Raw genomic sequence first — 230,686 nt, forward strand, 5'->3', positions numbered from 1 at the left:
GGTCCAGCGGCAACATCACCGCCAACGCGTGGACCACGCTGAACCAGCGCGACTACACCCCGCCGCTGAACGGCAAGCACGGCTCGATCCTCGGCATCACCGAGGCCGAGTACGCCGGCGCGGTCAGCCGGTGGGGCACCCCGAACTGGGTCCGGCTGAAGTCCGCCAACTTCCCGGACCGGTTCGTACGGCACCTCAACGGTGTCGGGCGCCTCGACGCGTACCCCTTCGACCCGTACCAGGACCAGCTGTGGCGGCTGGTGCCCGGCCTGGCCGACCCCTCCGGGGTGTCGTTCGAGTCGGTGAACCGGCCCGGCAACTTCCTGCGCCACAGCGCCTACGCCATCCGGCTCGAACCGGACAACGGCACCGCGACGTTCCGCGCCGACGCCACGTTCCACCGCACGCCGGGCCTGGCCGACTCCTCGTGGACGTCGTTGCGCTCCCACAACTTCCCGGACCGCTACCTCCGACACTCCGGCTACCTGCTGCGCATCGACCCGCTGAGCGCCTCCTCCAGCGCCGCCGACCGGCAGGACGCCACCTTCCGGCTCACGTCGTAGCACCCCGACCCCCGCTTCCGGAGGCCCTGATGCCCACTCCCTTCCTCAACCGTCGACTCCTGCTCAGGTCCGCCGGCGTGGCCGCCGTCGCCGCCACCGGCGGGCCCGTCCTCGGCGCCGTCACCGGCGGCGACGCGGCAAGCGCCGCCCTGCCCCCGGCCCGGTCCGACATCGGCGTCTCCGCCTACGCGTTCGAGCCCGGCCAGGTCCGGCTGTCGGCGAGCCGCTGGCAGGAGAACCAGAGCCGCACGCTGAACTACCTGCGGTTCGTCGACGTCGACCGGCTGCTCTACAACTTCCGCGCCAACCACCGCCTCTCCACGGCCGGCGCCGCGCCGACCGGCGGCTGGGACGCCCCGACGTTTCCGTTCCGCACCCACATGCAGGGACACGTCCTGACCGCCTGGGCCCACGCCTGGGCGGTGCTCGGGGACGCCACCTGCCGGGACAAGGCGAACCGCATGGTGGCGGAACTGGCCAGGTGCCAGGCCAACAACGCGGCCGCCGGCTTCAACACCGGATACCTGTCCGGCTTCCCGGAGTCGGACTTCACCGCGCTGGAGGCGCGGACGCTGAGCAACGGCAACGTGCCGTACTACTGCATCCACAAGACACTCGCCGGGCTGCTCGACGTCTGGCGCCTCGTCGGCAACACCCAGGCCCGCGACGTGCTGCTGGCACTCGCCGGCTGGGTCGACTGGCGCACCGCCCGGCTCACCACCGCCCAGACGCAGGCCATGCTGGGCACCGAGTTCGGCGGCATGAACGCCGTCCTGGCGGACCTGTACCAGCAGACCGGAACCGCCCGGTGGCTCACCGCCGCCCAGCGGTTCGACCACAACGCCGTGTTCAACCCCCTCGCCGCCAACTCCGACCAGCTCAACGGGCTGCACGCCAACACGCAGGTGCCGAAGTGGATCGGCGCGGCCCGGGAGTTCAAGGCCACCGGCACCACCCGGTACCGGGACATCGCCAGCAACGCCTGGAACATCACCGTCGACGCGCACAGCTACGTGATCGGCGGCAACAGCCAGGCCGAGCACTTCCGCTCCCCCGACGCCATCGCCGGGTACCTGCGCACCGACACCTGCGAGGCCTGCAACACCTACAACATGCTGAAGCTGACCCGGGAGCTGTGGCTGCTGGACCCGAACCGGGCCGCCTACTTCGACTTCTACGAGCGGGCGCTGCTCAACCACATGATCGGCCAGCAGAACCCGGCCGACGCCCACGGCCACGTCACCTACTTCACGCCGCTGAACCCGGGCGGCCGGCGCGGGGTCGGTCCGGCGTGGGGCGGGGGCACCTGGAGCACCGACTACGACTCGTTCTGGTGCTGCCAGGGCACCGGTCTGGAGACCAACACCACGCTGATGGACTCCATCTACTTCCACAACGGCACCACGTTGACGGTGAACCTGTTCATGCCGTCGGTACTCACCTGGACGCAGCGCGGGATCACGGTCACCCAGAGCACCTCGTACCCGGTCGGCGACACCACCACCCTGACCGTGACCGGCTCGGCCGGCGGATCGTGGACGATGCGGATCCGGATCCCCGGATGGACCAGCGGCGCCAGCGTCAGCGTCAACGGCACGCCGCAGAACATCGCCACGACCCCCGGCAGCTACGCCAGTCTCACCCGCTCCTGGGCCTCCGGCGACGTGGTCACGGTCCGGCTGCCGATGCGGGTCGTCATGTCGGCCGCCAACGACAACGCCGCGGTGCAGGCCGTCACGTACGGCCCGGTGGTGCTCTCCGGCAACTACGGCAACACCGCCCTGAGCGGGTTGCCCGCGCTGAACACCGGTTCGATCACGCGTACCAGCACCAGCGCCCTCGCGTTCACCGCCGTCGCCAACGGCGCCACGGTCGGCCTCGGACCCTTCCACGACGCGCACGGGCACAACTACACCGTCTACTGGAGCGTCGCCGGCAACGGCGGCGGCAACGCGAGCTTCCGCCTGGTCAACGCGGCCAGCGGCCTGGTGCTCGGCATCCGGGACATGTCCACCGCCGACGGCGGCCCCGCCCTCCAGTGGGGCGACACCGGCACCGCCGACCACGACTGGCAGCTCCTACCCGGCGGGTCGACGATCCGGCTGCGCAACGTCCACAGCGGCAAGGTACTCGGCGTGGAGGGCATGTCCACCGCCGACGACGCCCGCATCGTCCAGTGGGCCGACAACGGCACCGCCGACCACGACTGGACGCCCGTCGACGTGGGCGACGGCACGCACAAGCTGCGCAACGCGCACACCGGCAAGCTGCTCGCCATCTCCGGCGGCGCCACCGCCCAGGGCGCCCAGGCGGTGCAGGACCAGGACAACGGCAGCCCGGACAACCAGTGGAGGTTCGTGCCCAACGGCGCCCGCCGGATCCAGAACCTCGCCAGCGGGCTCGTGCTCGGGGTGCGGGACATGTCCACCACCGACGGCGGCCTCGTCCTCCAGTGGGGCGACACCGGCACCGCCGACCACCTGTGGACCGCGATCGTGGACACCGGCGGCTACCTGCGGCTGCGCAACTCGCACAGCGGCAGGGTGCTCGGGGTCGAGGGCGGCGCCAGCGCCGCCGGCGCCCGGATCGTGCAGTGGGCCGACAACGGCGCGAACGACCACCGGTGGCGGCTGCGGTACGGCGGCAACGGCTACTTCCGCGTCCAGTGCGCCAACGGCGGCCGGGTCCTCGGGGTGAGCGGCGGCTCCGGCAGCCAGGGCGCGCAGATCGTCCTCGGCACCGACAGCGGGGCCGCCGACCAGCGTTGGCGGTTCGTCTGAACCGTGTCGCGAGGACCTCCACCCGGCCCTAACGGCGCGGCGGCGCCCCGACGCTGCGGCGGGCGACCAGGCTCGGTGCGACCGTCTGCCGAAGCGGGCCGACGACCTGCGACGACTCGATCTGGGCGAGCAGCAGGTCCAGGCTCGCCCGGGCGACCGCGGCGAAGTCGGGACGCACGGTGGTCAGCGGCGGGATGAAGTACGCCGCCTCGGGCACGTCGTCGAAGCCGACCACGCTGATGTCGTCCGGCACCCGCAGGCCGTGCTCGTGCAGCGCCCGCAGCACGCCCAGCGCCAGGTGGTCGTTGGCGGTGAACACCGCGGTGACCTCCGGTATCCGGGCGAGCATCTGCCCGCACCGGTAGCCGGCCGCCGCGGACCAGTCCGCCGGGATCAGCGGCGGCGCCTCGGCACCCGCCGACCGCAGGGCCTCCCGCCACCCCTCGATGCGGCCCGCGCTGTCGAACCAGTCGGGCGGGCCAGACACGTGCCAGACCGTCCGGTGCCCGGCGTCGAGGAGATGCTGCGTGGCGGCGCGGGCACCGGCGACCTGGTCGACCGTCACCAGCGGAATCGGCCGCCGCGGGTCGCCGTCGACGGTTACCAGGGGTACGTCCTTCGGCAGCCGTCCGAGCGCCTCCCCGGCCGACTCGACGGGCGCGATCACCACGATGCCGGCGACCCGGTGCGCGAGGTGCCGCTCCACCGCCGCGGAGATGGACTGGTGGTCGAGGTCGCTGACGCTGCCGACGCTGACCGCGAAGCCCGCCTCGGCGGCCGCCTGTTCCAGGGCGGTCAGCAGCGAGGCCGGGCCGAAGAGGGTGGTGTTCTGCGCGACCACCCCGATCACCTGGGACCGGCCGGTGACCAGTGCCCGCGCGGCCCGGTTGGGCCGGTAGCCCAGCTCGGTGATCGCCGCCTGGACGCGCAGCCGGGTCTGCTCGCGCACGTTGGGGTGCCCGTTGAGGACCCGGGACACCGTCTGGTGGGAGACGCCGGCGAGGCGAGCCACGTCCGTCATCGCGGGACTGCGCACGGCCACCTCACTTCCCCGCCTGCCCGTCGACGATCGCACACGTCGTCGTCGACGGGAGCGGCCATCGTGTTGCTGCCTCCGCCACGGCGACGTGTGCCGGGTGACCGGTGGAAACGCCGACAGTCTACGCCAGTCGTCCCGTCGGTCAGGGTGCGGCTGAGCCGGCACACCAGACGGGACTGCTGGCGGCGCGCGCCCCGGGGCGGAAGGGGTTTCCGATGGTTCCCCGCACCCCACCCCGGACCATTCGCCGTACGATCCTCAGGCTCTCGTACGCCTGGGAACGGTGACCGGTGTCATGGTGTCGTCAGGGTGAACCGGCGCACCGTCACCTGGCCGCCCAACGACTGGGTGGCGTAGTTGAAGATGCCGAACCGGTATCCCATGAAGAACTGCCAGGCGTTGTTGAGGGTCAGGGCGTTGCCCAGCGGGACGAACGTGACCCCGTCGGTGCTGTACGAGAACCTCGCCTGGCGACCCGAGCCGGGCCGGATGTCGGCGTTGGCGCGCAACCAGATCCGCCCGCCGGACACCGGCGCGCTGGCGATCTCGGTTCCGGTGCCGGTGGTGTTCCAGTTGTCGGTGCCCATGGTCAGGCCGTTGGTCATGACCACCCGCGTGGCCCCGTTCTCGCGCTTGACGCCGATCCACGCCGAGGTGTCGCGCAGCATCGCCAGCCCGGTCCGGTCGCCGTCGCGCATCGTGGAGTAGTCCAGTTCGATGGTGCCCGTCGAGGTCGGACCCTGGATCCGATGGGTCACCGTGTTGCGCGCCCGGTAGAGGTCGTTGGTCACCGTCGCGGTCTGCAGGCGCAGCCCGTTGTTCACCGACCACCGGCTGTTGTCCGGGTTGTGGTTCCACTCGTACTGGACGCCGAGGGTGGTGCCGGGGAAGGTGTCGGTCCCGGTGAGCGGCTTGACCGGACGCGACGGCAGCGGGTTGGGGTAGTTGACGCCCCAGGAGCCGTTGACCGCCTGCACCTGGGGCCAACCGTCGCTGGTCCAGGTGATGGGGGCCAGCGTCGGCATCCGGCCGCCGGGGTACGCGTCGGTGAACGCCATGTAGTACCAGCCCCCGTTCTGGGTCTGCACCAGTCCGCCCTGGTGCGGCACCCCACCGCCGGAGATCGGACCCGGCATGTTGAGCAGCACCTGTCGCTGCTCGTACGGACCGAACGGGCCGTTCGTCGACTTCAGCACGTACTGGCCGTTGGCCGGGCGGGTGAGCCAGATGTAGTAGGCACCGTTGCGCTTGTAGAAGCGCGCTCCCTCCAGCGTGCCGATGCTCGACGGTGTCTGGTACACCTGCTGGGCCCGCACCTGGGTACGTCCGTCCGGCGACAGCTGGGCCACGCTGATCGTGCCGTTGCCGTACGCGACGTACATGGTGTCGTTGTCGTCGACGAGCATCCCGGCGTCGTAGTAGCAGTTGGGGATGGTGGTGTGGCGGCTCCACGTGCCGTCGACGGCGGACGCGGTGTAGATGTGCGTCTGGGCGAAGTCGATGCAGCCGGCCCAGTAGAAGGTGCGGTTGCTCGGCCGGTAGTTCAGCGTGGAGGCCCAGATGCCGTCGACGTACCCGTGGCTGCCGTTGGCCAGGTCGTACTTCGTGCCGAAGTCCAGCCGGGGCACCGAGTGCCCGGCGAACTCCCAGTTCACCAGGTCCCACGACCGCAGCACGGGGGCGCCGGGCGAGTAGTGCATGGTGGAGGCCGACATGTAGTAGACGTCGCCGACCCGGATGATGTCGACGTCGGCGAAGTCCTGCCAGACGACCGGGTTGCTGAAGGTGCCACCGGGGTTGCCGCTGTCGCCGACGCGGACCAGCTGCCACTGCTGATGGCCACCGTTGAAGTCGTCGTACTGCACGATGTTGCCGCCGTCAGCGGTGGAGGCGTTCTGCACCTCGACCACCTTGTTCGAGTTCCGGTTGATCAACCGCACGTACCCGTCGGCTGAGTCCGCCAGCCGGAACTGCTGGTTCGTCCCGTTGCCGTCGCTCCACTGCACGATGCTGGCGCCGTTGGCCGTGGAGAAGTTGTAGACGTCGAGCACCTTGCCCGAGTGGCGGGACTTCAACCGGTAGTACCCGCCGCCGGAGTCGACGAACTGCCACTGCTGCCCGTTGCCGTTGTTGCGCGGCCACTGCGTGATCCGCGCCCCGTCGTTCGTGGCCCCGTTGTACAGGTCCAGCACCTTGCCACTGTTGCGATTCACCAACACGTACCACGCGCTGGTGTCCACCGTCGCCGCCGAAACCGGCCCCGGAGACACCGCGACGAGCCCGCTCGCCGCGAGCACCGCGACCACCGCGGCCGAGACACGCGACAACCAACCACGCCGTCGGGGCACAGCCCGCGAGGGCCCACCAATGGCAACCATGATCCTCCTTCGAGAGCGCTGACACGATCCGGATTCCGTCGGGGAGCGTCACCCGGGCGCCTGCGACCACCGCGGCGATCGGCCATCTCGAATGTGATCGCTCACAGCCGTGCCACCGTCATGACGCACAGAGTCGCACGACCCCGGCAAGGAGGTCTTCGGCCGGCATGCCCCCGTGGAGGCCGATCGACCCATCCATCGACTGTGAGCGATAACATGGCGTTCGTCAAGACGTCACGCATGAGCCGGGACAGCGACCGGAACGCCGACGGGGGCCCTCCCGGCACGGGAGGACCACCCGGGGCCACCGACGGAACCGACCAGCGGGCCAGGCCGAGGGCGCGCTGGTGGTTGCCCTCCTGCGCGGGTCAGAACCCCCGGGCGAGGCGGTAGTAGGCCTGGTTCCACCGGATCTCGTTGGCGAAGCGGCGGGGCTCGGTGTGCTCGTCGATGACGACCAGCTCGGTGCGTACCATCTCGGCCAGGTCGTGCAGCTCCTCGACGCCCACCGCCTGGGACAGCACGGTGTGGTGCGGGGCGCCGGCGGTGATCCAGGCCTCCGCCGAGCCGGCCAGGTGCGGGCGGGGCCGCCACACCGCCCGGGCGACCGGCAGCCGGCGCAGCGGGTGCGGCGGCGCCACCACGTCGACCTCGTTGGCCACCAGGCGGAAGCGCTCCCCCATGTCCGCGAGACCGAGCACCACCGCCGGGCCGGGCGCGGCGTCGAACACCAGCCTGACCGGGTCCTCGCGGCCGCCGATGCTCAGCGGGTGGACCTCGACCTTCGGGGTGTCACCGGCGATCGTCGGGCAGACCTCGAGCATGTGGGCGCCGAGCACCAGCTCGTCGCCCGGCGTCAGGTCGTAGGTGTAGTCCTCCATGAAGGACGTCCCACCCTCGACCCCGACCGCCATCGCCTTGAGCGAGTGCACCAGCACCGAGGTCTTCCAGTCGCCCTCGCCGCCGAAGCCGTAGCCGTCGGCCATGAGTCGCTGCACGGCGATGCCGGGCAGTTGGCGCAGACCGCCGAGGTCCTCGAAGTTCGTGGTGAAGGCCCGGAAGCCGCCCTCCTCGAGGAACGCGCGCAGGCCGAGTTCGAGGCGCGCGGCGTAGCGCAGCGAGTCGTGTCGCTCCCCGCCGGGCCGCAGCTGCGGGTCGACCCGGAAGGTGTCGTCGTACTCCTTGACCAGGTCGTCGATCTGCGCGTCGGCCACCTGGTCGACGACCGCGACGAGATCGTTGACGCCGTACGTGTTGACCGAGACGCCGAAGCGCAGCTCCGCCTCGACCTTGTCGCCCTCGGTCACGGCGACGTCGCGCATGTTGTCGCCGAAGCGGGCCAGCCGCAGCGACCGCATCGCCGAGTAGCCGAGCGCGGCCCGGGCCCAGGCGCCGACCCGGGCGGTCACCCGGGGGTCGCTGACGTGCCCGGCGACGGTCTTGCGGGCGACGCCGAGCCGGGTCTGGATGAAGCCGAACTCGCGGTCGCCGTGCGCGGCCTGGTTCAGGTTCATGAAGTCCATGTCGATCTCGTCCCAGGGCAGCAGGACGTTGGCCTGGGTGTGCAGGTGCAGCAGCGGCGTCCGCAGGGCGTCCAGGCCGGCGATCCACATCTTGGCCGGCGAGAAGGTGTGCATCCAGGCGATCACCCCGACCACACCCTGCGCGGCGGCGTCCCGACAGGCCTTGAGGATGTCGGCGCTGGAGGTCAGGACCGGCTTCCAGACCACCCGGACGGGGATCCCCGGCGCGTCGTCGAGCTGCGCGGCGATCTGCCGGGACTGCTCGGCGACCTGCCGGAGGGTGTCCTCGCCGTACAGTCCCTGGCTTCCGGTGAGGAACCAGACCTCGGGTTGGGGGTGCGTTGCCATGCAGTTGCCTTCCGCGAGATGGGCGGTCACTTGAAGCGGATGCCGATGAGGCGCTGGAGGAGGATGAAGGCGAAGAGCAGGCCACCGATCACGATCCTCGTCCACCAGGAGTTCAGGCTCCCGTCGAAGGTGATCAGGGTCTGGATCACGCCCAGCACCAGCACACCCAGCACGGTGCCGAAGACGTAGCCGGACCCGCCGGTGAGCACGGTGCCGCCGATGACGACAGCCGCGATCACGTCCAGTTCCATGCCGATGGCGATCAGCGGTGCGCCGGAGAGCGTGTAGAACGACAGCAGGATGCCGCCGATAGCCGAACAGAGGCCGCTGACCGTGTAGACGGCGATTCGGGTACGCCCCACCGGCAGGCCCATCAGCAGCGCCGACTGGGGGTTGCCGCCGATCGCGTACACGGTGCGGCCGAAGCGGGTGTACGCCAGCACGTACGCGGCGACCAGCACCACCGCGAACGCGATCAGCACGATGATCGACACGAAGTTGCCGCGCGGGTCGCCGATGCGCTCCTGCGACACGGCCGTCCAGAAGCCGTCGGTGATGGGGATGGACGCGTCGCTGATGAACGTGCACATGCCCCGGGCGAAGAACATCCCGGCGAGGGTGACGATGAACGGTTGGATCTCGAAGAAGTGGATCGCGCAGCCCATCAGGAACCCGAGCGTCGGGCCGATCAGCAGCGCGACGACCAGCACCAGGGCCGCGGGCAGACCGTCCTGGAGCAGCGACGCCGACACCATGGCGGTCATCGCGACGACGGAGCCGACCGACAGGTCGATGCCGCCGGTGAGGATCACGAAGGTCATGCCGACCGCGACGACCAGCAGGAAGCCGTTGTCGATGAAGACGTTGAAGACGACCTGGACGTTGGAGAACGCCCGGTACTGGGACACGCCGACGCCGTACATGACCAGCAGCAGGGCGAGGGTGGCCAGGACCGGGACGTGCCGTCGGGGCACCCTGGGTCGCCAGGCACGGCCGGTGGTCAGTGACGTGCTGCTCATGCCGGCACCTGCTCCTTCTCCCGCCGCCGCGCCGTGGGCCCGGGCGTGGTGCCGCGACGGCGGCGGCTGAACCTGGCCCGGAACGCCGGCGCCTGGATGAGGCAGACGGCGATGACGACGACCGCCTTGAACAGCAGGGCCGTCTGCGGCGAGATGTTCATGGCGTACACCGAGGTGGTGAGGGTCTGGATGATCAGCGCGCCGAGGATGGTGCCGCCGAGGGAGAACCGGCCACCGGCGAGTGAGGTGCCGCCGATGACCACCGCGAGGATCGCGTCGAGCTCCACCCAGAGGCCGGCGGCGTTGCCGTCGGCGCTGGACACGTTCGCCGTCATCATGAACCCGGCGACCGCGGCGCAGGCGGCGCTGAGCACGTACACGAGGAAGACGACGCGGCTGGATCGGATGCCGGCCAGCCGGCTCGCCTCGGCGTTGCCGCCGACCGACTCGACGATCAGACCGAGCGCGGTACGCCGGGTGAAGGCGGCGATGAGCAGGGCCGCCGCGAGGGCGATGAAGACGGCCAGCGGCAGGGTCAGGAAGTGCCCGAGCCCGATCGCCCGGTACGGCCCGGAGTTGATCGTGATGATCTGGCCCTCGGTGACCAGTTGCGCGAGCCCTCGGCCGGCCACCATGAGGATCAGCGTGGCGATGATGGGCTGGATGCCGATGACGGCGACCAGCACCCCGTTCCAGGCGCCGAGCGCGAGCGCGGCGCCGAAGGCCAGCGCGAGCGCCGTGAGTACGGTCGCCGGGCTGTTCTGGTCGGGCGCCTCGCTGATGTGGAGGCAGGCGATGGCGCCGCTGATGGCACAGAGCGATCCGACGGAGAGGTCGATGCCGCCGGTGGCGATGACGAGGGTCATGCCCAGCGCCACCAGCATCAGCGGTGCGCTCAGCCGGAGGATGTCGACCGGGGTGCCGTAGAGGTGCCCGTTCTTGACCTCGATGGAGAGGAAGCCGGGCCGGTAGATCGTGTTGGCCAGGATCATGACCACCAGCACGAGCACCGGCCAGAACAGGCGGTGGCCGGTAAGCGGGCGGAGGCGGTCGGCGACGGCGTTCACCGGATCACCTCCGCACCGGTGGTGCCGCTGGCGATGGTCCGCATGACGCGGTCGGCGTCGAGGGTGTCGTCGTTGTCGAGTTGGGCGACCATCGTCCGGTCACGCATCACGGCGACGCGGTGGCTCAGCCGCAGCACCTCCTCCAGCTCGGCGGAGATGAACAGCACCGCCATGCCGTCGTCGGAGAGCTGGACCACCAGTTTCTGGATCTCGGCCTTCGCGCCGACGTCGATCCCCCGGGTGGGCTCGTCGAGGATGAGCAGGCGCGGCTCGGTGATGAGCCAGCGGGCCAGGAGCACCTTCTGCTGGTTGCCGCCGGAGAGGTTGCGCACCGGCAGATCCGGGTTCGCCGGCCGGATGCTGAGCGCCTGGATGTACTTCTCGACCAGCTCGTCCTGCCGGCGGCGGGGGATCGGCCGCAGCCACCCGCGGGCCGCCTGCATCGCGAGGATCATGTTCTCCCGCACCGACAGCTCGGGGACGACGCCCTCCGCGCGGCGGTTCTCGGAGCAGAACCCGACGCCGCGGTCGATGGCCTGGACCGGGTTACGCACCTGCGTCCCGCCGCCGTCGACGACGACCGTGCCGTGGTCGGCGCGGTCGGCGCCGAACAGCAACCGCGCCACCTCGGTACGGCCGGAGCCGAGCAGGCCGGCGAGCCCGACCACCTCGCCGGCGTGGATCCGCAGGCTGAAGGGGGCGACCGCACCCTTGCGGCCCAGCTCCGACGCGTCGACCAGCAGGGCCGCGTCGGACCGTACGGCGGCGGTCCGCTTCTGCTGCTCGTCGAGGCGCTCCAGGACGTCGAGCTCCTTGCCGATCATCTTCTCGACGAGGCTGAGCTGGGGCAGCTCCTCCGTCCGGTACTCCCCCACCAGGGCGCCGTTGCGCAGCACCGTGATGCGGTCGGCGATGCCGTAGACCTGGTCGAGGAAGTGCGTCACGAAGAGGATGCCGATGCCCTCGTCGCGTAGCTGCCGCATGATCCGGAAGAGCTGCGCGACCTCACCGGCGTCCAGGCTGGAGGTCGGCTCGTCGAGGATCAGGACCCGGGCCCGTACGTCGATCGCCCGGGCGATGGCGACCATCTGCTGCACCGCCAGGGAGTACGTGCCGAGCTGCGCGGTGACGTCGATGTCGAGATCCAGCCGGGCCAGGAGCGCCCGCGCCCGCCGGCGCATCTCGCCCCAGCGGATCGCGCCGAGACGACGGGGCTCCCGGCCGATGAAGATGTTCTCCGCCACGGACAGGTTGGTGCAGAGGTTGACCTCCTGGTAGACGGTGCTCACCCCGGAGGCCGACGCCTGCATCGGGCCGCTGAAGGCGACCTGCTCACCGTCGAGAACGACGGTGCCCTCGTCGATGGCGTAAACGCCGGTCAACACCTTGATCAGGGTCGACTTGCCGGCACCGTTCTCGCCCATCAGGGCGTGGACCTCGCCCGGGAACAGGCGGAGATCGACGTCGTGGAGCGCGCGTACCCCGGGGAAGGTCTTGCTGATCCCGGTCATGGTCAGGACCGGACGGCTATCCGTCATCCCATCGGACCTCTTCTGGATGGTGTCGGTAGGACAGGAGCGAGCGACGGGCCGGGGTCGCCGTCGACGGACGGCGACCCCGGCGTCGGTCAGTACTTGCGGTTGGGCAGTGCCTCCTTGGCCTGCTCCTGGGTGAAGGTGGTCTCCTCGGTCTCGATCCGGGCCGGGACCTCCTCGCCGGCGTGGACCTTCTTCGCCAGGTCCATCAGCTGCGGGCCGAGCAGCGGGCTGCACTCGGCGATGAAGTTGAACCTGCCGTCGGCGAGGGCCTGCATGCCGTCCTTCACCGCGTCGATGGTGATGATGGTGATGTCCTTGCCGGGCACCTTGCCGGCCGCGGTGATCGCCTCCAGCGCGCCCAGACCCATGTCGTCGTTGTGCGCGAAGAGCACGTCGATCTTCGGGTTGGCTTTGAGGAACTGCTCCATGACCTGCTTGCCGTCGGCCCGCTTGAAGTCGCCTGACTGGGAGGCGACGATCTTCAGGTTCGGGTTGGCGGCGATCGCCTTGGCGAAGCCCTCCTTGCGGTCGTTGGCCGGCGCCGAGCCGGTGGTGCCCTGAAGCTCGACGACGTTCACCGGCCCGCTGGCGCTCTTGGTCTGCTCCACCAGCCACTCGCCGGCCAGCCGGCCCTCCTTGACGAAGTCCGAGCCGAGGAACGTCTTGTAGAGCGACTTGTCGGCCGAGTCGACGGAGCGGTCGGTCAGGATCACCGGGATGCCGGCGTCCTTGGCCTCCTTGAGCACGGTGTCCCAGCCGGACTCCACCACCGGCGAGAAGGCGATCACGTCGACCTTCTGCTGGATGAAGTTCCGGATCGCCTTGATCTGGTTCTCCTGCTTCTGCTGCGCGTCGTCGAACTTCAGCTCGATCCCCGCGGCGGCGGCGGCCTCCTTGATCGAGGTCGTGTTCGCCGTCCGCCAGCCGCTCTCCGCGCCGACCTGCGAGAAGCCCAGCGTGACCTTGCCGTCGTCGGCGGAGCCGTCGCCGGTGTCGCTGTTGCCGCAGGCCGCCAGGCTGCCCGTGAGCAGCACGGTGGCGACGACCGCGAGCAGGGTGCGTGCCGTTCTCCTGGTTCTCATCGGTTCTCCTCGGTGGGGTGGTCCGGACACGTGGCGCGCGCGTGTCCCGGTGTGGTGGTGAGGTTGGTACGAGAAGGGGCCGTTCCCGGTCAGCCAGGTGCCGGGCGTTGGCCGTAGACGTTCTGATACCGGTCATGCAGCGAGCTGATGTCGGCCTGCGTCATCGGCAGCGGCTGCCCGAGCGCCCGCGCCAGGTGCGCGGTACGGGCGACGTCCTCGCACATCACCGCGGCCTTGACCGCCGCGCGGGCGTCCTTGCCGATCGTGAAGACCCCGTGGTTGCGCATGAGCACCGCCGGCGAGCGGTGCCCGGACAGGGTGCTGACGATCCCCTTGCCGATGTCGTCACCACCGATCAGCGCGAACGGCCCCACCGGGATCTCCCCGCCGAACTCGTCGGCCTGGGCGGTCAGCCAGCACGGGATGGACTCGCCCCGGGCCGCCCAGGCGGTGGCGTAGCTGCTGTGCGTGTGCACGACGCCACCGACCTCCGGCATGGCCCGGTAGACGTAGGCGTGCGCGGCGGTGTCGCTGGACGGCGCGCCGTTCCCGTCGACCACGGTCCCGTTCAGGTCGCACACGACCATGGTGTCCGCCGTCAGGGCGTCGTAGTCGACACCGCTGGGCTTGATCACCATGAGGTCCTGGCCCGGGACCCGCGCCGAGACGTTGCCGGCGGTCCAGGCCACCAGCGCGTACCGGGTCAATTCGGCGTGCAGGCGGGCCACCGTCTCCCGCAGGACGCTCACCTGCCGCGCCATGTCGTTGCTCATCCGATCGCCTCCAGAACCGTGTCGGTCCGCGCCGCGGCCGCGTCCAGGGCCGTGTTCCTGATCGCCCGCAGGCGGAGCATGACGTCGTCGCTGCCGCGGCCGAAGTGGTCGTGCAGCGCGCGGTACTCGGCGTAGAGGGCGTCGTACGCCCGCGCGTTGTCCGGGTCCGGCTGGTACACGCCCTCGTTCACCCGGCCCATCGCCGCCGAGGCCCGGTGGACGTCCGGGTACGCCCCGGCGGCGACGGCCGCGTGGATCGCCGAGCCGAGCGCCGGTCCCTGGGCGGAGCCGATGATGCCCAGCGGGCGGTTGGTGACGTCGGCGTAGATCTGCATGAGCAGCCGGTTCGAGGCGAGACCACCGGCGACGACCAGGTCGGTGACCGGTATCCCGGCCTCGACGAACGCCTCGATGATCATCCGGGTGCCGAACGCCGTGGACTCCAGCAGCGCCCGGTAGACGTCCTGCGGCCGGGTGGCCAGGGTCAGCCCGACGATCAGGCCGCTGAGGTCGTGGTTGACCAGCGGTGACCGGTTGCCGTTCCACCAGTCCAGCGCGATGAGGCCGTGGGCCCCGACCGGTTGGTCGGCGGCCAGTTCGGTCAACCGCTCGTGCGACGCGACTCCGGCCGGCGCGGCGTTCCTGACGAACCAGCCGAAGATGTCGCCGACCCCGCTCTGCCCGGCCTCGTAACCCCACGCGCCCGCGCTGATGCCGCCGTCGACGACACCGCACATGCCGGGCACCTCGGCGGGGTGGGTGCCGTTGAGGACGTGGCAGGTGGAGGTGCCCATGATGGCCACCAGTCGGCCGGGGCTCAGTGCCTGGGCGGCGGCGGCGGTGACGTGGGCGTCGACGTTGCCGACCGCGACAGCGATGCCCGCCGGCAGCCCGGTCCAGGCGGCGGCGCGGGCGCTGAGGGTGCCGGCCCGCTCGCCCAGCGGCAGCAGGGGACCGTCCAACTTGGCCACGAAGTCGGCGAAGCCAGGGTTGAGGGCGCTCAGGTAGTCGGTCGACGGGTACCGGCCGTCCTGCCAGATGCCCTTGTATCCGGCGGTGCAGACGTTGCGGGTCTCCTCGTCGCACAACTGCCACACGATCCAGTCGGCGGCTTCGACGAAGCGCTCGGCACGGCGGTAGACCTCCGGATCCTCCTCGAGGATCTGGAGACCCTTGGCGAACTGCCACTCGGCGGAGATCTTGCCGCCGTAGCGGCCGATCCACGGCTCGTGCCGCTCGTGGGCCAACGCGTTGATGCGGTCGGCGTGCGACTGGGCGGCGTGGTGCTTCCACAGCTTCACCCAGGCGTGCGGCCGGTGGCGCAGCTCCGGGACCTCGCACAGCGGGGTGCCGTCGGCGAGCGTCGGCAGGACGGTGCAGGCGGTGAAGTCGGTGCCGATGCCGATGACCTGCGACGGGTCCACACCGGCGTCGGCCATGGCGGCGGGGACGGCGTGCCGCAGGACGTCGCGGTAGTCCTCCGGGTCCTGTAGGGCCCAGTCGGGAGGCAGTGCCGGGCCGCCGTCGGGGAGCACGGCCTCGATCACGCCGTGGCGGTACTCGTGCACCGCGGTCCCGACCTCGGCACCATCGCGAACCCGAACCACCAGCGCCCGCCCGGAGAGGGTGCCGTAGTCGACTCCGACCACGTACCGCTCGTCCGCACCGTCCACACTGCCCATGTCCACCTCCGATCAATGACCGGCATAGTGTTAACGCTCACATACAGCGCCGTCAAGACGTTGGCCGACAACAGCTCAGTAACGGAAGGATAGGCGGAGCGTGTGGCCCGGACCAGAGGCATCACACCCGGTCACCATTCCCGCGCTCTCGGCTGCCCGGACATGGTGCCGGCGCCCGCTCGGCGGAGGCACGGGGGCGGGAGCGCCCGGTGCCGCAGCCCCGGCGACAGATCGACGACTGTTAGCGAGAACATCCAGGCCTTCTCTGCCTTCTCGCGGGCGCACGACATCAGTCGCGCACGGACCGGCCCCCTGGGGACGCCGACTCCGGTGCGCGCACTGAGCTGCGACGCTCTCCGACCGAAGCCGACGCGGACCGCCATCAATCGTCGCTCGGATGACTCGGCCTCGTCGCATCTGATTTACATCAGTGGATGTCAGCGATAACATCCGTCTCATCGTGTCGGGTCCCCGGGCAGCCACCGGGCCGGAGCAGACCGGGAACGCGACGACGGACGGGCGAGCGACTAGTCCGGCACGAGGTCGGCCGGGGGCCGGACGATCCCCGTCCCGAGGTATTGCCGTCGATGCCCGCGGGCAGGGCCGGGCGACAGCCCACCGGCCACGCCCCGTGACGCCCTCGTTCGCCGCATCCCGGCGCCGGCGCCCGACCCGACGCCACTCACCGCTCCGACCGAGGAGGAACACGTGCGCAGACCGAGACAATGGCTCGCCGCCGCCCTGGGCATCCTGGCGGTGGCCCTCGCGGCGACCGTCGCGGACGGGGCCGTCGCGCCCCGTCCGGCACAGGCGCTGGACAACGGCGTCGCCCGGACGCCGCCGATGGGTTGGAACACCTGGAACACGTTCGGCTGCAACATCGACGAGACGCTCATCCGCCAGACGGCCGACGCGATCGTCGCCAACGGGCTGCGCGATCTCGGGTACCGGTACGTCGTCGTCGACGACTGCTGGTTCAACCCGGACCGGGACGCACAGGGCAACCTCCAGGCGCATCCGCAGCGCTTCCCGAGCGGGATGAAGGCGCTGGGCGACTACCTGCACTCGCGCGGCCTGCTGTTCGGCCTCTACCAGGCGCCGCTGGACCAGACCTGTGCGCAGTACTTCGACGCCTTCCCCGGCTCCACCGGCAGTCTCGGGCACGAGTACCAGGACGCCCGGCAGTTCGCCGCCTGGGGCGTGGACTACCTCAAGTACGACTGGTGCTCCCCCACCGGGACCATCAACGACCAGGTCGCCAGGTTCGGCATCATGCGGGACGCGCTGGCCGCCGCCGGCCGGCCGATCGTCTACAGCATCAACCCGAACAGCATCCACGAGAAGACCGGGCCGCAGCGCAACTGGAGCGACGTGGCGAACCTCTGGCGGACCACCGAGGACATCACCAACGCGTGGGACACCGGCCAGACCAACGGCTACCCGATGGGCATCCGGAACATCGTCGACGTCAACGTGCCGCTGGCCGGGTACGCCGCACCGGGCGGGTTCACCGACCCGGACATGCTGGAGGTCGGCAACGGCGGGATGAACGACACCGAGATGCGCAGCCACTTCGCGCTCTGGTCGATCATGGCAGCGCCACTCATGATGGGCAACGACCTGCGCTCGGCCAGCGCGGCGACGCTGAGCATCCTGCGGAACCAGAACCTGGTCGCGATCAACCAGGACCCGCTCGGGCTCCAGGCAGTCCAGGTGTCGAACGACGGCACCCGGCGGGTGCTGGCGAAGCGGCTGGCCAACGGTGACGTCGCGGTCGCGCTGTTCAACCAGGGCAGCTCCACCACGACGATCTCCACGACGGCGGCGGCGATCGGCAAGAGCGGTACCTCGTTCACCCTGCGCGACGCGTGGACCAACGGCACCTCCACCAGCACCGAAACGATCTCCGCGAGCGTCCCGGCGCACGGCACGGTGGTGTACCGGGTCAGCGGCGGCGGCACCACGAACCCGCCGCCCCCCACCACGTTCCGGCTACGCAGCGAATCGGCCGGACGATGCCTCGACGTCGACAACTCCCAGACCGCCAACGGCACCGGGACGCTCATCTGGGACTGTCACGGCAACGCCAACCAGCAGATCAGCCAGAGCGGGCAGACGCTGCGCGTCCTCGGCAAGTGCCTGGACGTCCCGAGCACCGCCGCCAACGGCACCCGGGTGCAGCTCTGGGACTGCAACGGCGGCACGAACCAGCAGTGGACGTTCAACGGCAACGGCACGGTGAGCAGCGTCCGCTTCCCGTCCCTGTGCCTGGACGTCAACAACGGCGGCACCGCCAACGGGACCACGGTCATCCTCTGGTCCTGCCACGGCGGCACCAACCAGCGGTGGAGCCGGGTGTGACCGACGGCCACCGACCCTAGTGCGGCCGGCCGGGTGGACACGCCTGCTCCCACCCGGCCGGCCGGCCCCTTCGCCCCCTACTGGAACTGCGTGAAGAACCGCCAGGCCTCCCCCGGCACCCAGGTCCGGGGGCCGCTGTCACCCGGCGCCCCGTCCTGGGGCGCCGCGATGTGTCCTTCGTCGAACGCGATCCACTCCACCGGGTAGCCGGCGGCGCAGCCCGGGTACGCGGTCCGGACGTGGGTCAGGCTGCCCGTCGCGGGCTCGCGCGGGCTCTGCGCGGCGCAGGCGTTGTTCTGCACGAACCGGTCACGCAGCGACCAGCCGCTCGCGATGGGGAGCACCCCGTCGCGGGTGCCGTGCACCCCGAGGTACGCGACGCGGCCGGTACCGCCGCTGCACCCGCTGAGCTGCGCGCCGGACAGGACCGCGACCGCGCGGAACACGGTCGGCCGCGCGCAGGCCACGGCGTAGCTCATCGCCCCGCCGAAGCTGAAACCGGTCGCGAAGCGCTGCCGCGTGTTCACGCAGAGGCCGCCCTCGATGAGCCTCAGCTGCTCCCTGTCTGGACCGCGCGAATCAGGACGGGCGCGCTCCTCGTGGTGCGTGTGGGAAAGACGCAAAAGGGCCGCGACCGCACCACGCGCCCGTCTCCCGCCCGCTTGCGACCCGGTGGCGATGTCGGCTCCCGCGACCAGCCAGCCCGAGGCCGCATGTTAGCGATAACAGAGCTAGGTGTCAATTGATGAGACAGGGTGCGAATTCGGCGCGACGTTCGCCGGCCGCGCCGTGGTCGCGGCCACGGACGCGGCGCTCCGGCTTGTCGTTGACGTCCACCGCCGAGGCCAGTACGGTGCATCGCAAGTAATCGATGTCAACGCCGTGACGTCCGCGTTGCCATCCCATCAAGCGCGACTCTCCGCACGCGTACCGGACCCAGCCCGCACGACGTGAGACAACCTTGATGTTCAGTGTTAGCGATAACAGGGATTCTTGCGGTCTCTCGGGTGCGCTGGAGTGCAGTCCCTCCGACAGCGCCTGCGGTGAAGAGCGCTGGACCGCCGACACCCTGGGGGTGAGCCTTGAAGCTGACACGTGCACGCCGGATCGGGACGAGAGCTCGGCACGCCATCGCCGTACTCGCCGGCCTGATCTGCACGGTCGCCCTCCTGCCCGGCACCGCGCAGGCCGACAACCCGATCGTCCAGCACATCTACACCGCCGACCCGGCGCCGATGGTGCACAACGGACGCGTCTACGTCTACACCGGGCACGACGAGGACGGCTCGACGTACTTCACCATGCGCGAGTGGCGGGTCTTCTCGTCGGCCGACATGGTCAACTGGACCGACCACGGCGTACCGATGAACCTCGGCACCTTCGCCTGGGCGGACGCGGACGCCTGGGCCGGCCACGTCGTCCCACGCAACGGAAAGTTCTACTGGTACGTCCCGGTGCGGCAGCGCGGCGGCGGAATGGTGATCGGGGTCGGTGTCGCCGACAGCCCGACCGGGCCGTTCCGGGACGCGCTCGGCCGCCCGCTGGTGGGCAACGGTGAGATCGACCCGCACGTCCTCGTCGACGACGACGGGCAGGCGTATCTGTACTGGGGCAACCCGAACCTGTGGTACGTGCGGCTCAATCCCGACATGATCTCGTTCTCCGGCAGCCCGACCCGGATCCCGCTCACCACCGCCGGGTTCGGCACCCGAACCGGCAACCCGAGCCGCCCGACCCTCTACGAGGAAGGCCCCTGGGTCTTCAAGCGCAACGGGCTCTACTACAACGTGTTCGCGGCGGAGTGCTGCTCCGAGTTCATCGGCTACTCGACGGCGCCCGGCCCGACCGGACCCTGGACGTACCGGGGCACGGTCATGCCCCGGCAGGGCGCCAGCTTCACCAACCATCCCGGCATCGTCGACTTCAACGGCGGGTCGTACTTCTTCTATCACAACGGGGCGCTGCCCGGCGGCGGCGGATTCACCCGGTCCGTGGCGGTGGAGAAGTTCACCTACAACTCCAACGGCACCATCCCCACGATGAACATGACCAGCGCCGGCGCCCCGCAGGTCGGCACGCTCAACCCGTACACCCGGCAGGAGGCCGAGACGATCGCCTGGGGTTCCGGCATCGAGACCGAGCCGTCCAGCGAGGGCGGCATGAACGTCGGCTATCTCGCCAACGGCGACTACATCAAGGTCAAGGGCGTCGCCTTCGGCGCCGGCGCGACCTCCTTCAGCGCCCGGGTGGCCTCCGGGGCGGCCGGCGGCCGGATCGAGGTACGGCTGGACAGCGCCACCGGCCCGCTCGCCGGCACCTGCGCCGTCGGCGGCACCGGCGGCTGGCAGACGTGGACCACCTCCACCTGCGCGATCAGCGGTGCCACCGGGACCCGTGACCTGTATCTGCGGTTCGCCGGGGGCACCGGAAACCTGTTCAACGTGAACTGGTGGCAGTTCGGCGGCGGGACGGCCACCCCGGCGTACCGGGTCACCAACCGCAACAGTGGCCAGGTCGTCGACGTCCAACAGCCGAACCTCGACGACCTCGCCGTGATCGGCCAGTGGACGGGCAACGGACAGAGCTGGCAACAGTGGCGGTTCCTCGACGCCGGCGGGGGCAACGTGCGCCTGCAGAGCGTCCACAGCGGCAAGTGCGTCGACGTGGTGGACTTCTCCACGGCCGACGGGGCCCGGATCGTCCAGTACACCTGCCATGACGGCCTCAACCAGGTGTTCAGCTGGCGCTCCACCGGCGATGGCTACCACCAGCTGGTCAACGTCAACAGCAACAAGTGCCTGAACGTGGTCGGCGGCTCCACCGCTCCCGGTGCCGCGTTGGAACAGCGGACGTGCGGCTCCGCCGCCAGCATGCAGTGGTCCCGCGCCTGAGTCGACCTCGGGAGAGGGCTGTGCGGCGACGCTCGACCGTCCCCGCACAGCCCTCGCGCCCGGGTGGTCATGCCCGGCCCGCCCCGCGCTTGACCCGCCCCGCACCGGAACCTAAACTCACGATCTGTTAACGCTAACAGCGGCGTCAGTCGATGAGAGCCGACGGGTCATTGACGCCGGGGTCAAGGGCAGTCCCCAGGGCGGCGCTGACCGGTCCGGACCGGACCGGGGCACGCGCGTATCACCACCACCAGCCAGGAGGACGCAGAATGACGCACGATCAGAACGGGCCGGTCAGCGGCGAGCGGCGATTGCTGAGCCGGAGAGCCGTCCTGACGACCATGGGGGCCGTGCCGGTCGCGGCAGCGGCGACCACACTGCTGGGAGCCACGGGAGCCTCGGCCGCGCCGGCGACCGTCAACCTGTCGGCGCAGCGGCAGACGATCAAGGGCTATGGTGCCATGGCCCACGCGGCCTGGATCGGCGACCTGACGGCCGCCCAGCGGGAGACGGCGTTCGGCACCGGCGAGGGTCGGCTGGGCTTCTCCATCCTGCGGATTCCCGTCGGCGAGAGTTCGGCTGACTTCGGCCGTGACCTCGCGACGGCGAAGCGCGCGGCCGAGCTCGGGGTGACCGTCTTCGCCTCGCCGTGGAACCCGCCCGCCAGCATGATCGAGACCTTCACCCGCGGCAGCCAGACCAACGCGAAGCGGCTCCGCTACAGCTCGTACGCCGCCTATGCGCAGCACCTCAACGACTTCACCACGTACATGCGCAACAACGGGGTGCCCCTGTACAGCATCTCGGTGCAGAACGAGCCCGACTACGCGCACGACTGGACGTGGTGGACCTCCGCCGAGATGGTCAGGTTCCTGCGGGAGAACGCCGGCTCGATCAGCACCCGGGTCATGGCACCCGAGTCGTTCCAGTACATCAAGTCCGTGTCGGACCCGATTCTCAACGATCCCACGGCGCTGGCCAACGTGGACATCATTGGGGCCCACCTCTACGGGACGTCGTACTCGAACTTTCCGTACCCGCTCTTCAAGCAGAAGGGCGCGGGCAAAGAGCTCTGGATGACCGAGGTCTACTACCCCAACAGCAACACCAACTCGGGCGACGCCTGGCCCGAGGCGCTCGACGTGGGCGAGCACATCCACCGCGCCATGGTGGACGCCGAGTTCCAGGCGTACGTCTGGTGGTATCTGCGGCGCAGCTACGGTCCCATGCGGGAGGACGGCCAGGTCAGCAAGCGCGGTGCCATGATGGCGCACTTCGCCCGGTTCGTCCGGCCCGGCTACACCCGGATCGACGCGACGGCGAACCCGGCATCAAACGTCTACGTCTCGGCGTACCGGGGCGGCAACACCGTCGTCATCGTCGCCGTCAACAAGAACACCTCGTCGGTGAGCCAGCAGTTCAGCCTGTCGGGCACCACCGCTTCCGGCAGCGTCTCGAACTGGCTGACCGACGCGAGCCGGACCGTCGCGCCCCAGAGCGCGCTCACCATGTCGAACGGCTCCCTCACCGTCACGCTGCCCGCCCGAAGCATCATGACCTTCGTGACCAGCGTGAACGGCACCCCGCCGCCCAGTCCGACCCCCACGCCCACCGTCACCCCGCCCCCGGGTGGGGGCACGGGACCCCGGGTCGCCTACACGATGAACTCCTGGGGCTCCGGCTTCACGGCCAGCATCGACATCACCAACACCGGCACCTCGGCGATCAACGGCTGGACGTTGGCCTTCAACCTGCCCTCGGGCCAGTCGATCACCTCGGGCTGGGGTGCCACCTACTCGCCGTCCAGCGGCCAGGTGAGCGCCCGTAACGTCGACTACAACGCCGCGATCGCCCCCGGGGCCACCATCAACATCGGCTTTCAGGCCAACACCAGCGGCAACACCGCCGAGCCGACTGCCTTCACCCTCAACGGCGTCGCCTGCACGGTGGTCTGACCGCTACGACGCAGGGCCCATGCCCTGGAGATTGACCAAAACCGGGTGCGGCCCCTCCGGCAACGGAGGGGCCGCACCCTTCTCAGGGGGGCGTGCCCGGGGACTGTCCGAGTAAGGGTGTAACCGGTCTGGCCCGACACGCCGAGCCTGATGGGCTTGGCGGGAAGGTGTGGATCGACACTCCCCCGCCGGTGTCCCCCGGACGTCTACGACATCCGGGGGATCCGGTGCCCGTCGTCAGCGTTGCAGGGTCAGCAGACCCGGGCGGTACGGCAGGCGGCCGTAGTCGCCGCCGGAACTGGGGGAACGGCCCTGGTAGAGCAACTGCAGGTTGCAGGGATCGACGGTCATGGTCTGATCGGCGTTGCTGCGGATCAACTCGCCGTGGCTGATGTCGTTGGTCCAGGTGGCGCCGCTGTTGGCCTTGCCCGCGAACGGGTTGCTCTCGGTGGCGGCCTGCGGCGTCCACGTACCGCCCAGGCTGGTGGCCGTGAACGAGCGGAAGTAGCGGCCCTGCGCGCCGATCGCCTCGACGAGCATGAGGTACCGGTTCTGGCCCTGGAGCTTGTAGACCTGGACCGCCTCGAACAGGTTGTTCGTCGTGTCGCTCATGATGGTCGTGTAGGTCGAGCCGAAGTTGCCCGGGAAGTTCCCGATGGGCATGCTGGCCCGGTAGATCTTCCCGTTGTCCCCGGCGAAGAACAGGTACATGTTGGTGTCGTCACCGATGATCGCCTGATCGATCGGCCCGGTGCCGGAGCCGGAGATGCTGCCGGTGAAGAGGGTCTGCGGCGACGACCAGCTGTTCACGTTGGTGGGGTCGCTCGACGTCCGGTAGGAGAAGGCGGGTCCGCCCCACTGGTAGGCGAGCACCCAGATGTTCCTGGGGGCGAAGTAGAACAGTGAGGGCGCGACAGCGGCGAAGGGCATCTGGTTCTGGCTGGCCGAGGCCATGTCGGACCAGTTCGTGAAGAGGCCGAAGTTCATCGAGCCCCACGTCGTTCCCGTGTCGTGCGTGGTCGCGTAGACGAGTTGCCGGCCGTTGTAGGGGGCGTGGGTGAAGTCCTTCAGCGAGACCCATCCCGCCCTCGGTTGCGCCAGCGCGCCCGTCGACGACCAGCGGTACGTCGACGGCAGCGCACACGTGCCGGGCGGTGGCGTGGTGGGGTTGCCCCCGCCGTCGACGCGGACCAGTTGCCACTGCTGGTTGTTGCCGTTCCAGTCGTCGTACTGCACGACGTTCCCGCCGTCGGCGGTCGAGGCGCCCTGCACCTCCACCGCCTTGTTGCTGTTCCGGTTGATCAGACGGACGTAGCCACCGGCGGAGTCGGCCAGCCGGAACTGCTGGTTGGACCCGTTGCTGTCGGCCCACTGCACGATGCTGGCACCGTTGGCGGTCGAGAAGTTGTAGACGTCGAGCACCTTGCCGGACAGCCGCGACTTCAACCGGTAGTAGCCACCGCCGGAGTCCACGAACTGCCACTGCTGCTGGTTGCCGTCGTTGCGCGCCCACTGCACGATCCGCGCGCCGTCGTTCGTGGCCAGGTTGTACACATCCAGGGCCTTGCCGCTGTTGCGGTTGACCAACACGTACCACGCGCTGGTGTCGACCGTCGCCGCGGCGGCGGGTGCCGACGACACCACCGCCGCGGCGACGCCACCGACCAGCAGGGCCACCCCAGCGGCGACGACCCGCGGCAACCACCGGCGCCGCCGCGACGGCGGCGGCGTGGGAGATGGAGACCTATCGAAGACAGACATGATCCTCCTCGGCTGAGAGATGCCAGCGGGATGCCCGAAGATGGGCGCACCGCGACGCGTGGCCGGGCACGAGCGGCAAGCAGTTAGCGCTAACAAGACCTGCTTGCGCCCAGGCGCACGCCTGATTCAAGGTCGACAAGCCAGCTCGCCCGGAAAGCTACGCGTCGTCGGCCTCAGCCATCGACTGTGAGCGATAACATGTCGTTCGTCAAGACGTAACGTTCCCCACTCGGTACGCATCGACGCATCTGCCTGGCCTGGTCGTGCGGGCCAACGCCTCCAGCCATGATCGTCTAGTCTGCGCGCGTCACCTCTCGCCGCCATCCTGGACGGTCACCTTGATCTGCAAGACCTGCGGGGACGCCACGTCCCCGGCCTTCAACGAGTGCCGGCGCTGCAAGACTCCACTGGGCCAACCGGCGGTCGCTCCGGGAGTGCCCATCCATCCCCTGCGCCGCCTGGGCACGGCTGCCGCCGTCGCCGTCGGCGTGGCCAGCCTGCTCTACCTGCCCAGCGGGCTGTTCCCCGTGTTCGGCGTCCAGCTGGCCCGCGCCGCCGCCGAACGCGGCGACCGCGATCTGCTACTCGGCGCGGTGGCCGCCGAGGTGCTGCTCACCCTGCTCCACCTCTCGGCGATGCTGACCGCCGCGGTGCTACTGATCATCTGGACCTGGCGCGCGCGCAGGAACCTGGAGGCGTTCCCGGGGGCCCTGCCGACACTGAACTCCGGCTGGGCCATCGCCGGCTGGCTGGTCCCCTTCGCCAACTTCGTCGTGCCGGCCCGGGTGATCGCCAACGTCGCCCGCGACAGCCTCTGGCGACGTGCCACGCCAGCGTTGGTCGGGCTCTGGTGGGCCGCATGGCTGACGTTCAGCGTCGGAGACCGGATCCTGCTCCGCCTCGAGAACCAGCGGTACGACCGGCTGACCCCGTGGCCCCGCAGCGACACGGAGTTTGCCACGTACGTCCGCTACTACCAGGACTCGCTCGGCCCCCGGCTGGTCCCCACCGTCGCCTGCCTGATCGCCGGCGCCTCGCTCATCGTGCTGATCCGCCGGATCACCGCCGCCCAGCAGGACCGCATCGCCAAGACGACGCCGATCGGTACCGGACACGGCGGGCTCGCGCCCGACGCACCCTACGCGGCACCTCGAAGCGCGCCCGGGCACCCGGCGGGCTCGATGGCGACGTAGCGACGACCGCAGCCGCACGGCGACGCGCTGGGGCAACCCGGTCACCGTCGCCCTGGGCCAGGCGCGGCAGCCCTCTCGTGCGCGCGGTCGTCGCGGGTGGTTCTCGTCACCGGCCTCGCCCGGCGGCGTCGTGGGCGGCCATGTCCTCCTGCCTGCGGGGTTCCTCGCGCAGGACTGCGCAGTGCAGCCAGGCTTCCGGGATGGCGAACCCGTCCACGAGCGTCCGCATGTGCGGGCGCAGCTCCTTGAGCAGGCCGTTCACCACGCCGGTGATCGCCTTGGCGCGGGCCGGCGTGAGGCGGCCGTGTTCCAGGAACCATCCCTTGTGTGCCTCGATGACGGTGAGCGCGTACAGGTCGCAGACCCGGGAGAGCAGCGCCCGGACCTCTGGGTCCGTCGCGTCCTCGATGCCGGCGACGAACGCCTCCAGGGTGACCCGGTCGACGTGCGCGGCGGCGACGGCGAGGACATGGTCCTGCACGTCGTTGAAGATGTCGAATGGACGGTCCTTCTTCGTCGCCGCGCCGTTGCGCAGGCGGCGGACCACGCCGTCGAGGAGGTGCCTCTCGCGGTCCTCGAAGACCTTGAGCTGCCAGCCGCGATCGGTGACGGCGACCTCCTCGTCGCGGCCGGGCACGGCGCTGATCAGCCGCTCGATGACCGACCGCGCGGCGGTGCGCTCGAGCACCATCTCGCGGACCTGTTCGGCGACGAAGGAGGCGCGCCCCCAGCCGTCCAACGAGCCGAACTCGTCCCGGTAGCCGGTGAGCAGCCCCTTGGCCACCAGCTGAAGCAGCACCGTGTTGTCGCCCTCGAAGGTGGTGAAGACGTCGGTGTCGGCCTTGAGGCTGGGCAGCCGGTTCTCGGCCAGGTAGCCGGCGCCGCCGCACGCCTCGCGGCACATCTGGATGGTGCGGGTGGCGTGCCAGGTCTGTGCGGCCTTGAGACCGGCCGCCCGGGACTCCAGCTCCCGCTGCCGGTGCGCGTCGACCGGCCCGTCGCCGCCCTGCACCTCGTGCAGCGCGGCGACCAGCTCGGCCTGGGCGAAGTGCAGCGCGTACGAGGTGGCCAGGGCGGGCAGCAGCTTGCGCTGGTGGGCCAGGTAGTCGTTGAGCAGCACCTCCCGGTCCGCGTCGGGCGTGTCGAACTGGCGGCGGATGTCGCCGTAGCGCACCGCGATGGTCAGCGCCGACTTGGTCGCCGCCGCCGCGGCGCCGCCCACGCTCACCCGGCCGCGGACCAGGGTGCCGAGCATGGTGAAGAAACGCCGGGAGTCGTCCTCGATCGGGCTGGAGTACGTCCCGTCCTCCGCGACCTGACCGTACCGGTCCAGCAGCATGTCCCGCGGCACCCGCACGTGGTCGAAGCTGAGCCGCCCGTTGTCGACACCGAGCAGGCCGGCCTTGGGCCCGGCGTCGCCGATGGTCACGCCCGGCAGCGGGTTGCCCTGCGCGTCGCGGATCGGCACCAGCCACGCGTGCACACCGTGCCGCCGCCCCTCGGTGATCAGCTGCGCGAAGACCACGGCCATCCGCCCGTCCCGGGCCGCGTTGCCGATGTAGTCCTTGCGGGCCGCCTCGTGCGGGGTGTGCAGGTCGAAGGTCTGCGTCCACGGGTCGTACGTGCAGGTGGTGCGCAACTGCTGCACGTCCGAGCCGTGGCCGGTCTCGGTCATCGCGAAACAGCCGAGGATCTTGCCCGAGACGATGTCCCGCAGGTAGGCGTCGTGGTGCCGCCGGGTGCCGAGGGCGTCGACGGCGCCGCCGAACAGGCCCCACTGCACGCCCGCCTTGACCATCAGCGACAGGTCGACCTGTGCCAGCATCTCGCAGGCCACGATCGAGCCGCCGACATCGGATCTGCCGCCGTACTCGGTGGGGAAGGCCGACGCGATGCCCAGCTTGACGGGGAGTTCGGCGATCAACCGGGTGATCCGCTCACGCGCCTGGTCACCGGTCTCGCCGTACACGGGGAGGAAGCGCGCGTCGAGCTGCTCCCGGTGCGCGTTGCGGACCTCGGCCCACGGCCCGTCGAGCAGTTCCCGCAGGCGGGTGACCTCGATGCGGCCGGATGCGTGATCGGACATGGTCACCCCTCGGAATAGCGGATATATGGGCACACTCTGTACCCGATCCAGGATACCGGCCGCTCCCGTCATCAAGATCCGGCAGGGACAGGTCGCGACGGCCGCCCCGGAGGGCTGGGCCAACCGGCCGTCGCCCCTCGGCCGGCGGTGCGCCGGGTACCCGACGAATCCGGTTGGCGACAGCCGATGTCCCTTCACCCTCGCCAACGGCTCTGACACTCTGCACCCGACAGGTAACCCTTCGGATTGGGCGGGTCGAGAGCGATGGCGAAGCGTTGGTTGATCACGGGGTGTTCGAGCGGACTCGGCCAGGCCCTCGCGGCCCGGCTCGCCGCCGAGGGGGAGCAGGTGCTGGCGACGGCCCGGCGACCGGAGACCCTCGGCGCGTTGGTGGCCCGGCATCCGGGCAACGTGGTGGCCGCCGCGCTGGACGTACGGGATCCGGCGCAGTGCGTGGCGGCGGTCGAGCGGGCGGTGGACGCCTTCGGCGGGGTCGACGTCCTGGTCAACAACGCCGCCTACGGCCAGTTCGGCACCTTCGAGGAGGTCTCCGACGCGGAACTCGCCGCGCAGTTCGACACCAACGTGTTCGGGCCGTGGCGGCTCACCCGGGCCGTGCTGCCGTTGTGGCGGGCGCAGCGCCACGGGCACGCGGTCTTCGTCAGCTCGGTCGCCGGCATGGTTCCCTTCCCCGGGCTGGCCGCGTACACGGCGAGCAAGTTCGCGGTGGAGGGAGCGGCCGAGTCGCTGGCCGCCGAGGCCGGGCACCTCGGGGTGAAGGTCACCATCCTCCAGCCGGGCGGCTTCGCCACCGGATACAGCGGCAACCTGGTGATGCCGGAGCAGCGGATCCCGGAGTACACGGCGGTCAGCGACGGCCTGCTCGGCGCGCTGCGCAGCATGAACACCAAGATCGAGGTGAACTCCCCCGAACTCTTCGCGGACGTGGTCTGGCGGCTCAGCCAGCTGGAGTCGCCGCCACTTCGGCTGCCGGTGGGCCCGGACTCGGAGACGTTCCTGGAGGCCGCCTACGACGCCCGGCGCAGTGAGTACGACCAGGTCGTCAAGGCGGGTCATCACACCCTCGAATGACCCTCGCCCGGGCTCGGCCGGCACCGACGGCCGGCGGACGCGGCCGACCGCGACGACGGTTGTGGCCCTTAGCCGCGCACGGCGGGACACGTCGCACCGGGCCGGCACCACGGCGCCGGCCCGGCACCACGCGACGTTCGCCCGCCCGCCGGTCCCCGGGCGCTACCGGCCGCCCTCCGGGCTCGACAGGCACGGCTGGGCGTGCGCCAGGTCCCCGACCACCGGCTGCGCCCTGCGGTAGGCGGCGCAGTGCACCGCGCCCAGGTCGGTCAGCTCGCGCCGCCGGGTGACGGGCAGGGACTGAGCCCCGTCCCGACGTAGCGCGAGCTCCGTCGCGGGCACGTGGGCCCGCAGCGCGCACTCGTCGTCGGCGGTGGCCACGGCGATCTCCCGGCGGCGCAGGGAGGCGGAGTCGCCGTCCTGCCGGTACGCACGCGACAGGTCCTCGGCCGCGGCCTCCGGATCGGGAAACGGGTAGCCCGCTTCGGCCATGCACGAGAGCCACCGGGCGCGGGCCCGCGCCAGTTCCGGGGCCTTTCCGACCTGCTCCCTGAGCGTGTTGTCCAGGACCTGGGGGACGCCGTCGACGCGGGCCCAACCTCCGGGCCGAGACCCTCGTCCGACTGGGCGACGCCCTGCTGGCCGCGGACGAGCCGGGACGAGCCAACGCCGCCTGGGCCGACGCCCTGTGCGTCCTGTCCGACCTCGGTCACCCCGACATCGACCTCGTCCGCGCCCGGCTCCGCTCGGTCCCCGGGTTCCCGCAGCCGCCGACGCCGGCCAGCAGGCACCTGTCCGGGACGTGGCCGGACGAGGGCGCAGCGGGACGGTGATCCCCCGCCGGGTGCGCCACCCGGCAGGGTCGGGGCGACATCCGCGCAGGCCTCGGCCGGCACGACACGTGCACGGTCTGTGCGGCCGACCGTCGCGGTGGACGGCGTCGTGGCGTCGCGCCGCGGTCAGAACTGCCGCACGGCCAGCAGGCCGAGGGCGATCACGAGCACGACGCCCGCCGTGACGGTGATCGTCCGGATCCGTACCCGCAGGTCGGCGTCCCACCTGTCGCCGGTGCCGGCGGCGCGGCGGGCCAGCGGGGTCATCGCGCGTCCGACACCGAATCCGATCCCGGCGAGCATCGCGACGTGCAGGCGCTGGCCACCGAGGAGCAGAGCGACCGCCAGCACGTACGGAGCGCTCGCCGAGACGTAGGTGCGCACCCCGGTGCCCATCTCGAAGCCGAACTGCAGCGCCCCACGCCGCAGGCTGCGCTGGAGCACGTCCTGCGGCACCTGCCGGGCGTTCTGCGGCAGCCGGATCGGCACCAGACCCACCTCGCGGAGCAGCCCCAGCACCGCCACCGCCACGATGCCCGCGTACCGCCACGGGACGGGCACGGGAGCGGACAGGCCGGAGAGCAACCCCAACACCGATCCGCTGAGCAGGCCACCGACGATCAACCCCACGACGAACAGGGTGAGGACGACGCCCTGCCGATCTCGATCCCGCCACCCGGGCGAGGCCAGCGCGTGCGCGCTGTTGTGCGTTCAAACGGAGCCGGAGAGCGTGTAACCCGCGAGCCCTCCGATCATCGCCCAGGTGAGCACGTGCCCGTACGCGGCGGCGGCGAGCGCACCGACGACGAGCAGCAGCAGGGGTACGAGAGGGTCACCGGCCCGGCGTAGTGCCGCCCGGGCGTGCCCTGGCAGTGTCCGGGTCATACGGCGGCGCCGGTCAGCGTCCGCCAGGAGTTCACCCCGACGACCCCGTCGACCGTGAGCCCGTTCTGCCGCTGGAAGTCGCGCGCCGCACTGTCCGTCGCCGGGCCGAAGGCCCCGTCGACCACCAGCGCGTAGCCGCGCCTGTTCAGCTGGCGCTGCACCGCGCTGACGGCGTGGCCGCTGTTCCCGGAGCGGACCGTGCTCACGAGCTTCGGCCAGGTGGTCGCGTTGACGACACCGGTGGCCCCGAGGCCGGCCGCCGTCTGGAAGCTCTTCACCTTCGCCTCCGTGTCGCCACCGAAGATCCCGTCGATCTCGGTCGCGTGCCCGCGGGCGGTCAGCAGGTGCTGCACGGTGTAGACGTTCACCCCCGTGTTGCTCCGCTGGGTGGTGGGCCAGCTGGCCGTGCCCAGGCATCCGCACTTGGTGTTCCAGCGGCAGATCGACTTCACCCAGCCCGAGCTGGTCTTCTTGTACCCGTCGTGGCACCGGCGTTCGACCGAGCAGGCGCAGGCGCCGCACGCCCCGTTGTAGGCCCACAGCCAGCCGTCGTAGGTGCCGCCGTAGCACTGGTTGGGCCGCAGGATCCAGGTGACGCCGTCGTTCTTGTGGAATCCGGCGTACGTCCCGCTGGTGTTGCAGGAGTCGGCGAAGATCGTGCTCGGGCCGCACCCCGGTGAGCAGTTGTGGTCGCTGGCGTACGTCGGGCACCCGGCATAGATCGTGTAGCCGTCGGCGTACGCGCGGCGGGCCGCCGGGAACACGCTGAGCGCGGCCATCCCCACCGCGGTGCCCGCCCGGAGCAGGGTGCGTCGCGACAGCGCCCAACCCGCGCGCCGGCCGCCCGGCTGCACCGGCACCCGCCGGACGGCGGCCCCGGTCCCCGGGTCGTCCCCGCGCAACCAGGGCACCGTGTCGATACCGGTCATGCCCGATCTCCCTGATTCGTGGCGACCGCCGGTGCGGGGCCGCCGGGTCGGCTGTCGACTTCGTCGAGCAGGCGGTGCAGTGCCGCCCGGGAGCCGATCGGCTCGGCGCGGAGCACCCGCCCGGCCGCGTCGACGACGGTGGCGAACGGCGTGGCGAGGGCGTCGTACCGCTCGAACAGTTCCGCCTGCCCACCGAGCACGGTGATCGGGAGCTCCGCCGCCCGCGCCGGGGGGTCCTCCCGGTAGAGGACCCGGAACTCCAGGCCGGGACGGGCGTGCTCGCCCGCCTCGGCCAGCACCTCGGTGCACGTCCCGCAGTCGGGCTCCAGGAAGAGCAGCACCAGCGGAACCGTCGGGGCCGCCGGCGCCAGCCGGGCGAATCCGGGGGCTGGTGCGCCCGGCCGCAGACCGACCGACTCGGGACGGCGCTGAACCGCCCCGCTCGACAGCGCGTGCACCTGGCGTACCAGTCCCGAGACCGTGAAGGCCAGCAGGAGGATCGCGATCCAGCTCAGGATCAGTGCGCTGGTCTGGAAGCTCATCCGGCAAGGCCTCCCTCTGTCGTGCCGATGGACCGGCGGGTCGTGCGCCGCCCGGCTGTCGCCGTCGCCGGCTCGTACATCGCGGCGGGCAGGTGCCACAGCAGCGTGGTGAACGTGGCGGCGGCCAGCAGCACGACGGCGAGTGCGGCGTCGGCCCGGTCCGGCGCGACGATCGAGCCGGACAGCGACAGCGCGAGCAGTGCCAGCCCGGCGAGGATCGCCGCCCGTGCCACCACCCAACCGGTCATCGGCAGTTCCACCCGGGAGCATCCGCACGATCCGGCGCGCCCGGTCGACCGCACGTACAGGCCGTAGCCGGCGTAGAGGGCGAGTAGCGCGCCGCTGCCGACGAGGACGGCGACGAGCAGGCGCTCGCCGGCGGGGTGGAGCAGCGCCACGATCCCGGCACCGGCGAGCAGTCCTTCGCCGGCGATGGCGACGACGGCGACCGCGACCGGAGCCGGAAGCACCCGGTGCGCGGCCAGGGCCCGGGCGAGCGCCGCCGGCCGTGACAGGTGCTCGGCGGTGCTGACGAGCAGGGTGAACAGGACGGTGTACGTGGCCACGCCGGCCAGCAGCCCGGACATCCCGACCTACCGGACCGTCTGGACGCGGAGCCGGTCGACCAGGGTGGGCACCTGCTCCACGGCCGTGTCGCCGAACGGCACCAGGCTGAGCCAGGCGTCCGCCGCGGCCAGCACGAAGTAGGGCTGCCCGTCGGGCAGGACGTCCCGGAAGAGCTCGCCCGCCCGCGTCTGCAGGCCGCGCCAGGATGGCAGCTGTCCGGCACGCTGCTTGGTGAGCGGTGCGATCTCCAGCAGGCCGAGCCCGGGGATCTCCTTGAGGACGGTGGCGGGTTCGGCGAACTCGGCCCCGGTCTTCGAGGCCGGGCGCAGGGCCAGCCCGTCGTCGTGCTCCTCGACGCGCAGGGTCCGCAACGCCCCGAGCAGATCGGTGGTCGACGCGCCGTACATCTCGGTGAAGAAGCAGTGTCGCCGTCCCCGCCAGACCGCCACGAGCCGCTCCTCGGCCAACTGGATCTGCGGGTCGTAGGACCGGATGCGCGCGGTCGCCAGCGTGCCGCCCTGGTAGGTGAGTTCCTCGTCGAACGTCTCGACGCCGAGCGTCCGGGCCACGTCGTCCGCGAGCCCGACCGAGCCGGCCGTGAACTCGTGCAGTCGGCCGCCGATGGTCACGTCGGCCACCGAGGTGAACGGTGCGCTGAGGTCGAGTGAGCCATCGAGCATGAACCGACCCTGGTCGATCGCCCGATGCGTCACCGGCGCCCCACTGGCTGCCATGCGCCCGCCCTTCGTCCGGGTCCGGAACTTACCAACGGCACGGTATACGGTTCTGTAAATATATGACAAGGTCGATTGCTGTCACCGGGTGGTGACAGTTCCGGCCCGGCGCGCGGGCACTGCGGACGCGCGCCGCCCGGCCCGAGCGGCACGGGCCGGGGAGGACGCCGACCGGCCGATAGGGTCGTCCGCGTGGATCTGGACGACACCGCCGCCCGGCTCGGCGTACCCGTCGAGGACATCGACCGCCTGCACCGGCTCGCCGGCGACCGGCCGTCGGCGCCGCTGCCCGCCAGGGCTGACGCGCCCGCGCTCCTCGACCGGCTCGCGGTGCGGCCGGACGACGCCGCCGAGATCATGGCGGGCTGGCCCGACCCCGACTCTCCGCTGTGGACGCCGGAGCTGCGCTGGCTGCTCGACCGGTCGATCGCCCTGGTCCGCGCCGATCTCGGGGGCCACGGCTGGCTGCCGCCCGGTCCGGCGCTGCCGCGCGAGCGGGGCCCCGCCTGGCGGCATCTCTACGTGTACGCGTACCTGGCCCTGGTCGACGTCGTCAGGGGATACCACCGCGACCACGGCATCGCCGACGCCGTGTCGTGGGCGACCCTCGCGGACCTGGGCCGCAACCTCGCGATCGACCGGCGGATGCGCCGCGAGGGCTGGCCGGTCATGCAGAGCTGGCTGACCCTGCACGCCCGCGGCGGCCTCTACGAGCTGGGCCGGCTGCAACACCAGCGCGGCGACACCGGCATCGCCCTGCACATCCCCGAGTCGGGGCCGCTGACCCCGGAGTCGGTCACGGCGTCGCTCGACGAGGCCCGGGCGTTCTTCCCGCGCCACTTCCCCGACGAGCGCCACACGGCGTTCTCCTGCGGCTCGTGGCTGCTGGATCCGCAGCTGCTGGAATACCTGCCCGAGGACTCCCACATCGCCCGGTTCCAGCGGAGGTTCGAGCTGGAGCCCCACGAGGATCCGGATCCGGAGGGGCTGGACGCCGACGTCGAGGTGCTGCGGTTCGTGTTCCGCACCCTGACCACGCCGCTCGACGAGCTGCCGCGCCGCACCGTGCTCCAGCGCGCGGTCGTCGACCACCTGAAGGCCGGCCGCCACTGGCAGTGGCGCCGCGGCCGCTTCCCGTTCCAGCCGCACCCGTCGGCCGGATCGGCGGCCTGAGAACAGCAGCGGGGCCGCCGGTGTCCGGCGGCCCCGCTGCTGTGGCGCCTGTCAGACGATCTCCACTCCGTATACGCTCAGCGCCTCGGTGACCGGCTGGAAGTAGGTGGTTCCGCCGGAGGAGCAGTTGCCGCTGCCACCCGAGGTCAGGCCCAGGGCGGTACTTCCGCTGAAGAGCGCGCCGCCGCTGTCGCCCGGCTCGGCGCAGACCGTGGTGCGGATCAGCCCGCTGACGCTGCCCTCGGCGTAGTTCACCGTGGCGTTGGTCGCCTCGACCGCGCCGCCGTGCATGCCGGTGGTGCTGCCGGAGCGCTGCACCGACTGCCCGACGAAGGCGTCGGCCGCGCCCGTGATGTCGCGGGTGGTGCCGTCGTAGAGGTAGACGCTGCCGTCGGCGGCGGCCGGGTTGGTGTGCTGCACGATGCCGTAGTCGTTACCGGGGAAGCTGCCGGTGCCGCCGGTGCCGAGCAGGTTGCCCTGCGCGGAGTCGGCGTACCAGTTGGCGGTGATGTCGGTGCAGTGCCCGGCGGTCAGGAAGTAGTGGGTGTCGCCGCTGCGGACGTTGAAGCCGAGCGAGCAGCGACCGCCGCCCTCGGCGTAGATGGCCTCGCCACCGGCGGCCCGGGTGCTGAGGGTGCCGGCCTCCCGCTGGATGCGGACGGTACCGCCGAGCCGCGCCGCGACGGTCTCGACGCGGTCCAGCTTCGCGCCGGTGACCGTGCTGTCGACGGAGACCACGACCTGGTTGGTCGCCGGGTCGGTCCACCAGGCGGTGCCGGGCACCCGCGCGGCGCTGTCCAGCGCGGCCGTGGCCCGGGCGAGGTCCTTCGCACCTCGGGCGACGAGCTTCGGGGTCGCGCCGGCCGCGCGGACCTTGCGGGCAGCGGCGTCGTCGGTCACGGTGACGACCATGGCGCCGTCGGCCCCGGCGTACGCCCCGCCGGAGCGGTCGCCGAGTGCGGCGGCGAGCGCGGTGGCCTGGTCGGGGGAAGCGGGCGTCGCGGGTGCTGCCTGGGCGGGACTGCTGGTCAAGGTGCCGACGACCAGCGCGCCGGCCACCGACAGTGCGGTGACGCGGCGCATCGAAGACCCGGAGTGTCGCATGTGGTACCTCCATGGAGCTGAGCACGGGCTGCCTGTCAGGTAGCCCCGGGCACCCGATCGGTTGGTGAGGCTCACCCGACCGGAGGCGTTCGATCTATTCATAGATCTCACATTGATTGCAAGAGTGACGGTTGGCCTGACTCGGCCACTTCTCATACCTTGGGTCCGGAGAGCCCGACGAGTGGCGCCTGCGGCGATTAGTCGCTATTCGCCGCGACTTGGCAGGTCAGCAAGCCCCGCCCGCGACCCACCCGTCGGCTCCCACCACTCACCACGACCGGATGGCGGGACGCGGCCGCAACATCGAAAAAACCGGTGTCGGTCGACGACCATCGGGCTGGCGCCGCGCACCGCGACGCCTCCCCCGGCTCCATCGCGGCACCGACGGCCGGGCCACCGGATCCGGCGTCATGGGCCGGGCGGGCCCGGCCCCGCGCCGAGCCACCCCTTAGTTCCACCCGATCACCACATCGATTCGATCTGCACCTATCCCTAAACATCGATGTAGTGCTATTAATCGTTCACCAACCGGTGGACCTTGGAGGGGTACATGACCAGAACCCGAACGCTGAGCCTGCTCGCAGGCGTCCTCTCCGCGACACTCGCGGTACTTGGGCTGGCCAGTCCGGCGCAGGCCGCCGGCCATCACTACGTGGCGCTCGGGGACTCGTACGCCTCAGGTGTCGGCGCCGGCAGCTACACCTCGGAGAGCGGCGCCTGCAAGCGCAGCACCAAGGCGTTCTCCGCCCTCTGGGCGGCGGCCAACGCGCCGGCCTCCTACAAGTCGGTGGCCTGCGGGGGCGCCAAGACGACCGATGTGATCAACTCGCAGGTCGCCGCGCTCAGTGCACAGACCACCCTGGTCAGCATCACCATCGGCGGCAACGACGCCGGGTTCGGCACCATCATGAGCACCTGCGCCCTCCAGGGCTCCAGCGCCTGCATCGCCGCGGTGGACGCGGCCCAGGTGCAGGCCCGGGCGAACCTCCCCGGCCTGCTCGACCGGGCCTACGCCGCGATCCGCAGCAAGGCCCCGAACGCGAAGGTCGTGGTGCTGAGCTACCCGGTCTTCTACCAGCTCGGCACGGTCTGCCTCGGAATCGGCGAGGCGGCCCGCGCGAAGGTCAACGAGGGCATCAACCTGGCCGACAACCTGATCGCCGCCGCCGCGGCCCGCGCCGGGTTCACCTTCGCCGACGTACGCAGCATCTTCGTCGGACACCAGATCTGCAGCGGCAACAAGTGGATCCACTCCGTCGACATCCTGAACCTGTCGAACTCGTACCACCCGATGGCGACCGGGCAGTCCCTCGGCTACCTCCCGGTGTTCACCCAGGCGGTCGGCCAGTCCGCCACCGCCAAGAAGGCCGGCGCCAAGGCGTAGCCGCGAGGTCTCCGGTTCGGGCCTGTTCCCGCCGAACAGCCCTTACCGGAGACCTCACCCCAGCCCGGCGTCAGGATGCCCCCGCCCAGGCCGTGGACGCACGCCCCACGTGGAACGACACGGCGGGCCGTGGCGGCTCCCCCGGGCGCTGGGAAACCGCCGTCAGGCCTTCGCCAACAGCTCGAACAGGCTCGAGAACCCCTGAGCGCCGAAGCCGTCAGCGATCCGGCGGTCCATCAGGCCCTTGACCTCCCGCATCCGCACGGCCTCCACGCCGACGGATTCCCGATGGCTGATCAGGTCGTCCATCAGCGCCGCCTGGACGTTGAGCGGGCCGAGATCCGGTGGGTAGTCGCCGGCCCTGACCGCGTTGCCGATCGAGGTCAACAGCGGTGCCAGCGCGGCCACGTTGTTGGCGACACGCTCCGCGAACTCCGCCACGTCGACTCCTTCCGCCTGCACCAGCCTGAGCGTGTGCAGGAACCCGATGAGGATCTCGTAGCCCATCGCGACCTGCGCCATGAACTCCACGGCGGCCGAGCCGGCCTCCTCCCCGTGGTAGACGACGGTGCCCAACTCCCGCAGCATCGGCCCGTGCGCCTCGAAGGCGGTGCGGGCACCGCTGAACGGGAACATGACGTGCGGCGTACCGACGTAGGGCGGGTCTCCCATGATCTTGCCGTCGAGGTACTCGGCGCCGCGCGCTCTCGCCCAGCGATCGTTGGCCCGGGCCTGCTGAGGAGAGCCGCTCGTCAGGTTCACCAGGACCTTGCCCGCGACTGCGGCGTCCACGGAACCGAGCACCTCGTCGACCGCTGCGCCGTCGAGCAGACACACCACGACGAGCGGACTCGCGGCCGCCGCCTCCGCGGCGGTCGCGGCGGCCGTGGCGCCGGCGTCGACCAGCGGCAGGGCCTTGCTCGCGGTCCGGTTCCAGACCGTCGTGCGGTGTCCGCGGTCGAGGAACGTCCTGGCGATCGCCGATCCCATGTCACCGAGGCCGAGCACGGTGACCTGGCTGGCCCGGTTGGTCGGATCGACTGCGGTCGTTGTCAGCATTGCTTTCCTCTCGTCCTTCACCCAGGTGGTCCTGGTGCGTCAGGTGGCGGAGTGCTCGCCGCGGACGCGGCTACGCACGATGTCGTCCCGCACGCCGTACTGCTTCCGTCGTCGGGCTGCTACCCGGGCCGGCGCTCCGCGCGGACGGCGGCGACGGCGGCTGCCATGCGGGTGAGGCGCGCGCCCTGGAAGCGGGCCGTATCGAGGACGGCCCGGGCGTACCCGGGATCCCCGCCGGCGCGGCTCTCCACGAGGCTGACGCCGTACGGGTTTCCGCCGGCGGCGTGCGCGGTGTCGTAGTTCAGGTAGCCGGTGGGCAGGATGACCGACCCCCAGTGGTGGAAGGTCTGGTAGAGGCTGAGCAGGGTCGCCTCCTGCCCACCGTGTTCCTCGTAGGTGGCGGTGAAGCCGGTCGCCGGCTTGTCGGCCAGTTCCTCCGCCTGCCAGGGGGCGGTCGTGGTGTCGAGGAACTGGCGCAGCTGGGAGCAGACGTTCCCGAACCGGGTCGGCGTGCCGAAGGCGTACCCGTCGGCCCACCGGAGGTCGTCCAGGGTGGCGAGCGGGACGTCGGCGGTGGCGTCGAGGTGGGCCCGCCACTGCGGTCTGGCATCGACGACCTGCTCCGGCGCCAACTCGGCCACCCGACGCAGGCGGACCTCCGCGCCGGCGTCGGCCGCTCCGTCGACGAACGCCTGCGCGAGCCGGTGCACGGTGCCGGTGGCGGAGTAGTAGATGACGGCGATCCTGGCATCGGTCTGCACGGTTGCCTCCTGGCTCGGCTCGGTTCTCGGTCAACCGTGCCGGGCAGGCTTACCGTCTGCTGACCGTCCCCTGACCGAGGCCACTGAGCGCCGCGTCGTCGAGGTCGAGCTGCGCGCCACGGCTCATCTCGGCAGCGAGTTCCCCGCCGCCGAGCGCGTCCCGGAGGCGGCCGGTCACGCGCTGGACGTCGTGCCGTTCGCCGGGGGGCAGCGGCGCTCCGGCGACCTCGCGCAGCGTGCGGGCCGCGCCGAGCAGCCGTGCGGCACGGCGCTGGTCACCGCCGAGGCTGGTGGCCCCGGCCAGTCCCTCGAGGGCCAGGGCGACCGCCCGGTGGTCTCCGGCGGCGCGCGCCGCTTCGAGCGAATCACGGTGTCGGCGCTCGGCGAGGACGGCGTCGCCGCGGTGCTCCGCGATGAACCCCAACTCGGCCAGCGCGAGCGCGCAGCCTGGCAGGTAGCCGGCGCGCCGGTTCCAGTCGAGCAGGTCGTGCTGCTGGGCCTCGGCGGCGTCGAGGTCGCCCCGCCGTCGCGCGATCATCGCCAGGCCCGTGCCGGCGAAGGCGGCGGCGGAGCGGCTCGACTGTTCCCGCGCGACCTGTAGCGCGCGGTCGTGACTGACGGCGGCCTCGTCGAGGTCGCCGCGCAGCAGGGCGAGCCGACCGATGCAGGCCAGCTGCCGGGACACCGACGTCCACAGCCGCAGGTGCTCGGCGGTGCGCAGCGCCTCCCGGTAGTGCGCGGCGGCCAGGTCGTAGTCGCCGTGGATCTCGGCCAGGGTCCCCAACAGGCTCGTCGGATGCACCTGCCCCCAGCGGTCGCCCAACTGCCCGAACAGCGACCGGCTGGTCTCGCAGTCACGCTGCGCGGCGGGCAGGTCGCTGCGGTGTACGAGCGCGAGGTCCGCCCGGGTGGCGCAGGCGGCAGCGATGCCCCACTGGTCCCCGTCGGCGCGGAACGCCGCCAGCGCCGCGTCGACCAGGTCGGCGGCCTCCCCCGGATCTCCGGAGCCGAGCATCATGGAGGCGAACAACCACTGCGCGAACGCCTTCTCCGGCCCGTCGGCGTCCCGGTAGCGCTCCAGGATCCGCTGCCGGGGAGCGGTCGGGTCACCGTCGCGGGTGGCGAGGGCGGTCAGCCACATGTCCGCGTGTCGCCGCAGGGCGTCCGGTGCGACGTCGTCCGCGCTGCCCCCGACGATGTCCAACGCCGTCCGCAGGGACCGGCTCATCTCCCCGAACCGGCCCCGCAGCAGCCGGTACCAGCACAACGAGGTGGCGAGCGCCAAGCCCACGCGGGCCTGACCGTCGGTGGCGGCGACGTCGAGTGCCGCCCGCAGGTTCGCGTTCTCGGCGTCGAGTTCGCGCAGCGCGCGACTCTGCTCGCGCCCACGGAGCCGCCCTGCGGCCTGCTCGGCGAGACGCGCGAAACACGCGGCGTGGCGGCGACGGGTCGCGCGCAGTTCGCCGGCGCTGTCGAGCTGCTCGAGACCGTAGGCGGCCACCGTCTCCGGCAGCCGGTAGCGTCGCGGGCTCTCGCCGTGCCGCACCATGACCAGCGAGCGGTCGATCAGGCGGGCCAGCACGTCGAGGACCTCGTCCGACGCCACCTGCCCGCCCGGGCACACCTGCTCGGCGGCAGCCAGGGTGGCACCGTCGGCGAAGACCGCCAGCCGGCGCAGCACCGCGCGTTCGGGAGGCGACAGCAACTCCCAACTCCAGTCGATCATCGCGCGCAGCCCCTGCTGACGCGCGGGCGCGGTGCGCCGACCGGACGACAGCAGCCGGAAACGGTCGTCGAGCCGCGCCGCCAGCTCGCCCGGGTCGAGCACGGGCAGCCGGGACGCGGCCAGTTCCAGCGCCAGCGGTACGCCGTCGAGGCGCCGGCAGATGGTGGCGATCGTGTCCGTGTTCCGCGCGTCGACGGTGAACCCCGGCTCGGTGGCGCGGGCGCGGGCTGCGAAGAGCCGGACCGCCGGGGCGTCGGCGACCTGCTCGGCGGTGGCTCCCGGCTCCGGCAGGGCCAGCGGCGGCACCGGAAGGACGACCTCGCCGGGGATCCCGAGCGGTTCGCGGCTCGTCGCCAGGATGCGCAGGTCGGCCGCGGCGGCGAGCAGGCTCTCGGTCAGTTCGGCGATCGGCGCCACCACGTGTTCGCAGTTGTCGAGCAGCAGCAGCATCCGCCGGTCCCGCAGCGCGGCGACCAGCCGGTCCATCGGCTCGCGTGGTCGCTCACCGGGCAGGCCGGGCGGGCTGTCGTCCCGGATCTCCAGGGTCGCCGCCACCATCTCGACGAGCTCGGTGCAGGTCGCCTGGCCGCCGCAGTGCGGCTGGCCGGCCAGCTCGACGAGCCACACCCCGGCGGGGAACGTGTCGGCCAGCACCCGGGCTGCCTCGAGCGCCAACCGGCTCTTCCCCACCCCGCCCATCCCGGTCAGGGTCACCAGCCGCTCGCTCGTGAGCCGCTCCCGTACCGCCTCGACGGCCGTCTCACGCCCGATCAGTCCGCCGTACGGACCGGGTGACACAGGCGCCGGCAGGTTGGTTCGGGCCGGAGTCGACGGCGGTGCCGGCGGCCGCAGGGCGGGGTCCTGGCGCAGGATCGCCCGGTGCAGCTCGGCCAACTCCTGGCCGGGATCGATGCCGAGTTCGTCGCGCACCTGCCGACGGAACTGCTCGTACGCGGACAGGGCCTCACGCTGCCGTCCCGAGCCGTACAGGGCGCGCAGGTGCGCGGCCCGTAGCCGCTCACGCCACGGGTGGCGTGCGACCAGGTCGGCCAGCTCACCGGCGAGCAGGTGGTGCTCACCGAGATCGAGCCGGGCCTCGGCCAGGTCCTCCAGCGCGGCCAGGCGCTGTTCGTCGAGACGCTCGGCCGCCTGGCGTACGAACCGCTCGTCCCTGAAGTCGGCGTACGGGGAACCGCGCCACAGCGACAGGGCTTCCGTCAGCGTCGCCGCCCGTCCCGCCGGCTCCCGCTGCGAGCGCGAACGCGCCACCAGCGCGGCGAAGCGACCGGCGTCGACCGACTCCGACGACGCCCGCAGCCGGTAGCCGGCATCGCCGGACTCGACCAGCGCGCGGCCACCCGCCTCACCCGCCCCCAGCGCGCGGCGCAACTGCGACACCTTGGTCTGGAGTGCCCCCAGCGCCTTGCCCGGCGCCTCGTCACCCCAGAGATCCTCGATCAGCCGGTCGGCGGAGACCGGGCGTCCCTCGTGCACCAGCAGGTCAGCCAGGAGAGCACGAACCTTCAGGCCGGGCACGGTGACGGGTCTGCCATCCGACGTCCAGACCGCGATCTCGCCCAGCACCCCGAACATCACGACTTTCACACTAGCCAGTCGACTGTCCCGCCCCGCGAACGTCCGTCGGCCGTCGGTCCGCCCACCGGGTCGCGGCTCCGACGCGTACGTCAGCCGGCCGTCAGCCGGTGGTGAGCGACCCCGGACAGGCTGATCCGAGCCGACACACCGGAGGAACGAGATGGATCGTCTGCAAGAGCCCCGGGCCGCTCTCGGTCACCGGCCGTTCACGCCAGGACGGGTGGCCACACCCTGGCTCGCCCTGCTGGCCGGGCCGCTGTCGTACGGGATCGCCGCACCGGCCCTGCTCCTCGACGACGTGGCGCGCGCGACGCGTACCGACGAACAGGCCGCGGCCGCTGGCGTGACGGCCTTCGGCTGGGGGATCGCGTTGGGGACGCCGCTGTTGGCGGCGCTGCTGGCCCGGAGCGGCGTGCGGGCGGTCCTGACCGTCTCGGCCGTGCTGCTGGGCGCGGGGACGCTCCTGCTCGTGCTGGTGCCGAGCGTGCCGGCGTTGGTGGCCGGCGCGGCGGTGCAGGCACTGGGGTCCGCCGGCCTCACCGTGACGGCGATGAAGCTGGCCGACTCGGCCCGGCAGATGGGGGTGGTCACCGCGTCGCTGGCGGTCGTCGGGGCCACCGGCCCGCTGACCGGCGCGCTGGTCGCCGACGTCTTCTCGTGGCAGGCGGCGCTGGCGTTGCCGCTGCTGGCGGTGCTCGCCGTGCCCGCCGCTCGCCGCGGCACCACCTCGCCGGACGCGGCGCTGGCGTCGTTCGACCCCCTCGGCATGGTTCTGTTGTCCTTGCTGGTCACCGCGGCCGTCCTCATTCCGCACCGTCCGCTGGTGGCCGCCCCGGTCACCATCGCGCTGCTGCTCGCGCTGGTGGCCTGGACAAAGTTCCGTCCGGAGGGCTTCCTGCCCGCCGTGGTGGCACGCAACGGCCGGTTCCTCGCGGCGTGCGCGTCGGCCTTCGTGCTGGGGGTGGTGAACTTCGCCCTGCTCTACGCCGCGCCGGACCTGCTCCTGGAGCACGCGGGATGGGACGGCACCCTCAGCGGGCTCGTGCTGCTGGCGCCGTACCTGCTCGGCGGCTTCTGTTCCGGGTTCCTCGTCGCGGCGTCCGTGCGGGTGCCCCGCCGCGTCGCGGCTGCCGCGTTGCTCGTCACCGGCGCCGCCGCGTCGCTGCTGGCGGCGGTCACCACCGCCGTACCGCTGCTGCTCGCGGCGATGACGCTCGGCTCGCTGGCCGCCGCGACCGGCCAGGGCGCACTCGCCCTGCAGGCGACCGGAGTGGTAGACGCCTCGCGTCGGGCCGAGGCCCTGGGTCTGTTCAACCTCGCCTACCTGCTCAGCGTCGCATTCGGACCGGCGATCGCCGTGACGCTCGCGCACCCCGCCGCCTGAGCACCCGCGTTCCTCTCCGCGCCTGCCCGGACCACCCTGGCTGGCCTCGTCCTTGGACGTCGGAAGGCAGTTCGCTCAGCCGACCCTCGTCAGCCAGCGGTCGAGCCGCAGCAGCACGACGAGGACGGCGGCGCCGAGCACGGCGAGTCCCAGCCCGGCGAGGGTGTCGCGCGGTTCGGGAAAGGTGAGGTCGGCGACCTGCCGCGTTCCGGGCAGCACGGCCACGGCCACGAAGCAGCCGGCCATCACCGCCAACAGGCCAAGCCGCCACCGGGTGTACGGCCGGGCGATGACGACGAGTGCCGCGAACGCGACGAGGAACAGGGTGAGCGTGGCGGTGGAGCGGTCCGCCCGCAGGCTCGACGCCGTGTTCGACCGCGCGACGGCGTACGCGGCGAACGTCATCGAAGCGGCCACGGCACCGGCGGGAACGGCGAACCGCAGGACGCGGGGAACGAAACCCGGTCGCGCCCGTCCGCTGTTCGGGGCGAGCGCGAGGAAGAAGCCGGGCACGCCGATCGTCAGGGTCCCGACGAGGGTGATGTGCCGGGGCAGGAACGGAAACGGCACCTGGGCGATGCCTACGAGCAGCGCGAGCAGCGCCGCGTACACGGTCTTGGTGAGGAACAGGTTCGCGACATGTTCGATGTTGGCCAGCACCCGGCGTCCCTCGGCGAGCACGTGCGGCAGCGCGGTGAAGTTGTCGCCGAGGAGGACCACCTGCGCGACCGCCCGGGTGGCAGGGCTACCGGAGCCCATGGCGACGCCCAGGTCGGAGTCCTTGAGCGCGAGCGCGTCGTTGACCCCGTCGCCCGTCATCGCCACGGTGCGACCCCGCGCGTGCAGGGCGGCCACGAACTCCCGCTTCCGTTGCGGTGTCGCCCGGCCGAAGACGGTGTGGCCGGCGACGGCGTCGGCGAGCGCGTCCGGCTCCTGCGGCAGCGAGCGCGCGTCGGCTGGCGCATCAGCCGACGGGATGCCGACCTGCCGCGCGATCGCGCCCACCGCGGCCGGGTCGTCGCCGGAGATCACCTTGACGTCGACGCCCTGCGCGGCGAAGTACCGGATCATGTCCGGGGCGTCGGCCCGTATCCGCTGTTCGAGAACGACGAGGGCGGCGGTCCTGCGGTCGCGGCTGGCCAGCGTGGCCGACCGCACGAGGGCCAGCACCCGTCGACCCGTCGCGGCGAGATCCTGGGCCTCGCGTCGGGCCGGGTCGTCGTCGGGCAGCAGCACGTCGGGCGCACCGACGAGCCAGGTGCCGTGCTCCGGGAAGGACGCGCCCGAGAACTTGCGTGCCGAGGAGAACGGCACGGTCTCGGCCGCGTGCCAGCCGTCGGCGGAGAGGCTGTCTCCGAGGGCCCGCATGGTCTGGTTGGGCTTCGCCTCCGCGCGGGCGAGCGCCGCGAGCGCCGCCCGCGCGACACCGGGGGAAACGCCGTCGTACGGCCGCACCTCGCGCAACGCCGTGCCGGGCTCGGTGAGCGTGCCGGTCTTGTCGATGCAGAGCGTGTCGACGCGGGCCAGCACCTCCACCGCCGGCAGTTCCTGTACGAGGCACCGGCGCCGGCCGAGCCGGATCACACCCACCGCGAAGGCGACGCTCGTCATCAGCACGAGCCCTTCGGGGATCATCGGTACGACTCCCGCCACGCTGCCCACCACGGCGTCGGAGATGCTGGCCCCGCTGGTGAACAGCCGCACGACCAGCAGCCCGCCGATCGGCACGATGATCCAGGTGACCAGCCGGAGCAACCGGTTGATGGCCGTCATGAGTTCGGAGTCCGTCAACTCGAAGCGGCTGGCCTCGGCGGCGAGCCGCGCCGCGTACGCCTTCTCGCCGACCCCGGTCGCCGCGAGCAGGCAGCTGCCCGCGGCCACGAAGGTGCCCGACTGGACCTTGTCGCCGCGCCGCTTCTCGACCGGGTCCGCCTCGCCGGTCAACAGCGACTCGTCGATCTCGACCCCGTCGGCCTCCCGGACCGCCCCGTCCACCGGCACCTTCTCCCCGGGCCCCAGCAGTACGAGGTCGTCGACGACCACCTCACCCGGCCGGATCGAAACCTCACGGCCGTCGCGCAGGACACGCACCGGCGCCTCGGTGAGCAGGGTGAGCCGGTCCAGGGTCCGCTTCGCCCGCAGTTCCTGGATCACGCCGACTGCGCTGTTGACCACGATCACCGAGCCGAAGAGCGCGTCGACCGGCTGGCCGAAGACCAGGATCAGACCGCAGAGCACCGCGATGATCGCGTTGAACCGCGTCAGCAGATTGGCGCGCAGGATCTGGCCGAACGTGCGGCTGCTCCGGCGGGCGGTCGTGTTGACCGAGCCCTTCGCGACCCGTTCAGCGACCTGCGCACTCGTCAGCCCCTGGTGCACGTGCCACGCCCCACGTCAGGCCACCATTCCTGTTCCGGCGCATGAGCCGAGGCGTGCGCCCTCGACGACATCCGATGGCACGACCAACGAGCCCGACCCGGATCCGGATACGTGGTCGTGCTTCGCGGAACCGCCGACCCGACATACCATGTCGGACATGTACGGACGATCCACCCGAGCGATCATGCCCTCGCCTGCCCTCACCGCCGGGTAGCAGTGGCGCAGACTGGCGAGGACCAGGAGCCGCCGCGGCCGGCGTCCTCCAGCGACAGAGCCGACCGGCAGGACATCCGCCTTGCCGTGGTGATGACTGGTGGAGTCAGCCTGGCGGTGTGGATCAGCGGCGTCACCCTCGAGGTCTCCCGCCTGGCCGCGGCACGCACGGACCCGGAGTCGCCGTACGCGTCGCTGCTGGATCTGCTCCGGGCGGACGTTCGCGTCGATGTCATCTCGGGCACCTCGGCGGGCGGTCTCAACGGCGCCTTCCTCGCGCTTGGCCTGGCCAGGGGCGGGGACCTGTCCGTCATGCGGGACCTGTGGCACGAGCACGGCAGCCTGGACCGGTTGTTGCGCGACCCGTTGACGCGCCGTCCACGATCCTTGCTGAAGGGGGACGACTACTTCCTTCCGAAGGTGCGGGACGCGCTGGAGAAGGTCGTCTCGACCACCGGATCGCCTTCGGCCCGGACCGACGATGAACGGGTGCCGATCGAGCTGGTGCTGACCGGGACGCTCTGGCAGGGCAGGTCCACGACGTTCACCGACGACCTGGGTGTCGGGATCACCGAGACCGATCACGACGCCACCTTCCGGTTCGCCGACCTCCGGGCCGGCTACCGCGACGGCCGACCGGTCAGTGGGGACCTCGCCGCCGACGCCGTGCTCGACGAGCTGGCCGCCGCGGCGCGGTGCACGTCGTCGTTCCCGGGTGCCTTCGAGCCGCACTTCGTACGGGTGCGCCCCGGAGATCCCGGCAGCGACCTGCGGTGGGAGTCCGCGGCGGGTCGATCGAACTTCCGCGACGCGCAGCACGTGGTGGACGGCGGAGTGCTGCTCAACAAGCCGATCCGCCCGGCCCTGGAGGCGGTGTACCGGCAGACCGCCGGCTTCCAGGTGCGCCGGGTTCTCGCGTACGTCACCCCGGATCCGGGCGAGCAGCTCTGCCCCTCCCCCGCGGCCGACTCGCCGGCAGCCCCGCATGCGGACGCCGCCGGCCCGGGGATGCCGCTCCCGTCGGCCCGCGAGGTGCTGCTCGGAGTCCTCACCCGACTGCGGGCCACCGACTCCGTCTCCCGGGAACTCACCGAGATCCGCGGCCGCAACACCACGGTGCGGATGCGCCGCCGGGCCCGGGACCGGTTCGCGACGGCGATGATCGGCGTCGCCGAGCAGCTTTCCGACGGGGCGTGGCCGGCGTACCTGGAGGTGCGCGTCGAGAACGCGGCCACCACGATCGCTCCCCTGCTGGCGATGGGACAGCGCGGCCGACCCGCCGAGCAGTGGAGCGGGCACGAACTGCTCGCCGCGCTTCGGCGACAACGGATGTCGTTCGTCCCCGAGGGCCCCCTCGCGGAAGCGCTCGGGAGAACCGGAGCCGGCTGGGACTGGGGACAGACCACCGTCCAGCGCCTGGCAGACATGACCGTCGACCTGCTCAAACGATCGGTGTGGCTGGCCCACCTCGGTACGCCGGAGCGAACGAGGATCGTGCGCTGCCGCGAACAGGCAGCCGCCACCCTGGAGGAGATCCACGCAGACCGCACCGACCTCAACCGCTACTGGTCGGCCGCGCCAACGGGACCGGCGCGGTACGGCATCGATCCGATGCCCAGGCGCCGGGGCTCGCTGAACCGGACGGCCGACAACCTGCCCGAGCTCGAACGCTGGCTCGCCGCCGCGTTGACGGCGTGGGACGCCCTGCCCGTCCCCGGTGACGGCGTGCGACGAGCCCGACTTCACCGGCAGGCGCTCGAACTGGCCCGGAGCCTTCGCGAGGTCGCCCCCGCCCTGCGGACGGTCAGCGAGGCAGGCAACGACGTGCTCGATCCGGATGGCGAGTGGACGGGGCGGCTCACCGCACTCCACCGGTTCCTCGTCCCGATGCGGTCCGCCGACGAGACCGTCCTGCGGAACATGTTGCGGCTCGACGTCGTACAGCTCGCCTTCACCAGCGCCAGTCAGGACCCGGAGCAGGAGGTGGAGCTCGCCAAGGTCTCCTCGCTGCACCCGGACCTGCTGACCGGCATCCAGCTGCACCACTTCGGCGCCTTCTACCGCGGCTCGTGGCGCCTCAACGACTGGTTGCACGGCCGAATGGACGCGGTCGAACAGCTCATCCGGATCCTGCTGGCGCCGGAGCGACTACGGCAGTGTCTGCTGGCACCCGGATCAGCGACCTGTGCCGGGCCACGGCCGGCCCAGGCCGAGGCGGTGGACCGGCTGATGGAGGCGTTCGAGCGGTGCGCGGTCCCCGACCGGTCGCCCGACCGCGGATGGCTGGCCGACCAGTGGGCGCGGGACCGCGCGGCGTGCGAACGCGAGGCGCAACAGATCCTCGGCAACGCGGACGCCCGCTCGTTGAGCGCCTGCACCAGAGCCATCGCCCGACCGATCCAGACCTCGGTGCTCAGAGAGGACCTGCCCGGCCTCGCCGCCGCGGTACGCGCCGAGGGCACCGATCGGGCCAGGACGAGCACCGCCTGGCTGGCGTCCTTCGACGCCGCCGACCTGAAGGCCGGCCGGGAGATGCCGGCCCAGGATCTGTGGCGGCTGTGGGACGAGGCAGCCCAGATCGGCGGCGAACGCATCGATGGTGACGTCGGCAGCGACACTTTTGCCCGAACCACGTCGCACACCGCCACCGTCCTCGCCAACGTCGCCGGCGACACGGCGCGCACCAGGCCACTGGCCGTGGTGCTCTCCGCCTTCCGCGGCTACGCACTCGCCGTCTGGGCGATGGTGGCCCTGCTCACCCGCCGCAGCGCGATGGGCACGCGGGCAGTGGAGATCGCCGTCGCGGCCGGCGCTGTGCTGCTGGCCGTATCCCTGCTGGTGCCCGCAGTGCCGATCGCGCTGGCCCTGCTCGCGGTCCTCCTGCTACTGGCCGGGTTCTCGGCCGCCGCCCTGCTCTCGCCCCGGACCAGGCCGGTCGGTCTGCGCCTGGTCGCAGCGGCGCTCGTCGTGCTGCTCGCACTGGGCGGAGTTCTCTGGTGGGACTGGTACCGCAACGGCACGGCGTTGATCTGGAGCCTGTCGATCAAGCTCGGGGTCACGCTCCTCATCGTCCTGCTCGGCTGGTGGGTCGCCCGCGCCCAGCCCCGGCGCTCCGGCCGCAGCACCCGCAGGTAGGGCCGGCGGCCGGCTCCATACGGTACGCATCAGCACCACCTCCGGCAGCCGGGAAGTCGTCCACCAACGCATCGGCTGGACCCGGACCTACCGCTCGGGATGCCCGACTTGTCATGTCAGAGGCGTTGGGCATAGTCGATGCCTCGCAAGGCACCCGATCGAGAGGAAGCGCATGAGGCGTAACGTTGTACGCGTGCTGGCGGTCATGGCCGTCGTCGCCGCGGGATCGGCGGTGGTGTCCGCGCCGGCCGCCGCCAGCGACAGCCCTGGTGACATCTGCGTGACCAACCAGACCACCTGGCTGCGCGACCAGCCCTGGGGCAGCACGCTACGCACCCTGAGCCCCGGGCGAGGCTTCCGCGTTCACTCGATCTACGGCGGCAGTGACATCCAGACCTGGTACTACGGCCACGGGGCCGAGGCGCCGGGGCAGGACGGCTGGATCCCGGCCGCCAACTGCAACTGGTAGACCGGAGCCGCTCCACCACCATGGCGCCGGCTCCGGCCGGCGCCATGCGGCTGCGGCCGACAGTCAGTCGCAGCGATTGCCGTTCGGGCTGCTGGCGCCGGGTTCGCCGCGGTCGCTGCCGGAACCTCCCGGGGCACGCACCGATGTCTCCGCCATCCGAGGCTGGTGCCTCGTCTCAGAACGTTGATCGGGTGACCGCTGGCGCAACCGGCGCTTCGGACCGAGATCCGGATTCGCGACGAACTCCAACGCTCCGCCCTGGTGTCCGTCGGCGGAGGATCCGCACGTGCGACGCTGTCGAGCTGATGTCGCAGACGACTCGCCGCCGGCCGGTGCGCGGTGGCCCAGACGGCGCCTGATGTCACAGACGACTCAGCTCGACAGCGTCGTCCGACCCTCCCGCCCGCGGACCGGCTCGGCGGCCACCACCGCCGCACGCAGCATGGACCAGCTCTCCATCGATGAACATCTTGACGAAGGCGCCGTCGTCCCTGATAGTCGGGCGACCGAACCGGTGATCGCGGTCACGGATCATCGCTCGCCCTCGACAGGAGACCAGTTGACGGCACGTCCCCCTGCGGCTGCTCGCGGTCGCCCTCCCCGCCGCGGTCGACGGGCTCTTCGCCGCGAGCACGCCGGCACGGTCGATGTAGTGACCGACCTCGGCAACGCGTACGACACCAGCAACGTCGGGGACCGGATCGGCACGGGCCGGTTCATCCCCGGCGTTTCACGCTACCGACCGGCCGCACCCCACCCACCGACGGAGAAAACGTGATCACGAGAAGAAGCCTGCTCGTCGCCGCCGGCGCCGCCGCGGCCGCCGCCGGGCCGTTGGCCCGCCCCGTCTCCGCCGCGCTGCCCCAGGTCGACATGGAGGCGCTCATCAAGGCCGCCCAGATCGATCCGCGCCGGGCGGACACCGCCATCACGACAGGCGCCAAGGACAGCGTCCTGCTGGTCGAGCGCGCCCTACAGGCCAGAGGACACCTGTCGGCCACCTACGTGGACGGACACTTCGGCACCAGCACGATCGCCGCATATGCGGCGTACCAACGGTCCCTCGGCTATACCGGCCTCGACGCGACCGGCCTGCCCGGCCCGTCGTCGCTGCGGCTGCTGGGCGAGGGGCGCTACACCGTGGTCAAGGCGATCTCGCCCGGCACCGTGGTGAGCCTGCGTGACGTACGCGTCAACACCCGTACCAGATCCATGCTCCTCGAGGCCGAACGCCTGCTCGGGCGTCAACTCACCATCACGCAGGGGTCCTACAACACCGGCGTGGGCGCGTCGGCGGGCACCCACGACGGCGGTGGCGCCCTCGACCTCTCCGTGAACGGCCTGTCGTCGGCCACCCGAACCGAGGTGCTGCGCCGTCTGCGCACGGTCGGGTTCGCCGCCTGGCTGCGTACGCCGTCCCAGGGCGACTGGCCGTACCACATCCACGCCATCGCGCTGGCGGACACCGACCAGTCGACCGGCGCGCAGCACCAGGCCGGCGACTACTACCTCGGCCTCAACGGCCTGGCGAATCGCGGGCGCGACGACGGTCCTGCGGTCAGCCCCAAGCGGACCTGGGAGGAATACCAACGGACGCTCTGACAGTGGCGAGCGCCGAGCCTCATCGGCGCTGGCGCAGTTGCGCCGAGTGTCTCCATCCGATCAGGAGGAAAGTTGTCCATCCGTAACAGCCGCCTCGTACGCGGCGCCGTCGCCGTGCTCACCACGGCCCTCACGACCGCGGCGGTCGGCCTCACCGGCGCCACCGCCGCCCAGGCCGCCGTGAACACCTCGCCGAGCCATCTGGTGGTCTACAACAACAACATCGAGAACTGGCTGCCGAGCTCCTGCGCCGACGGCCACATCTGGGACCGGCTGATCACCTACCTCAAGGGCCGCCCACTGAGCCCGGACATCTTCACCGTGCAGCAGGTCTCGAACCAGACGCAGCTCAACACCCTGACCAAGCGCCTCTCGGACGAACTGCCCGGCACCTACGCCGGACAGATCGCGATCGCGAACCCGGGCTCGATGGGCTACACCAGCACCTGCGGCAAGATGAAGAACCAGCAGACCAACGCGGTCATCTACCGCTCCGACCGGTTCACCTACGAGGCCGCCACCCGCTGGCGCTCCGACGCCCCCGCGAACTACGACGCGGGCACCGGCGGATGCCAGAACCTCGAACCCACCAGAAGCAGCCAGGACCGGGTCCACAACATCGGCATCCGGCTGCACGACAACGTCGCCAACCAGGACGTCTCGGTAGCCTCGATCCACTGGCCCACCAACACCTGGCACGGCCCCAAGTGCGCGGACGAGAACATCAAGGAGGCCGACGAGGCGATGGGCCGCCTCGGCGGCGACCTCAAGATCGTCGCCGGCGACGCCAACGCGGAGCCCGACGACGCGGGATGGTGGAACGACGGCAAGAGCTACGGCTACCGCGACCCGATCGCCGAGAAGTGCGGCAGCCGCAACTGCTCCTCGGCCTACGACACCCTGAACAGCCGGCGTATCGACTTCCTGCTGGTCAAGAGCGGCAACGGCTTCAGCAACGTCGCCACCGTCACCGAGTCGATGACCGGCGGGGCGTACTCGGACCACCGCGCCGTCACCGCGTACGTCAAGTACTGACCGCGTGGGGCGGCGAGGTTGACAGCACAGGCGCGGCGTCGTCCCGCCCGTGCCCTCGCCGCCCCACCGCGGTCAGCAGCGACGTGCTGCACTCCCGGCTGCCGCGCGTCCGCGGAAACCCGTTGGCGGGCCACGGCGAGCACCGCTACTCTGCCAACGGCCGTGCGAGAGAACGAGGAGGTGGTACCCGTGAATGCAGTATCGACATGGGTGCTCCCCTCCGGGGTCACGGTCGGGCGATAGGTCGTCCGGGAGCGCCGCTCACGAGCACTCCCGAAGGGCACGACCATGCGATTCACTTCCGAACAGCGCCTCGACGACGATGTCCTCGAACGTCAGTTCACCCTCGGTGAGATCCCCGGCATCCTGTGGACGCCGGGATCCGGCTCCGCACCGGCCCCGCTGATTCTGATGGGCCACCCCGGCGGGCTGCACAGGTTGTACCCCCGACTGATGGCGCGGGCCCGGCACTGCGTGGCGGAGGGCTTCGCCGCAGCCACCCTCGAGCTCCCCTGGAGCGGTGACCGGCCCCGTTCCGCCGCCGCCGAGGAGACCCGCGCCGACCTGCACCGGGCGCTGGAGGCCGGCGAGCCGGTCGACGACGAGCTCGTTGATCGGCTCGTCCTCCCACTGGTCGAGAAGTCGGTCCCGGAATGGCGGGCCGCCCTGGACGCCCTCCTTCCGCTGCCCGGGATCGGCGGCCCGGTCGGGTACGCGGGAGGGGTGATCTCCATCGGCATCCGGCTGGCGGTGGTCGAGCCGCGCATCTCGGCCGCCCTCCTGTTCGCCGGGAGTTTCGTGCCCCGCACCATGTTCGAGGAGGCCCGACAGGTCACCATTCCGCTGCAGGTCCTGCTCCAGTGGGACGACGAAGGAAACGACCGGCAGGCGGCCCTGGACCTGTTCGACGCCTTCGGCACCAGGGAGAAGACGCTGCACGCCAACATGGGCGGGCACACCGGCGTCCCGCACTTCGAGGGGGACGCCGGGAACCAGTTCTTCGCCCGGCACCTGAGGTGAGGCCGCGCCGTCAGACCGCGCAGGCGTCTCCGAGGCCACCGCCGGGTGGATCAGGCAGGCACGGTCCCGTTGAGGTACGCGTTGATCTGGTCGATCTCCAGTGCGTTGAAGACCTCAGGCTGGGCGGCGGCCTGGTTCGAGTTGATGATCCGCTTGAACAGGTTGTAGTGCGCCATCGACCGCAGACCGATGACCCGGTTGGGGGTGACCAGGTAACCGGTGCCGCCGGTGCTCCAGATGAGGTACATCAGTCCATCCTTAGTGACGATCTCAGGGGGAGTTCCGGGCGCCCCGGCGTATGGGGCACCCGTCAGAACCGACTCGGGGTTAACGCGCTGACCGTTCGGCTGGAAGATCTCGAGATGCAGGTGCGGGCCGGTGGAGTGGCCGGTGGATCCGACGTTGCCGATGTGCTGCCCGGCGGCGACCTGCACGCCCGTCCCGACTCGGGGAGCCTCCCGCATGTGCCCGTAGACACTCCGCCAACCATCGGCGTGCGTGATGGTGGCGTTGTGCCCAAGGCCGCCCGCGCTGTACGACACGCTGGTCACGGTGCCCGCCGCGATCGCACGGATCGGATAGCCGAGGATTCCCGAGTAGCTGTAGTCCGTGCCGTTGTGCATCCTGGACACGCCGGTGATCGGGTCTGTCCGCATCCCGTACGAGGATGTGATCGGCACCCACTTGTCGAACGGCCGGTTCCATCGCGGCGTCGCGCCGTACGCGGCTTCCGCGAGCCACGCCTCCGGAATGATGCCGGCTGCCAGTGTGGCGGTGACCAGACCAAGCAGATGGCGGCGGCCGATGCGACGCGACTCCGCCCCGTCGCCCGGCAGTGTTTCGTCGAGTGTCCGCATTCGGCCCCTTGCTCGCGATGAATGACGACCGGAAACACAATCCGCACCGAGGAGACCACCGATTGCGACTTCTGCCCACGTTCGGGTGGTCACTGGTTCGGGACGGGCCGACCAACCCCTTCGGCGGCGAACCAGCGAGCCCGCATGCATCTGGGATCTTGGATATTAAGGTATCGGGCTCCGCTGGTGTCAAGACTCGGACAGTGCGAGCGTCGTTAAGCCTTTCTCCGCGCCGTCGAGCAGGGCACGGCGTGGCGCGAGTCGGTGTACGCAGCGGATCTGCGCTCCCGGTACCGTCACCGGTCCCGGTCGTGCTGCGGTTGCCGCTACTGCCCGGCGGGCAGGGCCCGCAGGTAACGTAGCTCCACGATCTGGGTGTCGATCGGTGTGCGGTTCGGGTTCCGGATGTTGTGGGTCTCGCCGGGATGCAGGTAGCGCACTGCGGGCCGTGGCGGTGTGTCGGCGTCCGCGCCGCCGGCCAGGTCGACGACGAGCAGGGGCACCGACTCCGCGCGGCAGGTGTGTTCGTCGTCGGGCGGAGTCGTGAGGCGCTGGACGCGCACCCCGTCGGTGTCCAGCACCGTCGTCAGGGCCATGCCGTGGGCCGGTTCCCCGGGCCAGCCGTCGGTCGTGTCGGGCAGTGCGTACGGTGCTTCTCCCGAGGCTTCCTCGCCGAGGTCGAGCAGTTCGACGAGGCGGTTGCGGTAGAGGCTGTGGCCCTGGTTGGTGAGCATGTGGACCGGGGAGACGGGCCGGTAGATAGCACCGCCCACCTGTTCGTTGATGTGCCGGGGCGGGCTGCCGTCGAGCCAGTCCATGCGGCAGGCCGAGGTGTCGAGGCAGAGCACGAGGTACGGGTTGCGGTGCAGGTGCCAGGGCTGGCACTCGCCTGGAGCGAGGGCCACCTCCCAGACCCGTACCCGGGAGTTGGCGAGCAGGACCCGCTGGCCGACCTCGCCGAGCACGATGTCGCTACCGTCGGGGGAACGAACCACGGTGCCGGCGCTCATGGGTTCCTTTCGGCGGTGGTGCTCGGCCTGGGTGGCGGCACCCCCGGGGGTGGTGGGTGTGGTGGTCAGTCGGCGGCGTCGGGTGTCATGCCGCGCGGGTGAGGTCCCGCAGCTGGTCGAGCAGTTCCGTCGGTTCCGCGTTGGCCTTGCCCTGGGCGGACGCGGCGTTGCCGCCGCCTTTTCCGGCCAGGAGGTGTTTGATCAGGTCGTTGGCGGACAGGCCGCGTTGCACGCCGGCGGGGGTGACGGTGACGACGATGCTCGCGCCAGCGACGACGCCGACGACGCCGGGGCGGCGGCCGAGGCGGTCGCGGACCTTCTCGGCGAGGCGGCGCGCGTCGCCGGTGGTGGTGATGCCGGCGTACGCGATGCCGTCGAGGTCGGTGGCGTTGGCGGCGTAGGTGTCGGCGTCCAGGTCGATGAGCCGGCCGCGTAGGTCGTCGGCGTCGCGTTCGGTCTGCTTGAGTCGTGCCAGCAGGGTGGTGATGCGGTCGGGCAGTTCGTCGGGGCGGGCTTTGAGCTGGGCTGCGAGTTGGGTGACGAGGTCGCGTTCGCGGGCGAGGTAGCGGAACGCCTCGATTCCGGTGACGGCTTCGATGCGGCGTTGGCCGGCGCCGACCGACGATTCGCCGGTGACGGCGAGGGAGCCGATCTGCGCGGAGTGGTCGACGTGGGTGCCGCCGCACAGCTCACGCGACCATGCGCCGCCGATCTCGACGACCCGCACGGTCTCGTCGTAGGTTTCGCCGAACAGGGCCAGGGCGCCTTCGGTGCGGGCCTGTTCCAGCGGCAGGTAGCGGACGTCGACGGGCAGGTCGCGGCGGATCGCCAGGTTCGAGACCTCCTCGATCTCGCTGCGGGTGGCGTCGGAGAGGCCGCCGCGCCAGGCGAAGTCCAGGCGCAGGTATCCGGGCCGGTTGTACGAGCCGGACTGCAACGCGTTCGGCCCGAGCACCTGCCGCAGCGCGGCATGCACGACGTGCGTGCCGGAGTGCGCCTGCCGGGCGCCGACGCGCCATTCGGGGTCGACTGCGGCGTGCACCGCGTCGCCGACGGTGAGGCTGCCGTCGAGGATCCGGACGGTGTGCGCGATCAGGCCCTTGACCGGTCGCTGCACGTCGATGATCTCGGCGCGCAGGTTCGGGCCGGTGATTGCGCCTGCGTCGGAGTCCTGGCCGCCGCTCTCGGCGTAGAACGGCGTCTGGTCCAGGGCGACCGTGACGATGTCGCCGGCGTGGGCGGCATCGACCGCCGCGCCGCCGGACCAGAGCGCGACGACCCGGGAGTCGGTGTCGAGCGTCTCGTAGGCCAGCCACTGCGTGGGCCCGTTCGCGTCGAGCACCGACCGGTACGCCGACAGGTCGGCGTGGCCGGTCTTGCGGGCCTTCGCGTCGGCCTTCGCGCGGGCGCGTTGCTCGGTCATGAGCGCCCGGAAGCCGTCGGCGTCCACGGTCAGGCCCTGCTCGTTGGCGATTTCGAGAGTGAGGTCGATCGGGAAGCCGTACGTGTCGTGCAGTTGGAAGGCCTTGTCGGCGGGCAGTGCGGAGCGCCCGGCCTTCTTGGTTTCCGTGATCGCGGTGTCGAGGATGGTGGTGCCGGCGCGCAGCGTGCCGAGGAAGGTGTCCTCCTCGGCGTAGGCGGCCGAGGAGATCCGGTCGAAGTCGGTGGCGAGTTCGGGGTACGACGGGGCCATGCAGTCGCGGGCGACGGGCAGCAGTTCGGGTAGAGCCTTGTCGTGCCAGCCGAGCAGCCGCATGGCGCGGATGGCGCGGCGCATGATCCGGCGCAGCACGTACCCGCGGCCCTCGTTGGACGGGGTCACCCCGTCACCGATCAGCATGAGCGAGGTCCGCACGTGGTCGGCGATGACCCGCAGGCGTACGTCGTCGGGGTGGGACTGGGTGGCGGCCTGCCCGGAGTGCACGCCGTACTGCTTGCCGGTGAGGTCGGCGGCTCTGGCCAGGATGGGGCGGACCTCGTCGATCTCGTAGAGGTTGTCCACGCCCTGCAGGATCGAGGCGATGCGCTCCAGGCCCATGCCGGTGTCGATGTTCTTGTTTGGCAGGTCGCCGACGATGCGGAAGTCGGTCTTCGACGCCACGTCGGCGATCTCGTACTGCATGAACACGAGGTTCCAGAATTCCAGGTACCGGTCCTCGTCGACCTCCGGGCCGCCCTCGGCGCCGTAGGCGGGGCCGCGGTCGTAGTACAGCTCGGAGCAGGGGCCGGCCGGACCGGGGATGCCCATCGACCAGAAGTTGTCCGCCTTGCCGCGGCGCACGATCCGCTCCGCCGGCACGCCGGTGGCGAGCCACAGGTCGTACGCCTCGTCGTCGTCCAGGTAGACCGTCGCCCAGATCCGCTGCGGGTCCAGCCCGAAACCGCCCTGCTCGACCGGCGTGGTGGACAACTCCCACGCCAGCGGAATCGCGCCGGCCTTGAAGTAGTCGCCGAACGAGAAGTTGCCGTTCATCTGGAAGAACGTGCCGTGCCGTGACGTCTTGCCGACCTCGTCGATGTCCGGCGTCCGGATGCACTTCTGCACCGACGTCGCGGCCCGGTACGGCGCGGCCCGCTGGCCGAGGAAGTAGGGGACGAACTGCACCATGCCGGCGTTGATGAACAGCAGGTTCGGGTCCGCTATCGCCGGCAGCGGCGCCGACGGCACCACCGTGTGCCCGTTGGTCTCGAAGTGCGCCAGGAAACGCCGCTTGATCTCCGCCGTCCGCACCAACGCCCCCTTGTTGCCCATGATGTGCAGCTACAGCTTATTGGCAACAGAGCGAGAGTGTTTCAGGTACCCCGCAGTCGCTCACGCACCCCGGGCGACGGTTGCGGTGATCCGGTCGGTGTCGCCGGCATGGCGTGCCGGCGACACCGACCGATGGACCAGCCGGGTCAGGTCTCGGGTGGTGTGGCGGTGGCGGCGACGAGCAGGGACAGCTCTCGTACGAGGTCGTCCATGGACTGGCCGCTCTGCGCCCGGAGCAGCCCGAGGCTCAGGTCTGCCAGCAGGTAGAAACCGAGGGTCCTGGCCTGCTCGGTGCCGAAGGCGGCGAGCAGTTCCTCGGCGCCGCCGAGATCACCGCGGTGCTTGGCCGCGATGACCCCGGCGGCCCGTTGGAGCAGCTCCGCCGCAGCCGGGGTGGGCTCGGTCACGCCGATCAGATCTTCGGCGTCGTGGCGCGGGCGGCGTCGAATCGGGCGATTACGTCCGACCAGTTGACCAGGTTCCACAGCCGGTCCACGTAGTCGGGCCGCACGTTCTTGTACTGCAGGTAGTAGGCGTGCTCCCAGGCGTCGAAGACCAGCAGCGGCGTGGAGCCCTGCCCGATGTTGCCGTGATGGTCGTACACCTGCTCCACGATCAGCCGCTGGCCCAGCGGCTCCCAGGCCAGGACTCCCCATCCGGAGCCCTGCACGCTCTTCGTGGCGGCGGAGAGCTGCCCGGCGAACGCGTCGAACGAGCCGAAGTGCTCATCGATCGCGGCGGCCAGCTCCCCGTCCGGGCGGTCGCCGCCGTCCGGGGACAGGTTGCCCCAGAAGATGGTGTGCAGCACGTGACCCGACAGGTTGAAGGCGAACGTCTTCTCCAGGCCGACAAGCTTCGAGAAGTCGCCCTTGTCGCGGGCCTCGGCGAGCTGGTCCAGGCCGTCGTTCGCACCCTTGACGTACGCGGCGTGGTGCTTGTCGTGGTGCAGCTCCAGGATCTGCCCCGACATGGCCGGCTCCAGTGCGCCGTAGTCGTAGGGCAAATCCGGCAGGTTGTAGACCGCCATCAGAACTCCTCTGTTGCTGCCAAGGCTAGGTTGTTGCCACTATCTTGCAACATGAGGAGTGCGTACGCGCTGAGGAGTGGCGATTGAGCACATCGGGAGCCGACCGGGTGGACGCCGCGGTGAGGCGCCTGCGTCGTGCGGGCCTGCGCAACACCGCACCACGTCGGGGAGTACTTGACGAGCTCGCCCGTGCGGTTGGCGACCAGGGGCACCTCACCGCTTCCCAGCTGCACCACGCGCTACTCGCCCGCGGCCTGGCCGTGGAGCTTTCCACGGTGCACCGGGTCCTGGCGCAACTGGTCGAACTCGGCATCGCGCACACCGTGCCCATCGGCAGGACGATCACCTTCGGTCTCGCCGACGACGCGCACCACCACGCCGTCTGCGCAGGCTGCGGCGACATACGACAACTGCCGGCCGAGGCGGTCGCGGCGAGCGTCGCCGCCGCGCAAGCCGCCGGCATCGAGGCGGACCCCAGCGGGCACCTCGCGGGCGTCGTCGTCTACGGACGGTGTACGCGGTGCCGGACGACGGCTCGCTGAGGCCGAATCCGCTGGTCCACGGCCCGCCACGATGCCGGCACCGGTCACGACGGCACGCCCGTCGAGCCCTCGGAAACCGACGTGGGCAACCGCAGCGGCCTCGCCGATCTCCGATGGCGCCGTCCAGCCCTGGCACCTGGCCATGCCCCACCAACCGGCCCAGCCTTACTGCCACTCATGTGCAGTTGCATAATATGGGCGACTATGGAAACGCATGCCGGCACCCCGAGGCCGATCACGCGCTACGGCGCCCCGGTGCTGCACCGCCGGTGCGCCCCGGTGACCGTCTTCGACGACGCGCTCGCCACGCTCGTCGACGACATGTTCGCCAGCATGTACGCCGCCCACGGCGTGGGTCTGGCCGCGAACCAGATCGGCGTCGACGCCCGGATCTTCGTCGTCGACTGCCCCGACGCCACCGGTACCCACACCGTCGCCCACGTGATCAACCCGGTGCTGCACCTACCCGAGCACCGGGAACTCGTGACCGACTCCGAGGGATGTCTGTCCGTCCCGGGACAACAGGCCGACCTGGCCCGCTCCGCCACCGCCGCCGTCACCGGAGTCGACCTGCACGGCGAGCCGATCCGCCTGGAGGGCACCGGCACCCTCGCCCGCTGCTTCCAGCACGAGGTCGACCACCTCGACGGCCTCGCCTACGTCGACCGGCTCCCCATCAAGCAACGTAAGCAGATCCTGGCCGCCAGCGCCGAACACCCCGGCGTCGGCGTCGGCACCCCCGACGGCACCTGACCATGCCGATCGTCCTCGGCATCGAGACGTCCTGCGACGAGACCGGCGTCGGCATCGTCGCCGACGGTGTCCTGCTCGGCGACGCCCTGGCAACCAGCATGGAAGAGCACGCCCGCTTCGGCGGCGTCGTACCCGAGATCGCCGCCCGCGCCCACCTGCACGCCATCACCCCGATGGTCACACACGCCCTCGACCGCGCCGGTATCGGCTTCGCCGACATCGACGCCGTCGCCGCGACCGCCGGCCCAGGCCTCGCCACCGCCGTACAGGTCGGCCTCGCCGCCGGCAAGGCCTACGCCCTCACCCTCGGCGTGCCCCTCTACGGCGTACACCACCTCGCCGGCCACGCCGCCGTCGACATCCTCGAACACGGGCCCCTGCCCGCCCGCTGCGTCGCACTGATCGTCTCCGGCGGCCACACCAGCCTGCTGCTCCTCGGTGACCTCGCCCGTGACCCGGTCGTCCACCTCGGCGACACCGTCGACGACGCCGCCGGGGAGGCATTCGACAAGGTCGCCCGCCTGCTCGGCCTGCCCTACCCCGGCGGCCCGGCGATCGACCGGATCGCCCGCACCGGCGACCCCGCCGCGATCGCCTTCCCCCGGCCGATGACCGGCCCACACGACCCGCCCTACCGATTCTCCTTCTCCGGCCTCAAGACCGCGGTGGCCCGCTGGGTCGAACAACGCCGCGACCAACCAGTTCCGGTGGCCGACGTCGCCGCCTCCTTCCAGGAGGCCGTCGCCGACACCCTCACCCGCAAGGCCCTCGCCGCCTGCCGCGACCACCACGCCGACACCCTCCTGCTCGTCGGCGGCGTCGCCGCCAACAGCCGCGTGCGCGCACTCGCCGAACAACGCTGCCGCACGGCGGGCGTACGGCTGCGTGTCCCCTCACCACGGCTCTGCACCGACAACGGCGCCATGATCGCCACCCTCGGCGACCTCCTCGCCGCCGCCGACGCTACCCCGGACCCACTCGACCTCGGCGCCGACCCGTCCGCCGTACTGCACGGCGCGCTCCTGCACGGTCCCCGCTGACGACACGACCGGGTCGGCGGCCACACCTTCACCGTGCGCGATGCGACCGCCCCGCCGTCCGGGGCGCCAGGGTCAGGCGGCTGCGCACCTCCGGCGGGCTGTCGAGGCGTACCTCGTACAGCCGCCCCTCGGCGTGCGCCGGCGTCTGGTCCGTGTAGTGCGGCGAGAGGGGATGTCCCGAGCTGCCGTGGCGGAGCACGTCGCGGATGCGGGTGCTGCCGGAGGGGCCGAACTCCACGACGAAGCGCCAGGGCGCGCCCTCGACCACCTGGCCGTGGCGGTCGGGATACATCAGGCAGACGCTCTGCCCGCCGCCGCTTACCGGGGTCGGGGGCGATCCGTACAGCGAACGCAGCGTGTCCGACGCCGCGGCCAGGGGATGCTGGTCCGCGATCCGGTTCGACCTGCCGTAACGCCAGCCGGTGGGGTCGTCGCCGAATCTGTCGGCGAGTCGACGCGCCGCCTCGGTGAGGGCGTCGGCCACGACGACCGGCATTTCCTCCGTCTCGCCGAGCCGCCGGCGGGCGTCCGCGTCCATCACCAGGTGATCCACCTGGAGGGTCACATCGGTCATGGCGTCGGCGACGGCCGCACCGAGCCGGCTGGTGATCCAGCGCTCGGTCAACACGCGGGCCAGCGCCCCGAAGACCAGAGGTGCGGCCTGATCGGCGTCGTCCCTGCCGTCCCAGGTGGCCAACGACTGATGGCCGAACACGGCCAGTGGCGACTCCGGTGGATGCTCGTCGAGTGCCTTCAGCAGGGTGGGCAGGATGCGCTGTGCCCTGCCGTTGCGCAGGTCCATCTGCCACGCGCCGAAGTCGTCCGGGCGGGCCGTCGGCGTCGCCGTCAGCAGTTCCTCGATCCGGTCGGCCCGGTACGGTCCGCCCCAGTCGCTGCCCAGGTGCGGGGCGACCCCGTCGGGCAGGATCTGGTGGTTGGCGCTGACCACGAAGCCCGCTGGCGGATCGACGACCTCCGGTAGCTCGTCGAACCCGAGCGTGGTGCTCCAGCGAGCGGCCACCTCTGCCGCGCCGGCCGGGGCGAGGCCCTCCCGACGGTCTCGGCGGGGCACGATTCCGGCCGTCCGCAGCGCGACCGTCCCGTCCCGGGTCGCGACGACGAGGTTGAGCACGGGCACACCGAAGCCCCGCAGGGTTTCGCGGAACGCCGGGTAGTCGCGCGCCCGCCACATCCGCTGGCAGCTCTCGGCCTCGGTGGACGGGTGCAGACCACTCCAGTAGAGGGCCACCGGCTCGGCTTCCGCACCGCGCGGGCCCGGCAGGTCGACGTATCCCGTACCGCCTGCGGCGCACACGGAGATCTCGGTCCCGCCGCGCACCCGGACGACGCTGGTCTGCGACCACCGTGGCTCTCCCGTCGGGTCCGGCCGCTCCCCCACGGCCAGGTCCTGGGTGTCGATGGTGGAGTTGGTCACCCCCCACGCGAGATCCGGGTTGGCGCCGATCACCAGTCCGGGCACGCCCGGCACCGTCACCCCGTACGCGCGTTCGCCGTCGAGGTCCAGTCCCAGCTGGTACCAGAGGCTCGGGTGGGTGAACAGGATGTGCGGGTCGTTGGCCAGCGCGGCGAAGCCGGTGGCGGACCTGGCCGGGGACACCGCCCACGCGTTCGAGCCGCTCCCCTGCCGGCCCGCGAAGAGGTCGCCGAGGTGGGCGGCGCCGGCCGCGGAGAGCAGCGCGGTGTCGCCGCGCCGTGCCGCCGGCCCCGCCGGGGCGCCGGCCCTGATGGTGACGCTGCCGCCGGGCGGGTACTTCGGCGCCAGGAAGCTGTGGACGAGGTCCGGTCGCTCCGCCAGCAGCCGGCTACGGAAGACCTCCTGCTGCAGGTTGCGGCCCAGGTGGAAACCGAGCTGCTTGACGACGGCCAGCGAGTCGCCGACCGACCACGGGCCCGGCCGGTACCTCAGGAGGTGGAATTCGGGCGGGAGCTGCCCGCGGCGCCGCATCCGGCGTACCGCGGTGTCGACCCCGTGGGCGAAGGCCGCGAGGTTGGCGCGGGCAGGCGGTGAGAGCAGTGCCTCGCTCTGGCGGGCGGCCCGATCGAAGGCGAGGGTACGGGCGAGGACGTCCGAGCCGGCGGCACGAGCGCCGAACACCTCCGCCAGTCGTCCGGTCGCCCGCCGGCGCAGGACGTCCATCTGCCACAGCCGGTCGTACGCCATCGCGACCCCGACGCCCACGTAGAGATCACGCTCGTCGCCCGCCCGGATCCACGGGATGCCGCGTTCGTCCCGGTCGATGTCGACGGTCCCATGCAGGGCCGCCACGGAAAGTACCCGGGTGCGCCGGAGCGCCCGACTGCTCGGCCAGGCGGCCAGGCGCAGGATGCCCGCCGCGGCTCTCATGACGCCTTTTCGGTCTCCGCCTCCGGGAGGGTGTCGTGGCGGCTCAGGTCGGGGATGCGCCGGCCGACCAGCAGGTAGAGCGCGACGCTCACCAACGCCAGGGAGCCGATGGCGAGGAACATGACCGGCCCGCCGAAGGACGCGAGGACGAGACTGCCGAGGAACGGTCCGGTGAACCCGCCGACCTGCGCGAAGGTCTGTGCGCCGAAGTAGGCCCCGCGCCGTTCCTCGGGCGCGATGCGGTCGACGAGCGCGAACTCCGACGGCACGATCAGGGTCTCGGCGACGGTGAACACCACCATCGCCACGATGTAGTGCCACATCTGCTCGGAGATCGCGAAGCCGGCCATCCCCACGAAGGTGAGGATCCCACCGAGGGTGATGGCGTTCAGCGGGTTGTAGCGCTGCACGTAGCCGGCGGCGAAGAGCTGGAGAACGATCACCGCCACCGCGTTGGTGGTCATGACCGCGGCGAGCACCCGGGCGCTGTCGGCGAAGTCGATGACGAAGTTCTGGGCGAGCAGCACCGAGATCCTGCTGTGCACCGTCTCCAACAGGATCGCGCCGATGAGCAGGAGGAGCAGGCGGCGGTCCGACATCACCGCCCGGGCCGATTCGCCCAGTCCCCGGACGATGGCGCCCGTGCTGCGGCCGAGCGTCGTCAGCCCGCCGTCCCCCGTGGACGGCCGTGGCAGCTGCCGCGTGGCCGCCCAGAGGACGGCGAGGTAGACCAGGTACACGCCGGCGGCGGCGGGGAACGAGAGCCGGGCGCCGGTGAGCCCGAGGGCCACGCCGATCAGCGGACCGACGGCGTAGCCGGCGTTGATCGCGAGGTACTGGTAGGAGAACCACTTCACCCGCAGCGCGACGGGGAGCAGGTCGCTGATGAGTACCTTCGCGACCGGGCTGAAGGCACTGGTGGCGAACGCCATGGACGCGTTGAAGGCGAACGCCGTCGCGGCGTCGCGGGCGAAGTAGAACCCGACGAAGCTGCCGATCACCACCAGCAGGCAGGAGAGCAGGACCCGGCGGCGGCCCACGATGTCGGAGAGCGCGCCGCCGAGGAACCCACCGGAGATGCCGAAGAGCACGGAGGAGCCGATGACCAGGCCGACCGCCGAGACGGACAGGCCGAGTTCGTTGCGGAGGTAGATGGTGAGGAAGGGAATCGTCACGCCGTTGGCCAGGCTCATCACGCCGGAACCGCCGACGAGGATCCTGGCCAGTCGCGGTGGGCGGAACGCTGCGCTCGCAGCCGGTTCCCGGGTCAACTCGGATTTCCTTCCGTCTTGTCCTGCTGGCGCTGGAATTCGGTCATTGCCTCGGCGACGGTCGCCGCTCCGGGCTCACGCAGCATGCCTTCGTGGCTGGTGGCCACCACCGTCTCGGTCAGGTTCGGCAGCACCAGGTGCCAGCCCTCGGTGTGCCCGCCGTCGTCGGTGGACCTCTCCAGGCCCGCCACCAGGAGCAGCGCGGGCACGGCCAGTGCAGGCGCGGGCTCTGCCATGATCCGTCCCATCGTCCGGTAGTCCTCGAAGGCGTGGGCGAGCCCACCGATCGTGGCAGCCAGCGCGGGTGCCGCGGTGGAGGCGGCCCACCGCAGCAGTTCCGTGTCGGCCATCCCGGCTGCGGACTGCGGGGAGAGCTCGCGCCACCGGCGGGTGTGCTCGGGAAACGCGAGGGCCACGTCGGAGAGGAAGGCGACCAGCTGGGCCCGGTGCTCCTCGGAGAGGCGCTGGTGGAGACAGCGTGGGCTCGGCGCGTCGAGCAGGGTGATGCTCCGCACCTGGTGGCCGGCCGCCCGTACCGCGTGGGCGAGGTGCAGCGCCATCGCCCCACCCAGGGAGTGTCCGACGAGGTGGACCCCGGGATCGACGACGGGCAGCAGCTCGGTCAGGCACGCCTGCGCGGCCACGGCGGAGGACGGCGTGCCGTCCTGGGCCCGGAGGAGGTCCCGGGTGTGCAGGGCGTGGAACGGGCGGCCCCGGACGTGCGTCGACAGCCGCGCCATCGAGGCTGCGATCCCGAAGACGCCGGGCAGCGCCACCACGGGCGCCCGGCCCGCCGCGGAGTCCCCCAGCGGCAACAGGTCGACCGGGCGGCGGGACGCCGCACCCGGGCCGGCCTGCCGGGCCCGGCGGACCGCGCCCGCCACCGCCCGTACCGTCGGCGCCCGCAGGAAGTCGCGCAGCGGGACGACGACACCGAACTGCCGGCGTACGGCGGCCAGCAGGCGGGTCGCCAGCAGGGAGTTCCCGCCCTGCCGGAAGAAGTCGGTGTCCGGTTCGACCTCGGTGCCGGGCAGCAGCTCGGCCAGGATCGTCAGCAGGGACCGCGTGACGTCGTCGACGCCCGCGGGCACGTGTGGCGTCAGGACGGGGCCGGGATCGGGCAGGGCTGCCCGGTCGAGTTTGCCGTTGGCGGTGCGCGGCAGCGCGTCGACGGCGACGAACGCGGACGGAACGGCGTACGCCGGAAGCCGGTCCTCCAGCCGGGAGCGCAGCTGCGCCGGGCCGGCGTCGCCGACGACGTACGCCACCAGCCGCGTTCCCGTGCCGGGTGCGGTGTGCGGCACCACCGCGGCCTGCCGTACCCCGGGCAGGGCGAGCAGGGCGGCGTGCACCTCCCCCAGCTCCAGGCGGTAGCCGCGGATCTTGACCTGGTCGTCGTTGCGCCCGTGGTACTCGTACTCGCCGGAGGGCGTCCGCCGGGCGAGGTCCCCGGAGCGGTATCCGCGTACGGCCCGGCCCTGCGCGTCGGTGACGGTGACGAACCGCTGCGCGGTGAGTTCCGGCTGCCCCAGGTATCCGAGGGCCACGCCCGCGCCCGTGACGATGATCTGCCCGATCCCACCGTCGGCGACCGGCTGGTCGTCCTCGTCCCACAGCAGGAAGTCGAGGTCGGGAAGTGGCGCGCCGATCAGGCTGGTCGTGCCGGCGAGGTCGGGGGCGAGGATCCGGCGGTACGACGCGTGGACGGTGGTCTCGGTGATCCCGTACATGTTGACCAGTTCGGGCCCGGCGTCGCCGTACTTGGCGACCCACGGCCGCAGGTCCGCGAACCGGAGCGCCTCACCGCCGAAGACCACCCACCGCAACGGCAGCCGGTCGTCGTACTCGTCCTCCTGGGCCGCCAGCGCACTGAAGGCGGTGGGCGTCTGGCTGAGCATCGTGACCCGCTCCGCCCGCAGCAGGCGCCGCAGGGCCACCGGGTCCCGCATGACCTCGCCCTCGACGACGACCACACACCCGCCGGTGAGCAGCGCCCCCCACATCTCCCACACCGAGAAGTCGAAGGCGAACGAGTGGGCCATGGTCCACACGTCGCCCGGCCCGAACCCGAACAGTGGCTGCGTGGTGCCGATCAGGCGCAGGACGTTGGCGTGGGAGACCTCGATGCCCTTGGGACGGCCGGTCGTGCCCGAGGTGTGGATGACGTACGCCCGGTCGGTGGGCGCGATCGGGCGGGCCGGTGCGGCGGGCGGGTCCGGCTGCTCCCCGCCGTTGTCCGGCGCGTCGAGCAGGACAGCCGCGGCCGTCGCGGGCAGGGAGCCGGCCAGCGCACCCGTGGTGATCACGAGGGACGGCGCCGCGTCACCGACGATCGTGCCGGTACGGACGGCGGGCGCCTCCGGGTCGAGCGGCAGGTACGCGGCCCCCGTGCGGAGCACCGCCAGCGCCGCCACGATCATCCGCGCCGAGCGCGGCAGCAGCACGCCGACCGGCCGACCGGGCGGCGCGACAGTCGCGATCCGGCCGGCCAGGGCCCGGGAGGCGGCGGCCAGTTCCCGGTACGTCAGGGCCTGCCGGTCGCAGCGGACGGCGACCCGGTCGGGGTGCCGTCCGGCGACCTCGTCGAAGGCGGCGACGAGGTTGTCGGCGGTGACCGGTGCGGTGGCGGCCGGGCCGACCTCCGGTGTGGACACCTCGCGGCGTCCGGCGAGCCGCCGACGCAGCCGTAGCGCGCGATCGGTCGACGTCATGAGCATCTCTCCCCAGGTTTCGTCCCGCTGGTCCTCACAGGTCGAGCACCAGCGGGACGATCAGCCCTGCCGCTTCGACCCGCGACACGTACGCGCCCCAGTGCGGGGAGTCGATGAGCGTCGCCGTCGCGCGGTGGTCGATCTCCAGGGACTGGCCGCTCACCTCCCGCCAGATCTCCCCGAGCGCCCCGCGGTCCTTGTCGTCAACGAGCGTCGCCTCCTCCACCGGCCGGTCCGGGCTGCCCAGGAAGAACCTCAGCAGCCGGTCGGCCGCCCCGGCCAGCCGGTCGACGGCCTCCGGGGTGAACAGCGACCGGTCGTACTCGATGGTCAGCCCGATCCGGTCCTCGTCGGTGAAGTGCAGCAACAGGTCGAAGCGACTCGTCTGCGCGCCCAACGGGGTCACGCTCGTGTCCAGGCCCGGCAGCGCGGCGACACCGTGCATCGACCGGGCGACGGAGACCACGACCTGCACCAGGGGGTTCACCCCGGGTCGACGGGGTGCTCCCACGAGGTCCACGATCTTCTGCAACGGCAGGCTCTGGTGGTCCAAGGCGTTCAGGGCGCTGTCCCGGACCGATGCGACGACGGCCCGCGCGCTGTGCTCCGGGTCGACCTGGTAGCGGAACGGCACGGTGTTGGCGAAGAAGCCGACGAGGTCCCTCGTCTCAGCCGGGTGCCGACCGGCGACGGCCGCGCCGATCACCACGTCCGACTGCTGGGCGAGCTTGGCCATCAGCACCGCGCTGACGGCGTGCACGACCATGAAGAGGGTCACGTTGTGCTGCTGCGCGAACGCCCGCACCTCGGCGGAGAAGGACTCGTCCCACTCCCGGCGGCGCCGGCCCGCGGCCCGCGCGCGGTCCTCGGTCCGCTCCAGGTCGGTCGCGAGGGCGAGTTCCCCGTCGTAGCCCTTCAGGTAGGACCGCCAGAAGTCGCCGTCGCGTCGGGCCGGCGCCGATTCGAGGTAGTCCTGCTGCCAGCGGGAGTAGTCGCCGTACTGGATCGGGAGCGGGGCCAGGTCCGCCTCCCGACCCGCCCGGTGGGCCGCGTACGACTCCGCGATCTCCCGCAGGATCAGCTCGTTGGACCAGCCGTCGGTGACCACGTGGTGGCTCGTCCATTCGAGCACGTGGTCCCGGTCGGCGAAGCGGTACAGGGTGGCCCGGGTCAGCACGCCACCGAGGTCGATGCGTCGCGTCGCCCGCTGCCGGACGTACTCCATCATCGCCTCGGTGTCCCCCTCCGCGACCACGCCGTCGGTGACCTCCCGGACCCGCAGGCGCGGCTTCGCATCGGGGTCCACGACCAGCAACGGCACGCCGTCGCGTTCGACGATCCGGCTGGACAACACCTCGTGCCGCGCGACGAGCCGGTCGACGGCCGCCCGCAGCGCCGTCACGTCGAGGTCACCGCGCAGATGCAGGAGGTACCCGTCGGTGTAGGCGCCGTCGGAGTCGATCTGGTCGAGGTACCAGAGGCTCGACTGCGCCATGGACAGCGGGAACTCCCGCAGGCCGGCGGGCCTCGCCGGGATCGGCACCTCCGACTCCCGGTCGTCGGTCAGCGCCGCCTCGACCCGGGCGGCGAAACCCCGCAGCGTCGGGTTCTCGAACAGCTCCCGGATCGGCAGGCGGACCCCGAGGCGGTCCCCCAGCCGGGCGAGGACCTGCGTCGCGTGCAGGGAGTGGCCGCCCAGGTCGAAGAAGCTGACCTGGGGCCCGGGCCGGCGACCGGCGAGCACGGAGGCCCAGATCTCGGCGACGGCCTCCTCCGTCGGGGTCATCGGGGCGGAGCTCGCCTCGGTCGGTTCGTCGACCGGGGACAGGGCCGTCGCCGCCAGCGCGCGGGTGTCGACCTTGCCGTGGCTCGTACGCGGCAACTGGTCGACGCGGACGAGGAAGTCCGGGATGGCGTTGCGTGGCAGGACCTGGCCGAGCCCGGAGCGCACCTCCTCGGGCCGCAGGTCCCGGCGGATTAGGGAGCCCTCGGTCGCACCGCCGGCGCCGCCGGAGACCACCTCCGGTACGAAGAAGCCCGCGAGTTGCTTGCCGCCGTCGGCGGACTGCCGGACGATCACGACGCTCTCCTGGACGCCCTCGACGCCGGCGAGGGCGCGGCCGACCTCGTCCAGTTCGACCCGGTTCCCTCTGATCTTGAGCTGGTTGTCGGTCCGGCCGAGGAACTCCACCGAGCCGTCCGCCAACCGGCGGCCACGGTCACCGGTGCGGTACATGATGCCGTCCCCGTCCCCGACGAAGGGGTCGCTGACGAAGCTCGCGGCGGTCCGGTCGGGGTCGTTGACGTAGCCGCCGCCGACGCAGACGCCGCCGGCGTACAGCTCACCCGGCGTGCCGGTGGGCACCGGCTCCCGGGCGCCGTCCAGCACGTACAGGGCGGTGTTGCGCGCGGGCCGTCCGAGGGGGACGGAGGCGTCCCGCTCGTCGACGTCCGCCGCGACGAGGTGGTGCAGGACGTCGTCGGACGTCTCGGTCGCCCCCCACATGTTCAGCAGTCCCACCCCGGGCAGCAGCCGGCGGAACGTGTTGGCGGACTGCGGGGTCAGGGTCTCCGCCTGCGAGGCGACCCAGCGCAGGCGGAACGGGGGGAACGCGTCGACGCCGTAGAACGCGAGTTCGGCGCACATGATGTTGAGCACGGAGGGCGTCACCTCCAGCACGGTGACCCCGTCCTCGGCCACGGCCCGCAGCAGCGACGCCGCGTCCTGGCCGATCTCGTCCGGGTAGATCACGGTCGTGGCGCCGACGGCGAGCGGCGCGAGGAGTTGCCAGACGGAGATGTCGAAGGTGGCGGCGGCGTCCTGGGCCAGCCGGTCGCCGGGCCGCAGGTCCAGTTGCTGGATCTTGGCGTCGATGTGGTTGAGCATGCCGTCGTGCCGGATCAGGGCGCCCTTGGGGTCGCCCGTGGATCCCGAGGTGAAGAGGACGTACGCGCTGTCCCGACCGCCCGGTGCGGGGCCGAGCCCGGCCGGCGTGCCGGCGGCGGCGAGGACGTCCGCCAAGTCGACCAGCTCGACCTCACCGATCGCGGCCAACGCGGCGCGGTGCGTCTCGTCGGACACCACCAGCCTCGCCTCCGCCCGCCCGACCATGCGGGCGACGCGTGCGGCCGGGCCCTGCGGCAGCGGCAGGTACACCGCGCCGAGGCGGAGGATGGCGAGGGTGACGACGAGGTAGTCGATGTTCCGGCCGCTGGCCAGGCCGACCACGGTGCCGTGGCCCACCTGCCGGTCACGCAACCATCCGGCCGCCCGCTCGACGTGCGCGGCGAGCTCCCGGTAGGTGATCTCGCGGCCGCGACAGACGGCGGCCACCTCGTCGGGGAACGTCCGCACCGAATGGGCCATCCGTTCGAGGAAGCCCGTGGCCGTCGCCGGCTCGACCGGCCCGCGTGAGATCTCCACCAACGCCCGGTACCGCTGCTCACCGAGCAGCGCGACCTGCGTCGGCTCGTCGTCGGGCTGGTCGACGACGCTGGTCAGCGCCCGCAGGAAGATGTCCGCCACCTCGTGGAGCTGGTCCTCCGAGATCCGCTCCATGTTCGCTTCGAGGTCGAGCGTGAGCAGTCGACTGAACGGGTCCTTGTTGAACTCGGCCCGCAGGGTGAAGTTCGTCTGGATGTAGCCGAAGCCGTCGACCACCTCGATGCCGGTGGCGTGGGCGAGCCGTTCGTAGCCGTGGAAGTGGGTGTAGTTGAACATGATGTCGGTCAGCTCGGGCACGCCGGCGAGACGGAGCATCTCGGCGTGCGGGAAGCGCCGCACCGGCAGCAGTTCCCGCTCCTTGTCGCTGGTCGCCGCGATCAGGTCGCGCCAGGTGCGACCCCGCGGCCGGAACCGGAAGGGTACGAGGTTGAGGTGCAGGCCGATGACCTCGGTGCCACCCTCCTCCTCGATCCGCCCGTTGGCGGCGACGCCCAGCACGACGTCGTCGCGTCCCGTGAGCGCCATCACCACCCGCGCCTGGACGGCCATCACCACGTGTTTGACCGACACCCCGCAGGCGGCGGCGAGCTGGTGCAGGCGGTCGGAGAGTTCCGCCGGGAGGTCCACGCTGAGGAAGCCCATCCGCCCCTCGTGGACGGCGCCGGAGCCCCGGGCGAGGCGGGGCAGCAGGCTCGGCTCGACGTCGGCCAGTTCCTGCCGCCAGAACTCCCGCACCGCCTCGTCGCGGAGCACGGCCTGTTCCTCGGCGATGAAGTCGGCGTACCGGCGGACGGGCAGGGCACGGTCGTGCGACGCGATGCCCTGCAGGTCCTGCCAGTAGTCGACGAGGATCTCCGCGAGCAGCGACGTCTCGCTCCACCCGTCGAACATCGTGTCGTGGAAGCTCATGGAGAACATGAACTCGTCCGGGCCGAGCAGGTGCGCCGTGAACCGCACCAGTGGCGGCTGCGCCCAGTCGTACGGGTTGCTCATCTCCCGACGTTGCCAGGCCTCGAACTCGGCCAGCTGCCGATCCTCGTCGAACCGGCTCAGGTCCGTCACGTTCAGTGGGGTCCGGGCCCGCGCGTGGACGACCTGGAGCGGTTGCGAGAAGCCGGACAGGTGGAACGACGTCCGCAGGATCTCGTGGCGCTCGGTCACCCGCGCGAGCGCGCGGCTCATGGCGTCGTGGTCGAACCCCGCGCGCAACCGGAACATGAAGATGTCGCAGTACATGTTGACGCCCTCGGCGTACGCGCTGTGGAACAGCACGCCGGCCTGGAGGGTGGCCAACGGGTAGGCGTCCACCGCGTCGGCCGGCAGGTGCGCCCGGTCCGCCGGGTCGATGAGGCTGAACGGCTCGACCGGCGGGTCGGTCGACTCGTCCGTGGTGACCGCGTACGTGGCCAGCGCACGGGGCGTCTTCAGCTCGTAGATGTCGGCCAGGTCCAGCGTCATCCCGCGGTTCGCCGCCGCCGCACGCAGCTGCACCGCGATGATGGAGTCCCCGCCGATGCCGAAGAAGGAGTCGTCGGGTCCCACCCCCTCGACGCCGAGCACCTCCTCGAACAGCGCGCAGATCGCCCGTTCCACCGTCGCCGTCGAGGCGTCGGCGACCGCCTCCGTAGCCATCGGCGCCCGGAGCTGGTTGGCCGGGGTGGGTGCGGGCAGGAGCGTGAAGTCGGCCTTCCCGTTGGCGTTCACGGGAATCTCCGGCACCGGGACGACGAACGCCGGGAGCATGTACGACGGCAGGCCCGCCCGCAGCAGTTCCGGGATCTCGCCCAGCTCGCAGCCGGGGTCGTGGGTCACGTACGCGACGATCTGCGTCCGGTCGTTGCCGGCGCCCGACGCCGGCTGCCCGGCCCGGACGAGACTGCGGACCGAGGAGATCCGCCCGGACACCGCCTCCTGCTTCACCACCGGATTGCGCTGCGGGCGCGCCCGGCGGACGGTCACCGCGACCTGCTCGACGCCGGGTACCGCGCTCAGCGCCGCGTGGATCTCCCCGAGCTCGACCCGGTGCCCACGGATCTTGACCTGGTCGTCGGCCCGCCCCAGGTACTCGTACTCCCCGGCGGGGGTCAGCCGCGCGAGGTCACCGGACCGGTATCCCCGCACGGGCCTGCCGTCGACGGTCAGGTCGAGGAACCGCTCAGCGGTCGCTCCGGGCTGGCCCAGGTATCCGGTGGCCACCCCCGGTCCGGTCACGATGATCTCGCCGGTCTGGCCCGGGGCCACCGGCCGGCCCTGCTCGTCCCAGAGCAGGAAACCGAGGTCCGCCAACGGACGGCCGATGAGGCTGGCCGTGCTCGTCAGGTCGGCCGCCAGGACCCTGCGGTACGAGGAGTGGACCGTCGTCTCCGTGATGCCGTACATGTTGACCAGCTGCGGCTGCTGGTCGCCGTACCTGTCCACCCAGGGCCGGAGGTCACCGAAGCGCAGCGCCTCGCCGCCGAAGACCACCCACTTCAGCGGCAGCCTGTCGGGCCGGGAGACCTCGTGCGCCACCAGGCTGTTGAAGGCGGTGGGGGTCTGGCTGAGCATCGTCACCTGTTCGTCGGCGAGCAACGCCCGGAAGGCCACCGGGTCCCGTGCGACGTCCTGTCCCACGACGACCAGCCGGCCACCGGACAGCAGCGCGCCCCACATCTCCCAGACGGAGAAGTCGAAGGCGAACGAGTGGAACATCGTCCAGACGTCCCCGGCGCCGAAGCCGAACTGCGGCTGGGTGGTCCGGATCAGGCGCAGCACGTTGCCGTGGCTGACCTCCACGCCCTTCGGCCGCCCGGTGGTGCCCGAGGTGTAGATCACGTAGGCGCGGGTGTCCCACGCCGCGGGGCACCGCCCGTCGGTGGCGCCGCTGCGGTCCTCCGCGACGTCCTGCGGCCCCAGCACCGGGGTGTCCGGCGGCAGCAGCTCCGCCAGCTCGGGAGTCGTCAACACCACCGAGGGCGCCGCGTCCGCCACGATCATTCTCAGCCGGGCGGCGGGGGTGGACGGATCGACCGGCACGTACGCCGCGCCGACCCGCAGCACGGCGAGGCTCGCGACCACCATGTCCGTCGAACGCGGCAGGAACAGCAGCACCGGACGCGACGGGTCGTCGACCCGCGCCCTGATCGCCGCGGCGAGCGCCGTCGAGCGGGTGGCCACCTCGGCGTACGACATCCGCCGGTCGCCGCAGCACACCGCGATGCTGTCCGGGTCACGTCGGACGACCTCGTCGAACGACTCCACCAGATTACCGACGGCACCATCGGAAGCAGTCATCATCTCCGCCTTAGCTGAGTCGAACCGGGTCGTGAGCGAGTGGTGCGGACGGCCGTCGGACCAGCCGGGCGAGGTTCTCGGAGAACCGCCGGCACACCTCGGCTGCCGTCTCCGCGGACACGAGGGTGCGTTGGTGGACGAGACGGAACGCGAGTCCGCCCGCGTCGAGGACGCCGTAGAGGCTCGTCGCGAAGGCGACGTCCACGGGCGGCACGTCGAACGTCTCGACGTCGTGGGGCCCGATCCGTCGCCGCCGGCGGCTCCAGGGCACGGACAGTCCCACGTCGCCGCCGTCCACCGGCTGCTGGAGCGTCAGCGTCGCCTGGAAGAGCGGATTCTGGCCGTGCCGATCCGCGGCGAGTGCCCGGACCAGGTCGCTGAAGGGCACGTCCGCCGTCGACAGCGCCGCCCGCAGTTCCCGCCACAGGCGTTCCTCGAGTGCCGACGGATCGGGCCGGTCGGTCAGGTCACCGAGGACGGGCACCATGTTGACCAGGTAGCCGACGGTGCCGGCGAAGCGCTGGTCGGTGCGCCCGTGGTGTGGCGCGCCGATCACGATCCTGGGCTGGCCGGTCACCTCGTGCAGGGCTTGGACGTAGGCGGCCAGCAGGGAGACGAACGGGGTGAAGCCGCGCCGCGCCGCGTGCCGGTGGAGGGTCCGTACGACGTCCGGGTCGGCCTCGAAGTCGATCCAGCCGGCCCGGTGCCGGTCCGGGTCCGGCCGTCGTCGTGCAGACCCGCCGCCAGCAGGTCGTTGCGGAAAGAGGACGAGGTCACGCAGTGGCCGCCACCTCTCCGCCAGGGCCGTGACCCGGTCGCGCCGGTCGGGATCGAGTCGCGCCTGCTGCTGCAGCCGGGCCCAGTCGGTGGCGTCCGCCGCGCCCGGTCCCGCCGTGGCCGGCGGGGCGTCGCCGCCCGTGATCCGGGGCAGGATCTCGGCGAGCAGGAGCTGAAGCGACCAGTGGTCGACGACCGCGTGATGACACGCCACGAGAAGCACCGTGCCGTCCGGCGGGTACGCCACCCCGGCCCGCACCAACGGGCCCTTCACCAGATCGAAGGGGCGGTAGGCCCGCTCGTGCAGGTAGGCGCGTACCGCCTCGTCGGGGCCGTCCGGGAAGGCCCGGCACTCCCAGTCGACCGTGCCCTGCTCGTGCACGGTCTGGACGCCGGACCCGAGCGGTCCGAGCGTCGTGCGCAGCGCGGGGTGCCGAGCGACGGCCTCGTCGATCGCGGCCCGCAACAGGGTTTCCTCGACGCGGCCGGAGACGCGCAGGGCGATCGCCAGGTTGTTCGCCCGGTTGCCGCGGGACACCTCGTCGTAGAAGTGCAGCTCGACCTGGCCGGCCGAGGCGGGGCTCACCGCGCCGGTCTCCGCCGGCAGCGGCACGGCGGCCGGGCCGGGGCTCGCGGCGGCGGCGACCAGCTCGGCCACCGACCGGTCGCCGAAGAACAGCTCGGTGTCCAGGGTGCCGTCCACCAACCGCTCGACCGCCGCCTTGAGTTCGATCAGTCGCAGCGAACCGAGTCCCAGCGCCGCCAGCGGCAGCGACGGGTCCCACTCGGCCCCTTCGAGGTTCGCGTACCGCCGGACGAGCTGTTCCACCGCAGTGGACCGGTCGCCGGGGTGGGTGTCGGCGGCGGCCCGCTCGGGCGCCACGGACGGGACCGCCGGCACGACGAGCTTGAGCCGCCCGCCGACGAACTGCTCCCTGGTGGCACGCCGGCGGACCTTCCCGCTGGAGGTCTTCGGTATCGCGCCGGGCATGACGACGACCACGTCGTCGAGGTCCAACCCGCACTCGGTGGCCACCCGACGCCGCAACCCGCCGGTCAGCGACGCGAGCAGCGCGGGGTCCGCGAGCAGCCGCGCCAGCCCGCGGCGGGAGGCCTCGACCACCAGTGCCACCCGCTGGTCACCGGTCTCCGGCTGGAACGCCGCGGCGCCGCCCTGGCGCAGGTGCTCGTCGCCCGCGGTGGCGACGGCCTCGATGTCGTGCGGGTGGTAGTTGCGGCCCGCGCGGATGATCAGATCCTTCTGGCGCCCCGCGACGTAGAGCTCGCCGTCGTACATCGCGCCGAGGTCCCCGGTACGCAGGAACGTCCCCTGCTGGCCGCCGACGGTGGCGGCGAACGTCGCGGCGGAGTCGGACCTGCCCCAGTACCCGGCGGCCACCCCGCCGGAGCTCACGCAGATCTCGCCGACCTCGCCCGCCGCGCAGGATGCGCCGTCCGCGCGGCGCACGACGACCGTCGTACCCGGTGGCGGGGTGCCGCAGGAGACCAGCGTGACCGGGTCCGTCCCCGCTGCTCCGGTCGCCCCGGTCAGCCGGCCCGTCTCGAGGGCGTGCCGGTCGAAGGTGCCGGCGCGGTAGCCGGTCGACGCCTCGGGGCCGCTGACGAAGAGCGTCGCTTCCGCCAGGCCGTAGCACGGATAGAACGCCCGGCGGTCGAAACCGAGCGGCGCGTACGCGGCGGAGAACGCGTCCATCGTCCGCCTGTGCACCGGCTCCGCGCCGTTGAAGGCGACCCGCCACGAGCTGAGGTCGATCCCGTCGAGCAGCCCGGCGTCGAAGCGGTCCGCCAGGAGCTGATAGGCGAAGTTGGGTCCACCGGAGAGGGTCGCCCTGAAACGGGACACCTCCGCTGGCCACCGCAGCGGATTCCGGACGAACGCGAACGTGTCGAGCAGGACCGCCGGTACGCCCATGAACAGCGGCAGCAACGTGGTGCCGATGAGACCCATGTCGTGGTACATCGGCAGCCAGCTGAGCACCACGTCGTCGGCGTTGATCCCGAAGCCGGCCGCGATGGCCCGGTGGTTGTCGGTGAGGTTGCCGTGGCCGACCATGACCCCCTTGGGATCGCCCGTCGATCCGGAGGTGTACTGGAGGAAGGCGAGGTCGTCCGGCGCCGGCCGGTGGGGGCCCACCGGAGCGGCGTGCGCCCGCACCGCCTCGATCGGGTGCACCGCCGGTCCGCCCGGCTCGGCCGCCAGCCCCGACAGCGCTTCGACCAGCTTCGCGGTGGTCAGCGCGTGGGTGGCTCCGCAGTCGCGCACGACGGTGGTGACGCGGTCGAGGCGCGCGTTGGGGCCCGGCGGGTAGAGCGGCACCGCGACCACGTTGGCGTAGAGGCAGCCGAGGAAGGCCGTGACGTAGTCGAGGCCGGGTGGGAAGAGCAGCAGCGCCCGGTCACCCGGTTCGGCGATCGACCGCAGGTGGCCGGCCACGGTACGAGCGCCCTCGTCGAGCTGCCCGTACGTGGTGCTGGTCGTCGCCCCGGCGCTGTCGACGAAGGTCAGCGCGGGGTCGTCCGCTCGGGTGTCCGCCCAGGCCGACAGGGCCGCGATGAGCGAGGTGTGCGTCATGGTCGTCCCTCAGTGGGCCGGGGCCAGGGACGCTTCGTCGCTGACGGCGTCCGGGCTGTCCTCGTCGACCAGCAGCTGGACCTGGTCCACGGCGGTACGGATCCGGCGGACGACCTCCGCTCTGCTGGAGCCCGTGGCGATGACGTACCCCAGGCGGTCGTAGCCGTTTCGCGGTGGTCGCACGGAGGTGCCGGGGGACGCCGTCACGGTCACCTGTTCGACGCCGTCGAGGCGCTCGATCTCCGCCCCGCCCACGGTGCCCCGGAGCGTCCCGGGTCGGGAAGCCACCAGGAACTCGATCGCGGCGTACCCGTGGGTGGTCGAGGAGAGCCGGGTCGGTCCCCCGACGGCCGCGGCCAGCTGCGCGGCGAGCAGGTCGGAGCCGGTGGCGAGGCGGTAGAGCTCGGGGATCATCCCGCCAGCCGGGCGGGGATTGATCTCGATGATGGCCGGGCCGGACGGCGTGAGGCGCACCTCGGTGTGGGTCGCCCCGTGTGACATCCCGACCGTGGCGAGCGCCCGCAGGACGGCATCCACCATCTCGGTCGCCTGATCCGCCGGCAGGTCCGCGGGAAAGACGTGACCGAGCTCCGCGAAGTACGGCCCGCCGGTCACCCGCTTCTCGGTGATCCCGAGACAGCGGTTCCCAGTGCTCTCGCCGAACACCTCGACGCTGAACTCGGCACCCCGCACGTACTCCTCGACCAGTGCGCAGCGGGCGGTCGGCATGCCCCGGACGTTGACGCGCATCGCCAGGACCGCCGCCACGTGCGCGGTCGCCTCCTCGACGGTGGCGCAGAGCAGCACGGCGTTGGATCCGGAGTCGTCTGCGGGCTTCACCACGCACGGCAGTCCGACCTCGCGCACCGCGGCAGCGGCCCGCGCCGGGTCCGTCACCGCGACGAAGCGGGGTTGCCGGATCCCGCTGTCCCGCAGCGCCTCCCGCAGCAGGGCCTTGTTCCGACAGGCGGCCACGGCCGCCGGCGGGTTGCCCGGCAGTCCCAGCCAGTCGGCCAGTTCGGCGGCGAGCACGGTGTAGAAGTCGCTCGTCGTCGTCACCCCGGCGAGCTGTTCACGACGGAACCTGCCCTGGATGAGCGAGCGCAGGGCCGGCAGGTCGTGCGTCTCGCAGACGAGGACCTCGCAGTCGGTGTCGGCGAGCCCCGGGTAACGGTCGGGACGGTCGGTGAGCAGCACCGGACGCAGCCCCATCCGTCGTGCGACGCTCAGGGCGAGCACGCCGGTCCCGCTCGTGTTCGCCTCCAGGAACAACAGGTACCGCTCGCCGTCCGTGCGCGGGACGTCGTCCGTCCGCGACCAGCTCACGGCGACCTCGCCGGGGCTGATCGGACGCGGCCGGTCCGCCGCGTCCATCTCGCGCAGGCGGTCGGCGGCCCATCCGTCGTCGTAGACGGTCTGCGCGTACCGGTCGCCGCGATCGGGGAAGATGCCGACGATCCGGGTCCCCGGCTCCGCCCGGCGAGCCACGTCCTTCAACACCTGGTAGACCGAGCCCGACGTGTTGCCGCCGAAGATCTGCTGCTCGCGGGCCAGGTCACGGGTGGCGCCGAACGCCTCCCGGTCGTTGAGCCAGTGCACCTCGTCGATCTGGCGACGGTCCAGGTTGGCGGGCTCGAGGCTGTTGCCGAGCCCGCCCTGCAGCCTGGTGGGCACGTCCGGCTGACCGAACAGCACGCTGCCCACGCAGTCCACCCCCACCACCCGCAGCTCGGGCAGCGCGCGTCGCAGCGCCCGGGCCGAGCCGCACAGCGATCCACCGGTGCCGACCGCCCCGACCAGGACGTCGAAGGAGGTGAGGTCCCCCAGCAGCTCCCCGGCCAGGGACCGGTACGCACCCGGGTTGTCCGGATTGCGGTACTGCTCGGGAAAGAACGCACCCGGCAGGGCTTCGAGGAGCTCGTGCAGCCGTTCGAGGCGGGCACCCTGCCAGCCCTGGCTGGACATCCGGTCGACGACGTGCACCTGGCAGCCCAGGGCGCGCAGCTTGGCGAGCGTCACGGGGTCGATCCGGGGGTCGGTGACGACGTGCACCGGATGGCCCAGGGCGGTGCCGACGAGGGCGACTCCCAGCGCCATCGTGCCGGAGGAACTCTCGACGATCGGCGCGCCCGGTCGGAGCACGCCCAGCCGTCTGGCCTCGAGGATCACGTAGCGGGCGACCCGGTCCTTCATCGCGAAGAGGTTCTGGAGTTCGAGTTTGGCGTACACCTCGACGCGCGGGTCGACATCCATCCTCAGCCTGATCAACGGCGTGTGCCCGATGGCGTCGACGACACTCTGGAAGATCACGCGCTGGCCCCCGATCGTCCGTGGGTGCCGACGTCGCTCGCGCCCACCCGGGCTGCTCCGCTCAAGATCGTCATTCTTCCCCTGATTCGACGCTCATCGACGCCCGAGCAGCGCCCGAGCGGAACCTCGCCGTGCACGACGGTCGTCCCACTGCTGCCGGAGGAGCCGGAACTTGTCCGCCTGGCTGGCGAGCAGGTCGGCCAACGCCTGCGGATTGACCGAGCCCGTCGACCGCTTTCCACGAATCGCCTTCTCGATGTCGAAGGCGTCGGCGAGCACGCGTGCGGCGTCGGAGACCTGGTATCCGTGCCGGCCGGCGACCTCGACCAACAGCCCGGGGTCTCCGGGATAGGGCGGGATGTCGGCGGAAATGGCGGCGGCGATGTACTGCCCGACGACGATCTGGGCGTCGCGCCAGGGGATCCCGTCGTTGAGGGTCAGGTCGTTCGCCAGTGCGAACGCGCCCAGATACTCCCGCCGGCAGGCTTCCCGCATCCGGTCCGACCGGAAACGCAGGTTGTCGACGACGGTCGAGAAGAGCCGCAGGGCCGTCCGCGTGGTGGCGACGGAGACATGGAGGTTCGCGGTCGCCTCCTTGGACACCTCCACCATGTTGGAATAGGGCGTCGAGCGTTGGGCGAGGACGATGTCCACACCGAAGGCGCCGAGATGCGCCAGCTTTCCGCGGATCCGCTCCAGGATCGGGAAGTTCTTCTTCTGCGGCATCGCCGCCGAGATGCCGGAAAGCTCGTCAGGCAGGTCGATGAAGCCGTACTCGTTGCTGCCCCAGGTCATGAGATCGGTGACGAAGCGGCTCAGTTCGGCACCCAGAATGGAGAATTCCGCCATCATCTCCAAGGCCAGCGACCGGGACGCCACGGCGGTCAGGGCGTGCGGAACCGGTCCCGCGAAGCCGAGCAGGTGCGCCATGCGGTGCCGGTCCCAGGGCAACTCTTGGCCGGCCATCGAGCCCGCGCCGAGCGGTGAGAGGTCGTTGCCGTCGTAGGTGGCGAGCCAACGGCGCAGGTTGTGCAGAATCTGCTGGGAGAGGGCGGCCAGGTAGAAGCCGGGAGTGATCACCTGGGCCGCCTGGAGGTGGGTGTATCCCGGCATCAGCAGGTCGGTCGTGCCGTTGGCGAGTCGATGGACAGCCTCACCGAGGCCCAGCAGGTCCTCTGCCGCCCCACCCAACCACTCGCGTGCCGCGAGAGCGTGTGCGGTCGCCTGAGAGTCGTTACGACTGCGGTCGACGTGCCAGGCCGGGACCGGCTCGGTCAACTGACCATGCACCCACTGCTCGATGGCCATCGACGTGTCGGACATGTTGGTGGCGGGGTCGGCGCTGAGCGTGGACTCGTCGATCCTGCAAAGTCTGTCCGCGATGTCTCGTCGTTGATCGCCGGTGATGACTCCCATCCGCTCGTACTCGAGCAGGAGGACCACTTCCACAGCGAGATAGTGAGGAAGCAGGTGAGTCATGTCGAAGTCGAACTGCGGTCGGAGGATTTCGTCATGCACCTGCCGGGACGGACCGCTGGACAACCGTCCTGACATCAGGGCGGAGCCCTCGGGAACGAGTTGCAACTGAAGACCCCCGTTACGGAGCTGCACGGCCGGACTGCAACCCGAGTCCGCGCCCCGGGGCGCGTGACATCGCCTGCGGATCGGACCGCCTCGAATGAAGGACAGTCACCTGAGGTGGGTGCGACGATTCACAAGGAAGGCGCGATCGGCGGCACTGGACGAATTCGACGCTTGCCGTCAGCAGACATGAGCCCAACTCCCCCGTGGAGCGATTACGAACTCGTGCAGGCAACGGAGCATGAATCGGCAGTTCGTGCCAATGCGCGGTCTTCGATGGGGCGAGAGTAGCCGCGCGCCTCACGCCCCGCAAGGGACTGCATTTCGCGCGCTATGTCTGGTACAGGTCGTATTTGTTCTTCCCAGCACCCGGCTCCGAAGCACCCGCCTGGGCACCCCAGGGCCCCGGCAAAGTCGTCAGGTGATGCCGAGTAGTGCCAGGGGGCGGCTGCTGTCGCGGGCGTGATGTCGGTTGGCGGCGGCGATGTTGGTGATTCCGGCGGTGCGGAGGGCGCTGATGGCGGCGTTGCGTAGGGCGGCCATGACCTCGGGTCCGGTTCCGGTGCGGATTTGGGATCGGTCTTCGTCGTAGGTGACGTCACGCACCCAGTGGATCTTGTTCTCGATCGACCAGTGGCCGCGGATCCATGCGGCCAGCTGTGCCGGTTTTGCTTGGTGCACGCGCAGGTCGGTGATGGCGTAGATGGTCTCGGTGGTGAAGCGTTTCGGCTGGTCCAGGCGCCGTCTGCGGCGGCGGATCTGTAGGGCTTGAGCGGCGTGGGGGAAGTCGATGCCGGTGGAGATCGTCAGGGTCTTCACGGTACGGATCTCGCGGCGGCCGTGCCCGCGGTCGGTGTCGCGGAAGGCGTCCGGGACGGCCCGCCAGGGCAGACCGGAGAGCTGGCTGTGCAGGCTCGGTTGGTTGCCCTTGACGGTCAGGATCCAGTGCGCGCCGCGTTCGGCGAGGTAGTCGACGTGCTCACGCTGGCAGTGCAGCGCGTCTGCGGTGATCACGGTGTCGCGCAGGTCGTCGATCTGGTCGAGCAGCGGCTGGAATCGGGTGATCTCATTGGTCTTGCCGTTGACGTCGGTACTGGCCAGGACCACGCCGACCGCCTGATCGCAGGCGGCCATCACATGCCGGGCTGCGGTGTCGGTGGTGCGCGAGCCGCGCAGGGTCTTGCCGTCGACCGCGATCGCTCGCCGGGGCCCCGACGTGCCGGTAGTAGCCCGGCTGGCAAGCCAGACGCTGACTGCCGCGGTCAGTACCTGCGGGTCTATAGCCTGCAACAGCCGGCGGATCATCGCCTCGGACGGACGCCGATCCGGGGCCATGCCCAGCGCGAACGCAGTCGCCGCCGGCACGTCGGCGACCCACTCAGCGATCGCGCTGTACGACCGGTTGCCGGCCACCACCGCGCACACCGCAGCAGACACCACCACCGACAGCCGGTGCCGCACACCTCGCCGGGCCCGCGGATCAGGCAGATCGGCCAACGCAGCGAGCAGTCCGCCAGCGGCTTCGGACACGGTCAGAGCCGGTGCACACGACACCGACGAGATCAGCGATGATGGCAGGGCGGGCATGACTCACTTCGGCGATCAACACGGCGTAGGAACCTTGATGATCTTCTGAAACGGTCATGCCCGTCTTGCTGCCATCAACAACGGCGCTTCTACTCCAGTCCACTCAAGTCAGACACCGTCACGACTTTGCCGGGGCCCTGCTGGGCACCCCAACGATGGTGGGACTTTTCCCCCGGCCGGGGCCACCCATGGCCATTGATACTGCTGGCAGGCTGACGGCCAGGACGGACGAGTGCCATTGGCGCGTGGAAACTCGGAAGGTGTCAGGGGATTTGGTTGACCCCATCCCCTCGTCAGCCGACACGGGACAGTGCCTGTCTGCACGTGGCCCCTTCAAGCGGAATTCCAGGCTCCGTCGATGGCGCTAACTGGAAGCATCATCCGCGACTACCGACCGTACGGGCGGGCATGGCGTTCCGACCCCCCGGACGGCGACAACTTCCCTTCCACCGCCCGTGCCGGCGGCACGGCTCATCGAGCCGGTCTTGGCGATCGAGGCATTGTGGGACGGCGATACGGCGGATAGGGCGTACTTCTCCTTGCCGTCGTTCACCGGCCCAGCGCGCGACACCCGCAGTTCGACGAGCAGGAGCTGGCGTTCGTTCACGGTCGCGGCGCACCAGTGCTCCACCAGCACTGGTCTGCTTGGCACTCCAACGTCACTTGGCTCCGGCGTTGGGCGTGGCGCGGGCATGAAGACGGCCACCGCGTTGATCATCGATGGTTCGTGAGGACAACCGAAGATCGTGCGGCGGCCGTGTGCCGCAGCGTAGACCCCGCCGGGTGGCGGGTCATCCTGGACGAGGCCGTGACACGTGTTGCTGACCGGTTCGTGCGGGCCGGGCCGCGCGCGGCGGCGGCGCAGTTCGTGGAAGGGCAGCTGTCGGGCATAGAACGCAAGACCTGCTGGCCCCTCGCGGAACGGACGGGTCACGACGATCCGCAGGCGATGCAGCGGCTGCTGCGTACGGCGGCGTGGGACGCAGCAGGAAGGCTTCGCCCGGATCCGGACCTCGTCCCCGGCCCGGCTCACCTGGATCAACCCCGCCAGCGAGATTTTGACAAGACCCGTTGGGTCAATGTCGAGGTCCTTGAAACCCACGCCAACAAGGGCGAATACTGACCTAAATTACGCGACACCGGGCCCCACCAGGACGGAAACAAGCATTATCTTCAATCGGGTCATCACGGACCGCACCCCGCGCGATCACGAGAGGTAGCTGGTTGCGCACCTTGCGTGAATGCCGAGCGTGACGAATACTGGATCGGACCGATCGGCTCACTTCCACTCCGCAAGTTGCCTCATTTCCGCGCGCAGATCCGAATGGATCTGTTCGCCTCCCGTGCGCCAATTCGGGCCGCCGCCACAGTAAGAACGAGTTGCCCTTTGCCGTGCTCTCCGAACGCGGATGCGCCCTGCCCGGGAACACCACAATCGAAAGGAGAAAGGCTACATGCCCTTGTCCGTGCCCGACCTCGCCTCGCTCGACGACACCCCGGTGACGATCCGGTCGACGGCATTTCCCAACGTGTTCCTGCGACTGGCCGGTGGTGGCGTGACCGCCGCCACCTCCACCGGCGGTGGGTACGTCAACTGCCAGTACACCCCGGTCGGCGACTTCGAGCGGTTCAGGGTCCGCAGGCAAACTGACGGCACGTACTCGTTCGAGTCGGTGTTCTTTCCGAACGTGTACGTGCGGATGGACGGCACCGGTGTCACCTCGCAGACCGTCAACGGTGGCGGAACGGTGAACTGCCAGTTCACCCCGGCCGGCAGCCCGCCCAGCGCCTACGAGCGGTTCAAGGCCAAGGCGCAGGCGGACGGGTCGATGTCGTTCGAGTCGGCAGCCTTCCCGAACGTGTACCTGCGTATGGAAGCTTCCGGGTTCACCGCCAACAACGGCAACGGTGGCGGCACGGTGAACTGTCAGTACAACGCCAACGGCGGGTCGCACGAGAAGTTCTTCATCAACATGGTCGACCAGCGGCTGAACTTCGCCATGCAGCCCCAGGTGCAGACCCAGTGGTGCTGGGCGGCGAGCGCGGTCAGCATCGCCGCGTTCTACAACGCGAACACGAACTGGACCCAGTGCTCGCTGGTCAACGCGGAGCGCGGGGTGAACAACTGCTGTGGCGACGCCGGCGCGAACTGGCCGTGCAACCAGGGTTCCTGGCCGGAGGGGCCGATGCAGCGGGTCGGGCACCTTCGTGAGCGCTTGGTCGGCGTGCTGACCCCGGCCCAGGTCGGAGCCGAGTTGGCCAAGTCCCGGCCGTTCGCGATAAACACGGCCTGGGCCGGCGGCGGGGGGCACATCCTCGTGGTACGGGGACGCTACGTCGCCGACGGCGTGGAGTACGTGAGCGTCGGGGACCCGTGGTACGGGGACTCGGACGTGACGTACGAGGCCTTCCGGAACCGGTACCAGGGCAGTGGTAGCTGGACCCACACCTACAAGACGCAGGCCTGAGGAGCTACGGAATGCCGGTGCACATGCCCGACCCGCAGGGCGTACCCGACAAGGTCCGCGCGAAGCTGAACGCCCTCGCCGACAGCGGTCGATTCTCCACCAAGGCCCTACGCCAGGCCCGCAAGGAGAACCTCGACCTGAACACCCCGCACCAGGTCTTCACCCTCGGACTGGACGTCGTCACCGCCGGCGGCGGCCTCGACCAGGCGCAGCCGGTCGGCTGGCGGTTCCTGGTCGTCGACGGCGGCCAGCTCATCGCCAGCGCCGAGACCGCCGAGAAGCCGGACGGCACACACGAGGTGGCGCAGTTCACCGAGGGGCCGTTCGTCGCCGCCACCGACAAGGCGCTGAAGATCGCCAACCGGCTGCCCCAGGTAGCGGCGGCGAGCTTCGAACTGCGCCTGCTCCGCGTGTCCGCCCTGTATGTGATGGCGCTCTGGTTGCATTCGCCGCTGGTCGACCTGCTGGTGCCGCTGGCTCCGTCGCCGATCGGCAAGGACGGCAAGCCGCTACTCCCGGCTGTGTTCCTCGACGACCTGCGCAAACTGGCCGGCAAGATGGGCCCGCCCGAAAGTTCCGCCTAACCGCCTGCCGGGGCCAGGGCCGCACCCTGGCCCCGGCAGGCGGTGCGGACGGCCCGGCGGGGCCCGCGATCAGGACCATTCGGAGACCTCGTAGTCGCCCCTGTCGCCACGGGCCCGCATCGTGGCCACCACCGCCTTGGCGTCGGACTCGAACGGCGTCCGGGCCGCCTCGACCACCTGCCAGCTCCCTCCCGGCGCCAGACGAGCCACCCTGCGGCCGATCGCAACCTCGCCTGCGCGGGCGCGCAGCCGCTCGGCGAACAGATGGCCGGCCGTCGCATAGCCCGACAGGAATGGGTGACCCCCGCCTCCACCGGTAACCATGAGCAGTTTCTGCCTTGTGTGGTTCGTCAGCGTCGCGCCTGTGACCCCATGGCCTGCTCGGAATCCCCACCCTTCGTATCCGTGACAGCGAGGGCTGGTCGGCTGGAGAACTCCGCATCAGTCGCGTTGGAGCGATCCAACAGCAGGCACCTTCGCGACATGGGGCTGGTGCAAGCCGGTCAGGGGGTCACACGTGCGTAGATGGTGGATGCTGGCGCTCATCCTGCGGTTCGTCGCGGTGTCCGGCGTCGCGGAGCGGGCCTACCTCACCCGCCGCCGCGACCAGCTCGCCAGCTGACCGACACGTGGCGCCAGCCCGTCCCAGCACCGTTCGTGGCCAGATCAGTGTCCATGATCATGAAATGCCGATCACGGCGTGGGCGGAGGCTTGGCCTTCTGCGGGTAGATCGTCTCGTGACGGGCCAGCATGGCGACGAACTCGCCGATCTTCCGCTCGCGGGTCTGCGCCCGTTTGACCCCGTTGACACGGTGGATGAGAGCGAACCGGTTGGTCTTGGTGAGTACGTCGAACATGGCCTGGGCGGCGGGGTCGGCAGCGATGGCGGCGAGGAGGTCGTCCGGCACCTCGGCTTCCGACGGCGGGGCGTAGGCGGCCGCCCACCGCCCGTCCGCCTTCGCGGCTTCCACCGCGGCCCGGCCGGAGGGCAGCATCCGCCCCTGCTCCTCCAGCCGCGCCACGTGGGCGACGTTGCGTTGCGACCAGGAACTGCGGGGCCGGCGCGGGGTGAACCGGATCCAGGAGGTCTCCTGGTCCCGCTTACGAGCCTGCCCATCGATCCAGCCGAAACACAGGGCCTCGTCGACCGCCTGCTGCCAGGTCAGCGTCGTGACCGTGCCGCCCTTCCTGGTCAGGGCGAGCCAGACACCGGGCGACGTGGCGTGGTTGGCCGACAACCACGCCCGCAGCGACTCGGCGTCCACGACGATCAACTCATCCAGTTCGGCGCTCACCATGACGGCAGGCTATCGCTGCGCCGTGGCCGCAGCCTCTGCCTGTGGGACAGCCCGGCTCGTCGGGCTGCCGGCGCATGCCGTTCGGCGATCCCTCTTCGGTCCACGCCCTGTGGAACTGTGCGCACTCGGCCGCCAATGACCCCACTCCTCGAACGCGTTCTCAGACCGCTCGAACCTCGGCGAGCCGCCTGACCGCGTACTCGTCGTCCCAGCGACGGCGGCTTCCCAGGCGGCCGACGCCTGCCCGGTGATGTCGAGCGCGCCGTCGTCGAGGCCGGCGGCGTTGCCGGGCAGCACGAGGTCGGGGACGTCGACGTACGACTCGTCCCAGTCGATCAGCGCGACCTGCTCGCGGTCATGCGGACGTTGCCAGGGTTGTTGGGTTGCCGTGGACGACGCACGTCCGACGTCCGGTGAGCCGCGCCCACGCTGCTCGGCATCGAGCAACACTCTCCGGGGGCATCGCGCCGAGGTCGATCTTCGTCCCGGTCTCGGCGTGCAGGAGGTCGGTCGACGATCTGCGGCCTGTCGGGGGCGCGCTGTACCGTGCCGCCTCGTGAACGCCTTGCTACGACGGTTCGTCGAACTCATCGAAGCCGACCTGGCAGCCGCCGACTTCGTCCGCCGCGGGCCGGTCTTCCGGTACTTCGACCGCGATGGCAACGGCATCGCCCTCGACATCCAGCGCACCACCGCGCTGAGGGGAGAGGTCGAATTCTTCATCAACGTCGGGGTGCTGCTCGCCCCGCACCTGCGGTACTACTTCGGGGAGAACGATCCCCGCCGTGACGCCATGCCGCACCACAGCGTCTGGCACCACCGACTGGTGGCGACCGACGACACCGCGGAGCTGTCCGACCACACGTTCTCGCTGGCCACGGAAGCCGACGCGGAACGCGCCGCCACCATCGTGCGGACCTGGCTGGCGGAGAACCTGCCTCGCATGAAGAGCTGGCTGGGCGACTTCGACGCGATGCTCGCCGCCATCGAGGCAGACCGCGACCGATCCGCCCGGGCCCGCGCCGAGCAGCTCGCCTCCGGACGGTGGAAGGCCGGCCGTTGGCCGGACGGAAGTTGGAGTGGCGGCGTCATCCGCGCCTACGCGCACGCTCAGCGCGGCGACGTGGACGCGGTCACGGCCGAGACCGCGGGCTGGCACGACCACAGCCCCGACTCGCTGGCCGCCGACGCCCTGGCACTCGCCAGCCAGCGCCTCACCGAACGGCAGGGATGATCGTGGGCTACTCCGGTCTTGTCATCATCGCCCGCACCGGCGACACGCGGCTCGACGAACTGGCGTGCGTCGACGACCTGTTCGTGGCCGTGACCGACAACGTCCGCGCCGACGGCTGGCGGATCGGGTTCCTCGGCCCGGTCGACGACACCTCGCCCGACGACCTGGCCAACGACCTCGCGCTGGAGACGACGGCACCGGCCATCGCGCTGTCGGTCTTCGACAGCGACTGCGCCTTCGCCACGGCGGCCGACCCCGCCGGCGAGGCCGTCGAGTTCTACCTCAACGAGGAGGTCGTCCGGGCTCTCGTCGACGACGACGACAGGTTCGAGCCGCTCAACAGCCAGGCCGCCGCCGGACTGCTGCGATGGGCCGAGAAGGCGGGCCTCGTCGCCGGCCCCGATCGACTCGCGAGCGCACTTGAGGAGCGTCCGGGTCCGTTCGGGGACGGAATCGTCGAGCTCACCGGGGCCCTCGGCATCGCGGCGCCTCCCGGCTAGAGATCGCGGGCCGCGCGGATCGCGGCGGAACCGGAGACGAATGTCGAGTTGGCCGGGCAACGTCGGTTCGGGTCCGGCACGATGGGCTGGGCGGTGTCGGTGTCCGGCTGCTGTTGGGCGTACATCTGATCCTCGCGGCCGTAGCCGGACGCGACGGTGACCACCGGCACCACACTCGCCAGACTCGGAGCCGATGTCGGCATGCTGCCCCTCGCCGGGGCAGCCGGGAGGAGGACGCGATGCGGGCCGTCCAGAAGGTCCGCCATCGACGGGCCGACGTCGACGGACTGGAAGTGTTCTTCCGCGAGGCCGGGCGCCCCGGCCAGCCGGCGGTACTGCTGCTGCACGGATTCCCCTCCTCGTCGCACACGTTCCGCGAGGTCATGCCCACACTCGCCGACGTCGCGCACGTGATCGCGCCGGATCTGCCCGGCTTCGGGATGTCCTCGTCGCCAACCGTCGACGACTACGACTACACGTTCGAGAACCTCTCCTGGACGATCGAGAACCTTCTCGACCAGCTCGGGATCGAGCGCCTCTTCGTCTATCTGCACGACTTCGGCGCGCCGGTGGGATACCACCTGGCCACCCGCGCCCCGACCCGCATCCGCGGCCTGATCGTGCAGAGCGGCAACGCGCACCAGGACGGCCTCGGCGAGCAGTGGGACAGCGCCCGGGCCTACTGGGCCGACCCGACCGACGCCAAGCGCGCCGACCTGCCGGACTGGTTGAACTTCGCCGGTACCCGCGACCAGTACCTGGCCGGGCTGCCCGAACGGCTGCGCGCCCTGCACGCACCCGAGTCGTGGCACCTCGACTGGGAGCGCATGAGCCGGCCCGGCAACGTCGACGCGCAGTTCGCGCTGTTCACCGACTACGCCAACCACGTCGCCCGCTTCGATGAGCTCGCCGCGTACCACCGCGCTCACCAGCCGCCGGCGCTCGTGCTGTGGGGACGGCACGACGCGTACTTCGACGTCGACGAGGTCCTCGCCTACCACCGCGTTCTCGAGCGCCTGGACGCGCACATCTACGACGGTGGCCACCTCCTGTTGGAGACGCACGCGGCGGAGTGCGCCGAACTCATGCGGGCGTTCGTGCTCGACAACGCGTGAGCCGGTCCACCCGTGGGCGCGACGTTGCCAAAAGCGTAACAACCTGGTTACCCTTTCGGCGTGGACGAGGTGGCTGCCGCGATCGCCGATCCGGTTCGGCGGGAGATCCTGCTGATGCTGCGCGACGAACCGCTCTCGGCCGGCCAGATCGCCGACCGGTTCGTGATCAGCCGGCCGGCCGTCAGCCGTCACCTGCGCGTGTTACGCGAGGCCGGCCTGGTGCGCGACACGGCCGACGGACGCAGGCGTGTCTACACGCTGGTCACCGCGCCGCTCGACGAGCTGACCGGGTGGCTGGGACGGCTGATGCGCCCGTCCGGCTGGCAGCACCGCCTCGACGCGCTGGAGACCGAGGTCTACCGCACCCGCCGCGAGCGGCAGACGGCCGCCAAGCGGCACCCATCGGAGAAGGAGACCGCATGAGCCCCACACCCACCGGCCGACTGATCGGCGACGACCTCGTGCTGACCCGCACGTTCCGCGCTCCCGTGGCCGACGTCTGGGCCAGCCTCACCGATCCGGCGCGCACCGCACGCTGGTTCGGCCCGTGGCAGGGCGATGCCGCGCCCGGACGCACGATCAAGGTCCAGATGGCGTACGAGGAGGGCGAGCCCTGGATGGACATGACCATCGACGCGTGCGAACCGCCGCACCGGCTGGCGGTTTCCGCGGTGGACGAGCACGGCAGCTGGCATCTGGACCTGGTGCTGGTCGAAAGCGCGGGCGTGACCGAGCTCCGGTTCACGCAGCACCTGACCGGCACGGAGGGCGTCGGCGAGGTCGGACCCGGTTGGGAGTACTACCTGGACGCGTTGACCGCCTCCCATGACGGCCAGCCGGCGCCGGACTTCGACGACTACTACCCCGCGATGAAGGAGCACTTCGAAGCGCAGCGGTAGAGGTGATGTGATCAGGACGTCGATCCGAAGGGGGCACGGTGGGGCGCAGCGCGATCATCTTCCACGGGACCGGCGGCAACCCGGACGCGTGCTGGTATCCCTGGCTGGCAGGGCGGCTCGCGGCCCGGGGATACGACGTCGAGGTGCCGCACCACCCGGGCATCAACGTCGAGCCGATCGCCACGTTCCTGCCGAAGGTGCTCAACGGGCACAGCTTCGACGAGGACACGGTCCTCGTGGGCCACTCCGGCGGCGCGGCCCTCCTGCTCGCGCTCCTGGAACACGTGGACGTGACCGTCGCCCAGGCGATCCTGGTCGCCGGATACTGCACCCGGCCCAACACCGAGGAGGAACCGGTCCTCCAGCAGGGCTACGACTGGGCCGCGATCCGGTCGCACGTACGCGACATCTACTTCATCAACTCCCGGGAGGATCCGTACGGCTGCGACGACCGGCAGGGGCGCGCCATGTTCGAGCGGCTCGGCGGCACCCAGATCGTGCGCGACGACGGGCACTTCGGCGACTACGACCAGCCGTACGAGCGGTTCGAGCTGCTCGACCGGCTCATCCCCTGACGCCGCCGGCGCGACGGCACCGACCCGTCGGACCGGTCCGCTAAGCGGTGAGCCCCTTGGCCATGATGTGCTCCCTACGCAGACCGTCGGGCATGAGGTCGCCGAGCTCACCCGTGTCACGGAAGCCGTTGCGCCGGTAGAGCGCCCAGGCGTTCCTGTTGCCCTCCGCCACGGCCAGGCGCAGAGTCCTCGCGCCAACCAGCCGAGCCCACTGCTCGACCGCCCGCACGAGGAGGTCGCCCACACTCTGGCCACGTCCCACCGGCGCCACGTACATCGAGATCAGCTCGACAACGCGATCCTGATCGGTCGGCACCCCGCTGGCCATGCCGACGGGATGCCCGTCGAGCGTCGCCACGACGTTGTATGAGCCGGGAATGGCCAGCCGACCGCGCCAGCGTTCCTCCCGGTCGCCGTCACCCTGCCAATCCGCCAGTTGGGAACCGAAGGCGTACGGCGCCTCCGCCAGCGCGGCGAGCCGCAGATCCCGCCAGGTCTTCCAATCGCCCTCGGTGAGCACACGCGTCTCGATCACGTCGCGAAGGCTGCCGCAGGTGTGGAGACCAGGCAACCTGGTTCCTGTCGCATGGGCGCTACGTCGGCCCACTCCACTGCCGCCGACTGGTTCGGCGGAGCGGGCCGGGGCTGCGACCCGGCGGGCGTACCCGGCGAAGCGTCCCTCGGCTTCGCCCTAATGGACCTCGTAGCGGCGAAGACGGCAGCGTCATCGGGCGGCGCGGTCCGGCCCCCCGTCCGTCCTGGCCGGCGTCAGCCGGTAGACCGAGAAGACGAAGTCGGGGCAGACCATCTGGCACGCGGTGCAGCCGGTGCAGCCCGGTGTCAGCTCCGGAAACCGGTAGCCCATCTCGTTGACCTCATCGGACATCACGAGCACCTCGGGCGGGCAGGCGATGACGCACAGCTCGCAACCCTTGCAGCTCTCGACGTCGATGACCAGGGTGCCCCGGCTGCTTCTCGTCGTGTTCTCCGGTGCCGTCACGGGCGTACTCCTCCGGTCGTGGCCCGCACGATGCCGAGCAGTCGGGCCCGGTCCCCGGTGGCGGGCGGCGCGGCCTCCGCCGCGAAGACGCCGCGTCGTTGCAGCGCCCGCACCGCGTTCTCGGCCGTCATCAACACGTGGTCGAGGCTCGCCTCGGCGGCGGCCTCGGGATCGCCGGCCGTCAGCGCCGCGTGTTCGCGGCGCAACGCGGCCCGTTCCTCGTCCATCGCGTCCTCGATCGAGAACCTTGCCGCGACCGGCACCAGACCGCTGAAGGTACGCAGCAGCGCCCTCAGGTGCGGCCCGGCGGCGGCGAGGTTGACCACCTTGCGGAACTCCCGGGCCAGCCGCTCGAACTCGTCCACCTGGTCGCAGCCGCCCAGCGCCTCGATGAGCTTGTCGAGCGTCTCGCGCAGCCCGGCGTCGCCGGACGTGGCCGCCCGGCTGCTGGTCAGCGCGCTCAGCATGCCGTACAGCTCGAACGCCTCGCGGACCGTGCCCGCGTCGAAGGCGGAGACGAACGCGCCCCGGTAGTGCGGCATGCTCACCAGGCCGTCGCGCTCCAACTGCATCAGCCCCTCCCGGACCGGGACCCGGCTGACGTCGAGGGTGGTGGCGATGCTGTCGAGGTCGATCCGGTCACCACTGCGCAGCGTGCCGTCGAAGAGCAGCCCGAGAATGTGTCCGGCGACGGCCTCACCCGCCTTCGCCCGTACCAGCGCCGTCATGTGACCAACTCCCCGAGTGGATAGCTCTGCTCCAGCGACCCGCCAAGATATCCGGGACCCTCGCCGGCCGGCACGAACCATCCCGTGGGGCACATGGTGAGGATCTCCACCAGGCTGAACCCGGCACCGGAAAGCTGCGTCTCGAAGGCGCGGCGCAGCATCCGTTTCGTCTGGGCCACCCCGCCGGCGGTGGAGACCGCGCCCCGGGCGACGTAGGCGCTGCCCTGCAACCCCGCGACCAGATCGGCCACCGGGATGGGGTATCCGTGCGCCTCCGCGTCCCGACCGGCCAGGCTGGTCTTGGTCCGCTGGCCGAGCACGGTGGTCGCGGTGAGCTGGCCGCCGGTGTCGCCGAAGACGCCGTTGTTGAGCATGACGCAGGTGATCTTCTCGCCCCGGGCGGCGGCGTGCAGGACCTCCTGGAGCCCCTCGTTGGCCATGTCGCCGTCGCCCTGCATGGTGAACACGGCGCACTCCGGCCGGACCCGCTTGATACCGGTGGCGCAGGAGGGCGCCCGGCCGTGCAGGCACTGGAGCACGTCGACGTCCATGATCCGTACAAAGCTGCCGTAGCAGCCGTGCCCCACCACCCCGATGGTCCGCTGCACGATGTCGAGTTCCTGAAGGACCTCCAGCAGCAGCCGCAGCGCGACCGGCTCGCCGCAGCCCGGGCAGAGCGAGTGCTCGCCGAGGAGCAGCGACGGTCGTGGGTCGGCCACCTTGCGGGCGGGCACCGAGGGCGGGCCCGACGTGTCGATGACGATCTGTTCCCGGGTCATGCGGAGGCACCTCCGGTGAGTGCGGCGAGGATCCGGTCCCGGATCGCCGGCGCGTCCATCAGGTCGCCGTAGGCGAGGCCGGACTCGGCGATGCTGACTCCGCCGATGAACCGGACGGCCGAGCGGTCGGCGGCGTGGATGCGGACGTCGTCGAGCATCTGCCCGGCGTTGAGTTCGAACACGAGCACCCGGCGGGCCCCGGTGGTGGCGGCGGCCAACGCGTCCCCGGGGAACGGCCACAGGGTCACCGGCCGGAACCACCCGATCCGGTGTCCCTCGGCGCGCAGCTGCTCGACCACGTACTCGACGAAGAGCGCCGCGGTGCCGAAGGCCACCACCACCGTCTCGGCGTCCTCGACGTGCGCCTGCTCGAACCGGGCCTCGGTGGCGGCGATGGCGTCGAACTTGTCGGCCACCGCCCGCCAGTGCCGGTCCGGGCCGGGGCCCGGGTCGGTCGCCTTGCCCATCGCCCAGGTCCAGACCTGGCGGGACCGGCCGGTGCCGCCGCCCGTGCCGTCGAGCACCCAGTCCCGCTCCGGCAGCGGCCCGTGGTCCTGGGGCGCCACGGTGACCGAGACGCGGGTCTGGGCGATCAGGGGGTCGCCGTACAGGATCACCGGGGCGCGGTACAGCTCGGCGAGGTGGAAGCTCAGTTGGGTGTGCGCGACCGCCTCGGTGACGTCCTTCGGCGCGAGGGTGATCGTCCGGTAGTCGCCCCAGCCGCCGCCGCGCGTGCACTGGAAGTAGTCCTGCTGGTTGCGGGCCATGTTGAAGACGACGAACGGGGTCTGGTTGAGCGCCGCCTCGGCGATCGTCTCCTGCATCAGGGCGATCCCCTGGCCGCAGGAACCCGTGGCGGCCCGGGCGCCGGCCGCCGCCGCGCCGAGCACCATGTTGACCCCTTCGATCTCGCTCTCGGCGTTGACGCACACCCCACCGGCCGCCGGCAGCTCGCGCGACATGCTCTCGAGCAGGCCGGTGAACGGCGACATCGGGTAGCCGGCGAAGAAGCGGCAGCCGGCGGTGATCGCCGCCGCCGCGATGGCCGCGCTGCCCTCCAGCAACTCCCGGGTCACGACGTCACCCCCACCGGGGCGCCGACCGCCACCGCGGGCACGGCGGCGCCGGCGGCGAGCGCCCGGGCGTTGGCCGGGGCGTGTTGCCGGCGGTACGGCGGCAGCAGCTCGGTCATCGCCTCGACCAGCGCCTCGGGGTCGACCGCCCGGGCGACCGCGTTGTACGCCCCGAGCAGCACGAACCCGATCGCCTGGGGCGCGTCGACGGACTTCGCCACAGCGCTGGCGTCCACCGGGTACACGGTCGTCTCGGGCAGGCTCGCCGGGTCGACGAGCGGCACGTTCACCACCGCCGGCCCGCCGGGGCGCAGCCGCGCCAGGGCCGGCTCGCTGAACCGGTGGTGGACGACGATTGCCGACCAGGCGGCGGCGAGCACCGGCAGGCTCCGCAGCGGCGCGTCGCCGATCACCACGCCGGCCCGGGAGGGGCCGCCGCGCATCTCGCCGCCGTAGTCGGCGGTCAGCATGGCGTACCGCCCTTCGCGGGTGGCGGCGAGCGCGAGGGTCTTGGCGAGTAGCTGGATGCCCTGACCGCCGACGCCGGTGACCACGAGTTCACGCTCCATGCGGTCCTCCCCAGCTCAGTCCTTGACCTTGTTTGGATATTAGATACAAAATTCAATCGGCAAGGCAAGGGCCGTCCCGACCCCCGCCCGTCGGAAGGAGCACGATGCGCGCCGCCGTCCTGCACGGCTTCGGCGACCTCCGGGTCGACGAGGTGCCCGATCCGGAGGTCGGCCCCGGTGAGGTGCTGATCGACGTCTCGTGCGTACAGCCGAGCGTCACCGAGTGCATGCTGATCGCCGGTGAGCCGATCGCCCTGCACCGACGGCTGGCCGAGGCGCTGGCGGACGGCCCGGTCCGCTTCGGGGGGCACGAGTTCTGCGGGGTGGTCGGCGCGGTCGGCGCCGGGGTCCGGCGCTACCGGCCGGGTGACCGGGTCACCGCCGTCGAGACGCTGACCTGCGGGCGCTGTGCCGCCTGCCGGCACGACCGCGCCGACGCCTGCGGCCGGCCCGAGTTTCTGGGCTTCACCCGCCCGGGGGCGCTGGCCGAGCGGGTGGTCGTACCCGAGAGCGCCGTGGTGCCGATCCCCGCGGGGGTGAGCGCCACCGCGGGCGCGGCGATCCAGCCGCTCGCCGGGGCGCTGCACGCCCACGCCCTGGCCGCCGTCGCGCCGGGCGAGAGCGTCCTGGTCCTCGGCGCCGGCGTGATGGGCCTGCTCGCCGTCCAGGTCGCCCGCCGTGGCAACGCCGGCCTCGTCGCGGTCAGCGGCCGGAGCCCGGCCAAGCTCGCCCTGGCCCGGCGGTTCGGCGCCGACCTCGTCATCGACGCGACGACGGACGGCACCGAGGGGGAGCATCCGGTGCTGACGGCGATCCTGGCGGCGACCGGGGGCGTCGGCGCGGACGTGGTCGTCGAGACCGCGGGCGGGTCACCGGGGCACGGCCTGTCCGGCGTGGACACCCTGGAACTGGCCGCCCGCTGCGCCCGCCGGGGTGGCCGGGTGGTCGGCGTCTCGGTGCTGCCCGACGGCGCGCCGGCACCCCTCGGCCTGCTCCGTGAGCGGGCGGTCTCCCTGCTGCATCCCCGTTCCGGCGCCGGCGGATACTCCCCCTCCGGAACCGTCTTCACCCAGGCCCTGCGCCTGGTGGCCCGCTCCGACGTCGACGTGGAGTCCCTGGTGACGCATCAACTGACCGGCATCGAGGCCATTCCGGAGGCGGTGCGGATGACCCGGGACAAGACGAGGTACGGCGCGATCAACCCCGCCCAGGTCCGGCTCGGCGCCGGCTGGGGGCAGCCGTGAGCCTGCTGATCGGCGAGATCGTCCGGCTGACCGCCCGGATGACCCCGACCGCCGTGGCGGCCACCCTGTGCGGCCGACGGATCACCTTCGGCGAGCTGGACCGGCAGGCGAACCGCACGGCGAACGCCCTCGCCGGGCTGGGGGTGCGGGCCGGCGACCGGGTGGCCTGGTCGGCGGCGCCGACCCTGCGTACCCTCGACGGTTTCGTCGCCTGCGCCCGCCTCGGGGCGGTCTTCGTACCGCTCAATCCGGGCCTCTCCCCCGTCGAGACCGAGGCCGTGCTCGACTACCTGGAGCCCCGCCTCCTGGTCAGCGACCGGACGGACGCGCCGGCGGGAGCACCGCTGGCCGGCCTCGGCGGGGCACCGGGCGCCGGTGCCGACCTCGACGCGCTCACCGCCCGGGCGGCGGCCACCGCGCCGGCGGGCGCCGACCGGCTGGCCGACACCGACCCGCACATCATCTACCTCACCAGCGGCAGCACCGGTCAGCCGAAGGGCGCGCTGGTCAGCCACCGGGCCAGCTGGCTGCGCGCCGCGCCGGGCGGCGGCACCTTCACCGCCGCGATCCGCGGCCCGGGCGGCGTGTTGTGCAGCTTCCCGCTCTACCACTACGGCGGCTGGCACTACGTGCTGGAGGCGTGGCAGAACCGGACGGCCGTGCACCTGGTGCCCCGGGCCGACGCGGCCCGGCTGATCGACGTGGTCCGCACCGAACGGCCGGCCGCGCTCTACTGCATCCCGGCGGTGTGGGAGCGGCTGCTCGACAGCGAGCACCGGCGGGCCGACCTCTCCTCGCTGCGGCACGCCGACACCGGCACCTCGGCCCTGCCGGCCGATCTGGTCGCGCGGATCAAGGACCGGTTGCCCGGCACCACCACGACCATCCTGTACGGCTCCACCGAGGCCGGTCGGATGAGCGCGCTGCCGGACGCGGACCTGGCCCGGAAGCCGGGCAGCGTCGGCCGGCCGGCCTTCCCGGGCGCCCTCTGGGTGGCCGCCGAGGGCGTCGGACAGGTCGGCGAGGTGCTGGTCACGGGCCCGGCGCTGATGTCGGGCTACCACCGGTTGCCCGCCGAGACGGCGGCCGCTCTGCCGGACGGCGTCTACCGATCGGGCGACCTGGGCCGCCTGGACGAGGAGGGCTACCTGCACCTCACCGGCCGGGTCCGGGAGGTGATCCGGACCGGGGGCGAGTCGGTCTCGCCGGTCGAGGTGGAGGCGGCCCTGCGCGGCCTGGCCGGCGTCGTCGACGTGGCCGTGGTCGGCCTGCCCGACGACCGTTGGGGCGAGGTCGTCTGCGCGGTCCTGGTGCTGGCGCCCGGCGCCACCCCGCCGGACGTCGGCACGGTACGCGGCCACGTCGCCGGTCGGCTGGCCGGTTTCAAGCAGCCGCGCCGGGTGGTCGTGCTGCCGGCCATCCCGCGCACTCCCGCCACCGGCCAGGTGCAGCGGTCGCGCATCCGGGAGTCGCTGCGGAGCGCCTCGTGACGGCGGGCGGGGTCAACCGGCGCGGAGCCGGGCGCGGAGCTCGGCCTTGGCGATCTTGCCACCGGAGCCACGCGGCAGGTCGTCGACGATCTCCAACCGCTCCGGCCAGTTCTCCTTGCTGACACCCCGGTCGGCGAGGTGCGCGCGCAACCCGTCCAGGTCGAGCGTGGCACCGGGACGCGGGACCACCACCGCGCACACCCGCTCGCCGTACGTCGGATCGGGCACCGCCACCGCCGCCACCATGGCGACCGCCGGGTGCGAGCCGACCTGGTCCTCCACCGCCGCCGCGCTGACGTTCTTGCCGCCCCGGATGATGAAGTCCTGCTTGCGGTCGACCACCCGCAGGTAGCCGTCCGCGTCGCTGGTGCAGATGTCCCCGGTCAGCATCCACCCGTCGGGGGTGAAGAGGCGTTCGTTGGCCGCCGGGTCGGCGAAGTAGCCGAGGCAGGTCGCCGGGCCGGCGCAGGCCGCCTGGCCGGGGCCGCCGGCGGCGGTGACGTCGGTGCCGTCCTCCGCGAACAGCCGGACGTTCATCTCGTCGATCACCCGGCCCGCCGTCCGCAGCCGCGCGTCGATGTCGTCGTCCATCGTGGTACGCGACAGCGCCCCGGTCTCGTTCGAGCCGAAGAACTGGAGTACGCGGGCACCGGTACGGCGCTCGAACTCGGCGGCCCGCTCGAAGGGCACCGCCTCCCCGCCGGTGAACATGCACCGCAGCGAGCTGAGGTCGTAGCGGCCCGGGTCGGCGTTCAGCATCATGATGAACTGCGTGCTCACGCAGCAGAGCACGGTCACCCGTTCCCGCTCGATGAGCTCCAGCGCCCCGGTGGCGTCGAACCGGGGCATCACCACCGTCGGCGCGCCGAGCAGGGTGGGGGTGAAGTTGGCCGTCCACTGGGCGAAGCCGTACGGGGCGGGGATCAGGGTGAGGAAGACGTCGTCACCGGTGAGCGCGCCGGCCTCGACGGCGAGCTGGTGGTAGTACATCCACCGGTTCTGGTTGTGCACCACGCACTTGGGCATGCCCGTGGTGCCGGACGTGCCGTTGAGCAGGTGGATGTCGCCGAGGCCCAGGGTCCGCTCGGCGATCAGCGCCCGCTCGGCGTCGGTCGGGCCGGGCCAGCCCGCCTCCGTCACGGTCGCCGGCAGCTCCAGCCGGACCCGCAGCGGCAGACCCTCGACCAGCCCGGCGACCGGCGTGCCCCGGTGCTCGGCATGGCTGATCAGCGCGGTGGCGCCGCTGGTGGTGAGCAGGTGCCGCACCTCCAGCCGGCCGGCGCGCGGCCCGACGGCGACCACCACCACTCCCGCCTTCAGCGCGGCCAGATAGGCCACGTGCACCGCGACGCCGTCCGGGAGCAGTACGCCGACCCGCTCGCCGCGCGCGAGACCGTGCCGCAGCAGCACCGCGGCCAGCCGGTCGGAGAGGTCGTCGAGGCCCTGCCAGGTGACCCGGTCGGCCCCCGCGACGAAGGCGGCCCGCCCGCCGATCAGGCCGGCGTGCCGGCGTACCCGGTCGACCAGGGTGTCGTCGCCCCACCGACCCACCTCGGCCAGCCGCTGCGCGACGTAGCGCTCGTGGGCGCTGCCGGCGACCGGGGCCGTTCCGGGTGGGAAGAGAGCCGCGACCTCGTTCACCTGCATCGTCACCCCTACCAAACAAGCGCTTGTTTATGGCATTCTGTGGCCGTACGACGAGACGTGTCAAGGAGGCGGGATGCAGATCTGGCGAACCCCGGAGACGGTCGACCTACTGACCGCCGCCGTCGCGCCCGGCGACCGGATCGACCGATCGTTCGAGGTCGGCGCCGGCATGCTCACCGACCACGTGCCCGGTTCGCCACCGGTGCTGTCCACCCCCGCCCTGATCGGGCTCCTGGAGGACACCGCCGCCGGCATCCTGCGCCCCCGCCTCGCTCCCGGCGCCTCCTCCGTGGGCACCTGGATCGGGGTGCACCACCGCGCCCCGGCGCTGAGCGGTGACCGGGTCGACGTGGCGGCGACCGTCGCCACCGTGGCCGGCCGGTGGATCACCTTCGACGTGACCGCCTCCGTCGCCGGCCGCGTCATCGGAAACGGCCAGGTCACCCAGACCCTGATCCGGGCCACGAAAGCCTGAGTCACCCCGGCCTGCGCCGGCCGGGAGCAAGCCGAGAGGGGCAGGCAACGCCGAGGCCGCCCGACCCGGGCCAGGCCCGCCCCTCGCCCGCGAAACGGTCAGAGCAGGGCCCGCAGGGCCGCCTTGTCGACCTTGCCACCGACACCCAGCGGCAGGGCGGGCAACCCGACCAGCCGCTCCGGCCAGTTGACCTTGGACACGCCCGTCGCATCCAGGTGGACCCGCAGCTCGTCGAGGGTCAGCTCGCCGCCGTCGCGGGTCACCACGAAGGCGCAGACCCGCTCCCCCAGCACCTCGTCCGGCATGCCGAGCGCCGCGACCTGGGCCACGCGGGGGTGTCCGCCGACGGCCTCCTCCACCACCGGGGCGCTGACGTTGTGCCCGCCACGGATGATGAAGTCCGCCGTGCGCCCGGTGATCGACAGATACCCGTCCTCGTCCAGCCGACCCAGGTCACCGGTGCGCAGCCAGCCGTCGGGGCGGAAGAGCAGCCGGTTGGCCGGCTCGTCACGGAAGTACCCGGGGGCGCAGCCGGGACCGTTCACCGCCACCTGGCCGGGGCCGTCGGGCACGTCTTCCCCGTCCGGGCCGAGCAGGCGTACCCGCATCGCCGGCACCGGTCGTCCCGCGGTGCCCAACCGCGCCGGGCGGGGGTCGGCCACCCGGGTCACCGAGATCGGCCCGGCCTCGTTGGACCCGTAGAACTGGAGCACGGCACAACCGGTGCGTTCCTCGAACTCCATCGCCCGGTGCGGCGGCACCCGCTCGCCGCCGGTGAAGAGGACCCGCAGCGAGGAGAGATCCCGCCGGGCGAACGACTCGTGGTTCAACAACATGATGAACTGGCTGGTCACCGCCGCCAGGACGGTCACCCGGTGGCGCTCGATCAGGTCCAGCGTCCCGGCCGGGTCGAACTCGGCGGCCAGGACGGTGGGGAACCGGTACCGGGCCGGCACGACGTGCGCGCTCCAGAGACCGAAGCCGTACGGGGCGGGCAGCGCGCTGAGCACCACCTCGTCCGGACCGAACGCGCCGGCGTCGGCGGCCAGCGCGGCGAAGTACTTGCGCACGTTCATGGTCTGCCGCACGCACTTGGGTCGCCCGGTGGTGCCCGAGGTGGAGTTGAGGAAGAACAGGTCGTCCGGGCCGAGGCCACGACCCTCCAGCAGGTCGACGGCGGCGGACACCGACGGCATCGGCAGGTCGACGCCGTCGCGGCGCAGCACCGGCTGCCCGCCGACCAGATCCAGTTCCAGGTGTGCGGGCGCGCCGGTGGCGTGGGCGATCTCCGGACCGGGCCGGCCCCGGTGCACGGCCCGGCTGACCAGCGCGACGGCCTCGGTGTGCCGCAGCAGGTGGCTGATCTCGGCGTCACCCGCCCGGGGCCCGAGCCCCAGCGTGACCAGCCCCGCCCGCTGCGCGGCCAGGTACGCGACGTGCGTGAGCGCGCCCCCGGTGAGCAGGACGGCCAGCGGTCGCTCCGGCGGCAGGCCGGCGAGCACGTACGCGCCGGCCAGCCGGGTCGCCGCCGCGTCGTACTCCCGCCAGGTCAGCGTCCCCTCCGGGGCGTGGAAGGCCACGGCCTCCGGTGTGGCTACGGCGTTGCGGGCCACCAGGTCGGCGATCGTGTCGGCGTCCCAGGAACCGTCGGCGTGGTACCGCTCGATCGTCGCCGCGGAGAACTCAGACACCTGCCCCACCGTCCATTCGTAGCACCGCACCGGTGGCGAACCGCGCCTCCGGTGAACCGAGATAGGCGATCGCGCCCGCGATCTCCTCGGGTTGGGACACCGGCGGGTCGACCAGTGCCCGGCCGTGCGCCAGCAGCCTCGGGTCGGCCGCCGGCACCGGCGGCAGGTTCCGGGTCAGCCCGGTGTCGATCGAGCCGGGGCAGACGCAGGTGACCCTGACCCCCGCCGGGGCGTACTCGACGGCGAGCGCCCGGGTCAACGCGACCACCCCGCCCTTGGCCGCCGAGTACGCGGCGCTGTAGCGGTATCCCCGCACCCCCGCCAGCGACGAGACCGTGACCAGCGCGCCACGGGCCGCGCCCAGGTGCGGCAAGGCCGCCCGCGCGGTCAGGAAGGTGCCGGTCAGGTTGACCGCCAGCATCCGCTCCCACTCGGCGAGCGGGACGTCGGTGGTGTGGCCGAAGGAGGCCACCCCCGCCGCGGTCACCACCAGGTCCAGGCCGCCGCCCCACGCGAGGGTCCGGTCCACCGCCTCGCCGACCGCCGCCTCGTCCCGGACGTCCCCGGCGAGTGCCAGGCCGGCCGGGCCGAGGCCCGCGTCGTCGGCGTGCAGATCCAGGCAGGCCACCCGGGCGCCCTCGGCCGCCAACCGGCGCGCGGTGGCCCGGCCCAGCCCGGCGGCGGCGCCGGTGACCAGCGCGATCCTGCCCTCGTACCGGCCCCTCATCGGTCCGCCGCACCACCGTCGGCCGGCGCCGCGGCCCGCCTCCTCGTCCGCCGGGGCCGGTGGGGTCGCGTCCACGGTCATGCGGTTCACCGCCTGGAGGTCGAGCGCGTCGTCCTCGGTCATCCGCTCGTCAGCCATCGCCGCCTTCTCGCCGCCGGTCGCCCTGCCGTCCGCGGTCGGCCCACCCGCATCGGCTGGATCAGCACGACTCGATGTTCAGGGCCGCGCGCGCTAAACTTACCAAGCGCTTGGTTGGTTACGCTACCCTGGATCCGGAGCGACCCGACCCGTCGATGCCGCCGGTACACTCTCGGGGGCCGTCCGGCGGGAAGCCCTTCCGACGTCCAACGACCAAGACCCTGTTCCGTCGAGTCTGTCTGCGAGAAAACATGGCGCGAGAGCCTGGAGTCCGGCGCGAGGCGATCCTCGGCAGCGCCGCCGCCCTGTTCGCCAGCAAGGGGGTGGCGGCGACCACGGTCCGGCAGATCGCCGACGACGTCGGCATCCTCTCCGGCAGCCTCTACCACCACTTCGACTCCAAGGAGTCGATGGTCGACGAGATCGTCTCGTCCTTCCTCCGGGACCTCCAGCAGCGCTACGCGCAGGTCCTGGCACAGGAGACAGACGCCCGCCAGCGCCTGCACGACCTGATCGTGGCCTCGCTGGAGGTCGTCGAGGCACACCCGCACGCCACGGAGATCTACCAGAACGACGTCAACTACCTGTTGCAGTTCGACCGGTTCGACTATCTCCGCAACGCCGGCCGGGAGGTGCAGACCGCCTGGCTGACCGTCATCGAGGCCGGCCTCGCCGAGGGCACCTTCCGCGCCGACGTCGACCCGAAGATCCTCTATCGACTGATGCGGGACGCCGTGTGGTTGTCCGTACGCTGGTTCAAGCCCAGCGCCGACCACCCCACCTCCCGCCTCGCCGAGGACTGCACCTCGCTCTTCCTGGACGGCCTGACCAACCGCGCCAGGAACTGACCGACCGGGCACGGCGCCTAACGGTGCCGGCCGAGGTCGCCGGCGAACGCGTCGGCCACCGCGGCGACCGTCCACCGCGACATCCGCACGCTGGCGGCCTGCCGGGGTGGCGTCACCAGCGACAACTCGTCGCCGTCGATCCGCACGACCTGACCGGAGACGCCGGCCGCCGCGTCGGAGAGCAGATGGATGACGGCCGGGGCGTTGCTGGCCGCGGACTTGCCCACGTTCTGCCCCCGCGCCCGGTCGCCCAGGTGGCGCTCGAACGCCTCCGCCATCCGGGTGTGCGCGTTGGGCGAGACCGCATTGACCCGTACCCCGGTGCCGGCCAGGTCCGCCGCCCAGCACCAGGTCAGTGAGGCGACTCCGCCCTTGCTCGCACCGTACGCGGCGAGCGCCGCCGTGCCGGCCTGCGCGCCGGAGGTCACGTTCACCACCGAACCGGAGCCCTGCGCCAGCATCGCCCGGATCGCGTGCAGTCCGCAGTGGGCGGTGCCGAGCAGGTTCACCTCCACCACCCGGCGGAACTCGTCGGGGTCCTGCTCGCGAGGGTCCGCCAGCCGGAACAGCCCGGCGTTGTTGACCAGCCCGTCGATCCGTCCGTACGCCTGGCGGCAGGTGTCGATCAACCGGCCGGCACCGGCCCAGGTGGCGATGTCCGAGTCGTCGGCCAGCGCCCCGATCGAGGCGGCCACCGACGCGGCGACCGTCGTGTCGACGTCGTTGACCACGACCGAGGCGCCCTCGGCGGCGGCGAGCCTGGCGTACGCCTCGCCCAGCCCCCGACCGGCGCCGGTGACGACGACCGCCTTGCCGGCCAGTACGCCGGGCATCAGGAGAGCCGCTCGATGATCAGCGCCATGCCCTGGCCGCCCGCCGTGCACATGGTCACCAGGCCGAACTGCCGGTCCCGGAACCGCAGCGCGTTGACCAGGGTGGTGGTCATCCGGGCCCCGGTCATGCCGAACGGGTGGCCGAGCGCGATCGCTCCGCCGTGGACGTTGAGCCGGTCGGGGTCGACCCCCAGCATCCGGTAGCTCGGGATCACCTGGGCCGCGAACGCCTCGTTCATCTCCACCAGGTCGATGTCGCCGATGGCGAGCCCGGCGTGGGCCAGCGCGCGTCGGCTGGCCTGCACGGGACCGAGGCCCATGATCTCCGGGCTGAGCGCGGAGACCCCGGTGGAGACCACCCGCGCCAACGGGGTCAGGCCGAGTTCGCGGGCGCGTACGTCGCTGAGCACCACCAGGGCGGCGGCGCCGTCGTTGAGCGGGCAGCAGTTGGCGGCGGTGACGGTGCCGTCGGGACGGAAGACCGGCTTCAGGGCGGCGACCTTCTCCAGGGTGACCCCGGCGCGCGGGCCGTCGTCGCGGTCGACCACGGTGCCGTCGGGCAGGGTGACCGGCGTGATGTCGGCGGCGAAGAAGCCGTCGGCGATCGCCCGCTCGGCCAGGTTCTGGCTGCGTACGGCGAACTCGTCCTGCTCCTGGCGGCTGACCCCGCAGTGCTGGGCCACGTTCTCGGCGGTGTGCCCCATGGCGATGTAGACGTCGGGCTCCAGCCCGGCGGAACGCGGGTCGGACCATTGCCCGCCGTCCTGGGTCAGGGCGGCGGTGCGCTGCTCGGCGGCGGCGTAGCGGGGGTGGTGGGTGCCGGGCATGCCGTCGGCCTTCCCCCGGTCGTAGCGGGAGACCATCTCCACGCCGGCGGAGACGAAGGCGTGCCCCTCCCCCGCCCTGATCGCGTGCAGGGCCATCCTGGTGGTCTGCACCGACGACGCGCAGTAGCGCTGCACGACGGTGCCGGGCACCTCGTCCAGACCTAGCCGCAGGGCGAGTATCCGGGCCAGGTTGTAGCCCTGCTCGCCGGCCGGCTGGGCGCAGCCCAGCAGGACGTCGTCCAGGGTCCGCGGATCCAGCGCGGGGACCTGCGCCAGGGCCGCCCCGGTGATCTCGGTGACGAGGTCGTCGGCGCGCATCCCGACCAGTGAGCCCTTGCCGGCGCGACCGATCGGTGAACGGGCCGCGGCGACGATGACAGCTTCCGGCATTGGTTCTTCCTCACTGAGTGACCGTCCAGCCGCCGTCGACCGGCAGCAGGACGCCGTTGAGATAGCCGGCGAGCGGCGCGAGCAGGAAGAGCACCGCGTGGGCGACCTCCTCCGGCCGGCCGGGGCGCCCCATCGGGTTGCGGGCGACGAGGTCGCGGCCGAGGTCGGTGGCGGCGAAGCCGGCGGTACGGGGGGTGTCGATCAGTCCCGGCGCGACCGCGTTGGCCCGTACCGCCGGGGCGAGCCGGGTGGCCAGGTGTCGGGTGTAACCGGCGATCGCCGCCTTTCCCGCGCAGTACCAGGCGGAATCGGTGCCGACCAGGTTCCCGGCGACCGAGGCGACGTTGACGACCGCCGCTCCGGCGCCGGGGCGGCCGGCGAGCCACGCGTCGGTGACCGTCCGCACGCTGCCCACGGTGAGCGCGAGCGCCCGGTCGAAGTCGAGGTCGGTGCTGCTCGCCGGGCCGGCGTTGTTGACCAGGTAACGGGCGGGGCCGCTGGCGGCGAGCGCCGCCCGTACCGCCGCGGGATCGGCCACGTCGACGGTCAGCGCGAGGGCGGCGCCACCACCGGCGACGATCTCGTCCGCCGTTCCGGCGACCGCCCGGTCCTGGACGTCCCACGCGGCCACCCGCAGACCGGCGGCGGCGGCCAGCAACGCGGTCGCCCGGCCGATCCCGCTGCCGGCGCCGGTGACGACAACCGTCTCACCGGCCGGAAAGGCGAAGTCCATGAAACGAACCTAGCAAGCGCTTGGTTGAATAGCAACGGTCCGGCCGACCGGCCGCGTTCGCCGCGCCCCGCGCCGCCGTCACTCTCCCAGGGTCTCGCGCCGGTACCTGTCGATCGTCGTGGCGAGCAGTTCCGGGTCCCGTGGGTCGGCCCGGATGACCACCCGCGTCACGCCCAGCTCACGCAGGGCGTCCGCCTCCGCCCGGGTCCCCGGGCCCCGTACGGTCACCGCGACCTCGACCGGATCCCGGCCGAGCGCCGCGCACTCGGCGCGGAGCCGGTCCAGCAGCCGGGCCAGGGCCGGCACGTCCACGCCGAGGGGTTGCAACTGCTGCCGTGTCGAGAATCTTTAGCGCTCTATGAGCTGCCATAGTGGTCGGGTGAACTTGAAGGAATGGGCTGCGTCCACCGGCGTCGCGTACATCACCGCTCGGCGGCAGTACGCGGCCGGGACGCTGCCTGTCCCCACGTACCGGCTAGGCCGCCTGATCATGGTCGGAGAGCCGGTGACAGGCGCGACGACAGATTCCGGGCAGGTCGTGGTGTACGCCCGGGTGTCCTCGGCCGACCAGAAGTCGGACCTGGACCGGCAAGTCGCCCGCGTCACCGTGTGGGCCACTGGCCAGAAGCTCGGCGTGGACCGCGTGGTAATCGAGGTTGGCTCCGCGCTCAACGGGCACCGTAAGAAGTTCCTCGCCTTACTGCGTGACCCGCAGGTGTCGACGATCGTGGTCGAGCACCGGGACCGGTTCGCCCGGTTCGGGGCCGAGTACGTGGAGGCCGCTTTGGCCGCGCAGGGCCGCCGCCTGCTGGTGGTCGACCCGAACGAGGTCGACGACGACCTCGTTCGGGACGTGACCGAGATCCTGACGTCGCTGTGCGCCCGCCTGTACGGGCGACACGCCGCCGCGAACCGCGTCCGCCGGGCCGTCAAAGCGGCCACCGAGGACGACCCGGCGTGAAGGCCATCCAGGCGTACCGGTTCGCGCTTGACCTCACGCCCAGCCAAGAGCGCGATGCGCTCGCGCATGCCGGGGCCGCCCGGGTCGCGCACAACTGGGCACTGTCCCGAGTCAAGGCGGTCATGGACCAGCGGACAGCCGAACGTTCCTACGGGGTGCCGGACGAGCAGTTGACCCCATCGCTGTCATGGTCCCTCGCCGGGCTGCGCAAGGCATGGAACGCAGCCAAGCCCGACGTCGCGCCGTGGTGGGGCGAGGTGTCCAAGGAGGCGTTCAACACCGGTCTGGACGCCCTGGCCCGCGGCTTGAAGAACTGGTCCGACTCCCGCAAGGGCGCGCGGGCCGGACGCCCGGTCGGGTTTCCCCGGTTCAAGTCCCGCCGCCACACCACCCCGTCGGTGCGGTTCACCACCGGCGCGATCCGTGTCGAGCCCGACCGGATGCACGTGGTGCTGCCCCGGCTGGGTCGGTTGAAGCTTCACGAGTCCGCGCGGAAGCTGGCACGCCGTCTCGACAACGGCACCGCGCGGATCATGTCCGCCACCGTGCGTCGTGCCGGTGGCCGGTGGCACGTCGCGTTCTGCGTCGAGGTCGAGCGGGCCGACCGCGTTCCAGCCCGGCCCGGCAGTGTGGTCGGCGTGGACGTCGGGATCACACACCTCGCGGTGCTGTCCACCGGCGAACTCGTACCGAACCCGCGCCACCTGGCGGACGCGCAGCAGCGGATGCGCTCGCTGGGCCGATCCCTGTCGCGCAAGATCTGCCCAGACCGACGCACCGGCCGCCGCGCGTCAAAGCGGTGGCAACGAGCGGCGGCCCGGCTCGGCCGCGCGCACGCCCGGGTGGCGAACCTGCGCCGCGACGGCCTGCACAAGCTCACCACCCGACTCGCCACGACGTGCGGCGCGATCGTGGTCGAAGACCTCAACGTGACCGGGATGCTGCGTAATCGGCGGCTCGCCCGGCACATCGCCGACGCCGGATTCGCAGAGATCCGCCGGCAGCTGACGTACAAGACCTCGTGGAACGGTGGCCGGCTCGTTGTGGCCGACCGCTGGTACCCATCCTCGAAAACCTGCTCGGGCTGCGGCGCGGTGAAAACCAAGCTGGCCCTGTCCGAGCGTGAATACACCTGCGAGGCGTGCGGCCTAATCATCGATCGGGACCGCAACGCCGCCCGTAACCTGGCCGCCCTGGCGGCTGAGTTCGACACCGCCGGGAGTGGCCCGGTGGCAGCGCGTGGAGCCGACCAGAAGACCCGCACACGCGGGCCGGTGGCCGTGAAGCGTGAACCCGGCACGACGCCAGTCGGTCAGACCGGGACCGTCCTACCGCAAGGCAGGACTACCGATCTTGTGCTCACGAAAAACGCACTGAAAGGTAACGGATAGAAGTCGGTGGCGAAGCGGGCGGCGCGGCGCACGGCCGCGACGCTGTGCCCGCCGACCATGACGGGGACCCCGCCCGGTCGGGTGGGCCGTGGCGCGCTGTGCACCGCGTCGAAGCGCACGGCAGAGCCGTGATGGCTGGCCGGTGCGCCGGTCCAGAGCGCGCGCAGCACGTCGAGGTACTCGTCGGCGAGCCGGCCCCGACCGGTGAAGGGCACCCCGACCGCGTCGTACTCCTCGCGGAGCCAGCCCACCCCGACCCCGGCTATCAACCGGCCGCCGCTGAGCACGTCCAGCGTGGCCAGCCTCTTGGCCAGGCCGACGGGGTGGTGCAGGGGAAGGATCAGCATGGCCTGCCGAGCACCAGCCGGCTGCTGTGCGCCGCCGCGAAGGTCAACCACTCCAGCGGGTCGGGGATGTCGTCGGCGGGCCCCAGCCCCATCCGGCCGCTCGGGTCGTAGGGATAGTCGGACCGGTAGGCCTCCGGCACCACCAGGTGCTCCACCGCCCAGACCGACTCGCAGCCCAGTTCCTCGATCCGCCGCACGAAGGCCGCGGTGACGCCGGGATCGGCTGCGCCGCGCCCACCCAGCACCGGCATCACGCCGAGCTTGAACCCCATGCCGACAGCCCACCAATCCCTTGCTCGGCAGTGACCGGGCCCTGGCCAGCGACCGGGCCCGGTTCGTCACCGGCAAACTGCTCGCGCCCACGGGCGGCCACCCGGCTGGCCGCCCGTGGGCGGCACCCGCCCGGCGAGAGTCAGCTCGCCGGGCGCAGCTCGCGGGGGCGCTGCACACCCATCGCGGCGCGGTACGCGTCGTCCAGCGCGCGACCACCGCCCTCCTCACAGGCCACCACCTCGCCCCGGACGAGTACGTAGCCACGGTCGACGATCCGGCGCAGCACCCCCAGGGCCGGCTCGGCGAGCAACACCGCCACGCCCTCGGCGGCCAGCGCGGTCACCGTCCGGCCGAGCTCCTGCACGATCAGCGGAGCCAGCCCGGTCGTCATCTCGTCCAGCAGCAGCACCCGGGGCGAGCCCATCAGCGCCCGCGCCACCACCAACATCTGCTGCTCGCCGCCGGAGAGCACCCCGACCAGGCTGCGGCGGCGGGTCTGCAGGATCGGGAAGCGGTCCAGCGCGCCCTGCACGACGCTGCGCGGCAGGTGCAGCAGTTCCGCCATCACCTGGAGATTGTCGACGACGTCGAGGTGCGGAAAGAGCTGCCGCCCCTGTGGGACGATCGCGATCCCCGCCCGGGCCCGGGCCGCCGGCCGCAGCCGGCTGACGTCGGTGCCGTCCAGCAGGACCTGACCGGTGGCGGGCACCGAGCCGTAGGCGGCGAGCAGCAGGCTGCTCTTGCCCGCGCCGTTCGGCCCGACCAGCGCGGTGATGGTGCCGCCCGGCACCGTCACCGTCGCGGCGGAGAGGGCGCTGGCGTGCCCGTACCGGACGCTCAGCCCCTCCACCCGCAACTCATGAGCGGACATCCTCCACCCTCCCCTGTCGTCGCACCTGGTTGCCGGCGACGGCCGCGTCGCCGTCCGCGCCGGTGCCATCTCCGTCCTCCGCACCGTCGTCGTCGGCGTCGTGCGCGCCGAAGTAGACCCGCTGCATCTCCGGGCTGGCCAGGCACTCCGCTGGAGCACCGTCGAAGGCGACCCGGCCCCGGTCGAGCAGCAGCACCCGGTCGACCAGCCGGGCGACCAGGTCCACGTTGTGGTCGACCAGGATCACCGCGTGCCCCCGCCGCTGGACGGTCCGGATGACCTCGGCGATGCCGGCGACACCCTGGGCGTCCGACCCGGCGAAGGGCTCGTCGAGCAGCAGGACCACCGGATCCTGGCCCAGGGCCCGGCCGACCTCGACCAGGCGTTGCTCGCCCAACGTGAGGTCACCCGCCATCCGGTCGAGCCCCTCGATGCCCAGTTCCCCCGCCAGTTGCCTGACGGCCTCCCGGTCGGCGGGGCGCTCCGGGCGCATTGCGCCGGCGAACGCGCCGACCAGCATCTGCCAGGGCGTGCCGTGCCGTCGCGCGTGCCGGCCGAGCAGCAGGTTGTCCCGCACGCTCAGGTGCAGCGCCAGCTGCGGGTACTGGAAGGTCCGCCCGAGGCCGACCCGAGCCCGCCGGGACGCCGGACCGGTGAGCTTGCGACCGCGCAGCAGCAGCTCGCCGGCGGTGGCCGCCTGCGCGCCGGAGATCAGGTCCACCAGGGTCGTCTTGCCGGCTCCGTTCGGCCCGACCAGGCCGAGGATCTCGCCCGGACGCAGCTCGAAGGACACCTCCGCCAGCGCGGTCACCCCGCCGTACCGCTTGGTCAGGCCGCGGCCGACCAGCAGCTCCGTCTCATCCACCGGTACGCCCCCTCCGTGGCAACGCGATCGCGCGCCGTCTCAGCTCGTCGGCGTAGCCGATCACGCCCTTCGGCGCGACCAGCATGATGACCAGCACGCCCAGCGCGAGCAGCAACGTGCCGCTGGCCTGCACGGCCGGGAAGTTCAAGGTCAGCTGGACGGCGAGCACGGCGCCGGCGACCGCGCCCCAGGGGGTGCCGGAGCCGCCGATCAGCGGCATGAAGATCGCCAGGAAGACGATGTTCAGCGTGAAGGTGTCGGGCGTGACGCTGCCGGCCGAGTAGGTGAACAGGCCGCCGCCGACCGCGGCGATCGCCGCGCCGAGCGCCAGCGCGACCAGGTTCATCATCGGTACGCGGACACCGGCCGCCTCCACCGCCCGGGGAGCGTCCCGCATCGTCCGCACGATCACGCCCCACGGCGACAGGCGCAACCGGTCCAGCAGGAAGGCGACGACGCAGACCACCACCACCGAGCCGACCACCACCTGGTAGTGGCTCGGCGTCCAGCCGAACAGGTGCAACGGACGCAGGTTGCCCAGGCCGGCGGAGCCGCCGGTGATCCCCTCGCCGTCGATGAGGAACGCGGTGAACGCCATCCCGAAGAGCAGGGTCACCGCCGCGAGGAAGAACCCGGAGAGCCGCCGGGTGGCGAGCCCCAGCAGGACCGCGATGAGCGCCGCCACGATCGGGCCCGCGATCCAGGCCAGCAGGAGTGGCAGGTCGGTACGGGTCGAGATCAGGCCGACGGCGTACCCACCGATGCCGGCGTACGCGCTGTAGGCCATCGACAGCGAGCCCGCCATCAGGTACGGCACGTACATGCCGAGGGCGATCAGCGCGTACGTGACACTGGCGGTGACGAGCGTCTGCCGGTAGCCGTCGGAGCCCACCCAGGCCAGGATCAGCACCGCCGCGGCGACGCCGAGGGCGAGCCCGCCGATGCCGGGCACCTGACGGATGTCGCGGCGCCTCGGCGGGCCCTCGATGCGAGGCGCCGCCGTGCCGGTCATGCGCGCACCATCCGGACGAAGAGTCCCTGGGGACGGAAGGCGAAGAAGAGCAGGGCGATCAGGAGCATCCCGTACACGTGTGACTGGCCCCCGAAGTAATAGGGCAGGAAGACCTCGGCCAGGCCGAGCAGCATCCCGCCGAAGAGAGGCGCCCAGACCGAACCCGTGCCGCCGATCACGACGGCGAGGAAGCCGGACAGCGACCAGTGCAGTCCCGAGAGCGAGTGCACGCCGGCCTTGGGGGCGAAGAGCAGCCCGGCCAGCGCGGCGAGGAAGCCCGCCAGCAGGAAGGCGATCAGCCGGATCCGGTTGACCGGCAGGCCGAGCAGGGACGCCGCCTGTTTGCTGTCCCCGACCGCCCGCAACATCCGGCCGGTCCGGGTTGATCTGATCCAGACCGCGACCAGGCCGAAGGCGAACAGCGTCACGCCGATCAGCAGGAACGAGCTGGGCTGGACCACGATCTCGCCGACCGTGACCGGTTCGAAGGTGGCCAGGTTCTGCCCCGGCAACGTCGGGTGGCCGAAGAGGTACCCGGCGAACTGCTGGATGGCGAAGAGCACGGCGGCCACCGCGACCAGGGCGGGGAGCTCACCGCCGCCGCTGCGCCGCTGCACCGGCCGGACGACGCCCAGCTCGGTGACGGCCGCGAGCAGCAGGGTGACCGCCACCGCTATGCCGGCGGCCGACCAGACGCCGAGGTCGTACTCGATGACCAGCCAACTCGTGCAGAGGCCGCCCATCATCGCGTACGGGCCGATGGCGAAGTTGAAGAAACCGGCACCGACCTGGACAAGGTAGTAGGCCAGGGCCAGCATGCCGAAGAAACAGCCCATCTCCACCGCGGAGAGCCAGAGCTGGGGATCTGTCATCGTCACTCCCTCGGGAACGGCGGGAGGAGACCGGCCTCGACGGCCGGCCCCCTCCACCGGATCAACCGGAACAGGGCGGCTGGAAGGTGGACCAGGGGCCCTTCGGCTTGTTGTCGGCACCGAACTCGATCAGGGAGAGCCCGCACAGGCCATCCGCGCCGAGATGCTTCGTCGCCGAGAACGACAGGGTGAAGTTCGGCTGTCCGAAGCTGGCCGAGTAGCCGGTGAGGCTCTGGATCGCGGTGTTCAGCTTCGCCGGGTCGTCCGGGCTGCCGGCCTTCTCGATGGCCAGCTTCAGCAGCTGCACCGAGTCCCAGGCCTGCGCGTCGTACGCGGTGACCTCATAGTCCTTGCCGTGCTTCTTCTTGAGCAGCTCGGTGAGCGCCTTGGTGCGGGGGTTCTCCTGGTTGATCGAGCCCATGAAGATCAGGCCCTCCAGCGCACCGGCGTTGGCCAATTTCCAGGAGGAGGGCTGGTTGCCGATCGACGCCAGCGAGAACCGCGGCTTGCCGGAGAACTGCCGGGCCAGGGTGTTCTGGGCGAGCACCTCGAAGGCACCGCCGACGCTCGTCACCAGCACGGCGTCCGGGTTGGCGTTCTTCAGCCGGGCCACCTGGGCGGAGAGGTCGGAGGCGTTGGCGGCGCCCTTCTCGGTGGCCACCACCGTGACGCAGCCGAGCCCGCCCAGCAGCGACTTGTTGAGCGCGGCGATGGTGGTGGTGTCGTCGGTCAACACGCCCAGCTTGCTGATGTTCGCCGCCTTGAACGCGCCGCAGTAGACGTCGGCCCAGTCGGCGGTGGTGTTGGCGAGCATGTAGATCAGCTCGTTGTTGGGCGGCTCGACCAGCGTGGCGGTGACGCCGGTCGGTGCGATCGCCGGCAACCCGAGCTGGGTCAGCGTCGACTTGGCCTGCATGATCGCCGCGCTGCCGCTCTGCAGCAGCAGTGCCTTGGCACCCTGTCCGGCGAGCTTCTGCAGCACCGCGGGAACCTTGGTCGGATCGCTCTCGTCGTTCTCGACGACCAGGCGTAGCGGACGGCCGAGGACCCCGCCCTTGTCGTTGACGTCCTGCACGGCCAGCCGGATCGTCTCGCCGGCGATCGTGCTGTAGGACGCGCCCGGACCGGTGCTGTCCTCGTCCATCCCGATGATGATGGGGGACCCGGAGGCGGTCCCATCGGTGGGCTTGTCGTTGCCGCCGCCTCCACCACAGCCGGTGACGGCCAGCAACAGGGCAACCAGGCCCGTCGCCAGACCGGTGGTGCCACTTCTTGATACGGCCACTTCTATCCCTGCCTTGCCGGTCGTCAGTGATAGGTAGTTGTGCGTCTCGCGTCGAAGTCGGTCGGCCGGCCCGGACGGCCGACCGGTGGCTGCCGCGCGCCCACGAGGCTCCGGCCGGGAATGAGGGCCACCCCTCCCCAGAACCTAGCAAGCGCTTGGTTGTTTCCAATGATGGTGTCAGCCGCGGGCTGTGTCAAGCACCACAATGTGAGCTGCATGTTACGAATGAATCAAGAAGCACTTTCATCTTCGAAGTCGTCCGACTGCTGGGACACGCCGACGGCTTCGCAGCTCAGCCCCGGTCGCCGAGCGAGATCACCAGGCACCTGCGCGCCGCGGGCCACTCCAGCGCCCACAAGATCGATTACACTCCGTCACCAACGACGGATCGAGCCGACCTCGCGGTCGGCGGGCGGAGCCCGGCGACGGGTCGCCGGGGCGGGATCTGCCCGAACGGCACGGGCCGTGGAAACCGCCGACCGGCCGGTGGCGTGGACGTCCTCGGCCAGTGCCGGGACAACATGGAAGTGATCCAGCGGCGTCACACACAGCGGGTGCGCCGAGGACCAGGCCGACGCGGTCTTCGGCGATCCGGAGCCGGTCGGGGGCACCGCGCAGATCACGGCCGGCCCAGCCGATCGATCCCGCCGCCTGGCATCGCCGGCGCCGGGCGTACGCGATCGGCAGAGGGCTGCCGGAGCGTCCGGCGACACCGGTCGAGGGTCCACGCGGGGATCCGCGCTCGCGGCGAACGGGCCATCGCCACGCTCAAGACCTGGAGAATCCTGACCAAGTTGCGCTGCTGCCCCCACCAAGCCACCGCGATCGTGCAGGCCATCCTGGTCGTGCATCACGTCGAAGCGGGCCGCTACGCAGGATGGAAGATAGCTCATGGTCCGGCCATGGTTGCCCACGTGGCCGCTTCGGTTACGTGGGCAACCATGGCGGGTTGGATCCGGGGATCAGGTGCAGGTGATGATGAGACCGGTCAGCACGGTGCAGTTCCAGCTGATGGTGTTGTCGGCGGGGTTGGCTTCGTTGGCCGGGATCAGGCTGATGGACACCGTGTAGGTGCCGAGCGCGAGCAGGTTGACGTTGAAGAAGGCGTTTCCTGGCTGGTTGGTCGCGCCTGCGGGAATGACGAAGTTCAGGCCGCAGGAGAAGGACTGTCCGGAGACGAAACCGCCGGTGCAGGCACTGGAGACCTGGCTGGCGAAGCCGGCTGGGTCGGCGCTGCCCGAGAAGACGTTCGGGTTGGTGCTGGCGACCGGTCCCACGTTGGCGCTGGTCCAGTTGAAATTGAGCTGGTTGCCGCTGCGGTTGACAGGCCCCTTGGTGAGGATCAGGTCGGACGTGGCGGGGTTGACGGTGATGGTGGGGCCGGTGGTCAGGCCAATGGTGCTGTTGCTGGAGGTGTAGAACTGGGCGTTGCCCTTGAACGTGCCCGCCGTTGTGGCGGAGTCGACTGTGAAGGTGATGGTGTAGGAAAACGCCTGGTTGTTGGTGAGATTGATCGGGTAGAGCTTGTACTTGTTGGTGATCTCTGAGCAGGTGGGTGTGGACGGGATGCCCGAGCCGCAGGTGGGGCTAGACGTGAACGAGGTGAGCGTGCCGGTGGTGCCGGCGGTGCCGGAGCCGGCGGAGACCTCGATGCGGGCGTTGGTGTAGTTGCCGTTCGAGGTTCCGGTGATCGTCAGGGTGACGGTCGATCCGGCGGTGACGGTGGTGGGGCTGGCGGAGATGGTCAGGGCCGGGTGGGCCGAGGCCGGGCCGGCGATTACGGCCGTGGCCGCTGCCGTGGCCAGCAGGATCACGGCGGCTCGGGCCGCCGATCGCCGCATGGTCGGGACGAGCATGACAGACTCCTAGTCTCTGCGATCCCTGACAGCGTGAAGTGCGCAGGGTTGTATGAGTATCACAGTGCGCAACAATGACCATCATGAATGAACCATGTTCATCCTGCGTAGCGGTTGGCTTCGACGTGGTGCAGGACGAGGATGGCCTGCACGATGGCGGTGGCGCGGCGTGGGCAGCAGCGCAGCTTGGACAGGATCTTCCAGGTCTTGAGCGTGGCGATGGCGCGTTCGCCACGAGCACGGTTGCGTGCGTGCGTCCGGTTGACCACCTTCTGTCGGCGTGACAGCTTCGGTCGGAAGCGTCGCCGCTTGAAGGGTGTGCGCAAGCTGCCGCGAGCGCCCTGGTAGCCCTTGTCGGCGAAGGTCATCACGTCTGCGCTGGTCAGCGCGTCGGTGATGCCGTGAATGCGGGCGGCGGTGAGGTCGCGCGCCGAGCCCGGTAGTGCCGGTGAGGCCCACACCAGTCGGCCTACGGCATCGACGATGACCTGCTGCGCCGTTGGGTTTGGTTCATGCGCAGCAATCGACACAAACCGATACTTAACCGTGGATGTGCCTTATCGGCGCTATCCCGCTCGGCTGAAGATCAGCCAGCCTTGACGGATCCTAGCCAGGCGTTGGGGCCCGTCTGTGCGCGCGAGCCCTCTCAGCCGGACGCGCCTCCACGACCCGACGCGGTGCTCGCTCATGGCACCCCTTTATGTCAAGGCGCCGCTGACACCAGGGGTTTAGGGTGGTTGGTGGCGGGTCCGGGAAGTGGCTTGTCCGAAGGGCCGATGTCCGGGGTTAGGTCGGTCACGCTGGATTGCAGAGTCGTCCCCGAGTGCCCTCCCGGATCCGCCGCCTGCCTGCGTTTCTGGTCGGTGATCATGCGGGCGTAGACGACGTTGGACAGTCGGCGTTTGAGGGCGCGCATGGCTTCCATGGAGGTCTTCCCGGCGGCCTTCTTCGCGTCGAAGTAGGCGCGGCCTTCGGTGCGGTTGCGCAGCTGGACGACGGCCATGATGTGCAGTGTGCGGTTGATGCGGCGGTTGCCGGCGCGGGAGAGTCGGTGACGCTTCTGGTCGCCGGAGGAGGCGTCCAGCGGGGCGGTGCCGTTCCAGGACGCGAACCGGTCGCGGTCGGCGAAGCGGCGGATGTCGCCGACGTCTGCCAGCAGCCGGGCTGCACCTGAGGGGCCGATGCCGTGCAGGTCCATCAGGGTGGAGCTGCGGGCGACCACCAGTTCCTTGAGGTCCTTCTCCGCGGTCTTGATCTTCTTGTCGATGCCCTCGAGTTCACCGATGAGCTCGACGGCGAGACGGCGCCGGGTCTTGCCCACGATGTCGCGGGGTTTGATGGTCGCGATCAGCGCCCGTGCCTGTCGTGCGGACAGGAATTGCTTTGCCCCGCCGGGAAAAAGCTCCAGCAGCAGCCGGTGCAGCCGGTTGATGGTCTGCGTCCTGGCGCGGCCCAACTCGTCGCGACGGTCGACCAGCATTCCCATCACCTGCAGGTCCGGGTCGAGCTGGACTTGCACGAGGTTCGGGGTGCGCAGTGCGACCATCGCGACCGAGTGCGCATCCACCGGGTCGGTCTTGCGGCCGTTGCCGCTGGCGAACACCCGCACCTGCGCCGACAGCTTCGCGGGTACGTCGAGCACCGTCTCACCGTCATGCAGCAGGCGGTGGGCGATGTGCTTGCCGATGCCGTTGCAACCCTCGACCGCCCACACCCGATCGGCGTACTGGCGGCCGGCGGCGAGCATCTGCGCGTAGCCGGTCTTGTCGGTGCCGTACCTGCCCACTGCGAGCACCCGGGCACGTTCGTCGACGACCTCGATGGTGGCCGAGCGCTTGTGCGGGTCCATCCCGATGATCACAGACATCGGCGCCTCCCTTGGCTGAACCGGATGGGGTTGTCAGCAAGGAGGGCACCGCTACTTCGAGCAGGACAAACCCCTTTCCAGCCTCTCCTCGCGCGGTGCCCGGCGAGACCGCAGGCCATGAGAGAGCCACACCAATGACACCGGTGGGCAGCCGCAATGTGGGAGCGTCTCGCCGGGCACCTGGACCGAGTCTGGCCGGACATCGATCCTGAACCAAGTCTCTAAGTAGCCGATGTGAGTGCCTAGTTCCCTTGCTCAACCTGCCCGATCCGCAATGATCTGGACTGCATTCTCGTTGCCGGGATACTCGGCCTGAAGGTCGCCGTCGAACAAGCGCCAGCAGAAGTCGTTCATCCGGGCGGCGGCGGGGGCATGTCTGGCGATGATTTCCCCTATGGGCGGCGGCAGGTCCGGTGGGATATCGCCGGCCGCGCATCGGCGCACAAACTGGTCGCGTGCAACGGGACCGCTGCCGACCGGCACGGGCACCCCGCATACTGAGGTGACCAACCAGTTCACCAGCCGCATGGAAGCATAGTCGGCATCATGACCGGCATTGCGGGCAGCGAAGTCGCGCTCGGCGTCCGACAGGTCGAAGCGCGGCGAGGTGGCGAGCCCGAAGTCGACAAGGTAAAGCCGCTCTTCGTCGGCCCGGATGTTGCCGAAGTGTCCGTCCAAGTGCAGTATCTCGCGGTTACGCAGGAACGCCACCATCTCGAACAGCTGCCGCTCGACCGCCGCGGCTCTGCCGACCGGGTCGCTCAGCCAGCGAGGCAGCTCGTCGGGGAGATGTTCGAGGAACAGCACGAGGCTCGCGGTGGCGCCCGCCAGCGCTTCAAAGCGCACACGCACGGCCTGGTTACCGCCGAACTGGGCGACGACGGCGTCGATGTCGAGGTGCTCGGCCGCGACCGGCGGGCGGCCGGGCAGCACCCGCCAGTGGTACAGCAACGGGAACGATTCCGCCTCGCCGGCGAGGACGCCCTCAGTGACGCTCTGGTTCGCGGCCAGTTCGCGCCACGCGCCGAAGCCCGGGCCAGCCAGGCGGTACATGCCGTATTGCCAATGGACTGGCATGCCGAACAGGTTCGCTGTGCTGTGTGGATGAGCCAGCTCCCGGTCGGTGATCGGGACCCGCTTGACGAACACGGGCACGCCGTCGACGTCGGCGATCGAAGAGCTGCCGCCCACGCCCACGCCCTGAGTGACGCGGCCCGCAACAACGCTGCCAGTTCACCATCGGTGCGCCCGGCCAGCAGCGCCGCGACGCCGTCATGGCGGGAACGTCGCGTGAGGACCACCACTGCATCATGCCATCGAGCGACAGCCCTTGGACACGGTGCGAAGTGGTCTCCTTCGCCAGGCTGATTGACGCGCCCGATTGACAGTGACGGTTCTGAACGGGTTCGGGAAATGCTGGCAGGGCGCCATGACAACGCACTGTCATGGCACCCCTTTATGTCAAGGCGCCGCTGACACCAGGGGTTTAGGGTGGTTGGTGGCGGGTCCGGGAAGTGGCTTGTCCGAAGGGCCGATGTCCGGGGTTAGGTCGGTCACGCTGGATTGCAGAGTCGTCCCCGAGTGCCCTCCCGGATCCGCCGCCTGCCTGCGTTTCTGGTCGGTGATCATGCGGGCGTAGACGACGTTGGACAGTCGGCGTTTGAGGGCGCGCATGGCTTCCATGGAGGTCTTCCCGGCGGCCTTCTTCGCGTCGAAGTAGGCGCGGCCTTCGGTGCGGTTGCGCAGCTGGACGACGGCCATGATGTGCAGTGTGCGGTTGATGCGGCGGTTGCCGGCGCGGGAGAGTCGGTGACGCTTCTGGTCGCCGGAGGAGGCGTCCAGCGGGGCGGTGCCGTTCCAGGACGCGAACCGGTCGCGGTCGGCGAAGCGGCGGATGTCGCCGACGTCTGCCAGCAGCCGGGCTGCACCTGAGGGGCCGATGCCGTGCAGGTCCATCAGGGTGGAGCTGCGGGCGACCACCAGTTCCTTGAGGTCCTTCTCCGCGGTCTTGATCTTCTTGTCGATGCCCTCGAGTTCACCGATGAGCTCGACGGCGAGACGGCGCCGGGTCTTGCCCACGATGTCGCGGGGTTTGATGGTCGCGATCAGCGCCCGTGCCTGTCGTGCGGACAGGAATTGCTTTGCCCCGCCGGGAAAAAGCTCCAGCAGCAGCCGGTGCAGCCGGTTGATGGTCTGCGTCCTGGCGCGGCCCAACTCGTCGCGACGGTCGACCAGCATTCCCATCACCTGCAGGTCCGGGTCGAGCTGGACTTGCACGAGGTTCGGGGTGCGCAGTGCGACCATCGCGACCGAGTGCGCATCCACCGGGTCGGTCTTGCGGCCGTTGCCGCTGGCGAACACCCGCACCTGCGCCGACAGCTTCGCGGGTACGTCGAGCACCGTCTCACCGTCATGCAGCAGGCGGTGGGCGATGTGCTTGCCGATGCCGTTGCAACCCTCGACCGCCCACACCCGATCGGCGTACTGGCGGCCGGCGGCGAGCATCTGCGCGTAGCCGGTCTTGTCGGTGCCGTACCTGCCCACTGCGAGCACCCGGGCACGTTCGTCGACGACCTCGATGGTGGCCGAGCGCTTGTGCGGGTCCATCCCGATGATCACAGACATCGGCGCCTCCCTTGGCTGAACCGGATGGGGTTGTCAGCAAGGAGGGCACCGCTACTTCGAGCAGGACAAACCCCTTTCCAGCCTCTCCTCGCGCGGTGCCCGGCGAGACCGCAGGCCATGAGAGAGCCACACCAATGACACCGGTGGGCAGCCGCAATGTGGGAGCGTCTCGCCGGGCACCTGGACCGAGTCTGGCCGGACATCGATCCTGAACCAAGTCTCTAAGTAGCCGCAATCCGATCGCCGCACGGCGTCCCAACGAGCTGGTGGGTTGCCGAAGGGCAGGCATGCCGTAATCAAGTCGCCGACAACGATGAGCCGATCGGAGTTCACCCAGACCGGTCAGCTCGCGCTGGCGGTCCCGTCGAGATAGCCGACGTCCGTCGAGCCCGACGCGACGTGGACCTGGTAGCCCCAACGCCGCAGAACCTGGACGATCTTCGTGGCACCAGCCGGGTTGGCGGAGTGGACGTAGACGACACCGATGTCGAACCGGCGATCCTCGAAGGCGGCCCGTTCCAGCACCTCCACGACCGGCCAGATCGTGTCGTCCCCGCCCAGGTCATGGTCCAGCCACAACTCGTCCAACCGCTGCCCCCGGTACCGGTCGAGGAGCTGAACCCCAGCCGCACTGCTACGGGCCACTCCCGCACTGCGGCCGTCCACGAAGGAACGCAGATCATCAACCAGAACGATCCTGGCCCCGCTGGCATCCACCCAGAGATGATGCCTGAAGTCGCCGTGTTCCGGCATCCGGATCTGCCGATGTCCGCGCGTTGGCCCCCGCCCGGCGTAGTGCACGGTCGTGCCGATGTGCGGATGAGTGTTTCTGGCCTCGGTAGCTTGCTGCCGCTGCCCACCTCAGGGCGGCGGGACCGCCGGGCGGCGCTCCGAAACGTTCCGCGGCTCTGCTCCGGTGAAGTTCGCCATCTTCACTCTGCGGCCGGCCGGAGGCGCCTCGCCGTTGCGGACGAGAAGGTTCAGTTTACCGATGGTGAGACCGGTGGCGATCGGCAGATCCTCTGGGTGCCGTCGCCGAGGACGCAGCGCAGGACGCCGTCGTCGTCACGGCGACGGGCAGGATGAGGGGGCCGCGGCGACGGCCCTGGTGAGGCCGGCGTCGACCTGCGGCGTGCCCACCGCCCACCGACCCCTAAGTGAGGATCGAAGGTGTTGCTTTGATCCACTCGCTGTGCGTAGGATCCCCCACCAGGAGGGCAATACATGGTAAAGCGGCATCCGACTACTAATACACGCAGTCGGATGCGGCGCTCACCTTATGGTTGAGTTGATTTTTTGAGGTTGTTTGCTGCGATCACATGAACGCTCGCCTACTCGCGGCGAAAGCCGTCGGGTCAGCATACTTTTCCCCGGGCATCCATCCACACGAGGGCTGGAGCCATTCATGCATCTGTCCGTCTTCAGACGGAAGGGACCGAAAGGCACACCGTCAGACGTGTGGCCGCTCGATTCCGCTCCGCAACAGTATCACTAATTCTCTGTCTATGCGCTGCCCCCAAGGAGCCGAAGCATGCACGACGTCTTACCTTCGGCCGTCCGTGGTATCCCGGGTGGGGTGGCCCTCCAGACCATCCTGACGGCGGCCTCAACCAGGCGGTCAGCATGGGTGGTCTCAGCTGATGCCTACAGACCTGGTGGCGTCTAGAGCGGGCTGCCGGCCCGGCATTCACTCCCCGCGCGGCTCACGTCCCCCGCCCTTGCCTACTCTCCGTTATCCCTCCTCCTGCTGGTCAATCCCTCTCCTTTCACGCCACGCCAGAGGAGAGAACGCAACCCATCTCTGCCACAGGAGCGGCCGTGACTGAGCAATCGCCCGAGTTAGCCGACCGGGTTCCAGGAGACGAATCACTCCTCGAACTGCCAACCGACCGGCCGCGTACTCGTGCTGCCGGTAGCCGTAGGGCGGACGAGCCATTCGCCATCACCGGAGTCATGGCCGAACAGGTCGACGCATTGGCTGGTCGGGTCGGGACCGACAGGTGGGTGGTTCTCCAGACCGCATGGCGCCTGCTGCTGCACCGGTACAGCGGGCAGAGACGATTCGTCATGGGTGTCATGGGTGTGCCCGTCGGGTCAGCCAGGGCGCACGAGCACACCACGGAGCCAGGCACCGTCGTCGAGTGCGGCGATCCCGGGCCACTGGGGTTCGACGCGTTGGCCAGAGCAAACGCCTCCGAGCTCGGGTGCCTCCTTGGCAATCCGGCAGAACAACCGGGCGACGGCGGACACCGAGCCGGATCTCGGACCCAGACGGCACGCGCGGTCTTTGCCTGGTACGGCGAGGGGACGACGGTCCACGGCGAGCCGTTGGAGTCCCCCGTGGCCGATGGGAGCACCTTCCGGGCGGAGATCAGACTGACGATGACCGCGACCTCCGCCGGTCTCGACGGTCGGCTCAGCTACGACCCCGAATTGTTCGACCGCGACACCACCCGCCGCATGGTCACTCACCTGATGACTCTCCTGGGCAGCGCATACGCTGATCCGCACACCCCTGCTCGTCTTCTCACCCTGCTGACGTCCGACGAGACCGCCACGATCACCCGGCAGTGGGGCCGGGGCCGGGCAGCCAGCACGCCCGACCTGTGCCTGCACGAGCTGTTCGAGAGGCAGGCGGACCGGGTGCCGGACGCCCTCGCGGTCTCGTGTGGTGAATCCACGCTCACCTATGGGGAGCTGGAGCGTCAGGCCAACAAACTCGCTCGGCTGCTCCGTCAACGCGGGATCGGGCCGGAATGCCGGGTGGGCATCCTCCTGGGGCGGGAGCCGAGGGTGATCGTCGCGATCCTGGCGATCCTCAAGGCTGGCGCAGCATACGTACCGCAGGACCGCGATCAGCCTCTGGAGCGGACGGCGACCACTCTCGCGGCCGCCGGTGTCAGCCTGACCATCACGGATGCCGACACCGCTGACCTTCTGGTGCCGACTGGTCTTCCCGTTCTGGACGTCGATCGGCATGCCACCGAGCTGCGGGCACAACCGAGCGACCGACCGGAGTCCCTCGCCGCCCCACGCAATCTGGCGTACGTCATCTTCACCTCCGGCTCCACCGGCACGCCGAAGGGCTCGATGATCGAGCACCGAAGTGCCGTTAACTACCTGCTGTGGGCTGATTCCGTGCTGCCCACGGGCCATCGGCAGGGCACCCTGGTGCATAGCCGACTGAGCTTCGACTTCACCGTGCCGTGCATCTTCGTACCCCTCATGAGGGGCGCGGAGGTGGTGTTGCTGCCCGACGGCGCGAGGATCGACAAGGTGGTCGACGCGCTCACCGGCGACGCCGACTTCGACTTCGTCCGGCTCACCCCGTCGCACCTCGAAGTCCTCGAAGGGCAGCTTCGACTGCGGGGCGGAGGACTGGCCACCAGGACGCTGTTCGTCGGCGGTGAACCGCTGCGACTGGAGGTCGTCAGGTCCCTCGCGGCCAGGGCAGCGGGGCTGGCGGTGCTGAGCCAGTACGGCGCCACGGAGGTCACCGTCGGCGGTTGCTGCGTGGATGCGACCGCCGTTGCCGCCGCAGGCGGTCGAGGCACCACGCCTCTGGGACGCCCCAACCCCAACATCGACGTCTACGTGCTCGACGAGAATCTTCAACCGGTCCCGTACGGGGTCGTCGGCGAAGTGGTGTTCGGTGGTTCCGGGGTCGGCCGCGGTTACGTGAGGTCACCGGGTCTCACCGCTGAGCGCTTCGTGCCCGACCACTTCGGCGGCCGCCCGGGTGCCCGCCTGTACCGGACGGGGGACCTCGGACGATACCGCGCGGACGGGACGCTGGAGATCGTCGGGCGCCGGGACCGTCAGGTGAAGGTGAACGGGCATCGGATCGAACTCGGTGACGTGGAGAACGTACTGCACACCCACCCGGGGGTGGATCGGGCCGTCGTAGGCGTGGTCGGTCGTCCGGACGGACGGCGTCGCCTGGTGGCCCACGTGCAGCCTCGCCCGCTGGTGGAACCGGTCACCGCTCGACACCTCCAGGAGATGTGCGCCGCCGCGCTGCCGTCGTACATGGTGCCGGCCAGCATCGTCATCGTGGAGAAGATGCGGCTCACGCCGAACGGCAAGATCGACGTGAAGGCGGTTGCCGATCACGCCGACCGCGTCGGCGACGAACCCGCCCCCCTCAGTGTCGACGAGCAGCGGATTGCGCGGACGTGGCAGACGGTGCTCGGGGTGGACGTGGTGGAGTCCGCAGACGACTTCTTCGCGCTTGGTGGCGATTCCCTCGCGGCGATGCGCGTGGTCCACCTTCTGGAATCGGCGGAGCATGTCCGGATCGGGTTGGATGACATCTTTGCCCATCCGGTCCTGTCAGCACTGGCGGCGCGGGCGACAAGGGTGGAAAGCCCCGCCCAGCCGGCCGTCGCCGCCGAGGATTCGGCAGGCCAGCCGGCCGGCGGCCTGTCCCCCACCCAAAGCGGTCAGTGGCTCCTGCACCAGGTGTATCCCGAACTACCGATATACAACGTTCCCCTGGCGTACGAGCTCACGGGGCAGATAGACGTGGCCGCGCTGAACCAGGCGTTGCACCTCCTGGTGAGCCGGCACGAGGTGTTGCGCACGTCCTTCCCGGAAAGCCGTGGCGTCTCCACCCTGCGGGTGCATCCCGACGTGAGCGTCAGCCTCGACGAGGTCGATGCGACGGGGAATGACCCAGCGGTTATGGAGGCGCAGATGCGCCTGGTGGCGCGGACACCCTTCGACCTCGAACGCGCACCCCTGCTGCGCGGCAGCCTGGTTCGGCTTCGCCCTGACAGGCATGTTCTGCTGCTCTGTCTGCACCACATCATCTGCGACGACTGGTCGATCGGTGTCCTCACCAAGGAGCTGAGCGAGCTCTACGACAGCGTCGTGGAATCGCGGCCGGCACGACTGCTGACGCTCGACGTCACGTACTCCGAGTTCGCGGCGTGGTACCAGCGATGGCTCAGCGGCGAACGGCTGGCGCGCCAGCTGGACTACTGGCGTTCAGCCCTCGCCGGCTACGTCCCCTTCGACCTGCCCACCGACAGGCCGCGCCCGAAACAGCGACCGGTGAGCGGCGATCGGGTCGAGGTCGACCTGCCCGGTCCCCTCATGGGCCAACTCCGTGCGACGGCTGAGGATCACGGCTGCACGCTCTTCATGGCGGTCGCCGCGGCGTTCCAGGAACTGCTGGCACGATACGCCGACCAGGACGACGTGGCGATGATCGTGCCGGTCGCGGGCCGCCATCATCCCGGTACGGAGTCTCTCGTGGGGCTCCTGATGAACACGGTCGTCCTGCGCGTCCATACCGGCGGCGCGCCGACGTTCGTGGAGATGATGGAGCGGGTGAGGCAATCGGCGCTCGGCGCGTTCAGCAACTCGGACGTGCCTTTCGTTCGGCTCGTGCAGGAGCTCAGCCCTCCCCGCGACCGGAGCCGCCAGCCCTTCACGCAGGTCGCCTTCGCACTTCAATCGGTCACGCCTGCCCCCGTAACCTTCGCCGGCACGGAGGTCCGACAACTGTCCATTCACAACGGAACTGCCAAGCTCGACCTGATGGTCGAGGTGATCCCCGTTTCGCCGACACGATGGTCGTTGCGCGCCGAGTTCGCTACCGAGATATTCGACCGCGATGCGATACAGGAGTTGGTTCTGCACTTCCGTCAGCTACTCACCGCCGGAGCGCGGGACCCGAAAGCACAGCTCTCGGGGGTGCAGCTGGTGGAGGAGCGCCACCCCTCGTAGACGGCCATAGAGCTTGGTGCTGCCGTCCAGCACCGATGTTCGACTCGAATCAGCCGGATGCACCGGTCGACCCCTCGATACATAGAAATCGGTCAGGAATGAGAAGCGATTACCGCCCCGGCAGGCGAACCGTCATCCTGTGCGTCGCGGCCAGCGATTCCCACGTCGTCGCGAACCACCTCATAGCCTATTTGCTCAGGTCCCGCGGCTTCAACGTGGTGAACCTCGGCGCCTGCACGACGGTGTCCGATATGTGCGATGCGCTTCTCCGGTGGCCTGAAGCGGAGGCGGTGCTCGTCGGCAGCCTCAACGGACACGCACGACAGGATCTCGCCGACCTGCCAGCGGCGAAGGAACGCGGCGCGATCACCTGCCCGGTGATCGTCGGGGGCAACCTGTCGGTGGCCGTGACCGACGACATCAGCCAAGAGGCGGCCCTCTACGCCCTGGGGGTGGATCACATCCTCCGCGACCCGTCCACGATCCCCACGGTGCTCGACCAACTCCGGGGGCGACCCGACGGCGAGGTGACCGCCTTCTCGGGTGCGCCACGCATCGAGGAGACAGCCGATGGACACCGATGAGCTTCCATCGGCTGCCGATTCGATCGGCTTCATCAAAGGGCTGGACAAGCCCACTGTCTCCGATGTCCTGAGGGCGGCGCAGGCCCAGGGCCTGGTGGCGGTTCAGCCGCGATGCGGTGTCGGCGGTCATGAGCAGATGCGCGCCCTGCTGCTCGCCCTCGAAGAAGGCGCCCACCCCGACATCCTGAGTCTGACGATCGACTCCTACACGCGGCTCAACCAGTTCGACAGGGCGCTGTCGTCGTTGTCCAACGCCCCTGAGGAAATGAACGGCTACCCGCTGGTGACGCATGGTTGGCGGCGCGGACGCGACCTCAACCAGGCGGTCTCGGCCCCGCTGGAGGTACGCCATGGCTCTCCGTTGCCGCACCGACTGTTCGAAACCACGATCGCGTCAGGAATAACGTCCTTCGAGGGCGGCGGGATATCGTACAACCTGCCGTACTGCAAGGACGTGCCGCTCGCGGCCTCGTTGGACGCGTACGCGGAGATCGACGCGAGGTGCGGCGAGCTGGCTCAGGCGGGCGTGGTCGTCGACCGTGAACTGTTCGGCAGCCTCACCGGCGTGCTCGTGCCGCCGTCGGTCAGTCTCGCGATCAGCGTGTTGGAAGCGGTCATGGCCACCCGTGCCGGAGTGACCTGCGTGTCGATCGCGTATCCGCAGGCCGGCAACCTGGTGCAGGATGTCGCCGCGCTGCGCGCGATCCGGTCTCTCGCGAGCCGCTACCTACCCTCGTCAGTCGACGTGCATCCGGTGCTCCACGAGTTCATGGGTGTCTTTCCGAAGAGCCGCGCCCGCGCGGAGCAACTCATATTCGCGGGAGCCCTGACCGCGAGGCTCGGCGGCGCGGCGAAGGTGGTCACGAAGACGATCCAGGAGGGTTACGGCATCCCGGACGCCTCGGCGAACGTTCATGGGATGCGCCTCGCACGGATCGCGAACGCCCCATTCGTCCGCGCCATCCGGCTCGACGAGGACGCCCTGGAGGAGGAGCAGCACTGGATCGAGCGCGAGGTGGATGAGATCGTGGGTCCACTGCTCGGCGCCGCCAGTCTTCCACTGGCAATCTCCTCGGCATTCGAACGCGGCTCCCTGGACGTTCCCTTCAGCGCGAGCAGGCACGCGAGGTCGAACGTCATGCCGTGTCGGGATCGCGCTGGCGCGGTCCGCTATCTGGACGCGGGCGGGCTTCCCTTCTCCGAGGACGTCATGCGTCGAAACCGCAGCCTGCTCGATGACCGGTGGCTCACGGCCACCGATCACGACCGGATGCGACTACTGATGGCGGACATCAACTACTTCCTTGAGCCGCCAGGCGAGCAGGATTTCGACTTTGCGCCGACTGTGGTTGATTCGGCAACCCAGGGAGCTGATCCGGAGGAAACGTATGCTGCATGACTGGTTCATCCGGAGCGTCGAGAAGTATCCAGACGAGCCCGCGCTGATCGCCGACGGACGGCAGTTCAGCTATGCCGAGCTCGACGGGATCTCCCGCAGCATCGGCCACCGCCTGCTCGCCGAGGGCGTCGACCGGCCGCGAATCGGCCTGCTGTCCACGCGTACCGTCGAGACCTACGCGGCCTACCTCGCGGGGCTGCGGATCGGCGGTGTCGTCGTGCCGCTCGACCCTGCCCATCCTGTGGATCGCCTGGCCGTGGTCGCCCGCTCAGCCGGCCTGGACTTCGTCGTCGCCGACGACACGGCGGACGCCGCACTCCTGGACACGCTCCCGGCCCGTGTCGTACGCGTCGGGTCGCCGTCGGCATCGGACACCACTGCCGGATTGGCGTCGCGGAACAGCCTTCCCGACTGGACGGGCGATCCCCACGACCTCGCCTATCTGCTGTTCACCTCGGGCTCGACGGGCCAGCCCAAGGGCGTGCCGATCAGGCACGGCAACGTGGACCCGTTCATCGATCTCAACGTCGCCCGCTACGGGATGGAACCAGGCTGCCGACACTCGCAGATGTTCAGCCTGACGTTCGACCTGTCGATCTTCGACATGTTCGTCACCTGGGGATCCGGCGCCGCTCTGGTGGTGCCGTCGGCCGACGACCTCTACGATCCGGTCGAGTTCGTCAACAAGTACCGGTTGACGCACTGGTTCTGCGTACCCTCTCTGGTTTCCATGGCCACCCGAGCGCGGCTGCTGTCTCCGGGATGCATGCCGTCGCTGCGCTGGAGCCTGTTCTGCGGGGAGCAGCTCACGCTCAACCAGGCGCAGGCATGGGCCGAGGCGGCGCCGAACAGCACGTTGGAGAACCTCTACGGGCCGACCGAGCTCACGGTGGCGATGACGTCATATCGCCTACCGAAGGAACGCGGCGCCTGGCCGGCGACATCCAACGGAACAGTGCCGATCGGCGCGGTGTACCCGCATCTGGACTCTCAGATCGATCCAGAATCCGGCGAGCTGCAGGTGCGGGGCTCCCAGCGGTTCCACGGCTATCACGACGCCAAGGACAACGAGGGACGGTTCATCGAACCCGCCCTTCCTCAACCCGGGTCCGACCGCCCCGAACCAGGGCCTGAGGCGTGGTACCGCACCGGCGACCGGATCGCCCTCGAAAATGGAATCCTCGTTCACCTGGGCCGCTTGGACCACCAGGTCAAGATCCGCGGATACCGGATCGAGATACACGAGATTGAAAGCGCCATGCGAATGTGGGCAGGGGTCGATGACGCGATCGTCCACGCGGTCGCGCATCTCGACGGGCAGCTCGAGCTCGCCGCCGTCTGCACCGGTGACGTTCCGTCAGGGCGTGAACTACGCAACCTGCTTCGCCCCCACCTGCCCGACTACATGATCCCTACGCGCATCGCGACCTTGGACGGCCTTCCCGTGAACGATCGCGGCAAGACCGACCGAACGGCCTGCGCGGAACTGCTGCAGAAGAGGTTCGCGCGCTGAGTTCGGCCGTCCGGAGCATGGCGAACGGGATGGCGATGTCTTCAGCGGGCGGGATGGAGTGCGTTTCTTCGGTGACCGCCCGCCCGAGTGGTGGCCTCAGCGGCGAGCAGCCGGGCAGAGTCCGAGTTTGTCCCTTCTACTTCTTCTGGAGAATCTGATGCCCATGGATCAACTTGCGCGGAAGTCGCTGGAGGAGTCGATGTGCGCCCTGTTCGCCGAGTGTCTCGACATCGAGACCGTTTCGGTGACGGACGACTTCTTCGACGTCGGTGGCCACTCGCTGCTCGCGGCTGAGGTCGTGACGAGGATCAACGTCGAATTGGCGGTCGACCTGAGGCTCCGTGACTTCTTCCGCAATCCGACTGTCGCGGACGTCTGTGAGCTCATCGCCGAACAGGAGGGCGTCGTCCGGAGCGAGCGCTCGTGAGGACACCCAGCGCCGCCGCTCCGGCCCTGTCCTCGTCGGACAGCGCCTCGGCCAGCGGCCCGACAACGGCGGGAGTCAGCTTCCAGCGGTGGCTGTCCCACGGCGGTCACCGCTCGGCGGTTGAGAGCCGGAGTTGAGGAGCACCGGCGCGAGCAGGGTGCCTCGTTCGGTGGTGCCGCGGATGACGGTGCTCGGGTCCCTGACCAGTCGGGAGGTGAGACCGGTGAGCCCGGCCGGTCCGTAGTGCAGCCCCCACACCGCGTGCCAGTCTCGCACCGGGCCGCCCTGCTCGTCGTAGCCCGGTTCGATCCGGGGCACCACCCGCCGCTGCACGATGTACCGGCCGTCCCTGGCCGCCGTGGTGAGCGCGGCGCGCCACGTCGTGTCGTCAACCGTCCAGCCGGCCACCGTGCCCTCCCCCCGGGCCAGCGTGGTCGGTTTGAGGATGTTGTCGGACCGGTCGCGGATCAGACCGGTCAGGTCGTACGACGCGTCGATGCGGGTCGCCTGGGGCAGGATCCGGCGCAACGCAGCGCGTTCGGCCTCGGTCAGCGCGCCCTGTACTGCGGGCAACTGCACCAGGGCGAGGCAGGACTTGCTGTTGAACACGTCATGCGCCGGTACGGTGACCACCGGCGGCATGGTGCCGTCCGCTGCGGGGTGCAGCCGCCGCCAGGCGATCGCCGGTTCCGGCTCGGCGGCGAGTTCCTCCAGGTTGAACAGCCGCAGGATCGCGCTGACTCCGGCGACACCGTCGGCGATGGTCCCGTCGGGTTTCGACAGATCGGCGATTTCTGCCAGCCGAGTCCGGAAGGGGCGCGTCTCGATCCGCTCGGCCATCGGCTGCCATGCGGCGGCCCACTCCGCGAGTGCGCCGGTCGCCTCGACCATCAGCACCTCCCTGAGCTCGCCAGGCCTGCCGGCTTCCTGCTCCGGCGCCGCCGCGTCCAACACGTCGACCAGGCCGGTGACGGAATCGAGGTGACGTAGTCCGTGGCGCTCGGCGAAGGAACTGAATCGTGGGTCGGCCAGGATCGCGGCAGCCAGAGGTGCCCGCCGCACCCCGCCGACCGCGGTGCTCAGGCCCAGCTCGATCACCTTGAAGCCGGTGCCGTCGTGGATCAGGTCGGCGCGGCCGTACCGGACGAGGCGTGGCAGGTCGGTGTCGACGAGCATCGGGCGGATCGCCGCCGGCGCGTCGGTCAGCGCGCCGAACGCGGCCAGGCTGCCGCCCGCGAGAAGATCGGGCAGTCTGCCGACGACATCGAGCAACACCTCGAAGTCGGCGTAGAACGAAGCGATCTCACGCTCCGCGACGAACATCGGGCGCGGGAAGGTGCGCGCCGCGAGTTCCGGCCCCAGCACCGCGACCGCGTGATCGGCTGGCAGGTCGGCCGGCAGCTTGCCGCCTCCGACCGCCCTCAGGTAGTCCGCGGCGGGGTCGGGAAGGAACACCGGGCCGGTGGAGCCCATCAGGCGCCCCCTGCCCTGGTCGCGACGCGCAGGTGGTGCGGCGTGCCGTGGCAGGAGCGGCTCGGCGTCGGCCGTCCAGGCTGACAGGAGCAGGGCATGGTCTGCCTCCAACTGGCGCAGCAAGCGGTGATCGGCGTGCAGGAGTTGACAGCGACCGGGAACGGGTCGCCTGGTCGAAGGTGGCTGTCGACGGAGTGGAAGGACTCGGTTCCTCCTTGGCTCCGACATCACGAAGAGGTCGAACCCGAGGGCTGGAAGGAGCCGCTGCCAGCGGTCGACGAGTGATCAAGGCCATGATCAGCCATAACTGCCTGTTTGGCAACGAGGGAGTTGTCGGTCCCCGGGTTCCCGCACCGGGTTGCCGCCCATCAGCTCGCTGCCGACATGAGCACGACCGAGTCCGGCCCGGTCCGGGCAACCCCGCCGCCTGTTGCCGCACGCCGGCGAAAGCCTCGCCGACGCGGGCACGACGGCGGGCGGCTGGGCACTCCGTCGCGCCGCCGGCCAGCGGGCGTGGTCACCGAGGGCGGAGGCGACGATGAGAGTGGGATGAGGCCGCCGATGAAGATCGCCACGACGAGCGTCATGAGGATGGCGGCGGCGCCGCGGCCTGCCTGGCCGCGGCGCCGCCGGACGTCAGGGGGTGCTGCCGGTCACCGTGGTGCCGGTCTTGGTGATGCGGTACGTGGTCCGCGCGCCGCTCCAGAAGTGGAACGTGAGGGTGACGGCGCCATCGTCGACCTCGGCGAAGAACTCGGGCTTGAGAAGGATCGTCGACGCGGCGTAGTCGGGCTGGAAGTGCTGCCAGAACTCCTCGTACGGGGTCCAGTCCGCCGGTCCGGCGGGACTGCCGTCGGCGTACTTCGCCTCCATGGCGGCAGTTGGTCGCCGCGGAACTGGGTCGGGACGGCGAACGACTGCGTCGTCCCCGTCGCGGCAGCCTGGGTCGGCGGGTCGGAGGTGACGACGTCGATCCGCCACGGCACCCCCGCCGAGAAGCGGGCCTCGATGCTGGCGTTGACGCCGTACGCCCGGTTGCCGGCCAGCCGGGTGAGCGCGGCCGGGGTGAGCGTGAGCGTGTTGCCGGAGACGGTGTGGTCGGCACCGTTCGCCAGCGCCGTGCTCCCCTGCCACAACCCCTGGAAGGTCAGGCCGTTGAGGTTCAGCGTCAGCGACTTCGCCGGGATCGCGCACCTTCTGCCCCTGCTCGCGAGCCAGGTGAGTCTAGGTGGTCAGCCCGCCCCGCGAGCGGCCCAGCGCATGATCGGCCGGCTCGTCGTGCACGCCACCTGGCGGTTCCTTTTGCAGATGCCCGTCGATGCGGGCGCTGGCGGCGTGTTGGTGGGCGCGGCTGGTCATCGAGTCCACGCTCACTGTCCAACCGATCCGGCCCTGCGCATCGCCCGCGGTCTGCAACGCCGACAGGATCTTGTCCTCAGGTCCCGTCCCGCTGCCACCGGCGGAACAGGCCGTAGACGGTGGGCCACGGCGCGGACTCAGCCGGGACATCCCGCCATGGGGCGCCGATGCGGATCCGCCACCGGATCCATCAATGAGCTGTCGTTTCTCCCACTTCAGCGGACGACCTGTTTTTGGCGCGGGAGGCAGCAGCGGAGCCAGAACAGCCCACTGCCCGTCGGTCAGGTCATGCCGCCTCGTCAGCCGACCTGGCGGCCTGCTCGATCTTCGCGCAGTAGGCTGCACGGGCTTCCTCGTCGATCTGGTTCTCGTGTTCGGCGCGCAACCCGGTCCGGCCGTCGAGGCCCTCGCGCAGGATATCGGCGTGCCCGGCATGCCGGATGGACTCGCCGAGGACATGGACCATGATGGCGAACAGGTTCGTGTCGGCATAAGGCTCCGGCCACCACGGCACGTGGCCGGGGGCGTCGAGGGGAAGCGCGGTGATCGTCGCGTCCGAGTGTTCCCACATGCGCCGGTAGAACGCGATGATCTGATCGCGGGTCTCGTCCTCGGTCGCCCACAGATCGCTGCCGTTGGAGTCCTGCCACCGGGGCAGCGGTTCCGGGGAAGGGCGGTCGAAGACCTCGCCGAAGTACCTGGCCTCGACGGTGGCCACGTGTTTGACCAGGCCGAGGAGGTTGGTCCCGGTCGCTGTCAAAGGTCGGCGGGCGTCGTATTCGGACAAGCCGTCGAGTTTCCAGAGCAGCGCCTTGCGGTCCCGCCGCAGTCTCCCGTGCAGGTTGGCTTTCGCGAAATCATCAATCATGCGGCATGAGCCTGCCATGGGCTACTCGTGGTCTCAAGATCCCGTACGTGGTCCGCAACGACCGGCAGAGCCGAGGCCTGGCCATGGCCACCGCCCTGACCTGCTACAAGAAGCTCGCGAGACTTGCCACGTGAGACAACCTCTTACGAAACACGCCTTAGTGCCGGCCCGCCCCCGACAGAGGCGAACCGGAGCACTTTCATCTCGACTTCGGGTACTGCTCCGCCACGTCCCTGGACAGCACAGCTAGGCCGCGCTCCGGTCGAAGAGGTCGGCCGTCGCAAGGTCGAACAGGCTGTGTACGCGAAGGATGCCCTCGGGCGCCGCGGCCCCGTACGTCTGCTGCCGGTCCAGCCAGCATCCCCGTAATCCCGCGGCGGCGGCGGCTAAGGCATCGCCCTGAAGATCGTCACCGACGTACAGAACCTCGGAGGGTTCCCAGCCCATCCGCTCGCAGGCGCCGAGGAAGCTTGTGGGATTCGGCTTCGAAGCACCGACGTCGGAGGGCGTGAACAGCGGTGGCGTCGAGGGGAGACGGAGCGAGGCCAGTTTAGCTTCCTGCTGCGCGCGATCGCCGTTGCTCAACACCGCCACACCGGCGGGTGCCCCGCCGAGGAAACGCATCACCTCCGGGACGTCGCTATACGCTGCCCAGGAATTCTCATAGTGGCGCAGGTAGAGCGTGAAGAGGTCATCGGCTTGGTCGTCGCTCACGGCTCCGGTTTCTCGGCCGTAGGCGGACAGCACACCGCGGAGCCTAGCCCGCCGTTGTTCCTGGAAGGTCATTGTCTTGTCCAAGTACGCCCGCATGTGGACGGCCTCCAGCCGCTGCCACTCCGTGTGAGCCTCGTACCGCGCCTCCTCGTCGAGGTCGGGAAGCCATTGCAGGCAGGCGGCGAGGAACGCCTTCTCCGCGGCACCCTTGTGGTCCAGCAGAGTGCCGTCCAGGTCCAGCAGGACGGCTTTCACCCGCATCGTCATCACACGACTCCCTGGAAGTCGACCGCTGTCCGCACGGCGCTCACGGTATCGCGGGTCATGGTCCATGGATTTCCCCGTAACCGGACCAGGGCATCACCGACCACTCGACCGGCAGCCGGACAAGCCCTTCCTTTGCCACCTTGAAGACGCCTTGTGGATCCGCGGAAACACAATCAGCCCGTGGCGCTCCCTGATGCTCAATCGCAGTCCGGGCGCCCACTGGAGCACCTTCATCGCCGACCGATCAGCGACGGTCATGCAGGCGTCCGGGAACCGCATCGCTCGCGGTGTCGTACAGGCGCTGGAGAGCCAGTCATCAACACCGCCCGCTACATGGGCCGGACCGAACGCTCCCTGTGCGTGGCGTCCAACCGCGGCCACCGGCGCATCTACGAGCGCATCGCCGCGCACGACCCGGACGGCGCGGCCGAGGCCATGTTCACCCACATCACCGAGGCCTGGCTGGTCCGCCGCAGCGGTTCGGGCAAGCCGACCCGCCTGCAACGCTGACCCGGCCAGGAGGCCGGCGCTCAGGATCCTCGCCATCCCGGCCCGACGTCAGGCGGCGCCGGCCCCCGCGTCGCGAGGGCCAGCGCCGCCTGACCCGTCTGCGTCACGAGAACTGCGCGAAGAACCTCCAGATCTCACCCTTGGTCCAGGTGGTGACGCCACTCTCGGCGTACGTCCCGTCCACCGGTCCGGGCATGTGACCGTTGTCGAACGCGGCCCACTGGACCGGGTAGCCGGCCCTGCAGCCGGAGTAGGTGGTCGTGATGTGCGTACGGCTGCCCGGCCCCGGCTCGGGCGGGTTCTGGGCGGTGCAACCGTTGTTCCGGACGAACGTGTCGCGCAACGACCGCCCCTGCGAGATGTTCAGGACGTTGTCCGAGATGCCGTGCAGCCCGAAGTACGCGATGGGCTGCGTACCGCCGCTGCACCCGCTGATCTGTGCGCCGGAGATGACCGCGACCGCCCGGAAGACGGTAGCCCGCGCGCAGGCGAGCGCATAGCTCATGCCGCCGCCCCAACTGAAGCCGAGGGCGAACCGCTGCCTCGGGTTGACGCAGAGGTCACTCTCGATCCGTCTGATCATGTCGTCGACGAAGGTGACGTCCTCACCGCCGGCGTTGCCCCAGCCGTTGCCAATTCCCTGGGGCGCGACCAAGATCGCGCTGTTGTTCGACTGCTCCTGCTGCCCGTAGTAGGACCAGGCCGTCCCGCTGGTGCCGCCCGAGGATATCTCCTGCATGGTGCCGCCGCGCCAGTGGAACGCGAAGATCAGCCGGTAGGGGTTGTTGCTGTTGTAGTTGGTGGGCACCCGCAGGATGAAGGAGCGGCTCTTGCCGTTGCTCTGAATCGTGTGCGTGCCGCTGGACAGCGTCGGGGCCCTACCGCACCCGGTGCCTCCCGGTGGCGGATCGTCGCTGCCCGCCCGGACAAGCTGCCACTGCTGGTTGGCGCCGTTCCAGTCGGAGTACTGCACGATGTTCCCACCGTCGGCGGTGGAGGCACCCTGCACCTCCACGACCTTGCCGCTGTGCCGGCTGATCAGCCGGACGTGACCGCCGTCCGAGTCCGCGAGCCGGAACTGCTGGTTCGTCGCGTTGGTGTCGGACCACTGCACGATCGCTCCGCCGTCGGCGGTCGACCAGTTGTGCACATCGAGGACCTTGCCGGAGTGCCGGGACTTCAGCCTGTAGTAGCCGCCACCTGAGTCCAGGAACTGCCACTGCTGGTTCGCCCCGTCGTTCCGCGTCCACTGGCTGATCCGCGCACCGTCGTTGGTGGCCGAGGCGTACAGGTCCAGCGCCTTGCCGCTGTTCCTGTTCAGCAAGACGTACCAGGCGCTGGTGTCCACGGTCGCCGCAGCCGCGGGGGCCGCGTCCACGGCGACCAACGTGCTGGCCGCGATGACCGCCGCAGCCGTCGCGGCCAGCCCTGACCGCCAGCGATGTCTCGGTGGAAGGGCGCGACGACCCGCACCGATGGCATTCATGGTCCACTCCTCTGGTCGGGGTCACCCGCGAGCGGAACGCATGCGGGTGGCCTGGCGTGCGTGCCGACGTCTGGTGGCGTCAGCACGGTGTTCGTCGTACGGGCGCGATGCGGCCACCGGCGCACGTCCCTGGCCGGTTGCCCGCCTGCGGTGGCGCGAACGGATGCTGTCCGCGCCACCGAACGGAGGACCAGCTACCCGATGCGGATCAGCTGCCATTGCTGGTTGTTGCCGCCCCAGTCGGTGTACTGAACGATGTTCGCCCCGTCGGCGGTGGACCCGCCCTGCACCTCCACGGCCTTGCCGCTGTTGCGGTTGACCAGGCGCAGGTAACCCCCGGCCGACTCGGCGAGGCGGAACTGCTGGTTCGTGCCGTTGCCGTCGCTCCACTGCACGATCGCCGCACCGTCGGAGCCGGAGAAGTTGTAGACGTCCAGCACCTTGCCGGAGAGCCGGGACTTCACCCGGTAGTAGCCGCCGCCGGAGTCCACGAACTGCCACTGCTGCTGGTTGCCGTTGTTGCGGGACCACTGGGTGATCCGGGCGCCGTCGTTGGTCGCGAGGTTGTAGACGTCCAACGCCTTGCCGCTGTTCCGGTTCACCAGCACGTACCAGGCGCTGGTGTCTACCGGGGAGCCCGGCGGAGGCGTGGTGGGCGGGTTGGTGCCGGCGTTGAGGGCGTTGAGAACGGCGTCGTACGCCGCCTTCTTGTTGCCCGACCGGTCGAACAGCAGGGCGTCGTCGTCGCCGCGCCAGGAGTCGCTGTCCCGCACCCCCCAGACCGTGATGCCGTTGCAGCGCGCGACGGCCAGGCAGGCGCGGGTGACCGTGGCGAAGATGTTGGCCTGGTTGGAGCCCTTCATGACGTCGAGTTCGGTGATCTGCACGTCGACGCCGAGGTCGGCGAAGCGCTGCAGGTTGGCCTGGTAGTCCCCCGGGATCGAGGTTCCCAGGTGGGACTGGAAACCGACGCAGTCGATCGGCACGCCCCGGGACTTGAAGTCCCGCACCATGTTGTAGATACCGGTCGACTTCGCATTGACGCCGTCGGTGTTGTAGTCGTTGTAGCACAACTTCGCGCCGGGATCGGCCGCCCTGGCGGCGCGGAACGCCGCCTCGATCCAGTCGTTGCCCGTGCGCTGCAGGTTGGAGTCACGCCGACCGCCGCTGCCACCGTCGGCGAACGCCTCGTTCACCACGTCCCAGGAGTGGATCTGGCCCCGGAAATGGGTGGCGACCTGGGTGACGTGGTTGATCGCGGCGTTGCGCAACGCGCTACCGGAGAGGCTCTGCGCCCAACCCGGCTGCTGCGCGTGCCAGAGCAGGGCGTGACCCCGCACGCTCATGCCGTTGGCCCGAGCGTGACTGACGAGACGATCACCGCCCGTATAGCTGAACCGACCCTGTTGCGGCTCGGTGGCGTCCCACTTCATCTCGTTCTCGGCGACAACGCTGTTGAACTCGCGGTTGAGAATGCCAACGTACTGGCTGTCGGAGAGCTTGCCCGTCGCGACGGCCGCGCCATAGTAGCGACCCTTCTCGGCGGCGGACGCTTTCAGGGTCGTTCCGGCACTGGCCGTCGGGGCCAGCGCCACCGTCGTACCCGCGGTCAACGCGACGGCGAGGGCCATCGTCGACAGCAGGGTTCTCTTGGATCTCATGGCATTCCTTCCCAGTGAATCCGGTGGTGGTGATGTGCCGGTTCGCTCGGGCAAGCCGGTCCGGGACGGCGGACGCGGATCGCGGACGGTCAGACGGGTGGGTGGCGACGCCGCCCAGGTGCCGCTCCGCCGGTCGTCGTCGGTCGGTCCGCGCTGGCACGGGCAGTCCGACCGGCTGTCGCACACAGCTGCTGATGGTCCTGACGCGACGTCCGTGCACCCCTGGGGATGCCCTGGACGCGAGGTTCGGCCAGCGGGCTCGCCCGGTGAGCCACAGGTGCCGTCATCCTCGACATCGAGAGTGAGCGATAACATCCCGTTCGTCAATACGTGCCGGCGCCGCAATGCCCACACCTCCGGGGCACAGTCGGAGCGCGCCGGGCGCGGCGCGCATCGCCGGGGGCGCACGTCCGCGAGATCGGGTTCGGGGAGCGAGAAGCCGGCGTCGGCCCCGCCGGACCGCGACATCCCGACTGGGTGCCCGGGCCGGCAACCTCGGTCAGGGAATCGATGTCAAGTCATGTTAGCGATATCATGACCCCGGCCGAACGGCGAGTTCCGCGCTGCGCCCTGACGCGCTGCGGGCGTGCGTCAGGTTCTGACCGCGCGATCCGGTGCGCTGGACGCGCTGATCACCGAGGAGACCGCCCAGGCGGCCCGGGACGGCATGGTGTTCGTCCCCCCAATGAGCCGATCCCAGGTGCGGGACGCGATCACCGCTGCGGACGTCCCAGGGCGAGCAGCCGCGGCCGCGTCGGCAGCAGCCTCATGACGTTGGCCGCGCCGACGACGTGGGCGGTGTCCTGGACAACGAGAGTCATGACTTCAACCGTATCGTTGAACAACGCTGTTGAGAGTTCTGCGCGATGTCGGCGAGAGATCCGTGGGGAACCCTCAAATCGGGTATCACCGGGGCGGCGCGGCGTCAGCACACCTCCCGCGAGGAGGCGAAGCAGCGCGCCAGCGGCGGGCCGTCGTGCTGCCAGAAGTTATCGATGCCCGTCGAGATTCGGGACCGGGTTGATGCGGATCAGGGCAGAGGTGTGCGCACGAACGCCACGGCCAAAACTCCGATAAGAGGGTGGCTGCCCTTCCCCTCGTAGCCTGGAGGCCAGAGCTTGAGGGATAGAGGTTAAGCGGCTGGTGAGACGCGACGATATTCCGCCGGTTCGCCCCCACGACCTGCGCCACGGAGCAGCCACGATGGCGCTCATGGCCGGTGCCGACAAGAAGGTGGTTCCGTCGCGTCCAACGGAGTGGTGTACGACTGGCCCGTGATGGGCGTGTTACGTAGATCGGAGACGGCCGCCGCGTGATCTGGCGGCAGATCAGGTCGAACAACCCGCAGGAGCGGTTGAACAAGGAGATCCGCCGCCGCACCGACGTCGTCGGGATCTTCCCCGACAGGCCGGCGATCATCCGCCTCGTCGGCGCCGTCCTTGCCGAGCAGACCGACGAATGGACTGAAGGCCGCCGTTACTCGGGCCTGGAACTACTGGCCAAAGCCCGCCTGATTACCGTCGACACCGACCAACACGACACCGACGACACCGAGCCGACCCCGATCGCCCTTGGCCTGGTTGACGTGTCGGCGAGTTGCGTGACGATCCGGACCGGAGCGCCGAGATCCAGGCGGCAATGGCTGGAGAAGCGCCGCCGACTTTCCGGACGGCAGCCGGGCGTCGGGTGGTCGCCTGCCCCGCCCCGCCGCCCTGATCGTCCTCCACCGTGGCCGTCGTCATCCGGTGGCCCGGAAAGCACGCTCGCCGGGCACCGGGAAGGACCGCACCGCGCGGACCGGAACGGTGCTGGCAAGCGCCGCCGCGTGACCGGCCGGGGCAGGCAGGTCGTGCAGATGGACAGGGATGCGCGGCCAGCCGGGAACGCTGCCCACGGTGACCGTCGGCCCGCTCACGTCCAGCTGGCCGGGCGGTGCCCGCAGCCCGAATCCCGTCAACTTCATCGCCGCTTCCTTGCGCGTCCAGGCGGTCAGGAACCAGCCGGGCCGATCGGCGGGGGGCACCCGGGCGAACAGCTCCCGTTCATTGGCGGTCAGCGCGACCGCGGCGAGACCGTCGGTGTCCCGGTCCGGGCTCGACCGCTCGACGTCCACCCCGATCAGGCCGACTCCAGCCACCGCCAGCAGCACCCAGTCCTCGGTGTGCGAGACGGAGTAGTCGACCCGGGAATCAGCGAACCTAGGCCGGCCGTGCGTCCCCGCGCAGTACTGGCAGTCGCGGTCGATGCGCACCTGGGCCGGCGGTACGCCGAGATAGCGGGAGCCCAACCGGCGCTGGGCCGCGCGGGAGGTCACGAAGACGTCCCGCGCCGGCGAGCCGAGCAGGTCCTCGGCCCGGAGGCGCTCTGCCGGGTCGAGCAGGTCGACGCGACCGCCACCTGGCCGGACCGGCACCCACCAGGTGTGCGGCTGTCCGGCCGCGGGCACCTTCGGCGGGCCCGGGACGGTAGCGGGCGGCGGGCCGTCCGGCGCGGCGGGCAGCACGGCGGTCGCCGGCGGTGCTCCGAGGTCTCCAGCCGTCACCGGGTCACCCGACCAACCTGGAGCGGGTCGACAGCGCCGCCAGCGGTCGCGCGGTCGGCCGGGCCGGCGCCGGCTGCCCGAGGCCGGCCAGCAGATGCGCGACGGCGGCGGCGAGCTGGGGGTCGGCCCCGGCCAGCACGCCCTGCGGCGGGTCCGGCACGACGACGTCCGGCACGACGCCGTGGTTCTCCAGGCCAGCACCGATGCCGTCGAAGACGTAACAGAACTCCGGTTGCGTGGTGACCGTGCCGTCGACCAACTCGTGGCGTGGCCAGGTGGCGATGGTGCCGCCCCAGGTCCGGTTCCCGATCAGCGGCCCCAGGCCGAGCTGCCGGAACATGTGGCTGAAGATCTCCCCGTCCGATCCGGTGTGCTCGTTGATGAGCACCGCCATCGGGCCGCGCGGCGACTCGACCGGGTACGGGGTGGCGCCGCTCCAGCGCCCGTGTTCGGCGCCACCACGGCGCCGGGCGAGCCGGTCGAGCAGCAACGGCGAGACCTGTCCGCCGCCGTTGAAGCGCACGTCCACCACCAGCCCGTCCCGGTCGAGCTCGGAGAGGAAGCCCCGGATGAAGTCGGCGTAGCCGGTCCGGAACATGTCCGGCACGTGCAGGTAGCCGAGCCGGCCCCGCGAGGTGGATGCGACCAGGGCGCGGTTGCCCTCCACCCAGTCACGGTAGCGGGCCCGGCCCTCGGCCCGGATCGCCCGCACGCACACCCGGCGCGGGGCGGCGCCGTCGCGCAGCACCGTCAGCTCGACCTCTCGGTCGGCCTGGCCGACCAGCAGTTCCCCCGGCCCGGCCGGGCCGACGGGTTGCCCGTCGATGGCCACCACCGCGTCACCCGGGCGCAGGTCGACACCGGGCCGGTTGCACGGCGAGGTGGCATCGGGGTTCCACGGGTCACCGCGCAGGATGCGCTCGATGCGCCACTGTGCCGGCGGATCGCCGACCCCGCTGGTGGTGGCGCTCCAGTCCACTCCGAGAAACCCCTGCGCCTGCTCGACAGGCCGGCGGTAGTCACCACCGTGTTCGTAGGCGTGCGAGGTGGCCAGCTCGCCCTGCAGTTCCCAGAGCAGGTCGGAGAGCTCCGAGCGACACCCGACCAGATCCACCAGGGGCAGGTAGCGCTGGTACAGCCCGTCCCAGTCCAGCCCGGACATCTCGGCGTGCCAGAAGCTCTCCCGCTGCAGCCGCCAGGTCTCGCGGTACATCTGCCGCCACTCCGCGGCCGGCTGGATCGACACCCGCAGCCGGGTCAGGTCTACCCAGCCGTTCTTCCGGGTCGGCGGGGCGCACCGGGCGTACGGGTCGTCGTCGGCGTCCTCCGCGTCCTCGGCGGCGAGCACCCGCAGCCGGTCACGCACCTGGCAGAGCAGCGTGCCGCCGTCCGGGCTGGCGCTGATGTCGTCGACCCCGAGCAACTGCTCCTCGGTGACCTCCGCGGTCTGCAGGTCGACCACGGTGACCATGCCGACGGGGGCAGCGTCCGGCTTGACCGGGTCCGGCGCGGTGACCGGCACGGTGTGCAGGAGCACCCTGTCGGGCAGTCCGACGATGCTGGCGTACCGCCCCTCCGGTACCGGGAACCCGACGATCCGGCGATCGATGTCGGTGAGGTCTATCTCGACGAACGGCGGTCCGGCTCCGGCCTCGGCGCCCCGCCGCGCACCGTCGACGGGCCGCGGCACGAACGGCGACGCCTCGGTGGCCCGCAAGGTCACCAGGTACGGCCGGTTACCGAAGGGGAAGCCGACGTCGAAGCGCACCTGGTCGTGCTCCGGGGTGAGGTCGCGCTGGCCAAGGAAGTAGAGGTAGCGCCCGGCCGGGTCGAACGCCGGCCGGCTGTCGCGCAGCACCGGTCGGGTGACCTGGAACGAGCGCCGTAGCGCCACCTCCGCCAGCTTGATCGCCGAGGTGCGCGGCGTGTCCGGGAACGTGTAGGCGAGCCACCGGCCATCCGGCGACCAGGCCAGGTCCTCGATCCGCTCGAACGCACTGCTGTCCAGCAACCGCGGTGTCGGCAGCACGCTGTCGGTGTCCAGCAGCCACAGCTGCTGGCGGTTGGTGGCGAAGGCCACCTGGCCGGACGCCGACGAGGCGACCAGCTCGGTGACGCAGCCGATGTCGGTGAGCGGGATCTCCACCGAGGCGGCCCCGCCCTCGGCCGGGAAGAGCACCAGCCGCTCGTCCGGTCGGTCGTCGGCGGCGACCGCGACCAGCCGGCGGCCGTCGGCCAACCAGCTCAGCAACCGGTGCCGCGTCCTTTCGGCGGTGCCGTGTCGACGCACCGGGCCGGACCAGTGCGCCATGGTGAACGCCTTGCCCCGCGCGACGAGGGCCAGGTTGGTGCCGTCCGGGCTGAGGCGGGCGCTGTCGAGGAACTCGGCGGCCGAGACGATCCGCCGGGCCTGCTGGCGGCGCGAGCTCGCAAGTGAGACGTCGAGCCGCCGGGACGCCTCACCGGGGGCGTCCAACGCGTACAACCGGGCACCGGCGTGGTAGACGAGCCGCTGTCCGTCGGTGCTCAGACCACGGGCGTAGAAGTCGCGGTGTCCGGTGTGCCGGGTCAGCGCGCTGCCGTCCGGCCGGCACGAGTAGACGTTGCCGGTGCCCTCGTGGTCGCTGATCAGGAAGATCCGGTCACCGACCCAGCACGGGTTGGCCACGTTGCCGGGCAGCGCCAGCCGGGTGAAGGAGCCGCTGCCGTCGTGGTCGACCCAGAGTTCACCGGCGGCGCCCCCGGTGTACCGCTTGCGGCGGGCCGGGTCGGCGAGGTTGCGCCCGATCACCAGCGCGCCGCCGGGGCCGTACGAGAGGGTGCTGGCCGCGCCGTGGTCGAACAGCCGGGTCGGCCCGCCGTCGACCCCGACGGCGAAGAGCCGGTAGCCGAAGCCGGTCGGCTGCTCGGCGGTGCTGGCGTAGATGATCTCGTCGTGGTGCGGGTGCCAGCCGACCACCACGCACCGGGCCGCCTGGAAGGTGAGCCGGCGGGCCGGGCCGCCGGCCAGCGGCAGCAGGTAGACCTCGCTCGGTCCGTCGTCCGAGCCGACGAACGCCACCAGCTTGCCGTCCGGGGACAACCGGGGGTGGGCGTACTCGGTGCCGCCGGCGGTCAGCCGGCTCGCCGGTCCACCCGCGAACGGCACCCGCCACAGGTCGTCCCCGGCGGTGAACACCACGGTGTCGCCGGCGACGGTGGGGAACCGCAGGTAGCCTCCGGTCGCGCCATCGGTGTTCACCGGGCGCGCTGGGTCATCGCGCGGATCCGCTCGGCGACCGCGGCGCGGCGGTCCTCGACCTGGGACCGCTGTGCCTGCGCGTCCTGCTGGTTCTCCGACCAGTAGCAGGCGGTGCGCCACTGCCCCACCGTGTACGAGTCGTAGGCGCAGCGCACCCGGCGCTGCGCGGCCAGGTTCTCTGAGGACAGCAGCATGGTGTTGTGTTCGAGCACCTGGTTCACCACGACCCGCATGTTCAGCTCGGTACGCAGGAAGGTGTGCGCGGCGGCCACCGCCGCGGCGCCGAAGGCCCCCCGGAACCGGGGCAGGATCCCGAACGACAGCTCGCAGCACTGGCTGCGCCAGTCGATGGTGGTGATCCAGGCGAACCCCACCACCTGCTCGCGTGGGCCGCAGAGGGTGAAGTGCCGCTTGATGTCGTGTTCCTCGGTGATACCCACCCGCTGGCGGTGCTCCAGCACGTCGTCGCCGGTGACGACCGCGTAGTCGGTGAGGTTCGCCTGGAATCGCGACTCGCGCATCAGCGCGGTCCGGATGGGGATGTCGGCCTCGGTGAGATGCCTGACCGTCACGAACGGCACGTGTCCTCCCCACGGACGAAGTACACCGACACATCCTGGTAGGCGCCGGACTGGTAGCGGTGCTCGCGCAAGGTGCCGACCCGGGTGAACCCACAGTCGTGCAACGCCAGCACCGGCGGGCTGTCCGCCGGCACCAGGGCGACGAACGAGGTGCACCGCTGGTAGTTGCCGAGGAAGTCGAGGAAACCGCGTAGCGGCTCGGGATCGGGCGAGGTGCTCGCCACGTACGCCTGGCGTGGCTGTTCCTCGTTGGGCAGGTAGCCCAGCAGCGTGTCACCGGTCCGGAAGACCTGCGCGCCCAGCCGGGTCAGCTCGCGGACCAGCAGGGCGTGGTTCTGGGTGACCGGGTCGACGCCGAGGAAACCCCGGGCCGCCCTGGGTACCGCCGCCAGCGCCGAGGCGGCGGCTGCGGTGTCGAGTCGCTGAATCTCAGTCATGGCGTACCGCTCCCCAGATCTGCCGGTCGACGGGACGGCCGGCGAACCACCGGCCGGCCGGGACCGTCGCTTCGCCGATGAACCCGGCGTCCTGCAACAGGTCCACCGGCGCGGCCGCCGCCGGGGTCACCCAGCCGTACAGCCGGTGCAGGTTGAGCACCCGGAAGCCGTGCGAGACGGCGGTCTTGAGCAGCGCCGGGACCAGGTCATCGGCGCCCGGCTGCACGCCGATCTCCAACCGGGCCCGGCGGTGCACCCAGTCCAGCTCGGCGAAGCGGACGAAGGCCGCTCCCGGCAGCACGCACAGCTCCACGGTGTTGTCCTTCGGCGCCTCGACCGCCGCCGGCACCACCGTTGCCGGTGCCTGCTCCAGCGGCATGCCGAGCAGTTCGCCGGCGAGCCACGGCCCGGTCAGCAGCGGTAGGTCGGTACTGCGGTACCCGCGCAATGTCATGATGTCGGCACCCAGATCTGCGAGAAGAAGACGTACCCGTACCGGCGTCCCTCCTGCACGACCACGTCGGCGAGGGTGCCCTCCTCGGTCAGCCCGGCCGCCCGGGCCGCCTCGAGCCCGTCCTGGTCGTACTCGCCCACCAGGACGGAGATCCGGACCACCTCGCGCCGCCAGCGCAGCGCCCGCACCGCCTCGTCGTACGCCTGGCACCACCAGTTCAGCGGGGCGCCGGAACGCAGCCGCAGGTGCAGTTGGTAGTGGCAGCCGTGCTCGGCGCCAACCGCTTCGGTGGCGAACAGGCCCACCGGCTCACCGTCGGCGAGCAGCACCTCGGTCTCGGTGCCGAGCAGATCGAGCAGTTCCCACTCACCGCGGGTGTCCGGTTGGGCCGTGCGGAAGTAGAAGTCCGGCTCGGTGAACATCCCCAGCACCTGGTCGCGGTCCGCCTCTGCGAAGGCCCGGGCGGACCAGCGCGGTGTGCGTACCCCGTCCAGCGGCGTCGCGGTCAACGTCATGACGTCGGCCTCCGGGTGGCGATGCCGTGCGTGATGTGCAGGCGCAGGATGTTGCTGGTGCCGTCCATGAACTCGAAGGCGCGCACGTCACGGCACCACTTCTCGAGCAGCGGGTGCAGCAGCAGGGAGCCCGGGCCGAGCGCGTTCGCTGCCCAGCCGGTGACGTGGACAGCCAGGTCGGTGGCGTGCAGCTTGGCGATCGACGGCGTCCGACGGTCGTCCGGCGAAAGGTCGACCTCGTTCGCGGCGTCGTAGAGCAGGGCCCGCGCCGCCGCCAGCCGGGCGGTGGTCAGCTCGTGCCCGGACCAGCCCGGCCGCTGTTCGCAGACGTAGTCGCGGGCGGCGAAGGCCACCCCGAGCGCCATCGCGGCGATCTGGATCCGCATCACGTTGAAGGTCCGGCTCGCGCCCCAGATCCCACGGCGGGACGCCGGCAGGTGGGCGCCGAGCAGCATCTCGCGCGGTACGTGCACCCCGTCGAAGGAAAGCTCGCTGATCCGCGCGCCACGCAGCCCGGTCATCTCCAGCGCGTGGCCGGCGAAGCCGGGGGTCGGGCAGCTCAGGATGGCCGCCCTGATCGACAGCGGGGAGCGGCCGGTCCGGGCGAACACCACCCCGGTCGCACCCCGGGAGCCGTTGCCGACGTACCGCTTGGCGCCGAAGAGGCGGTAGTCGCCGTCGGGGTCCGCGTCGAGGCGGGTCTCCATCGCGGTCGCGTCGCTGCCGCGGGCGTCCTCGGTCATCGCGAAGAAGGTCCAGGTCCGGCCGTCGGCGATGGACTCGTAGAAGAACTCCTGCTGGGCCTCGCTGCCGAGCGCGTCCACGGCGATGCCGGCGAGCGCCGGGCCGGTGTTGGCGGTCAGCAGGCCGGCGTCACCGCAGGCCAGCTCGAGGCTGGCCACCGCGCGGGACAGGCAGCTGTCGGTGTACTCGCCCTGCCAGCCGGACGGGTCCTGGAAGCGTTTGGGGGTGCTGGCCGCCCGGACCATCGCCAGCGCCGGCGAGTCCAGGTGCCCGGTCATGTCCTCCGGGTCGACGTCGACCGACAGGGCCCGCGAGCGCAGGTCCGTCGCCGCGTCCCGGCACTGGTCCCGTAGGGCGCGCAGTGGCGGATCCAGCTCGATCATGAGACACCTTCCCGGGGAAGCCAGCAGTTCGCGGTCAGTTGGGCCACGTACGCGCCGCGGGTGGGGGTGCCGGCGACGTATCCGCTGGCGCCCAGCAGCTTGGCGGCCTCCCAGTCCAGGGTGGTCACCCGGTCGTGCACGTCGAGCACCGCGGCCGGGACCGTGCCGGAGACCCGCAAGGACCGGCGGGCCGCCTCGACGGCGGTCTGCACGTCCGCCAGTACGCCCAGCACCAGCTGTTTGCGGATGGTGGGCTCCCCGCCGACCGTCCGGCCGGAGAGGTACTCCACGGCCCACTCCAGCAACCGTCGGGTGACGCCCAGCCGGACCGCGCCCAGGTGCGCGCAGAACTGGGTGAGCTGCCCGTCGGCGGGGCCGGGGTGGCCGTCGGTGGTGGCGAAGCTGATGCCCTCCTGACCGGCCATCCGATGCCCGACCGTCGAGGCGGGCGTGGTCGCCCAACCGGCGGGCAGGGCGGCGGTGGGAACGGCGGCGACCCGGCCCGGCGGCGTGATGCCCGGCGCCTCGGCGAGCGCCACGGCCAGCCCGGCGGCCAGCCCGGCGGAGTACGCCGTCTGCTCGCACTCGTCGATCATGTCCCGCATGCGGTCCTCCTGTGCCTGCCGCGAACGGCTAACGGGCGACGTCCACCTGTTGCAGGCGGGTCTGGATGTAGTCGGCGAAGGAACCGACCGACTGGAACACCTCCGGCTCCAGCGATTCGGGATCGACGTCGAGCTGGAGGGTGTCCTCAAGGCTCATTATCAGCTCAATGAAACGAATCGAGTCGATTTCCAGGTCCTCAAGGATCTGCGTCTCGGCGGAGAGCTCGGGCAGTTCCCGGTTGAGCACCACCGACAGCGAGATCCGCAGGTGCTCGATAATCTCCGAACGTTCCATTGACCCGATCCTTCCCTTGTGCGGATTGATGGTGCATGGCCGGCGAAGCCACCTCCAGGCAGCTCACCGACCATGCCACCGAACCCTCTTGAGACTTAGAGGGAGCTCTTGGAAGCGGCCTTCGCGGCAGCCTTCGCAGCGGCCTTCGCGGCAGCCTTCGCGGCAGCCTTGGCAGCGGCCTTGGCAGCGATCTTCGCCATGGTAATCACTCCTCTTCCGGGTTTTGCTGAACCAGTTTCCCGAGCCTGTTGGATCGGTACGCAGAGATTTGCCGACCAGGCCACCCGGTGTCAATAGCGTCGGGAGAACTGCCCGGTGCCGGCCGATGGCAGCTCTTTGCCGTCAATTATTGTCACCGGCACTGACTAGCCGAAACGTTTCCGGCGGCCCGATCATATGGGCGGACGAACGCGGGAAGAGGAGTCAGTTTCTGTGGAGAAGAGCGCGAATCTCTGCTGGGGCCAGCGCTACCACTGGCTCCGGTACCAGCACGTACCCGCCGGGGCCCGGCACGACGCACACATCGTCGCCAACTGCCCCCTGCCGGAGGGCATCTCGGTCGCCGATCTGCGCGCCGCGATCAACCACCTGGTCCGCCGGCACGAGGCGCTGCGTACCGTCATCCTCGCCGATCCGGCCGGTTGGCCGCAGCAGCGGGTCCAACCGCCCGCGCCACTGCCGGTACGGCTGGTGTCGACCGAGTCGGACGGCACCCCGGCCCCGGCCGCGGTGGTCGCGGAGCTGACCGTCGCCGACTTTGACCTGACCCGGGACTGGCCGATCCGGGCCTGCGTGGTCACCACCGGTGGCCGGCCCCGGCGCCTCGTGGTGGTGCTCAACCACATCGCCTTCGACGACTGGAGCCTGAACACCTTCCGTCGCGAGTTCGAGGCGATGCTCGCCGCGATCACCGCCCGCCGCCGGGCGGTGTTGCCGCCGGTGGCGCACCAGCCGGTGGACCTCGCCCGGCAGGAGTCGAACCGCGACGCCGCAGCGAACGCCGCCGAGCTGGCGCACTGGCGCCGGGAGATCGAGCGGCTCCCGGCGGACGTCTTCGCCTCCCGGCGGTCCACCGCCGCCGGGCCGGGCACCGCGTTCAGCGCGTCGATCACCTCACCGGGGCTGCTGACGGCGAGCCGGGAGATCGCGGCACGGCACGGCTGCTGGCCGTCGGCCGTCCACCTGGCCTGCTACGCGATACTCACCGCCGGCTACACCGGCGAGGCGTCGGTCCCGTTCAGCTGGCTCACCAGCCACCGTGAGGCCAGCCAGCACATGTCCGTGATGACGTGCATGTTCTCCCCGACGGTGGTTTCCGTGCAGCTGGCCGACGATCCGCCGTTCAGCGAGTTGCTGCGCCGCACGGCGGACCGGGTGGAGCAGGCGCAGCGGCACGCCTACGTGCCGTACGACGAGATCGCCGAGCTGATCGCGGCCGAGAGCTTCCGTCGCGGCCAGCCGGTGCGGATCGCCTCGGAGGTGAACTTCCTGAGTTACGCCCCGCGCTCCTGCGGGGCTCGCCGGGACCGGTTCGCCTGGAACACCCCGCCGGCGGCCTGGGCGCAGGCCGGTTCGGACAGCTACCTCGGAATCTACGAGTGGCGCGACGGGGTGACGGTGGCCCTGCACGCCCAGTCGGCGGTGCTGCCCGCCGAGGCGGTGGAGCGGTTCCTGCGCGGTCATGTCCGGCTGATCGAGGCGCACCGCGACCCCTCGGTGGACCTGCGGGTCAGCGAGGCAGCCCGGGAGCTGGGATTCGCCCCGCCGGCCCGCCGCGAACTGGTCCGGGTCGGGTCGGACGCGGTGTGCGTCGAGGCGACCCGGGCCGCGCTGCGCTCGCATCCCGCGGTGGTCGACGCGCGGGTGCAGGTGCGCACGGGCGAGCTGGTCGCCCGGGTACGGACCCGGGCTCCGCTCACTCCGGCCGAGCTGCGCACGCATGTCCTCGGCACGATGTACGACCGGCCGGCGGTGCGTTGCCCGGACCGGTTGGAGCTCGTCGACGCCGGGGACGGGGACGTCGACACCGACGCGCACGCCGACCTCGATCGCCCGGCGACGGCGGCCGGCGGCCGGTCGCCCGGGCCCGCCGAGGAGCTGCTCACCGAGGTAGTCGCCCTGGTCAACGAGCTGGCCGCCGTGGACGGCTCGGACAGCTACACGGCCGCCGGCGGCCGGGCTCTGCGGGTGCCCCGCACCCTGTCCGCGCTGCGCGAGCGGGGCTGGGTCGGGATCTCGCCGGATCAGCTGGCCAGCGCCCGGCCGTTGCGGGCGCTGGCAGCCCGGCTGACCCGGGTGGGCTGAGCCGGTCCCCGCGCCGGCCCGGCGGGCATCAGGTGCCGAGCGGGGACCCGGTGGCGAAGCGGGTGGCCACCTGCACGCCGGCCTGGAAGCGGCTGACCGAGCCGAGACTGCGCAGCAGCGCGGCGATGTGTCGGCGGCAGGTGCGCACCGACATCCCGAGCCGACGGGCCACCGCCTCGTCGGTGAGGCCCTGGGCCATCAGCAGCGCGATCGAGCGTTGCAGGTCGTCGGCGACCTCGTCGGCGTAGCCGGTCTCGTCCGCGGCCAGCGGTGCCGCGCCCTCCCAGAGCTGGTCGAACATCTCGATGAGGTACCGCACCACGTTCTCGTCGCGGACCCGGTGCCCCGTGGGCAGTAGTCCGTCGGCGGACGTCCCGAACACCACCGCGAGCGAGCGGTCGAAGACCACCGAGGCCTGCGGGACCTGGCTGATGGTCCGGATCGCCGCGCCGCCGTCGATCAACCGCCGGGACTTGGCCCGGGAGGCGAAACCGGCCCGGCTGCGGTGCGGCGAGATGATTCGGACGGAGACGCCCCGGTCGAGCACGCCGTGACAGGCCTCGAGGAGCCGGTCGAGCACCTCGTCGTCGTCGTGGCTCGGCCGCAGCACGACGAGTTCGTCGCGGCACACGTCAGCGGCCTGCTTGAGCAGTCCGCGCAGCTCCGCCACGCCTTCGAGCCGGTCGATCGAGCCGCCGGGCACCACGGCGGAGTCCCTTGCGCCGGCGATCGAGTCGATCCGCTCGCGCAGCTGGTCGGCCAGCTCCCGCTGCTGGTAGATCGCGCGTTCGATCGGTGAGACCAGCAGGGTGGCGGCATACTGCGGGTCGACCGGGACCAACCGGCCGCCGACCGCGCCGTCGGTACGTAACAGGCGCAGCTCGACGAGCTGCATGATCGTCGAGACCACTTCGTGTCCGGTCCGGCCGAGTTCCACCGCCACCCGGTCGAACCCGGACGGCGCGATCGCGCCGTGTCGCACTATATAGTGGTATACTTCGATGCATTGCGCGTTCACGCGATCCTGGGCGTCGATGCCGTCGTCCTCGACGAGGCGTCCGCCGAAGCTGGGCGTCCAACTGATCCGCGACAGAGCGTCTGTCGACATCCGCTGCCTCCCGGTCATGTTTCCCGAGTTCCGCTGGCGGTTCACCGCCGCGGGCTCCACGGTGACAGCAGCGGCAATCACGCCAACCTCACTCGCGCACCGCGCCACCCGGCCGTGCGGCACCGTCGCTCTCATCCCGCTATCACCGGCACCACCGGGGCGACCGGACGACCCACGACGACAGCCGGACCAAGAGCCGGACGATGGCAGGTTGAGAGAGCGCCGTGATGAGGTTCCTCCGTCGGCGGGCCAGGCCCGCCATCCGGTCCAGGCAGGTGGCCGGCCGACGCGTCGCGACGACGCTTAGCGATCGAGAGGGACCACGGTGACGAACGCGGACATGCCTCGCTCATTCCAGGAGACGCTGCTCCCCCACCTTCCGTACGCCGAGGGCGGCGAGCTGGCCCCGACCGACGACCTCACGGCCCTCGGCCTCGACTCGATGGGCGTGGTGCAGCTGCTGGCCGACCTGGAAGACCGGTACGGCCTGGAGATGCCCGACGAGCGGCTGACCGAGGAGACGTTCGCGACGGTCGGGTCGCTGTGGGCGACGGTCGCCGAGTTCGTCACCGTCGAGACGGTCACCGGTGAGTGAGCTGGTCACCGCCGCTCCCGGCACTCCACTGGTCCGCGTCGACCAGCTGACCCGGTACGGCGCGGCGGACCGGCCCGCAGTCACCTTCAGGTCGGAGACGATCGACTACCGCGAGCTGACCGACCGGGTCGCCCGGCTCGCCCGCGGACTGCACGAGCTGGGAGTACGCCGCGGTGACCGGATCGCCGTGTACGCCGAGAAGCGGATCGAGACCGTCGTCGCGATGCTGGCGATCTCGGCGGCCGGCGCGGTGTTCGTCCCGGTCAACCCGCTGTTCAAGGCGCGGCACCTGGCACACGTCACGGCCGATTGCACGGCCCGCGTGGTGATCACGACGGCCGAGCGGTTCGAGACCGTACGCGCCGCGCTGAGCGAGAGCACCTCGGTCACCGACATCGTGCTCGTCGGCGCCGACGCCGTCACCGGGCCCGCCGGGCGCTGGCGGATCACCGACTGGCAGCGGCTGGCCGCGACCGCCGCCGACCGGGTACCGGACGGCGCGGTGGTGATCGACACCGACATCGCGGCCATCTTCTACACCTCGGGCAGCACCGGCGGCCCGAAGGGAGTGGTGCTGTCGCACCGTAACGTGCTGGCCGGCGCGGCGAGCGTCGCCGGCTACCTCGGGCACACCGCCGACGACACGGTACTGGCGGTACTGCCGCTCAGCTTCGACGCCGGCTTCAGCCAGCTGACCACCTCGTTCATCGCCGGCGCGCACGTGGTGCTGACCAACTACCTGGTACCGCGGGACGTGGTGCGGCTCTGCGCCCGGCACCGGGTGACCGCGCTGACCTGCGTACCTCCGCTGTGGATGCAGCTGGCGGCGCTGGACTGGCCGGCGGAGGCCGGTGCCGGGCTGCGCTACTTCGCCAACACCGGTGGCCGGATGCCGCTGGCCACCCTGACCCGGCTGCGCGCGCTGCTGCCGAACGCGCGGCCCTACCTGATGTACGGGCTGACCGAGGCCTTCCGCTCCACCTACCTCGACCCCGACGAGGTGGACCGTCGACCGGACTCGATCGGCAAGGCGATCGGCAACGCCGAGATCCTGGTGGTGCGGCCGGACGGCACGAACTGCGCGCCGGGCGAACACGGTGAGCTGGTGCACCGGGGCGCCCTGGTGGCCCAGGGTTACTGGAACGACCCGGCACGCACCGCGCTGCGGTTCCGGCCGGCCCCCGGCGCCGATCCGGCGACCCGTCCGGAGATCGCGGTCTGGTCCGGTGACACCGTCTACCACGACGCCGAGGGCTTCCTGTACTTCGTCGGGCGTACCGACGACATGATCAAGACCTCCGGCTACCGGGTCAGCCCCACCGAGATCGAAGAGGCCGCCTACGCGACCGGGCTGGTGAGCGAGGCGGTGGCGCTGGGCGTCGGCGACGAGCGGCTCGGGCACGAGGTGGTGCTGGTCGTCGGCGGCGACTGCGACACCGAGGTGCTGCGCAAGTCGCTGGCGCACGACCTGCCGACGTACATGTTGCCGCAGCGGACCGTCGTACTGCCGCAGCTGCCCCGCTCGGTCAACGGGAAGTTCGACCGGGTCGAGCTGCGCCGACTGGTGGAGGCCGGCTCGTGAGCGCGCCGGTCGGGTTCACCGCCACCGGCGGCCAGCTCACCGTGGGCACGGTACCGGTGGAGCGGCTGGCCGCCCGGGTCGGCGGCACGCCGTTCTTCGCCTACGACCGCCGCCTGGTCTCCGAGCGGGTCGCGGCGGTCCGCGCCGCGCTGCCGCCGGGCATCCGGTTGAGCTACGCGGTCAAGGCCAACCCGATGCCCGCGCTGCTGCACCACCTGAGTGGCCTGGTCGACGGCTTCGACGTGGCCTCCGCCGGCGAGCTGCGGCACGCGCTGGACACCCCGATGCCGGCCGAGCAGGTCAGTTTCGCCGGGCCGGGCAAGACGACCGATGAACTCACCCGGGCGGTCGCCGCCGGTGTCCTGATCGAGCTGGAGTCGGCGGGCGAACTCGCCCGGCTGCGCGAGGTCGGCAAGACCCTCGGCATCCAGGCCCGCGTGGCGCTGCGGGTGAACCCCGACTTCGCGGTACGCGCCTCCGGCATGCGCCTCGGCGGCGGTCCGCAGCAGTTCGGCGTCGACGTCGAGTCCGTCCCCGACCTGCTGCCCGAGCTGGCCGTCGACGAGATCGACTTCCACGGCTTCCACGTCTTCGCCGGCTCGCAGAACCTGCACGCCGAGAACATCTGCGAGGCGCAGCGTCGCACCGTCGACATGATCCTCACGTTGGCCGAGCTGACCCCGGCGCCGATCCGCTACCTGAACCTCGGCGGCGGCTTCGGTGTCCCGTACTCGGCCAGGGACCAGCCGCTGGAGCTGGCACCGATCGGCGAGAACCTGGCCGACCTGCTCGACACCCGGATCCGCCCGAACCTGCCGCACGCCCGGGTGGCCGTGGAGCTGGGCCGCTACCTGGTCGGTGAGGCCGGTGTCTACCTCACCAGGGTCGTCGACCGGAAGACCTCTCGCGGCAAGACCTTCCTGGTGGTCGACGGCGGGCTGCACCACCAGCTCGCCGCGTCCGGCAACTTCGGCCAGGTGATCCGGCGCAACTATCCGCTCGCGGTGGCCAACCGGTTCGACGCCGCGCCGGAGGAGACGGTCACCGTGGTCGGCTGCCTCTGCACCCCGCTGGACCTGCTCGGCAACGACGTGTCCCTGCCCCGGGCGGAGCCCGGGGACCTGATCGCGATCTTCCAGGCCGGCGCGTACGGCCTGACCGCGAGCCCGACCGCGTTCCTCGGCCATCCACCGCCGACCGAGGTCCTGCTCTGAACGCGCGCCCGCACGCCGCCGCAGCCCGACACTCCGAACCGTCGTCGTCGCAGTACCGCTGAATGAGGCAGGTGGATCAATTGGTCAGGCAGGAAGACGACGAACACGGACCGCTCTGCTTCCGGGTCCTCGGGCCGTTGCAGGTGCAGGGCGAGGAGCCGGTCACCGTGACGGCGCGCCGGCAGAGCGTCGTGCTGTCGCTGCTGCTGCTCAGCCCCAACCAGGTGGTGGCGCTGAAGTCGATGATCGACGCGGTGTGGGGCGAGACGCCGCCCACCACCGCCCGGGCCCAGGTGCAGACCGCCGTGTCGGTACTGCGCCGGTCGCTGGCCCGGGCCGGGCTCGGCGAGCGCATCCGGATGCAGGGCACCGGCTATCTCATCGACCTGGCGCCGGGCGAACTCGATTTGCACGTCTTCGCCGACCTGGTCGCCCGGGGCCGGGCCGCCGGCGTGGCCCGGGATCCGCAGGCGGCGCGGACGGCGTTCCGCGCCGCGCTGGCCCTGTGGCGCGGTGAGCCGCTCTGCGACGTGGACAGCGACGTGGTCCGGGCGAAGCTGGTCCGGATCGCCGAACGGCGGGTCGAGGTGCTCGAGGAGTGCATCGAGGCCGAACTCGAACTGGGCCTGCACCACGAGGTGATCGGCGAGATCCGGGCCCTGGTCGCCGAGTACCCGCTGCGCGAGCGACCGGCCGGCCAGTTGATGAGGGCGCTGTACCGGTCCGGCCGGCAGGCCGAGGCGTTGGCCACCTTCCAGGCGGTGCGCAAGACCTTCGTGGACGAGCTGGGGCTCGAACCGAGCCCGGCGCTGCACCGACTGGAGTTGGCCATCCTGACCGGCGCCGACCAGCTGGCGACGCCGGTGGCGGCCGGGCCCGGGCCGCAGTTGCGGATGCCGGTACCCCGGATGCTGCCGGCCCGGACGCCGGACTTCACCGGCCGCGCGGAGATGCTGCACCTGTTGCGGCACCGGCTCGGCGGCGCAACCGTTACAGGGCGCGACCGCCACTCGCTCGACGTGGCGGTGATCACCGGCTTCGTCGGGGTCGGCAAGTCGACCGTGGCCATCGAGACCGCTCACGCGCTGGCCGGCGAGTTTCCCGACGGCCAGCTCTACGCCCGGATGCCGCCCGGCCCGGACGGCGCCGCCGAGGTGCTGGAGCGGTTCCTCCGGTCGCTCGGCTTCACCAGGTCGGCCATTCCGGAGACCCTCGACGGCCGGGAGGCGCTCTACCGCAGCGCCCTCGCCGACCGGCGGATGCTGGTGGTGATCGAGGACGTCACCGACCCGACCCAGGCCCGCCCGCTCCTGCCCGGTACGCCGGCCTGTCGGCTGATCGTGACCACCCGGGCCCGCCGGGCGTGGCTGCCCGGCGCGCACGTCTTCGAGATCGACCGACTCGACGCCCACGACGGCATCGAGCTGCTGGCCGCCATGGTCGGCCGGGACCGGGTCGCCGCCGAGCCGAGCAAGGCCATCGAGCTGGTCGAACTCTGCGGTGGTCTGCCGCTGGCGCTGCGGATCGCCGCGAACCGGCTCGCCGCCCGTCCGCACTGGAGCCTGGGACAGCTCGCCGCCCGGCTCGTCGAGCCCGGGCAGCGGCTGGGTGGGCTGGTCCACCAGGGCCTGGACGTACGGGCCGGGCTGAGGGGGACCTACGACGCCCTGCCGCCGGCGGCACAACTGCTGTTCAGGCACCTCGGCGAGTTGGAGACCGACACCTTCGCGGCCTGGGTGGCCGCCCCGCTGCTGCAGCTCGACGCGGACTCCGCCGCCGAGGTGCTGGAGACCCTCATCGACGCCCGGCTGGTCGACGTGCTCAGCGGCACCGGCGGGGCCACCCGCTACCGACTGCGTGACCTGGTCCGGCTGCACGCCCGTGACCTGTCGCTGGCCGAGAGCAGCGCGGCCGACCGGGCCGCCGCGACCCGACGGATGCTCGGCGGGTGGCTCTTCCTGGCCGACGAGGCCCGGCTGCGGCAGGGCGGCCACCGCATCGCCCGCCATTCGGCCGCGGCCGTCTGGCCCCTGGCCGAGCCGCTCGTCGACGCCGCGCTGACCGATCCGCTGGCCTGGTACGAGCGGGAACGCACCGCGCTGCTGGCCGCGGTCCGGCAGGCCGCCCGCGCCGGCGAGGTGGCCTACTGCTGGAACCTCGCCGCCGCCGTCGCCGCGCTCGCCGAGACGCAGTCCCGCTTCGGCGAGTGGCGGGAGAGCAGCCTCTGCGCCCTGGAGGCCGCGGTGCGGGCCGGGGACCGACTCGGTGAGGCGGTGATGCTGTACGGGCTCGGCCGGCTCGACCTCTGCGAGCAGCGGCTGGACCATGCCGCGGCCCGGCACGAGGTGGCCCTGGAGGCGTTCGACCAGCTCGGCGCCCTGGACTGGCGGGCGATCACGCTGCGCTCGTTGAGTGCGGTGCACCGGATGAGCAGCCGGCCGGCGCAGCTGGTGCCCGACACCGGCGCGGCGCGTCGGGACGACCGGCATCCCGAGCACCGGGTAGCGGTCGGCCGCATCCCGTTCCGGCAGCACCAGTTCGGGCTGGCCAGCGGCATGGCGGAGGACCAATGACCCAGGGAAGGGACGCTGATGTGAGCACGATCAAGGCGCAGCCGGTCGGATCGCCGGCGCGGCACCAGGATCAGGAGTGGACGTCGCTGGAGGCGGTCGAGGTCACCAAGCGCTACGGCGACGTGGCCGCGCTGGCCGGCTTCAGCCTGACCGTCGCCCGAGGCGAGATCGTGGGACTGGTCGGACACAACGGTGCCGGCAAGACCACCTTCGTCGAGGTGGTCTCGGGCCTGATCCGGCCGGACAGCGGGGTGGTGCTGGTCGACGGTCGGACACCCACCCAGGCGCGCGGGCAGATCGGCATCTCGCCGCAGCACATCGCGCTGTACCCGCCGATCACCGTCCGGGAGCACCTGCGGCTCTTCGGCGGCATCGCCGGGCTGCGGCGCCAGGCACTGCGTACCGAGATCGACGACCTCGCCACCGGTCTGCACCTGACCGGGTTCCTGGACCGGCCGGTCGGGGTGCTCTCCGGCGGGCAGCAACGCCGGACCCAGGCCGCGGTGGCCCTGATCCACCGACCGTCGCTGCTGCTGCTCGACGAGCCGACCGCGGGCGCCGACCCGGAGACCCGGCAGGCGCTGCTCAACGTGGTCAAGCAGCGGGCCGGCGAGGGGGCGGCGGTCATCTACACCACTCACTACCTCAACGAACTCACCGACCTGCAGGCAAGTATCGCGGTCGCCCGACGCGGCCGGATCATCGCCCGCGGCAGCAGCGCGGAGCTGCTGGAGGGGTTGCCCGGCGAGGTCCGGGTGACCTTCGCCGACGAGGTGGTGCAGGTCTCCACCACCGACCCCACCACCGCCCTGGTGGAGCTGCTGAAGGGCACCGACCGTCAGGTCGAGTCCGTCGAGCTGCGCCGTCCCGACCTTGACGACCTCTACCACTCGCTGGCGGTAACCGATGTCGACTGACGCCCTTCGCCGTACCGGCCTGCTGGTCCGGCACAACGCCGTGCTCCGGCTGCGCGACCCCGCCCAGCTGATCAGCTACATCGCCCTGCCGATGGTGCTGATGCTGGTGCTCAAGCCGCTCTACGAGGAGGCGTTGGACAGCGGCACGCTGCAGGCGGTGACCGGGCCGCTGGTGATGTTCTCGGTCTTCGCGCTGTCGATCGTCGGCAACTCGATCCTGGTCGAGCGCGAGTGGCGCACCTGGGACCGGCTGCGGGCCAGCCGGGCCGGCCGCGTCGAGCTGCTGCTCGGCAAGACCGGTCCGGTACTCGTCCTGCTGCTGTTGCAGCAGGCCGTGCTGTTCGCGTTCGGCTGCCTGGTCGTCGGGCTGCCGCTGCCCCGGCCGTCCGCGGTCGGCTACCTGGCCCTCGCGGTCGGCATCTGGGGACTGACCCTGCTCGCGGTGGGCGCCGCCCTGGCCACCGTGGTACGCAGCCGCGGCGAACTGAGCGTCGCCTCCGACCTGGGGGCGATCATGGTCAGCGCGCTGGGCGGCGCGCTGGTGCCGGTGTCGCTGATGCCCGGTTGGGCGCAGCACGTCGCGCCGCTCTCCCCCGGCTACTGGGCCATGTCGATGCTGCGTGCCGCGGTCGACAGCGACCCCGCCGGCATGCTCCGCCCGGCACTGGTCTGCCTGGGCATCGCCCTCGTCGCCGGAGGGCTGGCCTCCTGGCGGCTCGCTCGGGGCTGGGGCCGCAGCCGGCTGATGTGACCGGCACGAGCAATCCGTCCGAACCCCCGATCCGGTGTACCTGGAGGTCATCGTGACTGAAACTGACTACGACTCCGCGGTCGCGCTCATCGGTATGGCCGGGCGCTTTCCGGGGGCGGCCGACGTCGGCGAACTCTGGCGCAAACTGCGCGACGGGGTGCCCGGGCTGCGGCCGATCACCGACGAGGAGCTGACCCGCGCCGGTGTCGCCCCGGCCCGGGCCGCCGACCCGGACTACATCCGGGTCGGCGGCCCGGTCGACGACCTCGACCTGTTCGACGCGGGCGCGTTCGGCTTCAGCCCGCGCGAGGCCGAGACGATGGAGCCGCAGCACCGGCTCTTCCTGGAGTGCTCCTGGCAGGCGCTGGAGGCCGCCGGCTACCAGCCGGTCGACCCGGGCGCCCGGGTCGGTGTCTTCGCCGGCTGCGCGTTCCCGGACTACATGATCGACAACGTCGCGCACATGGTCGACGAACCCGGTGAGGGCCTGCTCTTCGCGGTCGGCAACGAGCGGGACTCGCTCACCTCGCTGGTCTCGTACAAGCTCGGGCTGCGCGGGCCGAGCGTGACCGTGCAGACGTTCTGCTCCACCTCGCTGGTCGCGGTGCACCTGGCCTGCCAGAGCCTGCTGACCTACGACTGTGACGTGGCCCTCGCCGGTGGCGCCTTCCTGCCGCTGCCCCAGCCCGCCGGCTACCTCTACGAGCAGGGCGGGATCCTCTCCCCCGACGGCCGGGTACGCAGCTTCGACGCGGCGGCCAACGGCAGCGTGATGGGCTCGGGGGTCGGGGTGGTGGCGCTCAAGCGGATGACCGACGCGCTCGCCGACGGTGACGTCATCCACGCGGTCATCCTCGGCTCGGCGGTCAACAACGACGGGCCGGAGCGGGTCGGGTACACCGCGCCCGGCGTCGAGGGCCAGGCCGAGGTGATCGAGACGGCGCTGGCCGTCGCCGGCGTGAAGTCGGAGACCATCGGCTACGTCGAGTGCCATGCCACCGGCACGCCGCTGGGCGACTCCATCGAGCTGGCGGCGATGAGCCGGGTGTTCCAGACGACCCCGCCGACCCCGTGCGTGCTCAGCTCGGTCAAACCCTCGGTGGGGCACCTGGACCGCGCGGCCGGGGTGACCGGCCTGATGCGCGCCGCGCTGAGCCTGCGGCACGAGATCCTGCCGGCAGTCGCCGGCTACACCACACCGAACCCGACGCTCGCCGCGGCGGCCGACCGGTTCACCGTGCTCACCGAGCCCCGCCCCTGGCCTGCCGGACCCGACCCACGCCGCGCCGGGGTCAGCTCGTTCGGGCTCGGCGGCACCAACGCGCACGTGGTGTTGGAGCAGGCGCCGGCGCGTGTTCCCCGGGCCGCGACCGGTCCGCAGCTGCTCACCTTCTCCGCCGGTGACCCGACGGCGCTGGAAGCGCTGACCGACCGGCTGCGCCAGCACCTGGTCCAGCACCCGGAGGCCGACCTCGCCGACGTCGCGTACACCCTGCAGGTGTCCCGTGGGCGCTTCGCGCTGCGCCGGGCGGTGGTCTGCCGGGACCGCGACGACGCGATCGCGGCCTTGGCCGACGCCGGCCGGTGGATCGACGGCGAGACCCGTCGGCGGGACCCGGCGGTGCTGCTACGCGCCGGTGACGGCGTACCGGACGCCTGGTGGGCCGAGCTGTCCGCGGCGGTCGGCCCACTGCTGCCGGCTGACGGCGCAGCGCGTGGCACCGACCGGAACAGCGTGCTGGCCGACCTGGGCACCGGGCTGGCCCGGCTCGGGGTGGTGCTGACCGGCGAGCCGGCCGACTCCGCCAGCCCGGTCGAGGTGCTCGTCGCCCCCGGTGACGAGGTCGCCGCCGAGTGGGTGCTGACCACCCTGGCCCAGCTCTGGCTGGCCGGGGCGACGGTGGACTGGGCGGCGCTGCACCTGGGTGCCGGCCGGCGCGTCGAGCTGCCGACCTACCCGTTCCAGCGCAGCCGGTACTGGGTCAAGCCCCGCCCGGCGCAGGCCACCGCGGCCCGGCCGGTCGAGGGCCGCGTCGACGACCCGGCGGAGTGGACCTACCTGCCGACCTGGACACCACGCCCGCTGGACACCGCGGACCTGGACGAGCGGCTGCGCGCCGCCGGCCCATGGCTGGTGCTCACCGCCGACGAGCGCGGCGAGGCGCTGCTCGCCCGACTGGCCGAGGCCGGCGCCGAGGTCTGCGCGGCCCGGCCGGGCGAGGCGTTCGAGCAGGACGAGGCCGGCGACTTCACCGTCCGCGCGGACGCACCGGACGACCTGGCCGAGCTGGTCCGTGCCCTGTTCGTCGCCCCGCGCACCATCGTGCACGGGTTCAGCCTGGGCTCCCCGGAGGGCACCGGCGGCGAGCACTTCGAGCGGGGGCAGGACCGGGGATTCCGCTCCGCGCTCGCCCTGGTACGGGCGCTGGCCGACGACCCGGACACCCCGCCGACCGAGCTGGTGCTGCTGACCTCCGGGGCGCTCGGGGTGCTCGGCGCCGATCTGCGCCACCCCGAGCACGCCACGCTGGCCGCGCTGGCGCCGAGCCTGGCCCAGGAGAACCCGTTCCTGGCCTGCCGGCACGTCGACGTGGCCGGCACCGTCGACGTCGAACAGGCGCTCGCCGCCAGCGTGCACCCGCACCAGGGCCCGGTCGCCGTCCGGGACGGCGACGCCTGGTCCCGGCACTACCGACCGCACCCGCTGCCCGCCCCGACGGCGGACCGGCCGATCGTCAGCGCCGGTGACACCGTGCTGATCACCGGCGGGCTCGGCGACGTGGGGCTGGTGCTGGCCCGACACCTGGCGGAGCGCTACGGCTGCCGACTGGTGCTCACCGCCCGGACCGCGCTGCCGCCGCGCGAGCAGTGGCCGGCGCGGAAGGACGGCGACGACCGGGTCGCACGGCACATCCGCAACATCCTCGACCTGGAGCGGCAGGGCGCCGCGGTGCTGGCGACAGCCGCCGACGTCGGGGACGAGGCGCGGATGCGCGAGGTGGTCGACGCCGCGGTGGCCAAGTTCGGCGGCATCGACGTGGTGGTGCACGCGGCCGGCATCCAGAGCCCGGAGTACTTCGGGCTGGCCCACCTCTCCGACCGGGCGTCCTGCGACGCGCACCTGAACGCCAAGATCCACGGCTTCCACGTGCTCCAGGCGGTGCTCGGTGAGCACGCCCCGGACCGGCGCATCACGCTGTCCTCGGTCTCCGCCGTGCTGGGCGGGATCGCGCTGGGACCGTACTCGGCGGCGAACGCCGGCCTCGACGCGTACGCCCGGGTGGCCCGGCTGCGCGGCGAGGGGCGCTGGATCACCGTCGACTGGGACACCTGGGCGATCGATCCGAGCCGACCGGACGGGATGACCGGACAGACGGTCCGCGAGTACGAGATGTCGCCGGCCGAGGGGGTCGACGTCTTCGGTCGGGCCCTCGCCGCCGTCGGGCACGTCGGCCACCTGGTGATCTCCACGGGCCCGATCGAGGCCCGGATCGCGCAGTGGGTCACCAACGACCCGGCGGCCGGCGGTGCCGAGGAAGTCGAACGCGAGCGCCATCCCCGGCCCACGCTGGCCACCCCGTACGTCGAACCGGAGGCCGGGGTGGAGCGCACGATCGCCGACATCTGGGCGGCCACCCTCGGCCTGGAGACTGTCGGCGCCACCGACAACTTCTTCGAGCTGGGTGGACACTCGCTCATCGCCATCTCGCTCGCCACCAAGCTGCGCAGCAACGTCTCGGCGCAGCTGCCGGTCACCGCGCTGGTGGAGTACCCGACGGTCCGCCAGCTGGCCGCCCTGGTCGGGCAGGATCAGTAACAGTCAAGCTGAACCAAGCGAGGGGGGCACCGGCGGTCCGCCGGTGCCCCCCTCGCTCGCCGGGTCAGCTGCCGACCAGCTCGGCGGCGGTCGCGGCCAGCGCCCGACGGTCGGTCTTGCGGTTGGCGTTGAGCGGAAACTCGGCCAGGAAGACGAACCGCCGGGGCAGCAGTGCGCGCGGCAGGGTGGCGGCCAGTTCGCCGGCCAGCACGGCGGCCGGACGGTGTACCCCCACGCAGAACGCCACCAGCACGTCGTCGACCACCACCGCGACCGCGTCCTGGACGCCGTCCAGCGCGCGCAGCCGGCACTCGATCTCGGCCAGTTCGACCCGTACCCCACGGATCTTGACCTGGTGGTCCACCCGGCCGAGGTAGGCCAGTTCGCCGCCGCCGATCGGCCGGACCAGGTCACCGGTGCGGTACCAGCGCTCGCCGCCGTGGCGCAGGAACCGGCCCTCGTCGTCGGCCGGGTCGAGGTAACCGGGGAACATCTGGTCCCCGGTCACGCACAGCTCACCGACGGTACCGGCGGCGGCGCCGGGCAGCTCGATCCCGGCGTCGTCGGCCGCCTCCCGGGCGACCGGTCGGATCAGGTGGCGCATGCCCGGATGCATGGTGCCGATCGACACCACGTCGTTGACACAGCGGGCCGGCGACGAGTCGGGGTCCCACCGGTGCACGCTGCACGAGATGGTCAGCTCGGTCGGGCCGTACAGGTTCTCCACCAGGCTGCCCGGTGCGGCGGCCTGCCAGTCGGCGGCGTCGTGCGCGAGCAACGGCTCCCCGCAGAACAGGCTCCAGCGCAGGCTGGGAAAGGCGTCGGGCGCCAGCCGGCGCAGCCGGCGGGTCAGCGCGATCACGCTGGGCGAGGAGAACCAGACGGTGATCCGGTGCTCGGTCAGGAACTCCGCGAGGTTGGCGTAGCAGGTGGGCGGGACGGTGACCACCGTGCCGCCGCTGCCCCACCCCGCGAAGAGGTCGAACATCGCCAGGTCGAAGGTCAGGTCGAAGGTCTGGGAGAAGACGTCCGCGGCGGTGAAGCCGTACCGGTCGTGCACGAACCGCAGGTACGCGTCGACGTTGCGGTGCAGCACCGGTACGCCCTTGGGCCGGCCGGTGGAGCCCGAGGTGAACAGGATGTAGGCGATCTCGTCGGCACCGACCTGCCGGGGCGCGGCCAGCGGGGTGCCACCCGGCTCGCGGACCACCACCACGTCGGTGAGTTCGGCGGCCAACTCGGGCAGCACCCGCTCGCCGTGCTCGTCCACGATCAGCGTGTCCACCCGGGCCGCCGCCATCATCTGCCGGGTCCGCTCGGCCGGGAAGTCGGGGTGCAGCGGCACCACCGCCGCACCGGAGTAGACCGCGGCGAGCAGACCGGCGTACGCCTGCGGGGTGCGGCTGGCCAGCAGTCCGACCCGGCGCGGCGCCGCGCCGGCCGTGCTGACCAGGTCGCCGGCCAGCGCCAACGCCCGCTCGTGCAGCCAGCGGTAGCTGTAGGTGTGCCCGTCGACCCGCAGCGCCTCGGCCGTCGGGTCGATCCGCAGCCCCCGGTCGAACCACTCGGCGAGCACCCGGGGCGGCGCCCCGGCCGGCACCGGGGCCGGCCGGGGCGGATCGTCGATCGACCGCTCGGGCAGCGGCGACCGCGTCGCGATCTGCGCGGTGCTCACGGGGTCCCTCCCACCGGCCCGGCGCCGGCGAGCACACCGAGCGCCGCGCCGATGTACCGGTGGGTCACCGAGGGCTGTTCGAGGACGGCGAAGTGTCCACCACCGATGCTGTGCGCCCGGAACCGCCCGGTGGTCTCCTCGCGCCAGCCGTGCATCGACACCGCGCTGGCGCGTGGGTCGTGGCTGGCCGCGATCGCGGTGATCGGCACCCGCAGCGGCGGCTCGGGCCGGTACCGGTAGTTCTCCTTGAGCGCGAAGTCGCCGCGGAACGGCGGCAGGATCATCCGCCGTACGCTCGGGTCGGCCAGCATCCAGTCCGGTGTACCGCCGAGCCGGCGCAGCATCGCCACCACCTGCTCGTCGTCCAGCCCGGTCACCTGCGGGTCGGTGTCCGGCGTGGCGGGTGCCGGGCTGGCGGAGACGAAGAGGTGCACCGGGTCCGGGCCGCCGCGCCGGCGGATCTCGCGCACCAGCTCGAACCCGACCACCGCGCCCAGGCTGTGCCCGTAGACCGCCCAGGGGCGGTCGTCCTCCGTGAGCACCACCTCGGCCAGCTCGCCGACCAGCGCCTCCATCCCGGTGAACGGCTCCTCCCGCAGCCGGGTCTCCCGGCCGGGCGGCTGCACCGGGCAGACCGCCACCGGCCCCAACCGGCCGAACCAGGGCCGGTACGCCGACGCCGACCCGCCGGCGTGCGGCAGGCAGTAGAGCCGCACGTCGCCGTCGGACATGCCGAACGGCAGCCAGCGGCGCAGCCGGGTGTCGTCGACCGTCCTGGTCACCGCAGCACCTCGATCCGGACGTAGTCCGGCGGCTCCTGCAGGTTGTCCAGGTTTGCCGCCAGCACCAGGTGCGAACCGTCCCGGCTGACCTCCCGGAAACCGCTGAACGCGTAGGTGATCTGCATCATCCGGTTACGGCCGGTCTCCACGAAGTCCGCCCGCAGGCCGGCCCCGGCCGCCTTCGCCTGGCTCATGATGTGGCCGAGCAGCACCGAGCCGACGCCCCGGGACATCACCCGGCAGGACATCAGGATCATGTGCAGCCGCCAGTCCGGCTTGCTCTTCTCCACCAGCGCGACGCCGATCTTGCCGTACGAGCCGAACCGGTCGGTCAGCGTCGCGACCAGCAGCAGGTGGTCCGGTGACTCGCGCAGCGCGTCGAGCTCGTCGTAGGAGTACGTCTTGCCGGTCGAGTTGAGCTGGTTGGTGCGGACGGTCAACTCCTCGGCGCGCTGCAGGTCCTCCCGCCGGGCCGGCTCGATCGTGAAGGTCATGTCCAGGGTGGCGAGGAACTCCTCGCTGGTCCCCACGAAGTCGGCGGCCACCTCGTCGCGGGTCAGCTGGCTCTGGTACATGCCCCGGCGCTGGGCCGACTCGTCGGTGATGAACCGCGGCCGGAACTCCACCCCGGTCAGCACCTGCTCGATGTCGGCGGCGTCCACACAGGTCACCTCGGGCAGCGCGTACGCCACCTCGGCCAGCTCGAACTCCTGGTCGTCGACGAAGGCGAACGCGTCCAGGCCCAGGTTGAGCTTCGCGGCGATCTGCCGGATCGACTCGGACTTGGCGTCCCAGCCGATCCGGGGGAACACGAACATCTCGTCCAGGCCGAGTTCGCGCAGCTTGGCCATGGCCGCTTCGTGGTCGTTCTTGCTGGCCACCGAGTTGAGCACACCCATCGCGTCCAGCGCGCGGATCCGCGCGACCGCGGCCGGCCGGACGGTCACCTCGCCGTCCTCCAGCAGCACCCCGTCCCAGACGGTGTGGTCCAGGTCCCAGACCACGCACTTGATCCGGCCCTGCTTGGGCTTGGTCGGCGGGGCCTGCGCCAGCACGCTCATGCCGCCCACCCCCGGTAGGCCTCGCCGGCGATGGTCATCCGTTGGATCTCGTTGCTGCCTTCGATGATCTCCATGACCTTCGCGTCCCGGTAGTAGCGGGCGACCGGGTAGTCCGGGCTGCACCCGTTGGCGCCGTGCACCTGGACCGCCTCGGCGGCGTGCCGCGCGGCGGCGGTGGAGGCGAAGTACTTCGCCACCCAGGTCGCCATGATGGTCGAGGCGTCACCGGCGTCCTTGAGCCGGCCGGCCTCGGCGACCAGCATCCGGGCCGCCCGGACGTCGGTCACCATGTCGGAGATCTTCGCCTGGATCAGCGGCAGGTCGCGCAGCGGCGAGCCGCCGACCCGGCGGCGGGAGGTGTAGCCGACGCAGGCGTCCAGGCAGGCCTGGAGGATGCCGACGCTGCCGGTGGCGACGCTGTACCGGCCGAGGTCCAGCGTGCCGGTGAGCACCATCCCGGAGGCGAAGGCGCTCGGGCCGAGCTGGGCTTCCCGGCCGAGTAGCACGTCGGTGAAGGTGATCTCGGCCAGCATCGACGCCCGGGTGCCGAGCATGTCGTGGATCGGCCGCACCGACACCCCGGGGGTGTCCCGCGGCACCAGCAGCGCCACGATGCTCGACGCGGTCCGGGCGAAGACCAGGAACAGGTCCGCCCGCTGGCCACCGGTGGTCCAGGTCTTCACCCCGTTGAGCAGCCAGTCGCCGCCCCGGGCGACCGCGGTGGTGGCCAGGTTGGAGGTGTCGCTGCCGGCGCCCGGCTCGGAGAGGCAGAACGCCCCGAGGGTACGCCCGCTGGCCAGCTCCGGCCCCCAGCGCGCCAACTGTTCGGCGTTGCCCCAGCGCTGCACCGCCCAGGAGGCCATGGTGTGCACGGTGAGCAGGCTGCGTACCGAGGAGCAGCCCCGGCCCACCTCCTCGTGCACCTCGCCGAGGGTCACCAGGTCCAGCCCGGCGCCGCCGACCGCCGGGGGCAGGAACGGCGCCCAGAGCCCGGCGTCGCCGATCCGCTCCAGCAGTTCCTCGGGGATGGCGCCGGCCCGGTCGTAGGCGTCGGCGTACGGAGAGATGTGCTCGTCGACGAAGGCACGGGTGCTGGCCCGGGTTACTGGTCCGGTCAGCAGCAGCGGCGCCTGCATGAGACTCGTCATCGCCGCACTACCCGACCGTCACGCCGCGACGCTGCCGGTCCACCAGCGCGGTCATCGCGCTGACGGTACGGAAGTTGTCGATGCTCAGCTCGTCGTTCGGGATCGTGAACTCGAAGGTCTTCTCGAGGAACATCACCAGCTCCATCGCGAAGAGCGAGTTGATGTAGCCGCAGGCGAAGATGTCGTCGGTCTCGCCGATCTGCGCCTGCGGGAAGCGCCCCTGGATGAAGGACAGGATCTGGGTGTTGACCGTCTCCGACATGGTGTCGTCCTCAGCTCTCGTAGTTGTAGAAGCCACGGCCGGTCTTCCGGCCGTGCAGTCCGGCGTCGGTCATCTGCTTGAGCAGCGGGCACGGGCGGTACTTGCTGTCCGCGTAGTGCTCGTAAAGGACCTCGACGCTGTAGAGGATCGTGTCGACGCCGATCAGGTCGGCGGTCTCCAGCGGACCCATCGGGTGCCCGAAGCAGCCCCGGAACACCTCGTCGACCGACTCGGCGGTGGCGACGCCCTCGTGGACCAGGAACGCCGCCTCGTTCACGGTCAGCATCAGCACCCGGTTGGAGACGAAGCCGGAGGCGTCCTTGACGTCGACCGCCTTCTTCCCCATCCCGCTGAGCAGCTCCCGGGTGCGCTCGATGGTCGACGCCGAGGTGTGGAAGCCGGGGATCATCTCCACCACCGGCTTGGCCGGTACCGGGTTCATGAAGTGCACCCCGATGACCCGCTCCGGGTGCTTGCCGACCGCGGCTACCCGGGTGATCGGGATCGCCGAGGTGTTCACGATGATCACCGTCTCCGGCGGGCACACCTCGTCGAGGCGCTGGTGGACCTCGCGCTTGATGTCCCAGTTCTCGGTGACGTTCTCGATCACGGCCGAGGCCTTGTCCAACGCCTCGACCCCCACCGCGGTGGTGATCCTCGCCAGGATGGCGTCCGGGTCCAGCGCCGGTCCGCCCATCAGCCGGCTCATCCGGCAGTTGCGGGCGATCACGGCCCGGGCCCCGGCGAGGATCTCCTCGGTCCGGTCGACCAGGACGACCTCGTACCCGTACTGGGCCAGATTCTGTGCCACTCCGACGCCCATGACGCCGGCGCCGACTACGCCGATGACGGTCATGACTTCTCCCTTTCCGTACCCTGGTTGACTGAACTTGCCGAGCACCCGCCGCCGACGGGTCGCGTGCGCTGGTTGGCGGAGACGGACACCGTCGTCACGACGCGCGGCGGCGGGCCGCCGCGGTCTTCAGACCGGACCGGCGCAGCTGCGCCCGCAGCTGACCGTCGTCCTCGGCCGCGGCGGCGGCCCGGGCGGCGGTGCCGTCGATGACTCGCGCGAGCGCGGCCACCGTCGGTGCCTCGTAGAGGATGTGTGGCGGCAGTTCCGCCTCGGCGAACCGGCGGCGCAGCGTGTTGAGCAGCGCGATGCCGAGCAGCGAGTTGCCGCCGAGTTCGAAGTAGTTGTCGGCGACGCCGACCCGCTCCAGCTTGAGCGAGTCGCACCAGACCTCGGCCACGCCCAGCTCGGTCGGCCCGGTCGGCTCCTGGTAGCGGGTCACCAGTTCCGGCCGCGGGTGGCGCGCCTCGGAGCTGGCCGTGCCGTTCGGCGCGGTCACCGCTTCGACGTTGAACCACCGGCTGAACCGGACCATGGTGGCCAGGTCCTGGGTCGCCGCGACCAACTGCGACTCCCCCGAGGCGAGCGCCCGCAGCAGGGTGCGCCAGCCCTCCTCGAAGGTGATGCCGAAGCGGGCCCGGTTCGCCGAGAAGAACGCCTGCACCTCGCTGTCGAACCCGCTCAGCCCGCCGTCCCAGGCGTTCCAGGCCCACTCGCCCCAGTCCACCGAGAGGGTGGGGCGTCCGGCGGCGGTGAGCATGTTGGCGTAGCGGTCCAGATAGGCGTTCGCGGCGCAGTAGTCGACCTGGCCGGGGCCACCACCCGTGGCGGAGGTGATCGACGAGAAGAGCACCAGGAAGTCGAGCCGGATCTCGTCGTCGGCACCGACCCGCAGCGCCTCGACGATCGCCCGGGTGCCGGCGACCTTGGGCGCGAGCACCAGGTCGGAGTCGGTGGGCAGCTTGAACTGCATCAACCCGGTGCCGGGTACGCCCGCGGTGTGCAGGATGCCGTGCAGCGCGCCGAAGCGCTCCCGGGCGGTGTCGACCGCCCGCCGGACGTCGGTCGGGTCGGCGACGTCACCGACCACGATCTCGACCTCGGCCCCGGCCTCGACGAGCGCCTGGACCCGTTCCACCCGGCTGCGGGTGCTCTCGTCGACCTTGTCGGAGCCGGCCAGGATGCCGGCCCACCGCTCGGTCGCCGGCAGACCGGTGCGCCCGAACAGCACCAGCCGGGCCCGGCAGTCCTGCGTCAGCTGCGCGGCCAGGCCGAGCCCGATGCCGCCCAGCCCACCGGTGATCAGGTACACCCCGCCGTCGCGGAGCACCTGGCGGGCGGTGTCCAGGTCGGCCGGCGGGATCGACTCGTAGCCGCACACCCAGCGCCGACCGGCGCGGATCGCCACCGTCGGCTCGGTCCGCGGGCGACGCAGCTCGGCGACGACCGCGCCGGCCGGGGTGGCCGGCTCCACGTCGACCAGCCGGGTGCTGACCGACGGGTACTCCAGCGGGATGACCAGGGCCGGGCCGAGCACGGTGGCGCTGGCCGGCCGGGCCTCGGCGCCGTCGAGCACCTGCTGTGAGCCGGTGCTGACGATGTCCAGAGCCCACCGGTCCAGGCCGAGTTCGGCCGCCGCACGGGCCAGTGCGACCAGGGTGTGCAGGCCCAGCGACACGGTCCGGTCGTCGTCCGGCAGCTCGCCGAGGGTCCACAGGTGCACCACCCGGTCCAGTCCGACCCCGGCCGCCCGCAGGGCGCGCAGCATGGTGAGCGCGTCCGTCGGGTCTCCCGGCCGGACGGTGTAGCCGTCGGCGGCCGCGTGGTACTCCGTGCCGGCCCGCACCACGGTCAGCCGCGCGCCGGTGGCCGCCGCGGTCCGCTCCAGCTCGGCGAGCACCCCGTCGGCGGTGGCGCCGGTACCGGCGTAGACCAGCCACGAGTCCGGCTGCCGTTCGTCGGCGGCCGGGGCTGCGGTCTGCCGCCACACCGGCAGGTGCAGCCACTGCTCCTCGGGCAGCCGCGGGATCCGGCCGATCTCGGCCAGGCTGGTCGGTTCGGCCGGCAGCTCGGCGCCGCCCTCCCGCCCGGCGGTCATCGGCGTCTGCTCGATCCAGTACCGCTGCCGCTCGAACGGGTAGGTGGGCAACGGAATCCGGCCGGGGGCGGCCCGGTAGACCGGGGTGGCCCCGTCGCCGCGGCCGTGGTGTGCCGCCCAGTCGATTTCGACGCCGGTCAGCCAGAGCCGGGCCAGCGCGTCGGTGAGCACCAGGTCGGCGGGGCGCGGGTCGCTGCCGGCCGGCAGCGTCGCGGTGATCAACGGCCAGCGCTGCGGCGGGCAGCCGGCGGAGCGCACCAGCGCGCCGAGCGACTGGCCGGGGCCGATCTCGACCAGGGCCAGTTCCGGGTCGGCGAGCAGCACCTGCACACCCGCCTCGAACTGCACCGGCTGGCACATGTGCCGGGCCCAGTAGGCCGGGTCGCGCACCAGCGCGGCGTCGGCCAGCGCGCCGGTGACGTTGGAGATGTAGGGCAGCCGGGGCGGGTTGAGCCGGATGTTGGCGGCCACCCAGGCGGTCAGCTCGTCGCTGATGCCGGCCAGCATCCGGGAGTGGAACGCGTGGCTGGTCTCCAGTGGCCGGCACGGGATCTCGGCCTGACGCAGGTCGGCGGCGAGCTGGTCGAGCGCGGCGGTCGGACCGGCGACCACCACCGTCTCCGGCCCGTTGATCGCGGCGATGTCCAGCCCGCGCTGCTCCAGCCGGAACCGGCGGCGCAGCTCGTCGGCGGCCAGCGGTACCGCGGCCATCGAGCCGGTCTCCAGCGCCCCGATCAGCTTGGCCCGGTGCACCACCAGGGCGATCGCGTCGGGTAGCGACAGCACCCCGGCCAGGCAGGCCGCGACGTACTCGCCGAGGCTGTAGCCGAGCATCGCGGTCGGCCGCAGCCCCCAGGCCAGCAACGTGCTGGCCAGCGCGTAGTCCACGGCGAAGAGCAGCGGCTGGGCCACCTCGGTGCGGCGCAGGGCGGCGGTACGCGGGTCGGTGCCGCCGCCCCGGCCGAGCAGCGCCGCCAGGTCGGAGCCGCCGCCGCGGGGCCCGGTGAGCAGGTCGGTGAGGTCCAGTTCGGGCAGTGCCGCGGCGATCGGGGCCAGGCACTCGTCCAGCGCGGCGCGGAACACCGGTTCGCGCCGGTACAGCTCACCGACCAGTCCCGGGTACTGCTCGCCGACGCCGGCGAGCAGGAACGCCACCGGTCGGCCCTGTACCGCCTCCACCCGGCCCATCGGGGGCGGGGCACCGTCGCGTCCGGTCAGGGTGCCGACCGTCTCGTCCAGGGTGGCGGTCACCGCCACCCGCCGGTGCTCGAAGGTCTTGCGTCCGACCTGCAACGAGAACGCCACGTCGGCCAGCCTGGCGTGCGGCTGGCAATCCAGGTGCTCGCCGAGGCGCCGCACCGCGCGGTCCGCCGCGCTCGCGGTCCGGGCCGACACCGGCACCACCTGGTACCGGCGGGTGTGCGCCGGGCCGGTCAGCTCGTCGGTCTCCGGCACCTCCGGGCGTACGGGCGGCTCCTGCACGACGACGTGCACGTTGGTGCCGCCCATCCCGATGGAGTTGAGCCCGGCGATGCGGGGCCGGCCCTCGGTGGCCGGCCACTCGGCGAGATCGACGTTGACGTAGAACGGGCTGTTCTCGAAGTCGATCGCCGGGTTGGCCTGGGTGTAGTGCAGGGTCGGCGGGATCACCCGGGACTGCAGGGACAGCGCGGTCTTGATCAGGCCGGCGGTACCGGCCGCGTGGTTCATGTGCCCGACGTTGGTCTTGACCGCGCCGATCGGGCAGTACTGCCGCTGCTCGGTGCTGCCGAATGCCCGGGTCAGCGCGGCGACCTCGATCGGGTCACCCAGTTCGGTCGCGGTGCCGTGCGCCTCGACGTAGCTGATCTCCTCGGGGCTCACCCCGGCGTCGGCCATCGCGTCGGCGATCACCCGGGCCTGTCCGGCGACGCTCGGCGCGGTGTAACCGACCTTCAGCGCGCCGTCGTTGTTCATCGCCGAGCCGCGGATGACTCCGTAGACGTGGTCGCCGTCGCGCAGCGCGGCGTCCAGCCGCTTGAGCACCACGACGGTGGCGCCGTCGCCGAACATCGTCCCGCTGGCCTGCGCGTCGAAGGTGTGCACGTGCCCGTCGCGCGACTCCATGCCGCCCGGGGTGGACAGGTGGCCCTGCTTGTCCGGCACCCGAATCGACACGCCGCCGGCCAGCGCCATCTCGCAGTCGCCGCTGCGCAGGCTGCGGACCGCCAGGTGCACCGCGACCAGTGAGGTGGAGCAGAAGGTCTGCACCGCGACGCTCGGGCCGTGCAGGTCGAACAGGTACGACACGGTGGTGGTCAGGGCGTCCTTGTCGTTGCCCATGATGAGCTCGTACTCGCTCAGGTCCTCGTGCATGCTCAGCTGGCCGAGCGCGCCGAGCAGGTAGGTGCTGATGTTGGTGCCACCGAAGACCCCCACCCGCCCCCGGTGCTCCGGCCGGCAGTAGCCGGACTGTTCGAGCGCCTCCCAGCAGACCTCGAGGAAGAGTCGCTGCTGCGGGTCGGTCAGCGCGGCCATCCGCGGGCTGATGCCGAAGAACCCGGCGTCGAAGCCGGCGATGTCGTCGAGGATCGGACGGGCCGGTACGTAGGCCGGGTCGTGCGCCAGCTCGGCCGGCACGCCCGCCTCGACCAACTCCTCCGGGGTGAAGAAGCTGATCAGCTCCTCACCGGCGCAGAGGCTGCGCCAGAAGGCGGCCACGTCCTCGGCGCCCGGGAACCGCCCGGCCATCCCGACGATGGCGATCCGCCGGTCCAGCTGCTCCCCGTCGAGCACCGGCGCGGTCGATGCCGCCAAGACCAGTTCGGCGCCGCCGGGCGCGGCCGGTGCGGCGACCGGCACGGGTGCCACCGGCGCGGCGACGGCGGCCGGCGCGACGGCCGGCTCTCCGGTCCGGGCCGGCGCCGCCGGGGCCGGGCCACGCTGCTGCTCGAGCAGCGCGCTGAAGGACCGGACGGTCGGCGCCTCGAACAGCGACACGGTCGGTACCGCCACCGCGAACCGGTTCTTGACCAGCCCCAGCAGCCGGGGCACCAGCAGCGAGGTGCCGCCGAGGTCGAAGTAGTTGTCGTGGATGCCGACCGGCTCGATGCCGAGCACGTCGGACCAGAGTTCGGCCAGCGCCCGCTCGGTGCCGGTCAGCGGCGGGGTGTAGGGCTGCGGCAGATCCGGGCGCGGGTGGCGGATCGCATCCCCGCCGACCGGCTCGACGGTCGCGCCGCCGAGGAGGGGCAGCCGGTCGTCCAAGCCGCCGGCGGCGACCACCACGGCGGGCAGCGCGGTGCCGACCAGCCGGTCGAAGGCGGCCAGGGCCTCGGCGTCGCTCATCGAGTGGCTCGCCATGCTCGCGCCGATCCCGTCGCGCAGCCGCTGCAGGGTGCAGGCCCAGGTGTCCCAGCCGGCGGAGATCCACCGGCTGCGTCCGTCGGCGCCGGCGTGTGCGAGCGCGGTCAGCGCCGCGTTCGCCGCGGCGTAGCCACCGAAGGTCACCCCGCCGAGCAGGGCCGAGGTCGAGGAGAAGAGCAGGCACCAGTCCGGTACCAGCCGGTCGTCCAGTCCGGCGACGATCCGGGCGATCACCCGGGCGCCGTCCACCTTGGCTCCGAACTGCCGGGCCACCGCGGCCCCGTCGAGGTCCCGCAGTGCCACGAAGGTGTCGGTGCCGGCGTCAGCCGCCGCGTGCACCACGCCGTCGATCCGGACGTCGGTGAAGAGCGCCCGCATGGCCGCCTCGTCGGTGACGTCGACACGCGGGGTGCGCACCGTCGCGCCGAGCGCCCGCAGGGCCGCCACGGCGGCGTGCCGGGGGTCGTCCGGGTCGTCGGGCAGCCCACGCCGGCTGGTCAGCACCAGCCCGGCCGCGCCGTTGCGCACCAGGTGCCCGGCGATCGTGAGACCGATGTCGCCGAGACCGCCGGTGATCAGGTAGGTGCCGCCGCTGGCCACCGGGTGGGTCTCCAGCGGCGTCGCCGGTGCCTCGTACGTCGGCAGGTACCGGTTGCCGCCCCGGTGGGCGACGAGCACCCCGTCGGAGCGGCGGCCCAGCTCGGCGGCGAGGGCGTCGGCCATCGCGCCGGGGCCGTACTCCGGGTCGAGGTCGACGTTGACGCTCTCCAGGTCCAGGTACTCCTGATTGGCGACCACCGGCAGCACCGCGACCGCGGCCTGGGCCGGCGCGGTGCCACCGACGGTCACCCCGGCACTGTCCGGCACCGCCTGGCCGCCCTGGGTGACCACCATCACCCGGGTACCGCTGCGGCCGCTACCGCCGCAGGCGGCGAGCACCGCCGAGGCGCCGTGCACCGCGGCGGCGGCCGCGTCGGCCGGCACCGGCTGCGTCATCGACAGGTCGACCACCGTGTTCGGGCCGGCGCCGAGCAGCGCGACGAGGTCGCCGGGGCAGGTCGCCAGCACCACGTCGCCGCCGGAGCGGCGCAGCCGGGTGGCCAGTTCGTCGGCCACCTCGGTGGCGGCACCGGCACCGGCCGGCGCGAGCAGCACGTACCGCCCGGCGGTCGGGACGGTGGCGGCACCGGTGGGCGCCGCTCGCCATCGCTGGGTCAGCAACCGCACGTGCTCGTCGCCCGGGGCGGGCTCGGCCTCGACCGCCTCGGTGCCCGGCCGGGCCACAGCCGGGCTGGCCGGTCGCTCGAACCAGTGCCGCTGCCGCTGGAACGGATAGGTCGGCAGGTCCGCCAGCCGGGCCGGGCCACCGCGCAGCGCGGACCAGTCGAGGGTCACCCCGATCTCCCACAGCCGCCCACAGGTGTCCAGCAGGCTCGCCACGTCGGCCGCGTCCCCGCCGGTCGCCACCGCGGGCAGGGTGCCGAGCAGGACGGTGTCCGGCTGATCGGGGAGCTGGCTGGCCAGCAGGTCGCCGAGGACGGTACCCGCGCCCAGCTCCACCAGGACGTCGACGTCCCGCGGCAACTGCCGGGCCAGGTCGGTACCGTCGGCCGCGACCGTGACCACGGGGATCGCCGGCGCCTGCCGGGTCACCGGGTCGGACACCTCGGCCGCCTCGGTGCCGCTCGCCGTGTCGTCGGTCGGCCGGGCCCGCAGGCTGGTCAGCCGAAGCGCGTCGGTGAGGGTGAGCACCCCGGCCAGGCAGTTCCCGACCTGCTCGCCGATCCCCTGGCCGACCAGCACGTCCGGCCGGACCCCGCGGTGCAGCAGCAGCTGGGCGAGCGCGTACTGGACGACGAAGTGGAACGACTCGGCCAGTTCCGGCCGGTCGGCCTCGGCACCGGGTCCGGCGTGGAGGAACGGCCGCAGGTCCAGCCCGCAATGCTCGGCGGCGATCTCGACGCAGCTGTCCACCGCGGTCGCGTAGGCCGGCTCACGCCGGTAGAGCCCGCCCCCGAGCCCGCGGTGACCGGCACCGGAGTCGGGCAGCAGGAAGGCCACCCGCGGCCGGTCACGCAGGCTGCGCACACCGGCCGCGCCGGCCGCGGCGGTGAGCCGCCCGGTGGCGTCGGCGGTGTCCGTGGCGAGGACCGCCCGGCGGAAGCGGTGCTCGGCCCGCCCGCTCTGCAGGGTGTACGCCAGGTCGGCGACGGTGCAGCGGTCCAGCGTGCCGCCCAGCGCGCCGAGCTGCTCACGCAACGCCGCCGGGTGGTGCGCGGAGACCGGCAGCAGGTACGGGCCGGGTGCCTCGGCGACCGGCTCGGCCTGCGGGGCGGCCTCCAGCACCAGGTGCGCGTTCGTGCCCGACCAGCCGAACGAGCTGACCCCGGCCAGCCGGGGCCGGTCCTGCTCGGGCAGGTCCAGCGTCGTCGTCGCCGGCCGCACGGTGTCGCTGGCCAGGGCCGCCTCGGAGGGGTTGACCAGGTTGAGGTTCGGTGGGACCACACCCTGCTTGAGCACCAGCACCGTCTTGATCAGCCCGGCGATGCCGGCCGCCGCCTGGGTGTGCCCGATGTTGGTCTTCACCGCCCCGACGTGCAGCGGCGTCGCCGGGGACCGGCCGCCGAAGACGTCGCCCAGCGCGCCGAGCTCGATCGAGTCGCCGAGCCGGGTGCCGGAGCCGTGCGCCTCCACGTAGCAGATCTCGTCCGGGCTGGTCCGCGCGGCGGCCAGCGCCCGGCGGATGACGTCCACCTGGGCGCCCCGGTTCGGCGCGGTCATCCCGTTGCTGTGACCGTCCTGGTTGACCGCCGAGCCGCGGATCACCGCGTGGATCCGGCGGCCGTTGCGCAGCGCGTCGGAGAGCCGCTCCAGCACCACCACCCCGGCGCCCTCGCCCATCACGTAGCCGTCGGCGTCGGCGTCGAAGGTCTTGTTCAGGCCGTCCCGGGAGAGCATCGAGGTGGCGCAGGCGTTGACGTACAGATCGGGTTGGATGAGCAGGAAGCCGCCCGCGGCCACCGCCAGGTCGCACTCGCCGCGGCGCAGCGCCGCACTGGAGAGGTGCACCGCGACCAGCGACGACGAGCACGCGGTGTCCAGGGTGACGGTCGGGCCGCGCAGGTCGAAGTGGTACGCGAGGCGGCCGGCGACCACGCTCGCCGAGCTGCCCTGCCCGGCGTACGGGTCGGTGAAGGCGGCGGCGCCCTGCAGGTCGGACTGCAACCGGCCGTACTGGGTGGTGTCCGAGAAGCCGATCATCACCGAGGTGCGGCTGCCCGCCACCCGGGCCGGCGGGGTGCCGGCGTCCTCCAGCGCCTCCCAGGTCAGCTCCATCAGCAGCCGCTGCTGCGGGTCCATCCGCAGCGCCTCCCGGGGTGGCGAGCCGAAGAACCCGGAGTCCCAGCGGGTGATGTCGGAGAGGAAGGCTCCGCGACGGGTGTAGACGCCGTGGTCGGCGACGTACGGGTCGAGGTCGTACCGGCCGTCCGGCGCGTCGTCGAGCACCGCGCTACGCCCGTCGCGGAGCAGTTCCCAGTAGGCGTCCACGTTCTGCGCGCCGGGCAACCGGCAGGACAGGCCCACGATGGCGATCGGCTCGTGCCGGCCGGCATCGGCCTCGGCGAGCTGCCGGCGCGCCTCAGTCAGGTCGACGGTGACCCGCTTGAGATATTCGCGGAGCTTGTTCTCGGCTGCCATCTGTCAAATCCCCTGTCCTAGCGCGTGGGTGGTGAGAAGCTGGATCGTCAGAGCTGGGTGTCGATGTACTGGAAGATCTCCTCGTCCGAGGCGGCATCCAGCTGCGCCTTCGACGCCTCCGCGCTGGTCCCCAGGCCGAGCCGGAGCAGGGCCGCCTGCAACGTCGCCACCACCCGGTCCCGCTCCCCGGTGTCGTCGTCGGCGAGTTGCGCGGTGATCCGGTCGAGGGTCTCGGTCAGCACGTCGTTGACCGCCGGCGCCGCCGGCGCCAGCTCGCCGAGCAGGTAGTCGGCCAGCGCGTCGACGGTGGGGTGGTCGAAGACCAACGCCGCCGGCAACTGCACGCCCAGCTCCGAGTTGAGCCGGTTGCGCAGTTCGACCGCGGTCAGCGAGTCGAAGCCCATCTCGCTGAAGGTCCGGTCCATCTTCACCGCGGCGGCCGAGCCGTGCGCCAGCACCCGGGCGACGTGCGAGCGCAGCGCCGCCACGATCTCCGCCCGGGCCTCGTCGGTCGGCAGGGCGGCGAGCCGGGCGACCGGGCCGAAGGCGCTCGCCGCGCTGCCGCCCTGCGGTCGCAGGGCGGGCTGGACCAGGCCGCGCAGCACCACCGGGATGTCGTCGCCGCTCTCGGCCCGCGAGCGCAGCGCCGCCAGGTCCCAGCGGCAGGCCACCACCAGCGGGTCGCCGGTCGTTGCTTCGCGCAGCGCCGTGTCGAACAGGTCCAGGCCCTGCTCGGCCGAGATGGCCGCCACGCCGGCCCGGGACAGCCGGGCCTCGTCGGCCGCGGTCAGCTCCGCGGCCATTCCGGTCGACATCGACCACATGCCCCAGGAGATGGAGAGCGCCGGCAGCCCGGACGCCCGCCGGTGGGCGGCGAGCGCGTCGAGGAAGCTGTTCGCCGCCGCGTAGTTGCCCTGCCCCGCGTTGCCGAGCACCCCGGCGATCGAGGAGAACAGCACGAAGGCCCGCAGGGGCAGGTCGGCGGTCAGCTCGTGCAGCAGCCAGGCGGCCTGGGCCTTGGGCCGGAAGACCGACTCCAGCCGCTGTGGCGTGAGCCCCTCCAGCAGCGCGTCGTCGAGCACCCCGGCGGCGTGCACCACGGCGGTCAGCGGCCGGTCGGCCGGCACCGAGGCCAGCAGTTCGGCCAGCGCCGGGGCGTCCGCGACGTCGCAGGCGGCGACCCGGACCGAGGCGCCGAGGCCTTCCAGCTGGGCGACGAGTTCGGCCGCGCCGCTGGCCGCCGGACCGCGCCGGGAGGTCAGCAACAGATGTTGTACGCCGAAGCGCTGCACCAGCCGGGTCGCGACCAGTGCGCCGAGACCGCCGGTACCGCCGGTGACCAGCACCGTCCCGTCCGCCAGGTCCAGCTCGTCCACCGGGGCGGGCGACCGACGGCTGACCCGCGGCACCAGGATCTTCTCCGCCTCGACCAGGCACTGCGACTCGCCCTTGCCGACCGCGGCGGCCAGCCGGCCCCACGGCGCGTCACCGGCGTCTGCCCGCAGGTCGGCCAGCACGAACCGGCCGGGGTGCTCGACCTGCGCGGCGCGGACCAGTCCCCACACCGCGCCGGTGCGCACCGACCGCGGGTCGGCCAGGAAGACCAGCCGGGATCCGGCCAGCCGCTCGTCGGCGACCCACTGCTGCATGGCCTCCAGCGCCCGCCCCGTCAGCTCGCGGGCGGCGGTCGGCACGTCCGGCTCGGTGCCGGCGCCGGAGAAGACCGCGAAGTCGCACCGCTCGCCGCCGGCCACCGCGGCGGCCAGCGCGGCCACCGTCGGGTGACCGGGCAGCCCGGCCACCGGCTCGCCGAGGTACCGCCAGGTCGGCGCCTCGTCGGCGCCGGCGACCGGCAGGTCCACCCAGTCCAGGCCGAAGAACCCGGCCGGCCCGGTGGCCCGGCCCATCGCGGTGACAATCGAGGCGATGGAGACCGGCCGGACCCGCAGCTCCTCGATGGCGAGTACCAGCCGGCCGTCCGCGTCGGCGGCCTCGACCGCGAGCTTGTCCGCGCCGTCGGAGCTGAGCCGGACCCGCAGCGCCGAGGCGCCGTGGCCAGCCAGCCGGACCCCCCGGAAGACGAACGGCAACCGCAGCTCGTCCGAACCACCCTCGAAGATGTACGGATGGAACGCCGTGTCCAGCAGCACCGGGTGCAGTCCGAAGCCCTCGGTCTCGGCAGCCTGCGGCAGGGCGACGTCGACGTAGAGCGCGTCGTCGGCCCGCCAGGCGGCCTGTACGCCGCGGAACGCGTCACCGTACTCGTAGCCGAGTTCGGCCAGCCGGTCGTACGCGCCGTCGAAGGCGATCGGGACGGCACCCGCCGGCGGCCACGAGGTCGCCCAGCCGCACCGGCCGTCGGTGCCGCCGCCGTCCGGGGCGAGGATGCCGCTGGCGTGTCGTACCCAGGTGTCGTCGCCGTCGGCGCGGGCGTAGACGCCCACCGTGCCGTCGCCACCGTCGGCCACCACCTGTAGCGAGAGTCCGCCGTCGGCGGGCAGCACCAGCGGCGCCTCGAAGGTCAGCTCCACCACCTCGGCCAGCCCGGCCTGGGCACCGACCTGGCCGACCACGTCGAGCAGGGCGGCGCCGGGCACGACCACCCCGCCACCGACCGCGTGGTCGGCGAGCCAGGGGAGCTCGGTCAGTGACACCCGGCCGGTGACCACCACCCGGGTACCGTCGGCGACGTCGACCGCGGCGCGCAGCAGCGGGTGGTTGACCGGGCGCAGCCCGGCCGAGGCGACGTCCGCGCTGGAGCGCCGGTGGATCAGCCAGTAGCGCTCCCGCTCGAACGCGTAGGTCGGCAGGTCGACGGCGCGACCGTCGGCCGCCAGGGCCGCCCAGTCGACGGGCACGCCGACCACGAACGCTTCGGCGAGGCAGCCGTGGAGCGCCTCCAGCTCCTCCTGCTTGCGTCGGTAGGTGGCGGTTACGACCGCCCGCTGGTCGGTGAGGCAGTTGCCGGCCATCCCGGAGAGCACCGGCAACGGACCGACCTCCAGGTAGACGTCGGTGCCGGCGGCCTCCAGCAGCTCGATCATCGGTGCGAAGCCGACGGTCTGGCGGATCTGGTCCACCCAGTAGTCGGGGTCGGTCCAGGACCGCTCCGGCCCGAGGTTGGTCTCGTAAGGCAGCTGGGCCGCGCCGAAACTGGTCGCTTTCAGCTCGCGGGCGAACTCGTCGAGCATCGGCTCCATCAGCGGCGAGTGGAACGCGTGGCTGACCGGCAGCCGTCCGGTGCGCTTGCCAAGCGCGCGCCAGTGCGCCTGCACGGCGAGGCAGGACTGCTCGTCGCCGGAGACCACCACGTCACCGGGGCTGTTGATCGCGGCGATCCCGACCAGGTGCTCCATCCCCGCCAGCGAGGCGCGTACCTCGGCGGCCGGTGCCGCCACCGCGACCATCGCGCCGTCGGCGGGCAGGTTCTGCATCAGCCGGGCGCGGGTGGCGACCAGGCGGGCGGCGTCGGCCAGCGTCCAGATGCCGGCCACGTGCGCGGCGGCGATCTCGCCGACGGAGTGCCCGGCCAGCCTGGTCGGGCGTACCCCGAGCGAGGTGAGCAGCCGGAAGGCGGCCACCTCGTAGACGAAGAGCGCCGGCTGGGTGTAGAGGGTCTGGTTCAGCGCCGCCGCGCCGGCCGTGTTCGGCTCGGCCCACATCACCTCGCGCAGCGGCCGCTCCAGGTACGGGTCGAGCGCCGCGCAGGCCTCGTCGAAGGCCGCCGCGAAGACCGGGAACGCCCGGTACAGGTCCCGGCCCATGCCGGGGCGCTGGCCACCCTGCCCGGTGAAGAGGAAGGTGGTCGACACCTGGCCCCGGGCGACGCCGGCCGGTACCACCGCGCCGGGCCGGCCGTCGACGTATCCGGCCAGCCGGTCGACGAGCTCGGCGCGGTCCCGGCCGACGACCACCGCCCGGTGGTCGAAACGGGCCCGGGTGTCGGCCAGCGAGAAGGCGATGTCGGCAGGCCGTACGGCGGCGTCGGCGAGCACCCGGTCGTGCAGTCGCCGGGCCTGCCGGCGCAGCGCGGTCGGGGTGCGGGCGGAGATCACCCAGGCGTGCGGGCCTGGGTGCCCGGCTGCCGGTGCGGGCGCCTGCGCCTCGGTGGGCTCCTCCAGGATCACGTGCGCGTTGGTCCCGCTGATGCCGAACGAGGACATCCCGGCCCGGCGCGGCTGCTCGTCCAGGCGGGCCCAGGGCCGCGCCTCGGTGAGCAGTTCCACCGCGCCGGAGCTCCAGTCGACGTGGTGCGTCGGCTCGGTGACGTTCACCGTCCGGGGCATCGTGCCGTGCCGCATCGCCATGATCAGTTTGATCAGGCCACCGACGCCGGCCGCGGCCTGGCTGTGCCCGATGTTGGACTTCAACGAGCCCAGCCACAGCGGCCGGTCGGCCGGGCGGTTCTGCCCGTAGGTGGCGAGGATGGCGGTCGCCTCGATCGGGTCACCCAGCGGCGTGCCGGTGCCGTGCGCCTCGACCAGGTCGATCGCGGCCGGCTCCAGCCGCGCGTCGGCCAGCGCCCGCCGGATGACCCGCTCCTGGGCGCGCCCGCTGGGGGCGGTCATCCCGTTGCTCGTACCGTCCTGGTTCACCGCGATGCCGCGGATGACGCTCAGGATCCGGCGACCGTTGCGCCGCGCGTCGGAGAGCCGTTCGAGCAGCAGCACGCCCGCTCCCTCGGCCCACACCGCACCGTCGGCGTCGTCGGAGAACGCCTTGCACCGGCCGTCGGTGGCCAGGGCCCGCTGGCGGGAGAACTCGACGAACGGATCGGGTACCGCCATCACGGTGACCCCACCGGCGAGCGCCATCGGGCAGTCCCCGGACCGCAGTGCCTGCACGGCCAGGTCCAGCGCGACCAGCGAGGACGAGCAGGCGGTGTCCAGGGTGACCGCCGGGCCCTCCAACCCGAACGTGTAGGCCACCCGGCCGGAGAGCACGCTCGGCACGCTGGAGACCATCAGGGTGCCCTCGACGCTCGTCGGCATGTCACCGAGGAACTGGGTCGAGTAGTGGTCGTACATCATCCCCGACCAGATGCCCACCCGGTCGCCGCGCACCGTGGCAGGGTCGATGCCGGCCCGCTCGAACGCCTCCCAGGTGATCTCCAGGAAGAGTCGGTGGTGCGGATCGGTCGCCAGGGCCTGCCGGGGGCTCATGTTGAAGAACGGTGCGTCGAAGCCGGCCGGGTCGTCGATGAAGCCACCCCGGCGGGTGTACGAGGTGCCGTAAGCGTCCGGGTCCGGGTTGTAGAGCTTCTCCAGGTCCCAGCCACGGTCGGTCGGGAACTCGCCGGTGGCGTCCACCTCGCCGGCGACGACGTCCCAGAGCTGCTCCGGGGTCGTCACGGCGCCGGGGTAGCGACAGGCCATGCCGATGACCGCGACGGGCTCGTGGTGCCGTTCGTCGGCCACGGCCAGCTGCTGCTTCGCATCGGCCAGATCAGCGGTGACCCGCCTGAGATAGTCACGGAGCTTGTCTTCGATCGCCATGGCTGTCCCTCCCCTTCTTCGTGTGTCCGGTGTGGTTTCAGAGCTGGCTGTCGATGAAATTGAAGAGATCCTCGTCAGAGGCCGTGCCCAGGCGGGCCGACGTCAGTACCGGCGCCAGGGCCGGGGTGTCCGGTTGTTGGTCGCGCCCGCCGTCGAACCGGTGCAGCGCGGCCCGCAGCACGGCCGTCACCCGGTCCTGTTCGTCCGGGTCGGCGTCGGCCAGGCGGGCGGTGACCCGGTCCAGCGCCTCGCGCAGCAGCTCGTCGGCGGCCGGCGGGGCGGGCATCAGCTCGCGCAGGATCCAGTCGGCCACGTCCTCGGTGGTCGGCTCGTTGAAGACCAGCGTCGCGGGCAGCGGCAGACCGGTGTCGGCCGCGAGCCGGTCGCGCAGGTCCATCGAGGACAGCGAGTCCAGTCCGAGTTCGGTGAACGGCCGGTCGGCCTCGACGGTGTCCTGCGGGCCGTAGGCCAGCACCAGCGCCACGGTCCGCCCGACCAGGTCCAGCACCAGTTGGCGGCCCTCGGTGTGGTCCAGCCCCGCCAGCTGGTCGGCCAGCCTGGCGGCGGCCGCCGGGCCGGTGGCGCCGGGCACGACACCGGCGGCACCCGCCAGCACGGTGCCGGCCGGGCTGGCGGGCGCCGCCCGGCGGCCGGCACCCAGTAGTTGCCGCAGGATCGCCGGTGACTCGCCACCTGCGTCCAGCCGGGCCCGCAGGCCGGCCGGCTCCCAGCGGGCGGCGACCACCAGCGGGTCGCCCTGCCCGGCGTCGCGCAGCGCGGCGTCGAACAGTTCCAGTCCCTGCCGCTGGCTCAGGCCGGCCAGACCCGCGCGGGCGAGCCGGGCCTCGTCGGCGGCCGAGAGACCCTCCGTCATCTGCGTCCGGACCCCCCACAGGCCCCAGGCGATCGAGGTACCCGGCAGGCCGAGGTCGCGCCGGTGACCGGCCAGGGCGTCGAGGAAGGCGTTGGCCGCGGCGTAGTTGGCCTGTCCGGCGTTGCCCAGCAGGCCGGCCACCGAGGAGAAGAGCACGAACATCCGTACCGGCAGCTCGGCGGTCAGCTCGTGCAGCAGCCAGCCGGCGTCGAGTTTCGGGCGGAGCACCCGGTCCAGCGCAGACGCGTCGAGCCGGTCCACCGTGGCGTCACCGAGCACCCCGGCCGCGTGCACCACGCCGACCAGCGGTCGCCGCGGCGGGATCGTGGCCAGCAGCCCGGTCAACGCCGCCCGGTCGGCCACGTCACAGGCCGCCACCCGGACCGACGCACCGAGCCCGGTCAGCCGCCGTACCAGCTCGGCGACGCCGTCGGCGCTCTCGCCCCGACGGGAGGTCAGCAGCAGGTCGCGCACGCCGTGCCGCTCGACCAGTCGGGCCGCGGCGAGCGCGCCCAGGCCGCTGGTGCCCCCGGTGACCAGGACCGTGCCCGAGCCGAGGTCCACCAGCGGGCCGGGCCGGGACTCCCGGCGGGCGAGCCGGGGCACCAGCAGCGCGCCGTCGGCCACGGCGAACTGCGGTTCACCGGCGTCCAACGCGGCGGCCAGCCGCTGCCACCGGCCGGCGGAGTCGCCACCGCCGGGCAGGTCGGCCAGCACGAACCGGCCGGGGTGCTCGACCTGCGCGGTCCGTACCAGCCCCCACACCGCGGCCGTGCCCACCGACCGGTGCCCGGCCAGGAGGACCAGCCGGGCGCCGGTGAACCGGGCCTCGCCCAGCCACTGGCGCAGCAGCCCGAGGACGTGGTGCAGGTGGGTCCGGGCCCGGCCCGCCGGTTCGAGGTCGTCCTCGTCGGGCAGCGGCACCAGCACGACCGGCGGCACCGTACCGGCGTCCGGCCCGGCCAGCGCGGCGAGGTCGTGGTGCCGAGAGACGGTCACCCCGGCGGCGTCCAGCTCGGCGCGGATCGCGTCGGCCGCTCCGGTGTCGCCGAGCACCGCCCAGCTCCGGCCGGCGAGCTGCGCCTGCGGCGTACCGGCGGGGACCCAGCGCAGGTCGTGCAGGCCCGGCCCGGAGGCGCCCGGTGCGGTCAGCTCGGTGCCCGGCGGCACACTGCGCATGCTGAGCGCGGCCACCGCACCGATCCGCTGGCCGGTGCCGTCGTGGAGGGTCAGCGCGACGGCGCCGTCCGCGCCGGGGCTCAGCCGGACCCGCAGCCGGTCGGCGCCGGCCCCGGTGACCCGCACGTCGGAGAAGACGAACGGCAGCCGGAGTCCGCCGTCGCCGGCCCCGGTGTCGAGCACCAGCGGGTGCAGGGCGGCGTCCAGCAGGGCCGGGTGGATGCGGTAGTCACGCGCGCCGCCGACATCGGGCAACCGCACCTCGGCGTACCGGTCAGCGCCGCACCGCCAGGCGGCGACCAGTCCCCGGAACGCCGGGCCGTACTGGTAACCGGCCGCGGCCAGGTCGGCGTACGCGGTGGCCAGATCGATCGGCTCGGCACCGGCCGGCGGCCAGACGGTGAGCGGTTCGGACGTCGGGTCGGCGGTCGCGGGGGCCACCGACCCGCTGGCGTGCCGGGTCCACTCGGCCTCGGCCTCACCGACCGGCCGGGAGTGGATGCTGAGCGTACGGCGACCGTCCGCCTCGGCCTCGCCGAGGCAGATCTGCAGCTCCGCGGCTGCCGCCTCGGCCAGCACCAGCGGGGCGTGCAGGGTCAGCTCGGCGAGCCGGTCGGCGCCGACCGCGGCGGCGGCGGCGAGCCCGAACTCCACGAAGGCGGTACCGGGCAGCAGCACCCGCCCGGCGATCATGTGGTCGACCAGCCAGGGCGTGTCGGTGTCGGACAGCCGCCCACCGAGCAGCAGCCCGCCGTTCTCGGCCACCGGCACCGCCGAGCGGAGCAGCGGGTGCCGGACCGTCTCGGTGGCCGGCTGGGGCGCGTCGGAGAGCCAGTAGCGCCGGCGCTCGAAGGGGTAGCTCGGCAGCTCGGGACGATGCGTCGGAAGACCGAGCAGCCGCGCCCAGCCGACCGGCTCGCCATCGACCCAGGCCCGGGCGGCGGCGCTGAGGGCGTCGGAACCGGCCCCGTCGACGCCCGGCTCGGCCTCGGCTGGCTGGCCGTCCGCCGCGACCGGCCCGGGACGGTTCGTGGCGACGCCGGTCAGCACCGCCGGGTTCGGCGTACCGGCGGCGAGATCGGCCAGTGCGGCGCACAGTCCAGGCCGGTCGGCGCCGAACACGACCGCCCGGTGCGGGAAGGCGACGCGGCCGGCCAGTACGGCGGCGGCGGCACCGAGATCCGCGTCCGGGGCGTCCGTGGCGTACCCGCGCAGCAGCTCGGCCAGCGCGCGCAGCGAGTCACCGGTCCGCGCGGAGAGCACCCAGGGCAGCGGGTCGCCGGTCGCCGGCCCGGCCTCGTCCGGGTGCTCGGCCGGCTCGGCCGACTCCAGGATGAGATGCGCGTTGGTACCGCTGATGCCAAAGCTCGACACCGAGGCGCGCCGCGGCCGCCCCGTCGCCGGCCAGAGTCGCTGCTCGGTCAGCAGCCTGACCCCGGCGGAGTCCCAGTCGACCTTGGTGGTCGGCTCCTCGCAGTGCAGCGAGCGGGGCAGTACGCCGTACCGCATCGCCTGCACCATCTTGATCACACCGGCCACCCCGGCGGCGGCCTGGGTGTGCCCGATGTTCGACTTCACCGAGCCGAGCCAGACCGGCGGCTGCCCGGTCCGGTTCTCGCCGTACGTCGCCTGGATCGCGTGCGCCTCGATCGGGTCGCCCAGCACGGTGCCGGTGCCGTGCGCCTCGACGACGTCCACGTCCTGGGCGCCGAGTCCGGCGTCGGCCAGTGCCAGCCGGATGACCTGTTCCTGGGCCAGGCCGTTCGGCGCGGTCAGCCCGTTGCTGGCGCCGTCCTGGTTGACCGCGCCACCGCGCAGCACCGCGAGCACCGGGTGCCCGTTGCGGCGCGCGTCGTCGAGCCGTTCCAGCAGCAGCACCCCGGCGCCCTCGGCGAAGGCGGTCCCGTCGGCCGAGGCGGCGAACGCCTTGGCCCGGCCGTCCACGGCCAGCCCGTTCTGCCGACTGAACTCCACCAGGTTGCCCGGGTTGGCCATCAGGGTCACCCCGCCGGCCAGGGCGAGCGGGCAGTCGCCGCGACGCAACGCCTCGAGCGCGAGCTGGATGGCGACCAGTGACGAGGAGCAGGCGGTGTCGACGGTGACCGCTGGGCCCTGGAAACCGTAGGTGTAGGCGATCCGGCCGGAAGCCACGCTCAGCGCGGTCCCGGTGAGCAGGTGCCCCTCGGCGGCCCCGGTCTGCAGGTGCAGCCGGGGACCGTAGTCGGTGGCCATCGCACCGACGTACACCCCGGTCGCCGAGCCGGCGAGGTCGGCCGGGTCGATGCCGGCCCGCTCGAACGCCTCCCAGGCCACCTCGAGCAGCAGCCGCTGCTGGGGGTCCATGGCCAGCGCTTCGCGGGGGCTGACACCGAAGAACGCCGCGTCGAAGAGGTCCGCGTCGTGCAGGAAGCCGCCGTACCGGGTGGCGCAGGTGCCGGGCCGCCCCGGGCCGGCGCCGTAGAGGGTGTCCAGGTCCCAACCCCGGTTGGTGGGCAGCGCGGAGATCGCGTCGGTGCCGGTCGAGATCAGCCGCCACAGCTCTTCGGGGGAGTTGACCCCACCGGGGTAGCGGCAGCCCATGGCCACGACGGCGATCGGTTCGCTGTCCCGGCCGGCGCGGTGGCCGGCGTCGACCTGAGCTCCGCCGGTGCCCGCCGGGGGCTGGCCCAGCGCGGCGTGCAGGTGTTCGGCGAGCCGGTTCGGGGTGGGGTGGTCGAAGACGACGGTGGTGTGCAGGCGCAGCCCGGTCGCGGCGCGCAGCCGGTGCCGCAGCTCGACCGTGCTCACCGAGTCGAAGCCCAGCTCCTTGAAGGTGCGTACCGGGTCGAGTTCGGCGGCGTCACGATGTCCGAGGACGGCCGCCGCCGTCGCCAGTACCAGGTCACGCAGTTCCCGCCGGGACGCCGCGGGTGGTGCTGTCCCGGCCGGCGCGGCGGTCTGCGGCACCGCCGTGGCGACGTCCTGCCCATTCGGGCGCGCGGCGTCGCCGAGCCAGTACCGCTCCCGCTGGAACGGGTACGTCGGCAGGTCGACCGGCCGGGCGTCGGGCCGGACGCAGTACGCGTCCCAGTCGACATCGGCCCCACCGACGTACGCCTGGGCCAGCGCGTGCCGCAGTCGGGCCTGGCCGCCGTCGTCGCGGCGCAGGGTGCCCACGGCCAGCGCGTCGGACTCCAGTTCCTCGGCGGTCTCCTCGATGCTGGCGGTGAGCACCGGGTGCGGGCTGCATTCGATGAACAGCGCGCCGCCGAGGCGCAGCGCGGTCCTGGTCGCCTGGTCGAACCGGACCGGCTGGCGCAGGCTGCGGAACCAGTAGTCGGCGTCGAGCTCGGCGGTGTCGATCGGCTCGCCGGTCACGGTGGAGACGAACGGGACGGTGGTGGAACGCGGCCGGATCGGGGCCAACGCCTCGACGATCTCGTCGCGCAGACCGTCGACCGCGGGCGAGTGCGAGGCGTAGTCCACCGGCACGTCTTTGGTCCGGTGCCCGTCCGCCTCGATCGCCTCGCGCAGCCGCCCGATCTGTCGCAGGTCGCCGGAGACGACCGCCGAGCGCGGCCCGTTCACCGCCGCCAGGCTCACCCCGGTGGTGGCCCGCAGCCGCTCGACGAGCAGGTCGACCGGGGAGCCGATCCAGGCCATTCCGCCGCCGCCGGAGACCGCGGCGATGGCCCGGCTGCGCAGCGCGACCACCCGCGCCCCGTCGGCCAGCGACAGCGCGCCGACCACGGTCGCGGCCGCGATCTCGCCCTGCGAGTGGCCGACGACCAGGTCCGGCTCGACCCCGTGCGAGCGCCAGAGCTCGGCCAGCGAGACCAGCACCGCCCAGAGCGCGGGCTGCACCACGTCGACCCGGTCCAGACTCGGCGCGCCGGGCACCTCGCGCAGCACGTCGAGCAGCGGGTAGTCGACGTACGGCGCGAGCGCCTGCGCGCAGGCGGTGAGCCGGTCGGCGAAGACCGGCGAGTGGGCGAGCAGTTCGCGGGCCATCGCCGGCCACTGCGAGCCCTGGCCGGGGAAGACGAACACCCGCCGGCCGGTGGCCACCCGGCCGGCGACGACGGCGTCGGCAGGGCGGCCGGTGGCGAGCGCGTCGAGGCCGGCGAGCAGCTCGTGCCGGTCGGCGCCGAGCACGACCGCCCGGTGCTCGAACCGCTCCCGGGTGCGGGCCAGCGAGTACGCGACGTCAGCCGGCTCGACCGACGGGTCGGCGGTGACGTGGCCGGACAACGCGGCGGCCTGGGCGCGCAGCGCCGGTGCGGTACGGGCCGACAGCAACCACGGCGCGTCGGCGCTCGGGGCGCGGTCCCGGTGCACCGCGCGGCGGGGCGGCGCCTCGGCCAGCAGCAGGTGGCAGTTGGTGCCGCCCATTCCGAAGGAGCTGACCCCGGCGACCAGCGGCCGGTCGGCGGCGGGCCAGTCGCGTTCGGCGCAGACCACCCGCAGGTTGAGCTCGTCGAGCTTGATCAGCGGGTGCGGGGCCTCGAAGTTGAGGCTGGGCACCAGTCGTCGGTGGCTGATGGCGAGGATGGTCTTGAGCAGGCCGGCGATGCCGGCGGCGCCTTCCAGGTGACCGATGTTGGTCTTGACCGAGCCGACCAGCAGCGGTCGGCCGGCCGGCCGGCCGGCGGCGAGCGCGGCGGACAGGGCCGCCGCCTCGATCGGGTCGCCAACCGGGGTGCCGGTGCCGTGCAGCTCCACGTACTGCACGTCGGCCGGGGCCACCCCAGCCCGGTGGCAGGCCAACCGGATCACCTCGGTCTGGGCGACCGGGTTCGGGACGGTCAGCCCGGCACCGCCGCCGTCGTTGTTGACCGCGCCGCCGAGGATCACGCAGTGCACCGGGTCGCCGTCGGCGAGCGCCGCGGAGAGCGCCTTGAGCACGACCAGCCCACCACCCTCGCCGCGGACGTAGCCGTTCGCGCGGTGGTCGAAGGTGTAGCAACGGCCGTCCGGGGAGAGCGCGCCGAACCGGCCGATCACCGCGCTGGTCTCCGGCAGCAGGTTGAGGTTCACCCCGCCGGCGATCGCCACCGTCGCGCCGCCGCGGCGCAGCTCGTCGCAGGCCAACTGCACGGCGAGCAGCGACGACGACTGACCGGCGTCGACGGTCAGGCTCGGCCCGCGCAGTCCGAACAGGTAGGACAGTCGGTTCGCGATCAGGCCACGCTGGGTGCCGGTGAGGGTGTGCGGGCCGAGGGTACGGGCACCGAGCCGGTCGTGCAGGTTCGCGTAGTCCGCCGCGATGGCACCGACGAAGACTCCGACGGCGGCGTCGCGCAGCACGCTCGGCGCGATCCGGGCGTGTTCCAGCGCCTCCCAGCACAGTTCGAGCATCAGGCGCTGCTGCGGGTCCATCGCCGTCGCCTCGTGCGGCGAGATGCCGAAGAAGCTGGCGTCGAACCGGTCGACCTCGTCGAGGAAGCCACCGCGGCGGAACTCGGACTGCTCGGCCCAGCGGTGCGCCGGAGCGTCGGCGACGGCGTCCCCGCCGGCACGCAGCAGCTGCCAGAACTGGTCGGCGTCGGCGGCGCGAGGCAGCCGGCAGGACATACCGATGACGGCCACCGGCTCCATGGCCGCAGATCCGCTGACCGAGGAAGACATCCGCTCACCCACCCGTCGCAGTGCATTCGTGGACAGCCACCGCCCCGGTTCGTTTCCGATTTACGGCCAGAAGGAACGCCGCACCGATCCGGTCATACCGAGGAGATGTTTCGCGCCGGCCGTTCTCCGACCTGGAAGACGCGCTTGAATCGTCTGCTCCGCCGGCGTGGGCGTCAAGGCTGGTACAGCCCTATTCCGAGTGGCAATTAAGCGACGGTAACAAGCTGCCAGAGTGCCGCTGTTGACCTGACCAAATGCCTTATGAGTAGGTCTTAACATGCGTATCGCACCGCCGATGGGATGCCGCCGGCCGTAGTGGCCGGTCCGGTTCCCGGACACGGATCACCGCGGAGGAGGTGATGAACATGCGCAGTGCCGGACACCGGTCGTTGGTCGTCTGCACCTGACGGTCGCCCAGCCTCGCCGGGTGACCGTCGCACCTCGTCGCCGCGCCCGGCGAGGCCCGGGTTTCGACCGGGCGCGGCCACCCCCGACCTCGAAGGAGTCAGCGTGGCGATCGACGCTCCACTCACCTACGGACAGCTGTCGACCTGGCGGTCGATGGAGACGTTCGCCACCGACCGGTTGATGGAGGTCAACGTCCCGGCGACCTGGGACGTCCGGGGCCTCACCGCCGACACCGTGCTGGGCGCGCTGGGCGCGTTGGCGCGACGGCACGAGTCGCTACGGACCACCTATCACGTCGTCGACGACCAGCCGGTGCAGCGGATCCACGACCAGCTGCCGCTGCGGATCGAGCAGGTCGACCACGCCGTACGCGACCCGGCGGACCCGGCCGCCACCCTGCGCGCGCTGCACCAGGTGCCGTTCCCGGTGCTCGACGATCCCGGCTGGCACGGCCGGCTCGTCAGCGTGGCGGGGCAGCCGCAGTTCCTGGCCCTGTCGCTGTCGCACATGGTCGTCGACCTGTGGGCGATCCAGGAGCTGGAGCAGCAGTTCCGGGCCGTCGTGGCCGACCCCGGTGCCGGCTCGGCACCGGCGCCGCGCAGCCGTGAGCTGGCCCTGGCGCAGCGCAGCGATTCCTGGCAGTCCCGTCGCCGACGTGCCGAGACCTACTGGCAGCGGCTGCTGACCGACGGCCCCGTACGCAACCTGCCCGCACCGCCGACAGGCCGCGCGGCCGAGCGACGGATCCAGGCCACCCTCCGCTCACACCACCTCGCTGTGCTGGTGGCCCAGGCGGCGAAGGCGCACAGTGTCTCGCAGCAGAGCGTGGTGATGGCGGCGACCGCCGTCGCGCTCGCCCAGTTCGTCGACCGGGACCGGATCATGATGAGTCTGATGTCGGCGAACCGGTTCGATCCCGAGTGGCAGCCGCTGATCGGCACCCTCAACCAACTGGTCCCGCTGGTCTGCCGGGTCGATCCGGACAGCACGCTGGCGCAGTACCTGAAGCGGACCCACTTCAACGCGATGCTGGCCTACCGCAGCGGCAGCTACGACGTGGACCGGGCCGAGGAACTGGCCAAGGAGATCGGCAGCCCGGACGGCACCCGGTTCACGCACGACTGCTGGTTCAACTACATCTCCGAGCCGCCGCGCGAGGTGCCGGACGACGCCCGCTCCGCCGGTACCGCCGAGTTGAGCTGGGACGTTCCGCCGCGAAATGCCGGGCATCCGTTCTACGCCCGGGTGCACGGCGACGGGCAGCAGTGGATCGGCGTCACCCTGCGGGTCGATCCCGACGTGCTCGGCGCGGACGCGGTCGTGCGGGCCCTGCGGGTGATCGCCGAGACCGTGCGGCGCTCGGTCACCGATCCACAGGCCCGCCTCGGCAGCCTCGATGACGCCGGCACCGTCGTACCGGAGCCGGCGCTCTTTCCCGGCCAGGGCCCGGCACCGGCCGGTCGCTGAGCACCGGCGACCACTCCGGCGACGCCACGTCGAGCACGGCCGGACCGGTACCGCGACCCGCGGCGCCGGTCCGGCCGCCGGCACCGTCAGCCGCAGCCCCGATAGCTCAGGTACGAGTTCGAGGTGACCATCAGCGGCAGGTGCAGGTCGGCGTCCGGGTCCGCGACGCGGAACTCCACCACCGCTCTCGGGTGCAGCGGTACGGCGCCGAGGATCGAGTAGTAGCCGTCCAGGTCGACCGCCAGCTGGTAGATGCCGGCGTCGATGGTCGGCTCGGTCCAGATGGCAAGCCGACCATCGGTTCCGGTGCGGCCGCTGGCCAGCTCCCGCCACCGCAGCCCGACCTGCCGGGTGAGCACGACGCCCACGTCTGCGGCGGCCATGCCGAACGAGCAGTCGACGACCTCGACGGAGAGCACCATGAGCTAGACCACCTCTCGTTGCCGGCAGCCGGTCCGGCTGCCGGTCGGCCGCCGGTGGCGTCCGCAGGGACGATGGTCGGTTACGCCGATATCGTTCGCTCATCGATTTGTTATCGATACCCGGGTGGACGACAAGAACTGGCCGTTCGTTGTCCCTCATGGAATGTTGGGTTGGTCGTCTGGACGGCGCCAAACCTCAGCCAGTGGCGTCACCTGGTGGGCTATGGCACCAACGCGGTCGGCGATACCGGACCGAAAACCAGCCTTTAGCGAGACCATAGCCAGCTTTTCTAGCGTCTGAGCCAATCCAGTTCGAGCCGTCGTAGGCAACGCCGGCTATCGCACAGAGAGTTGGTACCCATGGCGTTCAACGTTTCCCGAAGGTTCCTTGCCGGCGTCGTGCTCCTCGGCGCCGTGGCGGCCGGACCGGTGGCATACGTCGGCTTGTCCTGGGCCGCTCCGATCACCTCGGCCGATCCCGGCCACGGTCACGTGCCCGCCCCGTCGGCACCTCCCACGGCACCCCTGGAGCCAGCGCCCACGGCATCTCCCACCCCGCCCGCGGATCCGCAGCGCAACACGATCTGGGGCTGAGACCGGATGGCCGGGACGGTCAGGTACGACCATCCCGGCGCGGCGGCGGCTCTCAGGCCCGTGGGGCCGGCCCGGACCCGGTCGCCTCCTCGCCGCCGGCGGGCCGGCCGGCGTGAACAACGTCTGATCCAACCGGTGTGACGGGCCGATCGGCATCCGCGACGCCCAGTGCGGACAAATCCCGTCGCAGCTGCGCCTGCAGCGTGACCGCACCGCGCAGGCTGAGCCCGGACAGCACCGCCCTGGAGGACTCCCAACCGGCCCGGGCGGCGGCCCGCTCACCGGCGGCCACGTGGATCCGCCCGCGCAACGCCATCGCGCTGGCACCGAGCAGCGCAGCGCCTATCTCACCGAAGATCCGCACCGCGCGATCGGCGTGCTCGGCGGCCGAACCCAGCTCCCCGGCATCCAAGGCGACGTCGGCGAGCGCGTGTGCCACCCGACTCTCGGCCATCCGGTCACCGGCGGCCACCGCGAGCGCCTGGGCCCGGGCCAGCCGCCTGGCGGCGGACGCCAGGTCGCCACGTCGATGGTCGACCGCCGCCAGCCCGAGGATGGCGTAACACTCACCGATCTGGTCGCCGGCGGCCCGCACCGAGTCGAGCACCCCGCGGTAGGCCACCCCGGCTCCCTCAAGGTCCCCCCGGCGCAGCAGCAGCTCACCCAGCCGGTGCCGGACCTGCGCACCGACCCGACGGTTGCCGACCTCTTCGCAGATCTGCCCGGCCCGGACCAGCAATTCGTAGGCCGCGTCCTGTTCGCCGTAGTCGAGGTGGATCTGAGCCAGGTTGTGCAGCACGTGCGCCTCGGCGATCCGGTCGCCGAGCAGCTGGAAGGCCTCCAGTGCCCGGCCCCAGCGGTCGCGGGCCGAGGCCAGGTCGCCGTTGACCCGGTCGAGGTAGGCCGAGTTCCGCAGCACCTGTGCCATGCCGAGCCGGTCGCCCAACTCCTCGAAGAGGGCGTAGGAACGCGTGAACTGCCGGGCTGCCGGTGCGCTCTGCTGGGCGAACATGTGCAGCGAGCCGAGCGAGTAGCGCATCGCCGCCTCACCCCGCACGTCGCCGGCGCGGCAGGCGGCGTTCAGCGCGACCTCGTGGGTCTGCCGCCAGTCGTTGAGGTACGAGCGGGACTCGAACAGCGTGACTGCGGTCAACGCCAGGTCCCAGGCGTGCTCCACCATCCCACTGGCGGCGGCCTGGGCGACGGCGGCGACGATGGTGGCGCGCTCCTGCTCGAACCAGGCCAGCGGATCCGCCAGCAACCGGTCCACCAACGGCGCCGGCAGCGACCAACGGCTGGCCCCGCTGTTCGGGGCGAGGACGTCGTCGGAGTACTCCCGGCGGTGCGCCTCACCGGCCAGCGCCAGCAGCGCGCCGAACCAGCGTTCGAGAGCTGCCCGCCGCTGTTCGGGGCCCTCCTCGACGAACCTCTCGCGGGCGAACGGGCGGGTGATGTCGTGGAAGCGATATCGCAGCTGACCGGCCACCGGCCCTGGCTCGGTGTCGATCAGGTACGCCTCGGTCAGCTCCTCCAGCGCGTCCTGCGCCCGCAGATGGTCGGTCTCCAGCAGCGGCGCGCCCACCCAGGACGCGAAGCTGGGCGAATCCAGCAGGGCGAGTCGGCGCAGCAGGACCTTGGCGTCCGCGGACAGCCCCTCGTAGGTCACCGAGATGCTGGCCCGGACCCCCATCTCGCCGTGGTTGAGCTCGTCCAGGCGGCGGGACTCGTCCACCAACCGCTCGAGCAGGTCGGTCACGCTCCAGTGCGGCCGGGCCGCGAGTCGGGCGCCGACGATGCGCAGCGCCAGCGGCAGGTCGCCGCTGAGCCGGCACAACTCGTCGGCGGCCGACGGTTCGGCGGCGATCCGTGCCGGACCGACGATCCGGGTGAGCAGCTGCACGGCGTTGCCCCGGCTGAGCGCGCCGAGTTCGACCCGGTTGACCGACGGCAATCCGGTGAGCCGGCGACGGCTGGTCACGATCACAGAGCACTTCGCGGTGCCCGGCAACAGCACCGCGATCTGCTGTTCGGTCATCGCGTCGTCCAGCACGACCAGGATCCGACGCCCGCCGAGCAGGTCGCGGAAGCGCTCGGCCCGTTCCTCGATCCCGTCCGGCATCGCCGCACCGCTCACGCCGAGGGCCCGCAGGAAGCGTTCCAGGATGTCCGCAGGATTGGCCGGACGGTCACCGACCCGCAGCCGGGCGAAGAGCTGCCCGTCGGGGAACTCCGGGGCGAGCTGGTGCGCGACGTGGACGGCCAGCGTGGTCTTGCCCGCCCCGCCCGGTCCGACGATCACCCCGACCCGCACCACCGGCCCATCGGCCTCAACCTGCCCCTGCTCCCCCAGCTGGGCGCGGATCGCGCCGACGATCGGGGCCCGGCCGGTGAAGTCCGGAATCGCCGCCGGCAGCAGGCTCGGCACCAACGACCGCACCTGCGCTGCCGGGGCGATGGTCGCCGCGACAGCGGAACCGTGCGGCGGGAGCGGAATCGGACAGTCGCCCTCGAGAATGGCCTGGTGCAGTCGACGCAGCTCCTCGCCGGGGTTGATGCCGAGCTCGTCCATCAGCACCTCGCTGGCGCGGCGGTAGCCCTCCAGCGCCTCGGCCTGCCGGCCCGAGCGGTACAGCGCCATCATCAGCTGGGCACGGAAGTGCTCCTGGAGCGGGTGCCGGTCCACCAGTTCGATCAGCTCGCCGACCAGCTCGTAGTGCTTACCAGCCTGGAGTTCCAGGTCGATGCACTCGCCGTGCACCGCCAACCGGCGCTCGTTGAGCCGGCTGACGTAGGAGGTGACCACCCGGCTGTCCATCCCGGACAACGCGGGACCACGCCAGAGGGCCAACGCGCCGCGCAGCAACCCGGCAGCGGCGAGCGGGCCACCGGTGTCACGAGCCTCGGCCACCCGGGCGTCGAAGACCCGCAGGTCGAGTTCGTCCGGACCGACATTGAGCAGATAGCCGGGGCTACGGGTGTCGATCAGGTCCCGCCCGCTGACCGCCTGGAGCCGCCGACGCAGGTTGGAGATGCAGATCTGCACCTGACCGCGTGCCGTCGACGGCGGGTCGTCCCAGACCGCGTCGATCAGCCGCTCCACCGGGATCACCTGGTTGGCCTCGAGTAACAGCATCGCCAGGATCACCCGGTCGCGCGGGCCACCGAGCTGCACGGTTTCGGTGCCATGAACCACCTCCAGCGGTCCCAGGATGCCGTACTTCACCGAACGTCCCTCCGTGCCCTGCGCGATCGCAGCCGAGCCCGCGTTTGGTCGTCGGCCAGCGGCCACTCGACGGCCGGGCCGCCGGCGGTCCCACCCGGAGAGGGTGCGCCGCAGCCAATGGACCGACCCGCCGGGCGGGAACACCGAGCGCTCCCACCCTTTCCGGAAATAGCCCTAACCGTCCGCGCAATACTCGCCAGCTGCATGAATACCATGGGTTGAAACAAGGATCATTTGCCAGCCACGCCACCGTGACTCGCACAGTCTCGGTCCACCGCGTCTCTTGGAAACATCATCCAAACGGACAGCTTCCTCTCATCTGCATCGAGCGCCGGCAAAACGATAACTATCAGTCACGCCCGGCGGCCTGGCAAAGCATCCAATGCCGCCACCGCCAATTTGACCGCAAAATATGCATAGTTACCAAAGTGGACGAAAATCTGGCAGGCCACCCTCTTCGGCGCCGAACCGGGGGCGGCACTCCCGCCTCCGGCCCGCAGTTGGCCGGCAAGGTGGCAGGAAAACCTGGGATACGTCCGAATCCCAATCGGAATGGCGAGGGAGGAACATCACGCGAGACAGCCGGCACGAATGGGTCACGACTCTTCCCGGCACCACCCACGGAGCGACACCGGCCACTACCCGCTCAGTGCAAGCGAATACGCCTTCCCGACACATGAGGCCCGACAGTCGCCAGGAATGAGTCTGCCGGGCGCGCCGCAAAAAACGGCCGAACCCGGGTCGACTCCGGAGCCATGACAATCGCAGCACGGCGCACCCGCTCCGAACTGGGCGAAGCCCCATTGGATAATTGCCGATGACAGGCGGAACGGGCAGCACGAACCGTCGTCCGGAGCGGAACGGCAGCCGACTGCCGCATCGTCAGGTTCGTACGCCAGTACGCGGCGACCAGCAACACCCGATCCGGCCGGTCGAGGGCCCACTGTCAGCCCGGCCGGCCGTCGGCGATGCCGTCACCGCCACGCTCGGCGACCAGCCGGACCAGCGTGCGGAACCGGGCGGCTACAGCCCGGTGAACGGGAAGATCCACGCCGAGCGGGCTACTGAGATCACCTGCCCCCATCGTCCTCAACAGACAGACATCAGGGATACGAGACATCCCTTGATCTTTTTCCCTAGACAAGAGGAATGATCGATCAAGGGCTGTCCTCATGATCAGCCGGGGTCGATGCCACCGCCCAGCAGGTTAAAGATCAAGTTAGGCCACTCGGAAACCACCGACAGCCGCGATCCGGTCCACCCGGCCACCCCATACCTGGCCGCCATCGAACGGCGTCCCCGAACACCCCGCCGATCTCCGCCTTGAACTCCGGCCGTGAACGCCCTGCGAGGCCGGCGCGGGTTCTTCCCATGCCTTCCATGATGAACATCCTCCCGAGGGGCTGAGAGCCCCTGATCTGGGATGTCCGTCAAACCGGGTCAGGCCCACAAGCCCTCTGCCCGCCCCCGACGACCACCACATCATTCACCGTGATCCAGCCCTCGTTTCGCCGGCCTACCGGTGGCGTTGCTGCAACGATGCAAGACGTGGGAACTGCGAAAACTACGACGCCTGCCATCTCGCCCCTTGCCGGCGAGCCGATCAAGCGCGCCGATGCCGAGCGGCTCGCGGGAGTGCTGAAGGCATTCGCCGACCCGGCCCGGCTGCGACTGCTCAGCCTGATCCAGTCCGCTCCGGAGGGCGAGGCGTCCGTCAGTGACCTCACCGCGCCGCTCGGCCTCTCCCAACCCACGGTGAGTCACCACCTTCGGATCCTCACCGAGGCCGGCCTACTCGAGCGTGAAAAGCGCGGCGTCTGGGCGTACTACCGCCTGGTGCCGTCCGCGATCGCCGCGATCGCCGACCTGTTGACGCCACCCCGCAAGCGGGCGACGAAGAAGACCCGCTGACTGGCACCGTCGAAAACCGGCGCCATGCCGCCTGACCCGGCACCGACCCCAAGCACATTGATCGGCACGCCACGAGACCGCAGCAGGTGACGGCCGAGGACGGCGAGTGGAGGCATTGCTGCGCATGATGGCCCGCAAGGGTATATGCCCGAAATGACAGACCAGAACTTCATGAACTTCTTCGTCGAGCAGGCCGCATCTGATGCGGCTGTTGTTCTCGCCTGCTCCCGGGCCTGCGGCCTACCGCTGGAATCGGAGGCTTGTCTCCAGGAGGGATCGGTCGGATTCGTGCAGGTCATCCCTTACCCGGAAGGCTTCGAGATGGGGCTGTGCATCATCTGGCCGCCATCGACGCCCGTGTCCCTTTCCCAGGCAGCAGTGGCGCAAGACATCGCCCGCGAACTGCGCCAGCGTGTGCTTCTCGACGTGGAGGATCCGGCCGCCGTATCGGGAGAGCGGTGGATGCTCGCGACACCGGACGGTGCGCCAGGCGGTCACCGTACGCCTGCGGATGGACAACCAGAGCACGTCGTCTCGGCAGACGCCCGGCCCCACCCCGTCAGCCACCGCCCCGGTGTGCCGCCGGGTGTGGGCGTGCATCCACAGTTGCTGGCGTCACCGGCGATGTCCGCCGGATCAGTGTGCGGGTAGCCGATCAGGCGTTGTCGTGAGTGAGCGACGATGACAGGTCTTTGGTGCGCGCCAGCTTGATCGAGCAGGATCTTCCTCTTCTGCTCCGGGACAGCGGCCGTGGCAGCGTCGGCCACCCAGCACACCGGCGGCTCAGCGGAGCCGACGAGCTGGACCAGCGCCGCCGCGAGCTCGGCCGGGGGAGGTCGCGGAGGGTGTAGCCACATGGTGGGCGGCCGCCGAGGCAACGGTCTTCGAGGAGAGCCTGGGCGGACTCAACACCACGCTGCGCAACTTCCTTTCATGGTCGATTTGGATGGCCCTGAGGAACTCTCCGACAACCTCCACTGGGACCTCTTCCCTGAGGCGGTCGCGGTGCACGGCGAGCTGCATTGCGACGAGTCGTTCATCTTCGTGCCGCTGCTGTCGACGGGTGGACAGGCGAAGGTCCAGAACCTGCATAAGCGCAAGACCATCGCGGCGATCCAGGTCGCCGTGGACCTCCAGGGCGTCATCGGGCACTGACACCTGCACCCGAGGACACCACCGCCTGTATTCGGCTGCGCCCTGGGCGACCTCCCCACCATGCACGAGAGCCTGCTACCGCCAGTAGGACCATGGACATCGAGCAGGCACTGGGCGACCGCTGTCCCACCACTGGGTCCTGTCTCGCGGATCATGTTCGGCTGCAAGCGCCCGCACGGCCCGCTCAGCGTCCGCATCCGGTTTCCCCGGGCGGCCGGGTTGCCGTGGCTGTGGCACCCCATCATGCAGTCGACAAGATCAATGGCATCATGGGCCGATGAACGATGGTCTCGATGCCGTGATCGTCAAGGTTCTCGACGGGGAGCCCGGGGCCGACGAAGCCCTGATCGCTGCCGGGCCCACCGGAGCGAAACGCGTCTTCGACCTCTACTACGGCACGGCCAGGGCGAACCTGGTCACGAAATCCACCGGCCGGGAGCTGGGCGACAGCTGGTCGGCCGCCCTGCACATCGCCGCCTCGGTCGCGCCCGAGGAGTTCCTCGCCCAGCTGCCGAACCGCGTCGGCACCACGGACATCGTGATCCTCGGCGACATCAACGACCCCCGCGCTACGCACATCCTCTGCGAGCAGGCTCGGCACAAGGACTTCCTGCACCGCGTCAACGCCGTCAGGGCACTGGCCAAGCACACCGGCCCGGCGAGCCGGGAGGCGGTCGAGCAGGCCCTCGCCGATGAGAACCTCGTGGTACGCAGTGCGGCGATCCGCTGCGTCGCCGACACGGATCCCAGCCGAGGCACGACCTTGTACGAGGCATTCCTGGCAGAGCCGCGCCTCACCCCACTCCTGCGGCAGGAGGCGCGGTGGTCGTTGTCCTACCTGCGTGAAGGCAGTCCTATACCGCTCCACCCGTGGTGAGGCCGGCCAGGTTGAGCCCGGCGGAGACGGCGAGGTCCTCGTCGACCTTCGCGACGAACGCGTCGACCAGAGCACGACTTCGTCACCGCGCAGACGATCAGCGCCATCCCGGTCCCGCGCCAAAGTAGTGCGACGGCCTGTCGGCCGTTCCCGTCGGTGTTCGCGGGTGGAACCATTCTCCCAAGTTGGACCTTGGCAGGGTCAGGTTGCCCTGTTGGTCACGCTAGCCCAACACCTCGAAGGAGCCACCCATGGGATCCGACATCCACGCCTACGTCGAAACCCGCACCAACGGCACCTGGGCCTACGCCGGAGACAACACCTTCCCCGACAACGAGTTCCCCAAGGAAAAGCAGTGCCCGTTTGACGGCGCCCGCGACTACGGCCTGTTCGGATTCCTCGCCGACGTCCGGAACTACTCCGAGTCGCCGGTCATCGCCGAGCCGCGCGGCCTGCCCGCCGACGTGTCCGCCGAGGTTCGCGCCAAAAGCGACGACTGGAACGTTGACGGGCACAGCCACACGTGGCTGACCCTTGCTGAACTGCTGGCGTTCGACTATGATCAGACGTTCGCCGATCAGCGTGGTGAGGGTGAGCCGCAGGTGAAGACGGTTCGCGGGTTCCTCCACGACTGGTACTTCGGTCGGCTCGACCTGCTGGCGAAGCTGGGTGCTCCGGAGGACGTGCGCATCGTGTTCTGGTTCGACAACTAGCCGGTGGAAGCCCTCATGGCCCAACTCGACCCCGCGCCGGAGGCATCCCGATGACCAACACCCTCGCCCCCGCCGAACGGGCCGCCGGTCTTTCTGACGTACCCCCGCATTGCCGCCGCCTGCTTCTCTTGTGGGGCGCCGGCAGCAATAGGTGCCCCTGACCGGTGAGAGCGAAAACTCCACCAGGATCCCGACGCACGACAATGACGCCAGCTCTCTCGCGGATCTCCAGTCGGGCACCCGGCTCCCAAGCCAGGGCACGCACGATGCCTCGATCACGGATCCGGTCACTGGCATCGACCGACGCGAGACGGTACACCTTGGCCTCGGACCGCTGCTGCGCAAGCGCTGGCATCGGCACGGAGCCCGACGCAGCGGTGCATGGGCGTCACGCGGGTTGCTTCGACCACGGGCCGGCAGAAGGACTGGAGGGATGACAGAAGCCAGAGAAGACTCAGCCACAGCGACCACCACCGCCAACCGACACAGGGCCGGCGAAGTTGGTCGCGAAGATCAGATTCACGTGGTCAAGGAGCCCTGACCACCAGTACGTAGAAGACGGCATGGATGCCGCAAGTTTGTGTCCGAGGGGGGACTTGAACCCCCACGCCCTATACGGGCACTAGCACCTCAAGCTAGCGCGTCTGCCATTCCGCCACCCGGACCTGCTCGTCCAGCCTACCGTGTCGACCGAGGCGATCTTCCACCCGTCGGCCGCCCTGGTGGGCCGCACGGGGAGTTACTGTACACGGCCCGGGTGGATCATGCACATCAGCTTCCGGCCGATGGGTCGCCGCAGGTCGGACGGGTGACCGGACCCGTATGAGCCGCAGCCAACCGGTGGACCTGGGTAGCGTCCGACAGGCCTCACGCGGCAGCATGGCCACGTGTCCCATCCCTCTCCCCTGGCCGCCGTGCAGCACCGGGCCCTCGCCCTGCGCGCCGCGGGCGATCTCTACTCCGCCCGTCGACTGCTCAACGACGCCGTCGGCTCCGCCCGGCCGCCGTACGGCAAGGACCACCCGGATGTGCTGAGCACCGCGCACCTGCTGGCCCGCCTGCACCGGGAGGCGGACGACCCGGGTGCCGCCCGGCGCGTGCTGGAGGAGGCGTTCGCCGCCGGCGAGCGCCTCTGGCCGCCGTCCGACCCGCTGATGCTGGCGCTCTCCTTCGAACTGGCCGCGGTGGCGGACGAGCTGGGCAACCGGCACGAGGCGCGCCGTAACTACACCCGCGTCGCCGCCCTCGGGCCCGCCGTGCTCGGCGCCGACCATCCTGCGGTACGCACGGCACGGCAGTATCTCGGCGACGCCGCTCCCGCCCCTCAGCCCGCCCCGCCGGCCGCGCGGCCCGCCATGTCCGCGCTCTCCGAGCCGACGATGTCGCTGGCGGTGCTCTCCACCACCTGGCGGCCGCACGAGCCCGCCGCGGCCGGCCCCCCGCAGCCGCCCGTCGCGCAGCCGACACCGCACGTCGTGAGCGGCCCCCCGGCCGCCCCGTACACCCCGCCGATCCCGCCGCCGCCGCCCGTTCCGGGCGTACGCGGCGTGGGACGGGCCACCCCCGTCGCCCCTGCGCCGCACCCTGCGGCGTCCCCGCAGCCGCCTCACTCGGCCGGCCACGCGGCGCAGATGCCGCCCGTGCCGCCGCAGCCGTATCCGGCCCCGCCGCAGGGCGCCCAGGTTCCGCCTCCGCCGGTGGTGCCCGCCCCGCCCCGGCAGGCGTGGGCCCCGCCGCCGCCACCCCATGTGCCGGCGCCGCCACAGACACCGCATGCCCCGGGGCGGGGCCAGGCCACCCCGTACGCCGCCCCGCCGCAGCGGATCCCGCCACCACCGACGATCCCGCCGCCGCCGGTCGTGCCCGCGCCACCGGGGCCGGCCCGTGCCGTCGTACCCCCGCCGCCGGCCGTGCCGCCCTCGGCGCAGCCGCCGTACGCCCCGGCGGTGCCCATCCCGCCGCCCCCGGTCGTACCGTCGGCGTCCACCGCCGCCCCGGCGCACCCTCAGGTGCCGCCGCCCCCGGTCGTCCCGGCGCAGCGCCCCGCACCGGCGTCACCGCAGTCTCCGTGGGCGCCTGCCCCCGGACCGACCCCACCGCTGGCGATGCCAGGTCCCGCCACGCCTGCGCCGCAGCGCCCGCCGCGTCCCGCCCCGCCCGCGTCGGCCGGGGTGGCCTCCGTCGTTCCGGCCCCGAGGACGGCGCAGCCGCCGGCCCCGCCGGCGACTGCGGCCCCGGTGTCGTCTCCGCCTGCCGTGCCGCCACCCGCTCCGCCGCTCCCGCGTCACGCGGCCGCCGCTCCCGTCGTCACCGCGCCGCAGCCGCCCGCCCCACCCGTGCCGGCCACGCCGCAGCCACCTATCCCATCCGCCCCGGCCACGCCGCAGCCGCCCGCCCCATCCGTGCCGGCCACGCCGGTCGCGCCGGTCGCGCCGGTCGCGCCGGTCGCGCCGGTCGCGCCGGTCGCGCCGAAGCCACCCGTCCCTTCCCCGGTCGGCGCCGAGCCGGCCGCGCAGACGAGGGCTGCGGTGCCCCCGACGGGACCCGCCGGTGCGCCGCGACACCGGCCCGCCGACGAGGCGTCCCCGAGCGTCGGCCCGTCGGCCGGGACGGCGGCGCCCGGAGCCGAGTCCCCGTCGACCACCACGCCGCCCGCAACGACAGCGAGGCCCGCCGCCGAACCGTCCTCCACCACCGGTGCGACCAGCGCCGCGGGACCCGGACCGGGCACGCCGGCTCCCGAGCCTGCCGCGCCGGACGTCCGGTCCTCGCGGCTGACCGGATCCGTCGACGAGGCCCCGCGCGCATCCGCGCCCGAGGCGACCGCCCCGGCGTCGGAGGCGGCGGCGGCGCCGGAGCGCCCGGCGGGGCCGGCGCCCGGATGGGCCAAGCCGACCATCCAGGTCAAGCAGATCGAACCGCTGCTCGCCGAGGAGATCGCTCGCGCCGCCGGTGCTCCCGCCGGACCGGATGCTCCGGTCAGCCCCGCCCGATCATCCGAGACGCCACCGCTCGACACGCCACCGGCAGCGGCACACGCCGCGCCGATCAGCGCACCGCCAGTCAGCACACCACCGGTCAGCGCACCGCCGTCGTCCTCCGTCAGCGCACCACCGACGCCTCCGGTCAGCGCGCCGCCCGCGCACCCGACGAGCAGCCCGCCCGTCAGTGCACCGCCCACGCCCCCCGTCAGCGCACCGCCGGCGCACGCGACGAGCAGCCCACCCTTCGGCGCGCCGCCCACGCACCCGACGAGCAGCCCATCGTTCAGCGCGCCGCCCGCGCATCCGACGAGCAGCCCACCGTTCAGCACACCGCCGCGGGGCGTCAGCACGCCGCCGGTTCCCCCCTTGCCGCCGATCCCGCCCCCACCGTCGGTGATGCCACCGCCGGTCAACGCGCCGCCCGCTCTTCCGCAGCAGTTCAGCGCGCCCCCCGGGATTCAGCCGCCGGTGAGCGCCCCACCCGGGGGCCAGCCGCCGGTGAGCGCGCCACCGTGGAGCATGTCCGCGCCGCCGTGGAGCAGCACGGCTCCCCCGCAGGCGCTCACGGGCGCGACCACCGACGCCGACAGCGACGCCGAGCAGCCCGACGTCGAGGAGGAGCTGGAGCGGGCCGAGTCGCAACGGCAGCGGGAGGAGGTGGAGCAGCCGGAGCCGGAGCGGGAGCGGGTCGACGACCTGCCGCCGGCGTACCTCGACATCGACGAGACGTTCCCGATGAAGGCGCAGCCCGTGCGGACCCGGTCGACGGCCGAGCACCCCGCGCAGCAGCAGGCGCCGGCCTTCCCGCCGCCGCCGGCGTACCCGATGATGCCGGAGCCCGAGGAGGGCGGCCGGAACCGCACGGCGGTCATCGTCGCGGTCGTCGTCGCGGTTTTGGCCGTGGTGGCGCTCGTCGGCGTGGGCGTGCTGGTGCTCAACCGGGACGCGGCGCCGCCGGCGGGACCCGGCTCCCCGTCTGCGGCCGCGCCGTCCGCGTCGGCGGCCGGTCCCCCGCCGGGCGGGCTGACGCTGAAGGACGACTCGGCGACGATCACCCTGAACTGGACGGACCCGGCGGGCGGCGGGGTGCCGTTCATGGTGGCCGGCGGCCGGACCGGCCAGGCGCTGGGCGTGATGGCCACGGTGGACCCGGGCCGGACCAGCTACACGGTCAACGGGCTGAACTCGCGGGTGGACTACTGCTTCACGGTGCTGGCGGTCTACTCGACGGACTCGTTCGCCACGTCCGGGCAGGTCTGCACGGAACGGGAGGGCGACACGCCGTCGAGCTGACCGGACACCACGGCGCGGCGCACACGCTCGGTGTCCACAGGGGGACGGTGCGGGTTCCCATGCCCCCGACCCGGCCATATGATGGCACCCGGCTCAGGGGAGGGTCGCCGTCATGGCGTGCCACCTGCCAGGGACGACACGGGAGGCAGCCGGTAGTGGCCACCATCGACGACGCCGGGCACGCCGGCACCGGCCCCCCGCGTCCCCGGCCCCGCCGGATGCGGGGCGGGGTCGTCACCATCGCGACGGTGGCCGCGCTGCTGGCCGCCATGGGGCTCACCGTCCACGGCCTCGGCGCGGCGGACAACGCGGTGGCGAGCCACGACGCGAGTTCCTGGCTGTGGAGCGCCGCGCGCAGCGAGCTGGCCCGCGTCAACGGGATCACCGCGCGGGTCGACACCCGCGTCGGGGTCCCGGGCGCCCGCCGGCACCCGGTGCAGGTCACCCAGACCGACCGCCTGCTGGTCCTGCGGGACCTGAACACCGGGCAGGTCAGCTCGCTGGACCTGGCCACCCTCCAGATCACCGCGACCACCCGGACGACCCCGGGGCTCGGCGTCAACGTCGCCCTGCACGAGGACGCGGCGTTCGTCGTCGACGCCGTGCAGGGTGTCGTCCGGCAGCTCGACCCGCGGTCGCTGACCCCGATCGGCGAGCCGGTGCGCTACCCGCCGGGCATCACCGGCGGGTCCTTCGACGGCGAGGGGCGCCTGTGGATCGCGGTGCCCAGCGAGGGCACCGTCTCGGCGGTCACCGCCGCGCCGCTGCCCTCCGCGCCCGCGTCGGCGGCCCCCGCCGGGGCCGGCCTCAGCCCGAAGAAGGTCGAGACGTACGACGTCGCGGACGCCAGCCACGAGCTGGTCCTCTCCACCCTGGACGACGGCGTCGCGGTGCTCGACCGTACGGCGGGTGCTTTGGTGCGGGTGCAGGGCGGCAAGGTCCGGACCACGCCGCTGACGATGGCAGCGCCGGGCGCGCTGCCGGCGCGGACGAGCGGGCCGGACGTGCCCGTGACGGTGCCCGGCGAGCGGCGGGTGCACGTGGTCGACAGTGGTGGCGCGGTCCGGGCGTTCACGGTGCCGGGCGCGGGCGACCAGCTCAGCCCGGCCGTGGCGTGGGCCGGGCGGTACTACTGCGCCGACGAGGCGTCCGGCACGGTCTACGCGTTCGACTCCGGCGGCCAGCTCGTCGACACCATCCGGGGCCGGGGCACCGGGCCGCTGGAGCTGGAGGTGCGGGAGAACCACCTCTTCATCAACGCCCCCGACTCGGCGACCGCGCAGGTGGTGGACGACAAGCACCAGGTCCGTGAGGTCGACAAGTACGCCAACGACGTGCTCGGCGGCGACCCGCCGCCGGCTCCCCCGCCGCCGCCCCCGCCGAAGAAGCCCGAGGTGGGCAAGCCGGGCGCCCCGCGCGGCGTCACCGCCGCCGCCGGCAACGCGCAGGCCCGGGTGAGCTGGCGGCCGGCTCCGGCCAACGGGGCGGAGATCGTCCGGTACGTGGTGCAGGGCGCCGGCCAGCGCGTGCAGGTGGGCGCCAACCAGCGGGCCGTGGAGATCAAAGGCCTGACCAACGGTGAGACGTACCGGTTCTCGGTGCACGCGGTCAACGCGAAGGGCGACGGTCCCGCGCGCACCAGCAACCCGGTGACGCCGACGGCCGCGGTGCCGGACCCGCCGGCCGCCGTCACCGCCCAGGAGCGCCCGGACGGCACGGTGCTGGTGAAGTGGCCGGCCGCCAACGGGCAGGGCAACAGGATCGCGAAGTACGTGGTCACGGCCACGTCGGCGGGCACCAACGCCCCGGCCGGCGAGTCCCGCCGCACCGAGTTGGTGGTGCCCGCGGGCGAGTTGGAGTACGGCACGCAGTACGCGTTCACGGTGGTGGCGGTCAACGACCGGGGCGCGGGCTCGGCGGCCTCGCCGGTGAGCAACACCGTCGTGCCGTACGCGCCGCCGGAGCGGCCGACCGACTTGCGATCGACCACTGTGGCCGACCGGCCGGGCTCCGTCGCGGTGCAGTGGTCCCCGGCGGTGGCCAACGGCCGGCCGGTGACGAAGTACGTCGTGGACGTGGGCGGGCGCAGCAGCGAGGTGACCGACACCCGGGCCACGGTGGACGGGTTGGGCAACGGCCAGAACGTCACCGTGAAGGTGCGGGCGGTCAACGAGGCCGGCCCCGGCCCGGAGGCCACCGCCACGGCCCGTACGGTGGCCGAGCCCCGTGTCACCGTGACCGGTTCCTCCGCGACCGCCACGTCGGCGACGGTGACGTTCACCGTGGACGCCGGCGGCGGCAAGGCGACCTGCTCGCTGAGCACGGGCGGTGAGCCGGCGAAGTCCGGCAACTGCTCCAGCATCACGATGACGGGCCTGACCCCGGGCACGGCGTACACGTTCACCGTGACCGCGAGCAACGCCGCCGGCAAGGGCACCGGCACCCGCGCCCAGGCGACCGACGCCCTCTACGGCATCGCGACCTGCAAGAACGGGCCGGACGGCGAACAGCGCACGTACTGCGACAGGAACGTTGACGGCCGCAACGGCAACGAGGTCTTCAAGGTCACCCGGCAGGACAACGACCAGCAGGCCGGCTGGGCGAAGCCCGGCACCCGGCTGAAGGCGTACTGCAAGAAGTCGGGCGAGAACGTCGATTCCTGGATCTACAACAACCAGAAGCAGAGCACCTGGTGGGTGCAGGTCGACTACAAGGGGAAGAACTACATCCCCTGGGCCTGGCTCAACCTGGAGGGCGGCGACGACATCAAGGACCTGCCCACCTGCTGACCCACCCAGGCAAGGAGCACCACCCGCGTGAACACCCCAGAACCGCTCACCCAGCCGGAGGTGCAGGGCTTCGCCGCCCTCGTCGCCCGGCTGGCCGAGAACGTCAACGCGGTGGTGCTGGGCAAGCCCCAGGTGGTCCGGCTGGCGCTGACCGCGCTCTTCGCCCAGGGGCACGTGCTGCTGGAGGACGTGCCGGGGGTCGGCAAGACCACCCTGGCCCGGGCCGTCGCGGCGACCGTGAAGGGGCAGTGGCGGCGCATCCAGTTCACCCCTGACCTGCTCCCCTCCGACGTGTCCGGGGTGACGATCTTCAACCAGGCCACCCGGGGCTTCGAGTTCCACCCGGGCCCGGTCTTCGCCAACATCGTCATCGCCGACGAGATCAACCGGGCGTCACCGAAGACCCAGTCGGCGCTGCTGGAGGTGATGGAGGAGCGCACCGTCACCGTCGACGGCGTCCGGCACCCGGTGCCGCAGCCGTTCCTGGTGGTGGCCACCCAGAACCCGGTGGAGATGGACGGCACGTACCGGCTGCCGGAGGCCCAGCTCGACCGCTTCCTGGTGAAGCTCTCCGTCGGCTACCCCGACGAGGCGGTCGAGGTGGAGGTGCTGCGCGGGGCGACGGTCCGCTCCCCCGAGGCGCTGACGGCGGTCACCGACACGGCCACCGTCGGGGAGATGGTCCGCATGGCCCGCCGGGTGCACATCGCCGAGCCGCTCTACGCGTACGCGGTGCGGCTGGCTGCGGCCACCCGCACCCACCCGCAGGTGCGGGTCGGCGTCAGTCCCCGGGGCGTGATCGCGCTGACGAGGGCGGCGTGCGCGTACGCGCTGATCGACGGGCGGGGCTGGATCATGCCGGAGGACCTGAAGACCCTGGCCGAGCCGGTCTTCGCGCACCGGCTGCTGCTCACCCCCGACGCGCAGGTGCGCGGGGTGACCGCCGCCGAGGTGCTGCGCCAGGCGGTCGCCTCGGTTCCGGTGCCGCTCCCCTCGGGCCAGCCGGCCCCGGTCCAGGGCTGACCGGCGACGCCGGTGTCCGCGCTCACCGCCCGGTGTGTCGGGCTGCTCGTCGCCGCCGTCGTGCTGCTGGGCGTCGGATTCCGCTTCGCGTACCCGGAGTTGACGCTGCTCGGGGCGGCGGCCGGCATCGCCGTCGGGTACGCCGTGCTGAGCGCGGCGTGGCGGCCCCGCCTTGAGGTGACCCGCAGCGCCGACCCGGACCGGGTGGCGCGCGGCGAGCCGGCGGCGATGACCCTGACGGTGCGCAACGCGGGGCGGCTGCGGGCGGCGAGCCTGGTGGCCGAGGACCGGTGCGGGGACCGGGCGGTTCCGGTGCCGCTGCTGCGGCTGCGACCGGGCCGGGACACCACGGTCCGTTACGAGGTGCCGACCGCCCGCCGGGGCGTGGTGCCGGTGGGGCCGCTGCGGGTGACCCGGCGCGACCCCCTCGGCCTGGTGGCGCTGGCCCGCCCGTACGGCGGCACGGTGCCGGTCTGGGTGCACCCGCGCGTGCACCCGCTGAACGCGGTGCCCACGGGGGCGGGGCGCAGCCTGGACGGCCGGGTGGACAAGGTGCCGCACGGCTCGATCACCTTCGACTCGCTACGCGAGTACGTGGTCGGTGACGAGTTGCGCCGGGTGCACTGGCGGACCAGCGCCCGGGTAGGTGAGCTGATGGTGCGGGAGAACGTGGACACCAGCCTGCCCCGGATCGTGGTGCTGCTGGACAACCGGGCGGCGGCCCACCCGGAGCGTCTGGACGGGGTGGCCGAGTCGTTCGAGTCGGCGTGTGAGGCCGCCGCCTCGGTGCTGGTGGCCGCGTACCGCGAGGATCTGCCGGTGGTGCTGCTGCTGGTCGCGCCGGAGTCGGCGGGCGGTGACGCGGCGGCGCAGGGGCCGCTGGACCGGCTCGCGGCGGCGGAGCTCGCCGACGGGGGTGACCTTCAGCCCGCCACCACCCGGCTGCGGCGGGAACGGCTCGGCGACACGCTGGTCTTCCTCACCGGGCCGGGCGGCCGGGACGACCTGGGGACGGTGGGCGCGCTGCGGGCCGCGTACCCGTCGGTGGTGGTGGGGGTCTTCGGGGCGGCGGAGCCGGCGCCGTCGGGCGCGGCCGGCCTGGTGGTGATCGACGCCGCGGACGGGGCGGCGTTCGCCGCCGAGTGGGACGGGGTGCGCAGGTGGTGACGGTGGCCAGCGGCGGTCCCGACGGTCAGGCGGGGCGGGGCACCGGCGGCGCCGCGACGGACGCCGCCGGGCCGTCCGGGGTCGGCGGCGGAGCTGGCGACCCCGGGTCGGCCGGCGGCGGTGGGGTCGCCCGGGTGGCGCGGGCGCTGCGGGCCGTCCCGGTGCCGCTGGCGCTGATCGCGATGATCGGCCTGGCCGGCGCGGTACTCGGCCGGGTCTATGCCGGCCCGCTGCTGACCTGGCTGGTGCTCGGGGCGGCGGTCGGCTCGGTGCTGGTCAGCGTGGCCGCCCGCCGGCTGCCCTCGTGGCTGGTCGCACCCGTGTCGGTGCTCGCGATGGCGGGCTGGACGGCCTGGTCGCTGCGGCTCACCGCGACCCGCGCCGAGCTGCCCGGGGGCCTGGCCGAGGTGACCGCCGACGCCGCCGCGAACGGCATCCCCCGGCTGCTGACGGCGATGATCCCGGTGGAGCCGACCCCCGACACGGTGCTGGTGCCGCTGGTCGCCGCGTGGCTGGCCGGTCTCGCCGGGGCGGAGGTCGCGATGCGGGCGGGTCGGGTGCTGCTCGGCTACCTGCCGCCGGTGCTGCTCTACGCCGCCGCGCTCTACGTGGTCGGCCCGAACGCCGATCCCGCGATCGGGCCGACGCTGGCCCTCGTGGCCGTGGCGGTGCTCGGGCTGGCGGTGCCGCCGCGCGGGGCGGCCGGCGCCGACGCGGCCGCCGGGCTGGCCCCGGCGGTCCGCGCGGCCGTCCGGGCCCGGCTCGCCGCCGCCTCCGCCGCCGGCCTCGCGGTGGTCGTCGGCCTCGTCGCGCTGCTCGGTCCGCTGCTCGCCGGCCAGGTCGACGGCCGGCCGGTGGACCCCCGGCGGTACGTCGAGCCGCCGCAGGTGGAGACCCTCGACGAGAACCCGCTCATCCGGATCTCCGGCTGGGCGCTGAACCCGGGCCAGCAGCTGCTCGACGTGCGTACGCAACGGTCGGGCCCGCCGGATTCCGCGCCGGCCGAGGAGCCGGGGGCCGCCCCCGGGCCGGGCGCCGCCGCACGCCCGGTGCCGATCCGGCTGGCGGTGCTCAGCGACTACGACGGCGTGACCTGGCGGGTCGGCGCCACGTACCGCAACGCGGGGCGGATCCTGCCCGTGACGGCGCCGGCGGCCGACAGCACCGTGGAGACGGTACGGCAGGAGATCACCGTCGCCGGGCTGAGCGGCCGGCTGCTGCCCGCCGTCGCCACCCCACGCCAGGTCACCGGCGCCCGGGTGGCGTACGACCCGACGACCGGGACGCTGATCCGCCCGGAGGGCCTGACCCCGGGGCTGCGCTACGACGTGACGTCGGCGCTGGAGACGCCCGACTCCAACCTGCTCGCCACGGCGGACGTGCCGGCCGGCGAGGAGGTGGCCCGGGTGTTGCGGGTCGCCGACGGGGTGCCGGAACCGTTGCGCCGGCTCGCCGCCCAGCTGGCCGAGTCCAACGGCGCCCCGTACGCGCGGGCCGCCGCCGTGGAGCAGTTCCTCGCCGAGCACTACCGCCTCGTCGCGGACGCGCCCAGCGGGCACGCGTACCCGAACCTGAACTTCTTCCTCTTCGGCCCCCGCAACGCCGGCGGGCAGCGGGGCACCTCCGAGCAGTTCGCGGCGGCGTTCGCCGTGCTGGGCCGGCTGACGGGGCTGCCGACCCGGGTGGTGGTGGGCTTCCGTGCCGCCGGCGACGGTCCGGTCCGGGCCGGCGACGCGTACGCCTGGCCGGAGGTGCTCTTCGAGGGGCTGGGCTGGGTGCCGTTCGACCCGCTGCCCAGGCCCGACGAGGAGCCGCGCCCGGTGGAGGAGGACTTCCGCCCCGCGCCGGAGGAGCCGCCCCCGTCGGAGGTGCCGGAGCCCACGGTCGAGCCGACCGTGTCGCCGGAACCGGCCGCCGCGCCGGGCGGGCGGGCCGGCTCCGGTGGACCGTCGACGGCGCTGCTGGTCGGCGGCGGGACGGGCGGCGTGCTGCTGCTGGTCGTGGTCGCGCTGCTCGCGCTGCTGCTGATGCGCCGGGCGCTGACCCGGGCGCGGCTGGAGCGGGGCGACCCCGGCCAGCGGATCGCCGGCGCCTGGCGGGAGGTGACCGACGCGCTGCGGCTGTCCGGGCACCCGGTCGGCGGGAATCTCTCCGCCTCCGAGGTCGCCGCCCACGCCCGCCGGGCCGTCGCCGATGCCCGCGCGAGGCGGTCCGGGCACGCCCCGACGACGGCCGGCCCCTCCCCCGGTCCCGCCGGCACCGCCCCGGGAGGCACCGCCCTGAGCGGCCCCGGACCGGGAGGCACCGGACCGACGGGCACCATGACGGCTGCCGGCGACCTGGACGCCCGGGTGGACGAGCTGGCGGGGCTGCTCAACCAGACGGCGTTCGCCCCGGGCACGACCACTGCGGAGCAGGCCGCGCGGGCCACCACGACGGCCCATGACTACGTCGCCACGCTGCGCGCCGCCCGCCCCTGGTGGCGCCGGCTCCTCTGGTCCGTGCGCCCCGGTCCCCTCCGCTGGCGCCGCTAGGCCCCCTCCGCGACGTGGCGCCGTCCGCCGGGCCCCGCTGATCACCCGCGACGACACTCCTGCGGCGCCAGCGGCTGCGACGCGTCTACGTCGCATGATTCCGTGCACAACGGTGGCCGCCGGTGCCACCACCACATCCATGGGGCGCCCTGTCAGACCGTCATGTCGGGACCAATGTCCGCTGGTACGGTCTCGGCGTGCTCGACGGTCTGTTCACCTTGCACGAGAACTCGCTGATCGCCTCATGGCGACTGCTCGCCTCGGTGGATCCGGAAGGCGAGGTCGTCGACGATCAGGACGCGGTGACCATGTCGCATTCGCATCCGGCCCTGTGTAACGCACTGTTGCGCTCGCCGAGGGGGCTCGACCGGATCCGAAAGGTGTTCGGCGAGCGTCACCATGCGGTATGGGTGCGGCAGCCCGGCGACGGCCTCGAAGTAGTGGGGTATCGGCGCAACGAGTGCACGGTGCCGATGGTGCTTGAGCTTGCCGGCTGGGATCGACCACCTGCTGTGCCCGTGGTGGCGGTGGCGCCGGGTGACGTGGCGCAGCACAGCGGTGTGGGCCGGTCGATGCTCGCGGACCTTCCGCACACCTACGGCCATGCGACCGAGCGGTGGGAGTCCTGGGCGATCACGATGACGACCGGTGCCGTAGCGAACATCTCGTTCGTCACTACCCGTGAGGAGTTCCAGCGGCGCGGCCTCGGCCGGGCCGTCATGACGCGAGCGCTGCTGGACGCACGGTACCGGGGCGAGAGGTACGCGACCCTGCAGTCCACCCCGGCCGGATTGCGGCTCTACCGGGGGCTCGGGTTCCGTGACGTCGGAGTCTGGCAGGAATGGGTTCCGGCGCCCTGATTGCCCGCGCGGTCACGACGCATCCCCGCTACCGGCCACAGGTGCGGCACCTTCGTGCGGCCGGTCGCCACGTCCATTCGGACCGCGAGTGGGATTTTGCACTCGCAGTGCACTTGTCTCGGCCTCCGGGGCTGCCTAGCGTCGCATCATGCCTGCTTCCTGGACCTTCGCCGTTGCCCGTGACGACCTGAGCCGGACCACCCTCGTCGAAGGCACGACGCCCACCCTCGCCGACGGCGAGGCACTGTTGCGAGTGGACCGCGTCGGCCTGACCGCCAACAACGTCACCTACGCGGTGCTCGGCGACTCGATGCGGTACTGGGAGTTCTTCCCGCCCGGCCCCCGTGGGCTCGGCCCGCAGTGGGGACTCCCGCCGCTGTGGGGCTTCGCCGAGGTGGTCGAGTCCACGGTCGAGGGGGTCGCGGCGGGGCAGCGGGTCTACGGCTACCTCCCGCCGGCGGGTCACCTGGTGGTGCGGCCGGACCGGGTGGACGCCTCCGGATTCCGCGACGCGAGCGCGCACCGGGCCGACCTGCCCTCGCCGTACAACGTGTACCGGGCGACCACCGGCGACCCGGCGTACCGGGAAGACCAGGAGGACCTGCTGGTCCTGTTCCGGCCGCTGTTCTTCACCTCCTTCATGCTGGCCGACCAGGTCGTCGACAACGACTTCTACGGGGCGCAGTCACTGGTGCTGTCGTCGGCATCGAGCAAGACCGCGTACGCCGCCGCCTTCGAGCTGCACGGCCGGGGCCCGCGCCTGGTCGGGCTCACCTCACCCGGCAACCTCGCGTTCACCCGGTCGCTCGGGTGCTACGACGACGTCGTCTCCTACGACGACATCCACGCCCTCGACGCCGTACCGACCGCCTACCTCGACCTGTCCGGCGCGCCCGCCACCCGGGCCGCGCTGCGGGAGCACCTCGGCGACCGGCTCGTGCGCGACGTCGCGGTCGGACTCACCACCCAGATCCCGAACGCCGACGCCGCCGGAGAGGTGTTCTTCGCCCCGGTGCAGATGCGCAAGCGCCGCCAGGACTGGGGCCGCGACGGGCTCGACCAGCGGTTCACCGACGCCTGGCAACGGTTCACCGGGGTCGTGGGCGAATGGCTCGACGTCCGGACCGGATCCGGGCCCGACGCCCTGGAGCGCGCCTGGTCGGAGGTCCTCGCCGGCCGGACGCCGCCGCGTGTGGGTCAGATCGTCCAGTTGTGAGCGGTGTCCCGGCCCCGGACGGGCTGCGGGCAGACAAGCCACTCACCGCTTTTCTGGGCGAGGGGTCCACCGTCATCGCTGCCGCCGCTCCCGCCCCGGGTGCGGCACAGCCCCCTGGGCCGCGTACCGCTCCTGAATGGAGGGTGCGGGACGCGACAGGCCGGACCTGCGGGCCGTGCCGTCCCCGACATCGCCGTCCGTCGAACCGCCGAGACGGCACGACACGCCGGAGGCGAGTGGCTTTCGGGCTGGCGGGCCGTGACACCATACCTCTGTCGTCCGTCGCCTCGGCGCGGCTCGTCAAGGTTCCGGTGGAGTCACAATGGCTGGGCCGAAGGGGCAGCGATGCCGGGCACGCCGCCGGGTTCGTGTGATCCGCGCACGGCGGGGCCCTGCCAGCTCATCGGGCGGCCGGGCGTGGGCGGCCGGGGCGCCGTCCACCCGGGCAGGGACGGACACGGCTACCGGGGAGCGGTCAACCCGGCAGGCCATCGCCGACGCCACCGCCGCACCTCTGGAGGGAACCGATGGTTTCAGGTCGACCGACTGCCCGGCCGTGGCTGCCGTACGCCGTGGCCATCGTGGCCGGATCCGCGGTCATCGCGGCGGCCTACCTGATCGCCCGGCCGGCGGCGGACGCCGTGTGCACGCCGCTGGAGGTCAGCGCGTCGATCGAGAAGGACGTACTGCTCGGCGAGCTGGCGGAACGCTACAACAAGAGCGATCGGCGAGTCGGCGACCGGTGCGCCGTGGTGACCGTGCACGGCCTCGCCTCCGGTGCCTCGACGGACGCGCTGGCCGGCGACTGGGCGGCCGAGCAGCCCGACCTGCCACGGCCGCAGGTGTGGTTGCCGACGTCGAGCCTGTGGACCGGGCAGTTGAAGTTGCTGGACGAGGCCGCCGGACGCCCGGCGCAGACCCCCGGCCGGTACCCGTCGATCGCGAACAGCCCGCTGGTGATCGCCATGCCCCAGTCGAAGGGAAAGCACCTCCAGCAACAGGGCCCACTCGGCTGGGGTGAGGTCCTCGGCTCGTCCGGGCGCACGGGCTGGGCCACCTTCGGCCGCCCCGACTGGGGGCGGTTCAGCTTCGGCAAGGTCAACCCGAACCTGTCCACCTCCGGGCTGGCGGCCACGATCGCGAGCTACTACGCGGCCATCAACCGGGCCAGCGACCTGACCGAGAGCGACGTCGCGAATCCGGCGGTGACCCAGTTCGTGCGCCGCATCGAGGCCAACGTGTCCCACTACAGCGACGACATCGTGGACCTGTTGAAGGACCGCGCCGAGGCGGACCTGTCCAGCGCCGACACGGCGGCCCCGACGGACATGAGCGCGGTGGTGACGCAGGAGGAGCTGGTCTACCAGTACAACGAGGGGAAGCTGAGCCCGACCCCGGGCAAGAAGCCGAGGGTCCCGCTGGTCGCGCTGTATCCCAAGGAAGGCACGTTCAACCTCGACCACCCGTACGTGGTGCTCCCCTCGGCCAGCCCGGAGCAGCGTGACGCCGCCGCCGACTTCCTGAAGTTCCTGCAGGAGCCGCCGCAGCAGCAGAGCTTCAGCCGGCACGGGTTCCGCGACCACGAGCGGAACGCGGCCGGCCCGTTGATCGCCGCCGTCGGCGGGCGGAGGGCCGAGAACCTCACCTACTTCGACCCGCCGGATCCCGCCGTGGTCAAGGCGATCCTCACCGGCTGGGGCACGCTGCGGAAGAAGGCCAACATCCTCGTGGCCGTCGACACGTCCGGTTCGATGAACGCGAAGATCGGTGACCAGACCAGGTTCCAGGTGGCGACCAGGGCCGCCGCCAAGGGCTTCGGCCTGCTGAACTCCGAGGACAAGGTCGCGCTCTGGTCGTTCTCGTCCGAGACCCCGCAGCGGCCGAAGTCGCCGTACAGCGAGGAGGTCCGGCTGTCACCCTTCAACCAGAAGGCGCTCACCAAGGAGCTCAACAATCTCCACGTTGAGGGCGGCACCGCGCTGTACGCCACCGTACGGGCGGCACACCGGCACATGCTCGATCACTACGACCAGTCCCGGATCAACGCGGTGGTCGTGCTGACCGACGGCACGAACGAGTACACCAAGGACAACAACCTCGGCCGGCTGCTGAAGGATGTCGCGTTGGATCCGGAACGACCGATCAAGATCTTCTGCATCGCCTTCGACGAGAAGTCCGACTTCGGGAAGTTGGACCAGATCGCCAAGGCGTCCGCGGGCAAGGCGTTCGACGCCCGCGACCCGGCGAAGATCGACGACGCTTTCGTCAAGCTCGTCAGCAGCTTCTAGCGCCACGTGGCCGCGCCCCGCACGCGATGCGGCGGCGAACCGCATCCGCGCGGCCGGGTTCAGGATCGCAGGCGGCGGACGAGTTTGCGCAGGCCGGACTGCCAGCCGTCCGGGTCCTCCGCCTTGCGGCGGGCGTAGTCGGCGACCTCGGGGTGCGGGAGGATCAGGAAGCGCTCCTCGGCGATGCCGGCGACCGCCGCGTCGGCGACCTGGTCGGCGGTGAGCACCGCGCCGGAGGCGGCCACGACCCGCGCGCCCAGGTGACCGGCGGCCAGCCCGTCGGCGAGCATCGGCGTGTCCACGCCCTGCGGGCACAGCGCGCTGATCCGGACGCCCTGGTCGCGGAAATCGCGGTCGGGCTCACCACTTAGACGCCGAACGCCGACGCCGCTGAGGAGGTGTTCTTCGCCCCGGTGCAGATGCGCAAACGCCGCCAGGACTGGGGCCGCGACGGGCTCGACCAGCGGTTCACCGACGCCTGGCAGCGGTTCACCGGGGTTGTGAGCGGGTGGCTCGACCTCTGGGTCGACGCCGGCCACGACGCCCTGCGACGTGCCTGGTCGGAGACGCTCGCCGGCCGGACGCCGCCACGTGTGGGTCAGATCGTCCAGTTGTGAGCGGCGTTCCACGACGTCGCCCCGGTCCCGGCTGCGGCCGGGACCGGGGTTTGGCCCGCGCGGTCAGGCGCACCACGGCGCGGCGACAGTGGCCGGGCCCGCCACCTGTCGCCGCGCCGGATCCGTGCGGGTGCCGCCGCCTGCGCCGGTCGTTCAGGAACGATAGAAGATCGTGCTGTAGCTTCCACAGATGTTGGCGCTCAGGGAATTGTCGGTGCATTCTTTGATCTCGACCCGCGTAACATTCGAGGCAAAGTTGTAGGTCCTGGTGACCGTCGAGTTCGTGCCGTTGTCGTTGGCGAGTTCCTCGTAGCGCGTTCCACCGTCCCGGTAGTAGGCCGCGAGCCGCGCCTTCGCGTTGCGGTCGTTCGCCACGGTGTCCTTGACCTGCACCTTGACGTACAGTCGGCCGTTGTCACCCCACCACCAACTACCGTGCACCCAGGCGCCGGAGACATCCGCGCTCGTGTTGCTCATCGACCATTCGGTGGCTGCCTGGGCCGGGGCCGGAGAAATCACGACCGTACCGACCAGAGCGGAAATTCCCAAGAGGGCGGCGGCGAAACGACGCTTCTTCAATTCGTACTCCCTTTAGTGGTTGGCTTGCACCTGAGACGTTAATTCGCACGGCGTCCGTCCACATCGTCCCGTTGGTTGATCCCCTACCACGACCGCTGCGGTATCCGGATCGGCTGACTACCGCAGCGGTTGTACGGCACCATCCGCGGGACACCGGCCCTCATCGCCACCGCTCGACCTCGCACCGACCACTTAGGATCTACCGGTGCCACACCGCGAGCGGCTCCGGCAACGACTGCACGACGTGCCCGCGACGGTCGTCGACGCGGCGGTCGCCACCGGCATCGTGGCGGTCACCGCCTGGATGGGGCGCGACTACCAACTGCCCGGCTTCCGCGAGTTCGACGGCACGGCCCTGGTCCTGACCTGCCTGGCCAACATCCCGCTCGCGGCACGCCGCCGCGCCCCGGTGACCGTCCTGCTGACCTGCTGCACCGTGGTGGCGTGGTTTCTCACCCTCGGCTACGTGCCCAGCCTGAACCTGTTCGGGCCGCTGCTCGCGATGTACACCGTGGCCGCGACGCGTCCCACCCGCACCGCCCTGCCGGGGGCCGCGGCCACGGCCGGGGTGACCTTCTACAGCGGCATGGTGGTCGAGGTCTACACGCTGTGGACGGCGCTCGCCCAGGCGCTGGTGGCGACCCTGGTGGCCTGGCTGTTCGGGGCCGGGGCCCGACGGCTGGCCGACCGCAACCGGCGACTGCTCGCCCTGGCGGAGGAACTGCGCCGGGAGCGGGAGGCCCGGGCCCGCAGCGCGGTCATGGCGGAACGGATACGTATCGCCCGCGAGCTGCACGACGTGGTCGCCCACCACATGTCGGTGATCTCGGTGCAGGCCGGCCTGGCCCGGTACGTCCTCGCCACCGATCCGGCGACGGTGGGCGCGGCGCTGGACACCATCGCCGACAGCAGCCACGAAGCGCTGGAGGAGATGCGCCGGATGCTCGCCCTGCTCCGGGTGTCCGACGCCGACCCGCGAGGCGAGGGCGACGGCCGCGACCCCGCACCGGGGCTGGGTCGGCTCGACGAACTCGTCGAGCGGATCAGGGCCGCCGGCGTCCAGGTCACGGTGGTGGTCGTGGGTTCGCCCCGCCCACTGCCACCGGGGACGGACCTCTGCGCGTACCGGGTGGCGCAGGAGTCGTTGACGAACGTCCTGAAGCACGCGCGCGGGGCCCGGGCGAACGTCACGCTCGACTACGGCCAGCCGGAGCGGCTGACCATCCGGGTCGCCGACGACGGCCCCGGCGCTCCTGACGGGCCGGCGCACGGCCACGGTCTCGCCGGCATGCGCGAGCGGGCACGACTGTACGGCGGAAGCCTGCACGCCGGCACCGCCCCGGGCGGCGGCTTCACCGTCACCCTCAGCCTGCCCGTCGGGGTCGTCCCACCCGGCAGGCACGAGCCGGGGGTCACCGGTCGGCGGCCGTCGCCTCCGGCCCGGCCCGCCTAGCCTGCCTGCTGTCACGTCCGGTCCAGGAACTCCAGGACACCCATGCATCTATGGCGGATTGGTGAACCCCCTCTCACCTGGCCGGACCAGACCGGACTCGTACGCCAGGACCACCGCCTGCGCCCGGCTGGCCAGGTCGAGCTTGGCCATGGTCCGGTTCAGATGGGTCTTGACGGTCGCCTCCGCGATCACCAGGCGCCCGGCGATCTCCGAGTTGTCGAGGCCCGTGCCGACCAGCCGCAGCACCTCCCGCTCCCGTCCGGTGAGGACGTCGAGCGCCGGCAGCGCACCGGGCCGCGGCGCGGCGGAGGCGGCAAACGACTCGACGAGTCGGTGGACCACGCGGGGTGTGAAGAGCATGTCCCCGCGCGCCACGGTGGCGACGGCGGCCAGCAGCCGCTCCGGGGGCGTGTCCTTGAGCAGGAAACCGCTGGCCCCGGCACGCAGCGCGTCGTAGACGTACTCGTCGGTGTCGAACGTGGTCAGCACGAGGACGCGGGGCGGGTCGTCGCCGGCCGCGGCGATGATCTCACGGGTGGCCGCGATCCCGCCGACGCCAGGCATCCGGAGGTCCATCAGGACCACGTGGGGCCGGGTGGCGGCGGCCACGACCACCGCCTCGGCGCCGTCGGCGGCCTCACCCACCACCCGCATCCCTGGGGCGGCCCGAAGCAGGGCGGCCAGACCGGCGCGAATCAGCACCTGGTCGTCGACGACGAGAACCCCCACCGACCTACTGCTGCGGGACATGAGCCTCCTGGTCCTTGCGGTTCGACGCCAACAGCGGGCGGGTTCGACGCCGACAGCGGGCAGGTTTGGTCCGAATCGCGGGCGGGCGCGGCCCGAGCCCACGCCCACGCGCGCCGCGCGCTTCGGTCACACGCGCCGCCGGGAACCGGCCCGGTCGGACCTCCGCTGTCGCCGGTCGACCCTGCCCGACGACAGCGGCTACGCCCTCAGCCGACGGACGAGTTTGCGCAGGCCGGACTGCCAGCCGTCCGGGTCCTCCGCCTTGCGGCGGGCGTAGTCGGCGACCTCGGGGTGCGGGAGGATCAGGAAGCGCTCCTCGGCGATGCCGGCGACCGCCGCGTCGGCGACCTGGTCGGCGGTGAGCACCGCGCCGGAGGCGGCCACGACCCGCGCGCCCAGGTGACCGGCGGCCAGCCCGTCGGCGAGCATCGGCGTGTCCACGCCCTGCGGGCACAGCGCGCTGATCCGGACGCCCTGGTCGCGGTAGGTGACGGAGAGCCACTCGGCAAAGCCGACGGCGGCGTGCTTGGTGGTGGCGTACGGGGCGTCGCCGACCGAGGTCAGCACGCCCGCCGCCGAGCAGGTGTGCAGCAGGTAGCCGCCGCCCCGGGCGAGCATCGCCGGCAGCACCGCGCGGGCCGCGTAGACGTGGGAGAGCACGTTGACCCGCCAGGCGCGGTCCCAACCGGCGTCGTCGACCTCCATCCCGCCGCCGGAGGTGACGCCCGCGTTGGCGCAGAACAGGTCGATGCGCCCGTACCGCTGCTCGGTGTCGGCGACCAGCGCGCGGACCTGCTCCTCGTCGGTGACGTCCAGCCCGACGGCGCGGGCGACGGGGCCGAGGCCCTCGGCCACCGCGCGGGCCGCCTCGGCGTCGAGGTCGGCCACCACCACGGCGGCGGCACCCTCGGCGGCGAAGCGACGGGCCAGGGCCGAGCCGATCCCGCCGGCCCCACCGGTGATCACCACCACGCGGTCAGTCAGGTTCACCGCGACCCACCCCCACCCAGGCGCGCGATCAGGTCCCCCAGCGCCGCCGCACCACCCGCAGCGAGCTCGGGGGTGGGCAGCAGGGCCAGCACCGGTACGTCCACGCCAGCGTCGGCGTAGCGGCGGACCTGCTCGCGGCAGCGCTCCGGCGAGCCGTGCAGCACCAACGCGTCGACCACGTCGTCAGGCACCGCCGCGCCCGCGCCGCGCCGGTCCCCGGCGGCCCAGGCCCGCCACATCGGCCCGAGCACCTCCTGGCGGCCCAGCCAGCGGTGGAACTCGGCGTACGCCGGCACGGTGAGGTAACTGGTGATCAGCCGGCGGCCCAGGGCGCGGGCGTGCACGGCGTCCTCGGTCGGGCAGACGAAGATCCGCGCGACCACCTCGAAGCCGGGGCGCCGCTCGCCGACCTCGGCGAGGGCCCGGGGCACGTCGGTGGCGGCGAGCCAGTTGAGGATGACGCCGTCGGCCTCGGCGCCGGCCAGCCGCAGCATCCCCGGGCGCAGCGCGGCGAGCAGCACCGGCGGCGGCACGGCCGGCTTGCGGTCCAGGGTGAAGCGGCGCACGGCGAAGGTGTCGTACTCCTCGTCGACGGTCTCCCCGGCCAGCGCCGCGCGCAGGAACCGCAGCACGTCGCGGGTGCGCCGGAACGGCTCCTCGAACGGCACGGCGTTCCAGTTGCCCACGACGACCGGCGAGGACGCGCCGATGCCGAGCGCGAACCGGCCCGGGGCGGCGTCGGCCAGCGCCGCCGCGCTCATCGCCAGCAGGCCCGGGCCCCGGGTGAAGACCGGCGTGATCGCGGTGCCCAGGCGCAGCCGGGGCTGCCAGGCGGCGGCGAGTGCCAGCGGGGTGAACGCATCTGCCCCGTTGACCTCCGAGGACCACACGTCGGTGAAGCCGGCCCCGTCGAGGGCCGCGTAGATCGCGGCGTGCTCGGCGAGCGGGATGCCGTCCAGCGGCACGGTCATGCCCCATCGCGTCGTCATCGGTCGATCGTGCCCGCTCGCCGGGCCACAGAGCAAGATCCCGTCGACGATCCCACATCCATCGAAGCCTGGGGATATGCACGCAGCGGAGGGAGCTACTCTCCATGCGTGACCTTCTCGCTCGTCGCCCGCTCCGCCGACGGCCGCCACCACGGCGTCGCGGTGGCCAGCCGGTTCCTGGCCGCCGGCGCGCTGGTGCCGGCCGCCGAGGCCGAGGTCGGCGCGCTCGCCACCCAGGCGCACGTCAACCTCGCCTACCGCCCGCAGGGGCTGACGCTGCTGCGCACCGGGGTGGCCGCGGCCGACGTGGTGGCGGGGCTGGTCGCCGCCGACCCGGACCGGGACCACCGCCAGCTCGGCGTGGTCGCCGCCACCGGCGTGGGCGCGACCTGGACCGGGCCGAGCTGCCATCCCTGGGCCGGCGGTCAGGCCGGCGACGGCTGGGCGGCGCAGGGCAACATCCTGGTCGGCCCGGAGGTGATCGACGCGGTCCGGGACGCCTGGCTGGGCGGGGCCGCGCTGCCGTTCCCCGACCGGCTGCTGGCCGCGTTGCGCGCCGGGGACCGGGCCGGCGGCGACCGGCGCGGCCGGCAGAGCGCCGGGCTGCTGGTGGTCGAGCGCGGCGGCGGGTACGACGGCACCGGCGACGTGCTGGTCGACCTGCGGGTCGACGACCACCCCGATCCGGTGACCGAGCTGGGCCGGCTGCTCTCGGTGCACACCCTGCTCTTCGGCCGGCCCGACCCGGCCACCCTGCTCGACCTGACGGGCGCGGTCGCCGCCGAGGTCGGCGCGCTGCTGGGCGCGCTCGGCCACCCGGTCGACCCGGCGCGGCCGGAGGAGGCGCTCTTCTCCTGGGCCGGCCTGGAGAACCTGGAGGAGCGCCTGGTGCCCGGCCGGATCGACCCGGTCGTGCTGGACCACCTGCGCAGGGCCGCCCCGCACGTGCCCGCCCCGCGCCCGGAGGCGGACCCGCTCGGCGCCGACGCCTGACCCGCCCGCCGGGCCGGGCCCGGGGTCCGCCCGGGTCAGCCGCCGAAGGAGAGCCAGCGGAAGCCGGCGGCGTCGACGGCCCGCTCACGGTCCGTGAGGCCGGCCCGGCCGGTCGCCTTGCGGATCAGCGTGAGCCGGTCCCAGCCCAGCCCGGGCGGGACCGCCCGCCCGCCGGTGAGCAGGTCGGCGACGACCTCCGCCGCCGTCGGCGTCAGCCACGGCCGCCGCTCCAGCGCCGCCGCCAGGTCCAGGCCGTGCACGCCGACCTCCACCACGCGGGTACGCAGGAACTCGGCGAGCGCCATCGCGTCGCCGTGCCGGGTGCGTACCACCCGACCCGGCGGTGCGGCGTCGACGGCGTCGAGGGCGGCCCGCCAGGCCCGGTCGAAGTCGGCCACCAGGGCCGGCCCGTCGAGTTCCCGGGCCTCCCGCCGGCCGCTGTCGACGCGGGCGGCGTCCACGGACGGGGTGAACTTGGCGGCGCCGTAGTAGGCGGCGGCGTCGACCTCGGCGCGGGGCGGGGCGGGCTCGGCGAGCATGTCGACCAGCCGGCCCGCGCCGGTGCGTACGTGGGCCAGCAGTTCGCGTACAGTCCACGGCCGGCAGTCGGTCGGACGGTCGAGATCCGCCTCGTCGACGCCGCGCAGCACCTCGCCGAGCCGCTCGCACTCGTCCCGGAACGCCGCCCGTACGCTCTCCATGGTCCCCTCCCCCGTCCCGCCGACCCTCTCACACCGGCGCGGCCGTTTCGGGTCCCGTCCGGCGGGTACGCGCGGCCGGGCCGACGAGAGGAGCGCCAGGGATGGCCGGGATCATGCTGCGCAGCACCGCGTTCAACGACCACGACATGCTGCCGAGCCGCTTCTCGAAGGAGGGCGGCAACGTCTCGCCTCCGCTGGAGTGGGAGCGGGTGCCGGAGTCCGCCGCCGAGCTGGTCCTGCTCGTCGAGGACCCGGACGCGGGGAGGACGCCGTTCCTGCACTGGCTGGTCACGGGGATCGCGCCGAGCGCCGCCGGGGCTCCGGAGGGCGGCGTGCCCCTGGGCGGCCGCGAGTGGCCCAACGACTTCGGCACCACGGGGTGGGGCGGCCCGCACCCGCCCCAGGGCGACGATCCCCACCGGTACTTCTTCCGGCTCTACGCGCTGGACCGGCCGCTGGAGCTGCCCGAGACGCCGCGGGCGGACGAGGTGCACCGCCTGCTCGTCGAGCGGGACGCCGCGAGCGGGACGATGGTCGGCACCTACTCCCGCTGAGCGGTCAGCCCTTGACCCGGGGCACCAGCCGGTGCACGGCGGCGAGCACCAGCGCCATGACCACGCCCATCGTGCCGACGATCCCGGCGGCGCTGCCGGCGTAGCCGACGAGGAGGGGCCTGCGGGCCAGCTCGCTGGGCGGGGTGGCGCGCAGGTCGACCAGCCAGGAGAGGGCGAAACCGCAGGCCACCACCGCCAGTACGCCGCCGACGCCGAGCACCGTCGCGGCGACCCGGTGGGCGTCAGCCGACTCCACCTGCGCCTGTTCCCGCTGGGTGATCAGCAGCATCAGCCCGGCCAGCGCCGCCCAGACCCCGACCACCAGGAACGCGGCCACCGCGTCGCTGGGCCGGTGCCAGCCGGCGGAGAGGGTGGCCACCCCGGCGATCGCGGCGTAGCCGGCGCCGAGGAAGGCGCCAAGCACCCGCACCTTGCGCGGCAGGACGAGCATCAGGGCCACCGCGACGGAGGCGGCGACCGTGGCGTGCCCGCTGGGCAGGCTGTTGCCGGCGTAGATCCGTTCGGGGTCGATGCCGAAGTCGGGCCGGGCCAGGCCGTACTTGAGCAACTGGGTGGTGGCGTTGGCGCCGGCGATCAGCAGGGTGGCCGTGACGGCCAGGGCGATCCGGCCCCGGATCAGGGCGATGAAGCCGATCACCGCGGTCGCCGCCAGCAGCGAGACGACCGACATGGCGTTGAGGATCCGGTTCACCGGCTCCTCGATGTGGTCCTGCCCGATCCGGTTGCCGGTCAGGGCGACGGTGTCGACCCACTGGCCGATCTCGACGTGCACGGCGACCCGCCACACAGCGATGAAGGCCGCCGCCTGGACGAGCGCCAGGACGACCAACCAGACCGCGGTCCAACCCCTCGGCGTCGTTCGCACCCGCACACCGTAGCGGCAGGCACGGCCCGGTCGGCGGGTGGCCTGTCGCTCGGCTACGGCTAGGTTGGTGGCGGACGTGAGGAGGGTGCGGTGACGCGTACACCGGAGGGTGCGCCGGCCGCGACGGACCGGCCGGAGACGCTCGCGGACCTGCTCGGCGGGCGCCGGGGCGCGGTCGACGCCAGCCTGCCGCCGGTGGCGTTCGCCCTCGGTTGGCTGCTCGGCGGGCACTCGCTGTGGGGCGGGGTGGGCGCGGCCGTGGTCACCGGCGCCGCGCTGGCCGGCTGGCGGCTGCACCGGGGCGACCGGCCGCGTTCGGTGCTGGTCGGGCTGCTGGCCGTCTGCGTGGCCGCGCTCGTCGCGTTGCACACCGGTCGCGCCGAGGACTTCTTCCTCGTCCAACTGCTGTCGAACGCGGCGAGCGCGCTGGCCTGGGTGGTCAGCATCGTGGTGCGCTGGCCGCTGCTCGGGACGGTGGTGGGCGTCGCGCTCGGCCAGCGGACCAGGTGGCGGCGGGATCCGGCGCTGCTGCGCGCGTACGGCCGGGGCAGCTGGGCATGGGCGGCGTCCTACGTGCTGCGGGTGGCGGTGTTCCTGCCGCTGTGGCTCGGCGGTCAGGTGGTCGCGCTGACGGTGGCCCGGGTCGTGTTGTCCTGGCCGCTGGTGGCGGCGGTGCTCGCGGTGAGCTGGGTGGTGGTGCGCCGGTCGTTGCCGGCCGGTCACCCGGGGCTGCGCCACCCGGTGGTGCCGGCCCGTGCGCCGGTGGAACCGGCGGGAAAGTAAGGGAGAGGCCGCCACGGGGGGAGCGGCCTCTCCGGTGACGTACGTTACTCCGTTCCGGCCCCATGCGTGATCCCGTGGTGGCCGGTTTTTCGGGCGTTTTCGCGCCCGGTGCATATCCGGGTGCGGTTGGGGTGGGCCGGCTGCCCCGCTGCGTCGGCCGGTTGACCGGCCCACCCCGGCCTGACCGTGGGAGTCAGGCCGTCCGCCGACCGGGCGTCTCCGTTCCCCCAGGCCCGCCCGGCCGGCCTCCGGGCGGGCGGGCCGCGCCACCCACCCGGAGGAGTCGGTCAGCCGTTGGGGAACAGCTTTCCGTAGTCGGCGTACGCCATGGCGACGTCCGCCTGGGCCCAGAACCGGTGGTACTTGAACTCCGGCTCGGGGCCGCCGTTCAGGTACGCCTGGACCTTCGGCCAGGCCGGGTCGTTCTTGTAGAAGGAGCGGATGTCGAGGAAGCTCTTGCCCGCGGCGATGGGGTCACCGTTGGCCATGGTCCCCGTCCAGCCCGGCGGCACGTAGAGGCCCTGGCCGGTGCTGGCGTCGTAGACGTCGTCGAAGCGGCGGTAGTCGCCCCGCTTCTCCACCGTGGACACGCCCTGGGCGTCGCTGGCGCCGTGCAGCGCGTCCAGCAGGCCCTTGGCGGTGTTCTTCGCCGCCGCGTTGCCCGACTTCGCCGCGTACGCGATGAGCGTGCGGGCGTAGGCGGCGGCGATGCCGACGTCCTGGCCCTTGACCGTGACCTCGACGTGCAGGTTGGTGTTGGGCTGCGGGTTGGCCGGGTTCCAGGTGGTCGGCTGGCCGGTCCACTTCATGTCCGACGGGATCGACCAGTTGGTGCCGACCGTGGTGTTGGCGATCGCCCACGGCACCCACTTGTCCAGCAGCGCCTTGGCCTTGGCGTTGCCGGTCTCCAGGTACAGCTCGGCGATGCGCTGCATCGACCAGGCCTGCATGCCGAACCACTGGTTCGACGGCGGGTCGTTGTAGACCGGGTCGACGTCGTAGTACATGCCGTAGAACGTCGACGTGCCGGCCGGTGGCTGGCCGTAGTGGCCGCCCCAGCTGTTGGTCGCGCCGCCGGCGATGCCGCCCTCGGCGGACTGGAGCCAGGTGTAGAACTCCAGCTGCCGCTCCAGGCTCTTGGTCCAGTCGGTGACCGCGGTCGGCGACTTGGGCTTGAGCTCGTTGACGTTGGTCAGCGCCCAGGCCGCGAACGGGTTCTGGTAGCCGAAGTGGTTGTGGCTGGAGCCGATCCGCCACGACCAGTTCTGGTTCGGCTCGTACGCGCCGCCCCAGGCGTAGTACCAGGACATCAGGTAGTGCGCCGAGTCCTTGCCGGTGCCGGCCGGGCAGGTGGCGGCCCCGACGCAGTTGCCGATCTTCTTGAAGTACTTGTCGAACATGGCGTAGCGCAGGTAGTCACCCATCTTGGCGGCCTTGGCCACGGTGGCCGCCACGTCGGCCTCCTTGCCCTGCTCCTTGGCCCAGGTCAGGGCCCAGTACGCGGCCTGCACGGCGCGGGCGTCGGCGTCGGGGGCGTTGGTGTACTTCCACTGCTTCGCCGGCGCGTTCGCCTCCTTGACGAACAGGTCGAGGTAGCCGTTGCGGCCGCCGTGGGCGAAGGTGTCGCAGGACGGCTGCGGCACGGTCTCCCACACCGACTCCTGGGTGCCCCGCTGGAAGGTGTTGATGTACGCCGGCCGGGTGGTGCCGTCGCCGCAGCGGCCGTAGCCGTAGGTGTTGTCCACGTCCAGCAGCCAGTGCATGCCGTAGATGTCACCGGTGCCGTAGGTGTTCTGCAGCTCCGAGCGCAGCGGGTCCTGGCCGACCGGCACGTTCGGCTCCAGCTGCGACGGGTACTGGCTGGGCAGGTCGTGCTCGGCGGCGTACTGCGCGGTGCCGGCCGCGCCCGCGGTGGGCTGGTCGGCGTGCGACGGGATGATGTACTTCTCCATGACGTTCCAGGAGTTGTTGAACGGGGCCCAGTTCTGGGTCACCCGCCCGTACTGGGCCTCCAGCCAGAGCCAGAAGCTGAACGCCTCGGAGGTCGTCTCGTGCCCGTGGTCGGGCGCCTCGACGATCAGCGTCTCGATC

The 230,686-nt window shown here is 71.8% G+C and carries 165 protein-coding genes, 1 tRNA gene and 9 pseudogenes (2 of these 175 only partly in view); 70 read left to right on the forward strand and 105 right to left on the reverse strand.

Features of this window, described 5'->3' with window-relative positions:
* Together OG989_RS27125 and OG989_RS27130 are read left to right on the forward strand one after the other, a co-directional pair.
* On the forward strand, window positions 1-563 hold the end of the coding sequence (locus OG989_RS27125; RefSeq protein ID WP_151452858.1) for a glycoside hydrolase family 43 protein. It extends 829 nt beyond the left edge of the window; 563 of the gene's 1,392 nt are visible here — the last part of the coding sequence; its start codon lies beyond the left edge, outside the window; it ends in the stop codon at window positions 561-563.
* 29 nt (window positions 564-592) lie between these two features.
* The gene (locus OG989_RS27130; protein WP_327028890.1) at window positions 593-3,343 is read left to right on the forward strand and encodes a beta-L-arabinofuranosidase domain-containing protein; all 2,751 of its coding nucleotides are present in this window, start codon (window positions 593-595) and stop codon (window positions 3,341-3,343) included.
* Window positions 3,344-3,371: 28 nt separating this feature from the next.
* Here the strand turns inward: OG989_RS27130 and OG989_RS27135 are convergent, their stop codons facing one another.
* From OG989_RS27135 to araB, 9 genes are all read right to left on the reverse strand, one after another.
* On the reverse strand, window positions 3,372-4,364 hold the full coding sequence (locus OG989_RS27135; protein WP_192581264.1) for a LacI family DNA-binding transcriptional regulator: 993 nt from the start codon (window positions 4,362-4,364) through the stop codon (window positions 3,372-3,374).
* Window positions 4,365-4,675: 311 nt separating this feature from the next.
* The gene (locus OG989_RS27140) at window positions 4,676-6,760 is read right to left on the reverse strand and encodes an RICIN domain-containing protein (RefSeq protein ID WP_327028891.1); all 2,085 of its coding nucleotides are present in this window, start codon (window positions 6,758-6,760) and stop codon (window positions 4,676-4,678) included.
* A gap of 368 nt (window positions 6,761-7,128) precedes the next feature.
* Window positions 7,129-8,631 carry an L-arabinose isomerase gene (gene araA / locus OG989_RS27145; RefSeq protein WP_327028892.1) on the reverse strand — a complete coding sequence of 501 codons (1,503 nt, stop codon included), beginning with the start codon at window positions 8,629-8,631 and terminating at the stop codon, window positions 7,129-7,131.
* Window positions 8,632-8,657: 26 nt separating this feature from the next.
* On the reverse strand, window positions 8,658-9,650 hold the full coding sequence (gene yjfF, locus OG989_RS27150; protein WP_151452863.1) for a galactofuranose ABC transporter, permease protein YjfF: 993 nt from the start codon (window positions 9,648-9,650) through the stop codon (window positions 8,658-8,660).
* The gene (locus OG989_RS27155; protein ID WP_151452864.1) at window positions 9,647-10,717 is read right to left on the reverse strand and encodes an ABC transporter permease; all 1,071 of its coding nucleotides are present in this window, start codon (window positions 10,715-10,717) and stop codon (window positions 9,647-9,649) included. The genes yjfF and OG989_RS27155 overlap by 4 nt, the downstream gene beginning before the upstream one ends.
* Window positions 10,714-12,255, reverse strand: a complete 1,542-nt coding sequence (locus OG989_RS27160; protein ID WP_327028893.1) for a sugar ABC transporter ATP-binding protein — start codon at window positions 12,253-12,255, stop codon at window positions 10,714-10,716. Before OG989_RS27160 ends, OG989_RS27155 begins: the two co-directional genes overlap by 4 nt.
* A gap of 89 nt (window positions 12,256-12,344) precedes the next feature.
* The gene (locus tag OG989_RS27165) at window positions 12,345-13,337 is read right to left on the reverse strand and encodes an ABC transporter substrate-binding protein (RefSeq protein ID WP_327028894.1); all 993 of its coding nucleotides are present in this window, start codon (window positions 13,335-13,337) and stop codon (window positions 12,345-12,347) included.
* Window positions 13,338-13,426: 89 nt separating this feature from the next.
* The gene (locus OG989_RS27170; RefSeq protein ID WP_425857571.1) at window positions 13,427-14,098 is read right to left on the reverse strand and encodes an L-ribulose-5-phosphate 4-epimerase; all 672 of its coding nucleotides are present in this window, start codon (window positions 14,096-14,098) and stop codon (window positions 13,427-13,429) included.
* Window positions 14,099-14,106: 8 nt separating this feature from the next.
* Window positions 14,107-15,792, reverse strand: coding sequence for a ribulokinase (gene araB / locus OG989_RS27175; protein ID WP_327028896.1), 1,686 nt, complete (start codon window positions 15,790-15,792; stop codon window positions 14,107-14,109).
* Window positions 15,793-16,635: 843 nt separating this feature from the next.
* On the opposite strand from araB, the gene OG989_RS27180 reads away from it, so the two are divergent.
* The gene (locus OG989_RS27180) at window positions 16,636-18,153 is read left to right on the forward strand and encodes a glycoside hydrolase family 27 protein (protein ID WP_327031243.1); all 1,518 of its coding nucleotides are present in this window, start codon (window positions 16,636-16,638) and stop codon (window positions 18,151-18,153) included.
* Window positions 18,154-18,233: 80 nt separating this feature from the next.
* On the opposite strand, the pseudogene OG989_RS27185 reads toward OG989_RS27180, so the two are convergent.
* Window positions 18,234-18,707: pseudogene (locus tag OG989_RS27185) on the reverse strand (alpha/beta hydrolase family esterase); the annotation flags it as partial.
* Between the two features lie 528 nt (window positions 18,708-19,235).
* Between OG989_RS27185 and OG989_RS27190 the strand changes: the two are divergent.
* Together OG989_RS27190 and OG989_RS27195 are read left to right on the forward strand one after the other, a co-directional pair.
* Complete coding sequence (locus OG989_RS27190) at window positions 19,236-21,044, forward strand: family 43 glycosylhydrolase (protein WP_442791887.1); 1,809 nt, start codon at window positions 19,236-19,238, stop codon at window positions 21,042-21,044.
* A gap of 269 nt (window positions 21,045-21,313) precedes the next feature.
* Entirely contained in the window at window positions 21,314-22,999 is a 1,686-nt protein-coding gene (locus OG989_RS27195) for a cellulose binding domain-containing protein (RefSeq protein WP_327028897.1), read from the forward strand.
* A gap of 237 nt (window positions 23,000-23,236) precedes the next feature.
* Here OG989_RS27195 and OG989_RS27200 read toward each other — a convergent pair whose 3' ends face one another.
* Entirely contained in the window at window positions 23,237-24,760 is a 1,524-nt protein-coding gene (locus OG989_RS27200) for a non-reducing end alpha-L-arabinofuranosidase family hydrolase (protein ID WP_327028898.1), read from the reverse strand.
* Window positions 24,761-25,194: 434 nt separating this feature from the next.
* Here OG989_RS27200 and OG989_RS27205 point away from each other — a divergent pair, with 434 nt between their 5' ends.
* Window positions 25,195-25,953 carry a DUF4328 domain-containing protein gene (locus OG989_RS27205; RefSeq protein WP_225851835.1) on the forward strand — a complete coding sequence of 253 codons (759 nt, stop codon included), beginning with the start codon at window positions 25,195-25,197 and terminating at the stop codon, window positions 25,951-25,953.
* Between the two features lie 106 nt (window positions 25,954-26,059).
* On the opposite strand, the gene OG989_RS27210 is transcribed toward OG989_RS27205, so the two are convergent.
* Window positions 26,060-28,039 (reverse strand): acyl-CoA dehydrogenase family protein, encoded by a 1,980-nt coding sequence (locus OG989_RS27210; RefSeq protein ID WP_327028899.1) that lies wholly within the window; start codon window positions 28,037-28,039, stop codon window positions 26,060-26,062.
* A 264-nt stretch (window positions 28,040-28,303) separates the two neighbouring features.
* Here OG989_RS27210 and OG989_RS27215 point away from each other — a divergent pair, with 264 nt between their 5' ends.
* Window positions 28,304-29,131, forward strand: a complete 828-nt coding sequence (locus tag OG989_RS27215) for an SDR family oxidoreductase (RefSeq protein WP_327028900.1) — start codon at window positions 28,304-28,306, stop codon at window positions 29,129-29,131.
* Window positions 29,132-29,293: 162 nt separating this feature from the next.
* Here the strand turns inward: OG989_RS27215 and OG989_RS27220 are convergent, their stop codons facing one another.
* The 7 genes from OG989_RS27220 to OG989_RS27250 form a co-directional block, all read right to left on the reverse strand.
* The gene (locus tag OG989_RS27220; RefSeq protein WP_327028901.1) at window positions 29,294-29,623 is read right to left on the reverse strand and encodes a hypothetical protein; all 330 of its coding nucleotides are present in this window, start codon (window positions 29,621-29,623) and stop codon (window positions 29,294-29,296) included.
* A gap of 467 nt (window positions 29,624-30,090) precedes the next feature.
* Window positions 30,091-30,594, reverse strand: coding sequence for a hypothetical protein (locus tag OG989_RS27225; RefSeq protein WP_327028902.1), 504 nt, complete (start codon window positions 30,592-30,594; stop codon window positions 30,091-30,093).
* Window positions 30,595-30,675: 81 nt separating this feature from the next.
* Window positions 30,676-30,849, reverse strand: a complete 174-nt coding sequence (locus OG989_RS27230; RefSeq protein WP_192581199.1) for a hypothetical protein — start codon at window positions 30,847-30,849, stop codon at window positions 30,676-30,678.
* The gene (locus OG989_RS27235) at window positions 30,846-31,778 is read right to left on the reverse strand and encodes a peptidoglycan-binding domain-containing protein (RefSeq protein ID WP_327028903.1); all 933 of its coding nucleotides are present in this window, start codon (window positions 31,776-31,778) and stop codon (window positions 30,846-30,848) included. The genes OG989_RS27230 and OG989_RS27235 overlap by 4 nt, the downstream gene beginning before the upstream one ends.
* Entirely contained in the window at window positions 31,775-32,320 is a 546-nt protein-coding gene (locus OG989_RS27240) for a hypothetical protein (RefSeq protein ID WP_151452268.1), read from the reverse strand. Before OG989_RS27240 ends, OG989_RS27235 begins: the two co-directional genes overlap by 4 nt.
* Complete coding sequence (locus tag OG989_RS27245) at window positions 32,317-32,907, reverse strand: MauE/DoxX family redox-associated membrane protein (RefSeq protein ID WP_151452269.1); 591 nt, start codon at window positions 32,905-32,907, stop codon at window positions 32,317-32,319. The genes OG989_RS27240 and OG989_RS27245 overlap by 4 nt, the downstream gene beginning before the upstream one ends.
* Window positions 32,908-32,913: 6 nt before the next feature.
* Entirely contained in the window at window positions 32,914-33,567 is a 654-nt protein-coding gene (locus OG989_RS27250) for a hypothetical protein (protein ID WP_225851839.1), read from the reverse strand.
* Between the two features lie 246 nt (window positions 33,568-33,813).
* On the opposite strand from OG989_RS27250, the gene OG989_RS27255 reads away from it, so the two are divergent.
* The gene (locus OG989_RS27255; protein ID WP_327028904.1) at window positions 33,814-34,794 is read left to right on the forward strand and encodes an acyltransferase domain-containing protein; all 981 of its coding nucleotides are present in this window, start codon (window positions 33,814-33,816) and stop codon (window positions 34,792-34,794) included.
* A 51-nt stretch (window positions 34,795-34,845) separates the two neighbouring features.
* On the opposite strand, the gene OG989_RS27260 is transcribed toward OG989_RS27255, so the two are convergent.
* Complete coding sequence (locus OG989_RS27260) at window positions 34,846-35,898, reverse strand: S1 family peptidase (RefSeq protein ID WP_327028905.1); 1,053 nt, start codon at window positions 35,896-35,898, stop codon at window positions 34,846-34,848.
* A 550-nt stretch (window positions 35,899-36,448) separates the two neighbouring features.
* Here OG989_RS27260 and OG989_RS27265 point away from each other — a divergent pair.
* Window positions 36,449-37,282 carry an SGNH/GDSL hydrolase family protein gene (locus tag OG989_RS27265; protein ID WP_151452273.1) on the forward strand — a complete coding sequence of 278 codons (834 nt, stop codon included), beginning with the start codon at window positions 36,449-36,451 and terminating at the stop codon, window positions 37,280-37,282.
* A 162-nt stretch (window positions 37,283-37,444) separates the two neighbouring features.
* Here the strand turns inward: OG989_RS27265 and OG989_RS27270 are convergent, their stop codons facing one another.
* From OG989_RS27270 to OG989_RS27280, 3 genes are all read right to left on the reverse strand, one after another.
* On the reverse strand, window positions 37,445-38,341 hold the full coding sequence (locus OG989_RS27270) for an NAD(P)-dependent oxidoreductase (RefSeq protein WP_327028906.1): 897 nt from the start codon (window positions 38,339-38,341) through the stop codon (window positions 37,445-37,447).
* Window positions 38,342-38,460: 119 nt separating this feature from the next.
* A complete protein-coding gene (wrbA, locus tag OG989_RS27275) occupies window positions 38,461-39,102 on the reverse strand; it encodes an NAD(P)H:quinone oxidoreductase (protein ID WP_327028907.1) in 642 nt (213 codons plus the stop codon).
* A gap of 49 nt (window positions 39,103-39,151) precedes the next feature.
* The gene (locus OG989_RS27280) at window positions 39,152-42,433 is read right to left on the reverse strand and encodes a BTAD domain-containing putative transcriptional regulator (protein WP_327028908.1); all 3,282 of its coding nucleotides are present in this window, start codon (window positions 42,431-42,433) and stop codon (window positions 39,152-39,154) included.
* Between the two features lie 211 nt (window positions 42,434-42,644).
* On the opposite strand from OG989_RS27280, the gene OG989_RS27285 reads away from it, so the two are divergent.
* On the forward strand, window positions 42,645-43,808 hold the full coding sequence (locus tag OG989_RS27285; RefSeq protein ID WP_327028909.1) for an MFS transporter: 1,164 nt from the start codon (window positions 42,645-42,647) through the stop codon (window positions 43,806-43,808).
* A 75-nt stretch (window positions 43,809-43,883) separates the two neighbouring features.
* On the opposite strand, the gene OG989_RS27290 is transcribed toward OG989_RS27285, so the two are convergent.
* Entirely contained in the window at window positions 43,884-46,187 is a 2,304-nt protein-coding gene (locus OG989_RS27290) for an HAD-IC family P-type ATPase (protein WP_327028910.1), read from the reverse strand.
* 300 nt (window positions 46,188-46,487) lie between these two features.
* Between OG989_RS27290 and OG989_RS27295 the strand changes: the two genes are divergently transcribed.
* The 5 genes from OG989_RS27295 (at window position 46,488) to OG989_RS27315 (ending at window position 53,661) form a co-directional block, all read left to right on the forward strand.
* A complete protein-coding gene (locus OG989_RS27295) occupies window positions 46,488-49,535 on the forward strand; it encodes a patatin-like protein (RefSeq protein ID WP_327028911.1) in 3,048 nt (1,015 codons plus the stop codon).
* A 172-nt stretch (window positions 49,536-49,707) separates the two neighbouring features.
* Window positions 49,708-50,004 (forward strand): hypothetical protein, encoded by a 297-nt coding sequence (locus tag OG989_RS27300; protein WP_151452279.1) that lies wholly within the window; start codon window positions 49,708-49,710, stop codon window positions 50,002-50,004.
* A gap of 774 nt (window positions 50,005-50,778) precedes the next feature.
* On the forward strand, window positions 50,779-51,606 hold the full coding sequence (locus OG989_RS27305) for a peptidoglycan-binding domain-containing protein (RefSeq protein ID WP_327028913.1): 828 nt from the start codon (window positions 50,779-50,781) through the stop codon (window positions 51,604-51,606).
* Window positions 51,607-51,678: 72 nt separating this feature from the next.
* Window positions 51,679-52,641, forward strand: a complete 963-nt coding sequence (locus tag OG989_RS27310) for a hypothetical protein (protein ID WP_327028914.1) — start codon at window positions 51,679-51,681, stop codon at window positions 52,639-52,641.
* A gap of 288 nt (window positions 52,642-52,929) precedes the next feature.
* The gene (locus tag OG989_RS27315; RefSeq protein WP_151452283.1) at window positions 52,930-53,661 is read left to right on the forward strand and encodes an alpha/beta hydrolase; all 732 of its coding nucleotides are present in this window, start codon (window positions 52,930-52,932) and stop codon (window positions 53,659-53,661) included.
* A gap of 50 nt (window positions 53,662-53,711) precedes the next feature.
* Here OG989_RS27315 and OG989_RS27320 read toward each other — a convergent pair whose 3' ends face one another.
* The 5 genes from OG989_RS27320 to OG989_RS27340 all read right to left on the reverse strand — a co-directional run bounded on the left by OG989_RS27320 (window position 53,712) and on the right by OG989_RS27340 (window position 59,307).
* Window positions 53,712-54,518, reverse strand: a complete 807-nt coding sequence (locus OG989_RS27320; RefSeq protein WP_327028915.1) for a M23 family metallopeptidase — start codon at window positions 54,516-54,518, stop codon at window positions 53,712-53,714.
* Between the two features lie 326 nt (window positions 54,519-54,844).
* On the reverse strand, window positions 54,845-55,528 hold the full coding sequence (locus OG989_RS27325) for a hypothetical protein (RefSeq protein ID WP_192581201.1): 684 nt from the start codon (window positions 55,526-55,528) through the stop codon (window positions 54,845-54,847).
* 85 nt (window positions 55,529-55,613) lie between these two features.
* On the reverse strand, window positions 55,614-58,259 hold the full coding sequence (gene alaS / locus OG989_RS27330; protein WP_151452373.1) for an alanine--tRNA ligase: 2,646 nt from the start codon (window positions 58,257-58,259) through the stop codon (window positions 55,614-55,616).
* Window positions 58,260-58,426: 167 nt separating this feature from the next.
* Window positions 58,427-58,687: a superoxide dismutase gene (locus OG989_RS27335; RefSeq protein ID WP_327028916.1), complete on the reverse strand. Its 261-nt coding sequence runs from the start codon at window positions 58,685-58,687 to the stop codon at window positions 58,427-58,429.
* Between the two features lie 5 nt (window positions 58,688-58,692).
* Window positions 58,693-59,307 carry a superoxide dismutase gene (locus OG989_RS27340; RefSeq protein WP_151452286.1) on the reverse strand — a complete coding sequence of 205 codons (615 nt, stop codon included), beginning with the start codon at window positions 59,305-59,307 and terminating at the stop codon, window positions 58,693-58,695.
* Window positions 59,308-59,414: 107 nt separating this feature from the next.
* Here OG989_RS27340 and OG989_RS27345 point away from each other — a divergent pair, with 107 nt between their 5' ends.
* From OG989_RS27345 to tsaD, 3 genes are all read left to right on the forward strand, one after another.
* Window positions 59,415-59,849: a Fur family transcriptional regulator gene (locus OG989_RS27345; protein ID WP_192581202.1), complete on the forward strand. Its 435-nt coding sequence runs from the start codon at window positions 59,415-59,417 to the stop codon at window positions 59,847-59,849.
* A 204-nt stretch (window positions 59,850-60,053) separates the two neighbouring features.
* Window positions 60,054-60,602: a peptide deformylase gene (gene def, locus OG989_RS27350; RefSeq protein WP_151452288.1), complete on the forward strand. Its 549-nt coding sequence runs from the start codon at window positions 60,054-60,056 to the stop codon at window positions 60,600-60,602.
* Window positions 60,603-60,604: 2 nt separating this feature from the next.
* Window positions 60,605-61,642 (forward strand): tRNA (adenosine(37)-N6)-threonylcarbamoyltransferase complex transferase subunit TsaD, encoded by a 1,038-nt coding sequence (gene tsaD, locus OG989_RS27355; protein WP_151452289.1) that lies wholly within the window; start codon window positions 60,605-60,607, stop codon window positions 61,640-61,642.
* Window positions 61,643-61,670: 28 nt separating this feature from the next.
* Here the strand turns inward: tsaD and OG989_RS27360 are convergent, their stop codons facing one another.
* From OG989_RS27360 to OG989_RS27395, 8 genes are all read right to left on the reverse strand, one after another.
* Window positions 61,671-64,007 (reverse strand): penicillin acylase family protein, encoded by a 2,337-nt coding sequence (locus tag OG989_RS27360; RefSeq protein WP_327028917.1) that lies wholly within the window; start codon window positions 64,005-64,007, stop codon window positions 61,671-61,673.
* On the reverse strand, window positions 64,004-65,278 hold the full coding sequence (locus tag OG989_RS27365) for an MFS transporter (RefSeq protein ID WP_225851844.1): 1,275 nt from the start codon (window positions 65,276-65,278) through the stop codon (window positions 64,004-64,006). The genes OG989_RS27360 and OG989_RS27365 overlap by 4 nt, the downstream gene beginning before the upstream one ends.
* The gene (locus OG989_RS27370; protein ID WP_327028918.1) at window positions 65,275-67,989 is read right to left on the reverse strand and encodes an amino acid adenylation domain-containing protein; all 2,715 of its coding nucleotides are present in this window, start codon (window positions 67,987-67,989) and stop codon (window positions 65,275-65,277) included. The genes OG989_RS27365 and OG989_RS27370 overlap by 4 nt, the downstream gene beginning before the upstream one ends.
* Window positions 67,990-68,023: 34 nt before the next feature.
* Window positions 68,024-74,707, reverse strand: coding sequence for a non-ribosomal peptide synthetase (locus OG989_RS27375; protein WP_327028919.1), 6,684 nt, complete (start codon window positions 74,705-74,707; stop codon window positions 68,024-68,026).
* 10 nt (window positions 74,708-74,717) lie between these two features.
* On the reverse strand, window positions 74,718-78,077 hold the full coding sequence (locus OG989_RS27380) for an AMP-binding protein (RefSeq protein ID WP_327028920.1): 3,360 nt from the start codon (window positions 78,075-78,077) through the stop codon (window positions 74,718-74,720).
* A gap of 9 nt (window positions 78,078-78,086) precedes the next feature.
* Window positions 78,087-80,387, reverse strand: a complete 2,301-nt coding sequence (locus tag OG989_RS27385) for a pyridoxal-phosphate dependent enzyme (RefSeq protein ID WP_327028921.1) — start codon at window positions 80,385-80,387, stop codon at window positions 78,087-78,089.
* Window positions 80,388-80,480: 93 nt separating this feature from the next.
* Entirely contained in the window at window positions 80,481-81,998 is a 1,518-nt protein-coding gene (locus OG989_RS27390) for an argininosuccinate lyase (protein WP_327028922.1), read from the reverse strand.
* Between the two features lie 387 nt (window positions 81,999-82,385).
* Window positions 82,386-83,555, reverse strand: a complete 1,170-nt coding sequence (locus OG989_RS27395; RefSeq protein ID WP_327027839.1) for an ISAs1 family transposase — start codon at window positions 83,553-83,555, stop codon at window positions 82,386-82,388.
* A gap of 727 nt (window positions 83,556-84,282) precedes the next feature.
* Here OG989_RS27395 and OG989_RS27400 point away from each other — a divergent pair.
* From OG989_RS27400 to OG989_RS27410, 3 genes are all read left to right on the forward strand, one after another.
* The gene (locus OG989_RS27400; RefSeq protein WP_327028923.1) at window positions 84,283-84,678 is read left to right on the forward strand and encodes a hypothetical protein; all 396 of its coding nucleotides are present in this window, start codon (window positions 84,283-84,285) and stop codon (window positions 84,676-84,678) included.
* Window positions 84,679-85,009: 331 nt separating this feature from the next.
* Window positions 85,010-86,023 (forward strand): papain-like cysteine protease family protein, encoded by a 1,014-nt coding sequence (locus OG989_RS27405; protein ID WP_192581205.1) that lies wholly within the window; start codon window positions 85,010-85,012, stop codon window positions 86,021-86,023.
* 11 nt (window positions 86,024-86,034) lie between these two features.
* Window positions 86,035-86,607, forward strand: a complete 573-nt coding sequence (locus OG989_RS27410; protein WP_327028924.1) for a hypothetical protein — start codon at window positions 86,035-86,037, stop codon at window positions 86,605-86,607.
* Between the two features lie 693 nt (window positions 86,608-87,300).
* Here OG989_RS27410 and OG989_RS27415 read toward each other — a convergent pair.
* Window positions 87,301-87,906: a YdeI/OmpD-associated family protein gene (locus OG989_RS27415; RefSeq protein WP_151452297.1), complete on the reverse strand. Its 606-nt coding sequence runs from the start codon at window positions 87,904-87,906 to the stop codon at window positions 87,301-87,303.
* Window positions 87,907-88,462: 556 nt separating this feature from the next.
* On the opposite strand from OG989_RS27415, the gene OG989_RS27420 reads away from it, so the two are divergent.
* Window positions 88,463-89,140: a hypothetical protein gene (locus tag OG989_RS27420; protein WP_327028925.1), complete on the forward strand. Its 678-nt coding sequence runs from the start codon at window positions 88,463-88,465 to the stop codon at window positions 89,138-89,140.
* A gap of 2 nt (window positions 89,141-89,142) precedes the next feature.
* Window positions 89,143-89,640: a hypothetical protein gene (locus OG989_RS27425; RefSeq protein ID WP_327028926.1), complete on the forward strand. Its 498-nt coding sequence runs from the start codon at window positions 89,143-89,145 to the stop codon at window positions 89,638-89,640.
* Here OG989_RS27425 and OG989_RS27430 read toward each other — a convergent pair.
* On the reverse strand, window positions 89,637-89,813 hold the full coding sequence (locus tag OG989_RS27430; RefSeq protein WP_327028927.1) for a hypothetical protein: 177 nt from the start codon (window positions 89,811-89,813) through the stop codon (window positions 89,637-89,639). The two genes, OG989_RS27425 and OG989_RS27430, sit on opposite strands and share 4 nt — an antisense overlap.
* Window positions 89,814-89,879: 66 nt before the next feature.
* On the opposite strand from OG989_RS27430, the gene OG989_RS27435 reads away from it, so the two are divergent.
* From OG989_RS27435 to OG989_RS27450, 4 genes are read left to right on the forward strand one after another with little or no spacing between them, the layout of a single operon-like run.
* On the forward strand, window positions 89,880-90,755 hold the full coding sequence (locus OG989_RS27435; RefSeq protein WP_327028928.1) for an alpha/beta fold hydrolase: 876 nt from the start codon (window positions 89,880-89,882) through the stop codon (window positions 90,753-90,755).
* Between the two features lie 60 nt (window positions 90,756-90,815).
* Complete coding sequence (locus OG989_RS27440; RefSeq protein ID WP_151452301.1) at window positions 90,816-91,178, forward strand: metalloregulator ArsR/SmtB family transcription factor; 363 nt, start codon at window positions 90,816-90,818, stop codon at window positions 91,176-91,178.
* On the forward strand, window positions 91,175-91,654 hold the full coding sequence (locus OG989_RS27445) for an SRPBCC family protein (protein ID WP_151452302.1): 480 nt from the start codon (window positions 91,175-91,177) through the stop codon (window positions 91,652-91,654). The genes OG989_RS27440 and OG989_RS27445 overlap by 4 nt, the downstream gene beginning before the upstream one ends.
* A 38-nt stretch (window positions 91,655-91,692) precedes the next feature.
* Window positions 91,693-92,229 (forward strand): RBBP9/YdeN family alpha/beta hydrolase, encoded by a 537-nt coding sequence (locus OG989_RS27450; RefSeq protein ID WP_327028929.1) that lies wholly within the window; start codon window positions 91,693-91,695, stop codon window positions 92,227-92,229.
* 40 nt (window positions 92,230-92,269) lie between these two features.
* On the opposite strand, the gene OG989_RS27455 is transcribed toward OG989_RS27450, so the two are convergent.
* The 6 genes from OG989_RS27455 to OG989_RS27480 all read right to left on the reverse strand — a co-directional run bounded on the left by OG989_RS27455 (window position 92,270) and on the right by OG989_RS27480 (window position 96,378).
* The gene (locus OG989_RS27455; RefSeq protein ID WP_151452304.1) at window positions 92,270-92,764 is read right to left on the reverse strand and encodes a GNAT family N-acetyltransferase; all 495 of its coding nucleotides are present in this window, start codon (window positions 92,762-92,764) and stop codon (window positions 92,270-92,272) included.
* 189 nt (window positions 92,765-92,953) lie between these two features.
* A complete protein-coding gene (locus OG989_RS27460) occupies window positions 92,954-93,229 on the reverse strand; it encodes a 4Fe-4S dicluster domain-containing protein (protein WP_327028930.1) in 276 nt (91 codons plus the stop codon).
* A complete protein-coding gene (locus tag OG989_RS27465) occupies window positions 93,226-93,957 on the reverse strand; it encodes a GntR family transcriptional regulator (protein ID WP_192581208.1) in 732 nt (243 codons plus the stop codon). The genes OG989_RS27460 and OG989_RS27465 overlap by 4 nt, the downstream gene beginning before the upstream one ends.
* Window positions 93,954-94,736: a thiamine pyrophosphate-dependent enzyme gene (locus tag OG989_RS27470; RefSeq protein WP_151452312.1), complete on the reverse strand. Its 783-nt coding sequence runs from the start codon at window positions 94,734-94,736 to the stop codon at window positions 93,954-93,956. Before OG989_RS27470 ends, OG989_RS27465 begins: the two co-directional genes overlap by 4 nt.
* Entirely contained in the window at window positions 94,733-95,812 is a 1,080-nt protein-coding gene (locus OG989_RS27475; protein WP_151452313.1) for a hypothetical protein, read from the reverse strand. The genes OG989_RS27470 and OG989_RS27475 overlap by 4 nt, the downstream gene beginning before the upstream one ends.
* The gene (locus tag OG989_RS27480) at window positions 95,809-96,378 is read right to left on the reverse strand and encodes a 2-oxoacid:acceptor oxidoreductase family protein (RefSeq protein ID WP_151452314.1); all 570 of its coding nucleotides are present in this window, start codon (window positions 96,376-96,378) and stop codon (window positions 95,809-95,811) included. The genes OG989_RS27475 and OG989_RS27480 overlap by 4 nt, the downstream gene beginning before the upstream one ends.
* A gap of 104 nt (window positions 96,379-96,482) precedes the next feature.
* Here OG989_RS27480 and OG989_RS27485 point away from each other — a divergent pair, with 104 nt between their 5' ends.
* Both OG989_RS27485 and OG989_RS27490 read left to right on the forward strand, forming a co-directional pair.
* Window positions 96,483-97,622 (forward strand): zinc-dependent alcohol dehydrogenase, encoded by a 1,140-nt coding sequence (locus OG989_RS27485; protein WP_327028931.1) that lies wholly within the window; start codon window positions 96,483-96,485, stop codon window positions 97,620-97,622.
* Window positions 97,619-99,112: a class I adenylate-forming enzyme family protein gene (locus OG989_RS27490; RefSeq protein WP_151452316.1), complete on the forward strand. Its 1,494-nt coding sequence runs from the start codon at window positions 97,619-97,621 to the stop codon at window positions 99,110-99,112. The genes OG989_RS27485 and OG989_RS27490 overlap by 4 nt, the downstream gene beginning before the upstream one ends.
* A 12-nt stretch (window positions 99,113-99,124) precedes the next feature.
* Here the strand turns inward: OG989_RS27490 and OG989_RS27495 are convergent, their stop codons facing one another.
* Window positions 99,125-100,759 carry a class I adenylate-forming enzyme family protein gene (locus OG989_RS27495; protein ID WP_151452317.1) on the reverse strand — a complete coding sequence of 545 codons (1,635 nt, stop codon included), beginning with the start codon at window positions 100,757-100,759 and terminating at the stop codon, window positions 99,125-99,127.
* A gap of 73 nt (window positions 100,760-100,832) precedes the next feature.
* On the opposite strand from OG989_RS27495, the gene OG989_RS27500 reads away from it, so the two are divergent.
* On the forward strand, window positions 100,833-101,234 hold the full coding sequence (locus tag OG989_RS27500) for a thioesterase family protein (protein WP_151452318.1): 402 nt from the start codon (window positions 100,833-100,835) through the stop codon (window positions 101,232-101,234).
* A 98-nt stretch (window positions 101,235-101,332) separates the two neighbouring features.
* Here OG989_RS27500 and OG989_RS27505 read toward each other — a convergent pair whose 3' ends face one another.
* Window positions 101,333-102,925: a class I adenylate-forming enzyme family protein gene (locus OG989_RS27505; protein ID WP_327028932.1), complete on the reverse strand. Its 1,593-nt coding sequence runs from the start codon at window positions 102,923-102,925 to the stop codon at window positions 101,333-101,335.
* Window positions 102,918-103,790 carry an SDR family NAD(P)-dependent oxidoreductase gene (locus tag OG989_RS27510; protein ID WP_327028933.1) on the reverse strand — a complete coding sequence of 291 codons (873 nt, stop codon included), beginning with the start codon at window positions 103,788-103,790 and terminating at the stop codon, window positions 102,918-102,920. Before OG989_RS27510 ends, OG989_RS27505 begins: the two co-directional genes overlap by 8 nt.
* A 251-nt stretch (window positions 103,791-104,041) precedes the next feature.
* On the opposite strand from OG989_RS27510, the gene OG989_RS27515 reads away from it, so the two are divergent.
* Window positions 104,042-104,638: a TetR/AcrR family transcriptional regulator gene (locus OG989_RS27515; RefSeq protein WP_151452320.1), complete on the forward strand. Its 597-nt coding sequence runs from the start codon at window positions 104,042-104,044 to the stop codon at window positions 104,636-104,638.
* 17 nt (window positions 104,639-104,655) lie between these two features.
* Here OG989_RS27515 and OG989_RS27520 read toward each other — a convergent pair whose 3' ends face one another.
* From OG989_RS27520 to OG989_RS27535, 4 genes are all read right to left on the reverse strand, one after another.
* Window positions 104,656-105,471, reverse strand: coding sequence for an SDR family NAD(P)-dependent oxidoreductase (locus OG989_RS27520; RefSeq protein ID WP_151452321.1), 816 nt, complete (start codon window positions 105,469-105,471; stop codon window positions 104,656-104,658).
* Window positions 105,471-106,688, reverse strand: coding sequence for an acetyl-CoA C-acetyltransferase (locus tag OG989_RS27525; RefSeq protein WP_327028934.1), 1,218 nt, complete (start codon window positions 106,686-106,688; stop codon window positions 105,471-105,473). Before OG989_RS27525 ends, OG989_RS27520 begins: the two co-directional genes overlap by 1 nt.
* Window positions 106,689-106,698: 10 nt before the next feature.
* Window positions 106,699-107,421 (reverse strand): SDR family NAD(P)-dependent oxidoreductase, encoded by a 723-nt coding sequence (locus OG989_RS27530; protein WP_151452323.1) that lies wholly within the window; start codon window positions 107,419-107,421, stop codon window positions 106,699-106,701.
* A gap of 78 nt (window positions 107,422-107,499) precedes the next feature.
* Window positions 107,500-107,733: a hypothetical protein gene (locus OG989_RS27535; protein ID WP_327028935.1), complete on the reverse strand. Its 234-nt coding sequence runs from the start codon at window positions 107,731-107,733 to the stop codon at window positions 107,500-107,502.
* A gap of 67 nt (window positions 107,734-107,800) precedes the next feature.
* On the opposite strand from OG989_RS27535, the gene OG989_RS27540 reads away from it, so the two are divergent.
* Window positions 107,801-108,382 carry an IS607 family transposase gene (locus OG989_RS27540; RefSeq protein WP_327028936.1) on the forward strand — a complete coding sequence of 194 codons (582 nt, stop codon included), beginning with the start codon at window positions 107,801-107,803 and terminating at the stop codon, window positions 108,380-108,382.
* Complete coding sequence (gene tnpB, locus OG989_RS27545) at window positions 108,379-109,773, forward strand: IS607 family element RNA-guided endonuclease TnpB (protein WP_327028937.1); 1,395 nt, start codon at window positions 108,379-108,381, stop codon at window positions 109,771-109,773. Before OG989_RS27540 ends, tnpB begins: the two co-directional genes overlap by 4 nt.
* Here the strand turns inward: tnpB and OG989_RS27550 are convergent.
* From OG989_RS27550 to OG989_RS27580, 7 genes are all read right to left on the reverse strand, one after another.
* Window positions 109,695-110,120, reverse strand: coding sequence for an LLM class flavin-dependent oxidoreductase (locus tag OG989_RS27550; RefSeq protein ID WP_327028938.1), 426 nt, complete (start codon window positions 110,118-110,120; stop codon window positions 109,695-109,697). The two genes, tnpB and OG989_RS27550, sit on opposite strands and share 79 nt — an antisense overlap.
* Window positions 110,114-110,392, reverse strand: a complete 279-nt coding sequence (locus OG989_RS27555) for a hypothetical protein (RefSeq protein WP_327028939.1) — start codon at window positions 110,390-110,392, stop codon at window positions 110,114-110,116. Before OG989_RS27555 ends, OG989_RS27550 begins: the two co-directional genes overlap by 7 nt.
* A 140-nt stretch (window positions 110,393-110,532) precedes the next feature.
* Window positions 110,533-111,264, reverse strand: a complete 732-nt coding sequence (locus OG989_RS27560; RefSeq protein ID WP_151452325.1) for an ABC transporter ATP-binding protein — start codon at window positions 111,262-111,264, stop codon at window positions 110,533-110,535.
* On the reverse strand, window positions 111,251-112,129 hold the full coding sequence (locus tag OG989_RS27565; RefSeq protein WP_327028940.1) for an ABC transporter ATP-binding protein: 879 nt from the start codon (window positions 112,127-112,129) through the stop codon (window positions 111,251-111,253). The genes OG989_RS27560 and OG989_RS27565 overlap by 14 nt, the downstream gene beginning before the upstream one ends.
* Window positions 112,122-113,141 carry a branched-chain amino acid ABC transporter permease gene (locus tag OG989_RS27570; RefSeq protein WP_151452326.1) on the reverse strand — a complete coding sequence of 340 codons (1,020 nt, stop codon included), beginning with the start codon at window positions 113,139-113,141 and terminating at the stop codon, window positions 112,122-112,124. The genes OG989_RS27565 and OG989_RS27570 overlap by 8 nt, the downstream gene beginning before the upstream one ends.
* The gene (locus OG989_RS27575; RefSeq protein WP_151452327.1) at window positions 113,138-114,013 is read right to left on the reverse strand and encodes a branched-chain amino acid ABC transporter permease; all 876 of its coding nucleotides are present in this window, start codon (window positions 114,011-114,013) and stop codon (window positions 113,138-113,140) included. The genes OG989_RS27570 and OG989_RS27575 overlap by 4 nt, the downstream gene beginning before the upstream one ends.
* A 61-nt stretch (window positions 114,014-114,074) precedes the next feature.
* Entirely contained in the window at window positions 114,075-115,298 is a 1,224-nt protein-coding gene (locus tag OG989_RS27580; RefSeq protein WP_327028941.1) for an ABC transporter substrate-binding protein, read from the reverse strand.
* Window positions 115,299-116,014: 716 nt separating this feature from the next.
* Here OG989_RS27580 and OG989_RS27585 point away from each other — a divergent pair.
* A pseudogene (locus tag OG989_RS27585) lies at window positions 116,015-116,176 on the forward strand (IS5/IS1182 family transposase); the annotation flags it as partial.
* Between the two features lie 84 nt (window positions 116,177-116,260).
* Here the strand turns inward: OG989_RS27585 and OG989_RS27590 are convergent.
* The 6 genes and pseudogenes from OG989_RS27590 to OG989_RS27615 form a co-directional block, all read right to left on the reverse strand.
* Window positions 116,261-117,112 carry a hypothetical protein gene (locus OG989_RS27590; protein ID WP_327028942.1) on the reverse strand — a complete coding sequence of 284 codons (852 nt, stop codon included), beginning with the start codon at window positions 117,110-117,112 and terminating at the stop codon, window positions 116,261-116,263.
* A gap of 140 nt (window positions 117,113-117,252) precedes the next feature.
* Window positions 117,253-117,645: pseudogene (locus OG989_RS27595) on the reverse strand (transposase family protein); the annotation flags it as partial.
* A gap of 212 nt (window positions 117,646-117,857) precedes the next feature.
* Window positions 117,858-119,015 (reverse strand): IS110 family transposase, encoded by a 1,158-nt coding sequence (locus tag OG989_RS27600; RefSeq protein ID WP_327027842.1) that lies wholly within the window; start codon window positions 119,013-119,015, stop codon window positions 117,858-117,860.
* Window positions 119,016-119,276: 261 nt separating this feature from the next.
* The gene (locus tag OG989_RS27605) at window positions 119,277-120,212 is read right to left on the reverse strand and encodes a serine/threonine protein phosphatase (RefSeq protein ID WP_327028943.1); all 936 of its coding nucleotides are present in this window, start codon (window positions 120,210-120,212) and stop codon (window positions 119,277-119,279) included.
* A gap of 270 nt (window positions 120,213-120,482) precedes the next feature.
* Window positions 120,483-121,640, reverse strand: coding sequence for an IS110 family transposase (locus tag OG989_RS27610; protein WP_327027842.1), 1,158 nt, complete (start codon window positions 121,638-121,640; stop codon window positions 120,483-120,485).
* A gap of 348 nt (window positions 121,641-121,988) precedes the next feature.
* The gene (locus OG989_RS27615) at window positions 121,989-122,363 is read right to left on the reverse strand and encodes a cyclic-phosphate processing receiver domain-containing protein (protein ID WP_225851859.1); all 375 of its coding nucleotides are present in this window, start codon (window positions 122,361-122,363) and stop codon (window positions 121,989-121,991) included.
* A 1,236-nt stretch (window positions 122,364-123,599) separates the two neighbouring features.
* On the opposite strand from OG989_RS27615, the gene OG989_RS27620 reads away from it, so the two are divergent.
* From OG989_RS27620 to OG989_RS27640, 5 genes are all read left to right on the forward strand, one after another.
* Complete coding sequence (locus tag OG989_RS27620; protein WP_327028944.1) at window positions 123,600-127,379, forward strand: amino acid adenylation domain-containing protein; 3,780 nt, start codon at window positions 123,600-123,602, stop codon at window positions 127,377-127,379.
* Between the two features lie 98 nt (window positions 127,380-127,477).
* Window positions 127,478-127,963 carry a cobalamin-dependent protein gene (locus OG989_RS27625; protein WP_151452331.1) on the forward strand — a complete coding sequence of 162 codons (486 nt, stop codon included), beginning with the start codon at window positions 127,478-127,480 and terminating at the stop codon, window positions 127,961-127,963.
* Complete coding sequence (locus tag OG989_RS27630; RefSeq protein ID WP_327028945.1) at window positions 127,950-129,362, forward strand: methylaspartate mutase; 1,413 nt, start codon at window positions 127,950-127,952, stop codon at window positions 129,360-129,362. Before OG989_RS27625 ends, OG989_RS27630 begins: the two co-directional genes overlap by 14 nt.
* Window positions 129,352-130,875, forward strand: a complete 1,524-nt coding sequence (locus tag OG989_RS27635) for an AMP-binding protein (RefSeq protein ID WP_327028946.1) — start codon at window positions 129,352-129,354, stop codon at window positions 130,873-130,875. The genes OG989_RS27630 and OG989_RS27635 overlap by 11 nt, the downstream gene beginning before the upstream one ends.
* Window positions 130,876-131,002: 127 nt before the next feature.
* Window positions 131,003-131,302: a phosphopantetheine-binding protein gene (locus tag OG989_RS27640; protein WP_327028947.1), complete on the forward strand. Its 300-nt coding sequence runs from the start codon at window positions 131,003-131,005 to the stop codon at window positions 131,300-131,302.
* A 75-nt stretch (window positions 131,303-131,377) separates the two neighbouring features.
* On the opposite strand, the gene OG989_RS27645 is transcribed toward OG989_RS27640, so the two are convergent.
* The 4 genes and pseudogenes from OG989_RS27645 to OG989_RS27660 form a co-directional block, all read right to left on the reverse strand.
* Window positions 131,378-132,775 (reverse strand): hypothetical protein, encoded by a 1,398-nt coding sequence (locus OG989_RS27645; RefSeq protein WP_327028948.1) that lies wholly within the window; start codon window positions 132,773-132,775, stop codon window positions 131,378-131,380.
* A gap of 636 nt (window positions 132,776-133,411) precedes the next feature.
* Window positions 133,412-133,911, reverse strand: a pseudogene (locus tag OG989_RS27650) (X2-like carbohydrate binding domain-containing protein).
* A 91-nt stretch (window positions 133,912-134,002) separates the two neighbouring features.
* Window positions 134,003-134,437, reverse strand: a pseudogene (locus tag OG989_RS27655) (transposase); the annotation flags it as partial.
* Window positions 134,421-135,002 (reverse strand): DinB family protein, encoded by a 582-nt coding sequence (locus OG989_RS27660; RefSeq protein ID WP_151452336.1) that lies wholly within the window; start codon window positions 135,000-135,002, stop codon window positions 134,421-134,423. The gene OG989_RS27660 and the pseudogene OG989_RS27655, both read right to left, overlap by 17 nt.
* A gap of 5 nt (window positions 135,003-135,007) precedes the next feature.
* Between OG989_RS27660 and OG989_RS27665 the strand changes: the two genes are divergently transcribed.
* Window positions 135,008-135,136 carry a hypothetical protein gene (locus OG989_RS27665; RefSeq protein WP_255474673.1) on the forward strand — a complete coding sequence of 43 codons (129 nt, stop codon included), beginning with the start codon at window positions 135,008-135,010 and terminating at the stop codon, window positions 135,134-135,136.
* 112 nt (window positions 135,137-135,248) lie between these two features.
* Here OG989_RS27665 and OG989_RS27670 read toward each other — a convergent pair whose 3' ends face one another.
* On the reverse strand, window positions 135,249-135,983 hold the full coding sequence (locus OG989_RS27670) for an HAD family hydrolase (RefSeq protein WP_327028949.1): 735 nt from the start codon (window positions 135,981-135,983) through the stop codon (window positions 135,249-135,251).
* 360 nt (window positions 135,984-136,343) lie between these two features.
* On the opposite strand from OG989_RS27670, the gene OG989_RS27675 reads away from it, so the two are divergent.
* Window positions 136,344-136,493: an FCD domain-containing protein gene (locus OG989_RS27675; RefSeq protein ID WP_255474674.1), complete on the forward strand. Its 150-nt coding sequence runs from the start codon at window positions 136,344-136,346 to the stop codon at window positions 136,491-136,493.
* Between the two features lie 103 nt (window positions 136,494-136,596).
* Here OG989_RS27675 and OG989_RS27680 read toward each other — a convergent pair whose 3' ends face one another.
* Window positions 136,597-137,979: an RICIN domain-containing protein gene (locus tag OG989_RS27680; RefSeq protein ID WP_327028950.1), complete on the reverse strand. Its 1,383-nt coding sequence runs from the start codon at window positions 137,977-137,979 to the stop codon at window positions 136,597-136,599.
* Between the two features lie 194 nt (window positions 137,980-138,173).
* Window positions 138,174-139,640, reverse strand: a complete 1,467-nt coding sequence (locus OG989_RS27685; protein ID WP_151452339.1) for an endo-1,4-beta-xylanase — start codon at window positions 139,638-139,640, stop codon at window positions 138,174-138,176.
* Window positions 139,641-140,955: 1,315 nt separating this feature from the next.
* Here OG989_RS27685 and OG989_RS27690 point away from each other — a divergent pair.
* Window positions 140,956-141,144 (forward strand): annotated as a pseudogene (locus tag OG989_RS27690) (transposase); the annotation flags it as partial.
* A gap of 234 nt (window positions 141,145-141,378) precedes the next feature.
* Here OG989_RS27690 and OG989_RS27695 read toward each other — a convergent pair.
* Genes OG989_RS27695 through OG989_RS27735 form a run of 9 tightly spaced genes read right to left on the reverse strand, consistent with a single transcriptional unit; the run spans window position 141,379 to window position 149,437 of the window.
* A complete protein-coding gene (locus OG989_RS27695) occupies window positions 141,379-142,182 on the reverse strand; it encodes a 4'-phosphopantetheinyl transferase family protein (protein ID WP_151452340.1) in 804 nt (267 codons plus the stop codon).
* Window positions 142,183-142,186: 4 nt separating this feature from the next.
* On the reverse strand, window positions 142,187-145,423 hold the full coding sequence (locus tag OG989_RS27700) for a S41 family peptidase (RefSeq protein ID WP_327028951.1): 3,237 nt from the start codon (window positions 145,421-145,423) through the stop codon (window positions 142,187-142,189).
* Window positions 145,420-146,004, reverse strand: a complete 585-nt coding sequence (locus tag OG989_RS27705) for a hypothetical protein (RefSeq protein ID WP_192581211.1) — start codon at window positions 146,002-146,004, stop codon at window positions 145,420-145,422. Before OG989_RS27705 ends, OG989_RS27700 begins: the two co-directional genes overlap by 4 nt.
* On the reverse strand, window positions 145,992-146,441 hold the full coding sequence (locus OG989_RS27710; protein ID WP_327028952.1) for a GNAT family protein: 450 nt from the start codon (window positions 146,439-146,441) through the stop codon (window positions 145,992-145,994). Before OG989_RS27710 ends, OG989_RS27705 begins: the two co-directional genes overlap by 13 nt.
* Window positions 146,434-146,895 (reverse strand): hypothetical protein, encoded by a 462-nt coding sequence (locus OG989_RS27715; protein WP_151452343.1) that lies wholly within the window; start codon window positions 146,893-146,895, stop codon window positions 146,434-146,436. The genes OG989_RS27710 and OG989_RS27715 overlap by 8 nt, the downstream gene beginning before the upstream one ends.
* Window positions 146,892-147,410, reverse strand: coding sequence for a hypothetical protein (locus OG989_RS27720; RefSeq protein WP_151452344.1), 519 nt, complete (start codon window positions 147,408-147,410; stop codon window positions 146,892-146,894). Before OG989_RS27720 ends, OG989_RS27715 begins: the two co-directional genes overlap by 4 nt.
* The gene (locus OG989_RS27725) at window positions 147,407-148,537 is read right to left on the reverse strand and encodes an acyl-CoA dehydrogenase family protein (RefSeq protein ID WP_151452345.1); all 1,131 of its coding nucleotides are present in this window, start codon (window positions 148,535-148,537) and stop codon (window positions 147,407-147,409) included. The genes OG989_RS27720 and OG989_RS27725 overlap by 4 nt, the downstream gene beginning before the upstream one ends.
* A complete protein-coding gene (locus OG989_RS27730; protein ID WP_151452346.1) occupies window positions 148,534-149,142 on the reverse strand; it encodes an acyl-CoA dehydrogenase family protein in 609 nt (202 codons plus the stop codon). The genes OG989_RS27725 and OG989_RS27730 overlap by 4 nt, the downstream gene beginning before the upstream one ends.
* Window positions 149,143-149,170: 28 nt before the next feature.
* Window positions 149,171-149,437, reverse strand: coding sequence for an acyl carrier protein (locus tag OG989_RS27735; protein ID WP_132234309.1), 267 nt, complete (start codon window positions 149,435-149,437; stop codon window positions 149,171-149,173).
* Window positions 149,438-149,869: 432 nt separating this feature from the next.
* On the opposite strand from OG989_RS27735, the gene OG989_RS27740 reads away from it, so the two are divergent.
* Window positions 149,870-151,741, forward strand: a complete 1,872-nt coding sequence (locus OG989_RS27740) for a condensation domain-containing protein (RefSeq protein ID WP_327028953.1) — start codon at window positions 149,870-149,872, stop codon at window positions 151,739-151,741.
* Window positions 151,742-151,769: 28 nt separating this feature from the next.
* Here OG989_RS27740 and OG989_RS27745 read toward each other — a convergent pair whose 3' ends face one another.
* Window positions 151,770-152,849, reverse strand: a complete 1,080-nt coding sequence (locus tag OG989_RS27745; protein ID WP_151452348.1) for a helix-turn-helix transcriptional regulator — start codon at window positions 152,847-152,849, stop codon at window positions 151,770-151,772.
* A gap of 340 nt (window positions 152,850-153,189) precedes the next feature.
* Between OG989_RS27745 and OG989_RS27750 the strand changes: the two genes are divergently transcribed.
* The 7 genes from OG989_RS27750 to OG989_RS27780 all read left to right on the forward strand — a co-directional run bounded on the left by OG989_RS27750 (window position 153,190) and on the right by OG989_RS27780 (window position 164,298).
* On the forward strand, window positions 153,190-153,444 hold the full coding sequence (locus OG989_RS27750; protein WP_151452349.1) for a phosphopantetheine-binding protein: 255 nt from the start codon (window positions 153,190-153,192) through the stop codon (window positions 153,442-153,444).
* Window positions 153,437-155,026 carry an acyl-CoA ligase (AMP-forming), exosortase A system-associated gene (locus OG989_RS27755; protein WP_327028954.1) on the forward strand — a complete coding sequence of 530 codons (1,590 nt, stop codon included), beginning with the start codon at window positions 153,437-153,439 and terminating at the stop codon, window positions 155,024-155,026. The genes OG989_RS27750 and OG989_RS27755 overlap by 8 nt, the downstream gene beginning before the upstream one ends.
* Window positions 155,023-156,240, forward strand: a complete 1,218-nt coding sequence (locus tag OG989_RS27760; protein ID WP_151452350.1) for a pyridoxal-dependent decarboxylase, exosortase A system-associated — start codon at window positions 155,023-155,025, stop codon at window positions 156,238-156,240. Before OG989_RS27755 ends, OG989_RS27760 begins: the two co-directional genes overlap by 4 nt.
* A gap of 80 nt (window positions 156,241-156,320) precedes the next feature.
* Window positions 156,321-158,813, forward strand: coding sequence for an AfsR/SARP family transcriptional regulator (locus OG989_RS27765; protein ID WP_327028955.1), 2,493 nt, complete (start codon window positions 156,321-156,323; stop codon window positions 158,811-158,813).
* 20 nt (window positions 158,814-158,833) lie between these two features.
* A complete protein-coding gene (locus tag OG989_RS27770) occupies window positions 158,834-159,730 on the forward strand; it encodes an ABC transporter ATP-binding protein (RefSeq protein WP_225851865.1) in 897 nt (298 codons plus the stop codon).
* Window positions 159,720-160,481, forward strand: a complete 762-nt coding sequence (locus OG989_RS27775) for an ABC transporter permease (protein ID WP_151452353.1) — start codon at window positions 159,720-159,722, stop codon at window positions 160,479-160,481. The genes OG989_RS27770 and OG989_RS27775 overlap by 11 nt, the downstream gene beginning before the upstream one ends.
* Window positions 160,482-160,533: 52 nt before the next feature.
* Window positions 160,534-164,298: an SDR family NAD(P)-dependent oxidoreductase gene (locus tag OG989_RS27780; RefSeq protein WP_151452354.1), complete on the forward strand. Its 3,765-nt coding sequence runs from the start codon at window positions 160,534-160,536 to the stop codon at window positions 164,296-164,298.
* A gap of 64 nt (window positions 164,299-164,362) precedes the next feature.
* Here OG989_RS27780 and OG989_RS27785 read toward each other — a convergent pair whose 3' ends face one another.
* The 9 genes from OG989_RS27785 to OG989_RS27825 all read right to left on the reverse strand — a co-directional run bounded on the left by OG989_RS27785 (window position 164,363) and on the right by OG989_RS27825 (window position 192,376).
* Complete coding sequence (locus tag OG989_RS27785) at window positions 164,363-165,973, reverse strand: AMP-binding protein (protein ID WP_327028956.1); 1,611 nt, start codon at window positions 165,971-165,973, stop codon at window positions 164,363-164,365.
* The gene (locus tag OG989_RS27790; protein ID WP_327028957.1) at window positions 165,970-166,755 is read right to left on the reverse strand and encodes a thioesterase II family protein; all 786 of its coding nucleotides are present in this window, start codon (window positions 166,753-166,755) and stop codon (window positions 165,970-165,972) included. Before OG989_RS27790 ends, OG989_RS27785 begins: the two co-directional genes overlap by 4 nt.
* Window positions 166,752-167,816: an HAD-IIIC family phosphatase gene (locus OG989_RS27795; RefSeq protein WP_151452355.1), complete on the reverse strand. Its 1,065-nt coding sequence runs from the start codon at window positions 167,814-167,816 to the stop codon at window positions 166,752-166,754. Before OG989_RS27795 ends, OG989_RS27790 begins: the two co-directional genes overlap by 4 nt.
* Window positions 167,813-168,964, reverse strand: coding sequence for an acyl-CoA dehydrogenase family protein (locus tag OG989_RS27800; RefSeq protein ID WP_225851870.1), 1,152 nt, complete (start codon window positions 168,962-168,964; stop codon window positions 167,813-167,815). Before OG989_RS27800 ends, OG989_RS27795 begins: the two co-directional genes overlap by 4 nt.
* Before the next feature lie 7 nt (window positions 168,965-168,971).
* Window positions 168,972-169,226, reverse strand: a complete 255-nt coding sequence (locus OG989_RS27805) for an acyl carrier protein (protein WP_151452356.1) — start codon at window positions 169,224-169,226, stop codon at window positions 168,972-168,974.
* A gap of 10 nt (window positions 169,227-169,236) precedes the next feature.
* Entirely contained in the window at window positions 169,237-170,082 is an 846-nt protein-coding gene (locus OG989_RS27810) for a 3-hydroxyacyl-CoA dehydrogenase family protein (RefSeq protein WP_151452357.1), read from the reverse strand.
* Window positions 170,083-170,176: 94 nt separating this feature from the next.
* On the reverse strand, window positions 170,177-179,221 hold the full coding sequence (locus OG989_RS27815; RefSeq protein WP_327028958.1) for a type I polyketide synthase: 9,045 nt from the start codon (window positions 179,219-179,221) through the stop codon (window positions 170,177-170,179).
* Between the two features lie 47 nt (window positions 179,222-179,268).
* Complete coding sequence (locus OG989_RS27820; RefSeq protein ID WP_327028959.1) at window positions 179,269-184,716, reverse strand: type I polyketide synthase; 5,448 nt, start codon at window positions 184,714-184,716, stop codon at window positions 179,269-179,271.
* A 37-nt stretch (window positions 184,717-184,753) separates the two neighbouring features.
* Window positions 184,754-192,376: a type I polyketide synthase gene (locus OG989_RS27825; RefSeq protein WP_327028960.1), complete on the reverse strand. Its 7,623-nt coding sequence runs from the start codon at window positions 192,374-192,376 to the stop codon at window positions 184,754-184,756.
* Window positions 192,377-192,886: 510 nt separating this feature from the next.
* On the opposite strand from OG989_RS27825, the gene OG989_RS27830 reads away from it, so the two are divergent.
* Window positions 192,887-194,251: a condensation domain-containing protein gene (locus OG989_RS27830; protein WP_327028961.1), complete on the forward strand. Its 1,365-nt coding sequence runs from the start codon at window positions 192,887-192,889 to the stop codon at window positions 194,249-194,251.
* A gap of 86 nt (window positions 194,252-194,337) precedes the next feature.
* On the opposite strand, the gene OG989_RS27835 is transcribed toward OG989_RS27830, so the two are convergent.
* The 3 genes and pseudogenes from OG989_RS27835 to OG989_RS27845 all read right to left on the reverse strand — a co-directional run.
* Entirely contained in the window at window positions 194,338-194,673 is a 336-nt protein-coding gene (locus OG989_RS27835; protein ID WP_151452362.1) for a hydroxyisourate hydrolase, read from the reverse strand.
* Between the two features lie 646 nt (window positions 194,674-195,319).
* Window positions 195,320-198,490 (reverse strand): AfsR/SARP family transcriptional regulator, encoded by a 3,171-nt coding sequence (locus tag OG989_RS27840; RefSeq protein WP_327028962.1) that lies wholly within the window; start codon window positions 198,488-198,490, stop codon window positions 195,320-195,322.
* Window positions 198,491-199,304: 814 nt separating this feature from the next.
* A pseudogene (locus OG989_RS27845) lies at window positions 199,305-199,564 on the reverse strand (IS5/IS1182 family transposase); the annotation flags it as partial.
* 465 nt (window positions 199,565-200,029) lie between these two features.
* Here OG989_RS27845 and OG989_RS27850 point away from each other — a divergent pair.
* The 5 genes from OG989_RS27850 (at window position 200,030) to OG989_RS27870 (ending at window position 203,146) form a co-directional block, all read left to right on the forward strand.
* Window positions 200,030-200,401 carry an ArsR/SmtB family transcription factor gene (locus OG989_RS27850; RefSeq protein ID WP_151452385.1) on the forward strand — a complete coding sequence of 124 codons (372 nt, stop codon included), beginning with the start codon at window positions 200,030-200,032 and terminating at the stop codon, window positions 200,399-200,401.
* 153 nt (window positions 200,402-200,554) lie between these two features.
* Window positions 200,555-201,052 (forward strand): hypothetical protein, encoded by a 498-nt coding sequence (locus OG989_RS27855; RefSeq protein WP_327028963.1) that lies wholly within the window; start codon window positions 200,555-200,557, stop codon window positions 201,050-201,052.
* 282 nt (window positions 201,053-201,334) lie between these two features.
* Entirely contained in the window at window positions 201,335-201,556 is a 222-nt protein-coding gene (locus OG989_RS27860) for a T6SS immunity protein Tdi1 domain-containing protein (protein ID WP_225851872.1), read from the forward strand.
* A gap of 277 nt (window positions 201,557-201,833) precedes the next feature.
* Complete coding sequence (locus OG989_RS27865) at window positions 201,834-202,433, forward strand: HEAT repeat domain-containing protein (RefSeq protein ID WP_151452366.1); 600 nt, start codon at window positions 201,834-201,836, stop codon at window positions 202,431-202,433.
* A gap of 251 nt (window positions 202,434-202,684) precedes the next feature.
* Window positions 202,685-203,146 (forward strand): hypothetical protein, encoded by a 462-nt coding sequence (locus OG989_RS27870; RefSeq protein ID WP_151452368.1) that lies wholly within the window; start codon window positions 202,685-202,687, stop codon window positions 203,144-203,146.
* Window positions 203,147-203,727: 581 nt separating this feature from the next.
* Here the strand turns inward: OG989_RS27870 and OG989_RS27875 are convergent.
* Window positions 203,728-203,811: transfer RNA gene (locus tag OG989_RS27875), tRNA-Leu, on the reverse strand.
* 222 nt (window positions 203,812-204,033) lie between these two features.
* Here OG989_RS27875 and OG989_RS31995 point away from each other — a divergent pair.
* Window positions 204,034-204,472 (forward strand): annotated as a pseudogene (locus tag OG989_RS31995) (tetratricopeptide repeat protein); the annotation flags it as partial.
* 280 nt (window positions 204,473-204,752) lie between these two features.
* On the opposite strand, the gene OG989_RS27885 reads toward OG989_RS31995, so the two are convergent.
* A complete protein-coding gene (locus OG989_RS27885) occupies window positions 204,753-205,133 on the reverse strand; it encodes a hypothetical protein (RefSeq protein WP_327031288.1) in 381 nt (126 codons plus the stop codon).
* 297 nt (window positions 205,134-205,430) lie between these two features.
* Window positions 205,431-206,480, reverse strand: coding sequence for a hypothetical protein (locus OG989_RS27890; protein ID WP_327031289.1), 1,050 nt, complete (start codon window positions 206,478-206,480; stop codon window positions 205,431-205,433).
* 148 nt (window positions 206,481-206,628) lie between these two features.
* Here OG989_RS27890 and OG989_RS27895 point away from each other — a divergent pair, with 148 nt between their 5' ends.
* The 8 genes from OG989_RS27895 (at window position 206,629) to OG989_RS27930 (ending at window position 219,300) form a co-directional block, all read left to right on the forward strand.
* Entirely contained in the window at window positions 206,629-207,423 is a 795-nt protein-coding gene (locus OG989_RS27895; RefSeq protein ID WP_327031245.1) for a fibronectin type III domain-containing protein, read from the forward strand.
* Window positions 207,424-207,578: 155 nt separating this feature from the next.
* Window positions 207,579-210,212 carry a fibronectin type III domain-containing protein gene (locus OG989_RS27900; protein WP_442791888.1) on the forward strand — a complete coding sequence of 878 codons (2,634 nt, stop codon included), beginning with the start codon at window positions 207,579-207,581 and terminating at the stop codon, window positions 210,210-210,212.
* A gap of 27 nt (window positions 210,213-210,239) precedes the next feature.
* The gene (locus OG989_RS27905; protein ID WP_151457674.1) at window positions 210,240-211,235 is read left to right on the forward strand and encodes an AAA family ATPase; all 996 of its coding nucleotides are present in this window, start codon (window positions 210,240-210,242) and stop codon (window positions 211,233-211,235) included.
* Between the two features lie 12 nt (window positions 211,236-211,247).
* Entirely contained in the window at window positions 211,248-212,402 is a 1,155-nt protein-coding gene (locus OG989_RS27910) for a DUF58 domain-containing protein (RefSeq protein WP_327028964.1), read from the forward strand.
* 134 nt (window positions 212,403-212,536) lie between these two features.
* Window positions 212,537-214,936 carry a DUF3488 and transglutaminase-like domain-containing protein gene (locus OG989_RS27915; RefSeq protein ID WP_327031247.1) on the forward strand — a complete coding sequence of 800 codons (2,400 nt, stop codon included), beginning with the start codon at window positions 212,537-212,539 and terminating at the stop codon, window positions 214,934-214,936.
* A gap of 197 nt (window positions 214,937-215,133) precedes the next feature.
* Window positions 215,134-215,796, forward strand: coding sequence for a GNAT family N-acetyltransferase (locus OG989_RS27920; RefSeq protein ID WP_151456881.1), 663 nt, complete (start codon window positions 215,134-215,136; stop codon window positions 215,794-215,796).
* Window positions 215,797-215,944: 148 nt separating this feature from the next.
* Window positions 215,945-217,012 (forward strand): DUF2855 family protein, encoded by a 1,068-nt coding sequence (locus OG989_RS27925; RefSeq protein ID WP_327028965.1) that lies wholly within the window; start codon window positions 215,945-215,947, stop codon window positions 217,010-217,012.
* 527 nt (window positions 217,013-217,539) lie between these two features.
* Window positions 217,540-219,300, forward strand: a complete 1,761-nt coding sequence (locus OG989_RS27930) for a substrate-binding and vWA domain-containing protein (protein ID WP_327028966.1) — start codon at window positions 217,540-217,542, stop codon at window positions 219,298-219,300.
* Between the two features lie 59 nt (window positions 219,301-219,359).
* On the opposite strand, the pseudogene OG989_RS27935 reads toward OG989_RS27930, so the two are convergent.
* Window positions 219,360-219,647: pseudogene (locus OG989_RS27935) on the reverse strand (dehydrogenase); the annotation flags it as partial.
* A 51-nt stretch (window positions 219,648-219,698) separates the two neighbouring features.
* Here OG989_RS27935 and OG989_RS27940 point away from each other — a divergent pair.
* A complete protein-coding gene (locus OG989_RS27940; RefSeq protein ID WP_225852446.1) occupies window positions 219,699-219,917 on the forward strand; it encodes a DUF2855 family protein in 219 nt (72 codons plus the stop codon).
* 153 nt (window positions 219,918-220,070) lie between these two features.
* On the opposite strand, the gene OG989_RS27945 is transcribed toward OG989_RS27940, so the two are convergent.
* A complete protein-coding gene (locus OG989_RS27945) occupies window positions 220,071-220,496 on the reverse strand; it encodes a hypothetical protein (protein WP_151456878.1) in 426 nt (141 codons plus the stop codon).
* A 205-nt stretch (window positions 220,497-220,701) separates the two neighbouring features.
* Here OG989_RS27945 and OG989_RS27950 point away from each other — a divergent pair, with 205 nt between their 5' ends.
* Window positions 220,702-221,949 (forward strand): sensor histidine kinase, encoded by a 1,248-nt coding sequence (locus OG989_RS27950; protein ID WP_327028967.1) that lies wholly within the window; start codon window positions 220,702-220,704, stop codon window positions 221,947-221,949.
* Between the two features lie 48 nt (window positions 221,950-221,997).
* On the opposite strand, the gene OG989_RS27955 is transcribed toward OG989_RS27950, so the two are convergent.
* The 3 genes from OG989_RS27955 to OG989_RS27965 all read right to left on the reverse strand — a co-directional run bounded on the left by OG989_RS27955 (window position 221,998) and on the right by OG989_RS27965 (window position 224,660).
* On the reverse strand, window positions 221,998-222,699 hold the full coding sequence (locus OG989_RS27955; RefSeq protein ID WP_327028968.1) for a response regulator transcription factor: 702 nt from the start codon (window positions 222,697-222,699) through the stop codon (window positions 221,998-222,000).
* Window positions 222,700-222,897: 198 nt separating this feature from the next.
* On the reverse strand, window positions 222,898-223,689 hold the full coding sequence (locus OG989_RS27960; protein WP_327028969.1) for an SDR family oxidoreductase: 792 nt from the start codon (window positions 223,687-223,689) through the stop codon (window positions 222,898-222,900).
* Window positions 223,686-224,660 (reverse strand): LLM class F420-dependent oxidoreductase, encoded by a 975-nt coding sequence (locus OG989_RS27965; RefSeq protein ID WP_327031248.1) that lies wholly within the window; start codon window positions 224,658-224,660, stop codon window positions 223,686-223,688. The genes OG989_RS27960 and OG989_RS27965 overlap by 4 nt, the downstream gene beginning before the upstream one ends.
* A 126-nt stretch (window positions 224,661-224,786) precedes the next feature.
* Here OG989_RS27965 and OG989_RS27970 point away from each other — a divergent pair, with 126 nt between their 5' ends.
* Window positions 224,787-225,671: a DUF1028 domain-containing protein gene (locus tag OG989_RS27970; RefSeq protein ID WP_327028970.1), complete on the forward strand. Its 885-nt coding sequence runs from the start codon at window positions 224,787-224,789 to the stop codon at window positions 225,669-225,671.
* Between the two features lie 35 nt (window positions 225,672-225,706).
* On the opposite strand, the gene OG989_RS27975 is transcribed toward OG989_RS27970, so the two are convergent.
* The gene (locus OG989_RS27975; RefSeq protein ID WP_327028971.1) at window positions 225,707-226,372 is read right to left on the reverse strand and encodes a maleylpyruvate isomerase N-terminal domain-containing protein; all 666 of its coding nucleotides are present in this window, start codon (window positions 226,370-226,372) and stop codon (window positions 225,707-225,709) included.
* Between the two features lie 101 nt (window positions 226,373-226,473).
* On the opposite strand from OG989_RS27975, the gene OG989_RS27980 reads away from it, so the two are divergent.
* Window positions 226,474-226,926 carry a YbhB/YbcL family Raf kinase inhibitor-like protein gene (locus OG989_RS27980; protein WP_327028972.1) on the forward strand — a complete coding sequence of 151 codons (453 nt, stop codon included), beginning with the start codon at window positions 226,474-226,476 and terminating at the stop codon, window positions 226,924-226,926.
* Window positions 226,927-226,930: 4 nt separating this feature from the next.
* Here OG989_RS27980 and OG989_RS27985 read toward each other — a convergent pair whose 3' ends face one another.
* Window positions 226,931-227,818, reverse strand: coding sequence for a phosphatase PAP2 family protein (locus OG989_RS27985; RefSeq protein ID WP_327028973.1), 888 nt, complete (start codon window positions 227,816-227,818; stop codon window positions 226,931-226,933).
* A gap of 84 nt (window positions 227,819-227,902) precedes the next feature.
* On the opposite strand from OG989_RS27985, the gene OG989_RS27990 reads away from it, so the two are divergent.
* On the forward strand, window positions 227,903-228,595 hold the full coding sequence (locus tag OG989_RS27990) for a DUF3159 domain-containing protein (protein ID WP_327028974.1): 693 nt from the start codon (window positions 227,903-227,905) through the stop codon (window positions 228,593-228,595).
* A gap of 287 nt (window positions 228,596-228,882) precedes the next feature.
* Here OG989_RS27990 and OG989_RS27995 read toward each other — a convergent pair whose 3' ends face one another.
* Window positions 228,883-230,686, reverse strand: the 3' portion of a protein-coding gene (locus OG989_RS27995; protein ID WP_327031249.1) for a glycoside hydrolase family 48 protein. 1,088 nt of this gene lie beyond the right edge of the window; the window shows 1,804 of its 2,892 coding nt (coding positions 1,089-2,892); its start codon lies off the right edge, out of view; it ends in the stop codon at window positions 228,883-228,885.

The sequence above is a fragment of the Micromonospora sp. NBC_01740 genome (assembly GCF_035920365.1).
GTDB lineage: Bacteria > Actinomycetota > Actinomycetes > Mycobacteriales > Micromonosporaceae > Micromonospora > Micromonospora reichwaldensis.

Excerpts from the sequence above, each read along its gene's own strand:
- OG989_RS27680 (WP_327028950.1), bottom strand. The coding sequence starts at position 137,979 with ATGAATGCCATCGGTGCGGGTCGTCGCGCCCTTCCACCGAGACATCGC.
- OG989_RS27975 (WP_327028971.1), bottom strand. The coding sequence starts at position 226,372 with ATGGAGAGCGTACGGGCGGCGTTCCGGGACGAGTGCGAGCGGCTCGGC.
- OG989_RS27820 (WP_327028959.1), bottom strand. The coding sequence starts at position 184,716 with ATGGCGATCGAAGACAAGCTCCGTGACTATCTCAGGCGGGTCACCGCT.
- OG989_RS27465 (WP_192581208.1), bottom strand. The coding sequence starts at position 93,957 with ATGACGGCGCTGGTACGGGCGAAGGCGGGTGAGGCCGTCGCCGGACAC.
- OG989_RS27575 (WP_151452327.1), bottom strand. The coding sequence starts at position 114,013 with ATGACAGATCCCCAGCTCTGGCTCTCCGCGGTGGAGATGGGCTGTTTC.
- OG989_RS27730 (WP_151452346.1), bottom strand. The coding sequence starts at position 149,142 with ATGCGGGACATGATCGACGAGTGCGAGCAGACGGCGTACTCCGCCGGG.
- OG989_RS27200 (WP_327028898.1), bottom strand. The coding sequence starts at position 24,760 with ATGTCTGTCTTCGATAGGTCTCCATCTCCCACGCCGCCGCCGTCGCGG.
- tsaD (WP_151452289.1), top strand. The coding sequence starts at position 60,605 with ATGCCGATCGTCCTCGGCATCGAGACGTCCTGCGACGAGACCGGCGTC.
- OG989_RS27340 (WP_151452286.1), bottom strand. The coding sequence starts at position 59,307 with ATGGCGGTCTACAACCTGCCGGATTTGCCCTACGACTACGGCGCACTG.
- yjfF (WP_151452863.1), bottom strand. The coding sequence starts at position 9,650 with ATGAGCAGCACGTCACTGACCACCGGCCGTGCCTGGCGACCCAGGGTG.
- OG989_RS27485 (WP_327028931.1), top strand. The coding sequence starts at position 96,483 with ATGCGCGCCGCCGTCCTGCACGGCTTCGGCGACCTCCGGGTCGACGAG.
- OG989_RS27930 (WP_327028966.1), top strand. The coding sequence starts at position 217,540 with ATGGTTTCAGGTCGACCGACTGCCCGGCCGTGGCTGCCGTACGCCGTG.
- OG989_RS27525 (WP_327028934.1), bottom strand. The coding sequence starts at position 106,688 with ATGCCGGAAGCTGTCATCGTCGCCGCGGCCCGTTCACCGATCGGTCGC.
- def (WP_151452288.1), top strand. The coding sequence starts at position 60,054 with ATGGAAACGCATGCCGGCACCCCGAGGCCGATCACGCGCTACGGCGCC.
- OG989_RS27250 (WP_225851839.1), bottom strand. The coding sequence starts at position 33,567 with ATGCTCGATGGCTCACTCGACCTCAGCGCACCGTTCACCTCGGTGGCC.
- OG989_RS27480 (WP_151452314.1), bottom strand. The coding sequence starts at position 96,378 with ATGGAGCGTGAACTCGTGGTCACCGGCGTCGGCGGTCAGGGCATCCAG.
- OG989_RS27775 (WP_151452353.1), top strand. The coding sequence starts at position 159,720 with ATGTCGACTGACGCCCTTCGCCGTACCGGCCTGCTGGTCCGGCACAAC.
- OG989_RS27665 (WP_255474673.1), top strand. The coding sequence starts at position 135,008 with ATGAGCCTGCCATGGGCTACTCGTGGTCTCAAGATCCCGTACGTGGTC.
- OG989_RS27670 (WP_327028949.1), bottom strand. The coding sequence starts at position 135,983 with ATGACGATGCGGGTGAAAGCCGTCCTGCTGGACCTGGACGGCACTCTG.
- OG989_RS27320 (WP_327028915.1), bottom strand. The coding sequence starts at position 54,518 with ATGCGGACACTCGACGAAACACTGCCGGGCGACGGGGCGGAGTCGCGT.
- OG989_RS27560 (WP_151452325.1), bottom strand. The coding sequence starts at position 111,264 with ATGTCCGCTCATGAGTTGCGGGTGGAGGGGCTGAGCGTCCGGTACGGG.
- OG989_RS27570 (WP_151452326.1), bottom strand. The coding sequence starts at position 113,141 with ATGACCGGCACGGCGGCGCCTCGCATCGAGGGCCCGCCGAGGCGCCGC.
- OG989_RS27220 (WP_327028901.1), bottom strand. The coding sequence starts at position 29,623 with ATGGCCGAAGCGGGCTACCCGTTTCCCGATCCGGAGGCCGCGGCCGAG.
- OG989_RS27710 (WP_327028952.1), bottom strand. The coding sequence starts at position 146,441 with ATGACTGAGATTCAGCGACTCGACACCGCAGCCGCCGCCTCGGCGCTG.
- OG989_RS27180 (WP_327031243.1), top strand. The coding sequence starts at position 16,636 with ATGGGTTGGAACACCTGGAACACGTTCGGCTGCAACATCGACGAGACG.
- OG989_RS27510 (WP_327028933.1), bottom strand. The coding sequence starts at position 103,790 with ATGGCTGACGAGCGGATGACCGAGGACGACGCGCTCGACCTCCAGGCG.
- OG989_RS27980 (WP_327028972.1), top strand. The coding sequence starts at position 226,474 with ATGGCCGGGATCATGCTGCGCAGCACCGCGTTCAACGACCACGACATG.
- OG989_RS27245 (WP_151452269.1), bottom strand. The coding sequence starts at position 32,907 with ATGTCCGGGCTGCTGGCCGGCGTGGCCACGTACACCGTCCTGTTCACC.
- OG989_RS27810 (WP_151452357.1), bottom strand. The coding sequence starts at position 170,082 with ATGACCGTCATCGGCGTAGTCGGCGCCGGCGTCATGGGCGTCGGAGTG.
- OG989_RS27410 (WP_327028924.1), top strand. The coding sequence starts at position 86,035 with ATGCCGGTGCACATGCCCGACCCGCAGGGCGTACCCGACAAGGTCCGC.
- OG989_RS27720 (WP_151452344.1), bottom strand. The coding sequence starts at position 147,410 with ATGACGTTGACCGCGACGCCGCTGGACGGGGTACGCACACCGCGCTGG.
- OG989_RS27470 (WP_151452312.1), bottom strand. The coding sequence starts at position 94,736 with ATGACCCGGGAACAGATCGTCATCGACACGTCGGGCCCGCCCTCGGTG.
- OG989_RS27620 (WP_327028944.1), top strand. The coding sequence starts at position 123,600 with ATGGCCGAACAGGTCGACGCATTGGCTGGTCGGGTCGGGACCGACAGG.
- OG989_RS27215 (WP_327028900.1), top strand. The coding sequence starts at position 28,304 with ATGGCGAAGCGTTGGTTGATCACGGGGTGTTCGAGCGGACTCGGCCAG.
- OG989_RS27300 (WP_151452279.1), top strand. The coding sequence starts at position 49,708 with ATGAGGCGTAACGTTGTACGCGTGCTGGCGGTCATGGCCGTCGTCGCC.
- OG989_RS27140 (WP_327028891.1), bottom strand. The coding sequence starts at position 6,760 with ATGGTTGCCATTGGTGGGCCCTCGCGGGCTGTGCCCCGACGGCGTGGT.
- OG989_RS27260 (WP_327028905.1), bottom strand. The coding sequence starts at position 35,898 with ATGCGACACTCCGGGTCTTCGATGCGCCGCGTCACCGCACTGTCGGTG.
- OG989_RS27195 (WP_327028897.1), top strand. The coding sequence starts at position 21,314 with ATGACGCACGATCAGAACGGGCCGGTCAGCGGCGAGCGGCGATTGCTG.
- OG989_RS27395 (WP_327027839.1), bottom strand. The coding sequence starts at position 83,555 with ATGCCCGCCCTGCCATCATCGCTGATCTCGTCGGTGTCGTGTGCACCG.
- OG989_RS27660 (WP_151452336.1), bottom strand. The coding sequence starts at position 135,002 with ATGATTGATGATTTCGCGAAAGCCAACCTGCACGGGAGACTGCGGCGG.
- OG989_RS27370 (WP_327028918.1), bottom strand. The coding sequence starts at position 67,989 with ATGACGTCGACCGATCGCGCGCTACGGCTGCGTCGGCGGCTCGCCGGA.
- OG989_RS27495 (WP_151452317.1), bottom strand. The coding sequence starts at position 100,759 with ATGCAGGTGAACGAGGTCGCGGCTCTCTTCCCACCCGGAACGGCCCCG.
- OG989_RS27735 (WP_132234309.1), bottom strand. The coding sequence starts at position 149,437 with ATGGAACGTTCGGAGATTATCGAGCACCTGCGGATCTCGCTGTCGGTG.
- OG989_RS27235 (WP_327028903.1), bottom strand. The coding sequence starts at position 31,778 with ATGACCGGTATCGACACGGTGCCCTGGTTGCGCGGGGACGACCCGGGG.
- OG989_RS27555 (WP_327028939.1), bottom strand. The coding sequence starts at position 110,392 with ATGGGGTTCAAGCTCGGCGTGATGCCGGTGCTGGGTGGGCGCGGCGCA.
- OG989_RS27795 (WP_151452355.1), bottom strand. The coding sequence starts at position 167,816 with ATGAGCGTGCTGGCGCAGGCCCCGCCGACCAAGCCCAAGCAGGGCCGG.
- OG989_RS27360 (WP_327028917.1), bottom strand. The coding sequence starts at position 64,007 with ATGAGAGCCGCGGCGGGCATCCTGCGCCTGGCCGCCTGGCCGAGCAGT.
- OG989_RS27515 (WP_151452320.1), top strand. The coding sequence starts at position 104,042 with ATGGCGCGAGAGCCTGGAGTCCGGCGCGAGGCGATCCTCGGCAGCGCC.
- OG989_RS27230 (WP_192581199.1), bottom strand. The coding sequence starts at position 30,849 with ATGACCCGGACACTGCCAGGGCACGCCCGGGCGGCACTACGCCGGGCC.
- OG989_RS27550 (WP_327028938.1), bottom strand. The coding sequence starts at position 110,120 with ATGCTGATCCTTCCCCTGCACCACCCCGTCGGCCTGGCCAAGAGGCTG.
- OG989_RS27635 (WP_327028946.1), top strand. The coding sequence starts at position 129,352 with ATGCTGCATGACTGGTTCATCCGGAGCGTCGAGAAGTATCCAGACGAG.
- OG989_RS27815 (WP_327028958.1), bottom strand. The coding sequence starts at position 179,221 with ATGGCAGCCGAGAACAAGCTCCGCGAATATCTCAAGCGGGTCACCGTC.
- OG989_RS27745 (WP_151452348.1), bottom strand. The coding sequence starts at position 152,849 with ATGTCGACAGACGCTCTGTCGCGGATCAGTTGGACGCCCAGCTTCGGC.
- OG989_RS27170 (WP_425857571.1), bottom strand. The coding sequence starts at position 14,098 with ATGGCGCGGCAGGTGAGCGTCCTGCGGGAGACGGTGGCCCGCCTGCAC.
- OG989_RS27415 (WP_151452297.1), bottom strand. The coding sequence starts at position 87,906 with ATGGTGAGCGCCGAACTGGATGAGTTGATCGTCGTGGACGCCGAGTCG.
- OG989_RS27530 (WP_151452323.1), bottom strand. The coding sequence starts at position 107,421 with ATGGACTTCGCCTTTCCGGCCGGTGAGACGGTTGTCGTCACCGGCGCC.
- OG989_RS27835 (WP_151452362.1), bottom strand. The coding sequence starts at position 194,673 with ATGGTGCTCTCCGTCGAGGTCGTCGACTGCTCGTTCGGCATGGCCGCC.
- OG989_RS27645 (WP_327028948.1), bottom strand. The coding sequence starts at position 132,775 with ATGGGCTCCACCGGCCCGGTGTTCCTTCCCGACCCCGCCGCGGACTAC.
- OG989_RS27965 (WP_327031248.1), bottom strand. The coding sequence starts at position 224,660 with ATGACCGTGCCGCTGGACGGCATCCCGCTCGCCGAGCACGCCGCGATC.
- OG989_RS27685 (WP_151452339.1), bottom strand. The coding sequence starts at position 139,640 with ATGAGATCCAAGAGAACCCTGCTGTCGACGATGGCCCTCGCCGTCGCG.
- araB (WP_327028896.1), bottom strand. The coding sequence starts at position 15,792 with ATGGGCAGTGTGGACGGTGCGGACGAGCGGTACGTGGTCGGAGTCGAC.
- OG989_RS27520 (WP_151452321.1), bottom strand. The coding sequence starts at position 105,471 with ATGCCCGGCGTACTGGCCGGCAAGGCGGTCGTCGTCACCGGCGCCGGT.
- OG989_RS27210 (WP_327028899.1), bottom strand. The coding sequence starts at position 28,039 with ATGTCCGATCACGCATCCGGCCGCATCGAGGTCACCCGCCTGCGGGAA.
- OG989_RS27380 (WP_327028920.1), bottom strand. The coding sequence starts at position 78,077 with ATGACGCACACCTCGCTCATCGCGGCCCTGTCGGCCTGGGCGGACACC.
- OG989_RS27160 (WP_327028893.1), bottom strand. The coding sequence starts at position 12,255 with ATGACGGATAGCCGTCCGGTCCTGACCATGACCGGGATCAGCAAGACC.
- OG989_RS27805 (WP_151452356.1), bottom strand. The coding sequence starts at position 169,226 with ATGTCGGAGACGGTCAACACCCAGATCCTGTCCTTCATCCAGGGGCGC.
- OG989_RS27375 (WP_327028919.1), bottom strand. The coding sequence starts at position 74,707 with ATGACTGCTTCCGATGGTGCCGTCGGTAATCTGGTGGAGTCGTTCGAC.
- OG989_RS27500 (WP_151452318.1), top strand. The coding sequence starts at position 100,833 with ATGCAGATCTGGCGAACCCCGGAGACGGTCGACCTACTGACCGCCGCC.
- OG989_RS27800 (WP_225851870.1), bottom strand. The coding sequence starts at position 168,964 with ATGACGAGTCTCATGCAGGCGCCGCTGCTGCTGACCGGACCAGTAACC.
- OG989_RS27750 (WP_151452349.1), top strand. The coding sequence starts at position 153,190 with ATGCCTCGCTCATTCCAGGAGACGCTGCTCCCCCACCTTCCGTACGCC.
- araA (WP_327028892.1), bottom strand. The coding sequence starts at position 8,631 with ATGGCAACGCACCCCCAACCCGAGGTCTGGTTCCTCACCGGAAGCCAG.
- OG989_RS27850 (WP_151452385.1), top strand. The coding sequence starts at position 200,030 with ATGCAAGACGTGGGAACTGCGAAAACTACGACGCCTGCCATCTCGCCC.
- OG989_RS27315 (WP_151452283.1), top strand. The coding sequence starts at position 52,930 with ATGCGATTCACTTCCGAACAGCGCCTCGACGACGATGTCCTCGAACGT.
- OG989_RS27925 (WP_327028965.1), top strand. The coding sequence starts at position 215,945 with ATGCCTGCTTCCTGGACCTTCGCCGTTGCCCGTGACGACCTGAGCCGG.
- OG989_RS27870 (WP_151452368.1), top strand. The coding sequence starts at position 202,685 with ATGGGATCCGACATCCACGCCTACGTCGAAACCCGCACCAACGGCACC.
- OG989_RS27955 (WP_327028968.1), bottom strand. The coding sequence starts at position 222,699 with ATGTCCCGCAGCAGTAGGTCGGTGGGGGTTCTCGTCGTCGACGACCAG.
- OG989_RS27265 (WP_151452273.1), top strand. The coding sequence starts at position 36,449 with ATGACCAGAACCCGAACGCTGAGCCTGCTCGCAGGCGTCCTCTCCGCG.
- OG989_RS27625 (WP_151452331.1), top strand. The coding sequence starts at position 127,478 with ATGAGAAGCGATTACCGCCCCGGCAGGCGAACCGTCATCCTGTGCGTC.
- OG989_RS27405 (WP_192581205.1), top strand. The coding sequence starts at position 85,010 with ATGCCCTTGTCCGTGCCCGACCTCGCCTCGCTCGACGACACCCCGGTG.
- OG989_RS27435 (WP_327028928.1), top strand. The coding sequence starts at position 89,880 with ATGCGGGCCGTCCAGAAGGTCCGCCATCGACGGGCCGACGTCGACGGA.
- OG989_RS27825 (WP_327028960.1), bottom strand. The coding sequence starts at position 192,376 with ATGTCTTCCTCGGTCAGCGGATCTGCGGCCATGGAGCCGGTGGCCGTC.
- OG989_RS27630 (WP_327028945.1), top strand. The coding sequence starts at position 127,950 with ATGGACACCGATGAGCTTCCATCGGCTGCCGATTCGATCGGCTTCATC.
- OG989_RS27270 (WP_327028906.1), bottom strand. The coding sequence starts at position 38,341 with ATGCTGACAACGACCGCAGTCGATCCGACCAACCGGGCCAGCCAGGTC.
- OG989_RS27165 (WP_327028894.1), bottom strand. The coding sequence starts at position 13,337 with ATGAGAACCAGGAGAACGGCACGCACCCTGCTCGCGGTCGTCGCCACC.
- OG989_RS27855 (WP_327028963.1), top strand. The coding sequence starts at position 200,555 with ATGACAGACCAGAACTTCATGAACTTCTTCGTCGAGCAGGCCGCATCT.
- OG989_RS27860 (WP_225851872.1), top strand. The coding sequence starts at position 201,335 with ATGGTCGATTTGGATGGCCCTGAGGAACTCTCCGACAACCTCCACTGG.
- OG989_RS27865 (WP_151452366.1), top strand. The coding sequence starts at position 201,834 with ATGAACGATGGTCTCGATGCCGTGATCGTCAAGGTTCTCGACGGGGAG.
- OG989_RS27725 (WP_151452345.1), bottom strand. The coding sequence starts at position 148,537 with ATGATCGAGCTGGATCCGCCACTGCGCGCCCTACGGGACCAGTGCCGG.
- OG989_RS27715 (WP_151452343.1), bottom strand. The coding sequence starts at position 146,895 with ATGACATTGCGCGGGTACCGCAGTACCGACCTACCGCTGCTGACCGGG.
- OG989_RS27445 (WP_151452302.1), top strand. The coding sequence starts at position 91,175 with ATGAGCCCCACACCCACCGGCCGACTGATCGGCGACGACCTCGTGCTG.
- OG989_RS27240 (WP_151452268.1), bottom strand. The coding sequence starts at position 32,320 with ATGAGCTTCCAGACCAGCGCACTGATCCTGAGCTGGATCGCGATCCTC.
- OG989_RS27325 (WP_192581201.1), bottom strand. The coding sequence starts at position 55,528 with ATGAGCGCCGGCACCGTGGTTCGTTCCCCCGACGGTAGCGACATCGTG.
- OG989_RS27135 (WP_192581264.1), bottom strand. The coding sequence starts at position 4,364 with ATGACGGACGTGGCTCGCCTCGCCGGCGTCTCCCACCAGACGGTGTCC.
- OG989_RS27130 (WP_327028890.1), top strand. The coding sequence starts at position 593 with ATGCCCACTCCCTTCCTCAACCGTCGACTCCTGCTCAGGTCCGCCGGC.